Below are 230,686 nucleotides of genomic sequence, written 5' to 3' on the forward strand. Positions count from 1 at the left end.
TCAATTTATGAAGAGTTAGAACATCTACAAGCTACTGCTATCAAACACGCTATAAATCTTCTGAAGCAATATAATCCTCATAATGCCGAAAGTGATAATCCTTGCACAACCGTACATCTTTTAGTTGAGGCATTAAACGAATTTATTCCATAATCTAAATAATTTTAACCCAAACTTGCTTTCACTATTTCCCGAAATGCTAGTATAGCTTCTAAAGGATCTGGTGCGATCGCATATTCTGCCAATATTGCTAAATCCAGATTTGGCAATAACTCACTCTTGACAAATTGTTGATAATTTTCACCCTGCAAAATATAAACTTCAAATTGATTATTTCTAAAAAACCAAACTTCCTTGACACCTAAAATTTTATAAACCTCTAATTTATCCACACCCCCGCTAGTTACTATTATTTCAATCGCTAAATCTGGAAATTCTTTTTCTGTACCGATGCAGTATGATTCATCTGGTTCTGTACCACCTCTGCTGGCTGGTTTGCGGAAAGTGGTAGAACCTAGAGGAAAATAACGAATACGTTGTTCTTGAAAATAAGCCTCAAGCAAAGAACCAATATTTTTTTTATTCCGTTCGTGGCGGCGACTTGGTGACACCAGTTCTATAACTCCATTTAAATATGTAACTCTATATTGCCGACTGTCACCTAAATCATTGAGTAACGCTTCATAATTTTTCCAACTGACACCAGTAATTATTTGTCGTTCTTCTGGATCTTCTGCTTGTAAAAGTTCAGATAATTCTTGAAGTAAAACCATAGAAGTTGTTAATAGTGAATTACTGCTAACTTGATCATATTTTATTTTTATATGAGGAACGAACCGCCAAGACGCATTCGCGTAGCGTCTCCCCTTGGGAGAAGAACGCCAAGGGAAGAGGGTTTATGGTGGGCAATGCCCACCACAGATTTTTACACCTTAAACTTTTCGGTAATTCGCTTCATTGCTTCTTCGACATTTTCCCGACTATTAAAAGCCGAAATGCGGAAGTAGCCTTCACCCGCAGCCCCAAAACCAGATCCAGGTGTACCCACTACATTCACTGTTTGCAGCAGCTTATCGAAAAATTCCCAACTAGATAAGTTATTAGGAGTCTTCACCCATACATAAGGTGCATTTACCCCACCATACACAGCTAATCCGGCTGCTGACAGTTGTTCACGAATAATTTTGGCATTTTCTAGGTAAAAACTCACCAAGGCTTTAATTTGCGCCTGTCCTGCTTCGGAGTAAACCGCTTCTGCACCCCGTTGGATGATGTAGGAAACGCCATTAAATTTAGTCGATTGGCGGCGATTCCACAGCTTCCACAGTTCCACATCGGAACCATCAGCTGCTTTTGCTGTTAACGTCTTGGGTACAACAGTTAACGCGCAACGGGTTCCGGTAAAACCTGCATTTTTAGAGAAGGAACGAAACTCAATGGCACATTCCTTTGCGCCTTCAATCTCGTATATGGAGTGAGGAAGGGCGGGATCGGTGATATAAGCTTCGTAGGCAGCATCAAAGAAAATAATCGAGTTATTTGCCTTGGCATAATCTACCCAGGCTTGCAGATATTCCTTGGTAGCAGTTGCACCTGTGGGGTTATTGGGAAAACACAGATAAATTAAATCAACTTTCTGGGAGGGAATTTCAGCCTTAAAGTTATTATCAGCCGAAATTGGGAGATAGACTAAACCGCCAAATTCGCCTTTATCGTTGGCATCCCCGGTATTACCAGCCATCACGTTAGTGTCTACATAGACGGGGTATACAGGGTCAGTAACCGCTATAACGTTATTTTTGCCAAAAATATCGAGAATGTTGCCTGTATCGCACTTAGAACCATCGGAAATAAAGATTTCTGAGGCATCTATGTCAGCCCCTCTAGCTTGAAAATCTTGGGCTGCAATTTTTTCTCTTAACCAAGCATAACCTTGTTCGGGACCATAGCCTTTAAATGTTGCGCGATCGCCCATTTCTTCCACAGCCTGAATCATTGCTGTGCGGCACGCTTCCGGCAGAGGTTCTGTCACATCGCCAATACCCAACCGGATAACTTTAGCGTCCGGATTTGCTTCAACAAAGGCATTCACCCGCCGTGCAATTTCGGGAAACAGATAACCAGCTTTCAGCTTCAGGTAGTTGTCGTTAATCGTTGCCATAGTGGAATTTAAAAAAACAGTCTAGATAAAACAGCTTATCCCCTTTCTTTGTCAAGCTGCGCGAATTTGCTCGTAGTTGCGCTTTAGCGCTAAAACGTCACGACAAACTATGATAATTTATTCATGCCGACTTCTCACGCTATACAAGCCATTACCCAGAGTTGATATGTGCAGAACTCATACAGATTGCATAGGAGTATATACCAAAAGAAGTGGTAATTATCCAAATAGTTGGTTGCGGTTCTCAATAATTAGTTCCGATGACAGATTTAATGCCAAGCCTTGAATTGTTAGTCTATGTCTGAACGGTAAAAATATTTACTAAATTAAAGATCATGAACATTCTTGCTTGGATTGTATTAGGACTAATTGCTGGTGCGATCGCCAAGGCTATTTACCCCGGACATCAAGGTGGCGGGATTTTAGGAACAATATTACTGGGAATTATCGGTGCTTTTGTTGGTGGTAGCTTGGGGGTATTTTTTAGTACAGGAACCTTTGCTCTCACGGCTCCGACTCTCAGTATTACGGGTATCATCTTAGCCGTACTTGGTGCGATTGTGGCTATCTTCTTGTGGAACTTGCTCACTTCTCGCAGTGCTGCATAAATTGAGGTAGATATGGATGTAAATAATTTTTTGCAACGTTATGCTTCTGGAGAACGAGATTTTGATCAGGTTGATTTAAGTAGAGCTAATCTAGGCGGAGCTATTCTACATAAAGTGAATCTGAGTGGTGCAAACCTTAGTCAAGCCAACCTGAATAAAGCACATCTCGAAGATGCAAATCTCAGTAATGCAGATTTAAGTACAACTTATCTGACAGCAGCTAATTTAGAAGGTGCTAACCTGTCAGGAGCCAATCTGCATAAAGCTGATTTGGATCGTGCTAATTTACGATCAGCAAATTTGACTAATGCTAACCTAGAGGGAGCAAATTTCCGCAACGCTACTCTCCCCGATGGTACAGTTTCAGATTAGACATTAGATACCATGACTGGTGTGTTAAGAAGCAAGATTTATCTATATTTTTCTACCAAAATTCTGTTAAATATTCACACCAAATTGCTGCTGAAATTTACTCAGCAGCAATTGTTTATTTTTTGACTTCTAAACCTTGGCAATGGTGACATTTTGTGGTTGATTTTGATACTTGCCAAAGCGCTCTGCGTAAGTTGTTTGACATGGTTCTCCTTCTAAAAACAGCAGCTGCAACACACCCTCATTAGCATAGATACGACAGTCTGCACTAGAAGCATTGCTGAACTCTAGAGTCAAGAAACCTTCCCATGAAGCTTCGGCAGGAGTTATGTTAGCAATAATCCCACAACGCGCCATTGTTGATTTTCCAATACAAATAACTGTAATGTTGGCAGGAATCCGCAATCTTTCCAGAGAGACACCTAAAGCATAAGAATTGGCTGGAATAATAAAAAACGAGCCATCTTCATCGGTTTGCAGTGCAATAGATTCTAGGTTTTCAGGATTAAACCGCTTGGGATTGACAACTGTACCGGGAATATGTCTAAAAATCCGAAAATCTGTGGGAGATAATCTCAAATCATAGCCATAGCTAGACAAACCGTAACTAATTACTCGCCTGTCTTCAATCTCCCGCACTAGAGAAGTTTCAAATGGCGAAATCATCCCTAGTTTGGCTTGTTCAATAATCCATTTATCATTTTTTAGCACGTTTGACCTCTTTTTCAATAAATCTACAAAATATCAATTACAGCAGCGAATAAACTTAAGGTCGATGACTGCGACGGATTTCAGTAATTTGGTCTGCCACATCTAAGATAGATTTCGGCATCTCTGTTCCTGTGAGAATGATATCGACATGAGAAGGGCGTTGTGCAATAAATTCTAAAACTTCAGTTTCGGGAATTAAGCCAAAGTTAACCGCTAAACTTAATTCGTCTAAAACTACGAGAGAATATTTACCCTCGCCTACTATTTGTTGGGTATATTGCCACAATTTTTGTAAAGCTTGGTTTTCGGCTTCGTCTAGATGCGGTGTGTCGATGCAACGTGGCAAATCACAGCGAATCCAATCTAAATTTTGTCCTAATTGAATGGGTCGCTCTTGACCTTGACGAATACCACCTTTGAGAAATTGTACTACTAATACTGATGTACCTTGACCTGCAATTCGCAACGATTGGGCGATTACATCAGTAAAAAAAGTGCGTTGTGTACTAGTAAAAACTTGTACTAGTCCTTCAACGGGATAGGGTAAGCTGAGAGTTGAATTGACGCTGGAAGTTTCTAATTGGGCAACCATAGGGGAAGTTCAAGAAATAGCAAAGAATTAGAGAATTGGGGCAAAATTTCCACGAGTAGGGGCTGTTTTACAGATATCATTCATTATTAACAGGGATATTGGTAAATCGGCCTCTACCTAAACTTGTCTGTAAGACAAGCATGATTGACATTTCGGTTTTTTGCATGAAACTAATAATTATACATAATTACTTGCAAATTCTGGGAACAGGAAATGGGAAAATCCCTGTATTAACTATCATCTTGATTTGAGCAAAATAGATTTAGATTGTAATTAATTTTACTTATAGAGGAGTGAATTATCGTGAGATTAGTGATTTTGGGAGGTTCAGGATCGGGTAAAAGCACCCAATCGCAACAACTTTGCAGCAATTTTGGGATACCTCAAATTTCTACAGGTGAGATGTTAAGGGAAGCGATCGCTAGTATGAGTGATCTAGGTAGCTATGCACAACCTTATGTCACAAAGGGTGAGCTAGTCCCAGATGAAATTATGATTGAATTTATCCGTTTGCAACTCAAAAAGCCTGAAGTTAATCAGGGTTGGGTTTTAGAGGGTTATCCCCGGACTGCGTTTCAGGCTGAGGAATTAGATTTTTTGTTAGATGATTTAGGACAAAAGTTAGATTGGGCTATTTATTTACAAGTACCAGAAGCTACTATGGTACATCGCTCGTTGGAGCGTTCTCTTTCAGATGACCAACCCGAAATTGTGCAGCGCCGGGTGGAATTATTCTACGATCGCACTATTCCCATCCTCGAATATTACGACCGTCGCCGTCGCCTGTTGACTATCAATGGCGACCAATCACCAGAGTTGGTAGAGCAAAATATTTTAACCCTGCTTTCTACCCCATAAGTTTTGATAAGAAGCAGGGGAGAAGAGGCAGGGGGGTAGGGCGCAGGGCGCAGGGGGGAAGAAACTTACTCAAAACTTTCCCCACTCAGAACTTTCCCCAGAAAAGACGGTATCTGGTAATGTGAAGGCAGTTTAATTGTATATAAAATTTCTGAGGCAATTCTCATGGTTTGGCAGCGTCCTGATGGTCGGCAACCTGAAGTATTACGTCCCATCAGCTTTCATGCCGGTTTTACTCGCTTTGCTCCCGGTTCGGTTCTGACGAAATTTGGAGACACTCAGGTACTTTGTACTGTCAGTGTGAGCGAGGGAGTACCAAAGTTTTTAGCAGGAAGTGGTAAAGGTTGGTTAACATCTGAATATCGAATGTTGCCTTCAGCCACACAGGAACGGCAAGCACGAGAATTGTTGAAGTTGTCTGGAAGAACTCAAGAAATTCAACGTTTAATTGGACGTAGTTTAAGAGCAGCAATTGATTTTGAGGCTTTGGGAGAACGCACGCTAACTGTAGATGCTGACGTGTTGCAAGCCGATGCAGGTACTAGAACCGCAGCAATTACAGGCGGGTTTGTGGCCTTAGCTCATGCCGTGTCTCAATTATTGCAGCAGGGTGTCTTAGAGCGATCGCCTTTATGTGGGCAAGTAGCAGCAATATCTGTGGGTTTATTGCAAGGGCAGCCATATTTAGATTTAAATTATCTGGAAGATTTAGCTGCAACTGTAGATTTTAACGTGGTGATGAATCAACAGCTAGGTATAATTGAAGTCCAGGGAACAGCAGAAGAAGGCAGTTATAGCCGGACTCAGTTAAACCAGCTACTAGATTTTGCCGAAAAAGGCATCCAACAATTGTTAATCGCTCAGAGAGAAGCAATCTCAGGTTGGGATCAGCTGTTCATGAGGGAGTAGAGGGAGACGCGATCAATCGCGTCTGTACAAGAAAGGGTTCCTCGGCCTTGTCGGCTTGTGTCTAATTCAGGCATCATGTTAAAAGTTTCAAAAGTTAAAACGAGGAATAGTCATAAGTTCGGTATGGTATTGCTGGAAGTCGGTAATATGATCATGAAACCATGAATAAAAAGGTGGAAGTTCTCCCAGATATTTCAGTGCTAGTTGAGCGATCGCTAGATTTAATTTTGTCCAAGGTGTCAACAGCGATTGCACAACGGGGACAGTTTACTATTGCCTTAGCTGGTGGTAGTACACCTAAGCCATTGTACGAAGCGATCGCTAAACAAAAACTACCTTGGGATAAAGTTCATATCTTTTGGGGAGATGAACGTTATGTACCACCAGATCATCCCGATAGCAATGAACTGATGGCTCGGCGTGCTTGGTTAAATCACGTTGATATCCCAGCCAGTAACATTCACTCTGTACCAACTTTAGACGGAGATCCAGCCGTATCAGCCGCCAAGCACGAACAGCATCTACGAGAATTTTTTAATTCTGCTCCCGATGAGTTTCCGGCGTTGGATGTAGTATTGCTAGGAATGGGTGATGATGCACATACCGCATCTTTGTTTCCTCACACCGCAGCTTTAAAAGTGCAAGATCGACTGATTACTGTGGGTAACAAAGATGGCAACCCTCGCATAACCTTCACTTACCCATTTATCAATGCTGCTCGCAGTGTTATTTTTGTGGTTGCTGGTGCTAATAAACGACCAGCTTTAGCTCAAGTCTTCGCGCCTGTGGCAGATGACTTCACTTATCCATCCCGCTTGATTCAACCCCAAGGCGAACTTTGGTGGTTACTGGATGCAGCAGCAGGTTCGGAACTCTCAGCTTAACTTTCCTCTTTGGAGTAATTGTTACAATCAGAAGCTAGAGTTGTCCCCTGAGCAAAATTCTGATCTGCGGGCGATTTCAGCTTGTTCCTAACCGTTGCTCACGCAATCGCCCAGAACTAGCTCCATTTCGTAGCAACTTTTCTTTGTGGCGCTTTCTCACAGCAGAAGTGTCTACAGAGTTTTCTTTTGCTTGCCAATATTATTTTACGATGATCTTGAACAAAGGCTTAAATTGATGATCGTCTGTCCTAATTGCAATCACCCCAATCCAGACGGCGCTGTGCAGTGTGAAGCTTGTTATACGCCGTTACCTACCACTAGTAACTGCCCCAACTGCGGCGCAACTGTCCAGGCAGATGCTGCTTTTTGCGGTCAATGTGGTTATAATCTCCACTCCAATGCCGCACCGGCTGCGGCCACATCTGTAGCCACAGTTGCTCCTGACATCCCAGTGGAAGTACCACAGTTAGTTGAACCAGATCCTCTGTTAGAACTTTTACAACCAAATGCTTTGGGAATTAACCCCGTTCCCAACGTTAATGAGTCGGCTGCTTCAGTCCTACCCCCTACAGCAATGTCAGTGACACCAGTAGAAGCGCCAGCAGCAGAAATTCCCCCTCCGGCACCAGAACCGACACCAGAGCCAGAACCAGTGGTTATGGAAGCACCAGCACCCGAACCAGAACCAGTGGCTATGGAAGCACCAGCACCCGAACCAGTGGCTATGGAAGCACCCGAACCAGAACCAGTGGCTATGGAAGCACCCGAACCCGAACCCGAACCAGTGGCTGTGGAAGCACCAACACCGGCACCATCTGCTTCCATGACGCAATTGCAGCAGGTAACAGCCAGCTTGTTCCACGTTCAAAGCGATCGCGAAATTGAATTACCTCAAAGTCTGTCTGTAATTCACATCGGCAAACCCAATGACCGGATTCCCCCAGATGTGGATGTTTCCGGATTTTCCAATTCAGAGATTGTCTCACGGATACACGCAGATATTCGGGTTGAGGGAGATTTTCACTACGTAGAAGATGTGGGTAGTTCTAATGGCACTTACATTAATAACTCGCCGTTATTACCAGGAAATCGACACCGCCTCCGACCCGGCGATCGCATCAGTCTAGGTAAGGGAGATTTAGTAACATTTATCTTTCAACTTGCTTAACTGATAGGGTGAGGGACATAAATATTGTTCCTTTGAGCATGAATAAATTTAGTTGCTCAGAACCCCTTTGCTAGGGGAGTTCCAAATCCCCCTGCTCCCTGCTCCTTCATCCATCCTCCAGCAGCCTCTATCATCTATCTTGGAGGATGAACAAATGATCCACATCAGACCGGCGAGGGATAACTAGATCGTTCTTTGTAGCGCTTTCGTCCATCGTCTTTATATCAGGGTGCAAACGGCTGTATTACCTAGCATTTGTACTACTTCCATAAGTACACTAGGATAGATGAAAGTACACTCCAGATTTGGAGTCATTACGTTCAGGAATGTAACCGATGAGGGAACCAGGAAAAGATTTTCAACCACGGCTGACTACAGAAGCTCCGCCAGCAGTTGAACGTATGGGGCTAATTTGGCTAATTACAGCAGCGATCGCCACTATTGTGCTGTGGCAAATCCGAGGTGGCGAATATATTTTATACCCTTTTAGTATCTTGGCAACTTGGTTCCATGAAATGGGTCACGGCTTGATGGCTCTACTGTTGGGGGGACGATTCCATCAATTACAAATTTTTAGTAATGGTTCTGGCGTTGCCAGTTATAGTATTTCACAAATTTTATGGCCAATTGGCCCAGCTTTAGTCGCTGCCGCCGGTCCAATGGGGCCACCTCTGGCTGGTGCAGGTTTGATTCTGGCTTCCCGGAGTTTTCCCGTAACTTCCCTGAGTTTAAAAATTTTGGGTGGTGTTTTATTACTTTCAGCTTTACTTTGGGTTCGTTCCTGGTTTGGATTGTTGGCAATTCCCATACTGGGTATAATTATTTTTGGTTTTGCCCTCAAAGCTCCTCGGTGGATGCAGGAGTTTGCCATTCAATTTCTAGGTGTACAAGCCTGTGTAAGTACTTACCACCAACTGAATTATTTATTTAGCTACAATGCTGGACCTTTAGGACTGTCTGATACTGGGCAAATGCAAAAGTATTTACTTTTACCTTACTGGTTTTGGGGTGGGTTGATGGCGATCGCATCTCTGGTAATTTTAGCCCAAAGCCTCCGCATCGCCTATCGTGCCGATTAGTGGGTAAAAAACATCATAAAAAAGCTATTGATTCCTTAACTCAGAGAATTACTGAACACCAAGAAAAGATTAGACTGGAATCAATCAGATAAAGATTTTCCTGACTACATGACTAATCATCTAATGCTGATGTTTTGACGCTTCCTCAACCTCGTGCATAGCCCTTTTAATAGCGGGAGTCCATTCGACGTGCTGCTGACCTTCTCTCGAAGCTTCTTCCTTGGTTTGTTCAGCTTCTTGTTTCTCCTCGTCACTAAGTCGATCCCAAACTGCTTTCGGCAAATAGCGCTTAGTGACTTCGCCTTCACGAGCGCGATCTCCTTCTGCTTCCGTTTGCCAGTCTTGGTCAGACCATTGTTCTAGTGATTCCGCCGCTTCGTCTTTTTCAGCCTGCTTGTAGCCGCCACCATGTTTTTCATATTCCCTTACCAGCAGCTGACTTTTGCGGGCAGACCACTGACCAGGCTTACCCCCTTTATCGGAGTTTTTAATTTCTTCCTTGAGTTGACTACGTAGGTCAGGATCAGTATATTTATCTTCGTAATCATTCTTAGCCATATAATTTTCTTCCCTTAAATACCGTTTAAGAACTTTGTCACCAAGTCCTACGGTTGCCTTTTGATCAGGATGAAATGTTGATGATATTAATATTATGCGCTGAATAAAAAATTGCACTCCTACTGTAGATTGAAAAAGTTTTTCATACTAAAAAGCGCCCTACTTTTGGAAGAGCCGCTTTTATTGTAGATTTGGTGTTAATTCGTTTTGCTAGATTAAACTTGAAGTTATCTAACCAGTGCCTTCTCTGCAACTTCTGGCTTATAAATAAGCTCATTGGGACAAGAACGACCCTGTTCAATATCGGCAATATTAGCAAAAGTTGTTTCGGCAATATTGTAGAGAGCTTCCTCTGTAAAAAAGGCTTGATGTCCAGTGATTAATACATTGGGGAATGTTGTCAAGCGTTGAAAAATATCATCCTGAATGATTTCGGCAGACAAATCCTCAAAGAATAAATCTGATTCTTGTTCGTAGACATCCACACCCAAAAATCCTATTTTGCCTGACTTCAAACCTTCAATGACAGCTTGAGTATCAATCAACGCGCCTCGACTGGTGTTAATTAACATCACTCTCTGCTTCATTTGGGCTATAGATTCAGCATTGATCAAGTGATGAGTTTCAGGCATCAGAGGGCAATGTAAAGAAATAATATCAGAGTTAGCAAATAACTCAGGCAACTCTACATACTTTCCGCCCAGTTTCTCTAGTTCGGCATTGCGATAGACATCATAAGCGAGTATATTGCAGCCAAAACCCTTCATAATCTGTCCCAAAATCAGACCAATTTTACCAGTGCCAATAATCCCGACTGTGCGACCATTCAAGTTAAATCCTAACAGTCCTGTGAGAGAAAAATTACCTTCACGGACGCGATTATAAGCACGAGGAATTTTGCGATTGAGGCTCAAAATCAATCCTACAGCGTGTTCTGCTACTCCATAGGGTGAATAGGCAGGAACACGGACAACTTTTATCCCCAAGTTGGCTGCGGCTTGTAAGTCCACATTGTTAAATCCTGCACACCGGAGAACAATTAAGCGAGTTCCCCCCGAAGCCAGAATTTTTAAAGTTGGCGCATCAACCAAATCATGCACAAATACGCAAACAGCCGGAAATCCAGCAGCTAAGATGGCGGTATTCTGACTTAAACGGGGTTCAAAAAAAACCAACTCATGTTGGGCGGGAGAATTTGCAGCCTCTAAAAACTGTCGATCATAGGCCTTGGTACTGAAAACTGCTATTTTCATTTGAAATCTCAGGCTGTATGCTGCATATTTTTCCAATTTATAATAGCTTGCAGATTAGAAAGGCGATCGCATCTGCTATTCCTGTCAGTCATAGACTTTAACCTGACTTTCGGTAATGTCATAGCTAAAGCAAAACTTTAGAATTTAGCGAAAAATTTCCACTTCAAGCCGCAAACGCCAGTGTAAAGGTTAAAATCAATTCAGCCTTTGTATTGTAGGGAATGTGTCCACACATCACTAAGAGTGCGGTTCACTGCATAAATCCTGATTGTCAACGTCCTTATCCTCAACCTTGGGGAAACAAGTTTTGTAACAGCTGTGGCGCATTGCTACAGTTGTTAGATCGTTATGTCCCTCTCCAACCCTTGGGTTCGGGAGGATTTGCCCAAATTTACACGGTTTGGGATGAAAAAACCCAAACAGAGAAAGTACTGAAAGTTTTGGTGGAACACTCACCAAAAGCCCTGGAATTGTTTAGACAAGAGGCAGAGGTTCTAATTAAGTTACACCATCCGGGTGTTCCGAGAGTGGAAGCTGACGGTTATTTTCAAATAAATTTGCCCACTCCTAAACCGCGTCCACTAGCTTGTCTGGTGATGGAAAAAATTAACGGTCAGACCTTGGAGGAAATACTAGAAAATTATCCTCAAGGATGTCCAGAGAATTTGGTGTTAATTTGGTTTTCTCAGACTGTCAAGATTTTAGAGGAATTACATAAACGCCAGATTATTCACCGGGACATCAAACCGTCTAATTTAATGTTGCGAACGCCCTCAACCACTGTACCCCTGACTCCAGGGGAAAACAAAGTGGAACTGGTGTTGATTGATTTTGGTGGAGTCAAACAATTTAACACCTCTAAAATGCGTCGAGAGTCTAGTTCAACTAGGTTATATTCTTCAGGTTACAGTCCCCCAGAACAGATAACTGGTAGTAATGTGGGGACTGCGGCTGATTTTTATGCCCTCGGTCGGACGATGATTGAATTACTGACGGGTAAATATCCACCACAGTTAGAAGATCCTCAAACAGGGGCTTTGCAGTGGCGAAATCAGGTAAACGTTAACCCGAAACTAGCAGATTTATTAGATGAAATGATACTGGAAGACGTGCGATCGCGTCCAGAAAATGCGGCAATTATTCAGAAACGCTTGACTAAGATTATCCGCACATCTTCGCACCCTGGTTTATTTGACCAAATAAAAGACTCTGTTCAACAAGCCACAACCCAGGTTTCGCGTAAATTTACCCTATTAATCCAAGCTATTGAGCAAGCATTCAGCAACCTTACCAAAGCTATAGGTAAAACAGTGCTGTTTATAGCTAAAGCAATGCTCAAAATCTTACAAGCTTGTTTAGCGACAATTTGGGCAATGCTAATAACTAGTTTTGGGGCTAGTATAGGTACAATGTTCGGTTTTGTTGTAGCTTATAGGACAGTATTAGGTGAGCAAGTTTCCGAATATATTTTTAGTCAGCTACCCGAATTAGTGAATAATACCCAAGCGGCGATGGCCACAGAAATTATTGTATTCTTCGGCGCAGGCTTAGGAACTGCATGGGGAATCACAATATCGGGATGTTTTGGTCAACGACGACGGTTTTTAGTCGCATCGCTCATGGGTATGGTCAGCTATGGGTTTAGCTGGTTAGTTTTGCAATTAACCACAACCAGAGATAGCGGCGAAGGACTATTAGCAGTAATTTTAGTCGCAGTTTTTCTATTCACCTTGAGTATAGGTTTTCGCAGCCATCACATAGTTCATGCTGTAGTTGCGGCATTTGGGACGGCTATTATTTTCGCAATGTTAATTATTTTTGACTTTCCAACGACCGTTTTTCAATTTTCTGGACAGCCCCTCTGGTCGGCTTTATCCCTACCCATAGCCTTTTTTACTTTAGTGAGTCTCTTGATGAGCTTTTGGTTAGGGGTGAGTTATTACCTGATTGTTCCTGGGTTGCGCTTATTAGGGTGGCGTTAGGGACTGACAATTAAAAAAATCTTCCATTGCTGAGGTAGGCAGGGGAGCAGGGGAGCAGGGAGCAGGGGACAGGGGGGATAAAGAACAAGGATGGTCTGATGAAATGGGGCAATTTATTTTCTGGAAATCCGTTAAAACAGGTGTTTGCCCATGCCTAATACAAGATACCCCTAGCTTTTTTACCTTTAGCTAGGGGTATCACATATGTGGTAGTCTATAAATGGTTCAGTATAGTTGGCTTACAAAAATTATTGTAAACCCTAAATCTGGTTTTGTGTAGTCCTATAACTAGAATTTATAAGTTTTTTATAGTTTCTTCACCACTACTTCATATTCGTGATTTGCCGAAAAATTCGGCTATGTTTAAGTGTGGTATTAATTATTGCATAACTTTTCATCCCTGTTAATCACCGTAAAAAGTATGAAGCTCAAGATTGTAGCTAGTGTCGCCCTGTTAGTTTGTATGGGTTTGACAGACCAAGCCTTTGCCGTGAACCAGCAACACTTAGAACAATTGAAGACAGCAGGTTCTTGTCCTAGATGCGATTTGAGTGGTGCTGATTTAACTCAAATGAATCTGGGGAAGGCAAATTTGCGAGATGCTAACTTGAAGGGTGCGAATTTAACTCAAGTGAATCTCGCTAATGCAGACCTAACATCTGCCAACTTAGAAGATGCGGTTCTGGATTTTGCCAACTTAACAGGGGCTTCTTTGACAGCCGCAAATTTGAAATCAGCGTCATTGGCAAATGCTAACTTGTCTTTTGCTGGTTTGATTAGCGCCAATTTAGAAGCAGCTAACTTTCAGGGAGCCAATTTACAGTTTACTAATTTCCGGGGGGCGCACTACCGGCTCACAACTCTGCCTAGTGGTGTTGTCACTTCTGATAAGCCTTATGACTGGTCTTTAGAACGTGCAACGGACAGACAATGCAATAAATTCAAAACTGCAAATGTTCCAGGTACAACTTGCTCTAGCAATTGAAGTTCTCACCGCTAATTACATCAGTTTTCATGTATTTGAACCACATCTGCCGTAGAGGCGCAAGGCCTTGCGCCCCTACCGTGTGGTTTTATCTGGAAACATAGCACTACGCATACACGTTAGGACATTGTTGATTGCTGAAAGTCTTGATGTAGGGGCGTGTATGGCTACGCTACGCAAGCTATGACAGTATCGGCTCAATTACTAATAATAATTTTAATAAACCCGCCCCTACTTGATTTCTACTCAGTACTCAGGTGTAGAACAAGAGCATTTTGTTTTTCAACACTTCTTTATCATGGGAACAAAGCCTGTCAGATAAAATAGAGTAATGCTAACCAATATTAAAGACTTAGCCACAAAATTAGCGCCCCGCTTAATTGAAATTCGCCGCCATATCCACTCGCACCCAGAACTAAGCGGTCAGGAATACCAAACATCTGCCTTTGTGTCTGGTGTGTTGTCTTCTAGTGGTTTACACGTGCAAGAGGGGATTGGTAAAACTGGGGTAATTGCAGAATTGCCAAATAATGCTAAAGATGAGCGTGTATTAGCAATTCGTACTGATATGGATGCTTTGCCGATTCAAGAACGGACAAAGTTAGAATATGCTTCTCGGACAGAAGGTGTGATGCACGCCTGCGGCCACGATGTTCACACCACCGTTGGCTTAGGAACAGCAATGGTACTGTCCCAAATGGCGGAGGAATTGGGCGGGAAAGTCCGATTTTTATTTCAACCAGCTGAGGAAATTGCTCAAGGCGCAAGCTGGATGGTAAATGATGGGGCTATGGAAAATGTCTCAGCTATATTAGGAGTTCATGTTTTCCCTTCCATACCAGCCGGATCTATTGGTATCCGTTACGGCGCATTGACGGCTGCTGCTGACGATTTGGAGATTATCATTACCGGAGAATCGGGACATGGGGCGCGTCCTCATGAAGCGATTGATGCCATTTGGATTGCTTCACAAGTGATTACTTCATTGCAACAGGCTATTAGCCGTACACAGAATCCTTTGCGTCCTGTGGTGTTGAGTATAGGGAAGATTACTGGTGGTCGAGCGCCGAATGTGATTGCTGATCATGTACAGTTGTTGGGAACAGTGCGATCGCTTCATCCCGAAACCAGAACTCAACTTCCCAACTGGATTGAAAATATTGTCGCTAATGTCTGCCATGCTTTCGGGGCGCGTTATCAAGTGAATTATCGCCAAGGTGTACCGAGTGTGCAGAATGATTATGCTATCACCCAATTGTTGCAATCATCGGCGGAAGAAGCTTGGAGTAGCGATCGCGTCCAAGTCTTACCTGAACCTTCTCTAGGCGCTGAAGACTTTTCTGTTTATTTAGAACACGCCCCTGGTTCCATGTTTCGCTTAGGTGTCGGCTACAAAGACAGAATTATTAATCACCCATTACACCATCCTGAATTTGAAGTTGATGAATCTGCCATTATCACCGGGGTTGTGACTATGGCTTACGCCGCTTATAAATACTGCCAATAATACAGTAAATGCAACTTATCCTGGTAGGGTTTACCCAATTTCTGGGAGTCTTTGCTGGGATTAAATTATTTCATGGTATAGCGGATCGCCAAGGAGGTTAGGACATTATGGATTACTCAAAGCCTTAAGACTATTTTCATATATTATGTTCATGAGTGATTAGGTCGAAGTCATGGAACAAGTATTGACGCTAGTTTGCCAGCTCAACCCCTCCCAGAAACAGGTAGAGGAAATCGAACTGGTACTAAAGGCTTTTGCTGATGCGTGTAACTACGCCAATCAGAAAGTTAAACCTCAAATAACCAGCAAGACCACTATTCAAAATATGGTCTATAACGAGATTCGTGTTTTATTTGGGTTAAGTGCAAATTTAGCTGTTCGTGCTTGCGCCAGGGTTGGGGCTATACGGCGAAGCCGCGCCTTTGGCGAACGCAAAACTGCCAAACAAAAAGACAAGCCAGTTAAAACGATATTGCTGTAACTAGCAATGGAGAAAAGTGGGATGGAAAGCAAATCAACGATGTTAGGGACAAGTTTTCTAGAGTCAGGACTTCTCTCCAAAAGAAAGCTACGAAAGGCACAAGGTCTACTCGCCGCAGGGCAAGGCAGATATTGAAACGGTTGTCGGGCAAGGAAAGAAAATTTCAACAATGGCTAAACCACAACATTAGCAAGTCAATAGTTCAGTCCGCATTAAAAAATCATGCCATAGTGGCAATTGAAGATTTAACAGGTATTCGTGAAAGAACTAATCAAAAGCCAAGAAACAAAACAGAACGTAGACGTTCTAATTCTTGGTCTTTTTATCAATTGCGTTCTTTTTTGGAATACAAAGGCATCCAATTTGGAGTAGAAATAATTGCTGTGACTCCAGCTTGGACAAGTCAAACTTGTCATCAATGCCTACATATTGGACTGCGTTCTGACAAACGCTTCAAATGCACTAATGAAACTTGTTTTTGGAGTGGGGATGCTGATTTTAATGGGGCAAAAAATATTGCTGCTATTGGGGTGAATCTTGTAAACTCGCCCAGAGGTTTGCGCTACGCGCACGCTACGCGAACGAACTGTTTGTGTTGTGACCTCAGCACAGACAGTTCAGGGCTACTAAAAGCCCACACTGTAACCGATTCGGGTCAGTGTGGGTAGTTTACAAGCTTTATTTATAATTGGCAGATAATATCAAATTACTAAACATTTGCTCCTGTCTTAGTACCTCCCAATTTGGCTTGAATTCTGCTCTTAGCGGCTTTAAATTGTGTCGCCATTTGCTCAGTTTGTTCAGAACTACAATTGTTACGAATAGCAGCAAACATTGTGCTTTCTTCTTGACGAATATGATCGCCGACAAGATCCATCAAATTTCTGATTCTGTCCTTAAATTCAGGTGCAGAGGGATTCATACCACGGATTTCTTCTAACCACCGTTTCATTTGGGCTTGTTCGTCATACAGTTCTTGGGTGTCGCTCTCACCGTAAAAAGAACGTACTCTGGGGTAAACGATTTCCTCTTCAGCTTCAGCATGAGCTGTTAAATCTTTGTAGATTTGACCAAAATACTCTTGAATCTTTTGTGGATCATTACTTTGTAGTAATTCGGTAAATAGAATATTCACCTTATTGTGATCCATACGAATCACATCCTGAATATTCATATCCTTTTTGTCACTAGTTTGGGTGACAGCGCTACCGACTGCACCACTAACAGCAGCGATCGCATCTTGAACTCGTCCCCAAATCCCCTGGTCTGCATCTTGTCCAGTCAGTTCACGCACACCCAGAACTTCTAGAATCCCTTTGAGTTGCTCTTGGTGAGCGCGGTTTTCAAAGTTAACAGTATTTAAAGGACCAATTGCCGCCATTACGTCAGCACCGACTTTTTGAGCAGCCTTATGAATTGTCATACCAGACATTACTTGTTGATGCTTTAACAATTCATGCTGAAATACTTTTTCATAGAAACTCAATTCAGAGCCTTGCATCAACTGACGGATTTTCTGGCACATTTCTTGAACCATGTTTTTTGGTTCTTTTTGGATACCATACTGAACCATGACCGTTTCTAGAACGCCTTGATTTTTTTGGTCATCTTCTAACATCTTGCGGATGCGATCAGAAATTTCTCCATCAGTTGATTCTCTTAAAAAAAGTTGCTCGTTTTCAATGAACAACTGTTGAATTAATTTCATATCTGCCAATTTCATGGCAATAGCATTTCGTTTTGTATCATCTAATGTGGATACCATGCTCAGTTCTCCTCTAAAAAGTGTTCGGATCATTACTCCCTTTCAGATTGACATAGAATTTAGGTATATCCATCTTTCTTTTGAATGATAGATGACGTAACTCCAGGTAGAATATTTAAATATTTACTACGAATAATTTAATGCTTCTACTTTGCGAAATATAACTGTATAAATTGGACTACATCGCCAGGTAGATAAATTTTTGATGTTATTTTTATAAATTGACTCAAGGATAATTTAGTAATAGTTTAAGTAATAGTGTCTGGCAATCATCAATTGTGAGTCCCAGCATTAAATTAAGCTACAGAATTAATTTTGATGTTTCAATGCTTTTCAAACATCTTCTCAGCCAACAACAATATAAGTAGGTACATTAATATTGCAAATTGCAGCTGATTTTCACAAATTTCTTTGAGTTGAAAATAGGAGACTAAATCATGGAAACTACCGGAACAGAAGCCAATTCTACACCGTTCCCAAATATCCCACCAATTATTGAAAGTGACGACAGAGAATATCAGGATAGTGGCGTACCCAGCACAGTGGCGATCGCCGGACATCCTCTACACCCGCTAACCATAATATTTCCCATCGCCTTTTTAGCTGCTGCGTTGGGAAGCGACTTCGGCTATTGGTTAACGCATGATTTTTTCTGGGCTAGAGCGTCCCTATGGTTAATTGGATTGGGGCTTCTAGGAGGTATAATCGCTGCAATTACAGGGATGAGCGACTTTTTGAGAATTGAACGTGTTCGCAAGCGCACAGCTGGTTGGACGCATTTAATTCTCAATGTGGCAATTTTAGTCCTGACAGCCCTGAATTTGATTTTACGTTTTGGAGATCCTGAATCACGAATATTACCTTGGGGATTCTTGCTCTCCCTGGTTGTGGGGACGCTAACTAGCATCACTGGCTGGTTTGGGGCTGAACTTTCTTATCGGCACAAAATTGGTGTAGTAGGGGCTGGTAGCAGAAGGTATCCTTAAAATTAGCTGTAAAAATCAGGCTCAGATTTGATTGAGTAGGGGCGCAAGGCCTTGCGCCCCTATCGCGTTGTCTATTTACCTCTGGATATGCAAAAAAGAGTTAAAGTTAAACCTAATTCCAAACAGCAGAAAATTGAAGAACATACTGATGGTAGTTTGACAGTCAGGTTAAAGTCTCCACCAGTAGATGGGAAAGCGAATGAAGAATTAATTAAACTACTAGCTGAAAAATTTGATGTCCCCAAATCTCATATCAGAATTAAATCTGGTCTATCTTCTCGGCAAAAGCTGATTGAAATTGACACAGATATTTAATTTTTTTAATTATATATGTAATATAGAAACCATTTTCAGGCCAAGACACACAACCATTTATTCAGCAAAATTTTTCTCTTGTGTAATCCTGATATATCTAGGCTGAGATTTGACTCGTTCTATCCAAGCTTGGATGGCGGGGAATTTTGTTAAATCAAATCCACCTTCATCAGCTACATGAGTATAAGCAAACAAGGCAATATCAGCAATTGTGTAACGTTCACTGACAAAAAATTTATGGGTCATTAAATGATTTTCCATTATCTTTAGTGCTGCATAACCAGGTTCACGTTTCTGCTCTATAGCTGGGCGATATTCCTCAGCTTTACCTAAAATAGAGATCCAAAATCTTGATTTAGCAATAAATGGTTCATGGCTATATTGTTCAAAAAATAACCATTGCAATACTTGCGCTCGTAAAAAACGATCATAAGGCAAAAATTCTGTGCCTTCACTCAAATATACTAATATGGCATTTGATTCTGCCAAATATTTGTCAGTATTAACTTCCAAAACTGGGATTTTACCGTTGGTATTCTTACTTAAAAACTCTGGAGTGTGAGTCTCACCTTTCAAAATGTTAATATCTATTCTTTCAAAGGGCATACCTATTTGTGTCAATAATAGTCGAATCTTATAACTGTTACCTGATGGTAAGAAATCATACAATTTTAGTGTTTCCATGTCAAAAAATATAATGAATGTCGAAGTTAGTGAGGGGCTAAAATACAATATATTACAAACTAAACTTAGAAAAACAGGATGTTTTTTATTTATTTTAAGTATATGCGTATGAAACAAAAAAATCGAAAAAATCAAAAATAATAGAAACAATAGTAATTATTAATTTCTTGTATTTAAAATGGTGGTTTTATTCAGTATGAGGAAATAAGAGTATGTGTGGAAGATTTACTTTAAAGCAGTCATCAGCAGCGATCGCTAATTTGTTTTGTGTAGAGAATATTCCAGATTTAGCTGCTCAATATAACATTGCACCTACGCAAAGGGTAGCAACCGTCCTACATAATCCGGAAACTGACAAGCATGAATTTCAGCAGTTACGTTGGGGGTTGATACCCTCATGGGCGAAAGATCCAAAAATTGGGGTGAAGCTAATCAATGCGAGAGCCGAAACAGTGGCGGAAAAACCAGCTTTTCGTTCAGCATTCAAGCAGCGACGCTGTTTAGTGCTAGCTGATGGTTTTTATGAGTGGAAACGGCAAAATGGTAAAAAACAGCCCTTTTATTTTCATCTTTGTGATGGACAGCCCTTTGGTTTTGCGGGGTTGTGGGAAAGATGGCGACCCCCACAGGACAAGCCTGACTATGAGGAAATCATATCTTGTACAATTTTAACAACGGCAGCTAATGAATTAGTCCAACCAATTCATCATCGGATGCCTGTGATTGTGTCTCCACAAGATTACGATTTGTGGTTAAATCCCCAAATGTCAACACCAGAGCAACTAGAGCAGCTATTGTGTCCATATCCCGATCAAGCAATGGCTAGCTATCCAGTTAGTAGCTTGGTGAACAACTCTCGACAGAATAGTTCAAAATGTATCATCCCTCTGGGTGAGGAAAATTCACTTCCTGAGAATATCTTTTAAAACCATAGAAGCAAATATGCCAAGAACCCAAAAGAACGATAATTTTGTTGACAAATCCTTTACAGTCATGGCGGATCTGATCCTGAAACTTCTACCAGCTAACAAAAAAGCTAAAGAAGCATTTGTGTATTACCGCGATGGGATGTCAGCACAAGCAGAAGGTGAATACGCTGAAGCCTTAGACTATTACGAAGAAGCCCTCACACTAGAGGAAGACACGAACGATCGCAGTTATATTCACTATAATATGGGGCTAATCTATGCCAGTAATGGGGATCACGATACAGCTTTAAAAATGTATCACCAAGCGATTGAATTAAACCCACGTTTACCCCAAGCTTTGAATAACATTGCGGTGATTTACCATTATCAAGGCGAAAAGGCTAAAGAAGCCGGGGATAATGACGCTGGTGAAGCCCTATTTGATCAAGCCGCAGATTATTGGATTAGAGCTATTCGTATGGCTCCCAATAACTACATTGAGGCTCAAAACTGGCTGAAAACCACTGGACGTATGCAAATTGACATATTCTTTTAATATAAGAAAGAACCCCACCCCCAGCCCCTCCGGTGCAAGCGAGGCTATGGTGTACACACAAGTCCAAAAACCTTTCATTTGGTAGGGTGCGTTATCGACTTTAGTCCTAACGCACCGAAATTTAGGATGGTGCGTTGCGCTACGCGACAACACACCCTACAAAAAGAGATTTGGGGTAATTCAATCATTTGTGTGTACACGGTAGCCGCAAGCGAGGAGGGGAGCAAGAGGTAGATTTGGCGGGGTGTATTTTTCTTGAGAATTAACCCGCGGAAAGAAAATTAAGGATTGAGGAACTATGATTGATCGCGAACAAGTTCACAAAGTAGCTCTTTTGGCTCGTTTAGAATTGACTTCAGAAGAAGAGGAGCAATTTACTACCCAACTAGGAAATATTCTGGATTATATCGAACAGTTGAATGAGGTAGATGTCAGTGATGTGCTGCCGACAACACGGGCAATTGATGTGAGTAATGTGACTCGAAAAGATGATTTACAACCATATCCTGAGCGAGAAGCCATCCTGAATAGTGCGCCGGAGCAAGAAGGCGAATTTTTCAAAGTACCAAAAATTATGAATACCAGTGATTAGGGAGGGTTGAATCAGTGAACAGTTAGCAAGTAGATTCAGCCAAAAATTTCTATCCCATGATGTCTCTTAACTGATAACTGATAACTGAAAAGGAGAAATATATGGGTTTGGGAATTCTCAAGGATGGTAAATGGATCTCAAGACGGGATCAAGAAGATTCACAAGGTAAATTTATTCGCCCATCAACAACTTACCGTGATCAAATTACAGCAGATGGCTCTAGTGGTTTTAAGGCTGAACCGGGGCGCTATCATTTATATATTTCCTGGGCTTGTCCTTGGGCTTGTCGGACGGCAATTATCCGCCAATTGAAAGGGTTAGAAGATGTCATTGGGCTATCGGTAGTTGGGGCAGAAATTGATCAAAACAGTTGGGAATTTACTGATGAACCTGGGGCGATTCCTGATTCTGTAAATGGTACTCAATATCTTTGGCAACTTTATCTCAAAGCTGATCCTAATTACAGTGGACGGGTAACAGTGCCAGTATTATGGGATAAGCAAAAGGGGACAATTGTCAATAATGAATCCCGCGAAATTATCCGAATGTTTGATACGCAATTCGATGATTTTGGTCAACAAGATGTCAACTTTTATCCCGAAAATTTACAAAAAATAATTGATGAAACGATAGATGCTATTTATCAACCGATAAATAATGGCGTATATCGGGCAGGATTTGCTACTTCTCAATCAGCTTATAATGAGGGGGTGACAGATTTATTTGCAGCCCTTGATGACTGGGAGAAGATATTAGGAAAACAGCGCTATCTCTGCGGGGATCAAGTGACTGAAGCGGACTGGTGTATGTTCACTACTTTGTTGCGGTTTGATGCAGTTTATTATGTGCATTTTAAATGCAACTTACGCCGGATGGTTGAGTATCCCAATTTGTGGAATTATCTCAAGGAACTCTATCAATTACCGGGTGTGAAGGAAACTTGTAATTTTGACCATATTAAACGGCATTATTACAGGAGTCATCCGAATGTTAACCCGACCCGGATTGTGCCGAAAGGCCCAGTGATTGATTTTGATGCTCCTCATAATCGGGATCAAGTGGGTATATAAAAGATCCCCGACTTCTTGAAGAAGTCGGGGATCTGAGTCTCTCGGTGTAAATCATATAGGATTGCTAGATGATTTATTTTATGTTCTTCTGTGGTTGAAAATTTTCCGGTGCGTTGCGCTACGCGACAACACACCCTACTCAATTAGGAAGGAAGCACTTTTTTGAGTGTGGCGGTGAAGTCGGGGTAGGAAATTGCGGCGGCTTCTGCGCGGTGAATGGTGGTGATTCCAGTGGAAACTAAAGATGCGATCGCTAGACTCATAGCAATGCGATGATCTGTATAACTATCGACATCAGTACCTACTAAGGGAGTACCGCCAGTAATTTCCATACCGTCGGGTAATTCACTGACTTTTGCGCCCATTTTGTTGAGTTGCTGCGCCATTACGGTAATGCGATCGCTTTCTTTCACTCGCAATTCTTCTGCATCCCGAATAACCGTTGTACCTTCGGCAAATACTGCCGCTACGGCTAAAATGGGAATCTCATCAATCATTCTAGGAATAATATCTCCCGCAATGGTACAGCTTTTTAACCGACTAGAACGCACTCTGATATCTGCTACTGGTTCCCCAGCTACTTCGCGCTGATTTTCCAGTTGAATATCAGCCCCCATGAGTTCTAAAGCTTCTAATATTCCGGTACGGGTGGGATTAACACCAACATTTTCCACTACCAATTCTGAACCGGGGACAATTGCGCCAGCGACTAACCAAAAAGCGGCTGAACTGATATCTCCTGGAACAATCACTTTTTGTCCCCGCAGTTGCGCCGGTCCAATGACGGTAACGCTATTGGTGTCTGGGTCAATAGTAAGTTCTGCACCAAAAGCCCGTAACATCCGTTCGCTGTGGTCACGAGACAGGGCGGGTTCGGTGACGGTGGTTTTTCCGGTTGTTAATAAACCCGCTAGTAATATACAGGATTTAACTTGGGCGGAAGCGATGGGGGAATGGTAATGAGTTGGTTTGAGGGATTGTCCTTGAATTGCTAAGGGTGCTAAGGAATTACCCTTACGTCCCCAAATTTCTGCGCCCATTTGTTGCAAAGGCTTCACTACACGGGACATGGGACGCGATCGCAAAGAACTATCCCCTGTGACTGTAAAAAACCGCCCTGGATGAGAAGCCAACAGCCCTAACATCAGTCTGAGTGTAGTGCCAGAGTTACCAGCATTCAAGACATCCACTGGTTCTTGCAGTTGTCCCAAACCAATACCTTGAACTGTGACTAATTCGGTGTTCAGTTCCGAAATTTGCGCCCCCATCGCTTGAAAACAGCTTGCAGTGCTGCGGGGATCTTCGCCTAAAAGCAGCCCTTGAATTTGCGTTTCCCCTTGAGCGATCGCGCCTAACATTAAAGCCCGATGGGATATAGATTTATCACCAGGGACACGGATAGAACCCTGTAAAGACAGCCCAGCCGAGGGTCGCTCGATAATTAACTTTTGAGAAAGGTCTGTTTGAGTTTCTACAGTGATGACAGTAGCCGACATGAGTTTACACTTCTTGGATACACCGGAAGTTCATCAGCGACTAAGTTTGCCACGACTGGACACTTCCTGCCTAGTATCCTATCGCTTTTTGTTCGCGGAAATTTCCCAAAATCTACCCAATAGATGATGAATCTTCATTTCTTACTTTTTTGACAGGCAAAAATCACTCTCAAGGGTCTTGTGTTTCTTGCCACTGTTACCTGACAATTTTCCCAAAAAAGTTTTATTTATAGCACCAGAGAAAGTGTTGGAATTTATAATCTTTTATTTATTTTTAGGTTGATTTATTTGGCTTACCAAATCAGCATCATCAGTTAATATGAAGGATGTTTGACTATTTACCAAAGAGGCAGAGGGCAAGGGGACAGGGGAGAAGAGGAATGGTTGTTAAGTAACCCGAAGTTTAAAGTAATTTCTTACTCGCCCTTGCTCCCTGCTCCCCTGCTTCTTTTGACTTGCTGCTCCTGACTGTTAAAGATACTGGTGTTAATTTCACGTTCAATAGCTTTTAGCCCCTATCGCTCCCATGCTGACTCATCACCGCAAGCCCGTATGTTTATCACTGATTTCCACTGACCTACCATTCTGGTCTGTTGTGGAGACGGCGGGTACACTGTATCAAAAAGATACTGACAGATTTCATTTACTGTTGACAGCACCGCCCCTGATTACCTGTGAACTGGCAAGTTCTCTGAGTTCAGAAGACATCCTTCCGGAAAATCAGAGCCACTCTCAAGTCCCCAGCAGTCCCAGAATTTTGTGGTTGGAGATTTCCCCCTACCGGGTAATTATGACTATGCAAGGTAACGGTCAAGTTAGTTATCGCCATTTCTGGGAACAAGGCGTTTATGGTGTGAGCCGTTATTGGCTACCTAGTGAGTCATTGAAACCTCATAATCCGATTCGGTTACGCAATTTCACCAAAAATCTGTCGCTGAAGGGACAACACTTACCAGAGCATTTACGGGTAGAATACGAATTATGGGCAGATAAAGTCCAGATGGGAAGCTACATACTCAATCTGGAAATTAAGCACTAACGCTGCCGCTAGGCGTTCGTCAAAAGTCAAAAGTCAAAAATAAGTTTTTGATTCTACTGGTGCTGATAAGTTGGATTAACCAAAGTAACTGGGTTCGTTCCCAGGTTTCCATTTAATATTGCAACCAATACTGGGCTTTTGTTCAATTGTAACGGGGTTATTTGCCAACACGGATGCGATCGCCGCGCGTAAATCTTCACCAGTCACGGGTTTACCATTGCTGGGACGGCTATCATCCAATTGTCCCCGATAAGCTAGTTTGCGTTCTGCATCAAATACAAAAAAATCCGGTGTACAAGCTGCTGTATAAGCTTTGGCTGTTTCCTGAGTTTCGTCATAACACAAAGGAAAGTTAAAACCCAGTTTTATGGCCATTGCTTTTAAGGAAACTGGCGCATCATCTGGATATTTTTCGGCATCATTGGTGCTAATGGCTACGATTCCTAAATCATCTGAGGAGTAATCGTTTCCTAGACGCGCTAATTCTGTTTGAATATGTTTGACAAATGGGCAATGCTGACAAATGAACATTACCAATAATGCTTTTTGATCAGCAAAAGTGTCCAGGGAAATGTTGTTTCCATATACCACTTCTGGTAGATGAAAATCTGGTGCTGGCGTGCCTAATGGCAACATTGTAGATGCAGTTAAAGACATAATTCACCCTGTTCCTTTTATCTGAAAACGGCTCTTTCTCTCGGTAACAGTAAAAATAGCATGAAATTCTCCATACAACCCAATACAATTAGAGACGGGAAAATTCCCGTCTCTACATTTGTTAAATATTAAGTTGTAAAAATTAGTTTTTATAGGCTTGCCAAAAGGCCGATGATACCGTGTCCGGTGAACACTTCTAATGCTATTAGAGAGACAAAACCAATCATTGCTAAACGACCATTCAGTAATTCGGCGTAGGGAGTGAACCCGGTGCGATCGCCTTGCTCGTCTACATAAACCTTTGGTTCTATCGCAAAGTTGTTCATTAGACCTTGGTCATCAACAATACTTGTATTGGTACGCATAAGATTTTTTTTCGTGTTTTTTGTGTATGTAAACAACTGTAACAGAGTTATTAAATTTTGTAAAGTATCTGAGACAAATTTTTTTAAATCATCTACAAATCTGGTTGGCCTCCTTCTCCCCTCTCCTTAGCAAGGAAAGGGGCTGGGGGTGAGGTTCTGTACTTTATTTTCTCCGGACTCCTGAACGAGATATTATAGTGAATCGGGTTTACAAAGACGTTTCACCAACAGGTTGCAATTTATCAATGCATCGATTCCGAGTAGAGGTTATTGCCAAAACACCAAACCCGCAGCAAGTAGTTTATGCTGCGATGCACCAAGACTATAGCGATGGCTTTGTGTATGACGAGCGCGACTCATGGCCTTCGGAGTCACAATGCGGCGAAATTATTGTCAGGCGACTTTTGGCAGGCGATCGCGGACACTATGGATGCTTAGAGCATCCCCAAATTGTTTTTAACTGTGGTTATTTTCCTCACAGTGTAATGCAGCAGGCTCGTACACATCGAGTTGGTGTATCATTTGATGTGCAATCTTTTAGGTACACTGGAAACCAATTTATTGATGTAGTAGAGGGTAAAAAAGACATAGAAGATGTATTTTACCTACGCCCTGTTGGTGATTATGCTGATAGACAAGGTAAAAAATATTTCTATTCACCAGAACAAAGAGCCGCAGATTTAGCATGGTGTCTCGAAGCAGCGAAGCGTTACAAAGCTGATTTTGAGGGGGGAATGTCTGAGGAACACGCTAGAGGTAAAGTACCTTTTGATTATCGCCAGCATTTTGTCGTCAGTTTCAATTTAAGGTCTTTTATGCACTTTTGTGACATGAGAAATAAGAAAGACGCTCAAGTGGAAATTCAACAGTTGTGTGAAATGATGTGGCCTCATTTTGCAGAATGGACACCTGCGATCGCACAATGGTATGAGAAGCAGCGTCAAGGTAAAGCCAGATTAGCACCTTAAATCGTAGTGTTTTTTAACGCAGAGGGGCGCTAAGGTCACGCAAAGGTTCGCAGAGTTTTGATTATCCCTCTTTTCCTTGGCGTTCTTGGCTTCTTGGCGGTTCGATAATCATATTCCCTTTCAACAAGGCTACAGGAAAATGTTTAAGTACATCACCAATTAACATGATTTTATCAGTGTTGACCATTTCCCCAGTAATAGTATCTTGCCAAATGGAAGGCGCATCTGGTGGTAACTGAATATATGTATCATCCCAGATTTGCTTATTTAAAGGATATTCTCCCGGTTGAATTAAGCTGGTGAAAAATCGGGGTGCAATGGTAATCATTATCTGATGATTATAAACCCTCGCAAAAGCAATGATATGATCTGCACACTTTCCTCTAGCTTCTAAAGGTAAATAGTCACCTTGTTGAAAAACGGTGATATTTTCTCTTCTCGCTTTTAAAGCTTGGGCAATGAGAAATAGTTTTATTCTACCATCTTCCTTCGTTACTAATAATTCATTTATCAATTTTAAAATATCAGTTTTGGCTTGTTTTTTAATGGCTTTAAGATGTGACTGTCGCAGTTCAAAATCAACCGGACGACGATTATCAGGGTCAACCATACTGAAATCCCAAAGTTCTGTTCCTTGATAAAAGTCGGGAACTCCAGGAGAGGTGATTTTTAATAATGTCTGAGATAATGAGTTAAAAATCCCATAGTAGGCTATCCGTTTCTGAAAAGGGATAAAATTTTGTAAAAATTCATCTTCTTTTAAAACTGCTGAAACAAACTGAGTCAAAGCATTTTCATAAGTTTCATTAGGTCGTAGCCATGCGGTGTAAACTTTAGCTTCTCTAGCAGCTTTGAGGACATAATCTTGAATGCGTTGGTAAAAGTCATTATACTCATGTTCAAAAAATGGAAATGTACCAATCAGCATTTGATAAAATTGATATTCATCATTTCTATCTGGCTTATCTAAACTTCTATTTAGCCTGGTTTTATGATGATGATTAATTTCACAAAATGCGTAAACTTGTGTTTTCCATTCTTCAGGAATTTCTGACAAAATATTTAATCTGGCGCGGATATCTTCACCTCGTTTAGTATCATGGGTAGAAGTAGCATTCATGGAGTGTAACCAATAAGTTTTTCGCTGCTGATTAAAGTTGTGAAAATCTGGAATACTCACGCCAAAGTTATCGGGATTTCCACCAACTTCGTTTAAGGAAATAAAGCGGTTATAAACGTATAAAGCTGTGTCTTCCACACCTTTAGCCATTAATGGTCCAGTATATTGCTGTAGTCGCATGACAAAATAAAGCCATTGCTGTTGATCCTCTGGTGTGAGATAATTTTCATATTCCAGTAACAGCAATTTCTCAATGAAATTTAATTCATGGTGTAGCAGGGGAAGATTGGATTTTGCTTGTTGAATTACATCTTGGATATATTCACGGTCTGCTGGTAATATACCGTCTGAATTTGTGTACGTTCGATAAATTGGGAAGAGAGTTAGGATTTCTGCGATCGCACGTTTTAAGCCATTAATGGTAAAATCATTACCGTAACGATGTTTACTTGCTATTTTCTTGAGAAAATAAGTTAAATTATCAATATCTCCGGCTAAATTTCTTTCTAAAATTAAATGCTTTTTCTCAATAGTAAGTTGTTGATAATCTGTTCTAAAACCTGTCAAATTCCAGTAAATTTGCGTAAAAGATTCTTGGTTTGCAGTTTGACAAAAACTACCATTCAGATAATTTAAGAAATCATAACCTGTAGTCCCTTGAATTGACCAATGGTGAGGTAGTTCTTCTCCTAATTCCAAAATCTTTTCGACGGTGATATATGTATCACCTACTTTTTCTTTGAGTCGCTGCAAATATTGACTTGGGTCATAAAGTCCATCAATATGGTCAATTCTTAAACCCGTAATTTGCTTGTCCTGTACTAACTTTTTAATCAAAGCATGGGTTTTTTCAAATACCTGGAAATCTTCTATATTTACAGATATTAATTCATTGACTGTAAAAAACCTTCTATAATTAATCTCTTCTGCGCCGACTTTCCAAAAAGCTAGGCGGAAAAATTGTTCTGAAAGTAAACTATCTAAAAGATTAAAGCTTTCTGGTTTACCTTGTTCACCATTAAACAGTTTGAGGTTTCCGTCAATAAATGTTTGGACTTCTGTATTATCTGTATAAAGTTCCCATAACAAGCCTTTCACAAAATCTATTTGGTCTTGTCTCTCTTTTGGTGTAGCATCAGCAGGTATATGTTTTACCATATAAAGAATACCAAGCAATCGCACAAATATAGGATTATTTTTTCCTAATATCTGAGATAATTCCCCTATATTCTGATTCAGAAATATCGCGTAAGATTCCAATTTAAGGGGAAATCTGAAATCATAATAATTCACACTTAAACCATTTTGATCATATTTGAGTTGAATTTCTCCATTTTCTAAAGATTCACCGTAAAAGTTACCAAGTAAAGGTGCTAAAATTGGCTGTTGTTTATCACTAATTTCATTGTTTATAGGGGAATTCCAAGCAATGTCAAAGTAGTTAGCATAAGTGGAGTTAATACCATTTTCTAGAACATCCATCAGATATTTATTTTGGCTATCATAAGCCATGTGGTTAGGAACAATATCTTGTAGCCAACCGATATGATGCTGTTTTAATTCTTCAACTAAAGTGGTAAATTCTTCTGGTGTTCCTAATTCTGGGTTTAATTGATTGGGGTCAACTATATCATATCCGTGGGTGCTACCTGTTCTGGCTTTAAATATTGGTGAGGCGTAAAGGTCGGATATTCCTAATTCGTTAAGATAGTTGATGATTTTTTGGGCTGAGTTAAAATTAAATTGGGTGTTGAATTGAATGCGATATGTTGCTGTTGGTATTCGCATGGGTAAATTGAGTTTGTAAGAATTAAGATTTTACTAACCGCCAAGTACGCCAAGTACGCCAAGTGAAAGAAAAAAGGATTTAATTGAGGGGGAAGGAAGGTGCTATGTTTTATTTTTATTTAATCATTTTTTTAATTGTTTTGATAAAGGGTAAAGCTGTTTTTGGGTAGTGTTAATTCTTGATGTGGCTTGGGTTTATCTGGTAATTTTGAACCGCTACCTAACCACTTTGTTTCGGCGGAGTCTAAGGTTTTAACCCAATTATTACCTATAAACTCTTGGTTAAATTTAATATCACTGGTATTAAAGTTCATTGCACAGAATATTTGGTTTTCTTGGCTAGATTTAAACCATGTAATTAGCTTTTTGTCTTCATGACAGCCTATTTGTAAATTTTCTCTTTCGCGTTTCAATAAGGCTGGGTTTTGGTTTCGTATTTGAATCAGTTTTTTGTAGAAAGTCAATAAAATTTGATGTTTCCCTGATTGGCGTTTGTCCCAATTCAGTTTACAATTTTTAAAGGTGTCCGGTGATTCGGGGTCTGGTGGTTCTCCTTGGGAATGAAAGGCAAAAAATTCTTGTTTTCGTCCTTCTCTAACTGCTTTAATTAAATCTGGGTCTGAGTGACTGACAAAATATAGAAAGGGCGATTCTTCGCCATATTCTTCTCCCATAAATAACAGGGGAATGTAGGGAGAAAGTAATACTACGCCAGCAGCTAATTTTAAAGCTTCAAAGTCTACTAATTTGGATAATCTTTCTCCTAAAACTCTGTTACCTATTTGGTCATGATTTTGGCTGGCGACGATAAATTGAGATGGAGAGCGATCGCCTGCATAATTTCCGTGGTATCGTTGGCGATAATGGGAGTATTTCCAGTCGTAAACAAAGCTGTCTTTGTAGGCTTTGGCTAAATGTTCACACTTGCCAAAATCTTCGTAATAACCAGTGCGATCGCCTGTCAATAAACTATATAATGAATGATGAAAATCATCACTCCATTGAGCATCAATTCCATAACCGCCTAATTCAGAAGGGCGAATTACTTTAGGGTCATTTAAATCACTTTCAGCAATTAAATAAAGTTTGCGTCCCTGTTGCTGAGAAAGTGTAGCTACATTTTCAGCGAGTTCTTCTAAAAAGTGTTTAGCACCCAAATCATAAATAGCGTGAATTGCATCTAAGCGTAAAGCATCAATATGAAATTCACCTAACCAGTAAAGTGCATTTTGGATGAAAAATTGACGCACATCATAACTATAAGCATCGTCAAAATTCATAGCACTTCCCCAAGGAGTGCGATAAGTTTCTGTAAAATAAGGGGCGAAGCGACTCGTATAATTACCTTCAGGGCCAAAGTGGTTATAAACCACATCTAAAATTACAGCTATTCCTTGTTGGTGACAAGCATCAACTAATTTCTTTAACTGATTCGGTCTACCATAAGAATTCTGCACAGCAAAGGGATATACACCATCATAACCCCAATTTCGGTCTCCTGGAAATTGCGCCACAGGCATAATTTGAATAGCATTTATTCCTAACTCGCGTAAATCGGGAAGTCTGGGAATAATGGCTGCAAAGGTTCCTTCTGGTGTAAAAGTACCAACGTGCAACTCATACATAATCATAGTTTCTAAGGGAATACCAGACCAATTTGTGTCACTCCAAGGAAAGTCATGATTTATCACTTCGGAAGGACTATGTACATCGATAGGCTGAAAATTCGATGCGGGGTCAGGTCGGGATTCATTACCATTTAATTGATAGAAATAACAGGTTCCTGGTTGAATATCTCTAGCGGTAACTTGCCAATATCCCCCTTGTTTTTGCATGGGTAGTAAGCGCCGATAAGGAGAAACAATTTCTAAAGCGACAGTTTCTAAATGTGGTCCCCAAACGGTAAATTCACAAATACCGTCACCTAAATAATAAGCACCAATTTTCATCATAAAACCTGATACTATTTCCTTGTAAGGAATCGCGCCGAATTTTCTTCCTTCTTCCTTCTTCCTTCTTCCTTTGTGTACTTTGCGGTTAGTTCCTCTTAAACCTCAAGCCAGACGACGAAGCAAAACAAGCGATCGCTCAATTAATGGTACAGTTTGATAACCTGAGACTAACTTTCCTGGTGGGAGGAAACGTGGTTGATTCGTATCAATAATCATCTCCCATCCCCTCTCCTTAAAACCATTGGGTAGAACAAAATTAATCGGTTCGTAATCAGCGTTATAAAATAATAAAAAACTCTCATCAATAATTCGCTCACCATGAGGACCAGGAGTAGCAATTCCTTCGCCATTTAAGAAAATGCCCATAACTTTGGCATAATTAACTAACCACTGCTCATCAGTCATTTCACTACCATCAGCATTGAACCAACTAATATCACCAATACCAAAACCATAAATGGGTTCACCTTGAAACCATTTACGCCGTCGAAAAACTGGATGCTGATGGCGAAAATAAATTAATTCCCGCGTAAAATTTAATAAATCCGCATTTGATGCTTGCAAATCCCAATTTAGCCAGGAAATCTCATTATCTTGGCAATAAGGATTATTATTACCTTTGTGACTAAAGCCTAGTTCATCTCCCCCCAGCAGCATCGGTACACCCTGAGACAACATCAAAGTTGCTAAAAAGTTGCGTCTTTGACGTTCCCGCAAACGCAATATTTCTGGGTCATCAGTTTCCCCTTCTACACCACAATTCCAAGAATTATTGTGATTTTCCCCATCTTGGCTATCTTCTTTGTTCGCCTCGTTGTGCTTTTCGTTATAACTGACCAAATCATTCAGTGTAAAACCATCGTGGGCAGTGATAAAATTAATACTTGCACTCGGACTGCGCCCATTTGTTTGATACAAGTCAGGACTACCCGTAAAAGAGTAAGCAAACTGCCCTAGACTGTGGTCTACACCCCGCCAAAAAGTCCGCACCGTATCCCTGTATCTGCCATTCCACTCAGACCACCGCAGGGGGAAATTCCCGACTTGATAACCGCCATCTCCCACATCCCAAGGTTCAGCAATTAGCTTCACATCTGCTAATACTGGGTCTTGATGAATAATGTCAAAGAAAGCTGCTAGGCTATCTACCTCATATAATTCCCGCGCCAACGCCGAAGCCAAATCAAAACGGAAGCCATCGACGTGCATTTCTGTCACCCAATAACGCAGGCTATCCATGATTAATTTCAGGACTTGGGCGTGGCGCACATTCAAAGAGTTACCACAGCCTGTAAAATCCATGTAGTAGCGGGGGTCATCCTGGACTAGGCGATAGTATACAGAATTATCAATACCTCGTAGTGACAACGTTGGACCTAAATGATTACCTTCACCAGTATGGTTATAAACTACATCTAAAATCACCTCAATACCTGCAAAATGCAGACTTTTAACCATCTGCTTAAATTCTGTGACTTGCTCTCCTAATGTTCCACTGGCGCTATAACTAGAATGGGGTGTGAAATAGTTGATAGAATCGTAACCCCAGTAATTACTTAATCCTTTTTCTACCAAATGCCCCGGATAGCAGAAAAACTGATGTACAGGCATTAATTCCACTGCTGTAATTCCTAGTTGCTGGAGATGTTTAATTACAGACGGATGTGCCAGTCCTGCATAAGTTCCGCGCAATTTTTTGGGAATATCAGGGTGTAGTTTAGTTAAGCCCTTGACATGGGTTTCATAAATAATCGTTTCGTGCCAAGGTTTATATAAAGGTTGGTCATTTTCCCAATCAAAAGATTGATCTACGACAACACACTTTGGCATGATTTGAGCATTATCTAAATTAGAAAAAGCTAAATCTGGTTCAGGATCATCCCAAGCATAACCAAAGATAGCTCGACTATGCTTAATTTCGCCATCAATTGCTTTAGCGTAGGGGTCAATTAGCAGTTTATTGGGGTTAAAACGATGACCATTTGCTGGAGACCAGGGACCATGCACTCGAAAGCCATACCTTTGTCCTGGACTGATTCCTGGGACATAACAGTGCCAAACGAAATTATTTTTTTCACTCAGAGGTAAACGAATTTCGTTATCTTTTGAATCAAATAAACAAAGGTCTACCCCTGTGGCATTTTCTGAAAATAATGCAAAGTTTGTGCCTTTACCGTCCCAATTCGCGCCTAAAGGATATACTTCCCCCGGCCATAGTGCTACATACATAGGTTTTAGTGTGAATAACCAAGTCTGCTAGAGAGTATGTCACTTTTTTAGCAAGCGTTAAAAAACCTCACCCCAACCCTCTCCTTAGTAAGGAGAGGGAGTATGAAACTGAGCTACTCCCGTCTATTGATGAGCTTATGTAGGTGTAGTTAAAGAACAAACAGAATAATGCTAATTTGAATTTAACTCGGAAATAATGCTTTTTATTCCATCAGTAGGAAGAACCATTATTTAATAAGAAGGTGCTAAGAAGTAGATTTATGTAAATTTTTTCAGTATGCAAGATTACCAAACAAATTAACTTAAAAACTTATACGATAAATTCACAGATCCCCGACTCCTTGAAGAAGTCGGGGATCTGAACCTCGCGAGTTATCTAATTTTTAATCTTGCATCTCAAACAAACTGGTATTTACAAGATTTTGCCGGGTGAAATTCTCTAAATAATTAGACAAAAATATTAAATATCTATCTTAAGATTGTCATAAAAATGGCATCAAATTTTGTAATCTTAGTGAGAGTGTTTTTAATCTAAAAGCTGTAAAAAAATAGCTATAAAAAAATAAAAGCTCATGGCTTAAGGAGAAAGGAAGATGCCACGACCGATCAGAAATTCAGTCATCGTCATTACAGGTGCATCATCAGGTATTGGACGTGCCACAGCGCTAGAGTTTGCCAAACAGCGCGCCACCTTGGTGTTAGCAGCACGGAATGAAAAAGCTTTGGAGGAAGTAGCCCAAGAATGCCAACACTTGGGTGCAACGGCTGTAGCTATGCGAACTGATGTCAGTAGAGAGTCAGCAGTTCAAGATTTAGCACGTGCGGCGATCGCTAATTTTGGGAGAATAGATGTATGGGTGAATAATGCCGCCGTCAGTTTATTTGCCCGTTTTGAAGAAGCACCCCCGGATCTTTTCCGTCAAGTTATTGAAACAAATTTATTTGGTTATATCTACGGTGCGCGGGCTGTCCTACCACACTTCCGAGAACAAGGTAGCGGTAACTTAATCAACGTTTCTTCTGTGGTTGGCGCAACTGGTCAAGCATACACCAGCCCTTACACTATCAGTAAATATGCCATTCGTGGTCTATCCGACTCTTTACGGATGGAATTGTATTTAGATAATGCCAAGGATATTCATGTCTGCACAGTCTTACCAGGTTCTATAGATACACCAATTTTTCAACACGCAGCTAATTACACTGGTCGTCAAACTAAGGCAATGTCCCCTGTATATCCCGCCAAACAGGTAGCTGAGGCTATTGTGGGGTTAGTGAATAAACCAGAACGAGAAATTGTTGTTGGTCAATCTGTATACCTGATGCTTTTACAGAAAACCTTAGCACCTGACCTGTTTGAACCGATGATGGCCAAGCAAGTTGACCAGGATCATTTTCAGGATCACAAACCAGCCCCCCTCAGTGATGGTAATGTATTTGAGCCAATGCACGACTATACAGGCATTAGTGGCAATTGGATAGGTACTGGGGGCATAACATCCCAAGATGTTTGGGATATGGCTAGAGACACAGCACAGAAAATTGGTTTACCCCTTTCTTAAAAAAGTGCTGAGTCAGGAAAAATAGATTATGAGTTTACGTAAGGGGAGATTGCAGAGTCAATATACCATGATTGATGGTTTAACGATGCACACGCGAGTGTCAGCCGAACCAGTAGACGCGCCTGTGGTGATTTTGGTGCATGGAGTTGTGGTTTCCAGTAGTTATATGATGCCGACTGCGGAATTACTAGCACCTGACTATCGAGTATATGTACCTGATTTTCCTGGTTACGGTAAAAGCGATAAGCCAAAATACACCTTGGAATTGTCTGAATTAGCAGATAGTTTGTGTAAATGGATGGATGCAGTGGGCATTCAACGCGCCACAATGTTGGGTAATTCCTTCGGTTGTCAGATTATAGTTGAATTTGCTGTCCGTTATGGCGATCGCATCGAAAGAGCAATATTACAAGGGCCAACCATCGACCGTCACGCCCGCACTTTACCGCAGCAGATGTGGCGTTTACTACTCAATTCTCCCCTAGAAGACCCATCCCAAGCTCCCCTTCAAGCTTACGATTACTGGGTAGCGGGATGGCCGCGCCTTGTTCGCACTGTCCAAATAGCACTCTCAGACCGCATCGAAGACAAATTACCGTATATGCACGTACCGACATTAGTTGTACGTGGCAAAGAAGACCCAGTTGTACCGCAGCAGTGGGCGGAGGAAGTAGTGCAGCTTTTGCCAAATGCTCGACTGGTTGTCATTCCCGGTGGTGGACATACCCTAAATTACAGTAGACCCCTAGAATTAACCCGCGTCACTCGCGCCTTTATGGAATCTGAGGACTTCCAAACAAAAAAACACTCAATCACCTAACACAAAAAACCTCTCAAAATCTCTTTCCTCTGTGTCCTCTGCGCCTCTGTGGTTCGTTTCAGGAGAAATTAAATGCAAACGCCCATATATAATCGGATGTTAGCTTCTTTCATGGCACAATTCCGAGTAGCTCCGCCTTACATTGCCGGATTTGACTCTGGTACAGCCATGCTCCGCGCCACTGCCGCTTACTTGCGCGGAGATGATTTTCCGGGAATGGGGACATTGCCGACTGCTCTAGAGCCAATTGCCACGGCTCTGAATAAGTTACCTCGGCAAGCTAAAGAATTAATCTATACAGTTGGTAGCGCCGGGGAATCAATCCCGCCCGGACGATTGGGAGATGTCAGTTCTGAGGTAGTCTCAGAGTGGATGACCAGTGAATATCCCCAAAATGAATATCAGGCCGTAGCCATTGGTTCTGCAAGTGGGGCGCTGGTGCATTTGTGTGCGGCGCTGGGTATGCCTTGGCTACCACAAACTTTTTTGATTCCGGTGCTGTATCCAGAACTGCATCCCGATGAGCCAAAAAAGGCGATGGAGTGGGGTAGACAACAAGCCCAGCCCCTTCTAGATGCTAATCCTGACCTGCAATTACATCATATGTATGACCCCAGTCAAGACCGCTTGACTTTACGGGGGATGACTTATTTTCGAGTCAAATATTTACGTTTGAGTTCAGCTTATAAGCGCTTTTTAGAAAAGAATTTACCCAGAGGCGGGACAATTTTTATTGTAGAGTGTGAACGCACTTGGCGGACAACCCGAATAGGCGATCGCCATTTGTTCCAGTTTGGGGCGTTGGGTGGGGCGACACCAGAGGAATACTTCGATAATAGCGAGCGTGTCGCTCATTACTTAGAAAAATACCAGTCACATCGGCGACATTGGGACGCACCGCTACCAGATGGAATAAGTCCGGAAGCAGAGTGGGGTTTTGAAGCTAGTTTACGGCAAGATGTGGAAAACTTTGCCCGCGATCGCGGTTATCATATCCGGCGAATTATCTTTCAAGAACCAGAACACCTGAGTCCTTTCGTAGCTGAATTTTATCGTTGGTGGTACAAACAACGGGGAATCATTGCTAATCGATTGTTAGTAGAGTCTTTCATTTTACTAGAACCTATGTGGACTTTACGTACTGGCTCAGTCCCATTCTGGATGAAGTTTAACATGGAACCTTCCCTAGATTGGATTAAAAATTATCTGAGCCAAGCAGACATATATGATGAGATTTTCATGATTCTCTTCTCCCACGGCGTGGAATCAGTGGGTTTACCTACCATTACTCAATGGCGCGAAGTCTTCAAATACGCACGCCGACGGGGTGAATTTATCGGCATGGTAGAGGAAGATTTCCCCCGCAATTTCGTAACATTAATTCGTTATTATACCGACCTCAAACGCAATATTTCAGCCCGTTATCCCGTCCCAGGTACACTGAGTTTAGAACGCTTAGACCAGTTTATTCAAGAAACAGGCGATCGCTTCCCCGTACAATGGCAATAATGATAATTTACCCGCAGATGAATACAGATAATTCAGATGATAATTCTATTTTTCCTTCTTTCTTTGTGTACTTTGCGTCCTTTGTGGTTAGTTCCTCTTACAGCATTTTACAAGTAAATCATTATAAATCTTGTTGAGAGTGCAAAGATGCCCGCCCTTGTGTATCTAGCGATAACAAATAAGTTGCTGCATAACTTGATTACGCAGCTTTTTATCCTGAATCACTTCAGTAACACGCACGGCCTGATTATAGTCACCAAGTTGAGCTTTTAGCAAAGCAATTTTTTCCAAAGAACTCGCCCTATCGCTATCATCATCCACCACCGTCACATCTGGGGGAGTACGAAAAGTTAAAACTCGTGACTCAGGATCAGAAATAGTTTTAGCAGATGCAAAAGCTAAATTTAAAACCTCCTTAGCCAAATTAACTTTTTGAGCGCGAATATAAATTTCAGATATAGTTATCAAAGCCTTAGTTTTATTTTCTGGAACTTTAACATTTTGATTAATCACCTGCACAACATTAGTGGCTTCTTTGCCATTTTCAATCATATTTTTAGCTAGTTCTGGCAACTTGTAACTTTGGGATGCTGTCGGCATAGCTTGTACAACCTGCAAAGCAGCAGAATATTGTTTAGCTGCAATTAGAGAGTCTGCTATTGTTTGCAATTTATTTTCACTAGTAGAGTTTTGCTCAATTGCAATAGACTTTATCGCTTCACCAATAAATTTATTGCCCTGCTGCGGATTTTGTAGCTTGAAAAAAGCCTGTGCAACACTTGCCAAACCCACAGCCCTCTGTGAAGGAGCTAATTTTCTCGCCTCGTTAACAGCTTGAGTTAAGATTTTATCTGTTTGTGGAGTTTTGCCAGATACACTAGCAATTAATGCTAAGGTATACACTCGATATGGTAAACTACCAGCATTACTAATTTGCTGAGTAATAGCTAGAGCTTTATCTATTTGTTTATTTTGAGCATAGCCATAAGCCACTTTTTGCAAAAGTTTATTAAGCTGCTCAATTTCAGCTTGATCTAAACTTTGAACAGCTTCTAAAGTTACGTCCATTTTACCTGCTTTAATTGCCGCATCCGCAATTCGTAATAACCAACTTTCTCTGCCGATAAATTCATGTACTTTCGTATGATGCCATAAATCAAAAGCTAATTTGTATTGTTGGTCAGCAATGGCATTTGCTAATATATTCTGTACATATCCTACTGAGTCTAAACCCTCTGGTGTTTGAATTAGGGGAATCATTTCCGTAATAATTTTATCGGCTGTTTGCACCTGTCCAGCTTTACTGTATTCGTTGGCAATAATACCCAGGGTAACTGCTTTTTGTTCAGGAATTTGCAGTTTTTTGGCTGCTGCATAAGCTGCATCTCTCTGCCCTCTTCTGGCATAAAGTTGGATTAACGGTGCTTGAGCATAATTAGCATTACTATCATTACCAGCTACTTGCAGTGCCTCATTAAAAGCTGATGTTGCTAGTTGGTCTTGTCGTTTGTTACTAAAAGCTAGAGCAATTTCTAGCAAACTTTTAGATTTAAACTCAGATGTTTGAATATTTTTTACTTGCTTTTGTGCCGCTTTTAATTGATTTGTCTGAGCTAACTGCTTGACTACCTCAAATAATATCTGGGAACGGGAATATATTTGTGATATTCCTGGAACTATTTGTAAAGCACTTTCAGTTTTACCTAATTGGGCATAGGTAATAGCAATAGGTTCTAATACCCAAGCTTGACGCAGAGGATTTTGAGTTTCAATTCGTCGGGCAAATTGTAGAGACTGATTTAAAATACTTTCTGCCTGGGCTGTTTGTTTAAAAGCCAGATATTCTTGGGCGATGGGAGTTAAGGCTTTAGTTTTAAACTCGTTTCCTTGAATGAATTTACTGGCTACTAATGCTTGTGTCAGCAATGATAAAGACTGTGAGTAATTAGCAAGTCTGGTTAAACTTCTGGTTTTAACGAAACTGTAACCACTATTTAAAGTTTGTGTGAGGCGCGTTGCCGAACTTAATAAATTATTTATTTGTGCTTTCTGGCTAGGTTCTGATTGTTGAACTAATTTTCCTAACAGTGATTCTTCAACCACGTTACTATCTATTAATAAGTTGAGCAAGTTAGTCGTTACTTTGGGATTATTAGCTGTTAGAGCAATTTGGATAGCTTGGGTAATTTGCCCTATTGCTGGCTGATTTATGGCTCTGTTAATTTCCTGTTCAGCATCTGATACAAGTCTAATAATTTGTAGCTCGACATCTTGCTGTTTTCGTTGCTGACACTGGCTGGTTTGGGCTGAGGTTGATGATGAAAAGACTAGATGAACGGGATCTAAGAACAATAACAGTGATAATGTCAACATCGAAAGCTTGGCGTAATAATTATTCATATTAAATCTTTTCAGGTGGTCAAAGGAACTCAAAATTTATGTACAGTCTATTCTGTGGGAATTACGCCCCCAGATTTCCCGAAGAAAATCAGTTTCAATTTCCGCAACAAGACTGACGAATGCTGTATATAAAGGATATGTTAGTATTTTAACAAACAGCCGGACTGTAGCAGCTATGGTCAGAGAATTAGCGATTCGGACTTGTGGATTAACTAAGCAATTTGAACGACACATTGCTGTAAATGAAGTTGACTTAGAAATCCCAGTAGGTGAAGTGTATGGATTAATTGGCCCGAATGGTGCTGGTAAAACAAGTCTGATCCGGATGTTGGCTGCTGCGGAAGAACCAACGATGGGTGAGATTTATATTAATGGCGATCGCTTGCGACTTGACAAGAGTAACTCTAAGATTAAGCGTCTCCTGGGATACTTACCTGATGACTATCCCTTGTATGAAGATTTAACCGTCTGGGATTACTTAGATTATTTTGCGCGGTTGTATCGTTTGCGAGAACCACGGCGCACTCAACGCTTACATCAAGTTTTAGAACTGATCCAACTTGAGAATAAACGTCATAGTCTGATTTCTACCCTATCAAGGGGAATGAAACAGCGTTTGAGTTTAGCCAGAACGATTATTCACGAACCAATTTTACTACTTTTAGATGAGCCTGTTTCTGGGCTTGACCCCATTGCGAGGATGCAGTTTCGGCAAATTATTAAATCATTGCAAGAAGCGGGGATGACAATTTTAATTTCTTCCCATGTTCTCAGTGATTTAGCCGAACTGTGTACTTCTGTCGGAATTATGGAGTTGGGTTTTTTAGTCGAAAGTGCTTCCCTGCAAGAACTTTACAAACGACTTTCTCGCCAACAAATTATTGTATCAACTTTGGGGAATTTAAAATCTCTTGAAAGTGAATTAAAAAATCATCCTTTGGTGAAAGAATGGGAAAAAATCCAGGGTAAAAACAGCTTACGAGTTAACTTTTCAGGGACACAAGAAGATGCTGCTGATTTATTGCGATCGCTCATTATTTCCCAGATTCCCATAACTGATTTTCACTGCACTCAAGAAGACTTAGAAAGCATTTTCTTAAAGTTAGGACACAAACAAGCCTCTTGATAAATTCATAATTTTAATTATTCATTTTTGGAGTCACAAAATATGCTTAATTTAAGTTCTAAAATCAACGAATTAAACCCGCAGTTCTTACGAGAAATTAAAGGACGTTTAAAAACGCGCACCCTTTTCTTAGCAATAATTATATCTTTTATTGCCCAGTTTATTTTTATAGATCAAGCTACGATCAATGATACTGACTTTTATCAAGCAGTTTTTGATTGGGTCAGTTTGATAGCTATTTTTGTCCTCTTAGTCAGTGGAAGTCATGCACTCATAAATGATTTAGCCAATGAAGAAAAACGAGGCACACTAAATTTTATCCGTCTTAGTCCCCAATCATCTCAAAGTATTCTTTTTGGTAAAATGCTAGGGGTTCCTATCTTTTGGTATATTGTCATATTACTGGCAATTCCTTTCCATTTGTGGTTAGGTATAAATGCAAATTTACCCTTGCATCAGATTTTGATTTTTTATGTGATTGTGTTAGCTGCTATTGTTTTCTACTATAGTGGCGCATTACTATTTAGCTTAGTTGGTTCTTGGTTAGGTCGTTCCCAAGCAGGATTATCAAGCGGCTTTCTTATAGTTTTTTTGCTATTGACTCAGAGAGAATTTTATGGTAAAATACCAGGTTTTCTGGTAATCTTGAGGCTAATTAATCCCCAATATTTTATTCCTAATTCTGGCAATAATTTTAGCCTTGTTGGTTTCCGTTGGTTTGGTCTACCATTAGGAAATAATTTTGCTATTGTCGCCGGATTTAGTTTATTAGTTTACTCCATTGGAACTTACTTTATCTGGCAATCTATAGAACGTTGCTATCATGCTCCTCATGCCACAATGTTGAGTAAAAAGCAGAGTTATTTACTAACTACTAGCTTTACAATTATTACATTAGGATGCGTCAACTCTCTAAATAAGGAATCTTTGATCAGTTTAATATTTCTGAACTTTGGGCTATTTCTCTATCTAATTGCTGCACTGACACCAAACCGTCAAACACTACAAGATTGGGCGAGATATCAGCACATTTATAGTGCTAAACATCCAGGAAAACGCAAGTTAATCAAAGATTTAATTTGGGGCGAAAAAAGTCCGGCTGTACTAGCGATCGCTATCAATGCTTTAATTGTTATTACCAGTTTAAGTGTATCGCTTTCTTTGTCATTTAATCATGGACTTGATACACTTAATGCTGTGGTAGCTCTAATTTTCACATTTAGCTTATTGCTGATTTATGCAGCCTTAGCTCAACTAATATTATTCACAAAAAATGAGCAAAGATTATTATGGACTAATACCACCTTGGCTGCTGCAATTTGTTTACCACCAATTGTTTTAGGAATTGTATTTTCTAATACTAGCCACCAATTTATGTGGTTGTTCTCCATAGTTGCACCCGTAGTCATTTTAGATGTTCCTCTAAGTGCAATGGTGGCTTTTGTCGCAATTCTGGGACACGCCAGTATTTTAAGTTTATTACTGTTCCAAACCAAACGCCGATTGCAAAAAGCAGGAGAATCAGCAATAAAGGCACTACTAGCAGAAACTTAGAAACTGATGCAAAAAGCCTCGTCCCTTGGCGTTCTTTGCGTCTTTGCGGTTCGTTTTTGATTATTCATCAGTCAAGCATGATTACTATCTATTATTGGAGTTACCAATTATGCTCAATCTCAAGTCAAAACTAGGCGAATTAAACCCTCAATTCCTCCGAGAAATTAAAGGGCGTTTAAAAACACGCAACATTTTGTTAGCAGTCTTTATATCTTTGCTTGGTCAGTTTATCCTCTTCATGTCTTTCCAAGCACAACTGCCGCCAACCCCGATCAAATTGCCATATAGTAACAAGTATTGTACAGGAATAAGTCAATATAGTTCACCAGAATGTATTTTTGATAATTATAATCATCTAATTATCAACTGGCAATTATGGTATCAAGATATTTTTAGTTTCCTCAGTTTAATGGGAATTTTTTCCATTTTAGTAGGTGGAACTTATTTACTTATCAATGATTTAGCCACCGAAGAAAGGCGAGATACACTCAATTTCATTCGTCTTAGCCCGCAACCACCCCAAAGTATTCTTTTGGGAAAAATGCTTGGTGTTCCTATCATTTTATATGTTGCCATGTTACTGGCAATGCCTCTACATTTTTGGTTAGGCTTGAATGCCAAACTTCCTTTAGCTCAAATTTTGATTTTTTATGTGGTTTTGCTTGCTTCTAGTCTTTTCTACTACAGTGGTGCATTACTATTTGGCTTAATCGCTTCTTGGTTAGGTGGTTTTCAAGCTTGGTTAGGAAGTGGATTTATTTTGGTTTTTCTGCTGTTTACTGAAAAAGGACTAAGATATGATCTTGCAGCTAAAAATCAATTTGTAGTATTAAGGCTGATTAGTCCACAATATTTTATTCCCCATTCTGTAGACAGTTTTGAACTTGCTAATTTTCATTGGTTTGGTTTGCCATTTGGAGATAGCTTTGTGATCACAAGCGGTTTTACTTTAGCAATTTACTTAATTGGAAATTACTTTATCTGGCAATCTCTACAACGTTGCTATCGTGATCCCAACACCACAATGTTGAGTAAGCAGCAGAGTTATTTACTCACTACCAGCTTTACAGCCATTGTTTTAGGATGCGCTACTTGGCCAAATGTAGTTGATAAAAATTATTCCTTATCAAGACTACAGGAGAATTTAGGGATATTAATGTTTTTGTACATGGGACTATTTTTATATCTGATTGCTGCACTGATGCCGAATCGCAAAACACTACAAGATTGGGCTAGATATCGCCACATTTATGCTGCTAAACATTCAGGTAAGCGCAAGTTAATCAAGGATTTGATTCAAGGTGAAAAAAGTCCGGGTGTACTGGCGATCGCCATCAATGCTTTAATTGCTGTTATCGGTATGAGTATATTTGTTTCCGTACAACCGATTCAGGGATTTGACAAAACTTGTGGTTTTACAGCTTTAATTTTCGCCTTTACTTTATTAATGATCTATGCATCTTTAGCCCAACTACTTTTATTCATGAAAAATGGGCAGAGATTATTATGGGCAAATGGCATTGTGGGTGCTGTAATTATCTTGCCACCGATTGTTTTATCTATGTTATTTAACGACCCTGGGAATCAAACTTTTCTGTGGTTGTTTTCTATAGTTGCACCAATTCTGTTTTTAGACCCACCAAGTAATAGTGCATTAGGTGCAATGCTTCCTTTCCTAGCAATTTTAGGACACACTGCAATTTTAGGCTTATTGCTGTTACAAACTAAGCGCCAATTGCAAAAATCTGGAGAATCAGCAACAAAGGCATTATTAGCCGAAAATTAAGAAGTTTATGCCTAACACCACGCTACGCTATCGGCGAATATCATTCCCTACAACCAACAAACAAGTAATGGACTGACACGCCTAAAATAGTGCATTAAACGTAGGTTGGGTTAAGCGTAGCGCAACCCAAAGCTGCCAATAATGTTGGGTTTCCCTTCCTCAACCCAACCTATAATTTTTTGCAACATTTTAAGCTTTCCACAGCAGTAGAGTGCGTTATAGTTTATCCTAGCGCACCCGAAAATATTGATTTTTTTCATAAATCAAACAGGATTTCTATATTTAATTAAAAAGAATTTAATTCTTTTATTCCTTTTTATTTACCAACTAAAACTTCTTGTCTGGCGAGGACTTCCGGGAGACTGTAGTTAGTGGCTAATTCGTCATAAACAGCCAGCGTTTCCGCAGTCACACGCGCAGCGCTGAAACGCTGTAAATTTTCCTGGGCGCGACATTTCCACTTGTGTAGTTGTACGGAATCTCTCAGCAATTGTGTCAAAGCTGTGGCTAAAGTTTGGCTATCTTGGGGTGGAACTAAAATACCAGCTTGACGATTATCTAAAGTTTCCGGAATACCATCTACATCGCTGGCGATAATTGCACATCCTGCTTCCCGCGCCTCTGTCAGCACTAAACCAAAGGATTCGCAATGAGAAGCCAGAACAAAAATATCCGTTGATAGCATATAGCGTTGCGGTTCTGGCTGGAAACCTTCAAAATGAATGCGATCGCGATAAGCAGTCTTTTGCACCATAGCTTCAAACATTAGGCGATCTGGCCCATCTCCAACTAAATATAAATGTACGTGGGGAAACTTTTCAGCAACTTTGATAAAAGCTGCAATTAAATCAATAATTCCTTTCCGAGAATACATCCCGGCCACAGTGGTAATTGCTGGACGCTGTAGGGGTAGTGGTTGGTAATCTTTAATACTGCGATGTCGGGGACTGTTTAATGTCCCGTTGGAGACTACCCGCAGCTTTTCCTTTGGTATCCCACGCTTTACCATTGAGTTAGCTACTGCATGACTAACTGCAATTACCCGATCAGCTAATCCCATGAGTACTGCACTACGCTGAAACTCATTATGTACGGTAGAAACTAATGTGTATTTACAGTGGTTTTTGAACATCCCTGCTATTACTACCCCTGTCATCATGTGTCCATGAACAATATCTGGCTGAAATTCTTGGACAATCTGCTGATAGCGCCAAGCAGCATTGAGAATATTTAGAGGTTCCCTTGTCTGACTTAATCGCCAGTGTCTCACATTATAAGATCCTAATAATATCTCATATTCTCCGCCATCGGAGACTACAGCCACAGTATGACCATATTTACTTTGTAAACAAGCTAAGTCTACTGCCACATTGACAATGCCGTTACCAACATTTTGAACATGGTTAATAATATGTAATATCCGCATAGTTTTCTCCTCAGCCGTTAATCAATGACTTTAAAAAATATTTCATAAGAGTCTAAAAAGCGATTAATAAAGCCACGAGGTAAGTTTTCCATTTGAGATTTATAGGAAGCGATCGCTCGATTTTTCTTTTCTTGAACTGGTGTGATTGAAAACCAGTGCGCGGCTGCTATATCCTGTAATTTGAGTAAAATAAATAGTGGCGCTCTCCAAAATAACCAAATCGGATATTGGAGCAATTCAACTGTGATCTGATTTTGAGCATAGATGCCAAGTAGCTTTTCATCAGACATCGCTGTTTTGACTAATTGATATGTCGCTTCATGATCACTATGACAATCTTTGTGATGAGGAACATATATTTCTTCTGGTTGATAGTATCGAATCAGTGCAGATACCTGAGAAATAGTCTGTTGTCTATCTTCAGGTGTTAAATTTTGCAAACTCCCATCTGGTTTTGCTAAAAAGTGGATTTCTGATGATTTTACCCCTAAGATCGCCAATGCTGTGACTGCCTCTTGTTGGCGAATTTGGACGAGAGTATTTGCAGAATCTGAAAATCCTGCTCCTTGTCCATCTGTCAGAAATACAACTATTACTGGGATTTCCTGTTCACGCTTATGAGCAATCATCCCGCCACAGCCAAAGGTTTCATCATCTTGATGAGGAGAAAACACCATCGCTGATTTTTGATTAAATCCTAAAGGCTGACTTCTCCGAAGTAAAATCCATCGGCACAATAATCTAGAGTGGAGATATTGTAATTGCTCTAACCAGGTATGAGGAAATATTGTCTGTAAATGTTTTAAATGAGTTTTAACTTTCATCATGACTTAATTCCTCATTAAAAAACGAATAATTAAATTGAGTTGCCAAAATTCATCCGCGCAGCAAGTTGTCTCCAAGTTTTTTTGATTCTTGAATCAGAAGTTAAGTTAAACATTATTTGGATGTGGATCTAAATGATGGTATTTTTTGCTTGTTGTATACAGCACTTCCTTCTGCTATGAGGTACACATAGCGGGCAAGATGCCCGCACCACAAGAGTTTTATCATTAATATCTGTACCTCATAACACCGGGAACTGCTGTAACGATAACTTAATTATTACTAAATTCAAATCTCAAAATTTATTTTTTCTGTGAAGAAAGCCTATAAATGTAAAAGAATGTCTTTATTGATAGAATATTATTTTGTTTTTTATGCCTAAAGTAGGTTGTTTTTTTAATATAGGTATATGTTTTTCTCTGCCACAGAGTAAATAAAGAAAAAACCAGACAAACAGAAACCGGGTTGCTAGACGACAGTCAGAAACCCGGTTATAATTATTCAGGTTGTGGTACGTTAGGCTACACCAACAAAAACCAAATTTAAAAGTTCAGGCGATACACAATTACTTTAGCTTTAGCATTTTCTTCTACAAATACGAGATACTCACCATTGTTTCGTCTAAAAGCACGAATTCCATAGGGGATATCAATCCAGCCACTTTCATTTGCAACTTCTGGGCCTGGTTTTAAGTTTTTCACTAAAGCCCCTGTTTTGGCGTTATACATATAGACTTCTGCTGTTTTGACTGTCACGGCGAAAACATAGTCTCCAGCTATACTCATAGCTGCGGTGGAAACTTCGCGTTTACCAGTGGTATCGTGCGGAACTACTATTCGCCAACGGGGTGTTCTATTACCCCGACTCCAATTATCAAAACGCACAATCTCAGATCCCAGAACTTTAGTGTCATCACCAACGGCTGGATGGTCTACTGTAAAGCCTGATAAATACATCGTGTCGGTTTTTGGCAAATACTCAATCCGCCGCAAATCCGTAAATAGGCTGGGGGTTTTTTGCTTTTGCATGGAACTATAGGTGTAGATGGGGTTTCCATGAGTATCTAGTCCCTGCAAAGGATAGTGGCGAATACCTTCTTTGGTTCGCACAGTTTTCCAGACATCCCCTTTAGTGTCTACCCACCATCCCCCGATGTAAGGATAATCTTCGGTACTATCGTATTCACCTTGATCAAATTTACCGTTATTGTTGCGATCGCGCCAAATCCATTCTCCTGATTCTGGTTGCTGCGGTGGCCAATCTCCCTGAATTGATTTTTCTCCACCACCACGAGTCCCCACAAACATTCCCGCCGGAATCGCAATTTTGCCATCTGTGTTGGGATTGAAGCGATAAATTTGGAGAAAGCTTTCATACATATCAGTCAGGAAAACAAAGGGTTTCCCTTGGATGCGGCGCACCCAGGTAGCATCTGGCGATGTATGCAACCGTGGATCTTGGGGATATTTGAAAGGATTTAAGGTGTAGGCTTTGTAAGTCCATTGCTTACCAGCCGGTTTACCATAATCCATTACATATTGTTCTTGTTTGGTGAAGAAATTAACTCCATTCGTCTTGGGGTCAGCATCAGCATTATCAACAAATATTAATCCCAATACTTGCCATAACAGCTTTCCCGATGCGGAAAATTTGCGTAAATCTGTGCCGGAATAATTAAAACCATTACTATTTACATAGACATTACCTGCGGAATCTGCACCAACTCCGGTTAAACCGTAAAATTTCAAATCTTTGACTTCACCCGCAACACCTCCATAAACTCCCCTCTGGCTACCCAAAGTTCCCACCTGAACTGGCGGATTTTTAGTTTGGTAAATCAGTACTTGCTGGCGGGGGCCATTTTCAGCTACCAAAAGTCTGTCTTGCGGATCAACTGCGATCGCGCTGGGTTCTACAATATTAGTAATCTCTTGGGGTAATTTCTTTCCTTCTGGAGAATAAAGCAGAATCTTCGCAGCATTACTGCCATTTTTACGTTGAATAATCCACAGATTACCTTGTTTATCAACAGCTATTCCCCCCGGTCTCGTCACATTAAAGCTGCGTAATTCCTTCATTGTCTCGGTGTTGTAGACACGCAGACGATTAGCAGCAGTATCACTGACATATAACTCGTTTCCCCGCGTTGCTAATCCAGTCACTGCACCTTGATTACTGACAATAATCATACTCTGATCCCAACCACGTCCCTCAGTAAAAGGCGCAGATTTCCCAGATAAGTCATAGCGTCTGACGCAATACCAAGTTGTACCTTTGGCAGGATAATCTTGATCTTTTCTGTCCACAAAACCTTGGCGCATGGCAATGTAAATATATTTACTGTTTGCCGTTACAGCTTGGCCTCCGAGACGACTCCAACCGTGGGTATCACTCAATTTACCAATAACATCACCATCTTTATATATTCCTGCTTCTCTGCCGGCTTCGTCCCAGGCACTATTAGTATAAACTGTGCCATCAGAGGCAACATACATCGCCTCAATATTATTTTGTACCCACTTTTCTCCACCACCAAATGTATTACCAATCCAAGACGTTTGATATGTGGGTTCAAGTGTTCTACTATTAGCCCAATCATTTGAAATTCCAATGGTCGTAAAAACTGTGATTGTAGCTATAATCACTAAAAATTTCGCGGATTTTAACCTCTGAATATTTGTATTTTGAGATAGCCAGTTAATGTGTTGATCAAGCTTTTGGTAAATTTTGCCAAACTGCTGTACTAGTCTATTTCGCATATAATTTTCAGATATTATGATTCTTGGCATTCAGGACGGAGATTAAATCCAAATAATCTCTAAACATGAGGATTTTAAGTCCAAAAGCATACATGGAAATGGGTATATTTTTTACCACGGCTTCAATTGTGTAGAGGCTGAAGTTTCGATTCAACGTTAATGGTCAAATATGAACAATCCGGCAATACTCCCTGATAGATTTTAGATGCTTGCTTTTGCCAGAACTGTCATATTTATTTGCACCCCATGCCAGCTTTTATATTGAGCGACCTTGTTTGTTTATTATTATATATACATCTAATAATCAAGAATTGTTCCTAAAATTTTGATGTTCATCAAATATTTACAAAAAAAATACAAAAATTTTAATTACTTATAATCATTTAAACTTGAAACTAATTTAATGTATTACTATTAACCTTTAATAATTCAAAATTAGTAAATATCAATACAGACACTCAGACTTAATTTACCACAAACTAATTTAACTAATTTTTTACATATAAAAATAGCTTGTGAATTAGTAGCTTTTGGAAATATCTACAGAGTATGACGTGAAAATTACTGATTCTGTCGATAATGAGACGATAGAAGTATTAGCAGCATTACATAAATTTATAGCTGACTTCAAAAACAGTAATTGAGCTTGGTATGAAAAAATATATGCCTGCTGAATATATTATAGGAGCTAAGTAAATGCAAGGTAAAAAAGAACATTTTTATTCACCGTCTGCATCTATTCTCACACTGGGAATAGGCTGGTTTCCCAAAACTCCTGGTGGATTAGAAAGGTATATTTATGAACTAACCCATAGATTAGCTGCTAATCAAGACCAAATAGAACTATGTGGTGTTGGTTTACCAGAAACTGAATCAAATTCGCCAATGAAGCTGACTAACTTGGCTGAACCAGATCAGGCAATTTTGCAACGACTGGTATCTATTCGTGACAAATTTAAAAAAACACGAAATAGCAAACCAGATGCAATTAATCTGCATTTTGCATTATATAGCTTTCCGCTTTTGGATCTTTTACCCAAAGGTGTACCCATAACTTTTAACTTTCATGGCCCTTGGGCTGCTGAAAGTCAGCAAGAAACTGTTAGTAATCAATTGAATCTTTTTCTCAAGCGACGGCTAATAGAACAAAGTACTTATAATCGTTGCGATCGCTTCATTGTTCTCAGTAAAGCATTTGGTAACATTTTACATCAACAGTATCAAATACCTTGGGAGAAAATATATATCATACCTGGGGGAGTGAATGTTAATTGGTTTCAAGCCCACTTATCACGCCAAGTTGCACGCGAAAAGCTAGGCTGGCCGGAAAGTCGCCGCATATTATTTACATCCCGCCGCTTAGTACAGCGAGTTGGGATTGACAAATTACTACAGGCGCTGGTAATTATTAAGCCACAAGTTCCAGATATTTGGCTAGCGATCGCAGGTCGTGGTTATATGCAAGCTACACTACAACAGCAGGTTCAAGAATTAGGTTTAGAAGAGAACGTAAAATTTTTAGGATTTCTACCTGAGAACCAATTACCCCTAGCTTACCAAGCGGCGGAATTAACAGTGATGCCCAGCCAATGTTTTGAAGGGTTTGGATTAGCAGTTATCGAATCTTTAGCTTGTGGTACACCAGTTTTATGTACCCCAATTGGGGGGATGCCAGAAATTTTATCACCATTTTCACCAGATTTAATTACTGATTCTGCCGAAGCCTCGGCGATTGCAGAAAAATTAGCCCAGATACTTTTAGGCAATTTATCAATTCCTTCACGTCAAGCCTGTCGCGAGTATGCAGTTAATAATTTTGATTGGCAACATATAACTCAGCAAGTGCGGCAGGTTCTCTTAGCTTAATGTCACTGGTTTAACAACTTGCTCGTAGAATAGACTACAAAAATTATAATATATGAAAATTCTGTTTTTAGACCAAAGTGGTAAACCTGGTGGCGCGGAATTGTGTTTAATAGATATTGCTAAACCATATCGCGATCGCTCTTTGGTAGGCTTGTTCGCCGATGGTGATTTTAGGAAGTTACTACAACAGCATGATATCCCGGTAGAAATATTAGCAAATCAACCCATTCAGGTCCGCAAACAAAGCAACTTCCTCCAATCTTTAGCCAGTGTAGGACAAATTGCTCCACTCTTAGCAAAGGTGGTACAAACAGCTAAAAAATATGATGTCATCTACGCCAACACTCAAAAAGCCTTAGTGATTGGCGCATTGGCCAGCTTTTTAGCCCGTCGTCCTTTGGTTTATCATTTACATGATATTCTTTCTTCAGAACACTTTAGCCAAACTAATCTGCGAATTGCCGTTACTTTAGCAAATTATTTTGCCTCATTAGTAATTGCTAATTCTCAAGCTAGTCAAACAGCTTTTGTTCAAGCCGGAGGCCAGGAAAAACTTACGGAAATTGTTTATAATGGTTTTGACTCGCAGAATTATCAAACTTCTGAATTTGAAGTTAAAAAAATACGGGAACAGTTAGGGCTAGAAGGGAAATTTGTAGTTGGACACTTTAGCCGACTTGCGCCGTGGAAAGGGCAACATATTTTAATTGCTGCTTTATCTGAATGTCCGCCAGAAGTGACAGTAATTTTAGTTGGTGATGCCCTGTTTGGTGAACAAGATTATGTGCAGCAATTGCATGAACAAGTTGCAAAATTGGGACTGGAAAACCGGGTAAAATTTTTAGGATTTCGGGCAGATGTTCCCCAGTTAATGGCAGCTTGTAACTTGGTAGCACACACCTCAACAGCCCCAGAACCCTTTGGGAGAGTGATTGTTGAAGCGATGCTATGCGGTAAGCCAGTGGTAGCCGCCAAAGCTGGGGGCGCAATAGAATTAGTGGAACACGGTGTTAATGGTTTTCTGGTGACACCAGGAGAAAGTCAAGAGTTGGCACAGGTGATTAATACTTGTGTTGCAGAAACAGAAATGACTGCAAGTATAGCCAATCGTGGTAAAGCGATCGCTTCCGTGCGTTTTGATATAGTAGCCATTAATCAGCAAATTGCGAAACTGTTAAATCAGTTATCAGATGACTACAAACCGACTAATTCACGAGATTCAAAGTCAGTGAGTTGATGCGCGATCGCTAATCTGGCTGATAATTTTGCTACACTGAACTGGTTACGCAGATATTCTAACTGTGCGATTGCATTGGCTTTTTCCCCAGTTAACCGTATCTGAGTATCCATAGCTTTTTGATATTCTGGATTCACTAGCAGAACTTCAAAGCGACGGGCTTTGCGTTGGGCATCATTTTTTAAATCCATATCAAAAGCAGCAGCACGATCCGCGTTACCTTCAAATCGGTCAATCTGCTGTTGTACGGCCATCAACTGAGAATCGATTTCATTCACACGTTGGGCAGCTTGAGCGATCGCAGTGGGATAATTACTTAGTTCTTCCATTGTTAAAAAGTTCTGAGTGCTGAGAAAGAAGAAGAAAGAGAAGAAGGGTAGTAAGAGTAGGGTAAAAGTGCTGAGAGAGAAGAACCCTGCACCTTTGCCTAATTTCTTACGCCACTTCTCGCAATTGTGACGGGATATTTAACTCTGCAAATGGCAGCGAAAGTTGTTCAGATTGAGGCGCAGCAGCTTGTTCTAAAACTTGGACTTCAATATTTACACTCACTAAAAAACTACCAGAGTCAGTACCAACAGCTTCAGCTATTAATTTAGCAATGTCCGGGCGTTTCGCAGTCAGTGGATCACGTAAAATACACCGATCCCATTCATGCTTGGCAGTCGGATTGAGGTTGAGAATATAATGCTTAATCATGGAACTAACCCTTAAATCCATCTTCCAAAACTCTTTTGCAGAGCCGTTTTGTTCTTCACTCGGCTTGGTGAGCGCTATACCTTATTATAGTACAAGTGTTCTATGCTGGCAAGATACTATTTGCTGGTCATTAAGTCTAATTTATTACAGCCCTAGCGAATATAATTCGCGTCTAGTTTGTATAGCCGGGAATTATATTCGCCCAAAACTTTTCAAACATCCTGTAATTCATAATTAAGAGGGTATAAGCCCAATACTGTTAGTTTAAGCAAATTTGTGAGCCAAAAATTCTTGTAGAGACGTTCCATTGAACGTCTCTACATCCCTTAACCGAAAGGTATTGGGTATAAGTCCCCATCCAAATCTAAGATTTAGAAATCAATGGATGAAAAGTACAAATACCCACTAATTGCAACTACGAATTACGAATTACGAATTATCAATTACTCTCAGATTTCCCATTCACTTCCGAGTGTAGTAATTGACCTTCATTTAGCCAAATACCCTGTTGAGGTACAGGAATAGCAAATCCGGCGTGATCAAAGGCGATTTTCAAGCGACGGCGAAACTCTCGTCCCACATCCCACTGCTTCAGGGGTAATGTCTTAATCCAGACACGAATCATCAAACCGCGATCGCCAAAGTTATCTATGCCTAAAACTTCAGGCGGTGCTACTATTAAATTTTTCCAGTGCGAATCTTGATTCATCTCCGCAGCTACCTGTTTCAGCAACTGCAAAGCATCATCAATGTTATTTTGGTAAGCAACCGGAATAGTTAAATCAGCTCGTGACCAACGGCTTGAGAGATTGGCCACAACTTTAATTTCACTATTAGGAATTGTAATCAAACGCCCTTCGGCATCCCGCAACTGAGTTATCCGCAGATTGAGATTTTCTACTAAGCCTCCCACGTCTCCCACAACAATCACATCGCCTAAAGCATACTGGTCTTCAACGATGACCAGAAAACCGTTAATGGCATCTTTAATTAAACTTTGGGAAGCCAGGGATAATGCCACACCAATTAAACCAGCACCTGCTAATAAGGGAATAATATCTATCCCCAAGGCAATCAGGGATAGTAAAACGCCAACTCCCAACCAAATCCCAGTTGTAATACTTTTAGTTACACCAGAAAATGTCGAAACTCGCAGTTCCATCCGTTTATTAGCTTCTGAGTTTACTAAAACACCACTGCTAATCAAAGTAGAAGTGAAGCGATCAATGAGAGCATAGGTGAAACGGATTGCCACATAAATTCCTAATAACACAATCCCCAATCTTAGAGGAATTTGGGCAACCGAAAGAATCCCCACCTGAAACGCTCGCGTATAAGGAAATAGACCCAATATGAAAACAACTCCACCTCCCCAAATTCCGCATTGAGTTAATTGAAAAAGTCTTTTTTTGACTTCTTGAATATCTCTATCTTGCTGTTTATTTAGTTGAGTTGTCAGATGTTGAGCATTATCTGCAATCGGGAGGATGGGGCGTTTTGAATGTTCTTTGGAACGGCGTTGAAAGTAATATACTCCCCCGCTTAATACAATGATTAACAATCCAACGCTACCAGCAATTTTAGCTTGCCTGATTAAAAATGCGGTTGTTCGCTGTCTGGTAGCTCTTCGCAAGGCTCCTTTCAACTGTTCGGTGATTTGAACTGCCGATACAGCAGGCTCTTCTCTTCGCAGTCTGGCATCTTCGCTCGTAACGGTCATCAGGTATTGACCATTAACATAAATTACTGGTAATCCATTTAATGTCCGGGTTTCCACCTGACTTTCTGGTTGAGATGAACTCAAGTAATTTTGGAAGATTTGATTTAAATTCTGTTGGATGTTTCGGGAACGCTCCGCAAAATTGCTTCTTGTGGCTGCTACCTGAAATACTTGGTAGCCGTCCAAATAAATCCACCCGGAAACAATTCTGCTATCTGCATCAGTACTGACACCATTGGGAGATTGTAGAAAAGGTAAAATGGGAAGTTGAGCTGAGGCTTTTGGCATCAAAACAACAGCTATAGCCATTGAACTTGCCATTGTCACCATCACACCTTTACCTAAAATAGCTTGGGGTGATATCCGCCTCATTGGTTTGTGGGAGGCTTGATGAGATACTTGTAAACCTGGCATTTGCTTTGCCGCATTCCGGCTATTACCAAGGCAATTTTCGTCTAATAATGCCTGTTTATGCTCAATAGAAGCAAAATTGGACAACAGGACTCGCTTGGCGATCGCCAAAAATTGCAAGCGCACTTAAATACCTCCTTAAACAAAATTTACCATCCGCTACTTCCAGAGCCATCCTCTAAGACTGGCTGGTGTAAATGTACCTATCTAAAGTAAAGTCTTTAAAGTTAGAAAATTTTTCTAACTTTTGATAGATGACAATTTACTTCATCTGCGCTGGGTAACAATAGAGAGCCACTCATAATACTCTTAGCAAAAATTTAGTCAAAAAAGAAAAATCAGGTATGAAGTTAACCTAAAAGCTCTGCTAGGTCAAGCGAGAAAAGAGTACAATTAACAAGCTTCATGGTGAATCAAAACCAAAATCACCAGTTGTACAATACCCTAGTAGAGTGCGTAATTTTTACGTAACCTTTTTATTTTTCTGAGGAAATTTTTGATGACTGCAACTTCTCCCCGATTAAAGCACGAGGTTAAAGACCTCGCCCTAGCTCCCTTGGGAAGACAGCGCATAGACTGGGCTGGACGCGAGATGCCTGTATTAAAGCAGATTCGCGATCGCTTTGCCAAAGAAAAGCCCTTTGCTGGATTACGCCTTGTAGCTTGTTCCCACGTGACCACAGAAACAGCACATTTGGCGATCGCCTTAAAAGCTGGTGGTGCTGATGCGATTCTCATTGCTAGTAATCCCCTTTCCACTCAAGATGACGTAGCAGCGAGTCTTGTAGCTGATCACGGAATTCCCGTATTTGCTCAAAAAGGTGAAGATAACGCCACCTATAACCGCCACGTACAAATCGCCCTAGATCATCGCCCCAACATCATCATTGATGACGGTAGCGACGTGGTAGCAGAATTGGTTCAAAACCGTCAACACCAAATTGCTGATTTGATTGGTAGCACCGAAGAAACCACAACTGGTATTGTTCGTTTACGCGCTATGTTCAACGATGGGGTTCTCACCTTCCCCGCCATGAACGTCAACGACGCTGACACCAAGCACTTCTTCGATAATCGCTATGGTACTGGGCAATCAACCCTAGATGGCATTATCCGCGCTACAAATATTTTGTTAGCTGGTAAGAATATCGTCGTTGTGGGTTATGGCTGGTGTGGTAAAGGTACTGCCCTGCGCGCCCGTGGCATGGGTGGTAATGTCATCGTTACCGAAATCGACCCCATCAAAGCAATTGAAGCCGTTATGGATGGTTTCCGTGTCCTCCCAATGGCGGAAGCTGCCACCTATGGTGATATCTTTATTACTGTGACAGGTAACAAGCACGTAATTCGTGGTGAACACTTCGATGTCATGAAAGACGGTGCGATCGTTTGTAACTCCGGTCACTTTGATTTAGAACTTGATTTAAAATACTTGAAATCTCAAGCCAAGGAAGTCAAGGATGTCCGTCCTTTCACTGAAGAGTATAAATTGACCAGTGGTAAGTCAGTTGTGGTATTAGGACAAGGACGTTTGATTAACTTAGCTGCTGCTGAAGGACACCCCAGCGCAGTTATGGACATGAGTTTTGCTAACCAAGCGTTGGCTGTTGAATACTTAGTGAAGAATAAAGGTAAATTGGAACCCGGTTTACACTCTATTCCTGTAGAAGTTGACCAAGAAATTGCTCGTTTGAAGTTGGAAGCTATGGGTATTCACATTGATACTCTGACAGCAGACCAAATTGAGTACATCAATTCCTGGACTTCTGGAACCTAATCTTTGTTGATTAATTGATTTTTTGGGGATAGGCTTGAGGGCTTATCCCTTTTTTTTCACGAACCGCAAATTTAAATTGTTGCGTGACCGGGCTACGCCCGCTCCCTATTTGTGCCAGTTGCATCACTTGTATAATACAAATGTACTTTAATTTAGCGATCGCCTGTGCCAGTTGCGTAAGTCCTATCATTAAAAGCTGCTGCTAAATCAGGACTGGCGATCGCGATCGCACTTTCACGCCATTCATAAATAATTGCATCAATCACATCCCAAGCATGATCCGAAACATCAGTTAAGCGAAACGCCTCACTCATTTCTTGAATAAAATCTTGCAATTCATCCGCATCAAAAACCCTCAACCATCCATAAGGATGTTCATCACCGATTTTTTGTCCCAACAACAACCGAAACGCCACCGATAACACCTCAAAAACAACCTTACTTTGTGTTACCCCTTTCACAAGACAAGCCACATCCGCACGACGCAACAGCGCAAAAGATTGATCATTGCGAGTAATTGTGATTGGGCGTTCATAAGCTTTATCTAGAATTCGCCCAGGTTGACGATTCAACTCAGTGGCTGTAACCAACTCATCTGAGTAAGCATTGCCAAAAATTGCCATTGACATGATACCTGCGTTTTCAAGAAACGCTGACTTAAATCTCAAGTTAAAATAGTATTACGTACTATTATACGTAACCTGTTATCCCTTGTCAATAAAATCCCCGGCGAATGTAATTCGCGGCTACACAGACAAAACCCGCCTGCGCGGGTTCAAAAATCTTGTTTATTAGTCCACGCAGGTGGACTTCGTTTGTATAGCCGCGATTTCTAATCGCCAGGGCTTTTCTAATTTGATGATTAGTTAATTTTTGGGTTAAATGCTTTTGGGCTTATCTCAGCCTATGATTTCTCGTAAATCAATTAAAATATCATCGAGTTTATTTTTAAAGTTATATACTTGCAGCAAAAATCTTCAAGGTAAATTTTCAAACTCGTTACAAGTGGACTAGGCATAGTGATAATTTACACCGATCAAAACACTGCTAATTTAATATATTACTATAGTTTTATGTTCTTGCTTTGCGACTTTGCGCCTTTGCGTGAGATAAAAAATATTTAAACACCCGGCGAATAGTAATCACCAGGTAATTTATTAAATTCTGAAATTTTATTGCTGGGAAAACTAGAGTTATAGCTTATGCTGCAAGCGACTGAGACGTTCTGAATAACTTTTCATTACCTTGATAGCAAACACAGGCGTTTCCTGAACCGCAAACAGAAACCCAGACTCATCCAAATAAGCCAGCTTGCAGTCAGTTTTAGCGATCGCTGTATAAGTTCTCGCTTGTATCCCTAAAAGTATACCAGTCCCAAACACCTCACCAGACTCAATTATCTCTACAGTCTTATCATTGACTAATATTTCGACCTCTCCTTCTAAAATTCCGAACATACAATCACCTGGTTGTCCTTCCTTAAAAATGACTTCACCTGTGGAAAAAGTTTGAGGAGAGGGTTGTTTTTGAAAGATGCTGAGTGTAACTACAGGACTTAACATAGGACAGCCGCCAAATTTCTCGATTTTTAAAAGTATTCTTGGTCTGGGCAATACAAGAACCGATAAAACTATACAACACTCTGTAGATAGATATCTAGTAGCATTGCCAACCATTCCCCCAAAAATCAGTGAATCAACTGAAAATTACGGCTTTAAATGAAGTTATTGCTCATAAACCAACTATTTCACCTAAAGGCTGACTCAGTAAAATACGCTTATTTGGCAATTTGGCAGACATACATTTTTTGTCAGTGGTATCTTTTAATTGTGCAAGGGGTGTAGTAGAAGTAGCCTAGGTTAATTCATCTAGGCTACTTCTGCAATTTTATGAACTTTGACAATAGTTAAGTACGAGTCAACAGTTCCAAATTATGACCATCCAGATCATAGAAATAGAAACCACGACCTCCCATTCTATGGTTAATTTCACCTTTCTTTTCATGCATGGGGTCGCTACTATATTCAAGTCCCATTTCTTTGATGCGTGTAAAGATGGCATCAAATTCCTCATCACTAACATGAAAAGCATAATGATGAGAGTCAAAATTTTCTCTGTCAGCAAAATCGAAGGTTAACTTGTCATTGACACGCACAGCCGCAAAATGACCCACCGGAGTATCAAGTTTTAGTCCCAAAATTTCTGCAAAAAAACGTGCCGATTTTTCTTTATCGTGTGCTGGGATTATAGTATGGTCTAAGGTAATTGTCATATTAAACCTTCCCTTGTCTTTGGGTATTCTTCTTGCTCAAATCCGCATAGATTTCCAAAAAACCACAAATAAACACTTATAGTGATTACTCGTGAAATATTCAAGTTTATTTATTAATGTTGGTGTAGTTTCTTTATTTTAGCGATTAATTTCCTATTCCCAATTATCAATTCAGGGTAGCATAAGTGTTATCCCTGAAATAAGTATTGTATAATACTGAGGTTTACATAACTGTGATTAGCAATTCCTACACACCCGACACTCCATTTTATTTGCTCGTGCTTTACCGACCATCGCTTGCTAATGAACTGTAAAATGAAAACAGCAGAAAATCCTTCATTTTTATGACTGTAGAACCCCAAACCGAAAAAGATAAATTACAAACAAGCACTAGCATCAAAATAAATCAAGAAATAGCAGACGAAAAAGTTCTCTGTCCTCATTGCCAGCGCACCGCTACAAACGGTCTAAAATGTAAAGGAATTTGTGTGGCTGATAATGACTATTAATGAAAGGATAGGGTGAGATAATCACGGTACTAAAGCCAATACCCCCGCAGGACAACCCGAACCATCCCGTAACCTCAAAACACCAATGATTACAGTCATACCCTTTGCTGGTAGCTGCTGTAAATTCGTGAGATTTTCCAAAATAATCCCTTGCTGTGCCAATACTAGACGGTTAATACTAAAATTGGTATTTTCTCCAGAGTCTACCCCATGCGTATCAATGCCTAAACCAGAAATTTGCCGTTCTTCCACAAGAAACTGAGTTGCATCATAGCCAAATCCGGGAAAGTGCATAATTCCTTCTGCATCTGGGTTAAAAAAGGCAGTTTTATCTAACCATTTATCTTGCCAGCCAGTATGCAGCATTACTAAACTACCAACAGGGATTTTACCATTTTTTTGCTCCCAAGCGAAGACATCGGCAAGAGTCAAGACGTAATCAGCATTGAAGGCTGCTGCTTCGCAGATATCGATAACTACCCCAGGTAAAACCAGCGACTCAGCCGAGTATTGGTCAATTCCCACTCCATGAACGTGAAAACTGTTCGGTGCGTTGATATGAGTTGCACTATGTTCTCCTAAGCTGAAACGCCGGAGGTAATAACCATCCTGTGAGATATTAGCGACAGTGGCAAATTCTACTAAAGGATCACCAGGCCATTGGGGAATATCTCTGTCAATTATATGGCTAAGATGTATGACCCGTGAGTAACTGATGATGTTTTGATTTTGTTCCATATATCAAAATATTGACAAAAATAATCATAGCTTTTTGGTGAGAAGTTGCTCAACTAGAAGTAGATGATAGTTTGCCAATGCCCAGAAGGGAGTATAGTTTTTACAGTTAGCTTTTTACTAAAGTTTGAGATTGGAGAACTAAATTAATGTCCACTGACACAGTTGCTTATGTTGAAGAAAGTGAATTTGATGCTCTTTTAAGTAACGAAAAAGTTGTTGTTGTTGATTTCACAGCTACTTGGTGCGGTCCCTGTCGTCTGGTTAGCCCGTTGATGGAACAACTAGCTGTAGAATACGAAGGTCGCGCTTCTGTGGTGAAGGTAGATGTTGACAATAATAAGCCAGTTTTCAAAAGATTTGGTCTGCGTAGCATTCCAGCAGTTTTAATCTTCAAAGATGGTGAGTTAGCAGAAACCATTGTAGGAGTTTCCCCTTATGAACAATTCAGTGGTGCTGTTGATAAGTTGCTTTAGGTGCTTGATGGTAGCGACGAAACAATAGATATACTTGAAGATTATACGATTTTAAGTATATCTATTGGAGATTTTGCGCCAGCATTTCAATTAAGCCAGAATTATGTATAAAAAAACCACAATGATAGCAATTTGATTTAGGTTTTTAAATTTACAGTCAGGATTCTCGATTTTTTAACAGGTCGGGAATTTTCTTTAAAAATGATTTATATATCAAATATAACATTTTACTGGTAGTGGAAATTAATAAAAATTTGATTCCGATTAATTTAATAATATTCCTGTTATGAATGGATTGCTATCGAAGGATTAGTACAGTAAAGGCATAATATTTTCTGGATTTGAAATTCTAGAAACAAGTTAATCTGTTTATCTTCATGACCAGTGAACCTGATCTAAAAGTGATAAATTTATTAATGATGACCTAATGCCGACATTGGCACATAATTACAGGTATTTTCAGGTAAATAGACCACGCGGTAGCGGCGCAAGGCCTTACGCCTTGACGATAGATGTGGTTCAAATACATGAAAAATGATGTAAATTCGGTTAAATTAGCCCATTCATTTGAAATCATAGTTTTTCGGCAATATGAAACTAAGTCTCTGCATGATTGTCAAAAATGAAGCAGCCACACTGCCTAAATGTTTGAATAGTGTTCAAGGTGTGGTAGATGAGATGATCATACTAGATACCGGTTCAAGCGATCGCACTCCTCATATTGCCCAAGAATTCGGTGCAAAAGTCTATCACTTTCAATGGTGTAATGACTTCAGTGCTGCCCGCAATGCAGCGCTACAATATGTAACTGGTGATTGGATTTTGGTGTTAGATGCTGACGAAACGCTCACCCCAAGTATTGTGCCACAAATGATGTCGGCAATGGAAAGTGAAGAACATCTGCTGATTAATCTAGTGCGTCAAGAAGTTGGCGCAGAACAATCTCCTTACTCTCTGGTATCCCGACTGTTTCGCAACCATCCCCAGATTCACTTTCAACGCCCTTACCATGCTTTAGTGGATGACAGTGTAGCGGCAATTTTGACTCAAGAACCTCATTGGCAAATCGGTTATTTGCAAGGGGTGGCTATCCTGCATAAAGGATATCAGAAAACTGCGATCGCGCAAAATAATAAATATGCCAAAGCTCAAACTACAATGGAAGCATTTCTGGCTACCCATCCTGATGATTCTTATGTTTGCAGTAAGTTAGGGGCTTTGTATGTGCAGATTGGCAAAATTGACCAAGGGATGAATTTACTGTACAGAGGATTAAACCAGGCAAATTCTCTTGATCAGGGAATAACGCCAGCAGCAGAAAACTATGAAATTGTTTACGAATTACACTACCATTTAGGTATTGCTCACAGTCATTTACAAGATACTCAAGAGGCTATTTCTCATTATCAAGCTGCTATAAAGCTGCCAATTTATCCCATGCTTAAATTAGGAGCATACAATAATTTGGGCAACTTACTCAAGGCATCTGGTGATATTAATGGGGCAAAAATGGCTTACGAAACAACTTTAAAAATTGACCCAAATTTTGTCATGGGACACTATAATTTGGGAATGATATTCAAAACTTTGGGTTTATTTACCGATGCGATCGCCTGTTATCAAAAAGCCATTCGATGTAATCCCAACTATGCCCCAGCTTATCAGAATTTAGGGGTAGTACAGCTAAAAGTTGGCAATGTTCAAGCAAGTTTAACAGCCTTTCAAAATGCTATCCTGCTTTATGAACAACAGAACCCCGCAGAAGCGAACAGACTCCGCCAAGGTTTACATGATATGGGATTGCTGAAATCCTGAATACTGAATATTTACAGGGAATTTCGGGGAAGTTTTGTGATATGTATTTTTATACGAACTATTATCAACTCTAGTTCAATACCTTAGCCATTTTTTGTAGGTTGGGTTAAGCGACAGCGCAACCCAACGCATTTGTTGGGTTTCATGCTGATTGCTCCGCAACGCTACCGCGAACAACCCAACCTACGAATTAAGGCTTTTTTCAATTGGGCTAAGGTATTGCTAGTTAGTCCACACCTGAAGAGGATTACTTTGTGAGACGTGATGCCATTTTTTATAAACTTTTTCAACGTTCCCCTGGCTTGCTATTTGAATTAATAGAACAGCCACCAACAGCAGCTAGAAATTATCGCTTTGAATCAGTTGAAGTCAAAGAACCAACATTTCGGATTGATGGGGTATTTTTACCACCACCTGATGCAACACCCCAAATTATCTTTTTTGCCGAAGTGCAGTTTCAAAAAGACGAGTTATTGTACCATCGGTTTTTTTCAGAATCCCTGCTATACCTGTATCGAAACCCATCTGTTTATGATGATTGGTACGGTGTAGTTATTTTCCAGTCTCGCAGTTTAGAACCAGAAAATAAAACTATTCACAGGTCACTATTGGATAGTTCACAAGTACAACGGATTTATTTAGATGAGTTAGGGAATTTTGATCAGCAACCTGTGGGTATTAGTTTGATGCAATTAACCATTGCGTCAGAGAATCAAATGGTGCAACAGGCGAAACGCTTAATCGAACGGGTGCAAGAAGAAGAACAAAGTTTTTTGCCTAAAGATGACATAATAGATGTAATTACAACAATCGCTGTTTATAAGTTTGCCAATTTAAGCCGTGAAGAGGTAGAGGCGATGTTAGGAGTCAATTTAGAAGAAACTAGAGTTTATCAAGAAGCTAAAGCTGAAGGGAGAGAAGAAGGCAGAGAAGGACTTAAGCTCGAACTTGTACCCCGAATGTTGGCGCGTGGTCTAACAATAGAGGAAGTTTCTCAGTTATTGGGTTTAACCCCCGAACAAGTGAGACTTGTAACAGAACAAATGTAGTTAAAGTCCAGGCGATTAGAATATTGCTTCGCAACGCCAAGGGCGAACGCGGCTATACAAACATGACGCGGAGCGTCTTCCCGGAGGGAAGTCCGCCTGCGCGGACTAAGAAAAAATCGAAGTTTTCAACCCGCGTAGGCTGATTTCGCCTGTGTAGCCTTGACTTCTAGTCGCCTGGTACTTGATGAAATCCGCATTCCTAAACAAGCGAACTCACAAATTTCTCCAACCTATCCATCCCTTTGTCAATAGTCGCCATATCAGTGGCGTAAGACAAACGAATGTTTTGATCAGCACCAAAGGCAATTCCCGGAATCACTGCTACTTGCTGTGCTTCCAAGAGGGCGTTACAAAATTCCAGGGACTTCAGACCTGTTTTGCTAATATCAGGAAACAGATAAAATGCGCCGTTTGGTTTAGCACAACTCAGCCCCGGAATGGCGTTGAGTCTGTCTAACATGACTTGTCGCCGTTTAGCGAAAGCTTGACGCATTGTTTCTACACAGTCTTGAGAACTTTCTAAAGCCGCGATCGCACCATATTGAGCAAAGGTACACACATTCGATGTACTATGTCCTTGAATAGTGCTAGCCGCTTTAATAATCTCCACTGGCCCAGCTAAATAACCCAGTCGCCAACCAGTCATTGAGTAAGCTTTCGCAAACCCGTTACTGATTAAGGTGCGGTCAAAAATTTCTTTACCCAGAGAACCAATGCTGATATGTTCTGCACCGTCGTAGAGAATCCTTTCGTAAATCTCATCAGAAACGACAAAGATATCTGCATCTACTACTACCTGCGCCAGTGCTTTAATTTCATCTGGCGTGTACACCATCCCAGTGGGATTAGATGGGGAGTTGAGAATAAATAACTTTGTTTTGGGTGTAATTGCTTGACGTAGTTGTGACGGAGTAATTTTATAATCCGTCACAGCATCTGAGGTGACAATTACTGGCTTCCCACCAACTAAAGTTACCATTTCCGGGTAACTTAGCCAATAGGGAGCCGGGATAATTACCTCATCACCCGGATCAATCAAGGCTAACATCAAGTTAAAGAGAGAATGTTTACCGCCATTGGTGACAATCACATTCTCGGATTGATAATTTAGGCCATTCTCAGTTTTCAGCTTATGGGCGATCGCTTCCCGTAACTTTGGTTCTCCTGCTGCTGGGCCATACTTGGTTTTACCTGATTCCAAAGCTTTCGCTGCTGCGGCTTTGATGTGGGCTGGAGTGTCAAAATCCGGTTCTCCAGCGCTGAAACTACAAACGTCTATTCCCTCAGCCTTCATGGCCTTAGCTTTAGCTGCGATCGCTAAGGTTAAAGAAGGGGACACCTTACTTACTCGTGCTGCCAGCTTCATGCTTAATTTATTTGGCAAATCTCTCACTTATATAAGGATATCTCACAATCCCTACCGAGATTTGCCTTTTTTTATTCATGAGCGAGTCTAGAAGGCAAACATTTGTACAGCATAAATCCTACCATTCGCCCCAGTTACCACTCCATAACCAAATTTGGTATATTCTTCGGTGAGGATATTAGCACGGTGTCCATTACTGTACATCCAACCACGTTGAAACTTTTCTGCTTCTCTGTAAGTTAATCCCAAACCTTTGGTCTGACCCTGAACAATATTTTCACCAACTCCCTCAAATGGGTTACTACTGACTGCAAGATAACGATCGCGCGGATTTTTGCCGTCAGGTGAAATATGATTGAAGTATTGGCGATCAAACATATCCTGTGCATGGAGTTGTGCGGCGAGGGAGAGTCCAGAATCTGCTTGCAAAGGGGACAAATTATTCAGAGTGCGATCGCGATTTGCCAATTCTAATGCAAAACTTCTGAACTCTGGTAGCGATCGCAAATTTTCTGCATTCCAAATTGTTGCAATTGGCTTGCCTATTTTCCAGTCAGCCCCACCATTACCATTGTAAAGACCCGCTCCCAAAACCCCATAAGGCGAGAGTTCAGACCACAAGTAGTTAATATCTAGTGGATAACCTCGTAATGCCTGATTAATGAAATGGGTAGTCGGGCCAGATGCCAAAAGCACTGTAAACAACAGAATGTATTTCCACCAACTTTTGGCGGGGCTTTTTGTTTCCATAATGAGAAAACCACTGAATTATTCCTAAATCTGCGTAATTTATTCATTACGCAAAAATTAGGCACTTGTTAGATTTATTGCTATCCAACACTATAGCACATTTTTAACAATAGTCTTCAGTAGTTTACACTATTCGGCTTTTGAGTAAATCTTGATTATAGAGGTACGCACTTCAATAAAGTACATCATAGCCCCCTCCTCGCGGCGGAGAGAAGTCACAAGGAGGGTTTCCCTCCGGGTGAACTTTTCCAAAGGAAACGCCAAGGGCGAATGGGGGAGGGGGTTGGGGGTGGGGTTCTCATATTTCACTTAACTGATAACCGCTATAAGTCTTTCAAATTATTTGTAGAGACGTGAAAAACCACGCCTCTGATTTTTTCCACCTTAAGCAATTTTCACCTAATTATTCACTCGCTCGTTTCAACATCCTTAGATGTTTTTTGCCGAGTGCCAATTTATCATCAATCTTTCGGAATTACCTCTTGCCCCCGCTTACCACTTTCAATCGTATGATCGACTGCCGCAGGTGTCTTGATGATGACTTTTTCTCTTTTTCTTTCTTTGGTAGAGTAGTAAGGCTTAATCGCTTCTGTTTGCACGACAATTTTACGCTCTCTAGTGCCATAATAAGGCTTAGATACTGCTATACCGTGGTCTTGTTCTTGATAATAGCCAGCAGCTTGTACTGGAGCAGTAGGTAAGCTGACAAGCCAAATTAAACCAGCCAGTAAGACTATGGTTAATTGACGATGCAATTTATTAAATATTTGGGGGATATTCAACATGGTAAAAGTCATCTCCTAACTTTTTCATAAATGCTTGAATATTAGGAGATTCTTCATTGCTCTAACGTCTTCCTCTAGGCTAGTTGCGTGTATATAAAAAGTATCATCATTAGTTATTAGTCACCTTTAGCACAATACAGTTCAGTTAACCAATTTTTTCCTCCTCTTTCTTTTCTCTCTGTGTCCTCTGCGCCTCTGTGGTATGCGCTGCGCGCACGCTACGCGAACGTTAAAATCCACATTAAAACATTCCCCACACTTCCTAAGCTATAGTCACATCTGGAGACAAGTAAACATCCTGAATTGCATGAAACAGCTTCACACCTTCCTCAAAGGGACGCTGAAAGGTTTTCCGCCCAGAAATTAAACCTGTTCCCCCAGCCCGTTTATTAATCACTGCTGTCCGCACACCTTCGGCAAAGTCATCTTTACCAGATGCACCACCGGAATTAATTAGCCCCGCACGTCCACAGTAGCAATTAAGCACCTGATAACGAGTCAAATCAATCGGGTGATCACTGGTCAATTCAGTGTAAACTCGTTCATTAGTTTTGCCGTAACTCTGATTAGTCGCCTTAGCTACTGCACTATAACCATGATTACATTCAGGTAACTTTTGTTTAATGATGTCGGCTTCAATGGTGACACCCAAATGATTTGCTTGTCCGGTGAGGTCAGCAGCAACGTGATAATCTTGGTCTTGTTTGAAAGCGCTGTTACGCAGATAGCACCAAAGAATTGTCACCATACCCAGTTCATGGGCGTATTTAAAAGCCTGGCTAACTTCCTGAATTTGCCTAGCAGATTGTTCGGAACCAAAATAAATTGTCGCGCCTACCGCCACTGCACCCAAATTCCAAGCTTGTTCCACATCAGCAAACAATATCTGGTCATATTGATTGGGAAAAGTTAGCAGTTCGTTATGATTAATTTTGGCGATGAACGGGATTTTATGGGCATATTTACGCGAAACGCTACCTAATACACCTAAAGTGGTAGCAACAGCATTACAGCCCCCTGCGATCGCCAATCTGATAATATTTTCGGGATCAAAATAAATCGGATTAGGCGCAAAAGATGCACCCGCAGAGTGTTCGATTCCTTGGTCTACTGGTAAGATAGACAAATAGCCAGTATTTGCCAGCCGACCATGAGAGTAAAGTTGCTGGAGATTACGCAAAACTTGTGGATGGCGATCGCTATTTATCCAAACTCGCTCTATAAAATCTGCCCCTGGTAAATGTAGTAAATCTTGAGAAACTTTTGCTTTATAGGTGAGTAAGTTTTCCGCTTCTTTACCTAACAAAGATTTGATAGAGTTAGCCTCTAAAAGTGTTGTAGCCATTGGATTTTCCTCTAACTTCAGGCAAAAATCAAAATAATTACTAATTCATGCTTAGTTAAATTTTCAATAATAAGACCGAAAAAACCACACATAAACTAATCTGTATTCCCAGTGGGAAAGCATTCGGTGTTGAAGAATGCGTCTACATTTATGTTTATCTGTGGTGAAAAATAATAATTAGGATTTTTGCCATAAGTCTATTTTAAATTCTCACCATACGAAGTCATATACCAAAAGACACAAATCCTGTAACTCATAGACATAACTAAATTGGTCATTTGCTAAAATTTCGCTATTATAGCAACCGCCAAGGAGGTTAGGACGTTGTTGATTGCTGAAAGCCTTGATGTAGGGGCGGGTATGGCTACGCCACGCAAGCTATGACAGATATGCTTAATTACTAATAATAATTTTAATAAACCCGCCCCTACTTGGTTTCTACTCAGCACGAGCTAAACGCCCCGCTACCGCTTTAAGCGCAGCCATGCCTGCAGGGCTTTACAGCACTTTGCTATAGAACCACCAAACTTGAATATTCATCTGGGATATATCTCTGCAATAGGCTAAAGTTTTTGTGGTATAATGCCATCTCAGCTTTTGAACCTGTGATGCCCAAAAATGCTTTCCATTACTGTGCCGAGAAAAATTACTAAAGAATAAACAAAAGTAAATTATTGTTTAAGGCTGTGCCTAATTGCAACACGGTCATACACCGAAAGAACAGATTTAAAATCTTACAAAGATAAGAGTTAAGTATGCTGGGAGCGATCGCAGGAGATATTATTGGTTCTGTATATGAGGGCAAAAATTTTAAAACCAAGGATTTCCCGCTTTTTAATAGACAAAGCCGCTTCACTGACGATACAGTTTTAACTGTAGCAATAGCAGATGCGATTCTCAATGCTGGCGGTTTCCCAGTTAGTAGTCAATATATCGACCAATTAAAGCTGTATTATCGCCACTATCCCTATGCTGGTTATGGACGAAAATTTCGAGAGTGGGCAAACTCTAATCGGCGCGAACCATACTATAGTCTGAGCAATGGCGCGGCTATGCGCGTTAGCCCCATTGGGTTTGCCTTTAATGACTTAGATACTGTCCTCAAAGAAGCCCAGCGTAGTGCAGAAATTACCCACAACCATCCTGAAGGCATTAAGGGCGCTCAAGCCACAGCAGCAGCTATCTTTCTAGGGCGTACAGGTCATGATAAAGCCAAGATTCATTATTATATTCAAAATACCTTTGAATACAACTTAGAACGCACTCTTGAGCAAATTCGACAGACTTACCAATATGATCCTACCTCTGAGGGTTCTGTCCCCCAAGCAATCATCGCTTTTTTAGAGTCTCAGAATTTTGAAGATGCTCTGCGAAATGCCGTCTCCATTGGTGGTGACAGCGATACCATTGCTTGCATTACGGGTGGTATTGCTCAAGCATATTATGGTGGTGTCCCAAAAGCGATCGCCCAATCAGCACTATCACATTTAAATCAACATTTATCCCTTGTTACCGAAACCTTTATGTTTCAGTATTGTCATTAACTGAATCAATCTACTTTCGTGTAAGCAAGTTTCTACCATAGTTCCCAAGCGCGGCCTGAGAACTATGGAAGCCCTTTGAATTTGGATTATATCTGACCGCTAAAGGCAGGCTTTACTTTGCGGTCAAACCTTTCCCCCAAGTCTTCGGAAATTGTTAAAGTACCTGGTTTACAGCGCTTGACATTCACAACTATTCCTTGCGCCCCTTCGACCTCCAAATCTTCGACATAGCCTTTGAGAGCCACTTTGGCATCAGCAGAACTCAAAAAAGGCCCGAAGTAGTAGGTACAACGGGGATTTTGTGTCACAATCTCCACCCACCAAGCTAGTCCCAGGTTGTGGAATGTGTTAATTAATGATTCCTTCAGGTTATTCCAAATTGTTTGCATGGTTATAGCCGATTTATCAATGTGGTACTGAATATTAAAGGAAAGGATATGGTGCTGTTTTTCTTTTACATTTCTTTATACTCTGTTACTGTCTTTTTTTAAAGAGGTTTAGGTAATTTATCTAGGTACAAAGTGTTTAATGACCGTTGGCGATAGATTTCATAAAGCGCCATACCCGCCGCTACAGAGGCGTTGAGGCTAGGGGTTTTGCCCAGAAGAGGTATGGAAACCAATACATCGCAGGAGCGTTGTGTGAGCATACTCAGCCCTTCGCCTTCCGAACCGATGACTAAAACAATAGGACCACTGAATTTAACTGTATGTAGGGGTTCGCTACCACCGCTAGCAGTACCATAAATCCAAAAGCCAGCTTCTTTCAATTCTTCTAAGGCGCGACTAAGGTTAACTACTCTAGATACAGAAAAGTTTTCTAAAGCACCTGCGGCCACCTTCATCACGGTAGAAGTGATTCCCGAAGCCCTTCTTTGAGGGATCACTAATCCCTGCGCGCCTATGGCTTCAGCTGTGCGAATAATTGCTCCTAAGTTGTGGGGATCAGTAATGCCATCAGCTACCACAATCACGGGATCAGTCACAGATTTTGCTTGTGCAATTAAATCTGGCAACTCCATGTAATCGTGGGGGGCTACTTGCGCCGCAATCCCTTGGTGATTAGCTCTATCGGTGATTTGGTCTAAGCGTCTTGGTTCTACTTCATCAATGACTGTGCCATTTTCCTTGGCTTGCAGAAGTAAATGATGAAAGCGGTGGTCGTAACGCAGACGAGTAGTAATCCAGATGCGGTTTAGTCCTCGTTCACCTTCTAAAGCGCTCAGAACTGGATGGCGACCGTAAATCAAATCGCTATCTTCAGGTGGTTTTGAGGCTGTTGGAGATGGATGGGGATCGATGCGATGTGGGCTTGTGCTTCTAGAGACAGGCTTTTTATCCCTATCGCCAACGCGAGGACTGCGGATAGAACTAGGAATAATCCGCTTGGCCTTCAATTTTAGAGTTTGCCCACGATTAGGTTCGCTAGGACTTTGGACTTTCCTGGGTTTACTTGCCATATAAGTTTTGGGTATAGTTTATTAGGTGGACGTTGTAATTCTTTGAATTTACTGAACCCAAAGGGCTGAGTTTCCTATCCTGAGATTGAGCCACGTACTATTTCTCTAGATGGAGTTTTTGCAACAATTCGGTTAAGCGTGGGAAATCGGTGAGATACAGGTAGCCAATTAAAGTTTCTAAACTTGTTGCTTGTTGATAGATTTTGGGGTCAACCCGCTTAGGTCGTCCTGATGCGGCATTACGGCCTCGACGGACAATTTCTAATTCGGCTGCACTCAGATGAGGAGTAAGCGATCGCAAATGAAGCGCTTGTGTTTCGGCTCTTACCTGTGCTACTACCAAACAGTGGTAGACTTTTGTCTGCTGCATAGGCAACAGATAGAACATCCTAACATACAATTCATAAATTGCGTCACCTATATAGGCTAAAGCTAAAGGCGATAGTTGTTGTATTTGTGACGGAGAAATCTGTGTAGGTAATGTCCCTGTGGTTGCCAATAATGCTTGATGCCAAGGCGAATCCGTTATCAGCGTTTCATCTTGTCCATCTAATCGCTCTTTTTCCTGTGATGTCACAAATTCATAAGAATACACGGTATGCGGGAAAATTAGTCACGAAGCTTGCTGAGAGATAAGCGACACTAGCGATTAAAATCGCTGTCACCTTTACCGCCTTGGGATTCCTCAACTCAGTCTACTTTTGTGTTGCACTATGGAAACTGTCAAATATTATTATTTATTAATTTTAACCTTTTTTATTGCTAGTTTATTTTGAGGAGCAACCGATTGTATCATATAATCGAGCTAGTTGAATAACTTGACCGTGCTAATTTTAGATTTGAGATTGCCTTTAGCGGCGCATACACAGCGCAGCAAGTATTTTAGATTTTTTTTCGTTCATCAGCATTTAATTTTAAATCTCACCTAAATTTTAAACCTCTCTCGCCAGGAGAGAGGTTTTTTGTCAGCAGTTCTAAAAATTAAGCTACCCAGATATAATTTCGCTCAGATGAGTGTATCTCTTTAGATAAAGCTATCAAGACTACTTGATGTTTTCTAAAGCCGCATCAACTGAAGTTTGCAGGGCTAGAAACTTTTCTAAGCGAACAAGCTTGACCGTTTGAGTTACGCGGGCATTTGTGACAATTTGTAAGGTTCCACTGGCAGTTTGAGCTTGTTTAGCTAGCTGCACCAGAGCGCCCAAGCCAGAACTATCAACAAAGTCAATTTGTGAGAGATCCAGGATGATATGCTTTGGACCCTCATCAATTTTACTGCCAAGTACCTTGCGAAACGTCGGCTCAGAAAATGCGTCTAACAAACCTGTGAGGCGGAATAGCTGACAGTTATCCCGGACTTCGCGAGTGCCTCTCAGGCTCACGGTTAGATTTAGTGGTTCAGCAATAATTCCCTCCTCATGGTTAAAGTAAACGCTCAAGTATAGATGGTTTTAGCACGAATTGTCTACAACCTGTTGGGATACAGGGAATAGTTCGATGGGTGGAGACACGATTTAGGCAGGGAGAAGGGAGCAGGGGGAAAGAAACTTACTCAGCACTCGGTGTACGGGCGGGTTTACTAAAGATTTTGACGAAACACAGACTGACTGCTTAAACCCGCCCCTACCCACTCAGCACTCAGCACTTTCATAACCGAGAAGTTCGCATTGCTTGGACAAATTGCTCAAATAAGTAGTCAGCATCGTGAGGGCCAGGACTAGCTTCTGGGTGATACTGAACGGAGAATATGGGCAGAGACTTATGACGTACCCCAGCAACCGTGCTGTCATTGAGGTTGAGGTGGCTAACTTCCACAACTCCAACTGGTAATGAATTTGGGTCAATGGCAAAACTGTGGTTTTGACTGGTAATTTCTATCTTCTGCTGTAGTCCTGCGGGCTGATTTAAACCACGATGACCAAATTTGAGTTTATAAGTTTCTGCCCCTAAAGCATGACCTAAAATTTGGTGTCCCATACAAATGCCGAATATGGGTTTCTGACTTTCAAGCAATGCTTTGGCGGTGGCAATGCCTTCAGTCACGGCTGCTGGATCACCAGGGCCATTAGAAAGAAAGATGCCATCTGGGTTGTATTTGAGAATTTCCTCTGGTGATGTGTCTATCGGCACTACGATGACTCGACAACCGTAACTGGCTAGGCGACGCAAAATATTCCGTTTTACACCAAAGTCCAGGGCGACAACTGTGAAAGGTTCTCCCGTATTTACTAGAGATTCTGAGTTGAATTCCCAGGCTGGAATTGTCGCATCTGTCCATTCATACATCGTGGGTGTGGAGACTTGACGCGCCAGGTTTAAACCAGCCATGCTAGGTGCTGCCTGTACAAGTTCCAACAATTCCACTTCATCGAGAATTGAGGTGGAAATACCACCATTCATAGCTCCTAATGTGCGAATTTTGCGTGTAAGAGCGCGGGTGTCAATGCCGTAAATACCTGGGATTTGGTGCTGATTCAGGTAGTCAGGCAGGGATTGTGTTGAGCGCCAGTTACTGGGACGATGACAAATATTACGCGCGATCGCACCTTGCACTTGTGGGCGAGCCGATTCTTCGTCTTCAAGATTGATCCCAGTATTCCCTAATTCAGGATAGGTAAAAATGACAATTTGACCGCAATAACTAGGGTCAGTCAGGACTTCTTGATATCCAGTCATGCCGGTATTGAATACCACTTCCCCGATTTTGGTTCCCGTTGCACCAAAAGACCAACCGCGATAAGTAGTTCCATCGGCTAAGACAAGTAGAGCAGGTATTGAGTCAGTCAGGGGCATAGGTAATTAAAACAAAAGGATAAGATTAAATATTGGGCATGGGGCGTTACCCCAATTTCAAAAGAGGCCATTCTTCTGTCTACCCCCAAGAAGTGTAGCAAAGCTTGACCTTGGGTATAGTGGAAGAGTTATTATCTTGATTGTTGAAATTTATTTAGCAGTCAACAGTTAACAGTAAGCAGTCTTGAGTCCCCAATTTAGCTAATACTGCGAATATTAATTATCTCATGTGGAAGTCCCTACACTGGATTTTCTAGGTTTCGGTCAAGAATAGGGTGTTGGGGGTAGGGGTTAGGGTGTAGGGAAGACAGCGACCATGCAATCGTCTTGAAAAGACGGGGCTTGTTACCCCTTTCTTTGTTGGGGCTGTCTCAAACCTACACCCCACACCCCACACACTACACCCCGCCCCAACGGGGCTTGGTCAGAATCGGTGGCAAAACAAAATTTGCAGTCCCTTACATTCAGTAAAATTGAAGTTAATTATGCTTCAGTCGTTTTTATCTCGTGCAGCCCTGATTTTTCTCTCCAGCACTCTCGCAGTTTTGGGTGTTGCTTGTAATCAAAAAACCGGGACTGAGGGTAGCCGTTCGCGTAGTGTGCCGGAAGCAAGTCAACACACTTCTGGGACTATTAGCCATCACAATTCTTTAGTAACTGACAATTTGGCAGTGGTGTCGCCTGCTGTTAAATTCACACCACCATCAGTACAGCCAGCACCGAAAGCACTACCACCGTCAGAACCTGAAATCATTTTTTTTGAACAGGGTCTAGATAAAGCTGTAGGAGCTTGGAGCATCAGTCAATCGGCTCAATCGCCAGATGATTGGCAGTTGGTTGTGAGTCAGTACCAAGATGCGATCGCTTTCATGGAAAAAGTACCAGAACAGAGCTTTGAATTTGATGCAGCCCAAGACAAAATTGCCGAATATCAAGGACAGGTCAAAACAGCCCGACAAAAAGCTATTTCTCGCCCCGTTCCGCCACCAAAGCCAGAGAATCAACCCATTGTAGTTGCTGTTCCCCAACCTCAGACCAATCAAGTTGCTACCATAACCCCACCTCCAGCCACACAGCCAAAGCCACCAGTCAAAGCCAATTCGCCAATTTCCACATTACTCGCCCCACCCAAAGCAGTATTTACTGCCCCTATCAAACGACGCATGGGTGGAACGCCAATTGTAGAAGTCACTTTTAACAATCAGCAGAAATTTGAGATGATTGTGGATACAGGAGCCAGTGGTACAGTGATCACCCAAGAAATGGCTAATGCTTTGGGAGTTGTGCCAGTGGGAACAGCCAAGGCTAACACTGCCAGTGCCAGAACTGTAGAATTTCCCATTGGTTATGTTGATTCGATGGCAATTGGTGGCGTGAAGGTGAATAGAGTGGCAGTGGCGATCGCCGGCGAACAGCTAGAAACTGGGTTATTAGGTCACGACTTTTTTGGTAACTATGATGTCACAATTAGACGCAATGTTGTCGAGTTTAGACCGCAATCACGTTTAGAAATTAATTCTGTAGAAACTCAACCAGCTGTGCCAATTTTTCCCAAGCAGAACCACTCTGAAGAATTTCCCTAGATAAACTCACACCTTGAGCATGATCTAACAACGGAATTGCCCCCGCTACTTGCAGTGCCAAGGAAGCATTTAATGCTACAGCGTCCTGTTGTGCTGGAGTTCCCTTACCTTGTAACACTGCCTTGAGAATCACTGCATTTTCTTGCACATCCCCACCCCGCAGGGCGGCGATGGGAGCAGCAATTACACCCAGTTCTTGAGGATTCAGAGTAGTTAAATGCACTTCACCCTCTGATAAAACTGCCAAATCAGTGATATCTCCTAACCCAGCTTCATCCAGTTTTTCTCGCCCATGCAGGACAATCGCTTTTTGTTTACCCAAATTATGTAACGCTTGGGCAACAGTTGTTAAAAGTTTGGGAGTAAATAGCCCGACAACTTGCCCACTGGGATGTAATGGATTTACTAACGGTCCGAGTAAATTAAATATGGTTCGGACTTTGAGAGTCCGTCGCAAAGAACCAACAGCTTTGAGTGCGGGATGCCACCCAGGGGCAAACAAGAAAGTGATCCCTACCTCTTGTACAGCTGCTTGCACCTTTTCGGGAGCAGCACCCAGATTGACACCCAAAGCTTCCAACACATCCGCGCTGCCTGTAAGACTTGACGCGGAACGATTGCCGTGTTTAGCAACGGGTACACCGTAAGCAGCCGCAACAAAAGCAACGGCTGTGGAAATATTAAAAGTTGATGACCCATCGCCGCCAGTACCACAGGTATCTATGAGATTGCTGAGTGGGGAAAGTGCTGAGGATTGGGATTGAGATTGTAATACTTCCGCCATCCCTGTCAATTCTTCGGCGGAAATGCCTTTAAAATTTAGCGCTGTTAAAATTGCCCCTGATAACTCTGGCGGAACAGCTTCAGTTAACCACCCTTGCATCAATTCAGCAGCTTGAATGCGAGTCAATGATTCACCATCCATTAATTGTTGTAGCAAGAGATGCGAGTTACCAGAGGATACTTGAGCGGGAATGGGAGAAGTTGTCATATTATTACTTTCGTTTAGGGTGTAGCTCAGTTGATGATATGGGAGCTATCCTACCGAAAAATGGCAACCTACTGAAGAAGAGGAAGGGGGGGAGAAGAGTGGAGAGGAACGGGACGGGGAAAGCTAATGCATGATTTAAGCCAAATTTAGTTAAGAGAAGGTTATAAAGTACACAAAATTTAGGTAAAATAAAATAATTATCGGATTTGACTCGTATAATTTCATTCTGAAGATGCAGAATTTATAGGAGGAATATTGTATACCTCAAGCAGTGTTCAAGTAGGGGATAAAGTTTTAATACTACGTCCCGCTTATGTAATCGGCAAAGTTGGCGTAGTTTGTGGATTCGAGTCCAACTCGGACAGTCAAGCTAACAGGCGTTGCATTATCCAAGTAGAATCGGAAAATATCATGGTGTCACTCACCCCGGACGAGTTTCAGGGACTTAGCCCGGGATTTAAATAATTTCACAGCGTAGTCGGTGGTTCTGGAGGTTTACCAATACTCAGTTGTTTTTTGCTGTGTTTCAAGTGTTTCCAAAGAGTTTTAATTTTCTTATACGCTTGTTGGGGAGTCAGTTTCCCAGATGTTTCTAAATTGGAGATGTAGCCGACTCTTTGAGCAAATTCTTGAAGATTAGCATTAAATACTAAGTGTTTTGGCTGAAATTGTCCATAGTAACGACTGCGAGGGTAAATAAAGTTGTTTTTATCGTTCTGATTCGGCTCTGCCATCAGTTGACCCCCTATTAATTATTTTTTATGAATAATCAACTAATCTAACAATTAAAGTGGCTAATGGTGTGCCAATTTGTCAAATGTTTTGATTTGTGCAAGTATTTATACCCCAAAGCCTTGCAGCAACTGGCTTTATACTCTACATTCAACACTCAGCACTTGGTGTCCGGGCGGGTTTACTAAGGATTTCGACGAACCACAGACTGACTGCTTAAACCCGCCCCTACCCACTCAGCACTCAGCATTTTCCTATAATGGCTACTACAACTTGTTGTGGTGTCAGTTGACTAATGGGGGCTGGTTTCATGTCTCGGTAGTCTAGCAACTGCACTAAGATTAAATAGGCGATCGCTAACAGAATAGAAATTGCACCTGTAATAACTGCCACAATTTTCGAGCGATCCATCAGTATTTCCTCTCTGGAATTTTTATATATATTATAAAAGTTTACACAAATATCCTATGAACCTGATCAATTAGGATAATTAATATGCACTTCCAGCAAATTTAAATTGGGTAATTGAGCGATAAATATGGATAAACAACCGATACAAGTAATTGGAGGTGGACTAGCTGGGACAGAAGCAGCTTGGCAAATAGCCCAGGCTGGAGTGCCGGTGATTTTCCATGAAATGCGCCCAAAACGCTTTAGTCCAGCCCATCATACAGAACATCTGGCAGAATTAGTCTGTAGTAATTCCTTTGGGGCTATGGCCAGCGATCGCGCTACCGGATTATTACACGAAGAGCTACGTCAACTCAATTCCATTGTCATTGCCAAAGCCGATGAACACGCGGTTCCGGCTGGTGGGGCGCTAGCTGTAGACAGAGGGCAATTTAGCCAAGATTTGACCGAAACTTTATCTAACCATCCTTTAATTGAATTCCGCCGGGGTGAAGTCCCAGCTATTCCTGAAGGAATCGTAGTTTTAGCCACAGGGCCTTTAACCAGTCCTGACTTAGCCGCAGATTTGCATCGTGTCACGGGGATGGAATACCTCAGCTTCTTTGATGCGGCGAGTCCCATTGTTGTGGGAGAATCCATTAACCATGATGTTGCGTTTATGGCATCGCGCTATGACAAAGGTGAGGCGGCTTACCTAAATTGTCCGATGAATAAAGAGCAATATCTGCACTTTTGGACAGAACTCCGTCAAGCTGAACAAACTGAAATCAAGGACTTTGAACGGGAAACAGCGAAATTTTTTGAAGCTTGTTTACCCATTGAAGAACAAGCGCACCGGGGAGAAGATACCATGCGCTACGGTCCCCTGAAACCAGTGGGATTGTCTGATAGTCGCACAGGGGAACGTTCCTATGCAGTGGTACAGCTGCGTCAAGAAGATAAAGCTGGTCAACTTTGGAACATGGTAGGATTCCAAACTAACCTGCGCTGGGGTGAACAAAAGCGAGTTTTCCGCCTGATTCCCGGTTTAGAAAATGCCGAATTTGTGCGGTTAGGAGTCATGCACCGCAACACTTTTCTGAATGCGCCGCAATTAATGCACTCGACTTTGCAATTTAAGCAGCGTCCCACATTATTAGCAGCTGGACAGTTGATTGGGACTGAAGGTTACACAGCCGCCGCCGCAGATGGTTGGTTAGCGGGAACTAATGCCGCGCGGATAGCTTTGGGTAAGGAACCATTGACAGCACCACCAACTACAATGATGGGGGCATTATTAGAATTTATTAGTTCAGCCTCACCTAAGCATTTTCAACCAATGCCGCCGAATTTTGGCATTTTACCGGATTTAGGAGTAAAAATAAAAAGTAAGCCAGAGCGTTATGGACGTTATCGCGATCGCTCTTTGGCTGATTTGGCAAGTTGGAAAAATCAGTTTTAAGAAACCCCTCCCCTAACCCCTCCCCGCAAGCGAGGAGGGGAATTTAGAAGTAAAAATTTCACCTGTAGATAAATTTTCCCTCTCCTTACCAAGGAGAGGGACAGGTTTTGCGATGCAAAACCAGGGTGAGGTTCTTCGCCGAGTCTAAACCGCAAGCCAGCGAGGAAAGGAATCTTAGATGTTAGATTTTGCTAAATTTTGGGAAAAATATCTTCAATGCCTGCATTTTGCTAAATCAACAGCATGAGATCGCTATTTTTCCCCCAAACCAAATTCTTTAATTTATGTCTTGCGTTTTGCTGTATTTTGTGTATTGCTTTTATCTGGCTACCAGCAACGGCAAATACCACATCATCAATTGATACTCTCAAACAACAACAGCAACAAATTAAGCAAGAACGTGAAAAGACAATTCAGCAACGCGATCGCCTCAATAATTTGCAAGAAGCAGCAGAAAATCGGTTGACTGGTTTAAAGCAAAACTTAGATATTACAAATACTCATATACAAGATAGTGAAGAAAGATTACGGCTGGCTACTGAATACCTAGAAGAATTAGAAGCAGATTTAGGGGTGACAGTAAGTGATTATGAGAAAAGTCGCACAGCAACTGTGGCGAGGTTGCGCTATCTTCAGCGATCGCCTGTTTCACAAGGATGGGCAATTTTGCTACAAAGTCAAAATATCAGCGACTTTATCAGCCGTCGTCGTCAACTGAAGTTAGTATATCAGGCTGACCAAAAGATTTTAGCGAAACTCAATGCCCAAGCCAACTTAATCAATCAGCAAAAAACGGCAGTAGAACAGCAAAAAAACGAAATTGCTTTGATTCGTCAGCAGTTATTGGTACAAAAAGCCGATTATCAAATTCAGGCGGAATCACAGTCAGAATTAATTGAACGTTTAAATGGCGATCGCCTAGCTTTAGAAGCTGCACAAAACCGACTCGATCAAGATTCTAAAAATTTAGAAGTCCTGATTCAAAACAAAGTTGCAGCAGCCCAAGCCAAAGCCAACAGCCGCAGCAACATCCTGATTCGGGGAACCGGAATACTAGCTTTTCCCAGCAACGCCCGCACTAGCAGCGCCTTTGGGTGGCGAACACATCCAATTTTAGGATATCGTCGCTTTCATTCCGGGTTAGATTTTGCCGCCAGTCATGGTAGTAAAATTAGAGCCGCCGATTCTGGAAACGTGATATTTGCAGGTTGGTACGGTGGTTATGGCAGAACCGTAATTATTGATCATGGTAAAGATAAGACTACGTTATATGCACACGCCAGCGAATTGTTTGTCTCGGAAGGACAATCTGTAGAACGAGGACAGGCGATCGCTGCTGTGGGTTCCACAGGTTTATCTACAGGGCCTCACCTGCATTTTGAAGTGCGTCGCAATGGTACACCCGTAAACCCTGCTGATTATTTCTAAAGTCGTGCTATAATCGGGAAATGTTAGGGCGCGTAGCTCAGTGGATAGAGCAACAGATTCCGGTTCTGTGGGTCGGGGGTTCAAATCCCTCCGCGCTCGTTAATTTTATTAGACTAACTACAAAACTGAAGGCTGGTTTTTCTCTCAATTCACCTAATTCTACCCCAGAAAGCACTACTGGGGATAACTAATTAATTGAGAGACTTCCAAATAAAAGAACACTCAACCACTTAACGCAAAAAATCTCACTTCGACAAGCTCAGTGACCACTCAAACCCTCTTGCCTCTGTGCCTCTGTGGTTAGTTTATTTGGATGAGATAAAGTTATTGTGTCTGGTCTTGATATAAATATAAATTATTAACTGACAACATATATATCTAATAAACTAATATTGCGTTAGCAAATAACCATATAAGCTAACTACTTACGTCATATTGACCTGTAATGTCTCTATTTCGAGTTTCAGGTAAAATTCCATGCAAGGTTCGTATCGGTTCTTACAAGAGCATTAAGAATACAACAGCCCAACTCAGAGTTAATGACCTTAACCTTTCCGCCCTCAACCTGGAAAAACAGGAGAACTTATGAACTCAAGCACCCATGAAAATGACTTTTATGCTTGGACAGCAGAACAAGTAAACCTATTAAAAACCCGGCAACTTGATCAAATTGATTGGCAGAATATCGCCGATGAAATTGAAGATATGGGACGCTCAGAAAAACGACAACTAGAAAACAGATTAGAAATCTTAATTACGCACCTCTTAAAATGGCAATTTCAGCCTAACTTGCGCTCTCGGAGTTGGCAATTAACCATCAAAGAGCAACGCTTGCGTTTAGAAAAACTTCTCCAAAAAAACCCTAGTCTTCAGCCTCATCTAACTGAAGCCATAGAAGATGTTTATCCTCTGGCTAGCATTAGCGCCGAAAAAGAAACTGGATTATCATTATTTCCGGCAATCTGTCCTTACACCCTCACAGAGATTTTATCTCCTGAATTTCTACCAGAGTAAATCATCAAAAAAAGACATGAATAACAATGCTATCGTTTGATGTACTCTGGGAAATTCTGATGAGCGAAACGGTTTTATCAAGAACGTAACGCTCAAACCTACTGGCGTGACAAGACTAAAATATTGATAGCCAATAATTAATTATTGACCTATATTTTTCTTGATTTATCACTTTTTCACAAGAAAATAGGCTGTAGCATACTCAGGTAATTGGCGGATATGCTGCGTAAATTGTTGTCGATTCTTAAAAGTTCCGGCTAAGAAATCCAGTTGATGCAGATTTGGTAAAAATGCGCCACCTGTATCAGCCATTACTCCCATCTGCAACTGTTTTTGCCCATTTCTTGTATGTTCAATTACCACTATTCTACCTAAGCCAATATTGAGGATATCTCCAGCAAAAGTTACTCCTGGCTTGATGGAAATTTTGGCATCTATATTATGTCCATAACCTTTGATAGCGTCCACTTGTCTAAAGTACCAATAACGCTTTTGTGATGTGGCTTTTAATCCCGGCACATAAGAAATACCATTATTTCTATCTACATTGAAAAAAGCTTGTTTACCATCGGTAAAATTAATTAGGATTGTTCCCTGCATTAAGGCTTCTTCTAAACCAGCACGGGTTAAATAAGCTAAAGGCTTGACTCTACCATGTTCTTTACCCCCCGGCTCATAAATACCTGATAAAACATCCTGTTTTGTGTATCTAGTGTAGAATTTATCAGTAATATTGTCTTCTTTTAAACCGTAAAGTGGTACATTGTAAGTAGATGTCTTGGTATGAGAACCTGTATGCTCGAAAACAGCATATTTGGTAATTCGGACTTGATTCTGCTTCTGGTTACTAGGATTATGGGCAGACCATTTAATGACTCGAAAATGGGTATTAATAAAATCTGGATTTTCTAATCGATTGGGGCGATTGTTGGCAATATCATCTCTTAAAACAGTAATCATGAAATCTAAAGTTTTGATAATATCTTCTACAGTTACGCCTTGAGTCCCTAGTAGCCCTCTCCGAAAAATGTTGGGATCTTCAGAAGCGTGGTCTTGAAAATATTCTCTCGTGTTCACAAGAACACTTAGTAAATCGGCTTGATTAACATTAACTTTTGTTGTGGGCAGTTTTGCTGGACTGAAAACTTTACTACCTTGAATGCTAAATTTATACTTTTGCCATTCATCAATGACTGGATAACTTACAGGTATTGATGCTTTAGATGTCTCAGATGTAGAAGTATTTCTTTGGCTGATACTTTGATTGGATATCTGGGGGAGGATAACAGGGGTTTGAAAAATTGTCGCTATTCTATGAACAGGGAAAATAGTAGCGGGTGAAATCTGTGATTTCGTTAACAAAGAATTTGCTGAATTAGTCCATAAGAACGGGTTTTCATCCTGAATTTCGGAATTTGGTAGTTGATTTTTTGACTGTGTATATAAACCACTACTAGTCACACTCACCAGCAATAAAGCCGCAAAGCCTAATGTGACGCGAAGTTTTTGGGTTGATAAAATATGCATAAGCGGGAAAATCAAGTTCTGATAATAAATAATAATTGCAATTTCTCAATTTGAAACAAGATTCAATTGAAAATACGCCAATAATGTATACAGTTGGCGCATCATATCTTTTTTATTTATCAGGAACAACCCCGTTTAGCCGCATCCCGTTATACAAAAAACAACTCCGGATAAACTTGACTAAAACATCAAAAAATGTTAAACAAACCCCATAAACCGACTCTGATCTGGTAAGCCTCGGTTGATCATATTCTGGCAAAGAATTCAGGATATATGCGATCGCTATGGTATGCTAAAGATATATAGATAACAGTGGATGCTCTACTTACAGTTAAATATTGGGCTATGAATTGCCCCTAGAAGCAAACGCGGTATATTGTTTTGTGTGATTATAATAAAAAAATCTACATTTTCGCCTGCTAAATTAAAGCATAATATGTAATTTTAATCTAGCAACGCCCAAACTTTATGGAGTTGCGTAGATTGTCGGTCAAGTTGAGAATAAATAGGCGAAGCACACGGGGAAACTAACGTGAGTTATGGATTTGATTACGATTTAGTCATTATCGGCGCGGGTGTAGGCGGACATGGTGCAGCCTTACACGCCGTTAGCTGTGGACTGAAAACAGCAATTATCGAAGCAGCCGACATGGGAGGAACCTGTGTCAATCGGGGCTGTATACCTTCTAAGGCTTTACTGGCAGCATCGGGACGGGTGCGGGAGTTACGTAATGCCCACCACCTGAAATCCCTGGGGATTCAAGTCGATAATGTGGCATTTGACCGCCAAGCGATCGCAGATCATGCTGGAAATCTGGTATCGAAAATTCAAGGCGACTTAACCAACAGCCTCAAACGTCTGGGAGTCGATATTATCAGGGGTTGGGGCAAAATTGCCGGCACTCAAAAGGTGACAATCACCGGAGATGGTGGTGAAAAAACCGTTACAGCTAAAGATATCATTCTTTCCCCTGGTTCAGTACCCTTCGTACCTCCAGGAATTGAAGTAGACGGCAAAACCGTTTTTACCAGCGACCAAGGCGTAAAATTAGAATCTCTACCAGAATGGGTAGCGATTATTGGTAGTGGTTACATCGGCTTAGAATTTTCTGATGTTTACTCGGCTTTGGGCTGTGAAATCACCATGATTGAAGCCCTAGACCAATTAATGCCAGGATTTGACCGGGATATTGCTAAACTGGCGGAACGAGTTTTAATTACTCCTCGTGATATTGAAACCAAAGTTGGCATATACGCGAAAAAAATTACCCCTGGTTCGCCGGTGGTAATTGAATTGGCAGATTTCCAAACCAAAGAAGATATTGATGTGATCGAAGTGGATGCTTGCTTAGTAGCCACAGGACGCATCCCCGCTACTAAAAATCTGGGTTTAGAAACTTTAGGTATAGAACTAGACAGACGAAACTTTATCCCCGTAGACGATCGCATGGCCGTACTTTCATCTGGGGAAGTAGTACCTCATGTATGGGCGATTGGTGACGCTAACGGCAAAATGATGTTAGCACACGCCGCTTCGGCTCAAGGTATCATCGCCGTAGAGAATATTGTGGGGAGAACCCGTGTAGTAGATTATCGCAGCATTCCCGCCGCCGCCTTTACTCACCCAGAAGTCAGCTATGTGGGATTAACAGAAGTAGCCGCTAAGGAATTAGCACAAGCTGAAGGCTTTGAAATCGCCACCAGTAAAAGTTACTTCAAAGGTAACTCTAAAGCCTTAGCCGAAAACGAATCCGACGGTATGGCGAAGGTAGTCTATCGCAAAGATACGGGTGAAGTCTTAGGTGTTCATATCTTCGGAATGCACGCCGCCGACCTAATTCACGAAGCATCAGCTGCGATCGCCCATCGTCAATCAGTCCAAGACCTCGCTCATTTAGTCCACGCCCATCCGACACTTTCCGAAGTACTAGATGAAGCCTACAAACGAGCCATAGTTTAGCCCCTTGTAGAGACGCGATGAATCGCGTCTCTCATTCTCATAAAGTCAGCAATCAGCCCTTAAATTATGCAAATTCGTCGCCGTTCCACGAACACAACAATTAATGTTTCTTTTTTACGTTATCAGTCTACCTTGCCAGATATAGTCCCAAATAACATTTTGGAAGAAATTGTCTGGCATAAAGAAATTGAAATTGACAAAATGCGGGAAAGGCGACCTTTAGCACAATTGCAAAAACAGGCACTTGCAGCACCGCCAACTCGTGATTTTATTGCCGCCCTCAGACAAGGTAAAACCCAGCCAGCATTAATTGCTGAAGTCAAAAAAGCTTCCCCTAGCAAAGGTGTTTTACGAGAAGATTTTGACCCAGTAGAGATTGCTTCTGCATACCAAAAAGGTGGGGCTAGTTGTCTGTCAGTTTTGACAGATACTAAGTTTTTTCAAGGTAGTTTTGAAAACTTATCTAAAGTCCGTGAAACCGTAGAATTACCCCTTTTATGTAAGGATTTTATTATCTATCCTTATCAAATGTACTTAGCTCGCATTCATGGTGCAGATGCAGTTTTATTAATTGCGGCTATTCTCACTGACCAAGATTTACAATACTTTCTCAAAATTGCCAATGCGATGAAAATGAAGGCTTTGATTGAAGTCCATAGTTTGGCAGAACTTGACAGAGTATTAGCATTAAATGGTGAGTTTATCGTCGGAATTAATAATCGTAATTTAGAAGATTTTTCTGTTGACCTGCAAACTACCTGCGAATTATTAGCAGCACGAGGTAATCAATTACAATCACGGAATATTCTAGTTGTCAGCGAGTCAGGGCTACATACTCCAGAAGATTTGCAAATAGTACAACAAGCAGGCGCAGCAGCTGTATTAATAGGTGAATCTTTAGTTAAACAGCCTGATCCAAGTTTAGCGATCGCTCATCTATTTGCGGGATTTTTAACTCCAGAAAGTTCAATGTAATCACCAAACATTAGTTTAGTGTGTAACAATTTTGGCATGAGTTCCGACTCTGACTTAAAAAACATCCCATATTTGAAATATTACATCAACTAATGGAGCAAATTCCTTTACCTTCGCCTATTCACTACGAACTTTTACTGCAACTCTTAGAAAGACAAACTATGTCAGCCGTCAGTCAGAACCCTGATTTACGGCATCAAGTAAATCAACTCATTATTACTCTCCGTAAAGCAGCCGCGCAACAAAAGCAGCTAGAAAATATTTGCCAATTTTCGGCTTTGGGAGTAGATCATCGTTGGTCAATCAATCATCATGCATCTCAAGTTATCACACCCGATTGACCCAACACATCAACCCTATTGTAGAGACGCGATGAATCGCGTCTCCAACCTCGGTAAAAAATTTGCTCACATATTGTATTTGTACCCCAATTTGTGAGATTCTAAATAAGCTCCAATCAAGAATTCAGACAAACTGGGTAGAAAATTTAATGTCTCTTTTTCGCTAGCTAACTCAAGAATTTTAGATTATTTTAATATACATAAATTATTGCAAAAGTCAAGCTAATCATAAATTAGCTTTAATCATACTTTTCCTCTAGATTTGCAGACTATAGCAAAGTATTTTGGATGTATATGCAGATAAATCTAAGATTCATCCCCAGAATTTAACTATTCGCCTAGACTTTTAACTTTTATTTGACTTTAGGACAAACACATGGAAAATAAGTTGATGCTAATGATTCCTGGCCCCACACCAGTGCCAGAGGCGGCTTTGCTGGCATTAGCCAAGCACCCAATTGGACACCGCACCAATCAGTTTAGCAACATCATGGCTGAGGTGACAGAAAACCTCAAATGGTTACATCAAACTCAAAATGATGTGATGATGCTGAATGTTAGCGGCACGGGTGCGGTAGAAGCGGGAATTATTAATTTTCTCTCTCCAGGCGATCGCATTCTAGTTGGCTCCAATGGTAAATTTGGAGAACGCTGGGTAGAAATCGGTGAAGCTTATGGTTTGAACGTCGAAGCGATTACCGCCGAATGGGGCAAACCTTTAGACACAGCGCTGTTTGCCGAAAAACTGCAAGGTGATACCGAAAAGCAAATTAAAGCCGTAATTGTTACCCACAGCGAAACCTCCACAGGTGTGTTGAATGATTTAGAAACTATCAACCGCCTAGTGAAAGAACATGGTGAAGCTTTAATTATTGTGGATGCAGTTACTAGCTTGGGTGCATTCAATTTACCCATAGATGCTTGGGGTTTGGATGTGGTCGCTTCTGGTTCTCAGAAGGGCTATATGATTCCTCCCGGACTAGGATTTGTTTCCGTCAGCCCCAAGGCTTGGGAAGCTTACAAAACTGCGAAGTTACCCAAATATTATCTAGATTTAGGTAAATATCGCAAATCAACAGCTAAAAATACGACTCCCTTTACTCCACCTGTAAACTTGATTGTGGCTTTACACACCACATTAGGCATGATGAAGGCAGAAGGCTTGGAGTCTATATTTACGCGACATCAACGACTGAAAAATGCGACTCGTGCGGCTGTTAAAGGTTTGAATTTACCTTTATTTGGTTCAGATGATTACGCTAGTCCAGCAATTACTGCTGTAGCCACACCAGGAATGGAAGCGGATAAAATTCGGTCATTGATGAACAAGCGTTTTGATATTGCCTTAGCTGGCGGTCAAGACCATCTGAAAAACCAGATTTTCCGCATTGGTCACTTGGGTTTTGTGAGCGATCGCGATATTCTTAGCTGTATAGCAGCCCTAGAAGTGACTCTGACTGAACTCGGTCACGAAGGTTTTACTCCAGGTGGTGGTGTCGCCGCCGCAGCGAAAGTATTCACTCAGTCCTAGTCAGCAAATTCTCCCCTTGCTAAGTCTACCGTGTACACCCAATGGACGCTAGTCCATAACGCACCCTACGAGTTTCAAGCCAATGTGGGTAAGATTGTTCGACTTGTGTGTACACGGTAGTGCTAAGTAGAGATACTAGGAGAAAAGTTCATATACTTGATTAAATTATAAAGAGCGAGTTAAATATTTAACTCGCTCTTTGAATGTGTATGGAAATAAGTAAAAATGGTAACAGTTAATTCTCTGGTCTATCAGCCTTCGGACAAGGCAGAACGGACATGACATACCTCAATTCTCCTGTATGGAACTCATACTTGTACTAATTAGAACAACTATTGCCACCAAAATATTATCTGGTCAAACAGATGAAATCAAGGAAAAAACGGTATTTCACTTTTGTTCAGAATTATACAAGCTGTATTAAGCCGTTTCCAGCCAGTCATAAATTTGTTCTAACTGTTCTAAAGTAATTAACCCATACTGCCACAGAATCATCGGTAATGGACCCGGATCTTGTTCCCGATGTCTCAGGGCAACGGCTAAAGAAGCCGCAGAAATTGCCAAATCTTCCTGGAGAAAATGAATTAGTCGCGAATATGTTGATGGTGGCATTTGTAACTCACCTCCTTTCATTGAATGTATTGTCATATAACGATTTAGCATTACTCAGTAGCCCGCAGCTAATATTTCATTGGTAACTGATATTTACCGGATAAACACTTGAAAAAGTTTTGCTTAAATTTATCAAACTGACCGATTTCACCGATAAAACTCGAATATTTTCCTTTTACAGCCTCACCTATCGGCTCAACTCACCAGATGCACACTACCCAGGCTGAATTTTTGTCTGTGGAGGATACTGGAAGACCAGTCCGGTGAACCAGGAAATTCTAACTTTGAAGTTAGATGTTCCCGCTACATTGCTGGCAATTCGTGGCGAGAGTCGTCACAGCTAATACTGCCTTATGAGAGTCCATTTACACTTACGCCAAAAGGAATATTTTTGGCAGCTAAAGCGTAGAGATGCGATTATACCTTGAAACTGCAAATTTGACTATGACTGAAAACATTTAAATAGTAGCCCCTCAATTTGTTTTTTTATACCTACGTGATAGTTTTTTTGATCCAATCAGATTAATTCAGGATTCGCCATAGCTGATACGGGGAAGTATAGGTAGGGGTGGCATGATGAACGGGGATATTGCTAAACCCGCCTCTATTCCTGGAACTTAATTCTGACTCGATCTCCATCGCGCAAATTTAATTCGGCAGCTCGTCCAGACCGCAACTCAATTACCATATCAATAGGAACACTAGGTCCATAGGTTGGGCAAGGTTCACTTGTGCAGGGAGGTGCAGAATCTTGAATATATTGAACTACTCCATTTTGTAAAAACACCATATCCAGAGGAACCGGGACATTTTTCATCCAAAAGCTAACCGGTTGTGCAGTAGGAAACTGGAATAACATCCCCTGATTATCTGGTAAAGCTGGACGATACATTAAACCCTTTGCTTGTTGTTCCGGTGTTCGTGCCACTTCCAACTGAATTTGAGTCCCATTAGGCAGAATGGCCTCCGCAGAAATAGGGAGCATTTGACCGGCGAATGCTTTGGTTTGGCTGCTGGGGCTGGGTGTGGTAGAGTTTGCTGTTGTTTCCATAGAACAGCCCATTAGTAAAACACTCAACAGCATCGGAACTAAGTTTAGCCAACGCATCATAAAATTTGGGATTGATTTTGTAATTTAAATTTCGATTTTACAGAACTTATGCAAAAAAACACATTGGATTAAGTTATTTTTTCTGTGATGTTGTTAATTGCTAAATGGTGATTCTACAGGGATGGATAAGATTAATATATCTACTTGGTAGCTGTGAGCAGATAGTAGATGATCAGGTAATATACTTATCCCGGCGGGCAAAATGCTCAACGCCACAAAAGTTTTGTTTCTCCGCAATATGTAAATGAAATTTTGACAAGTTGGAGGTATAGCAGGATCACAAGTGTGATTGCCTAAAAATTCACTGTCCTTGAGAAAACTGTTATCGCTACACTGGAGCTAAATATATTGAATTGTAGCTCCTAAGTTATGAGGTTATTGATGAAACTGAGGAAATTATGACCGAACTTTTTCAAACGGGTATAGAAAATGTAACACATAAAAATATTCTCTCGCAGTGGGAAAAAAAGTTTTAGCAGAATTGAACAAAATAGGGATCAATCTTGCGGCATAAACCTTGTCCATCATGAAAAGCGGAGTTTTTGTCATTGCGACGTAAGGAAGCAATCTCACCATCTTGACTAAAAACTACAGTTATCAAAGTAGACAAGGTTTAGCTTCCGATTTTCGACAAGAGGTGGGGACAATTTATGGATGTCAAAAGAAGCAAGGGTAGGAGGGTGCAGGGGTGATTTGGAACTTCCCTGCCTAAATGGTGCAAATTGAATGTTATGTATTAATCTAAAAATTTAAAATTATGTCCTTTATTTCTACAACAGCTGCAAACCTCAACGTCTACATCCAAGGTGAAGGATTCCCGATTCTCGGCTTACATGGTCATCCGGGAACGGGTCGGAATCTTTCTGTTTTTACGAATCATTTATCAAAGCGCTACCAAACTTTCGCCCCAGATTTACGCGGATACGGCAAAAGTCGCTGTAATGGCAATTTTGAGATGTTAGACCATTTGTCCGATTTAGAAGCGCTGCTAGACAGCTATAAAATCGAAAAATGTCTCATATTGGGATGGTCACTGGGGGGGATTTTGGCAATGGAAATGGCCTTGCGACTACCAGAACGAGTGACTGGTCTGATTTTAGTAGCTACAGCAGCCCGACCCCGTGGCAATCATCCCCCCATTACTTGGCAGGATAATCTCTATACTGGGGTTGCCGGAATTTTAAATTATCTGCAACCGAGTTGGCAATGGAATATCGATACTTTTGGCAAGCGATCGCTCTTTCGTTATTTAATTCAACAACATACACCCACGGCATACAATTATATTGCCAAAGAAGCAGCACAGGCCTATTTACAAACATCTCCTCCAGCAACTCGCGCCCTGTATACTGCCCTAAAAGCTGGTTACAATCGACTCACAGACTTACAGCAAATTAATTGTCCTAGCCTAGTCCTAGCTGGAGAACAAGACCGACATATTACAGCTGAATCCAGTTTAGAAACAGCGCGACACCTAAAAAATAACCAGTATCATAGTTATCCCCATACCGCACATTTATTCCCCTGGGAAATTCCCCAACAAGTCTTGGGTGATCTTGATAATTGGTTGGAAACAAATCCACAGGTTACAAGTATTTAAGTAAAAAATAACGCCATAAACCTCTCTCTTCCTTCTTTCTTCTCCCAAGGGGAGACGCTACGCGAACGTGTACTTTGCGCCCTTTGTGGTATGCGCTGCGCGCACGCTACGCGTTAGCGGAGCTTTCGCTTTAGCGATACGTTCCTCTTACTCCGATTCCGCTAACAATTGCAAAATCAATTGCAAGGGAATTTCCACATAATCAGGACGATGATTAAGTTCATGGTCAACTGCCTCAATAGCCTTTTCCAACAGATAAGCAAAAAGCAGTAATTGTAATTCCCCTTGCGTCCTGGGTAAAAACTCATATTCCCTAGCAGTAGCTAAATAAGAATTGCAGAAAGCCGCACTCACCCAGGTATACCAAAATTGCGCCCATTGTGACATCAGGGGCAGATTCTCAGGGCGAACCATCCCCGTTTCTACTTCATAGCCCAAAGCCTGAGTCACAGCATAATTAAAAGATACCAGCATTCCGGCCACATCTCGTAAAGGCGATCGCTTGCGGCGGCGTTCACTTAAACTACGCGCTGCCTTACCTTCAAAATGAGTGATAATAAAATCCTTGCCAGTGTACAGCAATTGCCCCAGATGATAGTCACCATGATAACGAGTCCGTCTGGCGATAATTTTTTGATTCACAACTAATTGGAACCGCGCCAAAATCTCTTGTTGTTGATTGAGAACATCTGCGGCTAATTCCTGGGTGTGAGATGGCAAATATTCTGCCCGTTCTCTTAGCAATCGAAAAACTCGCCCTGTAAGGTTGCGGGCATCTTGATATATTGAACGTTGATAAAACGATGAAAAAGGTTCTGGCGCAAAATCGGGATTATCTATCTCTGTAGCTAAGGCAATATGTAGTTCAGCTGTGGACTTACCTAACATTTCCGCATTGGGAAGGTAGGAATTGATAGTTTGGATTGCCAAATCAGGAATCTCAGTTCTCTGTAAGTCCAGTAGAGAACCTGAAGGAATCGGGACTGCGGTAATAGTTGCCTGTTTTGTAGTGACAATATCAAAATAATGACGCAGGCTATCCAGGGTGTAATCCCAACCACTGCGAGTATCTAGAATCAACTCTTGTAATATACCTACTGTCATTGGTAGGACTGAACTATCCCCAAATCTATTGGGGCGGCGGTATTCTAAAGCCCCAGCTACAGGTAGAAAATGTTGCAAGCGTTTTTTCTCGCCCAGAAAACGCCGAATTTCTAAATCCGGGTGCATATCTTCCTCAAATTTACGGAAAAGTTTCAAACACAATCGCTCGCCATACAATATATAAGTATTGGTTTGTTCTTCTTCTTGGAGGATAGTTGGTTCATTATCTGTGTCTTCTGAGTATAACTGTGAGAATAAATCCGTGGTTGTGGCAAATAATTCTCCTGTTATCCCCTGATATAAACGATGATTTCCTATCGCCTGTAATAATGTAGTCAAAAAATCCTGATCTACTAAAGCATCAAATAAAATTCCGGCTTCTGGAGTCTCTGTTTGCACTTGCAGACGTGAGATGACAGCTTGGGGCATTTCTGATAACAGGTGCATTGCTTGATTACCTGACGCATAACCCAAAAACAGGAGATAAGTTTCGCGGTTTCTCTCGATGTAATCTACTTGCAACCAAACTATCTGGGCTAACTGTTGATTGTAAGGTATAGCGATCGCTTCTACAATTTCTACTGATTGCAAAGTTTGGTTTTTACCACCAAACCATTTACAGGTATATAGATAATCTCGCAGTGTTGATTCTAGAACTCCTTTTAACTCTCGTTGTGAAATCACATTTTGCCACTGTTGATTTACCACCAATGTGGGTAACTCGGCTTGGGGTTTTGGCGGTTGAGTCAAACTGGGTTGACGTTTGAGGACAAACCAGTAAAATCCGTAGGGACTCAAACTGAGAAAATAAGGCGATTCTCCAATGGGTGGAAACTCAGTGTAACCAAAAATTTCCACTGGGACTAATTCATTGAAGTCTGATAAATCTAATTCTGCTGTTTGCACATAATGAGATAGATTTGCAACTACAACTATATGTTCTTCGCCGTGGGTGCGGCTAAAAGCAAAAACTTTGCGGTTATTGGGGTGTAATAATTCAAAATTGCCTTTACCCAAAGCCTGAAAGCGGTTCCGAGTCGCAATCAACCGTTTCATCCAATACCACAGAGAATTGAAGTTAGCCCGTTGTGCTTCGACGTTGACTGCTTCGTAGTGATATTCCGAGTCAATGATTACGGGTAAATGTAAGCGTTGGGGATTGGTGCGGCTAAAACCAGCGTTACGGTCAGAACTCCATTGCATGGGAGTCCTGACACCATTGCGATCGCCTAAATAAACATTATCACCCATACCAATCTCATCACCATAATAAATTACTGGTGTTCCTGGCAGGGATAATAATAAACTATTGAGTAATTCGATTTGGCGACGGTCATTGCCTAACAAAGGTGCTAATCGGCGACGAATACCTAAATTCAATCTCATTACCGGGTCTTGGGCATAAACTCGGTACATAAAATCCCGGTCTTCATCTGTTACCATTTCTAAGGTTAATTCGTCGTGATTTCGCAAGAATAACGCCCACTGACAGTTATCAGGAATATGGGGAGTTTGTTGGAGAATATCCACAATAGGAAAGTTGTCTTCCATCTGGAGGGCGATAAATAGACGCGGCATCAGAGGAAAATGAAAGTTCATGTGACATTCATCCCCATCACCATAATATTGGGCGGCATCCTCTGGCCATTGATTAGCCTCAGCTAGTAGCATCTTTTGCGGATATTTCGTATCAATGTGCGATCGCATATCTTTAAGAAAAGCATGAGTCTCTGGTAGGTTTTCGCAGTTCGTTCCTTCCCGTTCATACAAGTAAGGAACTGCATCCATGCGTAATCCATCTACGCCCATTTCTAACCAAAAATCTAAAACATCAAATACCGCTTCTCTAACTAAAGGATTATCATAGTTTAAATCAGGCTGATGGGAGTAGAAACGATGCCAATAATAAGCTTTTGCTACTGCATCCCAAGCCCAATTAGAAGTTTCAAAATCTTGGAAAATAATTCGGGCTTCTGCGTATTTTTCTGGCGTATCACTCCAAACATAAAAATCTCTTTCTGGACTACCTTTGGCGGCGCGACGTGCGCGTTGGAACCAAGGATGTTGATCAGATGTATGGTTAATAATTAACTCAATAATCACCCTGATACTACGCTGATGAGCAGCGATTAATAACTTCTTAAAGTCTTCTAATGTGCCATAAATAGGATTAATACTGGTATAATCAGCAATATCATAACCATCATCTTTTAATGGTGAGGGAAAAAATGGTAGTAACCATATAGCTGTAATTCCTAAGTCTTGCAAATAATCAAGTTTTTCCGTTAGTCCCCTTATGTCACCAATGCCATCACTATTACTGTCAGCATAAGCCCGAATAGGTACTTCGTAGATAATCGCATTTTTAAACCATAATGGGTCATCTTTTAAAATTATATTTGGCATTTTATCTATGTTAAATTAGAGGTTTTTATAAAAACTATGATGCGCCACTTGATACAATCATCTGTTTATCTAACAAAATAGCCAAAATTATTACTTTGTCCATCTAACATAAGTAAGAGCCATAACTTCAATTAACTTATTGCAAATTTTTAGTAGTAACCTCTGCGTTGAACTCTGCTTGATCAGAGTGGGCAAGTTATAATTTTTAACGTAACAATTTTAATAACCACTAAATTAAATACTTAGGCAATAATCACCTTCACTAGGTTACGGAATGTACCATGATTAAGTTTGTAAGTACGATAAATTTACTGACATAAAATTGCCGATCTCATCCACAGTTTCCCTCAGAACAGAACCTCAACAGTTTGATTAATTCCGAATCACAATATTTGAAGTATGCAAGCAATATCAGAATTAGTACAAAATCTTTTATCTTCTAATAACTACATACCGCATGGGCATTGTTATCTTTGGCAAACGCCTCTGGTAGCGCTACATTTAATCAGTGATGCACTGATCGCGATCGCTTATTTCTCGATACCAGTGATGCTAATCTACTTTGTGCGTAAGCGTGATGACATTCCCTTCTCCAAGGTGTTTGTTTTATTTGGAGCGTTTATTATCCTCTGTGGTACGGGACACCTACTGGATATTTGGACACTGTGGCATCCCGATTACTGGTTGTCAGGCATGGTCAGAGCGATGACGGCTTTAGTTTCTTGTTATACTGCAATGCAACTAATGGAACTTTTGCCACAATTTCTGTCCATGCGATCGCCCGAACAGCTAGAAGCCATCAACCAAGAATTAGAAAAACAAATAGCAGAAAGGCAAAGCACCGAAGAAACCCTACAAACAATTGTGGCTGGTACTGCTTCAGTCATTGGCAATGAATTTTTCCCAGCATTAGTGCAGAATCTAGCCACAGCAATGGGTGTAACTTATGCGATTATCTTTGAGAAAGTAGACAATTCATTAGAAAAGCTCCGAAGTGTTAATTTTTGGTCTGTAGATCATCAGGCAGACAATTTTGAATATGAATTGATTAATACTCCCTGCCAAGATGTAGTGCAGAAGAATATGCTGTGTGCTTATTCGAGTGGATTACGGGAAACGTTTCCCCATAATTCATTGCTAGAACAGTTAGGCGCAGAGAGTTATATCGGCGTTCCCTTAGTGGATATCCATCAGAATGTGATTGGCAACCTGTGTATTGTCGATGTTAAACCCTTAGCAACAAGCGATCACATCAAAACACTATTACAAGTTTTTGCAGCACGGGCTTCTACAGAACTACAACGCAAATGGGCAGAAGAAGAAAAACTCCATGCTTATCAGGAATTGGAATTTGGCGTTGAGGAACGCACGGCGGAACTTGTCCAGGTTAATCATGTCCTAGAAGTGGAAATTCAAGAACGAATTGCCACAGAAGCCGCAATGAGAGTCATGGCGGAGCGAGAACAAGCCACAAAGCACGTCATCCAGCAAATGCGTCAAAGCCTGAATATAGAATCGATTTTCCGGGCTACCACTGCGGAATTACGCCAAGCTGTAGAATGCGATCGCGTCTTGATTTATCGCTTTCAACCCGATTGGAGTGGCGAATTAGTTGCCGAATCTGTTTCTGAAGTTTGGCCGCCTGTGATTCCGCAACAAGCCGAAAATAGCAAACTCACTGAGGTAGCTGTGGAGCCGAACAACTGTGTAATTACTCGACTGACTGATTCAGATTTGGTAATTCGCGATACTTATTTGCAAGATAACATCGGAGGCATCTATCAGCAACAAAATAGCTATTGCTGCGTCAATGACATCTACGAAGCCGGGTTTGATGCCTGTTATCTCGAACTTTTAGAGCAATTAGACGCACGAGCTTATATTATTGCACCCATTTTTTGTGGTAATCACCTTTGGGGTTTATTGGCAGTTTACCAAAACGGCAACCCGCGACAATGGCAAAACCCAGACATTCAGATTGTTACCCAAATTGGTAGTCAACTTGGGGTAGCAGTACAACAAGCAGAATTATTTGCCCAAACCCAGGCACAAGCAGAAGAACTAAAAGTGGCTAAAGAGGCTGCTGATGCCGCTAATCGTGCCAAAAGTGAGTTTTTGGCAAATATGAGCCATGAATTACGGACTCCACTCAACGCCATTTTGGGTTTTACCCAGTTGATGCAGCGAGATCAGACCTTATCCTCGGAACATCAAAAGTATACAGAAATCATTAACCAAAGTGGTGAACATCTACTGGGGCTAATTAATAGCGTCCTGGAGATGTCCAAGATCGAAGCGGGACAGATGAATTTATGTAACGTAGAATTTAACCTGCATAATTTACTCCATAGTTTGGCCTCCATGTTGCAGCAGAAAGCCGTGTCTAAAGGCTTAAAACTAATTTTTGACTGCGATATCACCGTACCTGAATACATCAAAGCCGACGAAAACAAACTACGTCAGGTACTAATTAATTTGTTGGCGAATGCCATCAAATTTACGGAAACAGGACAGGTAACTTTGCGAGCTAAATGTCAGGAGTTATATGGGGATGAAGAAGAACTTGCTAGCTCAGGATTTCCCAGGCAATATCAGTTATTTTTTGCAGTTGAAGACTCTGGATATGGAATTTCTCCAGAAGAAATCGGGAATTTATTTCAAGCTTTTCAGCAAACGCGCTCTGGACAACAATCGAGACAAGGAACTGGCTTAGGTTTGCGGATTAGCCAAAAATTTGTGCAATTAATGGGAGGTGAAATTACTGTAGAAAGTGAGTTAGGTAAAAGCACTTGTTTTAGCTTTCATATTCAGGCTGATTTGCCTGAAACTATTGCTATTGTTAAATCATCTTCTCCCATTCTAGATGTAGTCAGTATTGCCCCCGGACAAACAACTTATCGGATTTTGATTGCTGAAGATAATCCTGCTAATAGGTTGCTGTTGAGTAATATCTTGAAACGTTTAGGTTTTGCAGTACAGGAAGCAGAAAACGGACAACAAGCCATTGCACTTTGGCAAGAATGGCAACCTCACCTGATTTTTATGGATATGCGAATGCCTATTGTTAGTGGTTATCAAGCTGCTAGGGAAATTCGTCACTTGGCACAAACATTAAACAATCAAAATGGGGAAAATTATCCGACCACAAAAATTATTGCCCTCACAGCAAGTGCTTTTACAGAGCAAAAGCAAGAAAGTTTAGATGCAGGTTGTGATGATTTTGTGAGCAAACCATTTCGTTGGAAAGAAATTTTAGAAACACTAACCAAGCATCTACAGGTAGAATATGTATATAAAAACACGGAAGTGAATCAGGTCTCCTCGTCAGCCGATTATGTCCTTGATACTACTTCCTTAGCCATTATGCCAGCCAATTGGATTGGCCAATTACACCTAGCTGCTGCCCAAGGCAATGATAGTACTAGTCTCCAACTCCTGGAACAAATTCCTTCTGAACAAATTGCTTTAATTGCCGCGTTAACACAATTAATTGAAAGCTATCAATTTGACAAAATAATTGTCCTCACTCAACAATTTAATTTTTCATGAAAATCATGGATATACATCTAGAAGAGAAAGGATTTGTTGCGGACATTTTGATTGTTGATGACAAATTAGAAAACATTCGCTTTTTATCTGATTTTTTATCTAAACACAACTATCAAGTTCGTAAAGCTATTAATGGACAAGCAGCATTGAAGTCTGTGAGTACATTGCCACCTGATTTAATTATTCTCGATATAAATATGCCGGGAATGGGAGGGTATGAGGTTTGTGAATACTTAAAGAATGATCCCAAAACTTCTGCAATTCCTGTAATTTTTTTGAGCGCTGGTAATGAAGTTAATGATAAAATTTTAGCTTTTGCAGCCGGAGGTATTGACTACATTACTAAACCATTTAATTTAGAAGAGATATTAGTTAGAGTCCAGACTCATTTAAAGCTACGACAATTACAAATAAATTTACACAATCGCAACCAGGAGATCCAAAGTATGCTCCTAGAGTTGCAAAAAACTGAAGCTGCACTAATTCAAAAGGAAAAGCTGGTTAATGCTTCTCAAATTACAGCCGGAATTTCCCATGAAATTAACAACCCACTCAGTTTTATTGTGGGTAATCTCAAACCTGCATCTGAATATAGTGAAAATCTGATTACTTTGATTTCACTTTATCAAAAAGCCTTTCCCGATGCCACTCCAGAAATTAACAAATTTATTCAACATATTGAATTAGATTTCTTAATTAAAGATTTAAGAGAGATTATTAACTCTCTACATACGGGAGCAGAACGTATTAGCTCAGTCATCAAGGCTCTACATATTTTCTCCCGTCTAGATGAATCAGGCATTAAACCGATAGATATTCAAGGCAGTATCGAAAGTGTGTTAATCATACTACGTTATAAACTGGTTTTAAATCAGGGAGCAGTTAACATTGCAGTTGTAAAAAATTATCAAGATACGCCAAAATTTATCGGTCAAGCAAATCTATTCAATCAAGTGCTGCTGAATATTTTACAAAATGCTATTCAGGCGTTGGAATCAAAAGTAAGTTCAAATATTGACAGTTCATTTAATCCAACAATCTGGCTGAATATATCCACAACAGAGCAACAGAAAATCAAAATTAGTATTAAGGACAATGGTATAGGAGTTTCCCCAGAACATCAATCTCGTTTGTTTGAGCCGTTTTTTACGACAAAATCACCGGGTAAAGGAGTAGGATTAGGTTTATTTACCAGCTATCAAATTATCACGGAATTTCACCAGGGTACTTTAACTTACCACAACTGCCCTGAAGGAGGTTCAGAATTTGTTATTGAAATTCCTTAAATTTTCCTCACAGTTAATAGCCGAGAAAATTGATTGTCAATCTGCTTGCTTATATAGCAATACTGTTCAGTTAAGAAAATTGTATAGGACTCATATTTGATTTATCAAATACACGTAGGGTGTGTTATCACGAAGTGTAACGTATCAAGGACTGGAAGACGGTGCGTTAGGCTAAAGCCATAACACACCCTACATATACTTAGATTTTTTCAAAAATAAAATCGGATTCCTATAGGATTCCTATAGTGTTTATTCATTGAATTCTGGACAAGTTTTATTAGCAAAATCACACTGATAAATATAGTTTTTTTGCCAACTTAGAGGAATTTCTAATAAATCTCGTGTCCCAGTCATTCCTTGTCCCATAAATAGTAATAAAGCTATGCAGTTTAATATAATATGAACCAGCCGCCAACGATGGGATTTATCTTGATAAATATCTTGCACAATGGCGATAGAAAATATCATCAGTAATGAGGCAGCAATACCAATATAGTAATGTGACCAATACCATTCATTTGTCCGGCGAAATACCCCATCCTGGCAACCCAGAATCACTAAGCCCGCACCAGTTAAAGTCGCAAAAATTCCCCGCCATAGCCGTTGTTTTGCTCGATAAAGTAATCCCAGAGAGACAATAGTCAAAACAAAGATTAACACAATAAATACTACTAAAAACAGGGACTGATTCCATAATTGATTTTTGATAATATTTGTGCCAATTGGGTAAGCTAATCCTATTAAAGATAATCCTACAACTCCGCTTGTTAACCAATCGCCAAACTTCTTATGTTCTTGACCAACTACTGGTGGAATTTTACTCTTATTTCCAGCTAAATTTTGTAACCGACGTTGGCGTGTTTGCCAAGCAAAGTTAACTACAATCCCAATTAAAGGGAAGGCAAAAATAACCGCGATAGCTGGATGAATAAGACGCAAAAAATCTACAATTTGCATAATACAATAATTTAAGTTAAGACATTGCTCAGGAACTTACAAGGAATAAAATCCCAAATTTGTAGGGTGGCTTAGGACGATATTCCGTAACCCACCACTATCCTACAATTCTTGGGTAATTAATTTTTTGGTGTTCCCTAAATTTAATTAAATACAGCCACAAGTAGTTAGCTTACAGAATATTATGGCGCTCGTAAACCATGTTTTTCTTGAGTGCGGGTATAAAATATTTTAGGTTAAAAAAAAATAATTAAAAATATTTCGTAATCAGCAGAATAACTGATATCATGTTTATATCAAGATGCTTAAAGATAACTCCACCCTAACCCCGTTTACACAAGTTGGACTAGAGGGAGTTTCCATCGGGAGCAACGCGAAAATGTGAGATCGGATTTTATATCTCAATTACCAGGGCTGATTCCTAATAAACCCTGGTTGAAATTCCCTATTTTTACCTTTTCTAGGTAGCGATCGCTCAAAGCTTAGGTAACTTATATTACCAAATTTCCGAACCTCACAAAATCGCGTTGCTCCCGTTTCCATCCCTAAAAACAGAATTCAACCAGAAATCTAGTTCCCGTCCTCGCTTACACCGGAGGGGTTAGGGGTGGGATATACAGCCTCACAAATAATTGGTATTACGAATCCAAATATTCCCGATTTGTTTAATAACTATATATTTTAACATTTTTAAAATTTGCGAATTAGGTAGGATTAACTAATTTCCACAGCAAATAATAATTGTCACTATAAACTACATTTGTTGTAGATTTATATCTAGTTTCTAGATTACTCCGCCAGATATCGGAAGGATTGAGTATAAAAATATCAGTAAACCCAATAGGGATATCAGGAATATCTTGACCTTTGACTAATTGAAATCGAACTTTTGGCTGGACAAGATAACTCAAAGAAAAGACATTCCCATAATTAATTCCCTCAGCATCACTAATTAACAGTGGCTGTTCTCCCTGATTAATAATCTTAGCAACTTGGGGATTACCATAGCTAACTCCCTTATTCCACCAAGTTTCAGATGCGTAGCTTACTCTAGAAGAAATCAGCCCACAAACAATTATCAATACCAAAAGTACTTGCCAGATTCGGCGGCGTAATACAATCCCGTTATATATTTGTGTAGCTAGTAAATAAGCAACGGCTAGTTGAATACCTAAATAAGCCAATATCAAATTTTCTTGTGAATTTAAAAAAATGCCTCCAAGAAATAAATTTGGTAGCATTATAGGGATGAATTTAATTATTATTAATAGTATCATAAATAACCAGCTTTTGTAGTTAGTTGTTCGACAGAGAAAGTAAATTGCATATCCCACTAAAGTTAAAAATATTAATGAAATCAAATAGCCCAGAGGGTCGTCTAAACTGAAATCTAAATCAAAAAAAAGCCGACTTACCTGCATTCGCCAAACTGGAATTAAAGGCATCAGAGATGTCTCTGTTGTGATTACATCTGCTGAAATTAGAAACCTCAAAAAATTGGCTACCACAATCATTATCCAAGGCAGAAAAGCTAAAAACCCTAGAGATGACGCTATCAAATACGCTCTAACTGTTTCAGATATTTGAAATTTTGTAGTTGTAATTACGTAAAGTGCCTGAGCAACAGCTACAAATATACTCCACAAACTTGTGTAAAGACTAAGTACCAAAGTTACTACATAAATTCCCCAGATAGCAAAACGGTCTGGAATTTGCTGTCCTGGTGCTAATTCTTGGTTATGCTCTTTTGATTCCAGCCGCATAGCTTGCAACAGTGACGCGCTGCATAGTATGATGGTAACTAACGACAGAATGGATGCTTGTGCTTCTTGAGCGTAAAGCAAATGAATAGGAGAGATTGCCATCAGAGCGATCGCTAACCAAGGTACTGATAACGGCACATTAAATAATTCTCGGCATAGCCAGTAAATACATGGAAATACTAACAAGCTAATTAAAGCAGATAAACTTCTAATTACAACTACTGAATTCCCAAATATTTGCACCCATAATCTAGCTATTAAATAATAAAGTGGTGGATGTTGCGGGTCTTCTGTAGCCAGAGACATAATTGTGCCACTAAAGCCTTTTTCTAAATTAGGACGCTGAAACCTCGCAAAACTTTCTCTACTAATTACACGACCATTAAATATTTCCTGCTTGACCTCATCCACCGTGTAGCCAGAAATTCGTAATGATGTATAAGTTTCATCATGAGAGTAAACTTTACCTTCAAGATTAACAAAGCGAAATAATATTCCCATTGCCAACAAGAAGATAATTAGAAATCGCAACCAACTCGGAACAGGAGTGAGGTTCCGCATAATTAGGTTTTTGATAAAGTACTTTAAAATCTCCTAATCAAGTTAACTATTTTGATAACTTATTGAAGTTTATAATGAGCGTTTTATAGCAAATTGCTGGGGAGAATCCAACTTGCGATAAAAATAGAAAACTGATGTAAAAAACCTATTAAACCCTCTTGCCTTGGCGTTCTTTGTGACCTTTGCGGTTCGTTTTCATTCCCTACATCTATCATCACCGCCAAAGAGGTTAGGACATTCTTGATTACGGAAAACCTTAAAGCAACTTAGTTCATTCCCCCAGCCACAACTGCGGAAAAACCCCCGAAAATATCCGGGGGCTGGTATATTTCACAGACAACTAGCAGCAAAAGCGCTCCGTAGACACCTAATCAATCAATTACGATGATTATTACTGTAGCGAACCCTTGTACCTGCCCAAAGCAGCTTCTCCCGCAGCGTCTGATAATATGAATTGTTCTCTCGCAAAATAATAAACTTTGCCCGACAATCAGCCATACGCACATCAACCCGATGACCTGGCCAAATAGACGTAGATAACACCCCATCCATCCACAGCTTTGTACTCAAATCATAGTCTCCCAACGGCCAGATGCTGACTACAGAACCAGGAGGTAAAACTAGAGGGCGACTAGAAAGACTCATGGGACAAATGGGAGTGATGGTAAGTGCCTCCATACCATCGTGCATGATGGGGCCATTAGCAGAAACGGTATAACCAGTAGAACCGGTGGGAGTGGAGATAATTAAACCATCCCCCACATATTGATCGATCACTTCACCATCAATTTCCATTTCCAGAATAGAGGTGATCATGCGGTCAGCAGAGGCGGGTTTAACACAGAATTCGTTTAAAGCTAGGTAGCGCTCAGTCACAGGTTCCATATTCGTGCGTTGACCCTCATACACTGCCGCTTGTAGCATCATCCGCCTCTGGATGGCATAGCGATCCTCAAATAGCCGATCCCAAACTTTCTCTGTATCTTGAAACTCATCTACAGACTCGGTTAAAAAGCCCAGATGACCGCCAATATTTACACCCAGAATGGGTATACCAGCAGGGGCTAAATGTCTAGCACTGGTTAAAACAGTACCGTCACCACCGAAGACCAAAGCCAAATCAATGGGTTGAGTGGCAGAAGCCAAAAACACCGGATAAGGGTTATCTTTTGGCCCACTAGGCCCCATCAACACCTGACAATGGCGCTTTTCTAGTTGTTTAGCACAGAGTTCTGCCCAGCGTTTACTCTGGGAATCTCGTGCTTTATAAGCAATGATTACCTGCTTGAGTTGCACGCAAAATTACCACTTCAGGAGATTAAACTGCTCCATATCGACGGTATCGCGGTTGCGATAAATGGCCAGCACAATGGCTAAACCCACCGCCGCTTCAGCAGCTGCCACGGTAATCACAAACACGGTGAATACCTGACCCTTAATTAAAGTTGAATCGAGAAAGTTGGAAAATGCCATTAAATTCAGGTTAACAGCATTCAGCAATAACTCAATTGACATCAACACGCGCACGGCATTACGACTGGTAATTAAACCGTAAATGCCAATACAAAACAAAGCTGCGGCTAGTAATAAAAAGTACTGGAGTTGCATGGATTATCGTATCCCTTCTGTTAGCTTACATGGCGTAGCCATAAAGAATCTGGCTTTTTACTGGCGATATGATTCGCAAATTTTACTCTTTGGTTTCGCTACCCGCCGATACTAAGTCTCTGGGGCGTTCTGGCAAAGTCAAAACAGTTTGTGGCAAATCTGATGGTGCTGGTGATTCAGGCAAATACTCGCGACGTGCCAAAATAATCGCTCCCACCATCGCTATTAGCAACAATATTGAAGCCAGTTCAAAAGGCAGTAAAAAGTCAGTGAAGAAATGTTCACCAATCACAACTATAGAACTTTCGGGAGCGACAGCCGCAGGTGTTGAATATGCCCAAGGAGTCCCCAAGACCATCACACTCAACAGACCAAATAATCCCAAACTCACTACCCCTGTTAGGACTTTCCGTAGCCCCGCACTGGGAAATGGCGCAAAATCTTCCCGCTTGTTCACCAACATAATGGCAAACAAAATTAGCACGTTAACCGCCCCAACATAAACCAGCACCTGTGCGGCTGCTACAAAGTCACCATTCAGCAACAGGTAGATTCCCGCCATGCTGATAAACACGCCCCCCAGCATAAAGGCAGAATAGACAACGTTAGAGAACAGCACTACTCCTAAAGCTGCTCCAATCATCATCACGCCTAGTATGCCTAACGCAACAAACTGTACTCCTTCGGCTAGATTCACTGTTTCCGATCCTTTTTGATTTCCAATAAATGGTAACTGGTAATCGGTACTAACGATTACCCACTAGCACCGTCAGGCGGAATTTAGACTTCAAATCAATCAAAAGCCGATTATGTAAAGTTTTGACTTTTGACTTTTGACTTCCGCCTTGCGGCGCTAGGCATTCGTTTTTTCTGTTTGTTCTAGCAGGTCTTCTGGACGAGAACCAGCACGAGGCGCATCAGCAGGCAGGTCGTGAGGTTCCATGACACCCTTGGGCAAGTAAGCTAGTTCGCGCAGTGGCGTAACCATTGGGTCATTTGTGACTTTGTAAGGCAGACGACCTAGGGCTACGTTGTCATAGTTCAATTCATGGCGATCATAAGTGGATAGCTCATACTCTTCTGTCATTGATAGACAGTTAGTTGGGCAGTATTCCACACAGTTACCGCAAAAGATACAAACTCCAAAGTCAATGCTGTAGTGTTTGAGGTTTTTCTTTTTGTTGGCTTTCTCAAATTCCCAATCTACTACAGGCAGATTAATCGGACAAACCCGAACACAGACTTCACAGGCGATACATTTATCAAACTCAAAGTGAATCCGGCCGCGAAACCGTTCGCCAGGAATCAGTTTTTCGTAAGGGTACTGTACGGTGACAGGGCGACGCTGCATGTGGTCAAAGGTTACAGCTAACCCTTGTCCGATGTAACGTCCGGCTTGTACTGCTTCTTTGGCGTAATCACCAACTTGTTTGAGGAACTTTAGCATTTTTAGTGTTTTTCTCTCTCTTTTCAATTCTGGATTCTGGATTTGAGATTTTAGATTAAATCTAAAATCTCAAATAGGTTTATCCACCAAAGGCGAAAGGAAAGGCAAGTTTCAGCGCTGCGGTTACTAGAAGATTAACTAAAGCAAGTGGCAACAAAAACTTCCATCCTAAATCTAGCAATTGGTCAATCCGCACCCGTGGTACTGTCCAACGTAACAAGATGGCGATAAACACTAGCAAATAGGCTTTGATTAGGGTCATGACGATACCCAAAGAAGCTGTTGCTACCTGCAAGACTGGATTGAATTCGCTAACTCCAAACCAATTCGCTATGACGCTAACGGGAATGGGAAAATCCCAACCACCCAGGTATAAAACTGCTACCAATAGGGCAGAAAGCACTAGGTTGACATAAGAACTGAGGTAAAACAGCGCGAATTTCATCCCAGAGTATTCGGTCTGATAACCAGCTACGATTTCTTCTTCCGCTTCGGGTAGGTCAAAGGGTAAGCGTTCGCATTCAGCCAGGGCGGCGATCCAAAAAATTAGGAAACCTACTGGTTGCCGCCAAATGTTCCAGCCGAGGATACCATAGCCAGATTGCTGGTTAACAATATCAATGGTGCTGAGACTGTTAGACATCATGACGACGGCTAACACGCTTAACGATAGGGGAATTTCGTAGCTAATAGACTGAGCAGCAGCTCGTAAGCCACCTATGAGGGAATATTTGTTATTTGATGCGTAACCAGCCATTAACAACCCAATGGGAGCAATGCTAGAAAACGCAATCCACAGGAATATTCCCATGCCCACGTTTGTAATCACAATATTCTGTCCAAAGGGGACAATCAAATAGGACAGAAATACTGGCAGTACGACTAAAATGGGGCCAATGGTAAATAGCCAAGCATCAGCTTTTGCTGGTACGATGTCTTCTTTAAATACCAGCTTCAAACCATCGGCGACTGGAGCTAGTAAGCCAAAAGGTCCAATAAATTCTGGGCCAATGCGCTGCTGTACTGACGCGGAAATCTTCCGTTCTAACCAAACACAGACTAGTACCCCCACTGTTGCTCCAATGAGCATCAGTATCATTGGCAAGGGCATCCATAAGGCTTTGGCTGTCCCTGCTGGTATCCCTAAATCCATGACGGATTTAATAAACGTTCCTTGGAGGTCAATTCCTGAGTTCATGTTTCTGCTCTTTAAGTCAACTGAAGTCTGAAGTTTGAAGTGTGAAATTATAAAGTATAAAATTCGCCTCCTTCATCCTTCATCCTTTTATGCTGTGATGAAGACGCTTGATTGATAGCTTGCGTGACGTAGCCATAGATTTTTGCCAATTCCCATGCCTAGTATATCGTCTGGTGGTTTTCAGCCCCTGAAGCTATACAAGAACTTCTACTTATGGTCAGCATTGGGATTTCTTTTGCTTGGCGAGATGGGGAGATGGGGCAGGCACACAAGTTTAAGTAGGAGCGGGTTTACGAATATCCCCGTTAATGATGTGGGATATCTGTGATAGCTGGCGTGGTGTAGCCATACCCGCCCCTATTCATGCTCCTACCCGTTCTTGGTCATTAGCGGGCATATTTGCCCCTTACTTCTGTTCCCAGATCCGCCACCTCCGCCTCCCCAAGCAAGACAAAGCCTCCGCCGACATGATGGCAACGGTTTAGTCTCACTAATAATCAAGCTACCAGTTAACGTTGGTCGATGGGGAGATAAGTAACCTCATGCTTACCGTTGTAAATCTGGGTAGGTCGAAATATGCGGTTTTCTGCTAGTTGTTCTTTCCAGTGAGCTAGCCAACCTGCAACACGTGCGATCGCAAATATTGGTGTAAATAGGTCTGTGGGAATTCCCATTTTCCTATACACCAAACCAGAATAAAAGTCAACATTGGGATAAACCCCTTTGCCTGGCAGTTTTTCTGCCACAACTTTTTCCATTTCTAGGGCAATGTCATAATATTTGTCATGCCCAAACTTGGCAAACAATTGTTCTGCTAAGTTTTGTAAGACCGTAGCTCGTGGATCTTTGACTTTATACACACGGTGTCCAAAGCCCATGATCTTGGCTTTGCGTTGTAGCAAGTTTTCTACATAAGGACGCACGTTTTCGACTGTGCCAATTGCTTCCAACATCTGAATCACTTCTTCGTTGGCTCCACCGTGCAGGGGACCGCCTAGGGTTCCTACCGCACTAGCAACCACAGCGTAGGGGTCAGTTAACGTAGAAGCTGTTACCCTGGCACTGAATGTAGAGGCATTCATTGTATGCTCGACGTGCAGGATCAAGCAGATGTCAAAAATTTTGGCTGCCAACGGATCTGGTTCTTGCTCGTTGAGCATATAGAGAAAATTGGCGGCGTAGCCTAAGTCATCGCGAGGCCTTACGGGGTCGTTGCCTTTTCGCATTAACTGAAATGCCGCTACCATTGTGGGAATAGTGGCTAACAGGCGCACTACGGCATCCCGAATGTAAGCAGGGTTGTGTAAGTCCCGGCGCGAATAAAACAAGCCTAATGCCGCAGCAGAGGCTTGCAGAGCATCCATCGGGTGACCGCTTTCTGGAAAGCATTTCATCATGTCCCGAATGCGGTATTTTATCCGCCTGTGGTAGCGAACCTCATGCTCAAACGCGTCTAATTCTTCTTTTGTTGGCAGTTCGCCCCAGATTAAGAGATAAGCAGTTTCCAGAAATGAACTTTTTTCTGCTAATTCCTCAATCCGGATGCCACGATATTCTAGAATTCCCTTCTGCCCATCAACATGACTAATACTCGATTGGGCGGCGGGAATGCCTTCTAAACCAGGCTTGTATTCGCACACCATCATGGCAACACCATTTACTTTTTGAGATATCTGTTCACGCTAACTTACCAGAAATTCTTGTCGCTATAACAGTAGCTGATGTCACAACACTTTTGGCAAAAATGTTGAAAAGCTGTTACAGCAGGTACTTGGGTGGTGTCAACCAAAACATTTGACTACGACCCAGAGGTGAACCTATTTCTGGTAGTTTTATCCCGATCATACCTGCTTTTTTCAAGACTAAACTGTTCTTGATTTCTCCCCAAAGTAGATTTTCTGCCCAATTGCTTAAATCGGGTTCATGTCCTACTAGGGCAATTTGCGTGTTTTGTGCATAATTTTTGGGTTCTAACCAGTATTTTAGCCAACTAGAGATATTACCATTAGGGGCAAGATGGGGAGATTCTTCCAATTGGCTACTGAGTTCATTTGCGATCAGTATTTCAGCCGTTTGGCGGGCGCGGACTAAGGGACTGGTGACAATTATCTCAAACTGTAAACCTAATTTTTTAATTCTCTGGGCAACTTTTTCGGTTTTTTGTCGTCCTTCTTTAGTAAGCGATCGCTCTTCATCTTTTTTAATGTCTGGTTGCTTCTCTTCAGCTATACCATGACGAATTAAGTATAATTCCATATTTTTTTGAATGCTGTTATTAGTATGATAATAGGTTTAAATCTTTAATAATTTAGAATATTCAGTGTAAATGACGGTTAATACCATTTTTATATGAAGCTGCACAGAATAATTCTTAAATTAACAAGGTTTTCAGGCTCCTGATTATATGCAACTTCACATTAGATTGGTATAAGTTAGTCATGCGACTTTGAGCATTGATTTTCCCTAGTTACCGTATATTTACACGGTTTGTGAACCAACTTACAATAAAAACTTATTTTGCACGAAGTGATTGCTGAAAGCTGACTCATCGAATCAAATTAAAATTATTCTTCAACACTAGGATAAAAATCTAAGTCTAAAATTTCATCGACACCAAAGGGACAGACCATCGGAAAGTTTTCCCCTGATAAAGTTGTTTCTACCATTGCTTCTCGACGCGCTCTTTGATAAGTGGCATTTATCCACTCTACATCACTTAAAAAACGGCGCAAACTAGGACTTTCTGCTAATAGTTCATCTAAATTCAGTCGCTCACGAGTAATGGTCACTTGCCAACTATGGCTACGCAGTTTGGGTTGATGCTTCCACTTGAGCAAATGCGATAATACTAACCGCAATGAACTCTGCAACGCCCTTTGCTGACTTTTTCCCAAGTCCACTACTTCCTCAATTAAGTTTTCTAAATCTAAGATGTCCCAGTGCTGCGATTTTAAAAGCTCTGCGGTCTGCTCTACCCAAGCATAAAAATCTTGCTCATACAAGCTTCGTAACATTTGCGGGTGTATAGTTTTCATGGCGTTTTTTCTTCGTAATCAAAATCTAGATACTGTTTTTTAGTTAAGAATTTATTGCCAAGCTATGAATTTTTTAGTTAAAAATTCAGTCCACGAGTAGCTGACTTTTCACGGGAAGTCCTCAAACCGCGAAACCACGTGACTTTTTCCACAGGCTAATTATCAATAGCTCTAAGTTAATGAAAATGGCTAACGTAAAAATGATGGTTTGAGAAAAGCTCAAAATGGCGTTTTCCAGATGCCGTGAAAAGTCAGACGAGTAGGGGTTGACCAATGTTAAACCCCTACTGAATAAATATTTTCTTCAGGTTTTCTGGAACAGATTCTGCCTAGAATTCCTTGTACTGAGAATGCAACGCCTACTCAGACTGAATTGGGTCGTCTTTAGGATTTACCAACTTGAGTAGCTTTTGCTTGATTTGAGAATCATAGACTTCCCATTTCATTTTGGCGTAGGTGGAATTTTCGTTATTACCAGACAAGAAACCCATCGGAATTTCAAAGCCACCAGCCCCTGTACGTCCACCGCCAAAGAATCGGCCTGTGTTATCTTGTCCAAAGGCTTCTTTGATAAACTCATCAGGGTCAAGGGTGAGTTTAGCTGTGCGAAGAGAACCAATGATTACTTCTAACTCGTCTTCGTCGTGAACAATACCGTAAACTACTGCGGTGTGAACGTTTTCTTCTGTCACCAGAAAATCAGCAGCTTGGGGAATCGCATCTCGGTCTTCGTAGCGGATATAACCTACACCAGCAATGGAAAAGTTATTCTGCACGATGCGGTTTTTGAGCGATCGCTCGATCACATCCATTACCCGCTTAGAACGATTTGCCTGTAAAATGGCGTTCAGCAGTTGAGCATCATAAAATCGGCTCAAATAAGCAGCTGCCATGAAATCTTCTTCTTGGGCTTGCATTAGTCGATTGGTATCTGACCGCAACCCATGCATCAAAGCAGTAGCACATTTGACGTGTTGGCTGATGCTGCTATCTAAGGCTAGTAAACCTGATTGCAAATACTGAGTAAAAATTGTGGAAGTTGCTCGCACATCAGGACGAACGTCAACAAATTCTGACTTGTGTTCCGCCTGTAAAGTATGATGGTCAATGACGGCAATTATGGGGATTCCTGCCTGTTGTATTGCTGTCATTAATTGACTTGTGGTTCCCTGGTTATCAATTAAGATGCAACCTTGGTAAGTTGACAAGTCTTTACTTTTGAGTACTTGCGATGTCCAGCGCTGGGCGGGTAATCCAGTCAGCTTCACTAGAGCAATATTTTCTTGATGACTCAGTGTACCAGCATAAATAATTTCGCATTTGATATCATATTGCTGCACAATTAACTGATAAGTCCAAGCGCAAGATAACGCGTCAGGGTCGGGGAAATCTTGTAAAATTACCAGATGTCTCTCATGTCGGTGTGCTAACAGGGTCTTTTGCAGTTCTTCAGATTTCTGAAAAGCCACAGAGTTTCCCCGTTGACCTACATATTTACCATTTTTTCCACCGCCATTAGATGATGGCAATAATGGACTGCTGAGTGGAATTTCCACAGTTTCTTGATCTGTATCAGCATCATCTGGGCTAGATTCTGTGGTTAATAAAAAACTTTCTGATTGCTTCAAGGAAGAATTCAATTGCATAGGGGACATCTTGATAAGTGTGAGCCTCCGTTGATGTGTATAAAAATACTAAGAACAATATAGAACTGATTTTGAGACACATTCTGATCTTCGCAAAAATATGGCGTTTTTGGCATACTTATATGGGTCTATTTTCTGTCAATTAAATTAATGAGCAATCTGCTCAAATCCCCAAAATTGCCTGTAGAAAGTGAAGACCAAGATTTCTAGTTTCAAATATGACCAATATTTCTTTAGTGGTACAAGCCCCCAGATTACCGATGAAATCAATCGAAAATCTTCAATATCTCGACTAATTTCAGCGTTGACGATGAAATTAGTCGTCAAGCCCTCCGCCGCATAGCTGCGCTTACCGCGTAATATCTTGCAGAGAAGGGTCAATCTAAAATTTTCCCGCCCCTAGATTTATCTGTGGAGTCAATCCAAAATTGTATGGCTTTTAACTAAAGTTACTTAGTATTTAAAATATCAGTAAGAGCTTTGATCATATTCCTGATTTTACGGGAATATTTCCCACTGACTTAGTTATTTTACAATATTTTGAGCTAAGATAGGATGCTTGTCTATCGTTTGGCTAAATAATTTGCCATCGTACTCTGCCAGATGTGCGAAAACATCCGGGATGATCTGGAAATAAATTGATGAAAGCCAGATATTGGCTTTCACGATCAACAAGATCAAGATTACCTCTGGCTCATACAGGGCTGTTTGGACAAGCGCAAAAATATGACACCTATCACAGGTGATGATTTCTTTGGCTTTTCAAAATTACGCCTTCAGCGTCAAAGACCAATGACATATTTTTGCCACTCGTTATGCAGTCCACTCTTAAGATGTTTGCTCACCTCAAAATAAAGGCTACTATAAGGTTGGCGTGGAGGATGACGCAAAGGCATATGGGCTTCGTAGGGTGTACGATTGCCTTTTTTGACGTTGCAACGGACGCAAGCAGTAACAATGTTTTCCCAGGTATCACCCCCTCGGCGCGATCGCGGTATAACATGGTCTAATGTCAACTCATCACCGGTATAACCGCAGTATTGACAAGAGTGACTGTCACGGTGCAAGATATTTCGGCGAGTGAGAGGAATTTCTTTGTACGGTACGCGCACATAATGACGCAACCGGATTACAGTCGGTAACGGGAAATCTGAATAAAGAAATTTGCCGTTATGCTCTATGCGTTCTGCTTTGCCTTTAATCAGCAGAATCGCAGCCCGCCGCCAACTGGTGATGTTGAGCGGTTCGTAAGACGCGTTTAGGACTAAAACCTTCCCCATTGGTTAGCGCTCGAGGTTATTAGTTTTACATATTTTAACACTAATCTACCCTTGTGGGGAGATGAAATTAATTTATACTTTCGTCACAATTTGTTTACAGGATCAAGATTTCCCAAAAAATTAACTTTTCACCTCTGCGTTTGCTGTTTATTTTACCGCTTAACTGTTACAGCACAATCAGCGACAAGGATATTCTGGGAATATAAAAAACGCCAAAATTCTCAAAATCATTGCTTCTAAAACTGCAATAGAGGAGGGTTTGGGGGTTGACTATTGATTGAAAATTTGTTACGATGAACTTGATAAGGAAGAACTACGATAAAATAATTAAGAGCTTGTCAAAAACTGTCGAGTATCTTGTGTGAACTCCCGGATCAAGTGTAAACTTTCCTGATTAAATTGATATGGCTTTGAGGGTAGCAAACCAGAATAATTAAATAATCTGGAAGCTTTGCAATGGTGTGATAGGAGTGAAGTGCAATGTTAAGTCGTAACCAAACCCCGACTTTTGCTGATAGTCAGGAGCGTGATACTTATGCTTGGTTCTCGCAACGAGCTTGGGTAGAAATTGATTTAGGGGCGTTATCGCATAATATCCAGCAATTAGTTAGATTTTTATCGCCAAATACCCAGTTAATGGCAGTGGTAAAAGCTGATGCTTATGGACATGGCGCAGTGACAGTGGCTCAAACAGCAGTACAATCGGGAGCAGGTTGGCTGGGAGTCGCTACAGTTCCAGAAGGGATTCAATTACGGGAAGCGGGTATAAAAGCTCCCATTTTGATTTTAGGTGCAACCTACACGCCAGAGCAAATTCAAGCGATCGCTCACTGGAAACTTCAGCCAACTGTGTGCAGTCCCAAACAAGCTTTCATTTTTTCCAATACTTTAGAAACTATCAATGATGGTTCTCTGCTACCCGTACACATTAAGTTAGATACGGGAATGTCTCGGTTGGGAACGAACTGGAAAGACGCTGTGGAGTTTGTGCAGTTAGTCCAGAATTTACCTCATCTTGAAATTGCCAGCATTTATTCCCACTTGGCAACAGCAGATGACCTGGATACCACTTTCATGCAAGAACAGCATAGACGATTTGAGCAGGCGATCGCACAAATTAAAAGCACAGGCATCAATCCACCATGCTTGCATTTAGCCAACTCTGCCGCCACTCTCACCAATCGCGCCTTACATTACGACATTGTACGCGCAGGTTTAGCTATTTACGGACTTTATCCTGCGGCTCATTTACAAAATGTAGTTAACCTCAAGCCTGTTTTGCAACTGAAGACGCGAGTTACTCAAGTCAAAACCATAGCCGCCGGTACTAGGGTGAGTTACGGTCAACAATTTATTGCACCCCAAGAAATGCGCCTGGCTGTGGTAGGTATCGGTTACGCTGATGGGGTTCCGCGTAATCTTTCCCAGAAAATGCAAGTTTTAATTCGTGGTCAGCGCGTGCCACAAGTTGGGACAATTACTATGGATCAGTTGATGCTGGATGTTAGTGCTATTCCAGATTTACAGGAAGGGGAAATAGTCACCTTACTGGGCGAACAAGGTAGAGAACAAATATCAGCTAACGATTGGGCAGAAAAATTAAATACTATTTCTTGGGAAATTCTCTGCGGCTTTAAGCATCGTTTGCCTCGTGTGGCGGTAATGTAGGTGAATTGGGCATGGGGAAATTTATTTTTCCCTTTTCTCTTCCCATTACAGATTTTCTGTGTTACTATTGAAAACTGATGCGGATGTGGCGAAATTGGCAGACGCGCTAGATTTAGGTTCTAGTTCCGAAAGGAGTGAAGGTTCAAGTCCTTTCATCCGCACTTCTCAAATTATGATTAACCTCCAGGACACAACGCCTGGGGGTTTAATTTTGCATATTAATTTAAAATCTGTGTTGCGTGGCGCATCTGTCAACAATTCAAAATTCTGAAAAAATGTATCTATTTTCATTTTATTTCCCGTAATGTAGGGGCGGGTTCATAAATATTTTTATATATAAACGATAATATTGGTAAACCCGCCCCTACATTGTCTATTCAAATATAAACGATAATATTGGTAAATCCGCCCCTACGTTGTCTATTCAAATATAAACGATAATATTGGTAAACCCGCCCCTACAGATATTACCATTTGGACGGATTGTTTGTCTGCTACTGGAACATCAATACCATGTAAAATTAAATTCGTGTTGCACAGATTATAAGGTAAAGGTTTTTTCTCGGTTCCGCGAATAGTGCGTTGCAAAATTTCTGGAACATCAGCACTTTGGAAATGTTGGCGAATATAATCAATTGTTGCAGTTGAAAAATCCGCAGTACCGCAAGCAGGATCAAAGACAATAATAATAAATGAGAGAGATCACTAATTAGCACGATTAACCTAGAAGAGATATCATATCCTGTTCGTACACTTGATAGTCATTCACGGTACGTCTATGAGTTTACCAGTGGCGATCGCCTGTTGCATTCCAGCGCTGACACTGTAGTTATTATCTTTAGCTTCAATTACAGCTAGTGGCACTCCAGGTTTGTGATACAGTACATAATCTGCGCGTTTTTGTTCACCTCGACTGGTAAGCCTACCCCTCACAATCACCCTACCTTTTGTCAGAGTCACTTCCTCACGTATCTGAGTGTTAATATTCCAGCCCCGATTAACTAGCGCCGGTGTAATATACTTTGTACAAATATCACGTTCACTCAGAGATTTTTTGTCAATTTCTTCTGACATAAAAGGGTCAACCTAGAGTTAGCAAAGATACATAGTATTATTACATACAGCACGACAAGTTAACTTTAAATACAGAGGAATGCTACAGCCTATTTAATTTTCCTGGGGATGTAATTGAGCCAAAGCTATCGGCTATAGCTTTTTTGACGATTTCAAAATATACAGAATCATTTTCTGGGTTAAAGCTGGGGGTAAAGCCACAAAGTTGTTTATGGATAGGGATTTGCTGGCTAATGGTCTAGTTAGCAGAGATAATCAGGGAAGATAGGCGATCGCACCTTTAAAAGATTTTGCCCATATTTAACCCCATTATTTAAGATTACGTCCCAAAGTGGGCATCATATAGATAATTGCGTTGAAACGAAGTGGAGCTAAGTTTTATGGTTAATTTATCTAAATTTTTCTTAATTTTACTAAATCAATCATCTCAGATTCGCCCGTTCGATTATATTTAAGTGAAAATACAGAGAAAACTTCAGTTTAATTCTGTCAATTTAGCAGTAATATTTACATAGCTAGCACTTCAAAATCAGTGGCTTTCTTTGCTATTGATTTTTTTTGGGCTGATTTGCTAAATATATCTGCCAATCTCGGCATCAGAAAGTAAAATTACCTGATCTGACTAATTCACGAGATTTGATTATCGGACAAAACCCTGGTTCCATTAAGTTTACCCACAAGTCCCACTGTAAAAGTTTTGTATTTGATACTACAACCAGTTATGAATTAAAATTTATGGGGAATTGTGGCGCAGCTATTGTATAAATTGAGCTGAAGAAATAAAAGTAAAATGAGTACGACCCCTCTAAGTGGCTACTGGTTAACCCAGAAACTACATCCCTTGTCTCTCTTAGCACAACTAACTAGCCGCCATGCTACTGGTTGCTTACGCGTATTTACTAAAACGGCTTCTTGGTCAATTAACATAGAGGACGGCAAACTGACTTACGCCTCTTATTCAGATAGACTGTTTGAGCGTCTTGATCATCAGTTACAACGTTTGAGTCAAGGAATTCCGACTCTGAACAGCGCCACTCGCGTACAAATGCGCCTGATGTTTGAACCGAAAAATGAACATCAGTCTATGCCTTATGCCGATTATCAAGCAATTTGCTGGTTGGTAAATCAGAAGCATATCACACCCACCCAAGCGGAAACCCTGATATATGAATTAGCCAAAGAAGTTCTAGAAACATTTCTCATTTTAAAAGAAGGTAATTATGAATTTTCTCCTGAAAGTTCCTGGGATGAATTACCCAAGTTTTGCCATTTAGACTTGCGGCTACTAGTTGAATACTGTCAAAAGCAGTTACGAAATCGTTCCAATCTCCAGTCACGAGTGAACACGGGTCAGGCTTCCCCAGTTTTACCTCCCACAAAGTCGCCTCAAACTCAGCCCCAATTTCCCAACCAACAACAAATTTCTCAACCCAACACTTTGGAGGCTGGTGAAAACAGCAAACACAACAACTCTCAGCCGGGGGTCAAAAAAAGTCTCTATACAATTGCCTGTATTGATGATAGTCAAACAGTACTGAATTCCATTAAACTTTTTTTAGATGGTAATACATTTTCAGTTGTCACAATCAACGATCCTGTCAAGGCATTAATGCAAATTCTGCGTAGTAAACCAGACTTAATTTTACTAGATGTGGAAATGCCCAATTTAGACGGCTACGAATTGTGTTCTTTGTTACGGAGGCATTCAGCTTTTAAGAATATCCCCATTATTATGGTGACAGGTAGAACCGGATTTATCGACAGAGCTAAAGCAAAAATGGTCAGGGCATCCGGGTATTTGACTAAACCGTTTACACAACCGGATTTACTCAAAATGGTATTTAAATATCTTGATTAATTTATTCATGTCCAGCCGGAAAAGCAGGTAGTGCTGAAAAGTTAACTTAATTATGGCATTTTATATTCAGATTTGGCAACGCCAAAAATTAAGTTTCTTAATAGACAATGTATGTTTTCAGGAGATTAAAGTATGAGTCTTACCTTGGTTGGCAAAATTTTGATTGTAGAAGATTCACCCAGTGAGTTGGAACTGATGAGCTATTATCTGAAAGACAGTGGTTGCAACGTCATCAAGGCAGCTAGTGCCAAAGAAGCTTTAGAAAAAGTTTTATCAGAACAGCCAGACGCAATTGTAACTGATGTAGTGATGCCAGGAATGAGTGGATTTGAGTTGTGCCGTTCCCTCAAAAAAAATCCGATGACTCAAAAAGTCCCAATAGTTATTTGCAGTTCTAAAAATCAAGAAATTGATCGATTATGGGCAATGAAACAAGGTGCTGATGTCTATCTGACTAAGCCATATACACGTGAACAGCTATTGCGTGCTATAAAATCAGTGGTGCTTTAAATTCATGAATAATTCTAGGATATTAGTTAATAAACAACCAAGTGAAAACCATTTGGGAAATAGCTATCTCAAATTTAAATTAAACAAACAGACTACTGCTATTGTATCAATGGATTATACGCAAGAAGCAGTCAGTTTGCCAGTTGAGTCTGTCACTTCCATGCCAAATATGCTGCCTTGTATATTAGGATTGATGAATTGGCGGAGTCGCATAATTTGGGCGATTGACCTACCCCGAATGCTTAATTTAGAATCTTTTGAGCAGAGATTAAAGCAATATAATATCATCGTAATTAAGGTAGAATCACTGCTTTTAGGTTTGGTTGTTCACGAGATTAAGGGTATAACTAAATTCATGCCTGATGATATTCAATCTCCTGTAGGGCAAGTAACATCTAGTTTAGTGCCTTATTTGCGGGGATGTATTGTCAAAGAATCAGAAACATTGTTGGTTCTAGATGCACAATTCATGGTAAAATCTCCGATTTTAAAAAGTGATTGAATAGCTAATAACAGTCGATTGTTAGTTTGCTTATTTATCTATTCAATAAAATCAAAATATGTTTAATCGGACTAACACGGATAAAAGTAGTAACCCTGAAAATCGGACATCTTTTATTGAATCCAAACAAGTTACTGATGCTCAGGTAGAACTGCCCAGTCAGGATAATTCAGAAACGGCTAATCATTATCATCGGAATTATGTGGTGAGAGATATTCAAGGAATCAGTTTAGGAAAAAAAGCGGCCATTGTAGCGATCGCTATCACTACTTTACCAACATTGGCCATAGGTGCGATCGCTTATGGTTTGGCTCATAAATCGCTGACGCAACAAACTAAGCAATCTCATGCGGCGACAGCTACCAGATTAACAGAGCAGGTTAACCGCTTGATGTTAGGGCGATATGAAGATATTCAAATCATCTCTAAATCACCGTTGTTTACAAATCCCACTACAACTACTGCTGACCAGCAAGTTTTTTTAAATAGCTTTGTCAATACTCATAAAGCTTATAACAGTATTACCATCTTTGATCCTGCCCAAAATTTAATTGTGCAATCAACGGGCGCACCTCTAAATAATACCAAGGATGCCCAGAAATTTCAGGAGATTATCCTCAAAGATGCGCCTGTAATTAGTCAGCCAGAAAAATCAGTAATTAATATTACTGCACCCATTAAAAATGCAGTTACAGGTCAAACCATCGCTGTAGTTAGCGCTAATATGCCTGTAGAATCTTTAGCAGCAGCGACGCAGAACTATACAGCTAATGGTAGTCAATATTATTTGCTCGATAGTTCAGGAAAGGTTTTTCTTAGTCCACAAACAGAATTATTAGGTGCAGAATATCCCGGTTTAGCTAAACTGAAAACAGACAATGAAACCGATAGTTTTACAGCAATTAACACTATTAATCAAAAATCAGAGTTAATCAGTTATGTTCCATTAGGCAAATTAGACGGCTTACCTGATTTAAACTGGCAATCACTTTTGATTACAGATGCAGCCATTGCCTTTGCACCTCAAAAACAACTATTACAAACAATAGCTATCAGCACAATACTATTAGCATTAGTTGCGGGTGCGATCGCCCTGTGGATAGCCAAGCTGAGTACAAAACCAATTTTAAATGCCGCTACCGCTTTATCAAAGTTAGCTCAAGGTGAACTCGATACTCGTTGGGAAACAGCAAATCCAGGTGAGTTAAAAACAATCGGTGATAATTTTAACCAAATAGCTGTCCAATTACAGGTTTTAACTAAACAACTAAAAATCATTCGTCCTGGGGAACAAGGTTCTGATCAAACCCTGCAAATGCAACTCCTAGAACTACTCAGTCAAGTAGAAGGTGCTGCTAGAGGTGACTTAACAGTACGCGCAGATGTGACGGCTGGGGAAATTGGCACTGTAGCCGACTTTTTTAATTCCATAGTCGAAAGTCTCAGGGATATTGTCACCCAAGTAAAACAAGCTGCTACCCAAGTAAATCACGCCATTGGTGCGAACGAAACAGCAATCAGCAAACTCGCAGAGGACGCAATTACCCAAGCGGCTGAAATTAACCGCACCCTGGATGCTGTTGACCAAATGACCGATTTCATGAAAATAGTCGCAGAAAACGCCCAAAAAGCCGCAAATATTGCCAATAGTGCTGCCAATACGGCTACGAAGAGTGGACAAGCAATGGATTTGACAGTACAGAATATTCTGGGTTTACGGGAAACTGTAGGTGACACTGCCAAGAAAGTCAAACGCCTGGGAGAATCCTCTCAACAAATTTCGCGTGTGGTGTCCTTAATTAACCAAATCGCCACCCAAACCAACTTACTCGCCATCAATGCCGGGATTGAAGCCGCCCGTGCTGGTGAAGAAGGACAAGGTTTTGCTGTGGTTGCGGAAGAAGTGGGGGAATTAGCCATCCGTAGTGCTTCAGCTACCCAAGAAATTGAGCAGATTGTCGAGAATATTCAACGGGAAACCAGCGAAGTCGTGCAAGCTATGGAAATAGGAACTTCTCAAGTAGTTGAAGGTACTGAAATTGTCGAAGAGGCGAAGCAAAGCCTGAGTCAAATTTTGGACGTATCGCAACAAATAGATTTCTTAGTCCAGTCGATTTCCACTGCAACGGCATCTCAGTTACAAACATCCCAAGCTGTTAGTGAATTGATGCAAGATATCGCTGCTATTTCACAACGTACCAGTGATTCTTCAACTGTGGTTTCTAAATCTTTGCATCAAACTGTAGAGATTTCCCAGCAGTTACAAGAAACTATGGAAACTTTCAAGGTTAGTTAAGCAAATTATGCGTACTTTATTAGCTACTAACGAGTAATCAGGAACTTGCAATTAATCACCTTAGTTAAGGAAGACCAGAACAATTTATGGCTGGAAAATGCTTAACTAATGACCAATAACTAATGACTAATGACTAAATAAAAAACTATGTCAAAGGATAAAGAACTAGAAATCCGGATGCAGTTTCTGGAAGAAGCGAGAGATTACCTGAATGTTTTGGAAGCGGTGTTGCTGGAAATTGACACCAACCATCGCATTGATGTTGATAGAATTAACGCTGCACTGCGAGCGACTCATTCTATCAAAGGCGGTGCTGGGATGATGGGATTTCGGACGCTGAGTGATTTAGCTCACCGTCTAGAAGATTCTTTTAAAGTCTTAAAAACCCGCAAAAATTCTCGCAGTATCGATCCTGAATTACCCAGTTTACTACTGTCTGGAGTTGACTGGTTACGGCAGATAGTCGAATCGGTATCACAAGGAAATGAAATAGAAGAACAGTGGCTAAGTAGCTTTTGTTACCCCGTATTTGACGAACTGCGCGATCGCTTGGGTGAACCCACCCCTGAAGATGCTTCTACGATGTTATCGCCAGAGGATGGACAAGATATTGTCCCCATGCTGTTTGAAACCGAAGTAGAAGGATGTTTGCAGCGTCTAGAGTCAGTTTTAGCAGATAGCGCCCAGCCTTGTCTACAAGAAGAAGTAGCCATTATGGCGGCTGAATTGGGCGGTTTGGGTGAAATGCTGCAATTACCAGCCTTTACGAGTCTTTGTGAATCTATCGGGCATCATATCAGCACTGTTACTAGCGATCGCATTCCCGAAGTCGCTCAGTTAGCATTAGAATTATGGAGGCGATCGCAAGCGCTAATATTAACAAATCAACGAGATAGTTTACCCACACAACTGGAACTAGAACCAGTAGTAAATTATAGCCCCGAACCGCCACAGCCCACAGCAGAGTCCATCACAGAATTTATTGAAGAGGCAGAAGCTACAGAAGATTTAACATCTGTAAATATTCCCGAAGAAAGTGCGGTAGTTTATCCAGAAATTACCACTACAGATGAGAATTTTATCGACCACACAGATGAGCAAATTACTGTTAGCCGAGAACCGGATATTTCAGAAAATACGGTGCGAGTTCCGAGTAAGCAACTTGAGCAAATTAATGATTTATTCGGGGAAATGACCGTCCAGCGTAATGGGTTAAATTCTCAACTAGAAAAATTACGTAAACTCGTGCGTAGTCTCAATCAGCGAGTGCAAACCCTCGACCGAGAAAACCATGAATTACGTACAGCATACGATAAAATCACCAATAAAACTAGCCAGCTATCAATAGAATCAAATAACGTAGAAGATATACCAGAAGCTGATACCTTAACAAAGGAGCGCCATAATAAATTAAACCTGCGATCGCAGGAAGTTATGGAAACCATTATTCAAGTACAGGAAGTTGCCACAGATATTCAATTAAGCGTTGACGATACAGACCAAATAGCGCGGAAACTGAATAAAACATCCAAACAATTACAAACAAAAATTACTCAAATTCGGATGCGGCCATTATCCGATTTAGTCGAGCGTTTTCCTAGAGCTTTGCGTGATTTAAACGTTGAGTATGGCAAAAATGTTCATTTGCAAGTTGAAGGTGGAAAGACTTTAATTGAACGCAGCATTTTAGAAGCTTTAAATGAGCCGATAATGCACTTATTAAGAAATGCCTTTGATCATGGTATCGAAGACCCTAATACTCGCCGCGAATTAGGTAAACCAGAACAAGGATTAATTGAAATTACAGCTAGTCATCGCAGCAATCGCACAATTATTACTATGCGTGATGATGGTCGGGGTATTTCCTTAGAAAAAATTCGCTCCCGTGCCGTAGCGATGGGTTTAGATGATGCTTTAGTCGCTAATGCTAGCGAAGAAGACCTATTATCAATAATTTTTGAACCAGGATTTACCACTTCCGACCAAGTAACAGCCTTATCTGGTCGAGGTGTCGGCATGGATATAGTGCGTAATAACCTCAAATCAGTGCGTGGAGATATTACAGTTGACACTGAGTTAGGAGTTGGCACAACCTTTACTTTGTCAGTACCATTTACACTTTCCGTAGCGCGAGTTCTGCTAGTAGAAAGCAATAAAATGTTATTGGCATTTCCCACAGAAATCATTTCCGAAATATTTTTACTGCCACATGAGCAAGTATCATCAATGGCGGATAGCGAAGTCATTAATTGGCAAGGTGCTACACTACCATTGATTCGCCTTGGTCGCTACTTCCAGTTTAATTGTCCGCGCTACGATAACCCAGAACTCGAAACTCGCCCAGCCATAGATGCTAGCAGTGTCTTAATAGTTAAAGGTAATAATCAGCAAGTCGCCATCCAAGTAGACCGTTGCTGGGGTGAACAAGAAGTAGCCATCCGTCAAGTTGAGGGTAATATATTTCTACCCCCAGGTTTTAGTAACTGCACCATTTTGGGAGATGGTCGAGTATTAGCATTAGTTAATACCAACGACTTACTCTATTGGATTGCGACCAATCAGCCTACTTCTAAAAATAATCAAATCCCATCAGTCAGGTTAAAAACGCCCTTTCTGTCCTTTGATAATAATAAAATATCAGCAGCCCCAGCCAATGACAAAGGCACAATTTTAATCATCGATGACTCAATTAACGTGCGCCGATTTTTAGCCCTAACTCTCGAAAAAGGAGGATATCAAGTAGAACAAGCGAAGGACGGTCAAGATGCCTTAGAAAAATTGGAAAGTGGTTTAAAGGTTGAAGCTGTAATTTGTGATATTGAAATGCCTCGCCTGGATGGATATGGCTTCTTAGGTCGCATGAATTCCAGCATGGAAATGAAAAATATCCCAGTGGCTATGCTAACTTCTCGTAGTAGTAATAAACACCGCCAATTAGCTATGCAATTAGGAGCGCAGGCGTATTTTTCTAAACCTTACAATGAGCAAGAATTATTAAACACCCTGGAAGAAATTATTGGCAATATTTCTGAAACAGCAACTTCTAATTAACTAGAAAGCTATGGGAGACTAGGGGAAAAATAAAATACTAGCTAATTCTTATATATAGTAATTCTATTTGTGAAAATCACAAGGCTCAGATCCCCGACTTCTTTAAGAAGTCGGGGATCTTTTTTTTATAGCAACCGCCAATGTGGTTAGGACCAGCAATTCTCATTTTGAAACGAGTTTTCGCTGTTTCAGCACTCCCCAGATTTGTTGCGAATTGTAAACCCCTCTTTTTGCAAGGGTTTCAATGTCATGAAACCTTAAAATGAGAATTGCTGGGTTAGGACATTGTTGATTGCTAAAAGCCTTGAAGCAACTTGGTTTCTACTCAGCACTTTGCTATAATTAGACAAAATTGCTATATTATGCTGAATTTGAGTAATATATCGAAATAATCAAATATTTATACTTAGTGAATTAATAATAATATCTTAGTAAAAATCTTGTTTTTCGTTGCTGATTTTAATAGTTTGGCTTTGACTTCCGTGAGTTTTCCCGAAGCAGAAATCATGCAAATTATCAAAATCGGTTTTATAAATTCTGAGGCTACGCGATTTAGTTAAATTAGATATGGGAAAACACAGAAGTTAAAAGTCAGAATTTTAATACAGCATATTTCATCTGAGTCATGTACACAGGGGCAAGCAGGATGCCTACCCCCCAACAGTTATAAGATTAAGATGTGTTCTGGATTTACTTACAAAATGCTGTATAAATTGACTAAAAACTAAGCCTCTACTTTGACACCTTTCCAGAAAGCAACATAGCCTTCAAAATTTTTAGCCCTCTCCTTGGCGCTAGGATAGTACCATGCTGCATCTTTGTTGGTTTGTCCATCCACTTCAATACTGTAGTAGCTAGCAACACCTTTCCAAGGGCAAGTAGTATGAGTGTTACTTTCTTGGAAGTATTCTTTTTTAATAGCGTCGGCGGGAAAATAATGATTATTTTCTACAACAATGGTGTTATCGCTTTCGGCTAACACAGTGCCATTCCAAATTGCTTTCGGCATAACTGACTTTGCAAATAAACTTTACATCTAATATTTTGACACTCAACAGGCTGAAACCACGGTAATTATTCAAAATTCAACCTGACGGCTTAAGTAATTGTAGATAAACTGAATGAGTTGTGATACATTCTTGATTTCATGAAAACTTTAATTTTCTGCACTCTTTTATTGGCACTGAGTGGTTGTTTACCAGCCAACAGCACCAATAATGACACTAATCAAGTAGTTTCCAGCAATCCTACTACCGAAAAGCAAGAATTTCAGGCTTTTGGTAATGAACCATTTTGGAGTGTCAAGGTTAGCCCCAGTGAAATTGTCTATTCTTCATTAGCAACCGACGAAAAGCTGACTTTTCCTTATGTCACACCATTGGCTGCTGATGGTCGTTTCCCAGACACAGTGCGAGTGTATCGATTGGGAGATGAAGGTAACACTATCTTGATTATCCGCAAATCTAATGGCTGTAGTGATACCATGTCAGACAATTTACATCCTTATTCGTCACTTTTCATCCGGGGCGATATGGTTTTGGAAGGTTGCGCCCGCAAAAGTTAGCTTAATCCGAAATAAGTTTTTGAACTAGGAGAGGGAGAGGACTAAAGTCCTCTCTACGAGACGCTATGCGGTAAGCGTAGCTATGCCCGCAGGGCTTTACACTACAAACCTTTAATTATTTACGCTGTCGTAGCTAATAGCTATTTTAGGTTTGACATCTGACTGGGACTGAAAACCTTTACTCATACCATAACGGACAGTTTTAAACTCTACATGATTTGTCCCTGGATGATAGAGAGTATAAATTGCTTCACCTGGCTTTCTGCCCACATTACCTACCCCGATAACTTGACGCGCAGACATTTGCACGGTTTGAGGAGATGCTGGACTATCTAGAGTTGTGACTTCTGTAGTAATTGACCCTGCTTGTAACTGGTATTGAAAAGCCAAACCAGAACGACCACAAAACAAGTTATTGGCTTGCATTCGTGATAAGCGGTCTAGCATTTGAATTGGGGGCGTGTCTGGGGTGAGTTCCTCGTCAATTCCTACTGTTGTCCCGTGAATTAACAAGGAATCTAGTTCAAAAAAACCAAAATCTAGGGTCATTAACCATTGCGCCATCGGACGTGAAACGCACTCCCACAGCAATTTAACTGTTTCTCCCCCATATTTTTCCATCAATTCTGTAGGTTCGCTAGTCCCCCCCAGTCCGTGGAGAATAAAACACTGTTCTTCCCACCAACCTTTACAAATCAGTGGTTCCAGTTCTCCAGGTCGGGGGTTTAGCACTCGTTTGACTAATTGTTCAGTTTCGCGCCGGGGTCCGACTAAATCGCCCAAAATATACAACGCTTCGACATGATTCTGACGCTTAATATCCGCCATTACAGCTTCATAAGCTGCCAGATTACCTTCAATTCCGCTTAAAATTGCCCACTTATTCATTTCTTAGTCATTAGTCATTGGTCATTGGTCATTGGTCATTGGGAAATAACAATCTTTCCCTTCATTCTTCATTACCGAGTACAAACATGGGTGGGGTCATCAGCCCTTTCCGCAAATTCCAAACCCTGCGCTAAACGCCACGCAAATATTTTTGGTAAACCTTTTTCAATAATTGCGGCACAGGTTTTCTGATAGTTATAAGGAACTTCCCGCAAATTTACTTTTTGGTTGTCTGTGTCGTAAATTACATAAGTGGCATTGGGTCGCCCATGTCGCGGTTCGCCTACAGAACCAACATTCACAATCCTCTTTAAGGAAGCATTAAAGCTCTTTTCTGTTGCTGCTTTTTCCTGCCCTTGGACACTAATTTTTAAACTACCTCCGTCTAAATTACGCACGTAAGGCACATGAGTATGCCCACAAAAAAGCACGTCTGCATCTGTGTAAAGTACGCGCTCTAAAGCGGCAAAGGCATCAAGTTCTGGTAATAAATATTCGTGGTTACTGTGGGGGCTACCATGAACGAAGGCTAAATTTTCTTCACGTAAACTGTGGGGTAATTGGGCGAAAAATTCTCGGTGTTCTGGATGTATTTCGTTATTCGTCCACTCGTGAGCAATTTTTCCGCGTTTCTCAGCTAATAAGGACGGATAACTACAATCACACGCATTCAAGCCTTCTACTATATCTTCATCCCAACAACCCATACAGGTGGGAATGTCTAAAGCCCGAATTTGTGTAACTACGGCATTGGGATGAGGCCCATATCCCACTAAGTCGCCTAGACAAAAGATTTTATCAGCTTTTTGTTCGTCTATATCTAATAAAACAGCATCTAATGCTTCATAATTGCCATGAATACATGACATGACGGCTATTTTCACTGTATAGTCTCCTCAGTTAGGATCTGTTTTACTTGTTCTTGGTATTGCGCGATCGCACTATCTGACAAATAGCAATCTTGTAATGTTTGTCTAATGGCCGACTCATCTAAGTTTTCTCCCCAGACTTCTAAACCACTGAAACGCTGTGGTCTTCCTTCTAAGTGACGTGGTAAGTCTAATTCCAGAAAATCTGTTGTCGGTACACCTGCGACAAAATCGGCGTATAATGCCCTACCATCAGCAACATCAAAAATTCCCTTAGCACGGCTGACTTGACCATAAGCACCGTGAGATAGTTCATACCAAAATTCATTTAAACTGTCTTCATCGATAACTTGACCATTGGTAGGCGATCGCCAAATCTGATTTTGGATGATAATTGTCTCAATATCTAGCCCTTTGACAATTTTCTCAGCCCAGGTGTGATATTCCGAATCTTTCAGATGTGACGGTAAAACTGCAACAGACTGATATGGGACATTTCCGACAATTTGCTCAATTGATCCTAATTCCAAGTAAAATCCTAGTTCTATATAAATATTCTCCGCCCCTGCTAGCTGGTTGAGAAATTCTACTTCTTGGCCATCACTAAAAACTTTCGCCTCTGGAAACTCCGCACTCAGGCGAATCTGGTCAATGGGGACATTACCAGTTCCAGGACTAAAATAAATTACATTTTCCGCAGAAGCAGTATTACGTAGCTGTTGGCAAATCCAGGTGGTTTTACCACAGCCAGCGGGGCCAGCAACAACGGTAATCATCGGTATATTCATAATTAAATGATAATCATTTTCATGGCACTTGTAACTATGAATCAATTTAAAATCTAAAATTGAGTAACCACAAATGCCAAGATAGATTTAGGTATTTCAGGAGGTCTTATGTCTCTGACTGTCCAAGACTTAGAGAAAATCCAAGCAGCTCATCCTGACTATCGCATGGAATTGGTAGACGGGAACGTAGTTGTTATGAGTCCATCAGGTTACGAGTCGGAAGAAGTAGGAACCGAGTTTGCGCGACTGTTGGGTAATTGGGTAAGACCTCGCCAGTTAGGACGTGTAGCTGGTTCCAGTGCTGGCTTTAGATTACCTAACAAAGATTTACGCGCTCCCGATGTATCATTTATCCGAGCAGATAGGCTCAAACGTTCTACAGAAGATTATGCCGAATTGTTGCCTGATTTAGTCGTTGAGGTAAAATCTAAAACCGATTCCCTAGATAAACTGCGGGAAAAAATCCAAGAATTTATCACCCTGGGGACTCAAATCGGCATTTTAATTGACCCTAGAACCAGAACTATGGAAGTTTACCGTTCTAGTGAGAAAATAGTATTACAAAATAATGATGTGCTGACCTTACCCAACTTACTCCCCGGCTGGGAAGTGAACATTGCCGAAATTTGGTCGCCAGTCTTCGAGTAACGAACTTCCAAATAAAAGAACACTCAACCACTTAACGCAAAAAATCTCTCAAACCCTCTTAACTCTGTGTCCTCTGTGCCTCTGTGGTTCGTTTCTTCCTTGAATTTATTTCGAGGAAATCCCTAATCTTACGCGCAGCCGAAATTACGAATTACGAATTACCAAACCATGACAAATCAAGCTCCTATCCCAGTTATTGTAAACGGTGCGGCTGGCAAAATGGGTCGCGAAGTAATTAAAGCCGTAGCCCAAGCACCAGATTTAAACTTAGTGGCTGCAATTGACACCAGTCCAGAACATCAAGACCAAGATGCTGGAGAATTAGCAGGTTTAAGCGAACCTTTAGAAGTGCCAATTACCAACCAATTTGAAGCCATGCTGGGTTATGTAGCTGGCGATAGAAACTCTCCTCCAGGGGTGATGGTAGACTTTACCCACCCTGATGGAGTTTATGATAACGTGCGGAGTGCGATCGCCTATGGGATTCGTCCAGTAGTCGGGACGACAGGTTTAAGTCCCGAAAAACTCCAAGAATTAGCCGACTTTGCCGAAAAAGCCAGTACAGGTTGTTTAATTATCCCCAACTTTTCCATTGGGATGGTACTTTTACAGCAAGCCGCAGTCACAGCTTCCCAATATTTTGACCATGTAGAAATTATTGAACTCCACCACAACCAAAAAGCCGATGCGCCTAGTGGGACGGCAATTCAAACCGCACAATTACTAGGAGAACTGGGTAAACCTTTTAACACAGCTATTGTCGAAGAGACAGAAAAAATCCCAGGAGCCAGGGGTAGTTTAGCCGAAGAAGGCATTAGAATTCATAGTATCCGCCTGCCGGGACTGATAGCCCATCAAGAAGTGATTTTTGGCGCACCTGGTCAAATTTATACATTAAGACATGATACAAGCGATCGCTCCTGTTATATGCCAGGAGTCCTGCTAGCAATTCGCAAAGTCTCGCAACTCAAGTCCTTGGTGTATGGATTAGAAAAAATACTTTAACTGGCAAACACAGCAATTATGTTAGTTCCACTCACCCGGAAAAAATTTGAACAACTCATCCCCTTCATTGCCACTGGCGCGCAATATAAATACTATGCAGGGAAATTCTCAAATTTTTTGCAGCGACTGTTAATTTCTGTCATCGCCATAGCAATAATTCTGGTAGCGGAAGTTTTGTTGAGACTAGAATTTGGCCCCATTACATTTTTAATTGGAGTCATGGGTGCTTTCTTTTGGCTGTGGTATCCCGTGTTTCAAGCAAGTGTACGGAATGTAAAATGCCGCCGTTATAAATACAGTGGCTTTTTTCGGGGTCGAGTTCTAGATTGGTGGATTACAGACAAATTAATGGGAAAACAAGAAACAGTAAACAACAAAGGTGAGTTAGTAATTGTTGAAAATCGAGAAAAACGCATCAACCTAGAAGTTGGTGACAACACAGGATTTACCGTAGAATTACAAGCACCACTACGTAACTCTCACAAAGTCATAGTTCGGGGTCAAATTGCCGAAATGATAGTCATGTCGAACCGTTCCGACTTAAGCAGCATTGAAGAATTCAGTGACGTATACATTCCCAGCCATGACTTGTGGGTAAACGACTATCCTTATCTCCGAAGAGACTTCTTTAATGAAGTCAGTCGCCGTTTGCGTAAAAAACAACCAGAAAAACCACCCCGCCGTCGCCAGAGAATGGAAGAAGCATAATAAGAACACCTAAAACAATCAACCTCTGTGTTCCCTCTTCCTCTGTGTTCTCTGTGCCTCTGCGGTTCGTTTATTCCCTGATACGCGCTATGCGCGTGTAGCTAAAGCGTAGCGTCTCCTAAAAAAACGTTCATATAGTGAACTATTAATTTTTAACTCTCTCCTGTCCATAGGCTTGCCAAGCCAAATCCACCAGTCCATCAACAATCGCAGACGCGACAACGGCATTACCTTTGCGACTGTCAATGATAATGTGAGGAACTTGAGAATCTTGCAAACCCTCCTTAGCCTTATCAGCATTTACAAATCCCACTGGAGTCGCAATTATTAAAGCGGGCTGGATTTCTTCAGATGCAATTAACTCCACCAAAGCAGTCAGTGCAGTTTGCGCTTGACCCACCACAAAAATCCCCTCTGGGTAACGCTTGGCTAAAGTTTCAATTCCCCAAGCCGCACGAGATTTTTCTTTTTGGGGACGCGTCACCGTTTCCAGACTGCAATAAACTGGATTAGCAAAAGTATTTTGAATATCCTGGGCAATACCTACCTGTACCATCGGCACATCTACCACAATTGTAGTGCGCGCCGCTAAAGCTGCTGCACCAGCTTGTAAAGCACGTTCAGAAAAGCGAATCAGAGATTTATATTCAAAATCAGCCGTGGCATATATTACCCGCCGGACAATCTCATATTCTGCCGGTGAAAAAACATGATCACCTATTTCACTATCAATGATTGCTAAACTTTGAGCATCAGTTACGTGCCATTCCATTGCCATTCAGCTCTGAGATACCAGCTTTCAGCTTATCAGTTTCAGGAACGCTGAGTGCTGAGTATTTTGATTTTTACTCAGCACTGATAAATTCAGGACTCAGCATTAGAAGAAGGACGAGTCAAAAGCGGAGACAGGAAGGCGACTAAAGCGCCAATCAGAAAACCAGAGATATTACGAACTAGAGGCAACCAATCGCTGGTGCGGGTCACCACTGGTCCAATACCAAAGGCAATAAACAAAATTCCCCACAAAGGTGAAAAAATTAACGCCCATTGCCAAGCAAAACCCTGTCCTTCTTTTTGGGGGTGAGCTGCAAATCCACAAATTATTCCCCCCACAACTGAGGTAATCAGTGTCAGTATCCATTGTTCCCTAGGTAGTCCAGGAACCACTGAGCAACCACCTTGAAGTAAACAGCCTTTAACTGAACTTAAGGCTTGTAAAATGGCTTGGTCTTCGCCTTCGTCTCGGACAAAATACAAATTACCGAAGCGGGTTTGTAATTCTATCCAGAAAGTTCGGGGTAGAAGTTCATAAACGGCATCTCCCACACTAAAGCTGAGAATGTTACCGCCACGAGAATCAGCAACTAGCAAAATACTTTTGTCATCTAAACCCCAATAATTAATCACTGCTCGACCTGGGGTGCGGTCATACTGGGTTAATACCCGCAGTTTCCAGCCAGTTTCACCTTCAAATTGCTCTAAATCTGTTACCAGTTCTGATTCTTGAATATCTGTGAGAGTTTTAGCTAAATCTATAACTGGAGTTTGAAAGTTGGGTAATAAGTCAGGATTATCATAAGCCAGTGCTGGAGGGGAGTGCATTACCCACATTGACCCAGCCAAGAAAAATACAGCAATAGATACTAGAGTTCGTCGCCAAAAACAAGACTGCATGGACGTTGTTATATAAATATAGACAGTAGAAGTGAACAAGTTGTTTTAAAAGACTATGGGAAAAGTGATACTTCTTTACACTTGTTTACTTTACTCTAATCTAAGGTATTTAAGCAAAGGTTAGTTATTGGTCATTAGTCATTGGGAAGTTACCATCTTCTCCCCCCTGCTCCCATTCGGCTACGCTCACGGCAAGCCTGCCTCTTCTCCCCTACTCTCTTCTCCCCTACTCCCTACTCCCCACACCCTTCTTAATTTCTCGTTCTCGCAACGTTAGGGGTGGTTTTTCATGAATTGGTAGGCGTTCGACTCGCCTCGCGGGTTTTGGGCGTGTAAAGGACTTCCAAGCAGTTTTCACACCTACAACTAGGCTGCGAGTACTTATCTGCACATTTTTAGCTTGTTTTCTCGCACTATCCAGGCTTTGGTCAACTTGCTTAACAACTTTACCTGCGCTTTGTACACCTTCACTGACATCATCGGTTAAATCTGTGATTTCCATCCCAGTTTTGCGGATGGAAATTAAAGTAGGTGGTAACTCCCGTGAGAGAGTGTCAAACAGCTTTTCTGCACTGCGAGCAGCACGCGCTAACTCCTGCAAAGCGGGTATAGCCGCTACCAATACAGCAGTCAGACTGGCGGCGACTAATAATAAAGACAGTCCCAACCAAAACAGGGGATCAATCACGGTTATGCCATCATATATGAGCGTTACAATTGCTGGGAAAGAGAATCTGAGTCTGTTTGAGCTTGTTGTTGCTTCAAGTTTTGGCTTTCGCGTTGACTAGCATCTACACCAGCTGCGATCGCTTCTTGCAGTTTCTCTAAGGTATCATCCCAATTTCTCACGGCACTGGCAGAAAGTCGATCTGCCTGAATTTGTACACTTGTTGATAAATCTTCTGCTAAATCAGGGATAGCATTAGCAGACTTTTGTAAAATTTTCCGAGTTTCGCGTCCTGTGCGTGGGGCTACGAGCAAACCAGTTAAGGCCCCAATCGTAGCTCCCAGCATGAAACCACCAAAAAATACTCCAGAACGATTATTAGACATATTAATTGTTTCTCTCCTTACACCTATTTTAGGCGTGATATTTCCCCTAGCAAGATTGAAATAATTCTATCTATTTAATTTATTTTGACAATATATCAGCCAAAAATGTTGCTTTTATTTAGCTGCCGTCTTTTTTCTTGATGTCAACCCTTTCCAGTTGAATGAACCTCCCCAGAATCGCTTTCCTAACAATAACAGGCTGATAATTTGACGTACTTGTTGGATTTGTACCTGTAGCTTTTCGTTTCCTTGGCGCAGGCTATGAATTTTTTGCTGGCTAATCCCAATATTTTCAGGTGCTTTATACAATACCCCATGACTATGACGTTCATAGGCGTTTAGTTTATCAGCTATCCGCCCTATCCACTGCTTTAGTTTCCACACTCGCCAAGCTATGTAGAGTAATACCAGTGAAATGAGAGTGTTAATTACGACAACTGTCGTTACCATTATTTATCTTTACCAAGATTATTTTTAGAAACCTATTTTGTATCGCTTTCATTTCGTTCTGACTTAATGATAGCGATAGAACCTCACAGTTAATCTGATTTCACATCTTCAAACTCCCCCCTGCGCCCTGCGCCCTGCCCCCCTGCCTCTTCTCCCTTGCCTCTTCTTCAAGTTGCCAGAACCGAGTTATCACGCTAGTGTGGAGAGCTGCTATTGCTCTCGGCGTAGTAATTTCTCTTAGGATCTTCAGATAACTGGAACTATGATTGAGCTTGGTTCACTGGTGCAGTCCCAGAACAACTATTTGGGAATAGGAAAAGTTACTGAGATATCTCCACCTGATGTGATGGTCGAGTATTTCTGCTCAGGAGGGCAACGCCTCCAAAAAACTTTACCTTTAGATTCCCTCTCTCAAGTTAAACTTCAGCCTCAAACCCGATGCTACCTTAGCTCTCCCACCCAGGATACATGGTTAATTGGCCGAATTTGCACCTGGGATGAAGATGCAGAAATGTATCAAATTGATTTACCAGACAAGAAAACCACAATTGCCACGGAACAGGAAATTTATGTCCGTTGCAATATACCCATCACAGACCCGATTGATACTCTGGCAATGAAGGGTCACGAAACACCCTACTTTCATGACAAAAGATTAACTTTTGTTAAATCTCTGATTAAACAACGCGCTATGAGTCGCGGGATGAGAGGGTTGATTTCGGCGAACATTGAACTTTATCCTCACCAAGTGGAAGTTGTTCGGCGGGTACTGGAAGACCCAATTCAGCGCTATTTATTAGCAGATGAGGTGGGACTCGGAAAAACCATCGAAGCGGGCGCGATTCTCCGTCAATTCCTGATCGATGAACCAAAAAAAGGTGCTGTGGTATTGGTTCCGCAGTATTTACTCCCACAATGGCGGGCTGAGTTAGAAAATAAATTCTACATCTCCCATTTTGGTAAACGGGTAGTGGTGCTGGCGCTGGAAGATGTCCACAGAATCAACCAGAAGGCGAATATCGGCTGCTTAATTTTAGATGAAGCCCACCATATTGCGTCTATGGCAACTTCTAGGGATGCAGCAGTGCGTCAGCGTTTTGAGTCTTGTAAAACTCTGGCTCATAAAAGCGATCGCTTACTTTTATTATCTGCTACTCCTGTCCTCAACCACGAGCAAGATTTTCTGGCCATGTTGCATCTGCTCGATCCTGTAACCTATAAATTGCATGATTTAGCAGGTTTTCGCGCTAGAGTGCAAAATTGCCAGGAAATTGGCAGATTTCTCCTTTCTTTTCAAGAAGGTGCAAATGACACTGTTCTGAAAACTCATCTCAAGGAACTGCGAAAACTGTTTGCAGAGGATGAGTATTTGCTCAATCAGGCGGACAATTTAGAAAAGTCTTTAAAAGCCAAATCCACTGAGCAAAATCAAATTATCTCAGCAATTCGGAGCCACATTAGCGAAACCTATCGGCTACATCGGCGAATGCTGCGTAACCGTCGCGCTGCGGTGGAAGATGTCATCTTTGATCGAGATGTGACACCAAAAGAAGAATATGATTTAGATGAGCGATCGCTTGATATTCATGAACTCATAGAAAAATGGCGTACCACCGCCCCGAAAGAACAGCCCTATCAGCAAATTTTTCTGCTGTTATTCCTCGCTTCTGGGACTTGGTTAGGAATTTTAGAACAGGTAATTAACGCCCGTTTAACTGGTAAAACCCCACCTCAACTGATTCCAGAGTTCAAAGAAAATGAGCTTCGCATCTTAACTACAACCCCTAAATTCGCAGGGGAAGAAGAGATTTTGCAATCGGGTTTAAAGATTCTGCGTCAATCTGTAGATGAGGGCGAACGCACAGAAAATTTGACTACAGTGCTGCTAAATCAGCTAGCTACATACTTCAAAATTTCCGCAAGTGTTCGCAGAAATAAGCCAGAATTAATCACCAGAATACAGCATAGAATTCGCCGACCCATTCCTGGGGATGTTCTGCCGAAAATTGTCGTATTTACAAGTTTTGTCCAATCTTGTAAACAAATTGTCCAACGTTTATCTGATAGCTTTGGTGCAGAGACAGTTGCTAGCCATCAATTGGGCGAACCACGAGAAAAAGTGGCGGAAAACTTAACGAGATTCCAGAATAATCCTGACTGCTTTATTTTAGTATGCGATCGCTCTGGAGAAGAAGGACTGAACCTGCAATTTGCCGACTGCTTCATTCACTTTGACTTACCTTGGTCTCCCAATAAATTAGAGCAAAGAATTGGCAGATTTGACCGCATTGGTAGTAAAATCGGAGTTCAATCTTATGCTTTGCTTGGTCCTTTCTTAGAAGATAGTCCTCAAAATGCTTGGTATCAAGTTCTCAAAAATGGGTTTGACATCTTTGAAAGATCAATCGCCAGTCTACAATTTTATGTAGATGAAAAACTGCAAGAATTAGAAACAGCTTTGTTTCAATCAGGTGCGGCGGGATTATTGTCTATGATTTCACCAATTCAGCAACAAATTACCGCCGAAACCTTGAAAATTAGTGAGCAAACTGCACTCGATGAAATTGATATTCTCGATGAAGAGACCACCCAGTATTTTCAAGACCTTGATGATTATGATGCCAGTCATGTAGAAATTAAACAATCAGTTGAAGGCTGGATGTGTGACGCACTGGGATTTAAATCAGTTAATAATCCCAATTCCGCAGAAATTAAGCGTTATCAACCAACAACGCGCACTTTGGTTTCTCTTGACGAGTTAAAAACTCACTTTGCTAATAATAATACAGACCAATTTGGGACTTACAATCGCCGGATAGCAAACCAAAATTCTGGTACTAAACTTTTCCGCATTGGCGAAGGATTAATAGAAGCACTCGTCAGCCATATAAATTGGGATGATAGAGGTAAAGCTTTTGCTGTCTGGCGCACCGATGAAACTTGGGATGCGAAAGAAGGTAAAGAATGGTTTGGTTTCCGATTCAATTTTGTAGTGGAAACACATTTAGAAGCCGTCAAGCAGGTTTTAACAACCCACAAACTCGATAATTCTCAACTCAAAACCCTGAAGCGGCGGGTTGATGCTTTATTCCCCCCCATGCTAGAAACTATCTTTGTTGATGGTCGCTCTAATCCCATGAGTTTGGTGGAAGATAAATCGCTGTTAAATATTCTCCAACGACCTTATAAAGATAGAAACAGTGATAGAGCCAGAGATTTTAATCTAGCAAAAGAGCGCTTAGGAATTATTGATGCTTTTGTCGATGCTAACGAGTGGAAAAATTTCTGCAAACAAGCTCGTAGTAGTTCTGGGGAATTACTCTTAAACCATCCTAAATTTATCGCACTGCACGAACAATATGCTCAAATTGCCGAGCAGAAATTGAACAAAAAAGTAGAGCAATTAAAGCTGCGTTTAAAACGGCAAAAAGATGATTCAGTACTTGCTGAAGAATTGCAAATAGAAAGTGCATTGAGTACAGCAATTTTAGATGGAATTCGCCAGCCTCAGATTCGACTTGATTCTGTCGGCTTCATCGTTGTATCAGGAAATAACCCTTTGTAAATCTTCTCATAATGCTACAAGGGACTCAGATCCCTGACTGCTTCAAGAAGTCGGGGATCTTTTCTTTTCTATTTGTCACTTATTTAAGATTGCTCTATATAAATGAAAGTACAGATTTCGCAAATATCTCACTAGTTGAGTAAAATGCGACAAATTAAGAGATAATCATAAATAATTTCTTATTCACTAAAAACTTGATTAAAACAAGTACCAATCACATTTACCATACTAAATATAGTTGTCAAGTAACTTTTTGTTAATTTTTGAATGTAGTGAAGCCATACTTAATCTTCATAAACTTATAACTCCCTTTATTAAGTTTTTAATAATAGTTGTCTCAGGTTGTATATGCAGACGTAATCTGTCGCCTAAATTGTGTAATCTAAAAACAACTAAGCTAATGATAAACTTGAGGTCTTAATGACTCCTAAAATTCTGCGCCAGCTTTGGTCTGTAGTTGAAAATTCTCAAACCAAGATTCTATTGCAGATGGACGATGCTAGCTTGGTACAATGGCTGGTAAAACAGACCACAAAGCAAGCATTGTTAGATCCCAACGAAACTGATTACCTCAGTGATTACGTTCAATCCCGGCTCACCCTCATCCGTGATCTGGCTTATGAACGCCAGTAATCAAGCCCACAGGCAATAAGTTAAAACTATTGGCTATGGGCTATCAACTATGATTTTTTTTGAGGCAAATAACCTTCAACTAAGCAATCAGAACCGACAACACGCCAACTCACCCGTTCCAAGTTCAGGGCTTCGGTCATGATGGTCAAACCTAAATCACCTACAGGTGTAGCAGCATGACTACCACCAATGATTTTAGGCGCAATAAAGGCCAGAATTTTTTGTACTGCACCTTGAGCGATCGCACTGGCGGCCAAAGTACCGCCACACTCCCATAGCACGCTACAAAAACCGCGATCGGATAAATTGGTCATAACCAACTCTGGTGTCAGGGATGTTAACTCTACCACCTCAACCCCCTGTTGGCGCAAAAAACTTTGGAAACCCGGTGAGCTACCCTCCTCTGTGAACACCAAGGTGGGAGCTTCCGCAGTTTGCCACAGGCGGGCATCTTCAGGCAAGTTGAGCTGACGACTCATCACCACCCGCAAAGGATTATGCGCTCCTACCTGATGACTGGTTAAGTAAGGATTATCTTTTCGGACTGTATTACCACCGACAATGATTGCATCACACCCAGCTCGCAGTTGATGAACTTCACTACGAGCATCTTGGTTTGTCACCCAAGCACTGTGACCAGAGGTAGTAGCAATTTTGCCATCTAAAGTCATGGCATATTTTAAAATCCCCAAAGGTCGTTTATGAACAATGCGGTGGATAAAAGCTTCATTGAGTTGATAACAGGCTTCTGCTTCTACTCCGACAACAACCTCTACACCTGCGGCACGTAAACGGGCAATACCGCCGCCACCTACCAGGGGATTCGGGTCAACTATACCAACGACTACCTTCGCCACACCAGCTGCGATTAAAGCTTCCGAACAAGGGGGAGTGCGTCCGTGATGATTACAAGGTTCCAGATTCACGTAGACTGTCGCACCACGAGCGCGATTTTCTTGAGTAGAGTCCGCTCCCACACCTGCGGCTTTCAAGGCAAAAACTTCTGCATGAGGTTCGCCAGCACAGGGATGAAAACCTTCCCCAACTATTTCGCCATCTTGGACAACAACCGCCCCTACGAGGGGATTAGGTGAAGTGCGACCCAAAGCACGACGCGCCAGTGTCAAACACCGTTGCATCATCGCCCGGTCAAATTCACTGCCTATTTTCTGTTTCTCTGGTAAATCAGATTCAACAGGCGATCGCCCAAGCTCTGTTTCTGGGATGCCTGGAGGGCTTTTGTCAGTTCGCAATTTCAGCCCATTTTCCTGAGTATCATTGGTTAGAGATACATTTGTTTGAGCAACCACTGGGAGATTATCCATTTTCAATATTTTGCACGCTAGTTGCTGTGATCGTGATACTTAAACAGTAATATCCAGGTGTTATTGTTTGCTATGTGGTTTCTTCATCAACTCTAGCTCGATTGAACCTATTACCTAACTCTGCTCTAACAATTTCATTTTTTGCCACCAAATATTTAAGGGATAATAAACTACAGGGGCCCAAAGACTACTGAGAATGGCAGAAGCCAGAGCTACACGTTGATAATATGCCCAAATAGATTCCACTGGGCGTAAGCTTTGCCCACTTCCCGTATAGCTCATTACAGTTAATTGCAATCCAAAGATAGTTTCTGCCACAATTGCCATGACAAAGACAATTAAAGCAATAGAAATAAAATCTTCTTCGATAAAACGCTGCTTTTGCAACAAACCAGTCAAAAAGCCGACAAAGCCCAAAGTAATTGCATGGGTAGGACTAGGTGATGTCATCGCATCTTGAAGTAGTCCCAGAACTATCCCTGCTAACATTCCTTCCCACACAGAGCGTTTGACACTCCAAGCCACCACCCAAATTAATAGCCAATTAGGCCCAATTCCCAATAATTCCATTCCCAAAAAGCGGGTTGGTAACATCAATACACAAAACAGCACCGATCCAACCGTTATTGCCCAATCTAGCAATTTACGTGTACCTGGATGCCAGCGCTCAAGAGGCTTATGTAACATTTTAAATTTTCGCCGTGGCGCTCTAGGCTTAGTCTGCCTGCTACCTCTAAATGAAGGCATCTTCATTATTTTGAAATATTTTAACTAATCTAACTAAACTTTTATAGCCACCGCCTTGGCGGTTAAAACAGTGCTAATAACGGGGTTTATCCGACCTAAACGCGCCGCTACTGGTTTCAGCAAAGCTATGCTCTTGGGCTTGACAGCACTTGAGTTTAGTTTGCCAATTATGGGTTTATCGGCTATACCTACTCTGTCTTTTGAGTGAACGGATATACCACTACCCAATCTAATGACAGTATCGGCGGGAAAAGCTCAACTCTTGCAACTGATGCTGGAGATTGCTTTAAATCTAGAGATTTTACTCGTCCTACTGGTACACCAGCCGGATATCTCTGACTATAGGTAGATGTGGAAATTAAATCTCCAACTTGAACATTGGGAACTTTTTCATAAAACTCTAGCGTAGCTTCCGCCGAAGCATCTCCCCGCAAAACACCCTTGGCTGCGGTGCGGTTAATTGTTACACCCACTTGACTCTTAAGGTCACTAATTAACAACACACGACTAGTATTAGGAGTGACACTTTCTACTAAACCCACCAAACCACCATCAGTTTTGACAATAAAACCTTCTTTAATGCCTGCATTGGAACCACGATTCAGGGTCACTTGTTGCCACCAGTGGTCAGCACTACGTCCCACTACCCGCGCCGGAATTGGGCGCGATGTCAGTGGCGCTTTCTCCACGTAGCCTAATAAATCCTGGAGCTTTTCATTTTGATTTTCTAAATCAGCTATGCGCGTTTGCAACTCTAAGAAGCGGGCATCATTCAGACGTTCTTCTGGACTTGGCCCTGTTTGTAACATTTGCAACGGACGACTGACAAATTGGTACATTTCCCACAGAAAATTACCCTGAGTCTGTCTCAGCATCCAGACACTACTCAGGACTACAGTTAGTAACCCAAGTTGTAGTAATTTCCGATCCCACCAACGACGTGAAGTAACCATCTATACCTATTTTTATAAATTCACAAGATATTGAATTCTATTTATATGAAGACTAAATCCAACTCAAATAGAACCCAATATCTGATATTTTTGATTATGTATTCCGAAAACGCCCACTGAAAACTCGCTCTAGTTGTTTAAAGTTTTCTAACACACGACCTGTTCCCAGTACAACACAACATAGAGGATCAGCAGCAATGTGGGTGACAATTCCTGTTTCATGACTAATTAGGGTATCTATGCCTTTGAGCAAAGCACCACCACCAGCTAGCATGATTCCTCGGTCAATAATGTCCGAGGCTAATTCTGGAGGTGTGCGTTCCAGTGTCCGCTTCACAGCTTCTATAATCACTGCTAGCGGTTCCATCATACATTCACGAATTTCTGCACCTTTAAGGGTGACAGTTCTGGGTAAACCAGAAAGCAAGTGTAAGCCTCTGACTTCCATCATCGCATCATCTTGATCATTCGTGGGATAGGCTGAACCAATGCGAATCTTGATATCTTCAGCAGTTCGTTCTCCAATTACCAAGTTATGAACTTTTTTCAGATAAACAATAATGGCTTCAGTGAGTTCATCACCAGCGATGCGTACTGATTCGCTGATTACAGTACCCTGGAGACTCAGCACGGCAACTTCTGTTGTGCCACCACCAATATCAATAATCATGTTGCCTGTGGCTTCAGAAACAGGTAGCCCAGCTCCTATTGCTGCTGCTATTGGCTCATCAATTAGATACACTTCTCTAGCCCCGGCTTGGGCAGCTGCATCCATTACTGCCCGTCTTTCTACTCCAGTAACCCCACTGGGTATGCCAATGACGATCCGAGGTAAAATTAAGGATCTACCCTCATTTACACGCTGAATAAAGTGTTTTAACATCAGCTCGGCTGTATCAAAATCAGCGATGACACCATCACGCAAAGGACGGAGGGCAATCACATTTCCAGGTGTCCGTCCGAGCATTTTTTTGGCTTCTTCGCCAACTGCTAACGCTACCTTTTCGTTTTGATCAATAGCAACTACAGAAGGTTCTTGAAGTACGATGCCTTTACCAGATACATAAACTAGGGTGTTGGCAGTACCGAGGTCGATACCCATGTCCCATGATGAGCGAAAGTTCCTAAAAAGCCCCACGCGTCTCTACGCCCCTTATTTGTGATATTTGTTGGCTAAAAACTGTTAAAGTTAATAGTGCTGGATTTTATTATGTTTTTTACCTTGAGTCCAGCAGGCTAGCTATTGTTCTGCGAACCTTTAGTTATCCTTACTGACTTTTAGGTGTCCGTTTCCTTGATATTCTCTAACTAATTCAATATATCCGCGCAATTTTTAATTTTGTCCAAACGATTCCTCTCATTTTTATACGCAGTTTTGCTGTTAAGTTTTTAACATATTTTCCATCAATCCACAATTGGCTATGATAAATATCCAAACATATAAGTAATTTTGTACTAGAAGGTAACACCCATGAGCATTAACATTGTCACCCTTGTTGGTCGTGTCGGCGGCGATCCAGATATTAAATATTTTGAGTCTGGCGCTGTTAAGTGTAAATTAACCCTAGCAGTGAATCGGCGATCGCGTAAAGATGATAAGCCCGACTGGTTCACCTTAGAACTTTGGGACAAAACCGCCGAAGTAGCGGGTAATTATGTCCGCAAAGGCAGCTTGATTGGAGTCAAAGGTTCCTTAAAGTTTGACACATGGAGCGATCGCCAGACCGGAGCAAACCGTTCTACACCAGTAATTAGAGTAGAGCAATTAGACTTGTTAGGTTCTAAGCGGGATACAGAAAGCGGAATGGCAGATATGTCTTCAGAACACTTTTAATTAGGCTATAAGCATGAATCATTGCTAATGGCTAATAACTAATTTGCAGTGTCACAGATGCTTCTACTTGCTGTTCACCACCAATTACAGGAGTGGAAGCATCGGCGCTAGATAACTTAGCAACCTCAGCACGTTGTAACATCGGTGGTGGGGGCGCACTTGCACCATTAATTTGAATACCTATCACTTCCTTCGCCTGTAAACCCAGGGTACTAAAAACAGCATTAGCTTGTTGTTGAGCATCTTGGGTGGCTAGCCTGAGTGCTTGTTGTTGAGCAGAGGCGATCGCTTGATCACTAGCAATAAAACTAACACCGTTTATTTGCGTAGCACCAGCTTTTACAGCTTCATCCAAAAGCGTCCCAGCTTGCTCAGTCGGAATGCGAAAACTCACAGTATTATTAGCAACATATCCAGTAATACGTTGGACATTATCCGTATAACTATAAACTGGATTAAGGCGGATACCAGTAGTTTGTAATTTTTCCACATTTCGGCCTTTCAGCAAAGCGACCACAGATGATGACCTGCGAGCCGCTTCTTGTTGTGCTGACTGTGCTGTTTTACTCTGAACCTCCACAGACAGACTAACTTGTGTCAGGGTAGTAGAAATTGTTTCCACACCACGACCGCTAACTGTCAGAGTTCGCAACAATTTTTCTTTTGCTTGAGCTAACCCAGGCGGGATAAAAGTTATACATACTAGCAAAGCTAATGGCAATATTTTCAAACAGTTCCCAGTCCGAAACCGAAAACCGGATAAAGCGGCTCTATACATAAAAATTTGCACTCCTCTGAAAACGTATCTCGTGATTCACAGTTAACTATTGCTATTTCTGAACTATTTTGAACTCACTGCTTTCTTGTACAGACGCGACTAATCGCGTCTGTACAATTTCTGATATGTTCTTACTTTGACACTGCCATAGTCAGAAGTAGGAACGGTTACATTTTTGGAAACTCAGAAAATTCAATTACAACTTGTGGAGATTCTTTAATGGCATACTGGCTGCTAAAAACCGAACCAAAAAAATATTCTTACTTTAATTTAGAACAAGATGGTAGTACAGTTTGGGATGGGGTGAATAATGCTCTAGCGCTCAAACATATCCGAAATATGCTTCTTGGCGACTTAGCATTTATTTATCATACAGACCAAGAAAGACAAATTATTGGCATAGCAGAGGTGATCAGCCAGCCTTACCCTGATCCCACTTTAAACGATGCCAAACGGGTAGTTGTGGATGTAAAGCCACTCAGAAGAGTCTCTGCACCTCTGGCACTAGCCCAAATTAGGCAGAATGAAGAATTTACAGATTTTGACTTGCTGCGGCTTCCTAGACTCTCAGTTGTGCCAGTATCCGAATTTTACTGGCAACGCCTGATTTCATTGACCGACAGCACAAAATAATTTAGTGGATAGCTTAGAATATATGTTGTTTTCGATCAAGGAGTAAAAATAAGAGCAGGATTTTCGCAGCACACATTAGGATTTTTGCACAACATAATGCAGTTTTTAGATGCAATCAACGTATATTGCCCCCTGCTGGCGAGTACCACAGAAACAGCAGACAGTTCAATGGTGATAGGCGCAGTCCTACTGAGTTTGGTAGTAATTTATCTATCCAGTAAACTGGGCGGAGAGTTATCCAACCGAATAGGTTTACCGCCTGTCTTAGGTGAACTATTAGGAGGTGTAGTTGTTGGCATCTCTGTTTTGCATCTGTTAGTTTTTCCAGAAGGTGGCACAGATAGTTCTAACTCCTTAATCATGACCTTCCTGCAAATCACTGCGGGTTTAACTCCTGAAGCTACCCCAGCCGTATTTGAGGCCCAATCAGAAGTCATTTCCGTCTTAGCAGAATTAGGTGTGATTATTCTGCTATTTGAAATTGGTTTGGAGTCGAACTTAAAAGACCTGATTTCAGTCGGGGCGCAAGCTGCCATAGTGGCAGTAGTGGGTGTAGTAGTGCCTTTTACTGCTGGTACTGTGGGACTGATGGCCTTATTTGGTGTCACTGCTGTGCCAGCAATTTTTGCCGGGGCGGCCTTGACTGCCACTAGTATTGGTATTACTTCCAAGGTGCTGTCAGAATTAGGCAAACTCACTTCCAAAGAAGGGCAGATTATTCTAGGTGCTGCTGTTATGGACGATGTATTAGGAATCATCGTTCTCGCAGTAGTTGCCAGCCTAGCCAAAGATGGCGCAGTAGACGTGGGCAACGTCATTTATCTGATTATCAGTGCCAGTAGTTTTCTGATCGGTGCAGTCGTACTAGGTAATATTTTCAATAATACCTTTGTCGCGATCGCTAACCAACTCAAAACACGCGGAGAACTAGTGATACCCGCATTCACCTTCGCCTTTGCGATGGCATACCTAGCCTCTGTTATCCATTTAGAAGCAATTCTGGGAGCTTTTGCGGCTGGTTTAGTCTTAGAAGAAACCGATAAACGCAAAGAATTGCAAAAGCAAGTGATACCTATTGCCGATATGCTAGTGCCAATTTTCTTTGTGACTGTTGGGGCAAAAACTGACCTGGGAGTATTGAACCCAGCCATCCCTAGCAATAGAGAAGGTCTAATTATGGCAATTTTCCTGATCACAGTGGCCATTATCGGTAAAGTGATTACAGGTTTCAGTGTATTTGGTCAACCCCAAATCAACCGTTTAGCAATTGGTGTCGGGATGATTCCTCGCGGTGAAGTCGGGTTAGTCTTTGCTGGTGTCGGTGCTGCTAGCGGTGTTCTGTCTAAATCATTAGGCGCAGCAATTATCATGATGGTAATCACTACGACCTTTATCGCTCCCCCATTGTTACGGTTCGTATTTCCAGAATCAGACAACTTGGTAACAGATGCAGACAAACTGATTTTAGACCGTGCAACTGGAACACCTTTGGTCGTTGAAAAACCTCCATCCATAGTGTCTACAATAAATGATGGTAATAATCGGGAAGACAGTCTTAATTCTGGGGAAAATTCATCAAAAACCTAAGTAAATTGAAATGTTAAAGACTGGGGACTAGGCTTCGCTGTGAGCGTTAGCCGAACGGGACTAGGGGCTAGGAAAGAGTGTTTCTGATACCCAATCCCCAATCCCCAATCCTTAATCCCCAATCTCAGGAAACATAATCTATAAATCTCCGTCGTTGGAGACTATCAATTTTAGTTTTTGTCTGACTACTATTAGCATTCAAAATGTTATATTTTGCCAGTTTCACTCTGCCTTATAACGTTAATTTAGATACTTTAAAGCAATTACCCACTTCGCACCACAAATTTGATCACATCAATTAAAAGTAGTTGAAAATTTTTAGTCAAAACATTGATTGCCAGCCAGCCATTAGAAAATTCAGCCTCAATAAAAGGCTAAGTCAAGTCTGACTCACTAATATTGACTGAGTGCGGTTAATTTTGGCAATATTTTCGTTGCATCTGAAATACTTTGATCTGGTTAATATTATATCCTGATAGGATGGCAAAGTTAGAGGGAATACTAGCAACTTAAGCCATTAATTGTGTCTTGATAACAGCACACAAGTCACAAAAGGATCAAAGATCAAGATTAGGTTGTAACAGTGTGACGATTAGCCAATATGTTGAGATATTGATGGCTCCCATGAACGCGAATCAGGAGAAAGGATTGTGAAATTACACTGGTTACTACCCAGTACTGTAGGAACTATTGTCTTACTATCGTCGCCGGCTGTAGCAGCAAGACTGGAATCTTGGCGTTTTGATGCCAATCAAAATCGTCTGGAAATTAACACAACCGGCGCTGTTCAACCCCAAGCACAACTGATATTCAACCCTACACGTCTGGTCATTGATTTACCCGGCACGACCTTTGGGCGGCCGCAGTCTACACAGCAGATAGGTGGTGCTATTCGTGCTGTCCGTGTGGGGCAGTTTGACCCACAAACAACGCGCCTAGTTGTGGAAGTCAGTCCAGGGTATACCCTAGATCCCCAGCAGGTACAATTTGAAAACGTCAGTGCCAATCGCTGGAGAGTCCAATTACCAAGGCTAATGCCAGAGCAAGCCGAAAGCTCTTCCAGAAATATTTACAATGTAGTAACTGTTGACTCTGATGCTGATAATAAACCAGACTTTTCTAGTCAAGTAGCCAGCGCCACACCCAGTAATCAAGTAGCCAGCGCCACACCTGGAAAAACTCAAATTCAGAACTTACAGGTGACGGGGGATGGGTTGTTTTTGCGGACTAGTGGCAGTAATCCTCAAGTTAAAATTAATCGGAGTCGCGATCGCAATACCATTTTTATGGATATCGCTGACGCGAGTTTATCATCCAGTCTGACGCAGCGAAATAGTGAAATTAACAGACATGGTGTGAGTCGCATCGAATTGACTCCCTTAAACAGCCAACCACCTGGTGTCCGCATGACCTTACGGGTAAACAAAGATAGCCCAGACTGGCGTGCAACTACTAGTAGTGCTGGTGGTTTAGTGGTTCTACCTTCTCGCGTCGTCACATTACCGGGCAGTAATAATTCCAATAACTCGCAGAACAATCAGCCCTCAACCCCCTCTACTCGCAACATCCCAGTTGCCAATAATTCGCCAGCCACAATTCAGTCTGTAGAATTAGGTAATAATGATACGCAGTTATTGATTAGATCGGATAAAACAGTAAATGCCACTAGTGGATGGGATAGATCCTCTGGTTTGTTCCGAATCACTATTCCCAATGCTAAGTTAGCAGCCAATGTTACTGGCCCAAATTTTAGTGCCAATAGTCCCATCCTCCGGGTACGCTTGCAACCTCAAGGTAATACAGTGGTTGTTTTGGTACAACCAGCATCAGGAGTACAAATTGGGGAATTAAACCAAGTCAGCAATCAGATGTTGGCTCTACAGTTACAAGGCTCTCGTCGGGGTACGACTTCACTTCCAGTACCCCCAGTAGCACTACCACCCCTACCACCACCAACCCAAGGGCAACTCCCAAGTCCAACTGCTCCTCCCCCACCTAGATCCCAGCCAGCGCCACGCCCTGCACCCAAAACCAGAGCAGTGGTGATGATTGACCCCGGACACGGTGGTAGAGACCCCGGCGCAGTTGGTATTAGCGGACTCCGTGAGAAGGATGTAATTTTGCCAATTAGCCAAAGGGTAGCCGCGATTTTGCAGCAAAATGGTGTCCAAGCAGTACTAACGCGTGATTCAGATTATTTTGTCAGCCTGCAAGGACGAGTGGATTTAGCACAAAGAGCTAAGGCTGATTTATTCGTCAGTATTCATGCTAATGCTATTAGCATGAGTCGTCCAGATGTCAATGGTTTGGAAACATATTATTACGGCAGTGGTCAGGGTCTAGCTCGCTCAATTCATAGCAGCGTTCTTCAAAATGTCACTATTCGAGATAGAAAGGTGCGGCAAGCTAGATTTTACGTCCTCAGAAGAAGCTCTATGCCCTCAGTGCTGGTGGAAGTGGGTTTTGTTACAGGTGCAGAGGATGCGGCTAGGCTCAGAACCACAGCTTACCAAAATCAAATGGCCGATGCGATCGCTCGTGGTATCCTCCAGCATCTACAACGAAGATAAGCAATTGTATTTATTGTTGTCTGATACTGATATGTAGCAAAGTGCTGAGTCGGGAGTGCTGAGTACAAACCCAGTTGCTTCAAGGATTTCAAGTCATCAAAACTGTCCTAACTGCCTTGGCAATTGCTATATATAAAATCTCTCTTTAGCGGGATGACGACATTCAAAGATATGATATAATTCATAGCCATTAGCAGTGGCTTTAAGACGAGTAAACAATTTTGTGCTGCAAAGAAAGTTCTGATCTGTGAAAGCCGCAGGTCAGAATTTTATTGTTAAAGTCGAAATCTTGGTACTATAAAAGGCCAGAAAACGCACCTAATTTGAGTTTTATATCCATAAACCTAAATCAATATCTACCTGTGTATTCATCCTCCATCTTTGACGGACATCTAGACGATTTTTCTGCTCAAGAACCTCAACGCGCCCCAATTGGCGTTTTTGACAGTGGTGTGGGTGGGCTGACAGTCCTAAGACAACTTTATCGCCATCTACCGAACGAATCCATTATTTACTTTGGAGATACAGCTCGTTTGCCTTATGGCATTCGTTCACAAGCCGAAATTTTACAGTATGTGCGCGAAATCCTCAACTGGATGCAACAGCAACGCGTGAAAATGGTAGTTATGGCTTGCAATACAAGTTCTGCCCTTGCACTAGAAATAGTCCGTAGGGAATTTAGTATGCCGATTATCGGAGTTATCTTACCGGGAGCGAAAGCAGCAGTGGTGGAAGGCAAACGTATCGGTGTCATTGCTACCCCAGCCACAGCTAAAAGTAATGCTTATCGCCGCGCTATTCTCGAAATTGATCCGAATGTCCAAGTCTGGCAAGTCAGTTGTCCTGAGTTCGTGCCACTAATTGAGCAGAATCGCATCAATGACCCTTACACTCATGAAGTAGCACGCTCATATTTAGAGCCGTTGATACAGCAAGAAATTGATACTTTGGTTTACGGCTGTACCCATTATCCTCATCTTGCACCAGTACTGCGATCGCTTCTCCCCTCTCAAGTCAAATTAGTTGACCCAGCTGTTCACGTTGTCGCAGCCTGTACTCAAGAATTAGACCTACTAGGCTTGAGCAATACAAATCCCCCACTACCCACTCGCTTCGCTGTCAGTGGTTGTCCACAACAGTTTGCGAAATCCAGTGTACAGTGGCTAGGACATACTCCCACAGTTGAAGTTGTGGATTTCAGTGATACTGCAATTTCTCACTTTTAAATGGCTTTATACTCAGCACTCAGCATTCCCTATTCAGCACTCGTTGTCCGGGCGGGTTTACTCAGGATTTAGAAGAATTACAGACTGGCGGCTTCAACCCGCCGCTACCCACTCAGCACTCAGCACTCAAAACTCAGTCACCTGATGAGTTACTGTCATATCTTGATTGTGCTTTTCTGGGTTAGTCGCAGGTAAATTTCTCGGAGCAGATTTGTTGCCGGTTTTCTTTGCCAGCGCTAATAATAGGTAGACTGTAAACAAATATCCAGCAGCTAAAATAAAAGTCAACATAGGTATCTTCCCGTAAATCATCGTTCTACCAGCACCCTACTTAATGGAATATGTAATTTTTTAGGTTAAAAGAAATGTAACCAACCAAGTAAACCTTGATGGCTGAATTTGCTATACTAGATTTTTCCGTAAACTGAAAATTATCTACGGTTAACTAATAATTATGAAACTGATTTTTTTGCAGACCACACACACCACAACAGTTACATTGCTAAACAGCAATCTTAACTGCACTCCTCAGCAGTCTACTTAGTCTGCATTATTTGCGGGCATACCTCTATGACAAGAGCAGCCTTAACGTTTAACAGACGCTAAAAGCTCAAAGCGAATAACCATAAGGATATCGCAAAGCTCCATCTCAGGAGGCTTAATTGCCATACAAAGAATGAAGAAATAATTTTCTTAATTCTTGGTTTACAGCGACGACTTAGACGACTTATTTTAGATACTCAAGTTCGTTCAGGTAAAAATACCTAAAAACGGCTTACCTTTGGAAAATGAGTTCTGAAAAATTTAAAATCTATACATTTTAGCGTAACACAATGATCCTGAGTTTTCAGCCAAGTTTAAGGTTAAATTTAAAAATTTCTTGATGCCTGAAAATAAGGCGAGGAGGACTGAACCATCTCCGGTATTAGTAAATGTATATTTTATAACTCTTATTAAGAAATTATATTGTTAGTTTTGTATTATATATAACTTACAGTCCTAGACTGTCTTTGAGAAATTTTGCCAGATACAAATCATCAATTATGATTTTTGAGTATTGTGATGAATTTAGACATACCTTGACTGTTAAAACAGTCGCTACTCATATTTTTTAGATTAATAAAGGCTTTTTTTAGTTCAATCTTAAAAAAATTTTTTGTCTGATGCACAGAATATTTTTCTGAGGCGGAAGCATAGCTTTAGACTGTGGCCGTAAGGATTCTATCCAGATTGTAATTCTTGCCCATCTGAATTTTTCGGGGAAAATAGACAGCAAATAAGCAGGTATTGTCTAATCAAAACTTTGCGCTGGCACAGGGTTATCTTAAAATGAGTGTAGGATATGTAAACTTTCGTAACCTAAGCCAGAGTCCGCCCATCCATGACCTCAGCCACCTCCCTGTTTACCCCTGTGGACGCAGACCTGCGACTACTAGCAGATAACCTCAAGCAGCTAGTTGGAAATCGCCACCCCATTCTATTTATGGCAGCCGAACATCTATTCGGAGCTGGGGGAAAGCGTATTAGACCAGCAATTGTTCTGCTGATATCGCGGGCCACAATGTTAGAAAAAGACATAACACTGCGTCACCGCCGCCTAGCAGAAATCACGGAAATGATTCACACGGCAAGCCTAGTGCATGACGATGTGGTAGATGAATCACAAATGCGACGTGGCGTGGAGACTGTTCATAGTCTGTTCGGTAATCGCATTGCCGTCTTAGCAGGAGATTTTCTCTTCGCCCAATCGTCCTGGTATTTAGCCAACTTAAATAATTTGGAGGTGGTCAAACTACTCTCAGAAGTGATTATGGATCTGGCTACCGGCGAAATCCAGCAAGGAATAAATTGTTTTGATAATGGCATCTCTATAGAGACCTATCTCAAAAAGAGCTATTACAAAACAGCCTCGTTAATTGCCAACAGTTCCAAAGCAGCTGGGTTACTCAGTGACGTTTCCCTAGAAACTGCCGAACATTTGTATGACTACGGCCGTCATCTCGGTCTAGCATTCCAGATTGTGGATGATATTTTAGATTTCACCAGCACAACAGATACCTTGGGTAAACCAGCCGGATCTGATTTGAAAAGTGGTAATCTCACTGCACCCGTTCTATTTGCTTTAGGGGAAAAACCAGATTTAGAAGCCCTGATTGACCGGAAGTTTGACCAAGAAGGAGATTTAGAGCAAGCTCTAGAGCTGATTCAAGAGAGTCAAGGTATCCAGCAAGCGCGAGAATTAGCCGCTTACCATGCCAAACTAGCCGTTGATCATCTTGAGGTTCTCGCACCCTCCGAATCACGCGAGGCACTAATTAACATCGCTGACTACGTACTTAGTCGGCTTTATTAATAAATTTCAGATTTTTAAATTAATTTTTTTAGTTCTTGCAGTTGGGATTTTAGATGTATCTAATAGATCCCAACTGCAAAATTTATTTATGCAATATTCGGAGGTATCTGTTGACCCTTTTGTTGCTGTTTCATCTGTTGTTGTAGTAGATTAAGCAATTGTGAACGTTGGAGTTCAAAGGTATGAGTGGTCTGACCCGGCGTTTCCAAAAAAACTATACTATCTACGGGTTCTAATGCCACCAATTGGAACAAAATATGGGTTACAGGCACAATTTTGGCTAGCATTTGAGGGTCAAGCCCAGCAGGTGAAGTTAGGGAGACATCCTGTATGGTAGGAAAAGCGTAGACAACACGCTTCTCCAGTCCTGGATTTGCCCGATTGCTCAATGTAGTTAAAACCCAACTCTCTTCTGCATTCTGAAGAACATAGTAATGGGAATGACGTAATCTTTTAGTGATCGAGATCAATACGGGAGCAATTGCTGAAACAAGATGTGGTGTTAAGCCATCGCGGGGTGCATTATTAATCAGCAATTCAATTTGTCTTTTTAAATCCATAATGACTTGTAAATGACTCGGTGGGTAATGGCAAAAGCATCTATCAAATTTTTAACTATCCCATCAAAGGGAATCCTAGACATAGGCATAGCCTAATTACTGGACTAGCCTGCGTTTAGCTTATACGCAAATTTAAATAGCCAGCCAACACCCACGATCTTCACAGGTCTTACTTGAGTATTTTTAGGGTCTTTTGAAAACCGAGATTATGAATTCAGCCGCAACCGCAACAATCCCAACCACAACAGTTCCCGCCCCAACCGTTCAGGAAGAAAATTCTATTGGCGTAGAGGGGACATTCCAACTCCTATACCAAGAGCTTCAGGAATCAACTAAAGCTTCCAAGCAGAATTGTCACGATGTCGCCAACAGAATTACGACCGAAGTGTACCGGATTTGCCAAGAAAGTAAACGCATCCAAGCTTCTGGGGATATCCAAAGCTCGGCTATTTCCTTAGCCAGACATCGGCTGCAACAGTGTTTCAGATATTATCACTTGGGTTCAAGTCGAGGCAGGGTAGAGCTACACAGTACTTTGAGTGCAATTATTTATCGCTACATTAATCCTCCTCAAAGACAGTTAAGCTATCAAGGACGACTGACAATTATTGAAGACTTTCTTCAAGGTTTTTATCTGGAAGCTTTAAATGCTTTCCGGCGGGAAAACCAAATGGGTCCGACTTATCGTCCCCAAACTCTCCTGGAATTGGCAGAGTACATGGCCTTTACTGAACGCTACGGTAAGCGGCGGATTCCCTTACCAGGGCGACAGCAGCAATTAATTATCCTCCGGGCGCAGACTTTCTCACAGCAGCAACCCCAGGAAACCAGCGTAGATATAGAACAGGCGGCTGAAGGTAGTTCCAACGACAATGACGGTTCTTGGGAAGAACCCGCAGTACAGCAATTGCGTTCCGCAATGGCCATGCAACCAGAACCGGAACCAGAGGAAGATACTCTGCGTTCAGTTGTGATCACAGAATTGATGGATTATCTCGCACAAAGACAACAATCTGATTGTGCTGACTACTTCTCTCTACGTCTTCAGGATTTATCAACTCAGGAAATTGAGTCAATTTTGGGTTTAACGCCTCGCCAGCGCGACTACCTACAGCAACGCTTTAAATATCATTTGATTCGGTTTGCCTTGTTACACCGTTGGGAATTAGTTCACGAGTGGTTGGAAGCCTCACTGCACACTAATTTAGGTTTAACGCCTCAGCAATGGCACGATTATACAACTCAATTAGACGAAAAGCAGCGTTCGTTACTGGAATTGAAACAAGAAGGACAGCCAGATGAAAAAATAGCCAAAACTTTGGGGTTGTCCACAGCGCAACTGCAAAAACGGTGGTTTAAGATTCTGGAACAAGCATGGGAAATTCGTAACTCCCTAGTGTCCGGATCAAGTGCATCTACCCATGAATAGTGACTCAGAATCCTTACAAACCAATTTACTCGATTGGTTGTTGGCAAATAAAGCTAACACCAACGAGCTTAAATTGGTAGAGTGTGAGGAAATTGACGGGGTAAACCACCCTCTTAAGGAGGTAGCCACCTTTACAGGCGGTGAGCCATAATTGGGAGGAATGCCCCAAACCTTTCAATTGGGAGAAATTCCTACTGTGCAAGAACGTTTCCAAGCCGTCCTTAAACGTCGGCTACAAATCGAAGTCGAAAAGCAGCCTCCTTTATTTCCTTGGGAGTCTCAGTTAGTAGAGTACCCAGAATTTGTGGAAGAGCGATCGCTCGCCTTAAATTCCAACTGGGGATGGATACCACAACAGTCAAAGTTGAATCTGCCAATTCCTTTACCAGAGAAAGTTTTCCAAGAATTATTGAGAAAATGTCAAGGGTTGATTACATCTTCGCTACCTCTAGGGGCAAAACTAGTTCAGGTAGTTGAAGGCTTTTTCCCTCATGATTCACAGGCTATTAATGATTTAGCTGGATTGGTACTAAGAAGCACCTATCGTTCTGTGAATACTCAGGATACAGTACCTCAAATTCATGAAGATTACTCAGATTTACAACCACCCCAGCAGATAGCATTGTCATTATTAGCAGCTAAACAATTGCTAGATAATTTGACTTTGCCAGTGTCATCAGCCCATCCAGTGGTAGAAAGACAATGGCTCACTAGTGCTGGTACGCTGACTTTGAGGGTAGAATACCAATCTCAAGATCAGATGACACACTTGAGTGTTAATTGTAAGTTACCCTCTCCAGGTACTTTGAAATTGCAAGGAAATGGCAACCAGGCAATAGCCAATTCTGCAAGTCCAGGACATCTCAGTGTTGAGTTATACTGTAATCAACCAACTCCAGTATATACCCTGGAAGTTGAATTTCCAGAATTAGACCAACAGCCTTTGCTGTTTGTGATTAGTCCCACGATTTAATTTAAATGACCTCCGTTAGCTTTTTAGGTCGATTAGCACTAATGTCTGAAATGATTGCCGTGCTTTAAATCTTATCCTTTAGTAACAATCGGTCATTAGGGTTTCTACTTTCTTCATCAACGATCAATAGTGTTTCCACACAAACCTCAATGAACATAACACTTGTATAAGAGACAACGACTCCCAAGGCTAGTCTTCGGGGAGTTCCTGTTTTCTTTAGAGGAGCTTGCTAAAAAACAAACGAGCAAGTAATTTCCTCATACCAATTTCTAGATGATCTTATCCTGTGGATTCTTTGTTAAGATTGGTATAATTTTGCATTCCAACAGCATCTACAACATCCTCGGCTTCTATTCTTAATGTTTAAGTTATCTAGGATCAATCAAGTTTGGCTTCTACCTATAGGCCGTTACTGGAGGCAAAATGTCCAGGGATCAACGTCAACGGAAGTAGAAAATGGAATTTCCTTCAGAGTACTAGTGCTAGCGTTAGTAATTGTGGGAATTGTGTCCACGGATATTGCTGCCTCAACTCAATTCAGTCTGTGGGCAGTGCCGTTAAGTATATTAGGTACAACTTGGAGTTACTACCGTCGCGTTGGTGCAAATGTTCCAGTTAAATTCTGCATTGCCATCGGGATGTTGATCGCACTAGGCGCTTTTTTTGGGCGGTTGGTGGGAGAAATGAACGATACACGCCTGGCTTTAGCAGAGTTATTAATTCAACTACAAATACTCCACAGCTTTGATATGCCTCGGCGCAAAAGCTTGGGCTATTCCATAGTCATAGGTCTAATTTTATTAGGTGTGGCAGCCACAATCAGCCAAACTTTGGCTTTTGCACCACTGCTGTTATTATTTTTGGCGATCGCATTACCGACTTTAGTCTTAAACTATCGCTCACAACTGGGCATTCAGCGATTAAAAGTTAAAAATAAAAAGTTTGATCAGCAGAACTCTCCAATATTAAATTTTAAATTCTTAATTGTAAATTTCTTGCTAATTGTCGGGCTAGGTCTGGCAATTTTTGCAGTTTTACCCCGATTTCCTGGTTATCAACTCCGGAGTTTTCCTGTTAGCGCCCCGATTAATGTCCAGGAGGATTTTACAGGTCGGACTATTCTTAATCCTGGTTATGTCCGCGAAGGTAGTAATCAAGGCAATGGTAATAGTGGCCAGGGACAAGGGGGAACAGGTGAACCGGGCAGTGTAGATAGTAATTTTTATTACGGTTTTAATAGCCAGATGAACCAAAACCTGCGGGGAGAGATGAAACCCAAGGTAGTCATGCGGGTGCGATCGCAGGCTGAAGGATTTTGGCGAGTTTTGGCATTTGACCGCTATACCGGGAAAGGATGGGAGATTTCCCGCAATGAGGAAGTTACTACCCACAGGCGACCGTCTTGGTCTTACCAAATTCGTCTGCCTTTGCCAATATTTACTGGTCGGACTAGAGCAGTAGTGCAAACTTACACAGTGGTGTCAGATTTACCTAACTTGATTCCGGCTATGGCTCATCCCAGGGAAATCTATTATCCTGCGCCGGTCATTGCTGTGGACACTGAAAATGGCTTGCGATCGCCTGTAGGATTATCAGAAGGTTTAACCTACACTGTGGTTTCAGAAGTACCATATCGCGATCGCACTTTATTAGGACAAGCTTCTACTAACTATCCCAAAAATATCGAAAATTATTATTTACAAATTCCCCCGGAAATTACGGTCAAAGTTCGGCAACGAACTGAAGAAATCCTGAATAATTACAACCAAGAACGCATTGCCAATTCTGCTAAAACCCTAGACTCAGCTTATGAAAAAGCACTCTACCTAGCTCAGTACATTAAGCAAAACTATTCTATTCCTGAAAATCCTTTAGGACTGCCTTTTCTAAGTGAAGAAGAAGACTTAGTAGAGGCTTTTTTGTTCAAACACAAAGGCGGCTATCCCGATCACTTTTCTACAGTTCTCACGGTGATGCTACGTTCTATTGGTATCCCGTCCAGATTGGTGGCTGGATTTAATCCAGGACAGTTTAATCCATTTACAGGAATGTACGTTGTCAGTAACACAGATGCTTACGCGATGACGGAAGTGTATTTCCCTAAATATGGCTGGTTTGCATTTGACCCCATTCCCAATCATCCTTTAATTCCTCCTTCCATTGAGGATATTGAGACATTTAGTGTGCTGCGGCAGTTTTGGCAATGGGTAGCTGGCTGGCTACCAAGTCCTGTCACAGGATTTTTAAACACTCTATTTGGAACCATATTTGGCTGGTTAGTGAGAGCGATCGCTTGGTTTTTGGCTTTATTCTTCCAAGGTTGGCTGGGTGTCTTAACTGGCTTAATCTTGTCCACGATCACAGCATTTTTTGCTTGGCTAGGTTGGGGACAGTGGCAACAGTGGCGTAAGCGTCGCTGGTTAAAAAAATTACCCCCGATGGAAAGTCTCTATCAGCAAATGTTGCAATGGGTAGCTCAACAAGGTTTAGGTAAGCATCCAGCACAAACACCTCTAGAGTATGCCAGCGTATCACACCAGCATCACCCCCCAGCCACGGCTCAATTAATAGATGAAACCTGTCAAGCTTATGTGGATTGGCGTTATGGTGGTCATACTCCTAACTTGAATCAATTGCGACAAAGATGGCAAGAACTGAAAAAGAGTGCCAAGTGAACCCTTGTAGAGACGTTTCATGAAACATCTCTACATTCTGGCAGTTCTAAATTAAACCCTGTTTTTTCAGATTAGATAAGGCATTTTCCGCAGCTCGTTTTTCAGCCTCCTTCTTACCACGAGCTGTTCCTTGTCCGTAAACCTTAGTACCAACAACGGAAACCGTAGCCAGATATTCTGGAGCATGATCCTCGCCTCCGATTCGTTCGGTGTCATACTTAGGTAGTACAGATCCAAAATTTGCCTGTACCAACTCTTGTAATCTATTTTTGGAATCGACATTAGAACGGATTTCCATAATCGCTTCCGGGACTGAGTTAAATAAATCTTCAAGAATCGGGCGAATTTTCTCAATGTTGCGATCGCAATCTAAATAATACGCTCCCACAACCGATTCAAAGGCACTACTCAATAAATTGGGACTTTGAAAACCACCATCCTGAATCGCTCCTCTTCCCAAGCGCATTTTAAAATCTAAACCGACTTCAATCGCAAATTTAGCCAATTGCTTTTCGTCCACTAATGCCGATCTGCGACGAGTCATTTGGTCTTCTGCCATATCTGGATAGCGAGTATAAAGATACTCACCACTAATAAAAGTCAGTAAGGCATCGCCTAAAAACTCCAAGCGCTCATTATGCTTTTCCCCAGGATGTTCGTTGACATAGGAACGGTGAGTCAACGCTTGCCGCAAAAGCTCTTCGTTCTTAAAATTTAACAATTCCAGCATTTGTTTTCAGTCTCTTGAATCTTCTAGGTGTAAAGTGCTATTTTTAAATCTGCCGTTTAAGCTGCAAGAGGTTTATTCTTAAACTTTTGCTCAATTTGGCTTAAAAAATAGAATTCATTAGCTAGTTCTCTAAGTTGCTGACTTGTATTTTTCTCACACTGAGCAATTACAATCACTTTCTTCCCGTGAATCTTCAGCTCACGTACCAACGCTTTAAAATCGCCATCTCCTGAAAGCAAAATCACTGTGTTGATATCTGGCTGTTCGAGAGCCTGTTTTCTACATTCACGAATCAACTGTTCATCTGTCCGATTTGGCTTGTTTTTGGAGGAAGGAACATTGATAGATTGAAAACCTTCACAAAAGAGTTTCTCTTGCAGTTCCCTGTTCTTTTCTAAGTTCCAATCCGAGTAAACTTTTTTGAGTGTGATGTTTCCCTGGCGGTAAGCAAAACCCACCAAACACTGAATTTGCTCTTCCGTTGCTCTGGTATTTTGCCAATCCTAAAAAATAGCTACACGCGAAATGATTGAACCGCTTGCTTGCTTATTTCCCATTGCTTCTGTTGATTTCGTGAAGCAGTATCAGAAGGTCAATATATATCTCAGCCTGACATTTCAGACAAATCTGAAAGGTTAGTTCGGTAACGGTTGCCGTCTCAAAATCCGCAGATCAATTGACTGCGGCGCATGAAGCGAAAACCCAAGCATAAAATTTTTTTGAACTCTGTAGCTGCTTTAGTTTATACTATGACACTGTTGTGATATTTTTGTCAATAGTAATTGGGTAATATATGGCTACAAGAAACAATATTTGCTAATATACAGTCTCTAAATGTAAGAAAATTCCCACTACGCCGAGTTTTAATATAACTTAACTGAAAATAAATTTACTCAGTTAACTAGATTGTATTTTTAAGAATTCGCATATCTCTTGGGGAATATTTTCATTAGATTCAGCTATTTATTAGCTAAAAAAACGATTTGTCAGATAAAAACTCAGGCTTGCTAGACGTAAATCGTTGTAAGTCCTGTTTTTTGACGATAACATGGAATAATTACCTTACCAGCTTGTCACACCACATTTGGTGTCATTTTTTTTATGGAAATACAATTAATCAACATTGGTTTCGGTAACATCGTGTCTGCCAACCGAGTAGTTGCCATCGTTAGTCCAGAGTCTGCCCCAATTAAACGGATCATTACCGATGCACGGGATAGAGGTCAATTAGTGGATGCAACTTACGGCCGTCGCACCAGGGCGGTAATTATCACTGATTCTAGCCACGTCATTCTTTCAGCGATTCAACCAGAAACGGTAGCGAATCGGTTTGTGATTTCCCGCGATCACCATACTGTAGAGAACTGATTTAAGATAGGTGAAACAATTTTGGATTTGAGATTTGCAATTTTAGGTTGACTCCACCAAGCAGGAGATATATGGCAACAGCCTTGGCAGTTCAGGCATTCTTGATTGCTTGAAGTCCTTGAAAAAATGGGTTCCCACAGGCTAAACGCCCAGCTACGGCTTTAAGCGTATAGCTAAAGCATAAGTTCCGCTAACGCGGATGCCCTCTGGGCTTTACAGCACTTTGCTATCTTAAGGATTTTAGATTAACGTTAGCGCCGTGTCAGCAGCGTAGCGAGTATTTTAGATTTGAGAGTAGGCATAGCAGCCTTGCTCAAACCAAAAAAAACTAATCCAAAATCCAAAATCCAAAATCTAAAATGGGTACAGTCAATAACACTACCCTATTTGCACCACATCAGCAGTACCATGTGAATTAGACAAGTTTTCTGTCACCCGTGCTACAAATTCGTTCGTCAACATTTTTTCTGATAACGAAAACACAGCTAAGGACTCATGAATAATGTCTAATAATTAATTCACAGTTTGAACGGATGATGCAAGTTTTACCTATCCAGAGTGATGCTCCCACCAAACCAAGCCCCTCTCCAGGCAGGCTAATTGTTTTAACTGGCCCCAGTGGGGTTGGTAAAGGCACTTTAATGCAAGAACTGTTAAAACGTCATCCAGAACTTTATTATTCTGTATCCGTGACGACGCGTTCTCCTCGTCCAGGAGAAATTAACGGCGAAAATTATTACTTTATTAGCCGCAGTAAGTTTGAACAATTAGTTGCCCAAGGCGAGTTCTTGGAGTGGGCAGAATTTGCGGGTAATTATTACGGTACTCCCCGTGAAGCTGTGCTTAACCAAGTTCAATCTGGCAAGTTAGTAGTGCTAGAAATTGAGCTAGCAGGGGCCAGACAAATCCGGACTTCCTTTCCTAGCGCTCTCAGCATTTTTATTTTACCGCCTTCTCTGAACGAATTGGAGAGCCGCATACGTGGCCGCGCCCAAGATTCTGAAGAAGCGATCGCTCGTCGCCTACACCGCGCCCAAGTAGAAATCCAAGCCGCAGACGAATTTGATGTTCAAATCGTTAATGACGAATTAGAAAATGCTCTCAACGCTATAGAAGCGACTTTATTTGGATAGTCGGAAACTCTTCGATACTAAGCATTGCTCACCCCAAACTAAAAAAAACACAGAAAAAAAGCGCAGCTTTTCCTCTGTGTTCTGAAAATAACAAATAGGACATTAGGCATGGGTAATACTAAAAAATAACTCACAATTAGCTATTACCAATGCCCAATGCCCAATTATGCAAAAATTAAATTAACCAAATAGAGCTTGAATCAGTCCCAAATTGCTAGTCAAGAAATAAGCGACTACTGCGCCGCCAATGCCACCAATCAAGAAAGAGCTGGCAAAATTATTCCAGCTTTCTTTGGAGTTAAAAGCGTCTACTGGTGGGTTAGGGACAGTTACACTAGCAAGTGCTTTGTCAGGATTGCTATTAGCATACAGAGATAGGCAGGCAGTGAGAATCACAACCAAACCGATTGCTCCCAATAACCCGGCTAAATTAGCATTTGTGGCATTACGTAGAGGACCCAATTTAGCGAAAGGTCCAAATAGCAAGTAACCATGAGCCATGCCTACTTCTAAGCCACGTCTAGAAGGATTGAGACCTTGACGATAGGCGGGCAAGTTATTGATGAACCACTTCACTAAAGGAGAGGAATTAATTGGGGTTTCTAGGTTTCCTTGTTGAGGATCACGACCTGCTGGAGAAACAACTTCATTATTTCTAGGATCGCTGGGGCGATTTTTCGATGAATTTACTGCTTGCGCCATATTTTGTATTCGCCTCTAAATTAGGATGGGGGCATTTTTACATTATTAATAATAATTGTAGCCAAATATGTTTTTTGCCTGGGAAGTTTAGAAAAATTAATTTACCTGCTCTTATTAAACTATGAAACTCGCAAGCCATTTACAGCATTACGAGTTTCACAAGCTATATTTCCTGCTAATTTGAGTCAGACTTTCGCCTAATTAGACTCAGTAATCCAATTACACAATATTCAGCATGAAATTCCATTTTCCACTTATGGTAGTGGGTGGAAAAGTAAGTCAGGGAAAAAGCGGTTAAATTCAATTAAAATCCCGGCTGTAATGGTGAGCCAAATAGTAGCTGCCACGGGAGCCGTAGAAAGAAATGTGATGAAATAGGACGATTGAGCGCCTTTTTCTTCTGCCATGAATTTAGTCTCCAAAACAAATGAATTGAGTTAGTCAGAATTAACGGGGAGAAACAGTAATTTCTGAATCTTTAGCGGTTAATTCGCCTGAAACAAGTTCTTTAAGCGCTGCCACAGGCCAAGCAAAGCCTCTGGCAATAATAGGTAGAGCCAAACCGAGATCGATTTGGATTTCTTTAGCTTCGGTATCTGATTCCTTTTTGATGGCTTGCAGGTAAGCACGGCCTACCCAACCAATCCAACCAGCAATATACAAAAAGAGAATGCTGGGAATTAGGAAGTCACCAGCCCGATCTAGGCGACCATCAACAATTAAGTGAGGGTAGCCTTCTGGACCACACAGTGCCTGAGAATAACGCTCAAACCGCTTTTTCCCAGATTCGGGGTCGGCGGTGGTGTTACGGGCATTCTTTGCTAGCTCTTGAAAGGCGGGAGAGTCTTTACAGGGGACTAAATTAGCACCAAGCGCTTGGGCTGGGGGGGCAAAATTAGACCAAAGACAAATCGCTAAAATCAAAGCAAACAATCGTCTCATAGATTTGTTTCCTTTTATTACAAAACAGAAAGTTCTTTGTACAAAACGAAGCGGCTTGTACAGTGTTTTATTTGCATAACTAGCTAGTAATCATACTCTTGGCCGGGAACCGAGTAAAGTTGAAGTAAATAAAAGTTAAAGCTTCTCCAACAAATCGTTACTTAACACAACCTGATCATGGCAACTGTTTTAGCAATAGAAACCAGCTGCGATGAAACTGCTGTCGCAATTGTTAACAATCGTGAAGTTTATAGCAGTATCGTAGCTTCCCAAATTGCAGTTCATAGTCAATATGGCGGGGTAGTGCCAGAGGTGGCATCCCGGCAACATCTAGAAACAATCAATCAGGCGATCGCACAAGCATTAGAGCAAGCCCAACTGAACTGGGAGCAAATCGATGGTATTGCCGCTACCTGCGCCCCTGGACTCGTAGGAGCGCTCTTAGTAGGGTTAACTACTGCCAAAACTTTAGCCATGTTACACAACAAGCCATTTTTGGGAGTGCATCACCTCGAAGGTCACATTTACGCAACTTATTTGAGTGAACCAACTTTAAATCCCCCATTTCTTAGCTTACTCGTTTCCGGCGGACATACAAGCTTGATTTATGTAAAGGATTGTGGAGTTTACGAAACTTTAGGTGAAACTCGTGATGATGCTGCCGGTGAAGCCTTTGATAAAGTCGCCCGGTTGTTAAAACTGGGTTATCCCGGTGGACCGATGATTGACCAACTAGCACAAACAGGAAATCCCCGCGCCTTTACTTTGCCAGAAGGGAAAGTTTCTTTACCGGGTGGGGGATATCATCGCTATGACAGCAGTTTTAGTGGGTTAAAGACGGCGGTACTGCGGTTAGTGCAGCAATTAGAGAAAGATGAAAAACCAGTACCAGTCACTGATTTAGCCGCTAGTTTTCAGGAAACCGTAGCGCGATCGCTGACCAAAAGAGCGATCGCCTGCGCCCTGGATTATAATCTCAACACCATTGCCATAGGTGGAGGGGTAGCAGCTAACAGCAGCCTGAGAAAAATCTTACAGACAACCGCCGCCGAGCATAACCTGCGTGTCCTCTTCCCACCCCTAAAATACTGTACCGATAACGCCGCTATGATTGCCTGCGCCGCCTCTCATCACCTAAAACTTGGTCATACATCACCTTTGACTTTAGGTGTTGAGTCTAGATTGCCACTCAGCCAAGTAATGAAATTGTATTAATTCGTAATGCTCCCTTCGGGAGAGCTACGCTAACGTAATTCGTAATTCGTAATTCGTAATTCGTAATTCGTAATTACAGGAAAAAGCCTAATTGTTTGTAGGGTGTGTTGTCGCGCAGCGCAACGCACCATCCCAGATTTTCGGTACTTCCACTCAACACTTGGTGTCCGGGCGGGCTTACTAAGGATTTTGACGAACCACAGACTGACTACTTAAACCCGCCCCTACCCACTCTCTTCACTCAGCACTTTTGACCTAATATGAGCCGCGACCGCATCGGGCTGTTCTAACATTGCCAAGTGACCACAATCAGGAATTTCAATCACATTATCGCCAGTATATTGAAAAAGCCGATGAAAACTAGCTAAATGGCGAACATACTTGGGTTCCATCACCTTGTCATCAGTTCCAGCCAAAAAATACACTGGCTGCTGCAATTGAGACACTAGCTGAGGTAAACGGTTAATTTCTTCCTCAGTCGTGGAGTCTAGTAATGCTCCTAATGCAGCTTCTGGGTCAGCCATGACAAAATCAATCACTCGCTGGCGCGCCCAATGACGATCCAACGGACGGGCTACACTGGCTCTAGTAAATAACAAATCAATCAAGGGGATGTGAGACAGCCAGCGCGGACGGACTTGCAGAAATTTTTGACCAGCTGAACGAAACTGCTCAAAGGCTTCTTTCAGATAAATCCCACCACCTGAATTAATACATATAACGCCCTTAATACATTCAGGCATTTGAGCAGCTGCCCAAAGAGCGATTGTGCCTCCCAATGAATGCCCAATCAGCCAAGCGCTGGTAATATTCATCTGTTTGAGCAGGGCTGCTAAATCCTGAGCATAAACAGCAGGTGTATAAATAGAATCGAAAGGCAAATTAAACTCATCAATTGAGTCAGAAGTCAAGCTGAAATTAGTTTGTGTCTGACTAGAATCTGTTTCTGGCTGGGATTTTGATTCACCAAAACCTCGCAAATCATAAGATAAGCACTGTAAATCAACTGACAGGCGGGAAATTACAGGTTGCCAATACCCACGGCTATTGAGCCAACCGTGGATAAACACTAAAGCATGGGGACAGGAAGTAGGAGCTGTTAGCTCGTATGCGTGTGGAACGCCCAAGATTTCAATGGTTGCCATATTAATATCGTACCTTTAAGAACGGGTGCGACTAAATATGAAATTACATTTTCAAGTAGTGTATTTATCTTTCCAACAACCTCAGCCTCACACCCTCCGCAATTTTGTGTCCCAAATATTCAGGAATCAGGCTTTCATTCGGTCCCAATAAGTAGAGAATCAGCCGGGTGCGTCCTCGCCAAACCAGTAAATTGGCATTGACCACTAATAAGTCTTCCTGCCAGATGGTGTGCATGACTTTGTAAAATAATCCCGGTTGATTGTCGGCTTCAATTACCAGGGCGGGAAGATGAAATACTGGATCAACATAAAACTCTGTCTGTACTTGTTCTAGTCCAGTATCGAGATTAAATTCTACCGCCAGCATTTCTTCTACCTCAAACCGCCCACCTAAAGCTTCACGAATAGCACGACAAACATTTTCTGCGGTTTTCTCCGTGAGGGCTTTACTACCACGAGATACCAGGAGTTTGATAAAAACTAACATCGGTGGTCGGATTTGACCATATAGACTTAAACCATGAATGGTTAGCCCATAAGCTGCTAGGACACCAAAAATATCACTGAGCAGAAACGACTGGTTGCGGTAAGCAAAATGCAGGGCGCTTTTACTACCTTCGGACTTTAATTCAATTACGGCACGCTTTGTTTTATAAAGACGGTAAGCGAGCCGCAAATTTTGTAGTTGAATCTCACTACTAACAAATTGCTCGTAAAACTGGGGAAAGGCTCGATTAAAGCGCTTTAGAAGTTCCAGTGTCGAAGATTTTAAACCAGAAGCCATCGTTGGGTGTAGGACTCGCTTGCTTTCATCACCAGGGAAACGGGGGCTAGGAAACCCCAAAAAATTAAATCCAATTCTTGGGCTGAGATAATTATGTATGGTGTGGAGACGCGTAGCGTGCAGAACACTATTTTTTATTTCCCACATCTTAAAGATAAGGGCTGGCGACTAATTATTCCCTAATATTTCATCCCTAATTCCCAATCCCATATAATTTAAGCAATCTTCGCCACTTTTTGGGAAATTTATCCTAGCCTCCACAACAAAATGCTAAACTTGAAAATGATTGGTGTGAGACACGCCATAAAAAGCAGTCGCCATTGAAAATCCCAGAAACATCTAAAAAAATTTAAGTGTGAAGGGTATTTAAGGTTTCAGCTTTGTAAAACGTGAATCAACACTCCTTTGAAAGTGGAAACCAATTTAGTTATACTACCCGAACCACGTCGGCATGGGTTTTTGGAAAACTTGGTTTAATAGTCCTGAGTCTGTAGCGACAAGTAAAACAACCTCTTTTGAAGAGCGTACAGGGTCTGTTTCGGGCGAATCTAGCCCCAATGGCGCTAGCGAAGCTTCTCAGAAGGAGACTCGCATCGTCTTTAGTACAGAGCGAGATATTGACCTGTATGAACTAGAGGAACTTTGTGATGCAGTTGGTTGGTCGCGTCGTCCCCTAAGAAAAGTAAAGAAAGCCATTGAGCATAGCTTTCTCGTCGCCTCTATGTGGCAAGTGCGAGGAAACCAAAGACGGCTCATCGGTTTTGCTCGTGCTACCTCTGACCATGCATTTAATGCCACTATATGGGATGTGGTAGTTCACCCGGACTTTCAAGGTAAAGGACTGGGTAAGGCGCTGATGAAATACGTACTCAAAAAACTTAGAAGTGAAGAGATTAGCAATGTTACTCTCTTTGCTGATCCTCATGTTCTAGATTTTTACCGGGGTATGGGTTTCATGTCTGATCCAGAAGGCATTAAAGGTATGTTTTGGTATCCGCACTAATTTTCAGCACAAATTCAGCAGATTGCTACAAAAATCAGCTATAAAGATTAAACAATCAATATTTCGGGATTTTTGCAGCATATTAGCTGATTATCTTGTCACGCTGAGTTAGCAGCACAGCCAAAACTTTCATGTCGAGCAATTGCTGTTGTCTAGACAAAAATAAAATTGTTTAGCCAATATATCTTAAACCTGCTATAATAAAATTGTTGCCCTGGTAAATCAGTGATTTCGGAAAAATCACCAAACTTTTACCAGCTAGGCTATTATTTAATTTTAATATCTGTTAGGTAAGTTAAAAAACCAGCCATCAGAATTGAGATTAATCTGTCCGGGATGTAGCGCAGCTTGGTAGCGCGCCTGCTTTGGGAGCAGGATGTCGCAGGTTCAAATCCTGTCATCCCGATTTAAATTGATGCAAAAATTGTAGGTTGGGTTAAGGGCAGTGCAACCCAACGGCACGTCTAATGCACTGTTTTAGGCTTGTCAATCCAGTAGGAGGCGTTATGGACGCTAATCGTAAAGCACCGAGAATTGAAGATGGTGCGTTGCGCTACGCGACAACACACCTTACGCACAAGAATTAGAAGTCATTTAATCATTTGTGTGTACACGATAGCTTTGTAGGGATGGGGGCTAGGGGATTAGGTTTGGCGTTGGTTTTTTCATAGACCGTGAAAAGTAAGAATAGCAAGTAGCTTATTTTTTGAGGAGTTCTTTGAGACAAATTTTTTGCGAAAAAGTAAGCAACTGTCGCAAAATGATTTTGTGTAGATTTGAGCAGATTTTCCACCAGAAACTGCTGGAACGATTAATTATGCAATTTCGTCATCTAGCTTTAAGAAAGCCAATAAAATTGTATTGAGCATATCAATTCTCTAGGAAGTTTTTGCTGATCAAGGACAAACTAACCAGCTTTAACAGCATTGTGCAGTGAATAGCAAGCCGAAATCAAGAAAACAAACACACAGCGATCGCACTACCAGAGAAATTCTCAAAATGGTAAAATAGTGATTCTTGAGGAATAATTGTTCATCTTGAACCGCAAAAACAAATTTTTCACATTTTAAAGAGATTGCTATATAACTAAAACTAGTTAGTGTGGTGCTAATCCAACCATTCGTCTGTCTTAATTTAATTATTGATGCCGAGGAGTCATTATGAAAGCATTAGTTCGCTGGGGCGCAACATTAGGCCTAGTGGGAAGTACTTTACTAGGATCGGTTTTTGCAGGGAGTTTCCCCGTCCTGGCTTTGACAGAACAGCAAATCAAAGAAAAATTGGATTCAGTTCCTGTATATCTAGTCACTAATAAAGAAGGTTTACCACTGAGCCGTCCCTTACCAAATGCTGAAAAACCTGGTGGTTCGGTAACGGGTGTTTATATGAGCCGACAGGAAGCACAAAGTTTTATTAAGGAACTACAGGGTGTTCAAGGCAAAGACCCGAAAATACAACAAATGGTCAAAAGCCTACAAGTAACCGCAGTACCTTTAGGCGTTATTTATGAACAATTACAACAAAGTAAAAACCAGTCAGAACGCCTGCTATTTGCCTTTAAACCTGTAGAACGGGAAATCAAGGGGGCAATGGAATTATTGCGTCAAAGTGGTCAACAGGTCAATCAGTTTACCAGTGTGCCTATTTTTGCTGTCAGATTTTCACCAGATCAGGGTTATGTACCCATTCAATTGACATCTGACAAAGAGCAACTGATTCCTTTATTTTTAAGTAAGCAAGATGCACAAGGCTTGTTAACCAAAATCAAGCCCCAGTTTCCTAAAGCGGATATTCAGGTAATCGATATAGACGGGGTGATTAAAACACTACAGGATAAAAATGATGCTTGGCTAAACCAAGTGGTTTTAGTCCCATCCCAAGAATCTAGAGAATATATCCAGACTTTACCTACAGAAAACGCGCCCAAAACTGCACCAGCAAGACCCCAGCAACGGTAAGCAATGGCAGAAAAACAGCTACAGGTAGTTTCCGGTTTACGGCTTTGGCGGTGGCGTAATCAAGCGATTTCCGATGCGATCGCTCATAATATTTCACCGGCTGAGGTAGATTGGTTACTTCTGGAAGTAGCTGGGTTAGACCGCTTGTCACTGCGTTTAGAATCTTTTAAAGAGCAGCCTGAGATTCAAATGGCGTTACCTTTAGAAGATTTAGAGCAATTGTGGCACAGACGATTAAATGAACGCTTGCCGGTACAGTACATTACTGGAGTTACGCCTTGGCGAAAGTTTAAAATCGCCGTGTCAAATGCGGTGTTGATTCCCAGACCGGAAACTGAGTATTTAATTGATCTAGCTGTGGCTGCTGCTACTAATAGTGGCGCAGCCCCACTCCTCAATTCAGAACATTGGGCTGATTTGGGTACTGGTAGCGGTGCGATCGCCTTGGGTTTAGCAGATGCTTTCCCAAAAGCGACAATTCACGCTGTTGATTACAGCCCAGAAGCCTTGCAAATTGCCCGTGACAATGCGCGTAATTTAGGTTTTGACAACCAGATCAAATTTTACAAAGGTTCTTGGTGGGAGCCGCTAGCAGCCCGCAAAGGTGAGTTTATTGGTATGGTGTCTAACCCACCTTATATTCCCACCAGTACCGTGACTACTTTACAACCAGAAGTAGTGAACCATGAACCACATCTAGCCCTGGATGGCGGTATTGATGGATTGGATTGTATTCGCCAGTTAATAGAAATTTCTCCCCAATATTTGCGCCCTGGTGGTGTCTGGCTAATTGAAATGATGGCGGGACAAGCCGATACTGTGCAGACACTCTTACAAAAACAAGGTAGTTACTCTAATATTCAAATTTATGCCGATTTAGCTGGGATTGAACGCTTTGCCGTAGCTTATATAAAATGACTCTAGTTTCTTTAGTTGATTTGATCGCCGGCGCACGCGCTGGTTTATTAGTTAGTTTTCCTACAGATACTGTTCCTGCACTCGCAGCTTTACCAGAACAAGCACCATTAATTTTTGAGGCTAAACAACGTAGCCAAGATAAACCGCTAATTTTGATGGGGGGTAGTGCCGAGGATTTATGGCCTTATGTTCAAGGGAGTGAAAATGAGTTGCAAATCTGGCAAGAGGTAGCACATAGACATTGGCCGGGAGCGTTGACATTGGTATTACCAGCCAGCTATAAAGTCCCAAAACAGATGAATCCCAATAATCCCAGTACAATTGGAATTCGAGTTCCTCAAAGTGCGATCGCGCAAACTATTTTGGCACAAACAGGGCCGCTTGCGACCACGAGCGCCAATTTTTCAGGTCAACAACCCTTACAAAGTTTAGCTAAAATTTCTCAGCAGTTCCCTGAAGTTCTGACTCTGGAACCAACAGAATTTAACGGTGAAATTTCGGGAATTGGTGTACCTTCCACGGTGAGCAAATGGACTGGGACTAATTGGGAAATCTTACGCCAAGGTACAGTTAGACTAATTTTTTAGCGGATCAGAAAATATATATATTATATATTTACTTCATCAGTTAAACCGATTAACTATTAAATCCGTAAATTTACCTTACGCCATTGTGGTCAATTAATAAGTTAATAATTGCCAAATTATGAATTGGAGCAACTTTATATATTTAGGAGTAGGACTCACACTAGGGTTGGGTATTCAGAGAGTATTTACTCGGTCATTCAATAACTCCTCTAGCTTACCCCCAATCAAAGCGGCAGAACAACCGCAAGTTTCGGAACTCCTACAACAGATTAAGCAAACGCAGCTAGCGTACCAAATGGCGCAAGAAATGAGCCTGTTTAAAGCAGGTTTTTTGGCGCGAACTACCCATGAATTGCGATCGCCTCTGAATGGTTTAATTGGCTTACATCAGTTAATTCTGGAAGATTTGTGTGAAAATCCCGAAGAGGAGCGAGAATTTATTACTCAAGCTCACGAAAGAGCGCTGAAACTCCTACACCTGATTGATGAAATTCTCAACATCGCCAGAACAGAACACGGGACTAATAAATTAGATATTCAACCGCACTGTCTGGCCAAAGTTTTGCAGGAAGTGAATAATTTAACTTATATGCTGGCAGCAAATCGCAATTTTCCTTTGCGGATTGTGCTTCCCGATCCAGAAATTTATGTTTTGGTAGATTACCGATGGCTACGCCAAATATTAGTAAATTTAGTAGACACTGCCATTGCTCAAATGCAGTTCGGCAGTATCTGTCTTTCCAGTAGTTTCTCACCTACAAATAATACTCTTTACATTTGGCTGGATGTGCCTATCCATGCTTTAACTGCAAGCGAGTCCATTGATTTAATGAAATCTGGAGTTGAGATTTCTCAGATTGATCACAATAACACGACATTTTCACCAGGAATGAATTTATTACTCAACCAAACTTTACTGGAAGTGATGGGAGGAAACCTGGAAATTGTCCCATATCCAAACACTGAGGAAACAACTGAGGAATTGACTCGGTTGCAAGTTTCTATCCCCCCAGTGATTCTTGAAGCAGGACTTCAGTAATCGGCAGGTTTTCAATTTGAGATTGGTTATTTAGTACCATTGTCGTGCTGACATTGGACTGGAAACCAATTTTTTCATAAAACTCCTGTTGATGAGTTGTCATCAGATATACCCTCTCAACTCCTCTGACGCGGGGATGACTTAAAACGGTTTCGACTAATTTTCGCCCCAAACCTGTACCGCGATACTCTGGATGAATTACCACATCCCAGATAGTAGCGCGATATATCCCATCAGAAGTTGCTCTGGCAAAACCAATTAGTCGCTCTTTGTCCCAAATGCTAATCACTGGGTCGCTGTTAGCAATAGCTATACCTAAATCCTCAATACTACGGCCTTTTGCCCAAAAAGCTGCCAGATCAAATAGTTCTTGGAGTTTGTAAAGGTCTATTTCCGACTGGCGATGTTCGCTAAATTGAATTTGAGGATAGTTCATCTTGTACACCCCAATTTGGCAGGATCATTTCTGTCATATTGTGCTATCAATTGTTGAATACGTCTATCTATCTGCCAATATCTTTAAGTTTAATTGTCATAATTTAATGACAAATCCACTTCCATAGAGGATGAGTTTGGCCTTGCTGTCTAATTCTAAAAACTTGTTTTTCTAGACGTTGTTGTTCCCGTTGCGGTAATCCCAGCAGAATATTTCGGCTTTGCCAAACTAATGTAGAAACAGTAGTACCAATACAAACGGCTAAACCAAGGGTAGACAGTGGATTGTAGAATAGTCCGTATCTTACTGCTACCCAGGTAAAATATTGTTGTAGAATAACTAATTCTCCCCGTAAATTCCACAAGGAGAAAGGTGCAATTGTCAGCCATAAACAGCCAACAAAAAACCACCTACCGTATACAGTTAGCTGATGTAACCTTTGTACTTGTTGGGTAAAAGTTGTGTCAATGCTATTGGCATTTTTGCCATTTGTTGATGGTTCTTCTGGTTGATCCATAACCAATTCCGAATCAATGAAAACCTTGAAGTATGGAAATGAAAAATTATACACAGGTTTGGTTTATGTAACCAATATTTCCATCGCCTGATATTTCTTTAGCCTCATCTTAACTGTCTTGGGAACTAGCTGATGTATCAACTGCCTCAGCATTGACTAACACCGGAAAATTTTCTCTGCGTTCTCGCCACCAAGCTAGAAGGGTACTGGCGATAAAAAGACTCGAATAAACCCCCGCAATAAAGCCAATAATTAGAGCTAAAGCAAAGTTTTTGAGAGTTTCACCACCCAGGAAATAGATAGCAAATAATGGCAGCATCGTGGTAAAGCTGGTGTTAATAGACCTTCCTAACGTTTGGTTAACAGCATCATCTACAATCTCAGCAATCGGTCGTTCAGGGTTGATTTTAATAGTTTCGCGGATGCGGTCATAAATCACCACTGTATCGTTGACCGAGAAACCGATAATTGTCAGCAGAGACACAATGAAGAGACTATCCACTTCTGTGCCTAGCACTAAACCGAAAATGGAAAAACAGCCTAAAGTTACTAAAACATCGTGCAACAGCGCCACAATGGCAAATAAGGCATAATCTAACTGGAAGCGGAAGGTTAAGTAAATAATAATCCCCGCAAAGGAAACAAGCAGAGCGATAATACCAGACCTAAATAATTCTGCTCCCAAGGTAGGGCCAACAGAGTCAATTTGGTTTTGTTGCGGGTCAAAATTGCCAATTTTTTCAATTAAAGCAGCTTGTAATTTGGTGCGCTGATTAACATCTAAGTCCTTGCTGCGAATTGAGATGCCATTCTCACCAACTATTTGGATGCTGCTATCGCTTAAACCCTGCGCCTGCGCTACTTCTCGAACTGCGTTGATGTTTATTGGTTGGTCGCAGTTACCTGGTTGGGTACAATCACGTTCAAACTGTAAGCGTGTACCACCGATGAAATCTAAACCGGGGCGTAGAGGGGCGCGAATTTGGGGATTTTGCCACGAAATCACCATTGAAATGATCCCAATGAGAATAACGGCACTAGAAATAGTCCACCACAGCGATCGCGATTTGTTAATACTCAGTTTCATTTAGCTACCTCTGCCTTATTTAATGCTGGCAGGTTTGGACAGAAAAATTCTCGCTTATTTTTGAAGGCCGAATTGGTAACGACTAAAAACATGAGTGTGCGGCTACAAGTAATTGCCGTAAACATACTCACTGCGACACCCAAAGCTAAGGTAAGCGCAAAGCCTCTGACTAATCCAGAACCGAACCAAAATAGCGCTGCACAAGCAATCCATGTAGTGACATTGCTATCTAAAATACTGGAAAATGCCCGGTAAAAACCAGATTCTACGGCACGATACAGAGATTTTCCGGCTCGTAATTCTTCTCGCGTGCGCTCAAATATTAACACATTGGCATCAACAGCCATGCCGATACTGAGGATAAAACCTGCAATTCCCGGCAGAGTCAAGGTAACGCCCAATAAGGCAAAACTCGCCCATGTGAGGAGAGAGTAAAAGACTAAGGACACATCCGCAATCAATCCTGGTAAGCGATAGTACACCACCATAAAGATTAATACTAAGACTAGACCGCCAACACCAGCATAAATACTGCTTTGAATACTGTCTCTACCCAAGGTAGCGCCTACTGTCCGTCTTTCGGCAATTTCCACTGGTAAGGGTAACGCACCGCCACGTAACTGCACACCCAAGTCGTTGGCTTCTTGTGGGGTAAATCGACCTGTAATTACGGCAGCACCCCCAGTTATCCCTGTAGCTGCAAATTCTATGCCCACTACAGGGGCGCTGATGAGTTCATTATCTAGAAATACACCAATACTCCGCCCAGTACCTGCGAGGTTCTTGGTGAGAGTGGCAAATAATTCACCACCTTTTTGATCAAAGCGAATGGCAACGTTCCAGTTACTACCACTTTGAGTGGGTTCACCGTAGGCATCCTGGAGGTATTTACCATCAAGTGGTGGATCTGTACTTTCAAACAATTCGGCGATCGCTTGATTATTTTGTTGTAATTCTTCTTGATTTTTAATAATTAAGGCTTGATCATCGGTGCTGCGTAACTCTTCTTGCTTCGCTCTCAGCTCGTTTCTTGACGCTTGAAAAGCAAAAAGTTGAGTTTCGGTTCCCGGCTTTTGTTGTCGAAATTCTAACTGAGCAGTGCCACCTAGCACACGTTCGGCTTGCTCTGGGTCATTCACCCCTGGTAATTGCACCAGGATCTTATCTGCACCCACAGTTTGAATTACTGGTTCAGAAACCCCAAGGCCATTAACTCGACCTTCCACAACTTTCTGAACACCTTCCAAATCTCGTTCAGTAATTTCTCTCATTCCCGGTGCTGGTTTCACCTGAATGGTTAACTGTGAGCCTCCCCGTAAGTCTAACCCCAAGGGGACTGGAATTGTTGCTATCACCGCAATAGCGGCGATCAGCAACACAAAAATTAAAGCTAATAGCGATCGCTGTCTTTGCATACCATAACTCGCAACTGACAAAGGCTATAATAGCGTTCTTTTAACGGGATAGCGAAAGTCCCCACTCCCTAGTCCCCACTCCCTAAACTCGCATCGCCACCATTTTTTCCACAGCTTCCACGATTTGTTCTGGTTGAATAATTGTTAACCGTTCCAAATTCCCGTTGTAAGGTGTAGGGATATCTTGGGAAGAAAGCCGCAGTACTGGCGCATCCAACTCATCAAATAAACGGTCATTGATCGATGCGGTTAATTCTGCACCAATACCGCCAGTTCTCATACACTCTTCCACGATAATAACTCGATGGGTTTTGCGTATGGATGCCCCGATAGTATCAAAATCTAAAGGTTTGAGTGATATTAAATCAATAACTTCTGGATCAAAACCTTGTTTTTCTAAAGTTTTCACGGCTTGCAATACATGATGGCGCATCCGTGAGTAAGTAAGAATTGTGACATCTTTGCCCTGACGTACAACTTCTGCTTTATCCAAAGGTAGGAAATATTCTTCTTCTGGTAAATCTTCTTTTAAGTTGTAAAGCAGAACGTGTTCAAAAAATAATACTGGATTATCGTCACGAATCGCCGATTTGAGTAAACCTTTAGCGTTGTAGGGTGTAGAACACGTAACAATTTTCAACCCAGGAACCGCTTGAAAGTAAGCTTCTAAGCGTTGAGAATGTTCTGCACCTAATTGTCTACCCACACCGCCGGGGCCACGAATCACCATCGGAATTTTAAAGTTACCGCCGGAAGTGTAACGTAGCATTCCCGCGTTGTTGGAGATTTGGTTAAAGGCCAAGAGCAAAAAGCCCATATTCATGCCTTCAATTATCGGACGTAACCCAGTCATGGCTGCGCCCACAGCCATCCCAGTAAAACTGTTTTCAGCAATGGGAGTATCGAGAACTCGGAGTTCGCCATACTTTTTGTATAAGTCCTTCGTAACTTTGTAGGAACCGCCATAGTGTCCTACATCTTCACCCATAACGAATACAGTCGCATCACGCGCCATTTCTTCATCAATGGCTTCCCGCAGAGCGTTAAAAAATAGTGTTTCTGCCATTTAAACCTTATAGTAAAACTATTGTTTTAGAATCTTATCGTGCTACCGTAGCAAATATCGTGAGCGATCGCACTAGATGAGAGATTGATTTTTGCCAGACATTCCTCTAGGCAAGGATACGCGAATTTTAAAAGGATTCTCGCTGGTTTTTGACGTTTTTCCCTGCCAAAAACAACCTAAATATTTCTGACTCAAAGTCAATGCCTATTACAGGTGTTTTCAGGTAAGGGAACACCAAAAAGTTAATTCCCCCATTTCATCAGACCATATTTGTTCTTTATCCCCCCTGCACTCTGCTTCTTTTGCTCAATTCTGATTCACATCCTGTAACCGCGAAGTCTCCAACCGAGTCATCCATTTTTGCAGATAGACTTGATTCTCAGTTTGTTCAGAGACATCTTGAGTATCCAGAGGATAAGGCATCAGTCCCAAAATCGTAGCCGTAGTCACGCAAAACATTGACTTTTGGAAGCTGATACAAATTTGGACTCGTAAATCATCTTCACCCCGAAGACTGCGACGATAAATGTTGTGTAAATAATCGGGAAGATAATGACGCATGTCCTGCATCAGCAAAGTGGGAGGAATACCAGCACCACCTATAGGCAAAGGATCAGCATATAGTGCGCCATACTGAAATCGACCTTGATCTAGGGGAATTTGATATGCTTGGGCATTGTATGAAACTGTGCCATGAAAAGGAGTTCCCCGAAAGAATACCGCTTCTACATAAGGTATGGCTGTATCTGCGAGGAAAGTTAAACCCTGAGATTTCGGAATGATTTCATAGACTTGATTTTGAATTTTAACCGCGTAGGTAATAGGCTTTACCGCATCTGCTACCAATGCATTTTTAATGTGGTCTACAACTTGAGGTATAGTTTGAATTTCGCCTCGGTCGTAGCGGTCTGATAAATCCAGGAACATATCAGCCATCACCCGCCAAAATTGACCTAAACCAGTATAGTAAGCAGAGACACGCAACATTTCCGTTAAAAAATCAGGAAATAGTTGATTCAATCCCATGATGATGGGATTATTTTTAAATTTTGCTTGAATAACTGCTTCGGCTCTTGCTTGAAATTCTGGTGTATCTAAATATTGATCTAGTCCTCCACCACCATGCCACATCATGGCTTTCATACAATATTCGGCATATTCAAAGTTAATTCTGTCATGCCACCAATGACGCATTAATTTGGGAAAAGAAATCTCGCCATTAAAGTATTTAAAAAACGGGAAAAATACTAAAAATTGATGTTCAGCAATATAAATAAGATTATTTGAATAGGCATCTAAAACTACGCCATAGCTTTTAAGTATGCCGACTACTTCCAAGACATTATCTGGACTATCGGGAAGTAATGCACCTCCTTTTTGGAGGCGTTCGATATATTCTGCTAAAGGATGTAAGAAAGGTTTTTTGCTTTTAGTTACCATTACTATTTCTCCAAAAATTACAGGTATTAGGGATGAGGTATTCGGTATTAGGTATTAGGAACACTCTTCCCCAGTCCCCAGTCCCTAGTCCCGATATTAAGTTTTGCTTTTTGCTTTATCTAAAGACACTGTAGCTACTACATTATTTTGGGTATTAACCATAGAGGTGATTGTCGGTTCAGTCCAGCGCACTAACCAAGCTGGTTGAATGCCAAAAATGACAATTAACAATGCTAAAATTACGGCAGGTATGCGATCGCTCCAAAATACGCGCGGTAAGTTGGTAACTTGTGCAGATAATCGCCCAAAAAAGGCACGATCCATCAAAATTAAGAAGTAAACCGCAGTTAATCCTGTCCCAATCATAGATATGAGGGTCTGCACGGGAAAAACTGGATAAGTACCCCGAAAAACGATAAATTCGGAAATAAAGCCCACCATTCCCGGTACACCAGCGCTGGCCATGATTCCTAAAATCATTAAACTACCAATTACGGGTAAACCTCGTTCTGGGTTCAGTAGTCCTTTGATGACATCTAAATCACGACTACCAGCTTTTTTGTAAACAACTCCCACCAGCAAAAACAGCAGTGCAGAAATCAAACCGTGGCTAATCATTTGCATGACAGCGCCCAAGGTGCTTAAAGGTGTAGCTGCCGCCGCCGCTAGCAGTACGTAACCCATGTGTCCAATTGAACTATAGGCCACCATTTTTTTCATATCTGTTTGAGCGATCGCACAGGATGAGCCAAATAGTACACTGACTACAGCCCACGTCGCTAACCAAGGCGCTAAATAAGTCCAAGCTTCTGGTAACAAGTTCATCCCAAAGCGCAGTAAGCCATAGGTTCCCAACTTCAATAATACTCCTGCCAAGAGTACAGAAATGGGTGTAGAAGCTTCAACGTGGGCATCTGGTAGCCATGTGTGAAAGGGAACCAAGGGAATCTTAATACCAAAACCGACTAAAATTCCTCCTAGTAGTAACAGCTGAGTTGTCAAAGACAAAGTTGAGGTATCTAAACTTTCTAGTGCAAAACTAGAAGAACCACTCAGCCACACCATTCCCAAGAAACTGGCCAAAATTAAGATGCCGGAAACAGCCGTATAAATCAGAAATTTTGTGGCTGCATAGCTGCGTCTGGCACCGCCCCAAATGGCAATTAACAGATATAGAGGTATTAATTCCAGTTCATAAAACAGGAAAAATAAGAGTAAATCTTGTGCCAAAAATGCTCCTATCACCCCAGCACTTAACAGCAGGATTAAGGAGTAATAAAATCTCGGACGCTGAAGGGTTGCGTCGCTACTGTAAATGGCAATACAAGTTAACAGTCCATTCAAAAGCAGTAACGGTAAAGATAAACCATCTATTCCTAGATTATAATTCAAGCCCAAAGAATCAATCCAGGGGATAAACTCGGCAAACTGCTGATTGACTTCTGCCGGATTGAATTTTATTGCTAGTAAAATTGTCCACAAGAAAATCAGAATGGCGAACAGCAAAGCCACTCTGCGAGAAAGTTTCCCACTCATTTGTGCAGGCCAGAAACCAATTAAAGCTGCACCCAATAACGGCAGTAAAATTAATGCACTCAGCATAGACAGAACTAGGTAAGAGGAGACAGGAAAAAAAGGGAGAAAATAATTTTTATTGTAGAGACGCGATTCATCGCGTCTTTACTTTTAAAAAGGTAATTTATCGAGTAGACCTAATGACCAGCTAATGAAAAAGCCCAAGACGCTAATTACTACAAGGATAGTCAACATATACCCTTGGGATTGACCAGAAATGCTGTATTTTAAACCTTGTCCGCCGAGAATTGTGGCAAATCCTACCAAGTTTACAAAACCGTCAACGAGATAGCGATCGCTCCAAGCAGAAAACTTCGATAGCAGGGCAACTGCATTGACTATCGTCAGCTTATAGATTTTATCAATGTAAAAATCATAACCCAATAAATCCTGCATAAATCTCCAGATCAGGATTCTGGATCTTGACCATGCTTTATGCAGATACAGTGTAGACCCTATACCTACCCCAATGACAGTAGAAGAAAGCAGCAGTAACAAAATGTACCAATCAAGACCTTCCCAATTGGGCAGCAGAAACCATTGCTGTAACATCAGGGGTAACAGTAAAGTTACTACAGTGAGTGAGACCATTGGTAATGCCATCTGCCAGCCAACTTCTGGGGCGCGGCGGGTTTTTTGTTGTGGTTCACCCCAAAAGATTAATCGGAATACTCGCGTCAAATTCAAGGCTGTCAAGCCGTTGACTAAGACTAAGACGGCAATTACCCAAGGGCTAGCATGAACTAAGCCGTCAGCCCAGGCCAACATTGCCCAGAAGCTGCCTAGTGGTAGCAGTGTTACCATGCCCGCAGAACCGACAATAAAGGCTGTAGTGGTGGCTGGCATCCGTGACCACAATCCACCCATTTCTGTTAAATCCTGGGTGCTAGTGGTGTAAATTACTGACCCGGAACTCATGAATAATAATGCTTTAGCGATCGCATGAGTTAACAGCAACATTAAGGCGACACCACCTTGTTCTAACCCCACTGCCAAAAATACTAAGCCCATATATGCACTGGTGGAGTGAGAGAGGGCGCGCTTAATATCAGTTTGTGCCAGTGCTACTAATGTTGCGCCCACCGCCGTCAAAGTTCCTAGCACAACTAAGGTATCTAAAGCAATTGGGGATAAAGCTAATATTGGCTGAAGTTTATACAATATATAAGCACCACCACCTACCACAAGGGAATTCCGCATCACTGAAGCTGGGTTAGGCCCTTCCATCGCTTCATCTAACCACAGGTGTAAGGGAAATTGAGCGCATTTACCCGCCGGACCCGCAATCAACGCCAAACCCAGTAAACTCGATGTCAGTGGACTTAATTCCGCCGTTTGCGCCCATTCATATAAGTCAGAAAAATTCAAACTACCTGCTATAGTCGAAAGCGTGACTACGCCCATTAATAGCAGCAAGTCTCCTACTCGCTTAGTTAAAAAGGCATCTCGCGCCGCCGTCACTACTAGGGGTTGGGCATACCAGAAACCCACTAATAGGTAAGTAGAAAGGGTGAGAACTTCCAAAAGAGCATAGCTCAAAAACAAGGAATCACTGATAGCTAAACCAGACAGCGCCATTTCAAAAAAGCCCACCAAGGCAAAGAAACGTGCCAATGACCAGTCCTTTTCCATGTATCCCAGGGCATAAACCTGTGCTAACAGACTTAATCCGGTAATTAAAACTGTAGCGCCGATGCTGACAGGGGAAAGTTCCAAAGCGAATGATATATTAAAATCCGCAGCTTGAAACCAATTAATTACCAAAATTTCTGGTTCTTGATCCCAAATGTGCTTAAATACCAACAGGCTATGGACAAAACCTACAACAGTCGTTAACAAGTTGAAATATGCCGCCGGCCTAGGGCCTGTACGTCTAATGATTCCCATTCCCCACGGCAAAGTTACAAGTGCGCCAATTAAGCTATAAAATGGCACCCACCAACTTGTTGAAAATAGAAACTGATTCATTGAGATTTTCCTTGACGACTCATCCTTGACTTTTTCTTAAATATCTTTAAAATAATCATTGACTAAAAAAATAGCTATACCAATATAAATCTATAGTTTTTTTAACTATTTCTTGTCTAAATCTTGAATGAGTATTTTTTATTTAGCTTACCTTATTCGGGTATAATTAAATATAAGTTTACATATTTAAAAGCATTTACTCCTATTACTTCATTTGTGATTATAAATTTGCATTTCTAATTTCACCAAATAAATTGATGCAATATATTTAAAAAAGTTATCTATTTTTTACGTAATCATTGCTTCTGCCCTCAAATCGGGCAAACTTAGAGATAGCATGATACACAGACACTCAGATCCCCTTGCCGGAGTTGATTGCCCTAGCTATGAATGTCATTTTGTCAATGGGATAAAAAAATTATAAAGCATAAGCGGCGGCTCTAGTAATCCATCAACTTCGATGGAGCAGAACCCGGTATAAATATTTGTTAAGTTTTTTAAAACTATTTTATCATAAACTATTATACTAATTTATATTGCCAGGAAGACCAAGCTTTCCTATGCTTAATATAGAAGTGTTTTTATGGCTCAAGATGGGCCATTCCCGTTAAACATTTCCAACACAGTACTGATCGGATTAAATTTTTAGGAGTTCTGCGATGCCAATTGCAGTTGGAATGATTGAGACTAAAGGCTTTCCAGCAGTAGTAGAAGCTGCTGATGCGATGGTGAAGGCCGCGCGTGTTACGTTAGTAGGATATGAAAAAATTGGTAGTGCTAGGGTGACAGTGATTGTGCGGGGTGATGTATCGGAAGTGCAAGCTTCTGTGTCTGCTGGCGTTGAAGCGGCCAGAAGAGTTAATGGTGGTGAAGTATTATCGACTCACATCATTGCCCGTCCCCACGAGAACCTAGAATACGTCTTGCCGATTCGGTATACGGAAGCTGTAGAACAGTTCCGAACTTAAAAGCTGATTAAACAAACAAAGTAATTAACGCGCTTTGCTTTCTGGAGCGCCAGTTTTTTCAAGGGTTAAAAACTTTAATTCAGGATTAGAACTAATGTCAATCGCAGTAGGAATGGTAGAAACGCTGGGCTTTCCAGCAGTAGTAGAAGCTGCTGATGCGATGGTGAAAGCTGCTCGCGTTACGTTGGTGGGCTATGAAAAAATTGGTAGCGGTAGAGTTACAGTCATCGTTCGTGGTGACGTTTCTGAAGTGCAAGCTTCCGTGGGTGCTGGAGTAGAATCCGTTAAACGAGTTCACGGTGGAGAAGTATTGTCTACCCATATCATTGCTCGTCCCCATGAAAACTTGGAATACGTCCTACCAATTCGTTATACCGAAGATGTAGAACAATTCCGGGAAAATGTAAACGCGATTCGTCCTTTTGGTAGAAGACCGTAATCCGTAATGCAAATTGCCAAAGTTCGTGGCACAGTAGTCGGCACACAAAAAGATCCAAGTCTTCGAGGTGTCAAACTACTGTTGTTGCAATTAGTCGATGAAGAAGGAAATCTCCTGCCAAGCTACGAGGTAGCAGCCGATACCGTAGGTGCAGGATCAGATGAGTGGGTACTTGTCACTCGTGGCAGTGCAGCGCGTCAAATTCTCGGTAACGAACAGCGTCCTTTGGATGCAGCAGTAGTGGCGATTATTGATACCATTCATTTGGAAAATCGCCTTATGTACAGCAAAAAAGAGCAGTATCGATAGTCAGTGGTCATTGGTCATTAGTCATCCGTTTGAAGCCAATGATTAAAGACAAAAGACAAAAAGCTTAATTCAGGAGGAATCTCGCAATGGTAGTCCGCAGCACGGCGGCACCCCCAACCCCGTGGTCGAGGAATTTAGCCGAGCCAAAAATCCATGAAAGTACATTTGTACATCCGGTTGCCAACATTATTGGTGATGTCCGGATCGGCGCAAATGTAATCGTTGCTCCGGGGACCTCGATTAGAGCGGATGAAGGCACACCTTTTTTTATTGGTGAAAATACTAATATTCAAGATGGTGTAGTAATTCATGGATTGGATCAAGGCCGAGTAATTGGTGATGACCAAGATCAATACTCAGTATGGGTGGGGAAAAATGTTTCTATTACCCACATGGCGCTGATTCATGGACCGGCTTATGTAGGCGATGATGCCTTTATTGGTTTTCGTTCCACGGTATTTAACTCCAGAGTGGGTGCAGGCTGCGTCATCATGATGCACGCTTTAATTAAAGATGTAGAAATTCCTCCAGGTAAGTATGTACCTTCGGGATCAATCATTACTACTCAGCACCAAGCTGACCGTTTGCCAAATGCGGAAGTTGCGGATCAGCAGTTCGCTCATCATGTGGTTGGAATAAATCAGTCTTTAAGAACTGGTTATCGGTGTGCTGCGGATAGCAGATGTATTGCACCCATTCGGGATGAGATTGCTAAATCTTATACAAATACTGGTATTACTGTTTTAGAGCTAGAAAGGAGTAGTGAAGTGTCGAGCAATAGCTTGGGTGCAGAAATCGTAGAACAGGTACGTTATCTTTTAAATCAAGGATTTAAAATTGGTACTGAACACGTAGATGAAAGACGTTTCCGTACTGGTTGTTGGCAAAGTTGCCAGCCCATTCAACCTGGATCAATGGGTGAAGCGATCGCAACTTTAGAAAGTTGTCTGAGAGATCATAGCGGCGAATACGTCCGTCTGTTTGGCATTGACAATGGTAGACGGCGCGTGTTAGAGACCATTATTCAACGCCCTGATGGTGTAGTTAGTGCGATTAAATCTAGCGCCTATACATCTGCTAGTAATGGTAATGGTAATGGTCGTCACCAGAGTAATGGCAATGGTCACGTTGCCACCAGTGGCGCACTAAGTAGCGAAACCATAGACCAAATTCGTGGTTTGCTATCAAGCGGTTACAAAATTGGTACAGAACACGTAGATGAGCGGCGTTTCCGAACTGGTTCTTGGCAAAGTTGCCAGCCCATTGAATCAACTTCCATAAATGAAGTGATTGCTGCCTTGGAAGAATGTATAGAATTGCACCAAGGTGAATACGTGCGCTTAATCGGCATTGATGCCAAAGCGAAACGGCGAGTTTTAGAAAGCATTATCCAAAGACCAGACGGCCCTGTAGGTTCATCTGCCCCATCTTCTGCTACAAAGAAATCCTTTAGCAGCAGTAGTTATGGCACAGCTACAGCTACTGCTACAAGTACCAAATTGAGTTCTGAAGCAGTAGACCAAATCCGGCAAATTTTGGCTGGTGGATATAAAGTGAGTGCTGAACACGTAGACCAAAGACGATTCCGGACTGGTTCCTGGGCTAGCTGTGGTCAAATTGACACCAGATCCGACAGAGAAGCGATCGCAGTCTTGGAAGGATACCTTGCGGAATATCCCGAAGAATATGTGCGTTTGATTGGTATCGACACCAAAGCCAAGCGCCGCATTTTAGAGACGATTATCCAGCGACCGTAAAATTACTGAATCAAAAGTGCTGTAAAGTCCTGCGTTCATAGCTGGGCATAAGCCGTACTGAGTTAATTTTTGAGTCAGAACGCTAGCATTACAGCTATGGCACAACTCAAATAGAATTTACTCAGCACTATCTTTTACAGACGCGATAAAACGCGTCTCAGCACTACTTTACTTCCGGCTTCCGAGGTTAAAATTTCCATGTCTGTGCCGCCACTGCACCTCAGCAACAACTTTGGCTCTTATACGAGTGGCGAGGTGACTATTCATCCCAGCGCAGTACTTGCACCTGGAGTGATACTACAAGCGGCTGTAAACAGCAAGATGATCATCGGACCAGGGGTTTGTATTGGTATGGGGTCAATTCTCCAAGTTAGCGAAGGAACCCTAGAGGTAGAAGCAGGAGCAAACTTGGGAGCCGGTTTTTTGATGGTTGGTCAAGGCAAAATTGGCGCAAACGCTTGTGTTGGTTCAGCAACCACAGTTTTTAACTGTTCTATTGAGCCGGGAACAGTCATCCCCCCAGGCTCAATCTTGGGAGACACGAGTCGGCAAATTGAGGACACAGAACAACTGGAATCTCCCACTAATAATGGTGTGAATACCAGTAATGAAGAACAACCAGAAGTAGAAAATAGTTTAGACGTAGAAGAGGAAACAGTCATGTCCTCAACTACTATCTCAGCAAAGACTTACTGGAAATTCAAACACCAGTCTACTTCCTCTTCTGGGTCTTCGCCTACATCGGAAAGCCAGCCTGCACCTGTACCTGTAGAACCAGCGCCTGTAGAACCTCAACCTGTAGAAGAAAATACCAACGCTACTAATTCCATTTCCCAGGAACCAAAATCTAGTCAGCCTCCCACTGCATCGCCTAATAGTATCGGGAACCAAATTTATGGACAAGTAAGTATAAATAGATTATTAGTTACATTATTTCCCCATAGGCAGACCTTAAATAGCCCGATTTCTGACAATCAGTCTGAGTAAGTGTTAATTGTAAGTTGTCGGTTTCGTGAGTAATTTGGAAAATTCACATGGAAACATCTAATCAACACTCTCTTAGCACAATTCGGAAATCCCGCCGTCAAGATAGTCTAAAAAATACTGCTTTAGGTTTAGTCTCTACCAGTAGCTTTCCCGCCATAGTGGGGACAGCAGATATGATGCTGAAATCGGCTGGTGTTCACCTAGTGGGGTATGAAAAAATTGGTAGTGGCCAGTGTACAGCTATTGTCAGGGGTGGAATTGCTGATGTGCGTTTGGCAGTGGAAGCTGGTGTACAAACTGCTGAACAGTTTGGTCAATTGGTTTCTAGTTTGGTAATTCCAAGGCCTTATCCTAACCTGGAGATAGTATTGCCTATTACTAGCCGCCTGAGCAAATTGATGGAGGAAGGTAATCAAAGCAGTTTAAGTAACTTAGCCATTGGTTTAGTTGAGACACGGGGATTTCCAGCGATGGTAGGTGCTTGTGATGCCATGCTTAAATCGGCCGATGTTCATTTAGCAGCTTATGAGAAAATTGGCGCGGGTTTGTGTACAGCCATTATTCGTGGCACGGTGGCCAATGTGGCCGTAGCAGTGGAAGCGGGAATGTTTGAGGCAGAACGTATTGGGGAATTGAACGCAGTTATGGTGATTCCTCGACCACTGGATGAAATGGAGAATACCTTGCCTTTAGCAAGTTGCTGGATTGAACACCGCGAACCATTGAATATGCCTGTCAATGTCGAGGAACAGGTGGCTCAAATAGAAGTGCTACAGTTACCTGATTTATCCCAAATACCAGCAAAATTTGCCGAAGAAGTTACCGAAGAAATATGGAAAGATGAATGATGAATCATGAAGCATAAATGAGCAATTGTCAGCAATCTTCATTTAAGTTTCAGCATTCAACATTCATCTTCAATTGGAAGGCATCTTACGCTTTGCTTGTTGTTTTGATGATAACTTGTGATTACCATAAGTAAAACAAGTTTATTTTAATCAAGTTAATAGAGTTTTATCTATACTAAAATTCAGAACTTCGTATGAGTGATTCGGTATCATTGGCAAGTGTTCAGTGATACTAGATTAATAGATTAAATCGCTATTATGAGGAGAATTACTCTTGAAGCAGGCAACGCTACACCAGTTAAAGGTGTTCGAGGCGGCAGCACGGCACAGTAGCTTTACTCGTGCGGCTGAGGAATTATTTCTGACTCAACCCACCGTCTCCATGCAAATTAAACAACTCACAAAATCGGTAGGGTTGCCATTATTTGAGCAGGTGGGAAAACGTCTATTCTTGACAGAAGCCGGACGGGAATTATTTGCCACTTGTCGGCAAATTTTTGAAACCATAGCCCAGTTTGAGATGACTGTGGCGGATTTAAATGGTTTAAAACAAGGACAATTACGATTGGCTGTGATTACAACGGCAAAGTATTTTGTCCCTCGTTTATTAGGGCCATTTTGTCAACTTTATCCAGGAATTGAAATTTCGTTACAAGTCACGAACCACGAACGTATCTTGGAACGGATGGTCAATAACATGGATGACTTGTACATTATGAGTCAAGTCCCAGAAAGTCTAGATGTCAACTATGAGCCATTTTTAGATAACCCCTTAGTAGTATTTGCACCCGTTAATCATCCTTTAGCAAAAGAGAAAAATATTCCCATAGAACGCTTGACAAATGAACCTTTTATCATGCGGGAACCGGGTTCAGGAACTCGCCGCGCTGTGCAGCAACTTTTTGATGAACATGGCGTGAAGGTAAACGTTAAACTGGAGTTGGGAAGTAACGAAGCGATTAAACAAGCGATCGCTGGTGGTTTAGGAATTTCTGTTTTATCTCGCCATACTTTAATGCCAGACTCTTCTGAGTTCAGCATTTTGGATGTAGAACACTTTCCTATCAAGCGCACTTGGTATATGGTGCATCCACCTGGGAAACAGTTATCTATTGTTGCTCGTACCTATTATGAGTATCTATTGGAAGCCGCGAAAAAGTTTGCTGAAGAAAGTGGATTTTCTGCTTACAGTCAAGAAAGTAATATTAGTAATATTAGCCCTGGCGACTAGAAGTCGCGGCTACACAGGCAAGGCGCGCAGAGGCTTCCCAGAGGGAAGGCCACCTGCGTGGGTTTCAAATCCTCTGTTGAAAGCTAACGTAATAAACCTATCTCTTTCTTATTCCTCGGTGTTCTCTGTGTCTGTGTGGTATGCGCTACGCGCACGTTTCTTCTTCAGAAAATTCCCAATTGCAAAATGTTATGCGCTTTGCTTGCGTATTTGCTTACAGTTATAGAAACCAAATATTAGCCAAAATGCCAGGATAAATGAGGTTAATAACAAAATTGGTATGGGGCCAAAACTCGCAATTAAAAGCGGTGCGGCGGCGGTAAATAAGCCTCCACCCACAATGGGTTCAAACAGCAATTGTTTATAAGCAAAACTTTCAAATGCACCAGAACGGTTATCTGGATCTACCATTCGCAACAGCAATAATCCGGTAGAAGTTACACCCATCGATTGTCCCATATCACCAAGGCCGCGTTCAAACCAGTAAAAAGGTAGGAGATGGGGGCCTAAAAATACAAAGGCGCAAACATTCCAAGTAATACCAACAATGGATAAAATCAAGAAAGGAGCGAGATTATCTCCCAGTACAGACAGAGAAATACTTGCTAGGGCTGTGACAATGGTGATATCTAACGCTAGTCCGCCAATGTTTTCCATTAGGGGACGACTAATTAAATAGGTGCGTCTGGTACGCATCAATATATACTGCACAATCATTCCCCCAATCAGAGCGATGGGGAATAGCGGCACGTAGGATATGAGTTCCACTCCACCTCTACCCCAGGTGATTGATTCAATAAAACGCATAGCTTCTAAAATTAGCCAGCCAAAAGCGATCGCTAATCCCACAAAACCGAAGTTGAGTGATAATGGATCAATTAGTAAGTCGCGGAATAAATGTTTTCTGGCAATTGTGACACTTGGTTCTTCTTCTGGTAGCTGATGATCTGCATTTTCCAGATTCTCTGAGGGTTCACGGCTGACTTTAATTCGTCCAGTTCTGCGTCCCCAATGGATCAAAATTGTCCCGGAAACTACGCCAGAAACTAGCCCCACGGTGGCTAAAGCTAAAGATAAATCAGGCCCGGCGGTAAAACCCAATTCTGTAAAAGTTGCAGCCATCCCGGCTGATGTACCGTGTCCCCCTTCAAAGGCGACTTCAATTAAACAAGCCGCTATGGGCGGTAAACCAAATACTGGTGTTAATATGGTGATAGCAAGTATTAATCCTACTACGTATTGCCCCCAGGCTATCGACTGACCTAATGCCACTTGAGGGGCAGCTTTCCGCCAAAATTCCCGCAATGTCGGCACATATTGACCGAGAAACAGGGTAGCAAACACAATGTTAATAAAGATCCCCGGTGACTGTGACCAAACAGCCTGGATATTTTCGGTAAATAAACCTTGAACCAGAGGAGATTCGGGATTTACTGATTTGACAATTGCACCCAAAGCACCTTTACCCAAGAGTAAGGCAATAATACCAGCAACAATGGAACTGGGTATGTAGAGCGATCGCAATATCCCCAGGCGCTGTCTGATCAACCGCCCCACCAGGATTAATATAGCGATGAGAATATAAGCCCAGAAGACATCTATGAGTTTGAACATGGCAGTTTGTAGCAGTTGCCTCTAGCAGCTTTGCAAAATGGGAGCATCAATTGTATCTATTGATTCTCTATGAGTCTGGGCATCTTGGCAATATAGCAGAGTGCTGTTAGTAGAAGGTTTAGCCCATAAAAACTCAGTTTCTTCAAGACTTTGAGCAATTAACATTAAGAAAAATAGCCATGCAAACAATTTTTAATTGGTTATATAAATCTTAAAAATGTATAACACAAAACATATAAGCAGGTCTAATTTTATATTTTTAAAAATTGTCAAATCTCATACTTTGAAAAATGTCACAATCAGTTATTATGTGAGCGTATGCCTCAGTTCAGCCAATTGGCATCTTGAGTTGAAGTCAAACCCAGCATGATAATCGCTGTTCTACAACATTCGCCATTGGGAAGTCAGAGCAGACTATGCAATATTTGTAGTCTGTTTATATCTGTTTCCCCCAGCTGAACTAATCGCTCTTTGTTGACAATTACGTGACCCACATGACTATTTACGTTGGAAACCTCTCTTACCACGCTACTGAAGAAGACTTAAGGTCTGTATTTGCAGACTACGGCGAAGTCAAAAGAGTAGTTTTACCCACTGACCGCGAAACAGGACGGATGCGTGGCTTTGCATTTGTAGAAATGAAGGAAGATGCCCAAGAAGACGCTGCTATTACCGAGTTAGATGGTGCAGAATGGATGGGTCGTCAACTGAGAGTCAATAAAGCCAAACCCAGGGAGGATAACCGACGGGAAGATAGTCGGGGAGGGAGTTGGAGTAAAAAACAAGATTTTTAATTAAGTAAGCCTTTAACCATAGCAGATTGTTTTCCAGTTAAGCAAAATTAATTTGCTGTAATTTGCTATAGATAATATATATACCCGGCTAGCTGTCAACAGGCAGCAAATTTTGAGGCTAGTCGGGCATTTTTGTTTGTCTGTAATATCTAGCTTTTGGCGTTGCAGGTTAATCCCAATGGAAGAACTGATAGAATTGCGCGAATTATTAAAAAGCGGCAACATATCCAGTGCGCTATTGATGATTGATGAAATGGAAGAAATGAGCAAAAAGGATATTCTCAATAAAATTCGTAGTTATGGCATCATCCTGCTTTTGCACTTGATCAAGCAAGAAATAGAAAAATGCACAACCCGGTATTGGGATGTATCGATCCGAAATGCGATTTTAGAAATTCAAGACTTGAATGCTCGTCCCAAATCTCAAGGCATATACCTTGATGATTGCGAACTCCGTGAATCTCTAGAAAGTGCATACCGTCAAGCAATTAACCAAGCTTCTTTAGAGATTAATGAAGGTCAATATGAATCATCTGAGCTTCAGCAGATGGTAAACAAACAAGACATTTGCCACAGAGCAATGGCTGCAATCTCAGTATTTCCCGATGATCAATAAGACTGGAAATCGTCGCGCCTTTGCGATTATGGGAAAAGCCGCCCCCAAATTTGAATTCTTTAGTTTATCTAAAATCATATTTAAGATATCAAAATACCTTTCTAAGATAGAGGCAGCAATTAAAAATTGCCATTGATAAACCTGACCCACAAGCAAAAAGCTAGGGAATAACAAAAATGACTCAAGCACCAGAATCTCTAGATTTTTCTATGAATGATGCCACGGATAAAAACTTAGATCGTGATTGTACAACGTTATCGCGTCACGTACTCCAGCAGATGCAAAGTTTCGGAGCCGATGCACAAGACTTGAGTATGCTGATGAATCGCATCGGTTTGGCGGGTAAGCTGGTGGCTCGTCGCCTCAGCCGTGCTGGTTTAATGGAAGGTGTGCTGGGATTTTCTGGAGATGTGAATGTCCAAGGCGAATCCGTCAAAAAGATGGATGTCTATGCCAATGACGTATTTATCTCGGTGTTTAAGCAAAGTGGCTTAGTCTGTCGCCTCGCTTCCGAGGAAATGGAAGAACCTTACTACATCCCAGAAAACTGCCCAGTTGGTCGCTATACCTTGCTCTATGACCCCATTGATGGCTCATCCAATACCGATACTAATCTGAGTTTGGGTTCGATTTTCTCTATTCGTCAGCAACAAGGCGATGATGTCGATCACAAAGCTACTGACCTTTTAACCAACGGACGCAAGCAAATTGCCGCCGGCTATATCTTATATGGCCCTAGCACAATGCTGGTCTATACTATTGGTAATGGCGTTCATTCTTTTACCCTCGACCCCAGTTTAGGGGAATTTATCCTCTCGGAAGAAAATATCACAATTCCTAACCACGGTTCTGTTTACAGCGTGAACGAAGGGAATTTTTGGCAGTGGGAAGAATCAATGCGGGAATATATCCGCTACGTCCACAGAACTGAAGGTTATACTGCTCGTTATAGTGGCGCGATGGTGAGTGATATCCATCGAATTTTAGTTCAAGGCGGCGTTTTTCTCTATCCTGGTACAATTCAAAGCCCAGAAGGGAAGTTGCGCTTGCTTTATGAATCTGCTCCTTTGGCTATGTTGATTGAACAAGCTGGTGGTCGTGCGACTACAGGTTTAGTCGATATTTTAGATGTAGTACCCAAGAAACTACATCAACGCACACCTTTAATTATTGGTAGTAAAGAAGATGTAGCTAAGGTGGAGTCTTTTATTCAAAACGGACACTAACCGCAGGGCAAAATTCGTAATTCGTAATTCGTAATTCGTAATTCGTAATTCGTAATTCCGACACCACAAGCGTTTTATTGACTGGTAAGCGGTTGTTTCTTTACACGGTGCTGCATGAGATGGGATAAACCTCTATCAGTAATGAGAAGTGAATTTTGGCTGTGTGATTGGATAATATCTGGGATTGGGGATGCACAATAGCCCTAGTGATGAATTAAAAATTACCTCAGCTGGTCGATGTCATAAGTGATTAGTAACGCCACAATTCAAAAGTAAGCATCAATATCAGATGTATTTTGCGTTTTTTCACTTAGAAACATCATTAACAGGAGTTAAAATAGAGCTATGGCTACCAACCATTTACTAGAAATTAAACAACATGGTCAAAGTATCTGGATGGATAACTTGAACCGTGAGGTTATTCAATCAGGTGAACTCAAAGACTTGGTAGAGAATCAGGGTATATCTGGGATTACTTCTAACCCAGCCATCTTTGAAAAGGCCATATCGAATAATGCGATGTATGATGCCGATATCGAAGCTGGTATTCGCGCTGGATTACCCACATACAAAATTTACGAATCCCTCGTTTTTGCAGATATTCGCAACGCTTGTGATATTCTGCGCTCTGTATATGAAGCCTCGAATAGACTGGATGGTTACGTTAGTATAGAAGTACCACCCACCATTGCCCATGATACGGAAGCATCAATAGCGGAAGCCCGGCGCTATTTCCAAGAAATTGGGCGGGAAAATTTGATGGTGAAAATTCCTGGTACAGTAGCTGGTTTACCCGCAGTAGAACAGGCGATCGCTGAAGGTATTAATATTAATACCACGCTGCTGTTTTCAGTCGATAGTTACATCAACACAGCCGAGGCTTATATGTGTGGCTTAGAAAAACGGTTAGCACAGGGTGGAGACATTAGCAAAATTGCTGCCGTGGCTAGCTTTTTTCTCAGTCGCATTGATAGCAACGTTGATGCCAAAATTGATGAAAAATTGAAGCGTGGTATTGATGATATCTCCCATGAGGCAAAACTGCAAGCTGTGAGGGGGAAGGTGGCGTTAGCGAAGCTCTCCGTAGGAATCGCTAACGCTAAAATTGCTTACCAGGAATACAAAAAGATTATTCAAAGCGACAGATGGCAATCCTTAGCAGCAAAAGGAGCTAAAGTACAACGGTTACTTTGGGCCAGCACCAGCACCAAAGACCCAAAATACAAAGATGTCATGTATGTTGAAGAGTTAATTGGTCCCGACACCGTTAACACCTTACCGCCGGCGACAATTGCCGCTTGTGCTGACCATTGCGATGTCGCTAGTCGCTTAGAAACAGGCGTTGAAGAAGCTTACCAACTGATGGAAAGCCTCAAAGATCCAGACATTAATATTGATCTAAATGTTGTCATGGACGAACTATTAGTGGAAGGTATTGACAAATTCGTTAAACCTTACGAGTCCTTGATGAACTCTTTAGAAAACAAAGTCAAGTTATTGTCGCCAGTGTAGACCTTAAAAGCACAACTCTTTTATAGACGCAATTCCCCAGCGTCTGATTAACACACCACACCCCACTGAAAACTTCTATGGTTAGTTTGCTAGAAAATCCCTTGCGCGTTGGTCTGCAACAGCAAGGGATGCCCGAACCCCAAATTATAGTCATCTTTGGCGCTTCTGGCGACCTTACCTGGCGTAAATTAGTGCCAGCACTGTACAAATTGCGGCGAGAAGGACGCATTCCACCAGAGACTACTATTGTCGGCGTGGCACGTCGAGAATGGACTCACGACTATTTTCGGGAACAAATGCAAAAGGGCATGGAAGAAGCTCATGCTAGTGTCCCTTTAGGAGAACTTTGGCAAGACTTTTCTAAAGGTTTATTCTACTGTCCTGGGGACATAGACAAACCGGAAAGCTATCAAAAGCTCAAAACCCTGTTAACCGAATTAGACGAGAAACGGAACACACGGGGAAACCGGATGTTCTACCTTTCCGTCGCCCCTAACTTCTTTCCTGAAGCCATTCGGCAACTAGGGGGAGGCGGAATGCTAGACGACCCCTACAAGCATCGTCTGGTAATTGAAAAACCCTTTGGTAGAGACTTAGCATCAGCTCAAAGTCTGAACCAAGTGGTGCAGAAATATTGCAAAGAAAATCAAGTCTATCGTATTGACCACTACTTAGGTAAAGAAACCGTTCAGAATTTGCTCGTATTCCGCTTCGCCAATGCGATATTTGAGCCGTTGTGGAATCGTCAATTTGTTGACCACGTACAAATTACTGTAGCTGAAACCGTAGGGGTAGAAGACCGGGCGGGTTACTATGAACAAGCCGGCGCACTCAGGGATATGTTGCAAAATCACCTCATGCAACTGTATTGCTTGACAGCAATGGAAGCACCTAACTCAATGGATGCCGATAGCATCCGCACGGAAAAAGTTAAGGTACTGCAAGCTACCCGTTTGGCTGATGTTCCCAATCTGTCACGTTCAGCAGTGCGTGGTCAATATAGTGGCGGCTGGATGAAGGGTAAGCAAGTTCCCGGCTATCATGATGAACCAGGCGTTGACCCCAATTCTGGCACACCCACTTATGTAGCCATGAAGTTCATGGTTGACAACTGGCGCTGGCAGGGTGTTCCTTTTTACCTACGGACAGGTAAGCGGATGCCGAAAAAAGTCAGTGAAATTTCCATTCACTTCCGCGATGTTCCTTCTCGGATGTTTCAATCTGCTTCTCAACAGCGAAATGCCAACATTTTAGCAATGCGGATTCAACCGAATGAAGGAATTTCTTTGCGTTTTGATGTGAAAATGCCAGGGGCAGAATTCCGCACTCGTTCTGTGGATATGGACTTTAGTTATGGTTCCTTTGGCATTCAAGCAACTTCTGATGCCTATGACCGCCTATTTCTAGATTGTATGATGGGCGATCAAACTTTGTTTACACGGGCGGATGAAGTTGAAGCAGCTTGGCAAATAGTAACTCCGGCGCTTTCTGTTTGGGATGCGCCCACAGACCCAGCTACCATTCCTCGGTATGAAGCTGGTACTTGGGAACCCGCAGAAGCAGAATTGTTAATTAACCAAGACGGTCGTAACTGGCGCAGACTGTAGATATGAGTCATTAGTTATTTGTCATTAGTCATTAGTAAAAATAAATGACCGATGACCAATGACCGATGACCGATGAGCAATGAGCAATGACCAATGACCAATGACCAATGACTAAACTACTATGATTTCCCAAGCACCTACAATTTTTTCACTTCAGGCACCAAAGGATATTTCGCTGACCGAAATAGAAACGGAACTGAATCAAATTTGGCAAAGTTACGGTATTACTGGTGATGACGGTGGGCTTCCTGCTGCTACTAGGGCGACAACTTTTACTCTAGTGGTTTACGAACCCGAAGAAACTCAGTATCTGTTAGCGGCGTTAGGGTTTTATGAAGGCCCGATTGATGGTATTGTCGGTCCACAAATGGCGGCGGCTTTACGGCAAGTACAAGTTAAATATGGGCTACCGGAAACTGGCACAGCTTCACCGGAAACGCTGGCTGTATTGCGGGAAGAATTCGCCAAACGTCAGGGAATGGGGGGTGCGGGAGACGGGGCTTCTTATAACTTCAGTCCCGCTAGTCCTACTATTGCTGATGAAATTGCTCTGCGTAATCCCTGCCGGATTATTGCTTTGTTCCCCATTGCTGGGGAAGATGAAGGGGTAAAAGCTCAAGTTTCTGCCTACTGTCCGATTCAAAAGCAATCCTCAAGTACACTTATATGTTGTGAATACATTACTTTGAGTGGAACTGCTGCTGCTTTAGAACGAGTAGGAGGTATGATTCCGGCTTTATTAATTGGCGGTTTGCCGAAGTTTCTTTGGTGGAAGGCGACACCAGACCCCAATAACAATCTATTCAAAAGATTGGCGGGAATCTGCAATAATGTGATTGTTGATTCTTGCGACTTTAACGAGCCTGAAACTGATTTACTCAGTCTGCAAGAGTTGGTAAAAGCTAATATCCCCTTAGCTGATTTGAACTGGAGACGGTTGTCAGCATGGCAAGAATTGACGGCTCAAGCTTATGACTCACCCCATCGTCGCGCTGCACTCAAAGAAATTGACCGGGTGACGATTGACTATGAAAAAGGCAATCCAGCCCAAGCTTTGCTGTTTTTGGGTTGGTTGGCGAGTCGTTTGGAATGGTCGCCTGTTTCTTATAAAAAGGAAACTGGAGATTATGAAATTACTCAAATTCGCTTTGTTTCCCAAGACCAGCGTCAAGTGGAAGCTGAGTTAGCGGGTGTTCCTGTGGCTGATGTGGGTGAAGTTCTGGGTGATGTAATTGCTTTGCGCCTGAGTTCGACAAATCCCGAAGCAGATTGTGGTACGGTAATTTGTTCTGAAACTGGCGGTTGTATGCGAATGGAAACCCACGGTGGCGCACAAGCTGCTGGTCTGTTTCAACAGGTGGGTTCACTTTCGGAACAAAAGGCTGAGGCTTTGTTGAGTCAGCAAGTTTTACGTTGGGGTCGGGAGTCACTTTTTGAGGAAAGTTTGGCAGTTATCGCCAAGACTCTCAATTTAGCTAATTGACCCCTTTTTGTCTGAATGACTGTAGGGATGCTAAAGCTATTCGATCCAAAAAAGCAGACAATTGTCTGCTTTTTCTTCCTATTTGCACAGTTCGATTAAGCTCATATACTCTTTGAAACAGTGACACAAATATTTTTTCCCACAACTAGAGCAAGTTTTAGGAAATCAGCCGTATTCTTAGAAGGTAAACGTAGTACGAACCGTGCCAACATAAATTTTGTCATTACTATTATTATGTTCTGGATTTGTAATGACAAATAATCCCGGAGTTATTGCCAGATCATCTGTGAGTTGAAAGTTGTAAAAGACTTCTAAATGTAAAGATGTATCTTCATCTTCAAAGGTATCACCGAAACTATTATAAGTCACTTTAGGTGGTTGTCCCACTACAAATCCGACAAAGTTCCCTTCTTTGCCAATATCGGTGAGAGCTAGCAGTACTGCCCATGTGGAGATTACGGCATTTGGGTTTGCTGGTAAATTTTCTGCTGTTGCATGAATAAAACCAACTCGACCACCAAGGGTGAAATTGGGGTTAAGTTGCCAAGCAGCTTCTGCACCAAAGGAATGAGCAGCGATCGCATCGGCCTGATTATTAAACGGATTGCCAGTTAATTCACTACCAGTTCCCGTATTCAGATTATTGTAAGAGTGGAGATAGGTAAAGCTGATTGCTGTGTTTTTAGTCGGTTCCAGGGTAAGTTGAGCGATGCCTGCGGCGAGCGAAGCTATCGCACCGTAAGGACTAGCAAAAATCCCCCTCTCTGGATTAGCTGCATCGCTGGTGACATATCCCAATGACAAATTCAGAGTGTCACTCAAATTATGAGAAATACCAATACCAGCACCACCACCTTGGCGGCGAATGGGGTTTTCTCTGCCAAATGTAGAAATTGATCCGTCTCCACTACCGCTAAAAAGAGGATTGACACTCGGAACAAAGTCACCTAATCCTCCTCCCAAAGCGTACAAAGTCATGCGTGTTTGCTGACTGAGGGGAAATTTATACTCTAGTTCATCTAATTCCACCTCATTGTCATCATCACCATCAAATCCCAAATTTGCCATTTGAGTTCCAGTAAAATCTGCCAACTCTGGCGTGTTGCGCGCTTGTAGGCGGAGTTTCATTTCGTCTTTGCCAGTAAAACTAGTTTCTAAGCTCAGACGAACGCGATCGCTAAATACCAAATTCTCATTTATTCGCTTATCGCTACTGTTGGCTTTTTTACCCCCAGCAAATCCACTCACAGCAAAAATAATCTCTCCTTCCAGTTCAACTTGGGGTGAAAATTGTTGTGTTTGCAGTGTAGCAATTTTATTTTCTAATAAATCTACTCGTTTTTCTAGAGTTACTAATTCTGCCGAAAATTCTGTTTGTAATCGTTGGAGTGTTGTTAAAGTTTCTCGATTAATAATATTTGAATTTGTGTTTTTAATTAGCTCCTTTATCTGCGTAATGCAAGTATTTAATTCTGTAGCAAATTGGTGGCGATTTATAGTTTGATTGCTATTTAGAGTGAAATTATTAATACAGTTATATTGGTTAATTAATGATTTAAATGTTTTAAATTCCCAACTATCAATCCTAATATCAGATAATTGAGATACGGATGTTATTTGATGTTCTGAAATTACGGGCGTGGCATTAGCTTGAGTTATGCTGTGCAAAGCTAAGGAACTAATTAAACCAATTTTTAAGAAATAACTAGAAGCTCTCAATGCTCTCTCCTAAAAGTAAGAAAATAGAATAATTACTGTTGCTGGGGAAATAATATGGATTTTTTGCACGCAGAGGCGCAGAGTCGCAGAGATTGGGAGTTTAAATAATATGTAGGCGCTGTTCGCATAGGTTTAATAATGCTGCGGTAAAAGGACGGCGTTCTGGAAATTGAGTGCTGATTTGAATATGTCTGACTAAGGTGAGGGTGGTGTAAGTTTCAATAGCAAAACGGAATTTATCTTCTGTCAGTTGCAGAAATGTTTCAGTTAGAGTTTTTTCACATTCGTGCAATGCTTCTGAATTACCAAAGGTGCGAATACTGTATTCTTTTATGTGACCGATGTAGTTACCAATATCCAGCGCCGGATTACCTTCACAATATAAATCTAGGTCGATGAGATATAAACGAGAATTATTAATAATCACTTGATCGGGATAGAAATCACGATGAATACCACAGCGTTTTGTTTCTGGAGTGTTTTGTCCTAAATGGTCACATTTTTCTAAGATTTTTTCTAAACGTGCTTGCCATTCGGGATGTTGTTGTATGACTAATGAAATGCGTTCATGTAAAATTCGCAGTTCGTCTGACATAGTATGAGAACGGCGCGGAGGAATGTTAGTTTGATGAAGTTTATGAGCAGCTTCAGCAATTCGTTTTGCTAGTAAAAGATTGCTTTCTTGTGAGAGTAATCGAGTAGCGATATCACCCTCAACCTTACGCTGTAACCACATATGCCATTGTGGAATTATCCCTACAGGTTCGGGTACAGAAATCCCATCAGCACTATCATCACCAAATCCCGATTCCCACAAAGATTTTTGTAACTCATAACTATGATAATCGGTTCCCTTAGCCCTCACCTTCCCAATCAGAGTAATCATTTCCCCAGAATCATGAATAAATTCATATTCAATCAAACAACGCCGCCCAGGCTTATGACGAATAACTTCAATTTTTTGCAATTGCATATTTTCAGACTTAACCAAACACCGACCAAAACATTCTTCCACCTGCACCGGATCAATTGCAGCCGACAAAAAAGGCATCTTACCATCAACTAAATTCACTAACACTTTGCGTACCTTTGCGCTTACCTCAGCGTTCCTTTGCGTTAAAAAACTCCTTCCTCTCTCCACCCTCAATTCCCATAGCACACTGCACCTGATACAAAGCCGCATAACGCCCATTCTGTGCCATCAATTCCCAATGAGAACCTTGTTCCACCACCCGCCCACCTTCCAGATAAACAATAATATCTGCGCGAGTTGCAAAATAAAGGTCATGAGTAATTAAAAAAGTCGTGCAATTTGCCGACAACCTTTGCAGCGCAGCAATCACAGCCTTCTCATTCCCCTTATCTAACCCCGTAGTGGGTTCATCTAAAATCAAGATAGGAGCTTGACGAATAGCCGCACGTGCGATCGCAATACGTTGGCGTTGTCCACCAGAAAGGGTTGCGCCTCTTTCCCCTACCAGCGTGTCGTATCCTTGGGGTAAACCTGCGATAAAATCATCAGCATTCGCTAAACGAGCCGCATCTTCAATTTCCGCATCAGACACCCCAGCAATCCCGTAGGCGATATTTTCTCGAATAGAAGCTGCAAATAACAAACTATCTTGCAAAACTACACTAATTTGCGGACGTAATGATGCTAATGTATAGTCTCTGATATCCCGCCCATCAATCATTACCTGTCCTGATGTCGGGTCATAAAGGCGTAATAATAGACTGACTAACGTAGATTTACCACCACCGGAAGTCCCCACGATCGCGACTTGCTGTCCCGGTTGAATTTTTAAGTTAATATCTTGTAGCAGAACTTGTCCTGAATCATAAGCAAAGTCAACGTGATCAAAACGCACCGCACCTTGAAAAATCGGGGCGGGAATTGCATTAGGCGCATCACGGACATCAGGTTCCTCTTGTAAGACATCTAAAATTCGCTCACCAGAAGCAGCCGCTTTAGCGAGTCTCGCCGTGTACTTAGCGAAGTTCTGCACTGGCTTAAAGGCATTCTTCAGGTAGGTAAGAAATACCAGCACATCCCCAGGTGTTAAAGCATCGCGCAGCGCCAGCCAAGAGCCGTACCATAAAACAATTGCTGTTCCCAGGGCAATCACCGCATCAACGGTACGTTCTAAATGAGCCGCTAGCCGTTGGGTTTTGACGCTTTCTTTGAGACTGCGCTGATTTTGTCGAGCAAACACTCGCGCAAAGGCATCTTGTAACGAGAGGGCTTTCACCAGTTTAATCGCAGCAATAGACTCAGCCGCCGTCGCCGCTACCGCCCCTTCTTGTTTGCGTTGCTTTAATGAAGACTCTCGAATGCGCTGGCTGAGTCGATTGGTAACTAACCAAAATAACGGTAGTGTGAATAGTGCCAGTAGGGTGAGGCTGGGATTCATCCAAAACATCACCCCAATCATGCCAAATAGGGTGAGAATGCTGACTACTAGCGGTAATGCTGCGGTGATCATAATCTCTTGCAGACGGCTAGCATCGCTACTGACACGCACAATTAAATCGCCGCTACGAGCCTTGGTGTGATAACCCAAAGACAAATCTTGGAGATGACGATACAAATGATTTCGCACTTCACCCATAACTCGGCTACCGACTGTTGCTAGTCCGACAGTACTCCAATAAGCGGCAAAGGCGCGTAATCCGGTAAGGATGAGAACAGCAACTGCTGAAAATGTCAGTAATGTTACTGGCTCTAGTTCAGAAATTATGGGAATATTAGTGGGTGGATTGTCCCGAATCAGAACATAATCAAAGACAAACTTGAGCGGCCAGGGTTCCAGTACCCGGAGGGCGACATCTGCAATTAGAGCGATCGCAGAAATTAAAATTAGTCCAGATTGGGGACGAATGTAAGGCCAAAAATAAGCTAGAACTGAGCGTAAACCAGAAGGTTTTGACATTTATTGTCTCACCTCCACAGAAAGTCCAGCTATATGGAGAATTTGTTGAGCGATCGCATCCCAAGTATGATGTGCAATGACTGTGTTTCGGGCAGCTTGTCCTAAACTATGACGGAGAGTAGGCGATCGCCATAATATTTCTAAAGCATTTGTCAAAGCGATCGCATCACCAGGAGGACAGAGAATACCATTCACCCCTGGATCAATTAAATCTACCAATTGCCCAATCCGGCTGACAACCACAGGTAAACCAGCCGCCATATATTCATACACTTTCAACGGAGAGAAGTAAAAATCAGACTGCGCCGCATAGGGTGCAACAGCAACATCCATTTTTGCCAACAATTGGGGAATTTGCTCAGGACTCACCGCCCCTGTAAATTGAGTATGAGTGTCTAATCCTTTTGCAGCTAATTCCGTAGCCAGATTTTCTCGTTCGGGTCCATCACCCACAATTAAAAGTTTGGTATTAGGAACACGTTGAGACAAAAGAGCAAAAGCCTCAGTGAGAATTGGCAAACCGTGCCAAGGTTTCAAAGTACCGACAAATCCCACAGTAAAAGTTTCTGATTTCGGGGCAGAATCAACAGCAGAAAAACGCTGAGGATTTACCCCATTAGGAATCACATAAACCTTAGACTCATCCACATAATCCATGAGATAAGTTTTCACCTCCTGCGAAACAGCAATCAATGCCGTAGCAGCATTAAAAACCCGATGAGCAACAGTTTCAGCACCTTTTTGATCAATCAAACCGCGATGGGTTGCCTGTTCAGTAATCAGAGGTGAATTTACCTCTAACAATCCCGGAATTCCCCTAGATTGGGCAAATTCCATTGCGCCATAACTCCAGAGAGAATAACGCTCATAAATCAAATCAAAACAGCCAACCTTCTCCAAAGCCAAACCCAAATCAGGATTCATCCCCAAAGCCACCTGCTCCCTTACCGCCCTTTCTTGTTTCGGAATAGGTGGAAGCTGATGAACCGCAACATTAATTAAATCTGCCGGTAACTCACCCCCAACGCGAGTAGCAAACAAATCCACTTGTCCACCTTGCCCAAGTAATGCTCGGATCACCTCCTGAACATGAATAGAACAACCCTTTTGCCCAAAAACAGGAACTCCCGCATCAGCACAAACATAAGCAACTCGCACCTCTCAAACCTCCTCTGCGCCTTTGCGCCTTTGCGTGAGAAATAAACCCCGTAACATAGCCGCATTAAGATAAATATCAAACTCAGCTTCAATTAACTCCCTAGCCCGACGTGACAACTCAACCCGCAAAGCCGAATTAATCAGGAATCTTCCCAGAGCAGAGGCTAATGCCTCAGCATCATGTTGTGGCACAATTAACCCAGTCTCCCCATCACGTACCAACTCCGGAATCCCCGTCACATCCGTACTCACACAAGGAGTTCCCAAAGCCATTGCTTCCAGTAAAACCGTAGGTAAACCATCCCGATTACCATCTTTGCCAATCACATAAGGCGCTGCAAACACAGCCCCTTGCTGCATCAACTCAAACACCTCATTTTGAGGACGCGGCCCCAAAATTTCTACAAGATATTCCAATCCTAAATCTTGAATTTGCTGTCTGAGTGCAGATTCTAAAGTTCCTGTACCGACAATTTGACACCGGAACGCATAATTTTTTTGCTTCAAAATGGCACAAGCATCAATCAAAATCGATAACCCTTTCTTCTCAATTAATCGCCCCACGGAAATAATCAAAGGAGAACGATTAGCCGGAGAAGAATATTGTAATTGTCGTAAATCCAAGCCATTGTAAATGCGCTTAACTGACTTTGCAGCGACACCGTAGGTTTTTTGTAAATAGTTGAGATTATAATCACTGACAGTGACAACAGTCGCAGCATCCTTTAACTTGCGTTCCATATCGGCAAATTCCACACTTTCATGAAAGATATCTTTAGCATGAGCAGTAAAAGTGTAGGGAATGCCTGTAAAGTGAGATGCTAGGCGAGCTACACTGGTGGCGACAGTGCCAAAGTGCGCGTGTAAATGAGTTATGCCTTTGAGTTGCGCCTCTCGTGCTAACCATGCAGCCTGGTAAACAGTGCCGGCTGGTTCACCTTCAGCCATTGACAATTTTGACCAAAAATCGGGGATAACCTGACTAGCTTCCTGTAATTCTGCCCAAAAATAGCTTGCGGCTGTAGGAGCTAGACTATTGAGAGATGCGCTCACCCGTCCTTGAATTGGTTTACGAATGTAGGTTACAGGCGCGCGTACCTGAGAAATAATATTTTGAAAATGAGTATCACACGGTGGTCTGAGGGCAAAAATTTCTATATTTAAGCCTGCTGCTTCATGAGCTAAAATTTCATTAACAACAAAGGTTTCAGAATATCGAGGATAACGTTTGAGAACATAACCAACACTTGTCATAATTCGTAATTCGTAATTCGTAATTCGTAATTTAAGAAGGTGCTATTTTAGTATTCCTTAACTCATCTATCTTTATTCAAGAGGCTTGTTGTGATGAATGATCGGCAGACATGAGTATTTCATCGACGAATTGGACAATACTAATGAGTCCATTGAGATCAACACAATTACGAACTTGTGGTGGCTCGCCTGCTTGCATTAACCAGTCTGTCAATGCTTGGGATGTTAAGTTACGCGGGTGCAACATATCAGTTAAACCAAGTTCCTGTAAGCGTTCGGCACGAATCAATTGCTCTCGCCGGGGTTTTGTTCGAGGTATGATTAGCGATCGCTTTTGAAATGACAACAATTCACAAGTTGTGTTGTAACCGCCCATAGAAATCACCCGTTCGGCGCGATTGAGTAACAGCGTCGGCTCGGTTAAATATTCCAACACCCGCAAATTATCCCGTTTAGCAGCATAGTTTTGAAGTTGTTGTCTGATTTTTCGCGGCATAAACGGCCCTGTCAAAATGATCCCGTTCATCTCTGGTGGTAGTTCAGCATGAGCAAATGCTTCTGCTAACAGCGCTCCGTCTTGTCCACCACCTACCAAGCATAATGCTAATCTTTCCGATGGGAGATTCAGCGATTTAAATGCTTGAACGCTTTCGATATCCATGAATTTGAGGCGGCTACGCTGGTCAAGGTAGCCCGTGTAGCGAATTTTTGACAAAGTTTTTCCATGAAAGTTATACTCTGCTGCTAGGTCATAGATAGCGGGATCACCATACACCCAAACTGCATCATAGTAGGTTTGAATCGCCTCCTCGTTAGCTCCTCGCTGCCAATCTCGACGCACAGAAGCCGGTTCATCTAAAATATCTCGTAGACCTAGAATGCAGCGTGTTTTTCCTTCGTTACGCAAGTAATCTAGGGTAGGATCTAGCTCTCTGACTGCTCCTCTGGGGACATTATCTACAATAAAAATATCAGGTTTAAAAGTTTTAATTGTGGTTAAAATAACTTGCGATCGCAATGTAATAATTTCCGGTAATGACAGATCCAATCTTCTTGCTTGATACTGCCCATGAATATTTTTGTGCAAAGCAGGTAAAATCAAACAATCTACACCTGGAGGTGTGGGGACATTGCTCGCATCTGGGATGCCACTAATCATTAAAACATCAAGTTCTAGGGGTGAACATCCTAAAGTTTGAGCAATCAACAAATTACGGCGTTTGTGTCCTAGCCCCATTGTGTCGTGGGAATATAAAGCAATCCGCCACTTACCAGGATGACTAGATAAATTATTCACCTCTGAAGATGCGACCTTAGCCGAAGCTCCGGTGATCTCTCCAGAATGGGGGAAAAAGTTGTTCATTTACACTCCTGACAAAAGTTTAATCCGGTAATTCATCCCATTTTGATGGCAATATCCACATAATCAGCCTGCCTATGCAGGCTCAGTTCACCAGTCTTATACTTCAGCCTGTAGGTGGATAATTTGCTAGTCAGGCTGGACTAAAAATTTCCCAAATTGAAACAACACTATTAAAAAAGATAACTTTATATTTATGGAAATTAGGGACTTCCAAATAAAAAAATACTCAACCACCTAACGTAAAAAATCTCTCCAACCCTGATTCCTCTGTGTCCTCTGCGCCTGGAGTGGTAGCCTTCGGCAAGCTACGCTAACGTTTATTTGGATAATTTATTTCTTGGAAGTCCTTAATAGCGCTTGGGGAATGAGATAATTAGCAATGCTGCCCAATTACCAAATCTCAATTACCTCAAGCCTATGGCTTTAGTCATTGCCGGAGAACGGAGTGGAGTGGGTAAGACAACTGTCACCCTCACCCTTTTAGCTTCTTTGCGTCGTCGTGGTTTAGGGGTACAATCTTTTAAGGTTGGTCCCGACTACATTGACCCGATGTTTCACGGCTATGTAACTGGTCGTGCTTGTCGTAATTTAGATGCAGTATTGACTTCTGAGGCTTATGTGCAGAAATGTTTTGCCAATTATAGCCCACAGTGTGAATATTCCCTGGTGGAAGGGGTGATGGGTCTATTTGATGGCGTGAAGGAAATTGAAAATAACGAAGAATCTGTAATTAAGACTGATTTTGCCAGTACGGCACACATTGCAAGACTTTTAGATTTACCTGTGGTGTTGGTAATTGATTGCAGTCGTTTGTCTGGTTCTGTAGCGGCGATCGCTCACGGATATTGTACCTTTGATTCTAGAATTAAAATTGCTGGGGTTGTCTTAAATCGGGTGGGAAGCGATCGCCATTTATCCCTACTCAAAGATGCTCTCGCCGCATTACAATTACCCATACTCGGCGTATTGCGTCGCCAAGATAATATTACCATCCCTGATCGTCATCTGGGTTTAGTTCCCACCTCCGAACTGCCCGAATTGGATACTGTAATTGAACGTCTGGCTGATTTAGGAGATACTTGCTTTGATTGGCAAAAATTACTACCCCTCTTAAAATCCCCTCATTCCTCTACACCCTACACCCCACTCCCTACACCCTACATCAAGATTGCCATTGCACGCGATCGCGCCTTTAATTTTTACTATCAAGATAATCTCGACTTACTGCAAAACTTAGGTGCAGAATTAGTATTTTGGAGTCCCTTAGAAGATGCAGAACTACCACCGGATGTGCAAGGAATGTACTTTGGTGGTGGGTTCCCAGAAGTCTACGCACAGAAGCTTGCAGCCAATACCAGCGCCATGCAAACAGTAAAAACGGCAATTTTATCAGGAATGCCCACAATAGCCGAATGTGGGGGTTTAATGTACTTGTGTGAGCAAATTATTGATTTTGACGGTAACTCCTGGCCAATGGTAGGAATATTACCCACATCTGCTGTCATGGGTGGACGTTTAACATTAGGATATCGTCGCGCCGTCGCCTTACAAGATAATCTCTTGATACCAGCACAGACGAATATTTACGGACATGAATTTCATCGTTCTAGTTTAAGTGTAAATCCCCAGAATCCCTTGTTTCAAACTTATCGCTACGACTGTGACGAAAACATGGGAACAGAAGGATGGACTTCACCCTCAAACCTCCACGCCTCCTATATTCACTTACACTGGGGACAAAGCCCAGAAATACCACAGCAGTTTCTCAAACAATGTCTCAAAAAACCTGATCATAAAACTCTCCGCGCCTCTGCTTACTGAGCGAAGTCGAAGTATGCGCCTCTGCGTGAAACTTCTTAACTAATTACTCCGTGAAGCAGTCACATTCATATCCTCATTTAATTTCCGCACCAAACGGGATAACTCACGAATAATATTCACCGCAATTTCCGGAGTTTCTTCTATAGCATCATAAAGCTGCTCTTGAGTCAATTCCAAAAATTCGCAAGGTTCTAGAGTTGTAGCCGAAGCCGAACGAGGCTGAGTATCAAATACTGCCATTTCACCAAAGTATTTTCCCTGTTCTACCTCTGCGAGTTTTTTCTCGCCAATGTGGACTTTAACTTTACCTGAGACCACAATATAAAGCGATCGCCCTTCTTCTCCCTGTTTAAAAATAGTATAATTAGCAGGAAATTGCAGCTCATGCATCACTGAAGTCAGGCGCACAATAAAATCATCTCGCAACTCCTTAAAAATTGGCACTCGCCGGACAAATAATAAACGGTCAACGCTACTTAACATAATTAGAAGTTACAACTTATACAATAAAAATAACAGGAATCATATCAATCGGGGAAGAAGCTATCGCCTAGGGAAGAAGAAAAGCGAACATAAAAATAGTAATATACAGAAAAACCCTGCTCACAAAAGTTGTTGACAAATTATTGAAACCACATCCAAGTGATGAACTTCTGAGTGTTGGTATCCCACACGAGATAGATTTCTGCACTAACCAGATTTTGACCACTTTAGTACTTCGGAAAATTTTATGTCTGCAACTGCGATGGGTAGACAACAGTTATATGAATATCACGCCATAGCAGCACAAGAAGCTGCTCAAACCCTCAACAGCGACCCAGAAAAGGGTTTAACTTCAGGAGAAGTAAAGACTCGACAGGAAGAATTTGGCAAGAATGAACTCAAGGGTAAACCTGGAAAACCTGCTTGGTTGAGATTTTTATTACAATTCAATCAAGCGTTACTCTATATTCTACTGGTTGCTGGGTTAATCAAAGCCCTATTGGGTCAATGGACAAACGCCGGGGTAATTTGGGGCGTAACCTTGATTAATGCCATTATCGGTTTTGTGCAGGAATCAAAAGCTGAAGGTGCAATTGCTGCTTTAGCCAAAGCCGTAACTACAGAAGCTACAGTCATTCGGAATGGTCAAAAATCCCGCATTCCTTCCCAAGAATTAGTTCCGGGGGATATTGTGCTGTTGACTTCTGGTGACAAGGTTCCGGCTGATTTGCGGTTATTCAATTCCCGAAATTTGCAGGTAGATGAGTCAGCTTTAACTGGTGAATCTGTACCTGTGGAAAAAAATACTACAATTGTCAGTGCAGATACTCCTTTAGCAGAACGGGTGAACATGGCTTATGCAGGGAGTTTCGTCACCTTTGGACAAGGAAGCGGTCTTGTAGTATCCACAGCGAGTGCTACAGAAATGGGACGCATATCCCAGTCGTTAGAACAGCAAACTAGCCTCAGTACACCCCTAACTCGCAAGTTTGACAAATTTAGTCACCAACTGCTCTACATTATTTTGGGACTAGCGGCCATGACCTTTGCCGTAGGTTTAGGACAAGGACAGAGTTGGGCGGCAATGTTTGAAGCGGCTGTGGCTTTAGCTGTGAGTGCAATTCCCGAAGGATTGCCGGCAGTGGTGACAGTCACAATGGCTATTGGGGTGGATCGAATGGCACGCCGACACGCCATTATTCGGAAATTACCAGCCGTGGAAACTTTAGGCGGTGCGACGGTAATTTGTTCTGATAAAACTGGAACTCTGACAGAAAATCAGATGACTGTCCAGGGAATTTTTGCCGGTGGAAATAATTTTTCTGTGAGTGATACAGGTTATAATCCTGATGGGGAGATTCTATTTAAACAGCAATCTGTGGATTTAGAATCAAATAATTTCCCCACTCTCAAAGCTTGTTTAATGGCTGGGTTACTTTGTAGCGATTCTCATTTAGAGCAAAAGCATGGGAATTGGATTGTCGTGGGTGATCCGACTGAAGGGGCTTTAATTACAGTTGCTAATAAAGCTGGTTGGAATCAGTCCGAAATGGCGCAGTTAATTCCCAGAATCGATGGTATTCCCTTTGAATCTCAGTTTCAGTACATGGCGACGCTACACGATAGCCATGAGTCTGTAGAAAAAGCTGGGAATGGTGCGAGAACTATTTACGTTAAAGGTTCTGTTGAGGCAATTTTGAGCCGTTGTCAGGAAATGCTCAATGCTAATGCTGAACCAGAATCAGTTAACCGGGAATTAATCGAAAAACAAGTAGAAGCATTGGCTACTCAGGGGATGCGGGTATTGGCTTTTGCGAAGAAAGTTGTGCCAGATCAGCAAAATTCGGTAGACCATGAAGATATAGCTAGCGGCTTGATTTTCTTAGGTTTACAGGGAATGATTGACCCACCGCGCCCAGAAGTTATTGCTGCGGTGCGTGCCTGTAAAACTGCGGGCATTCAAGTTAAGATGATTACAGGTGATCATGTTACCACAGCTAAGGCGATCGCACAACGAATTGGTTTAGAAAAAGACGGTAAAGTGCGCGCCTTCGAGGGTAGACAACTCACCGCAATGGATGATAACGACCTCACCCTAGCCGCAGAACATGGTGTAGTATTTGCCAGAGTTGCTCCAGAGCAAAAACTGCGGTTAGTGGAATCATTACAGTCTCAAGGCGAAATTGTCGCCATGACTGGGGATGGTGTCAATGATGCGCCGGCACTCAAACAAGCTGATATTGGCATAGCAATGGGTGGAGCAGGTACAGATGTGGCTAGAGAAGCCTCTGATATGTTGCTCACCGATGATAATTTTGCCTCTATTGAAGCCGCCGTAGAAGAAGGGCGCACAGTTTATCAGAACTTACGCAAAGCGATCGCCTTTATCTTACCTGTCAACGGTGGCGAATCGATGACAATTCTGATTAGTGCCTTATTCGCCAGAGATTTACCAATTCTATCACTGCAAGTCCTGTGGTTAAACATGGTGAACTCAGTCACCATGACTGTACCTTTAGCCTTTGAACCCAAATCAGACCGAGTAATGCAACGCAAACCCCGCAACCCACGGGAGCCATTACTTTCTGGTACACTATTTCAGCGTATAGCCGCAGTTTCCATATTTAACTGGATTCTGATTTTCGGAATGTTTGAATGGGTGCGTCAAGATACAGGTAATATTGACTTGGCGAGAACTATGGCAATTCAAGCTTTAGTCGCTGGGCGAATTGTTTATTTATTGAGCATCAGCCAGTTAGCAAATGTGGTATTCAGGAAACTCAGAGGTCAAGCTGCTAGAATTAATGATGGTAAGGCAATGGCTTTGGGTATACTCTGCACAGTCTTCCTGCAAATCATCTTTAGTCAATGGGGTGTGATGAATACTTTATTTAGAACTGCTCCTTTGAATTTAGAACAATGGCTGATTTGTCTGGTTCCGGCTTTACCAATGATTCCTTTGGCTTTGTTTGTCAATCGCATTGACCCTGCGGAGTAATTATTGGCTTTGGTGTTGGAAAATATGGATGAGTTTCGCGCAAAGGCGCAAAGGCGCAAAGGTGGAAAGGTGGAAAGGTGGAAATAATTGCCTATTCCTTTCTTCACTTGGCGACCTTGGCGACTTGGCGGTTCGATAAATTCATAAATCAAATAAGATCGCTATATGTTATGGAAATGGTGCTTTAGATTATTAATAATCTTCCTGGGAGTTTGGCTATTCCTGGATTTGGTTTCTCGTCTGGGAGCAGAAATTTTCTGGTTTGAGAATGTGGGCTATGTGCAAGTATTTCTGCTGCGGATAACTACGCAGGGAGGTTTGTGGATACTTGTGGGTGGTGTTACGGCTACTTTTCTACTGGGAAATCTCAGGTTTGCACAACAGCTAAAATACGCTGATTCTTTGAGAATTAAAGAAGTCCGGCGCGAGGAAGCAGGAATTGACAGCGATTTACAAAACTTTCTCAGTCCTAACTATCCCAGACGTAATGAAACACAGTCACCTAAATCTCGGACTAAACCGTTAAGATTACGCTGGTTGCTACCTATAGCTTTGCTATTCAGCCTATTAGTCGGATTAATGTTGGTTCATTACGGTGAAATAGGCCTTAGTTATTGGCATTCTCCCACTCTCAGAACTATTCCACCAGTTCCACCGCTATTTAGACTTGAGCGAATTTGGGAACTGATGAGTGTGCAAATTGTCGCTCAGGCTTGGTATATTGCTTTAATTGCTGGAGTGGCGATCGCCATTATAACTTATCCTGGTTTTTTCTTGAATGCGATCGCACTGGCTTTCAGTGTTCTCTTTGCTTGGGTAATATCTCACAACTGGGCTAGGGTACTGCAATATTTTACTCCCACAGCCTTCAACGCCTCTGAGCCTTTATTTGGTCTAGATATTAGCTTTTATATATTTTCCCTCCCATTTTGGGAACTGTTAGAACTATGGGGGATGGGATTATTTTTATATGCTTTTATCGCTGTCAGTCTAACTTATCTCCTATCAGCAAATAGTTTCAGTCAGGGGATTTTCCCAGGGTTTTCCTCCCAGCAACAACGTCATCTATACGGCTTGGGGGGCTTATTCATGCTCTTTGTCGCCCTGAGTTATTGGCTAAGTCGCTTTGAGTTGGTTTATTCCCGACGTGGCGTAACTTACGGTGCTAGTTACACCGATGTCACGGCTGTATTGCCAGTCTATACTATTTTGTCCGTCTTCGCTTTAGTAGTTGCCTTTTACCTCCTCTGGCGGACATTTGCTTGGAAATCCCAATCTCGATATCGCAAATTTATATTTTATAGTTTGGGGCTGTATTTAGTCGTAGTTGTAGCAGCCGATTTTGTCCTCCCCACTGTAGTGCAGTATTTAGTTGTTCAGCCCAACGAATTACAAAGAGAGCAACCATATATTGAGCGTACCATTGCTTTAACTAGGCAAGCATTTGATTTAGAAGTCATTGACGCTCAAACCTTCAACCCCATAGGAGACTTGACAGAAACCGATATCCAAAGAAACGATTTAACAATTCGCAATATTCGGCTTTGGGATCAACAACCACTCCTAGAAACTAACCGTCAACTCCAACAAATTCGACTTTACTACCGCTTCCCAGATGCGGATATTGACCGTTATACACTTTTGACAGAAGCACCCGCAGAAAGACCGACAGCACCCACAGAGGTGACAGAAGCCAACCCAGAACAGACCCAGCCCACAGAACGGCGACAAGTCCTAATTTCGGCGCGAGAATTAGACTACACTGCTGTACCCCAACAAGCTCAGACTTGGGTAAACCGCCATTTAATTTATACCCACGGCTATGGTTTTACCCTCAGTCCCGTGAATACCGTAGGCCCAGGAGGGCTACCAGAATACTTTGTTAAAGATATAGCTGGTAATGATGAAAGCGCCCTGAATACCTCCAGTGAAGCCATTCGTGACAGCGTTCCCATTGGACAGCCCCGAATTTATTTCGGTGAAATTAGTGATACCTATGTGATGACTGGGACAAGAGTCAGAGAATTAGATTATCCCAGTGGTAGTGATAATGTTTACAACATATATGATGGTTTAGGGGGCGTTCGCATTGGTAGGGGGTGGCGACGGTTATTATTTTCCATGTATTTAAAAGATTGGCAAATGCTCTTTACACGGGACTTTTTGCCAGATACTAAAGTATTATTTCGACGGAATATTAAGGAACGTATTCAGGCGATCGCACCTTTCTTACAATTTGATAGTGACCCTTATCTAGTCTCTGCCGATGCTAACCCGGAAAATGGTAACGGTGATTTCCCTAGTAATGGTAATTACCTCTACTGGATTATAGATGCTTATACGACAAGCGATCGCTATCCCTACTCCGACACCACCAACGAAGAAATCAACTACATTCGTAACTCAGTCAAAATAGTCATCGATGCTTACCACGGTACAGTTAACTTTTACATCGCCGATACCCGTGACCCGATAATTCAAACTTGGTCAAAAATATTTCCCAACACCTTCAAACCCCTGAGTAATTTACCCCCTACCCTCCTCAGCCATATTCGTTATCCGGTAGACTACTTCAAAATTCAATCAGAGCGATTGATGACCTACCACATGACAGATCCCCAGGTATTTTATAACCGAGAAGACCAATGGCAAATACCTAACGAAATCTACGGTAGCGAAGCCCGTCCAGTAGAACCCTACTATTTAATTACCAGTCTCCCCACCGTTCCCTTTGTTGAAGGCGATTCCCCTCGTACAGAAGAATTTATCTTACTGTTACCCTACACACCCAGACAACGCTCCAATTTAATAGCTTGGTTAGCAGCACGCTCAGACGGTGAAAATTACGGTAAATTATTACTATATGTATTTCCGAAAGAACGCTTAATTTTCGGACCAGAGCAAATAGAGGCGCGGATTAACCAAGACCCAGTAATTTCCCAGCAAATTTCCCTGTGGAATCGCCAAGGGTCAAGAGCGGTTCAAGGTAATCTATTGATTATTCCCATTGAACAATCCTTGTTGTACGTTGAGCCAATTTATTTAGAAGCCACGCAAAACAGACTACCCACCCTAGTCCGGGTAATCGTCGCCTTTGAAAACCGCATCGTTATGGCTCCAACATTAGAACAAGCATTAGAGGGAATATTCCAGCCAGAAGTCACACCCGCCCCAGCCATAATTCGTCCTGTAGAAGAACCAGCACCCACAGAATAGTTGCGTAGGGTGGGTATAAGCCCAGCGTAACCCACCATCATCCTGTCAAACTGATATAGATCCCCGACTTCTTTGAGAAGTCGGGGATCTGGGTATTATCGCTCTTTTATTACTCTCGTCATCTAAAAATCATAAACCCTTATTTTTTATGACTTTGATCAATTCAGACGTAGACGTAGGTTGGGTAGAGGAACGTTAACGTAGTTTGCCGAAGGCATAACCCAACACCCACAATCCTTGGTTTCGTTGGGTTACTCTACGAGAAGGCTACGCCTACACAAGGCTTCAACCCAACCTACTCTTTTTTCTTTCATCAAAGTCATAAAAGAGCGTTATGTTTTTTAAGTTTGAGATACTTATCAGTTAACCTATTTAATGTAGTCACATATTTAGCCAGTTGTAATGAAGCGATGATTTCGTGCGGCGAATTGACTTGTTCACCCATTTATAGCCGTTCTACAGCACAAAATCAACAACTGGCATAGAGATGGGAGGATTGAAAACAAGGCTTGACCCTATACTGCGGACAGTTTTCGCATTCCCGTTATCCCTGTTGATATATTATTAAAACCGGAACCGAAAGATTTGTCATGCCAAAATGCCGAAACTTGTGACAATACATAATCAAGGTACCTTAGCCTACGCCACGCCACTACGATTTGTTTCTAATTATATGCTTTATCTCCCCTCTCCTTACTAAGGAGAGGGGCTGGGGGTGAGGTTCTTTATTTTCTTAAACCCTCTTACCTTATTACCTAAAAACTGGCGTGTCTTCTCATATCAGCGTAGTGTCTGGCTGTAGTATTGATTTCAATCACAAACTCTGTACCTTGACCTAATTGAGAATTACATCTAAGTTTACCGTGATGTTTATCTACAATAATTTGTTGACTAATTGCTAGTCCTAATCCCTTAGCTTTACCCATTGCTTTAGTAGTAAAGAAAGGTTCAAATATCCGCCTTTTTATGTGAGGAAGTATTCCCTTTCCATTGTCATAAATATGAATTACCACCTTTTGTTTCTTCCCCAATTGTGAATTAGCTAGCTGGGTTTGATGGCTATTAATTAATGATAAATGACGGCTGATAACTTCTGTCCGAATGCAAATCTGAGGAATCAGGGAATAGTCTTGTTTCATTCTTTCTTCTAAAGCATCAATGGCATTATTTAGAATATTCATAAATACCTGATTTAGCTCTCCAGGATAACACTCAATTAAAGGTAAATCTCCAAATTCCTTAATAACTTCAATTCCTGCTCTATCTGGCTTTTCTTTAAGGCGATGCTGCAAGATTCTGATCACACTATCTAGTCCCTCATGTAGGTTAGATTTTTGCATTTTATCTGCATCCAAATTAGAGAAATTCCGCAGCGCTGAAACAATCTCTTGAATGCGTTCAGATCCAGATTGCATTGACCAAAGCAACTTTAAAAAATCTGTTTTTATCAAATTTAGATCGAATTGTTGCAAATATGAAGTAATTCCTGAGTTCGGTTTAGGATAATAATATTGATATAGTTCAATTAGTTTAATTAAGTCTTCAGCATACTGACTAGTGGGATGAAGATTACTATAAATAAAGTTAACAGGATGATAAATTTCATTAGCCATCTCGACTACGATTTGACCTAGATTAGCCATCTGATCATTTTGCAATAATTGTCCTTGAGTAATTTGCAATTGGTCTGTTTTTTCTCTTAGCTGTGCTTCCACTGACTCACTTTTAGCACCTGCAATTTTAACTTTATCCCAGAGTTGATATTGCTGAATTAATATACCTATCTCTTCACTGATTTGTGTTACAGCATCTATTTCCCATTTCTGCCACTGACGGTTATAACCACAGTCATAAATAATTAATATTCCCCACAACTTAGGTTGTAAAGATTCTAAATTTTCCTCAACTTGTTCTTTTAATAAAATCGGGACTACTAAATTACTTCTGACTTCCAACTGATTGAGAAATTTAATTTTACCAGACAATTTAGGTACTGGATTAACTTCTTCTCTAATGCTTGATTGGTATGCTTCTAAATCTCTCTGAGGTATAGAAACTTGAATATCTGTATCTTTCAAAGATGTAGTGGTCACAGATTCAGAAACTACTTCACCTCTACCATTAGGTTGAAGACAGTAAATTAATGCTTGATCAATCTGCAAATAGTGTCTGATTTCTTGTAATATATTTTGCAGCAATGGCTCAATTTGAACACAAAAACTGATATGTTTTCGTACAGCTTGTAACAACTGTTCCTGTTTTTGGTAATGTTGCAAATTTTCCTGGAAGGTTTTCTCCTGGGTAATATCCCTATGCGTTCCTGTCATCCATATTGGTTTACCAAATTCATCCCACTGAAATATTCGACCACCAGAGAAAATCCACTTCCAATCGCCGGATTTAGCCAACATTCTTAATTCAATTTCAAAGTTAGGTGTGTATCCTTCCAGATACTCTTGCAATACCTGTTGAACTTTCAATAAATCTTCTGGATGTACAAGTTTCTCAAAGGATTCATAGTGGTTGCTAATTTCTTCGACCTGATACCCTAAAATTTGCTTCCATTGCGGGTCATAATAGGTTTGATTGGTCATTAAATTCCAATTCCACCAACCCAGACCACTGGTGGCTAATGCCATTTGTAAAGCTGCTTGTGGCTGTTGGTCGGGGAAACTTTGAGAACTGGGCGCTGAAACATGAGCTTCCATCTGGTAGGTAGCGGGTTCTGTATGCATAGTGGTTAATAGAATGAGGAAGATATTCTGGGCTTCTTTCTCTAAGCTGTGTTAGCACCTAAAATCAACATAAAAACTGCGAATATATTCACTTATTTAATCAAAATTCCAAGTTAGATCAACAAAGTCTGACTAATCTTGAATTAAATATAGAAAATGTTAAAGCGAAGAGTGTAACCTCTGTAGCGATCGCTCACCTTATATATTACTAAAAATCAGCTACATTTTGTACATCTACCAAATCTAGATGCAGATAATTAGTATCTAAAATCACGAATTAAGTAGCTGGAATACCTGTGACTTTTTATTTAAAAAACTCTAAAATTGATGTATATCAGATATTTCAGATCAAAACAATATTGTCAAGGTGCATTTGTAGCTTTTTGGAAAAAAATTGGCTTTCAATCAAATTTGGGAGGCTACATTCATTTAAATCCTCATCATCTCCACTTTGAGGACAAAAAAACGCAGAAGCAAGGCCGATAACGAATGACTATAGATGAAGTCGTATTGCTACTAAAAGCCAGCCAAATCAATGGTTTAACGACACTCCAAGAAATAATTTTGCGCTCTTCTTGGGAGGGCAAAACTTATACAAGTATAGCCTTTGAAGCCCACTACGGGGAAGAGCGTGTACGGAAAGTTGCTGCTCATTTATGGCAATTGTTAAGCGATTTTTGGCGAGAACCGATACATAAATCTAACTTTCGTGAAATGTTGTTACCTCACCGTCTTAGCAAAACCCATCAACAGTTAATTAAGGAGTTTAACCGCGCCGCCACTGCCATATCCTTAGAATTTCCTAATAGCCCAGTATCCCTTAATTCTAGATTATACATTCCTCGCCCGCCAGTTGAGGAACTTGTCTATGCAGAAATAGCTACACCGGGAAGTTTTATCTGTATCCAAGCTCCTAAGAAAATGGGGAAAAGCTCTTTGATTCTCAGGGTAATTTCACGTGCTAACAATCATGGTTTTCGCACCGTTTGTTTGGATTTTCAGCAAGCGGAGACAGCCGTTTTTAGCAGCTTGGATAAATTTTTACGGTGGTTTTGTGCCAATGTTAGCCGGGAGTTACAGCTAGAACCAAAACTTAATGACTACTGGGATGAGGATATGGGTAGTAAAGTTAGCTGCTCTATGTATTTTCAAAACTATTTGCTGTGTGCCGTCAAAAGTCCGGTGGTGTTGGTATTGAATGAGCTAGATTGGGTATTTGAGTATCCTGAGATTGCTGGGGAATTTCTGCCATTAATGCGTTCTTGGTATGAACAATCCCAAATCCTGGAAGTTTGGCAAAAACTCCGCCTGGTATTAGTTTATTCTCAGGAAATTCTGGCTCCTTTAAAATTAACTAAATCTCCATTTAATCTGGGGTTGCTAATTAAGTTACCAAGTTTTACAAAAGAACAGGTAGAAGATTTAGCTCAACGTCATGGATTAGATTGGGCAGATAGCCAAAATACTGATAGTTTAATGGCTATGGTGGGGGGACATCCTTATTTAGTCAGATTGGCTTTGTATCACCTTGTGAGTAGGGGAGGCTTAGAAGGGAACCTACAGGAACTACTACAACAAGCGGCGACTACAGAGGGAATTTATCACGAGTATTTAAGACAGTATGTATTGGTGTTGCAAGGGGAGCCAGAATTGGCTACGGCTTTCTCTGAGGTAATTACGGCAATCAATGATGTGAAATTAGCGCCAATTACAGCATATAAATTACATAGTATGGGGCTAGTGAATTTGTCAGGCGATCGCTGTAGTCCTGCGTGTGAGTTGTATCGTTTATATTTTCGTGGACAACTGAACCCGGTTAAAAATTTCACCATCCCCAATGAATTGGGAAGCCTACACTGTACCGATAGAGCAGTGTAGGTATTTCACTATCAACGAAGAGTCACGATTGGTGCGCCTAACCACCCGGCACAATTCTCCTTCTGCGAGGGATCGGGATTATGTACTGGGACAATCTGAAACTTAGTTGGATGTGGTGTACCAAGGGTAACAGAATAGGTACGTAATTCATCTTGGTGGAAAATTGTCACTTCAATAGTGTCATTGGGTTGGTAATCCTTGAGGCGATCGCTCAGTTGATGAGCTGTTACCCGAATTCCACCAATCGCCAATAACTCATCGCCTGGATCAATTCCCGCTACTTGTGCGGGTGAACCAACTTCCACAAATTTAATTACTTCTCGCCCATGTTCAGTTTTTGCCTTCACACCTAAATAAGGTTCTTCTTCCCGTTCGGCGATCAGATGCAAACCGAAAGGTTCCAGGTAATGATTAAAAGGTAATTCATCAGTACTATTAATGTAGGATTCAAAGAAATCAGTTAAATCCACACCCGCCACCGATTCAAATACTTCTTGCAACTGTTCAGGGGTGTAGCCAATTTCCGGTTGTCCAAATTTCCGCCACATTTGCCGCATTACATCATCAAGCGATCGCTGATTCCCATGACGCGCTCTAATCAGCAAATCTAGCAACAAAGAGACCATTTCCCCCTTCAAATAGTAGGACATTTGGCAGTTGTTGCTATTGGCATCTGGACGATAAAGTTTAATCCAAGTATCAAAACTCGACTCAGCCAGTGGTTGCACCTTGCGCCCTGGCGTAGTCAGAAATCTGCTAATTTCCTTACTCAAATGACTTAAATAAGACTTAGCATCATAAATGCCAGCCCGCAAGGGAATCAGTAAATCGTAGTAACTTGTAGTTCCCTCACAGAACCACAAAGAATGAGTATAGTTTTCCTGCTCATAATCAAAAACTTCCAAACCTTTGGGGCGAATGCGCTTCACATTCCACAGGTGAAAAAATTCATGTGCCACTAATTGCACAAAGCGCTCGTACTTTTCTTGAGAGCGAAACCCAAAACGCTGGTAAATTAAGGAGCAACAGTTTTTATGCTCCAACCCGCCATAAGCCTGGGCAAATAAATGCAACAGAAAAATATATCGTTCGTAGGGTAAACCCCCAAACATCTGCGCTTCTACCTCGATCACTTTTTGGATATCGGCAATGGCTGGCTGTAATTGTAAATTGCCCTCTCCCCAAACGGCCAGTTCATGGGGCTTACCCAAAACCTCAAAGTAATATGATTGGTGGCTACCAATTTCCACAGGACTATCCACAAGGGTGTCAAAATCCTCAGCCACGAAAGTATAGGCTTGCTCACCAACTGGTGGTAAAGAAGTAGTTACCCGCCAATCTGGGCGCGGTGGTACAACGGTAATCTGAATTGGTAGACTCTCCCAACCAGGGAGTCTAAAAAACATTGCTGCCCCATTGAAATAGCCGTGAGTAGCATCCAAATGATTCGTCCGTACCGATAGCTCATTGGCAAATATTCGGTAACGTACAGTTAATTCTGAGACACCACTTGTATTCACCTGCCAATGGTTCTTACTAATTTTTCGCCAAGGCAAAGGCTTATCCCCAGCAAAAGCGGCAAAATATTGTAAATTTTTGGCGTATTCTCGCACTAAGTATGAGCCTGGTGTCCATACAGGCATTTTCAAGTCAATAATTTTCGATGAGTGGTTGATTAGCTGCAAAGTCACCTCAAACAGATGCGTTTCTGGTTGAGGCATTGCCACCAGGTAATGAATCATCGGTACTGTTTCCTGAATGCCAATCTCGATACAAGGTGCTGTTGCTTCGGTCATCTGTAATTAAGAGTTATAAATTCTGAGTCAATAGTTTATAGTCAATAGTTAATGGTCAATAGTCAATAAGTTAACAACTGTAAACTTAATACCAATTGACGCTCCTATGCTCAAAAGCCAGAAGATTCTTGCACAAGGGGGATTCTGAGAAATTTCCCCCCGGCAATTATCTTGACCGTATACCCTACGAAACCGCTATATCCTCCAATGACAACGTTGTGAATATTGCCGCAATTCGAGCAAATATGAGTACGGTGGCCTTCTGAACACATTTAACTAGCCTGAGATTTATCCAATAGAAGTAGTTTCCCACATTTAAAAGTCAAGTCCAAACCGATATTGGCAATTTTGGGACAAACACATAAATTTGAGCTTAGAACTTGCCAGCTAGGTTAATCAACTGTTTCAAGTTGACGAGATTAATCGTATTGTTAGCACTGTCAATCATGATCCAACCTTTTTCATGTAGTTTTTGCATAATTTTGGTAGTTTCTTCAACACCAATTTCTGTCACCTCGGCTAAATCTTTAAAAGGAATATTCAAAATTTCCTTACCATTGCTCGATTCTTGTCCATAGCTTTCACTCAAACTAACTAAGGTATGAGCAAGTTTGACAGCAGGGGGATAAGATCGGATGTGTAAGCGTTGGTTCACTTGTCGCAATCGCCGCACCATCAGTTGCAACATCCGGTGATGTAACTGCGGATCTTTAAATAATATTTGAATAAAACGCTCTCTAGAGACACTCAACAATTTGACTGGTGAAAGGGCAATCACATCGGTTGAACGTGGGGATTCATCCAAAATCGCCATTTCGCCAAAAAAATCACCGCGCCCTAAAATTGCGAGAGCGACACAATCATCCCCGGAAGTGCGTCGGACTTTCACCCAGCCGGAAATTATGAAGTAAACTGCGTTACCCCAGGCATCTTCCATCAACACGGCTCGCCCCACAGGGTATTCGTGTTCAATTGCCACATTGAGTAACCATTCCAAAGTCTGTGGATTGGCTGTACTCAGTAACGGAAAAAGTTGACTAAAAACCTCAGTCTGCATGTAATATCTCAAATAAATGAGTTTAAGAATGAAAAATTAACTTGAATACTATAAATTTTTAAACTCACAATCTTAGTATAAACTACTAAGTATTTGTAAGAAAGTACACTAAAAGTTTAAAAAGGTCTAGTCAAGAATTTGATTACAACATAACAAGTGTCCATAGTAACGAAAACAGCACTTTCACTGACAGATTAATTGTCATCAGAGGTTTGTGGGTGTGTCGCTGGTTTCTTGCAGGATAGTAATTTGCTGGTCTAAATTTTCTACTAATTGATTTAAAGCCTTGACGGCTGCCAATTGCTCAGATTTGAGGTTGGGATTGAGCAAAATTCTTTGGTGAAGTTCTTGTAACTTAACGCTGAGTTGTTGAGAAATTCCCAAAGCATCGCGACTAAGACGAGCTAACTGTTGTTGTTGATAAAATTTTAAAGCTGTTCCTCTTAATACTTGTAGAGTCGCTTCTTCACCATAAGTTCCTGGCATCACCCGCAAGCGTAATAACAAACGCTCTTGTTTATACAGGCATTCTTTTTCTACCTGTTGTGGTTCTGACAGCTTAGTAACAGGCAAGGAAGCAAAGGATTTCAATTGATTCAGCACTCCTTGGAATACGGAAAGAGGCAGATTTTCTAATACAGACTGCATGACTCCATTATCACTCCAAAATATCTTCCCTTGGTAAGGTTGCCTTTCCAAGTACAAGCGACCAATTCCCCCACTTAAAACTCGCCCTAGTAATTCGTCTAGCAATTTTTTTGGTGGTAGGCTGGCCAGCATCTCCACAGGAATCAGTTCATCGGACAAATTTACTTGTAACACAGTTAAATTGTTGAGTAAATCTGAGCTAGGATGGACTTTTTTTTGCTTCTCGTTGACCCCAGAACTGGTGCTATTAGTGGGAGATAAGTTGTTTACATGGGCTGTGGAGGAAAAATCCTTCTGTGGCTCAGAATGTTCTGGGGTGTCTGTTTGAGCAAAAGACATTAATGCTGGCTGATGGGGTTTAGAAGAGGTAGTTGCAGATCGAATTAGTTCGTCGATCATATTAATTTTGCTTTTTTCTGATGCCAAGTTTGTGTCTTGCTGATCTACTTGTTTGGCATCTGGGCTTAATGTATTTTTATGGTTGAGGTAAGCCGATAGGATAGTGCGGTGTGTGTCAATATCGATTTCTTGAGCCACTATTGTGCATTTAATATAAGATACGATGCGATTTACATAATCTAACGCCTCACTATCTTCTGGATGAACCATACCTAATAACAGGTGATTTTCTTCTATCCCAAAGGGTGCTACCTGGTGGTACAAGCAAGCTTCAAAAAATAAGAGATGATCCATCAAATGGAATACTTGCTCGCGTCTTTGTTCCCAGTTTGCTGGAGTGTGGGGTAATACTTGCTGCCCACTTGCTCCGGTATCAGTTAATTTGCCGTCTGAAGACAACATAAATTTGATGACTCAGTATTTTCTTATATTTTATTTTGCTATAAATTAGTTAGAAGTAAGAAAGGTAACTTAATTATCTTGTTAAAAATTAAATTAATGACTAAGTAGATAAGTATAAAAAATAAACACTAGCACTTAATGAGCGAGTGTTTAACTGTGAGATTACGGTTGCGTGATTAACCGAAACTTATCCGGAGAAATCTAGTGGTCAAAAGTTGTCAGTTAGACGATTTTAGCCAGTGGCATGGTTGATGCCGATATCTCCAGGATGAAACCGGAAATTATGTCTCAGTCCGTAAAGATTGAGCTTCGAGATAGATTTTTGACCATTCGCCCATCGCCTGATGAGTTTTGAGTTTTAACTGTTGAGCTATTGCTTCTATTGATTTGCCTGCTTTCCGCAAATCTAGGATCTCTCGCCTCACAGGAGTTAAGTTTTCATAAAGTTGTTGCCATTGGCTTTTGGTTAGCCCCAAATTATTTTCTTGTAGGGAAGTTGCCAACCAGTTATCCACGAGTTCGGGTTTATCTTTGAGGGCAAAAACACGCACTGCATGGTAACTAATTTTTTCTCGCATTCGGTAAATTTCTTTGATTGGCTTGTCTAGTTTTTTGGCGATTTCATCTTGGGACTTGCCTTGTAGATATAATCGCAGCCACTCTACTGCTTCTTCTCCCAGGGTTTTTTGTAAATAATCGGCAAATTCCTGTTGTACTAATTGCCGCAGTGCCTGTTGTTCTTCTAGTTCTTGTGCTTCTTGATATTCAGCGATCGCTTGATTATCCGCTAAGTTGACGCGATTATCATTGTCCTCTGAGAGAATTTCTTCGGAAACAACCTTGACTAATTCACTGTTTGGTACTTGAGTTAAGCCACCACGCTGAATCCGCCGCAGGTAATTCACAAATCTATATACGAGCAAGGGTTGATTCCGCACTGGTCGCATAGCATACTCTTCTATACTGGCAAATAATAGAGCATCCCGTAGTCGTTTATCGGTGGTAAATTCAGCGATACAGACCATTTGTTGCTGCATATACTTATCGTTTTGCAGTAACTCTTGCAGCACTTCTTGTAACACATCCATGACAGTACGCTGGCGATCGCGACTTAGAGAAACCCAAGTCTGAATCTTATTGCGTAATGTTACCAAACCTGCTAGGCGATTGAGCAGATGGCGATAGGCGCGTTCTCTCCCGACCCCCAAGTAACGTTGATGTAAAATTTTCCAGCGATATTCCATTGCTTGTTTCGCAATGTTGAGTTCTTGAGGCTTCAGATCATCAAACCGTTTTAGATCACTCCCTAACAGCCAAAGAATAATGCTTTCTCTGTTGGCTACACTTTGTTCTGGACATTCCGCAGCGAGACGGTTGCCCCAATAATGAGCTAGTTTTTCTGCCTCCTTCGTCATAGCGAGATTGCGCTCCTCAAAACCCTGTATTAAAGTTGGCATCACAACCCCCATTCGTCATACTTAACTTATCATCTGGTAGTTGCCTATGAGTATGTCTTTTTCATAAAGACATTTCAGATGTTTTATTCTTATTACGTCTGGATTTATCGACTTTATGCAAAATTTAGGTAAATTTTCTCAATTGTACTTTTTGTTTTACCTATATGTGTCTAAATATTGGTTGCTGCTAACATCAATTTTTATTTTTTATAGAAGATTTAATAGATTAGGAACTAATAGGGGAAAAACAGGGGAGATGATGCGGCTATGTTACAACTAATACAGTACGGTGATTTATCATAGAGTCTTCTACAGGCTGATCATTAGCAAACCTTATGCTTACAGCACAATAATCGCTCATATTCAGTTATAACAACTGCCAAGGCTGTGAAAGCATGATTTCTTCAGATCCTGGAAGCAAATGGGTTTTTACTCAGCACTTTTTCCGATCATAGTTTTTTCAAAAAAAGTCAATAGTCAAAGGTCAAAGGTCAACTGTCAATTATTTATTAACACCTCAACTTTTAACTTTTGACTAATAACGGATTTAGTTAACTTTATATCCTGTTGGAGGAGCGCACAATCGGGTTTTCTACAGAATCGCGATACTGTTGCACTGCATCTGTATAGCCGATGGGTAGAACCGCTTCCACGTTTTCATGGGGACGGGCAATAATTACCCAGGATTCGAGAGTACCGCCATGAACATTTTCTGCGGCTTCAATACCAGCTGCCATAGCTGTTTTAACTTCAGAAACGTCTCCACGAATATTGATGGTAAAACGAGCGCTACCCACTCGGATATAACCAACAAGGGTAATGCGACCCGCTTTCACCATCGCATCAGCTGCTGCTAGTACAGCAGGAAAACCCTTCGTTTCAAGTGCGCCAACGGCCTGTAATGACATTAGTAATCTCCTGTATGAATAAATGTATGTGGGGCAAGAAATCTACTTTCCACAGCAATATGGGGAAGTTTAATCACTTGCAACTTGGTAATCACGCTTCAGGGGCGATCGCATTTTGGATCACTGAATTTGATGCCAATTTTTATAAAGTGCGTACTGCTTACCCTATGGTTATTGACAATGGTGCAAAATATCAGATCACGAATTTGCCTATTACATCCGGAACGGTTCAGATGCTTCGGTGAAGTGGATGGGTAAAATGGTCTCAACGTTCTCTGGAGGGTTAGGAACAATGTAGTGGGTAATTACTTGACCACCAAACGTTTGTTCTCCGGCGAATATTCCTGCTTCTACCGCCCTGTTAACTTCTGAAACGCGTCCCCGAACAGCGACTAACATTCGAGCGCTTTCAGCTTGACCATAATACACAATTGTGACTGCGGCAGATTTAACCATTGCGTCTGCTGCTGCTAGCACAGCAGGAAAGCCCAAGGTTTCAATTACGCCAACCGCCATTGGCATGGCATTAGCTCCTGAGTTTAAAAATGAAGTGATATCAATTGTACGAGGCTTTCGTACCAATTTTGACATTTGAGAAAATTTTCTGTTGTTATCGGAATCGCAGGTTATGTGGTGACAGAATTTCTGCTACGCTGCACGAGCCAATTTAAGAGGCTACCACTCAACACGGCATAAATTGGCGAAAAAGTTAGTATAAATATGCTCATCCCAGGTAAACCACCGATGTTATACCCCAGAATCAAGACCCCCAATGCTGCCAGTAGCATAATTAGAGCATGAGCCGGAATCCACCACCATGATTGCCGCACAGACGAACGCAGAATCAACCACTGAAATAATCTCATCAGCGCACCCGCTATAGTGACTTGTGCGATAGGCAAAGCCGCGCCGGAGGCGAACGCTCTCCCAGCTAAGGGCAATTGTGCTATAATACCTTTCCCAAATTCAGGCGAACCAGGTGCAGGTATTGCTGTGTATAGCATGAAAATCAGGGTGAAGAGGATACCACACCATCCTAAAATCGATGCGAGAATCCACCATTGGGAACGCGGTACAATGCTTTGGAGGATAAACCATTGGGCAGAATTTAAAAATCGAGTTACGTACATAAATATATTAGATATACCCACAATTTAGCAGTAACTGGAGTACTCTTAAACAGTAAACTAAAATATATGTTTCCTAGTTTTTTACCTACCACAGTTGGGCAACTGACAGAACCGACCTCTATCGCCTTAGCCCAAAGTATTCAAAGTCAAGCGATCGCAACGCCTTTAATTAGTCAACCAATTACTACTACCTACGTTCAACAAGGTAGTGGTGGTACACCGATTTTATTAATTCACGGCTTCGACAGTTCCGTGTTAGAATTTCGTCGCCTGTTGCCACTGCTAGCAACGGATAATCAAACTTGGGCTGTGGATTTATTAGGTTTTGGGTTTACAGATAGAATTGCCGGTTTACCATTTAGCCCCTTAGCCATCAAAACCCATCTGTATCATTTCTGGAAAACCTTAATTAAGCAACCAGTGATTTTAGTGGGTGCGTCGATGGGGGGTGCTGCGGCCATTGATTTCACCTTGACTTATCCAGAAGTAGTAAAAAAACTGGTGTTAATCGATAGCGCTGGTTTAAGAGGGGGTTCACCGTTAAGTAAATTGATGTTTCCCCCGTTGGATGCTTTCGCCGCTAACTTTTTACGGAATCAGAAGATACGCGATCGCATTTCCCGGACTGCGTACAAAAATCAGCTTCTCGCGTCAATTGATGCTCAATTATGTGGTGCATTACACTTAGAAATGCCAGATTGGACAAAAGCTTTAATAGCTTTTACTAAAAGCGGTGGTTACAGTGCGTTTAAAGCGAAGCAGCTTTCAGAAATTGTCCAACCAACACTGATTTTATGGGGTGATACAGATAAAATTTTGGGTACACTTGATGCTAAAAAGTTTCAACAGGCAATTCCCCATAGTCAACTTATCTGGATTGAAGACTCTGGTCATGTCCCACATTTAGAACAGCCAGAAGTCACCGCCCAACATATTCTGGAATTTCGTAATTAATTACGAATTACGAATTACGAATTACGAATTAGTCATACAACCAAGTATTATCGGCAAAATTATCTCCTTCTTTTTGACGTTCTAGCAGATATTCAGGAACTTGATGTGATTTTTTATAGCCAACTGGGTTATATTTTGCTTTGACTTGGATAGCAGACTTGCTTTCTTTCTCTGGGATGGCGGGCTGATTATTTTTGACTGGAGTTGGTGCTTTACTTTCTTCTATAAGTTGAGAATTAGCTTCTGCAAGGTGTAAAGCGTCTTGTTTAGCTTCGTGCAGTTCTTTTGTCAGCCGTTCTATTAATACCTGCTTTTCATACAGAACTGATTGTAAATCGACAATTTGCTTTTGAAGGCTTTTTCCTTTATCTTGAGATTCTTCAAGATTTTGTTTTAATTCTTGGATAGTGATTTCTAAATTATTATTAGTAGACATAGCTTCCTTGAGAGGAGTCTGTTTATGTGACAGCGTAGGTAATTTATCTGTTGTTAAACTATTTTCTTCGGTAACTTTCTCAGCTTTAACTTCAATCACAGATTGATTCTCTAGTGGGATCAATTTTTGCGCTTCTTCTTGTATTAAATCAGATAGATGTTTCTTAACCATTATTTTTTCCAATCACCCTGTAATTACTCAACCCCGCAGCATTAGACTAACTCCGCCTGCGGTGCATTTTTCCTCGCCATTGAATAATGGCGACACGCTTCAGTTATAATTCTGCCCTGTCCATGAACTGACAGAAACTTGAATATCTGCATCAATGAGATTAAACTTGTTTTTTTGCCCAAATTGTGCAGCTAAATTAACTGCCATAGTCGTTTTACCGACTCCTCCCTTAGCGTTGAAGGTAAAGATGATGTTTGGCAATGCTTACTTCCGAGGCTGCCTTACTTAAATATACCGCTTTGTGTAGCCTCCAATCACAGAAAAACCCGTAAAAATTAAAATCAGCAGCCGTCACTTCAAACAAACTCCTATGACAGTAACTTACAACTTACCTGATGGTCCCAAATTACCGCGCTATCTGCGGATAGTTAAATTTATCACTCAGCCGTTGAAATATGTAGAAGATTTTGCCCAAGTTTATGGTGACAACTTCACCATCTGGAATCGTGGGGATAAGCATATTGTCTATTTTAGCCATCCTCAAGCACTAGAACAGATTTTTTCGGCTCATCCTAGCTGTTTTCGATCAGGTGGAGGCGGCGGGGGTTTAGGATTTTTGCTGGGGGATAATTCTGTAATTATATTAGATGGCGATCGCCACCAGCGCCAAAGACAATTATTAACACCACCGTTTCATGGCGAAAGGATGCGGGCTTACGGTGAAACTATCCGCAAAATTACTCAGCAAGTTAGTAACGAATGGACAATTGGCAAACCTTTTAATATTCGCGCCTCAATGCAAGAAATCACCATGCGCGTGATTTTACGAGTAGTATTTGGTGTGGATGAGGGGCCAGTTTTTCGAGAATTGGGGCGATTACTCACATCCCTGCTAGACTTCATGGGTTCGCCTTTAATGTCCAGCGCCTTCTTTTTTAGTTTTATGCAAAAAGATTTAGGTGCGTGGAGTCCTTGGGGGCGAGTTGTGCGGTTATTGCAGCAAATTGATCAGCTTATTTATAGTCTAATTAAAGAACGTCGGGCGGAATCTGGACAACATCGCCAAGATATTCTCAGTTTATTGATTTCGGCTCGTTATGACAATGGCGAGGGAATGTCAGATGTGGAGTTACGTGATGAATTAATGACAATGTTAGTTGCAGGACATGAAACTACAGCTTCTGCATTAACATGGGCTTTTTATTGGCTGGGACAATTACCAGAAGTCCGAGAGAAATTACAAGGGGAATTAGAAACCCTGGGTGTGCATCCCGAACCGAGTAGCATTGCTAAATTGCCATATTTAACCGCAGTTTGCCAAGAAACCTTGAGAATTTATCCAATTGTGGCAAATGGATTTCCCAGAGTTGTGAAAACCCCGGTAGAAATTATGGGCTATAAATTACCAGCAGGAACGGCGATAGTTCCTAGTATATATTTAGCCCATCATCGAGAGGAAGTTTACCAACAGCCTCAGCAATTCAAACCAGAACGCTTTTTAGAAAAGCAATTTTCCCCTTATGAATATTTACCCTTTGGCGGTGGAAATCGTCGCTGTATAGGCTTGGCATTTGCCCAGTATGAAATGAAAATTGCTTTAGCCACAATTTTGTCAGAATTTCAATTATCTCTAGTTAACAAGCGTCCTGTGTATCCCGTGCGCCGTGGTCTGACCTTAGCCGCACCAGCAGGGATGCAGATGATACCAACAGTTCAGGTAACAAGAGCGAGTACACCTGTTAACGTTTAGTGCCAACACCGGGAGTCTCAGATCCCCGACTTCTTCAAGAAGTCGGGGATCTTTTTCTTTGGCGTGAGTGATAATTTATGCTTTTTTTCTCTGTTAAAAAACGGTTATACTGAGTCAAATAAGTATAACCTTTTAATATTATTGATATGGAACCAATAACACTAACAGCCGTAGGATAGGAACAGCGATCGCTACAATAGTATTAACTAAAGCCTTAGAAAAAACAGGCGAAAAGCTTGGGGAAGCAGCAATCCAAAAAAGTAACGAGTTAATCGCACAGCTACAAAAGAAAAATAAAGTCTCCTTACTAGCGAATACGCCAGAGGGAAACCCACAGCAAACGTTAGATTATGGTCAAGCAGTACTGGAATTGAAACAAGCCGCAGACTGGGATTCTGAAATTGCTCAATCAGTGAGAGAAGTTGAAGCAACAGTCAATAAAGATCAGTCCCAGAGTGCTGAGGAAATTCAAAAATTAGCAGCAGAAATCCAAGCGCAGCCATCAATTGTCAATAACTTTGCCAAGTTAGCAGAAAGTATACAAGCTGAAAAAGGGGCAATGGTTGCCCAACAAATCACAATTCAGGAACAGCGCAACACATACAACTGACTAAAGTCGCCCGAACAGGAACAGGTAAAGTTAAATCCTGAAACACCGCAAAATTTACCCCTGAGTGGGGTGGTGAAATTTGTGGGACGTGATGAAGAACTGCAAAAACTCCACCAACTTTTACAGGAAAATAACCAAGTAGCCATTGCTGCAATTGCGGGAATGGGTGGACTGGGTAAAACAGAACTCGCCTTGCAATATGCAATGACTCAGCGCGACACATACAAAGGTGGAATTTGCTGGTTACAAGTCAAATCTGGGGATGTGGGCGTTCAAGTGGTGCAGTTTGCCAGAACTCAGCTTGATTTAAACCCACCAGAAGATTTTGATTTACCCGCACAAGTGCAATTCTGCTTGAGGAATTGGCGTGAAGGTGATGTGCTGCTAGTGATGGATGATGTCACAGATTACCAGCAAGTCAAAACTTACCTAAATGGGCTATCTTCCAGATTTAGAGTGTTGATGACTACGCGCCAA

198 protein-coding genes, 3 tRNA genes and 5 pseudogenes (2 of these 206 only partly in view) are annotated in these 230,686 nt (G+C 41.5%); 100 read left to right on the forward strand and 106 right to left on the reverse strand.

From position 1 onward, the window contains the following. A pseudogene (locus ACM0OW_RS04995) lies at positions 1-153 on the forward strand (RloB family protein) (its annotated part extends 204 nt beyond the left edge of the window); the annotation flags it as partial. Positions 154-164: 11 nt separating this feature from the next. On the opposite strand, the gene ACM0OW_RS05000 reads toward ACM0OW_RS04995, so the two are convergent. Both ACM0OW_RS05000 and ACM0OW_RS05005 read right to left on the reverse strand, forming a co-directional pair. After that, complete coding sequence (locus ACM0OW_RS05000; RefSeq protein WP_414548942.1) at positions 165-773, reverse strand: Uma2 family endonuclease; 609 nt, start codon at positions 771-773, stop codon at positions 165-167. 152 nt (positions 774-925) lie between these two features. Further along, positions 926-2,161 (reverse strand): LL-diaminopimelate aminotransferase, encoded by a 1,236-nt coding sequence (locus tag ACM0OW_RS05005; RefSeq protein ID WP_414548943.1) that lies wholly within the window; start codon positions 2,159-2,161, stop codon positions 926-928. A gap of 335 nt (positions 2,162-2,496) precedes the next feature. Between ACM0OW_RS05005 and ACM0OW_RS05010 the strand changes: the two genes are divergently transcribed. Both ACM0OW_RS05010 and ACM0OW_RS05015 read left to right on the forward strand, forming a co-directional pair. Next, positions 2,497-2,769, forward strand: a complete 273-nt coding sequence (locus tag ACM0OW_RS05010) for a GlsB/YeaQ/YmgE family stress response membrane protein (protein ID WP_414548944.1) — start codon at positions 2,497-2,499, stop codon at positions 2,767-2,769. Between the two features lie 12 nt (positions 2,770-2,781). Then, on the forward strand, positions 2,782-3,141 hold the full coding sequence (locus ACM0OW_RS05015) for a pentapeptide repeat-containing protein (protein ID WP_414548945.1): 360 nt from the start codon (positions 2,782-2,784) through the stop codon (positions 3,139-3,141). 129 nt (positions 3,142-3,270) lie between these two features. Here ACM0OW_RS05015 and dcd read toward each other — a convergent pair whose 3' ends face one another. Together dcd and ACM0OW_RS05025 are read right to left on the reverse strand one after the other, a co-directional pair. Next, positions 3,271-3,852, reverse strand: a complete 582-nt coding sequence (dcd, locus tag ACM0OW_RS05020) for a dCTP deaminase (protein WP_323213373.1) — start codon at positions 3,850-3,852, stop codon at positions 3,271-3,273. 55 nt (positions 3,853-3,907) lie between these two features. Next, positions 3,908-4,444, reverse strand: coding sequence for a P-loop NTPase family protein (locus ACM0OW_RS05025; protein ID WP_414548946.1), 537 nt, complete (start codon positions 4,442-4,444; stop codon positions 3,908-3,910). Positions 4,445-4,747: 303 nt separating this feature from the next. Here ACM0OW_RS05025 and ACM0OW_RS05030 point away from each other — a divergent pair, with 303 nt between their 5' ends. From ACM0OW_RS05030 to ACM0OW_RS05050, 5 genes are all read left to right on the forward strand, one after another. Next, entirely contained in the window at positions 4,748-5,302 is a 555-nt protein-coding gene (locus ACM0OW_RS05030; protein ID WP_414548947.1) for an adenylate kinase family protein, read from the forward strand. Positions 5,303-5,467: 165 nt separating this feature from the next. After that, positions 5,468-6,211, forward strand: coding sequence for a ribonuclease PH (gene rph / locus ACM0OW_RS05035; RefSeq protein ID WP_414548948.1), 744 nt, complete (start codon positions 5,468-5,470; stop codon positions 6,209-6,211). A gap of 161 nt (positions 6,212-6,372) precedes the next feature. Continuing rightward, positions 6,373-7,095 carry a 6-phosphogluconolactonase gene (gene pgl / locus ACM0OW_RS05040; protein WP_414548949.1) on the forward strand — a complete coding sequence of 241 codons (723 nt, stop codon included), beginning with the start codon at positions 6,373-6,375 and terminating at the stop codon, positions 7,093-7,095. A gap of 235 nt (positions 7,096-7,330) precedes the next feature. Next, positions 7,331-8,263, forward strand: a complete 933-nt coding sequence (locus tag ACM0OW_RS05045; RefSeq protein WP_414548950.1) for an FHA domain-containing protein — start codon at positions 7,331-7,333, stop codon at positions 8,261-8,263. A 335-nt stretch (positions 8,264-8,598) separates the two neighbouring features. Beyond that, positions 8,599-9,342 carry a M50 family metallopeptidase gene (locus ACM0OW_RS05050; protein ID WP_414548951.1) on the forward strand — a complete coding sequence of 248 codons (744 nt, stop codon included), beginning with the start codon at positions 8,599-8,601 and terminating at the stop codon, positions 9,340-9,342. Positions 9,343-9,462: 120 nt separating this feature from the next. Here the strand turns inward: ACM0OW_RS05050 and ACM0OW_RS05055 are convergent, their stop codons facing one another. Together ACM0OW_RS05055 and ACM0OW_RS05060 are read right to left on the reverse strand one after the other, a co-directional pair. Beyond that, positions 9,463-10,017, reverse strand: coding sequence for a hypothetical protein (locus ACM0OW_RS05055; protein WP_414548952.1), 555 nt, complete (start codon positions 10,015-10,017; stop codon positions 9,463-9,465). 110 nt (positions 10,018-10,127) lie between these two features. Then, positions 10,128-11,153: a 2-hydroxyacid dehydrogenase gene (locus ACM0OW_RS05060; protein ID WP_414548953.1), complete on the reverse strand. Its 1,026-nt coding sequence runs from the start codon at positions 11,151-11,153 to the stop codon at positions 10,128-10,130. 221 nt (positions 11,154-11,374) lie between these two features. Here ACM0OW_RS05060 and ACM0OW_RS05065 point away from each other — a divergent pair, with 221 nt between their 5' ends. The 5 genes from ACM0OW_RS05065 to ACM0OW_RS05085 all read left to right on the forward strand — a co-directional run bounded on the left by ACM0OW_RS05065 (position 11,375) and on the right by ACM0OW_RS05085 (position 16,776). After that, positions 11,375-13,135 (forward strand): protein kinase domain-containing protein, encoded by a 1,761-nt coding sequence (locus ACM0OW_RS05065; RefSeq protein WP_414548954.1) that lies wholly within the window; start codon positions 11,375-11,377, stop codon positions 13,133-13,135. Positions 13,136-13,556: 421 nt separating this feature from the next. Then, a complete protein-coding gene (locus ACM0OW_RS05070) occupies positions 13,557-14,120 on the forward strand; it encodes a pentapeptide repeat-containing protein (protein WP_414548955.1) in 564 nt (187 codons plus the stop codon). Between the two features lie 331 nt (positions 14,121-14,451). Beyond that, complete coding sequence (locus ACM0OW_RS05075) at positions 14,452-15,627, forward strand: M20 family metallopeptidase (protein WP_414548956.1); 1,176 nt, start codon at positions 14,452-14,454, stop codon at positions 15,625-15,627. A 172-nt stretch (positions 15,628-15,799) separates the two neighbouring features. Then, positions 15,800-16,108, forward strand: coding sequence for a hypothetical protein (locus tag ACM0OW_RS05080; protein ID WP_414548957.1), 309 nt, complete (start codon positions 15,800-15,802; stop codon positions 16,106-16,108). Between the two features lie 32 nt (positions 16,109-16,140). Next, a complete protein-coding gene (locus ACM0OW_RS05085; RefSeq protein WP_414549180.1) occupies positions 16,141-16,776 on the forward strand; it encodes an RNA-guided endonuclease TnpB family protein in 636 nt (211 codons plus the stop codon). A 41-nt stretch (positions 16,777-16,817) separates the two neighbouring features. On the opposite strand, the gene ACM0OW_RS05090 is transcribed toward ACM0OW_RS05085, so the two are convergent. Beyond that, entirely contained in the window at positions 16,818-17,873 is a 1,056-nt protein-coding gene (locus tag ACM0OW_RS05090; protein ID WP_414548958.1) for a hemerythrin domain-containing protein, read from the reverse strand. Between the two features lie 437 nt (positions 17,874-18,310). Here ACM0OW_RS05090 and ACM0OW_RS05095 point away from each other — a divergent pair, with 437 nt between their 5' ends. Then, positions 18,311-18,859 carry a DUF2231 domain-containing protein gene (locus tag ACM0OW_RS05095; protein ID WP_414548959.1) on the forward strand — a complete coding sequence of 183 codons (549 nt, stop codon included), beginning with the start codon at positions 18,311-18,313 and terminating at the stop codon, positions 18,857-18,859. An 87-nt stretch (positions 18,860-18,946) separates the two neighbouring features. Next, positions 18,947-19,174, forward strand: a complete 228-nt coding sequence (locus ACM0OW_RS05100) for a DUF167 domain-containing protein (protein WP_414548960.1) — start codon at positions 18,947-18,949, stop codon at positions 19,172-19,174. Between the two features lie 57 nt (positions 19,175-19,231). Here the strand turns inward: ACM0OW_RS05100 and ACM0OW_RS05105 are convergent, their stop codons facing one another. Next, entirely contained in the window at positions 19,232-19,858 is a 627-nt protein-coding gene (locus tag ACM0OW_RS05105) for a glutathione S-transferase family protein (protein ID WP_414548961.1), read from the reverse strand. A gap of 212 nt (positions 19,859-20,070) precedes the next feature. On the opposite strand from ACM0OW_RS05105, the gene ACM0OW_RS05110 reads away from it, so the two are divergent. The 4 genes from ACM0OW_RS05110 to ACM0OW_RS05125 all read left to right on the forward strand — a co-directional run bounded on the left by ACM0OW_RS05110 (position 20,071) and on the right by ACM0OW_RS05125 (position 22,984). After that, a complete protein-coding gene (locus ACM0OW_RS05110) occupies positions 20,071-20,784 on the forward strand; it encodes an SOS response-associated peptidase (RefSeq protein ID WP_414548962.1) in 714 nt (237 codons plus the stop codon). Positions 20,785-20,800: 16 nt separating this feature from the next. Continuing rightward, complete coding sequence (locus tag ACM0OW_RS05115; protein WP_414548963.1) at positions 20,801-21,322, forward strand: photosystem I assembly protein Ycf3; 522 nt, start codon at positions 20,801-20,803, stop codon at positions 21,320-21,322. A 298-nt stretch (positions 21,323-21,620) separates the two neighbouring features. Then, positions 21,621-21,914, forward strand: coding sequence for an Asp-tRNA(Asn)/Glu-tRNA(Gln) amidotransferase subunit GatC (gene gatC / locus ACM0OW_RS05120; RefSeq protein ID WP_414548964.1), 294 nt, complete (start codon positions 21,621-21,623; stop codon positions 21,912-21,914). Between the two features lie 101 nt (positions 21,915-22,015). Next, entirely contained in the window at positions 22,016-22,984 is a 969-nt protein-coding gene (locus ACM0OW_RS05125; RefSeq protein ID WP_414548965.1) for a glutathione S-transferase family protein, read from the forward strand. Between the two features lie 143 nt (positions 22,985-23,127). On the opposite strand, the gene aroA is transcribed toward ACM0OW_RS05125, so the two are convergent. Further along, entirely contained in the window at positions 23,128-24,480 is a 1,353-nt protein-coding gene (gene aroA / locus ACM0OW_RS05130) for a 3-phosphoshikimate 1-carboxyvinyltransferase (protein WP_414548966.1), read from the reverse strand. Positions 24,481-25,006: 526 nt separating this feature from the next. Here aroA and ACM0OW_RS05135 point away from each other — a divergent pair. After that, on the forward strand, positions 25,007-25,519 hold the full coding sequence (locus tag ACM0OW_RS05135; RefSeq protein ID WP_414548967.1) for a hypothetical protein: 513 nt from the start codon (positions 25,007-25,009) through the stop codon (positions 25,517-25,519). A 75-nt stretch (positions 25,520-25,594) separates the two neighbouring features. Here ACM0OW_RS05135 and ACM0OW_RS05140 read toward each other — a convergent pair whose 3' ends face one another. Next, entirely contained in the window at positions 25,595-26,176 is a 582-nt protein-coding gene (locus ACM0OW_RS05140; protein WP_414548968.1) for a thioredoxin family protein, read from the reverse strand. 149 nt (positions 26,177-26,325) lie between these two features. Beyond that, a complete protein-coding gene (locus ACM0OW_RS05145) occupies positions 26,326-26,541 on the reverse strand; it encodes a chlorophyll a/b-binding protein (protein WP_414548969.1) in 216 nt (71 codons plus the stop codon). Positions 26,542-26,786: 245 nt separating this feature from the next. Between ACM0OW_RS05145 and thyX the strand changes: the two genes are divergently transcribed. After that, on the forward strand, positions 26,787-27,509 hold the full coding sequence (gene thyX, locus ACM0OW_RS05150; RefSeq protein WP_414548970.1) for an FAD-dependent thymidylate synthase: 723 nt from the start codon (positions 26,787-26,789) through the stop codon (positions 27,507-27,509). Positions 27,510-27,570: 61 nt separating this feature from the next. On the opposite strand, the gene treY is transcribed toward thyX, so the two are convergent. From treY to glgX, 3 genes are all read right to left on the reverse strand, one after another. Then, positions 27,571-30,417, reverse strand: a complete 2,847-nt coding sequence (gene treY, locus ACM0OW_RS05155; protein WP_414548971.1) for a malto-oligosyltrehalose synthase — start codon at positions 30,415-30,417, stop codon at positions 27,571-27,573. 131 nt (positions 30,418-30,548) lie between these two features. Continuing rightward, complete coding sequence (treZ, locus tag ACM0OW_RS05160; RefSeq protein WP_414549181.1) at positions 30,549-32,366, reverse strand: malto-oligosyltrehalose trehalohydrolase; 1,818 nt, start codon at positions 32,364-32,366, stop codon at positions 30,549-30,551. Positions 32,367-32,471: 105 nt separating this feature from the next. Then, positions 32,472-34,598, reverse strand: coding sequence for a glycogen debranching protein GlgX (glgX, locus tag ACM0OW_RS05165; RefSeq protein WP_414548972.1), 2,127 nt, complete (start codon positions 34,596-34,598; stop codon positions 32,472-32,474). Between the two features lie 593 nt (positions 34,599-35,191). Between glgX and ACM0OW_RS05170 the strand changes: the two genes are divergently transcribed. The 3 genes from ACM0OW_RS05170 to ACM0OW_RS05180 all read left to right on the forward strand — a co-directional run bounded on the left by ACM0OW_RS05170 (position 35,192) and on the right by ACM0OW_RS05180 (position 38,489). Further along, a complete protein-coding gene (locus ACM0OW_RS05170) occupies positions 35,192-36,160 on the forward strand; it encodes an SDR family oxidoreductase (RefSeq protein ID WP_414548973.1) in 969 nt (322 codons plus the stop codon). A 28-nt stretch (positions 36,161-36,188) separates the two neighbouring features. After that, positions 36,189-36,980 (forward strand): alpha/beta fold hydrolase, encoded by a 792-nt coding sequence (locus ACM0OW_RS05175; protein ID WP_414548974.1) that lies wholly within the window; start codon positions 36,189-36,191, stop codon positions 36,978-36,980. Between the two features lie 72 nt (positions 36,981-37,052). Next, positions 37,053-38,489, forward strand: coding sequence for a hypothetical protein (locus ACM0OW_RS05180; protein WP_414548975.1), 1,437 nt, complete (start codon positions 37,053-37,055; stop codon positions 38,487-38,489). Between the two features lie 165 nt (positions 38,490-38,654). Here ACM0OW_RS05180 and ACM0OW_RS05185 read toward each other — a convergent pair whose 3' ends face one another. Next, positions 38,655-40,889 (reverse strand): tetratricopeptide repeat protein, encoded by a 2,235-nt coding sequence (locus ACM0OW_RS05185; protein WP_414548976.1) that lies wholly within the window; start codon positions 40,887-40,889, stop codon positions 38,655-38,657. 175 nt (positions 40,890-41,064) lie between these two features. On the opposite strand from ACM0OW_RS05185, the gene ACM0OW_RS05190 reads away from it, so the two are divergent. From ACM0OW_RS05190 to ACM0OW_RS05200, 3 genes are all read left to right on the forward strand, one after another. Beyond that, positions 41,065-42,015 carry an ABC transporter ATP-binding protein gene (locus ACM0OW_RS05190; protein WP_414548977.1) on the forward strand — a complete coding sequence of 317 codons (951 nt, stop codon included), beginning with the start codon at positions 41,065-41,067 and terminating at the stop codon, positions 42,013-42,015. Positions 42,016-42,057: 42 nt separating this feature from the next. Beyond that, positions 42,058-43,569, forward strand: a complete 1,512-nt coding sequence (locus ACM0OW_RS05195) for a hypothetical protein (RefSeq protein ID WP_414548978.1) — start codon at positions 42,058-42,060, stop codon at positions 43,567-43,569. 109 nt (positions 43,570-43,678) lie between these two features. Further along, a complete protein-coding gene (locus ACM0OW_RS05200; RefSeq protein WP_414548979.1) occupies positions 43,679-45,355 on the forward strand; it encodes a hypothetical protein in 1,677 nt (558 codons plus the stop codon). A 316-nt stretch (positions 45,356-45,671) separates the two neighbouring features. Here the strand turns inward: ACM0OW_RS05200 and ACM0OW_RS05205 are convergent, their stop codons facing one another. From ACM0OW_RS05205 to ACM0OW_RS05215, 3 genes are all read right to left on the reverse strand, one after another. Continuing rightward, positions 45,672-46,781 carry a glycosyltransferase family 4 protein gene (locus ACM0OW_RS05205; RefSeq protein WP_414548980.1) on the reverse strand — a complete coding sequence of 370 codons (1,110 nt, stop codon included), beginning with the start codon at positions 46,779-46,781 and terminating at the stop codon, positions 45,672-45,674. A gap of 17 nt (positions 46,782-46,798) precedes the next feature. Next, on the reverse strand, positions 46,799-47,605 hold the full coding sequence (locus tag ACM0OW_RS05210; RefSeq protein ID WP_414549182.1) for a PIG-L deacetylase family protein: 807 nt from the start codon (positions 47,603-47,605) through the stop codon (positions 46,799-46,801). 543 nt (positions 47,606-48,148) lie between these two features. Continuing rightward, positions 48,149-50,365, reverse strand: a complete 2,217-nt coding sequence (locus ACM0OW_RS05215; protein ID WP_414548981.1) for a hypothetical protein — start codon at positions 50,363-50,365, stop codon at positions 48,149-48,151. A 696-nt stretch (positions 50,366-51,061) separates the two neighbouring features. On the opposite strand from ACM0OW_RS05215, the gene ACM0OW_RS05220 reads away from it, so the two are divergent. Next, positions 51,062-52,231 carry a glycosyltransferase family 4 protein gene (locus ACM0OW_RS05220; protein WP_414548982.1) on the forward strand — a complete coding sequence of 390 codons (1,170 nt, stop codon included), beginning with the start codon at positions 51,062-51,064 and terminating at the stop codon, positions 52,229-52,231. 52 nt (positions 52,232-52,283) lie between these two features. Then, positions 52,284-53,468: a glycosyltransferase gene (locus tag ACM0OW_RS05225; protein ID WP_414548983.1), complete on the forward strand. Its 1,185-nt coding sequence runs from the start codon at positions 52,284-52,286 to the stop codon at positions 53,466-53,468. On the opposite strand, the gene ACM0OW_RS05230 is transcribed toward ACM0OW_RS05225, so the two are convergent. The 3 genes from ACM0OW_RS05230 to ACM0OW_RS05240 form a co-directional block, all read right to left on the reverse strand. Beyond that, positions 53,426-53,797 carry a hypothetical protein gene (locus ACM0OW_RS05230; protein WP_414548984.1) on the reverse strand — a complete coding sequence of 124 codons (372 nt, stop codon included), beginning with the start codon at positions 53,795-53,797 and terminating at the stop codon, positions 53,426-53,428. The two genes, ACM0OW_RS05225 and ACM0OW_RS05230, sit on opposite strands and share 43 nt — an antisense overlap. Positions 53,798-53,903: 106 nt before the next feature. Next, on the reverse strand, positions 53,904-54,167 hold the full coding sequence (locus ACM0OW_RS05235; RefSeq protein WP_414548985.1) for a hypothetical protein: 264 nt from the start codon (positions 54,165-54,167) through the stop codon (positions 53,904-53,906). Between the two features lie 439 nt (positions 54,168-54,606). Beyond that, positions 54,607-56,196, reverse strand: coding sequence for a mechanosensitive ion channel family protein (locus ACM0OW_RS05240; RefSeq protein WP_414549183.1), 1,590 nt, complete (start codon positions 56,194-56,196; stop codon positions 54,607-54,609). A gap of 601 nt (positions 56,197-56,797) precedes the next feature. Between ACM0OW_RS05240 and ahcY the strand changes: the two genes are divergently transcribed. Beyond that, positions 56,798-58,075 (forward strand): adenosylhomocysteinase, encoded by a 1,278-nt coding sequence (gene ahcY, locus ACM0OW_RS05245; protein WP_414548986.1) that lies wholly within the window; start codon positions 56,798-56,800, stop codon positions 58,073-58,075. Between the two features lie 152 nt (positions 58,076-58,227). Here the strand turns inward: ahcY and ACM0OW_RS05250 are convergent, their stop codons facing one another. The 3 genes from ACM0OW_RS05250 to ACM0OW_RS05260 all read right to left on the reverse strand — a co-directional run bounded on the left by ACM0OW_RS05250 (position 58,228) and on the right by ACM0OW_RS05260 (position 60,347). Beyond that, entirely contained in the window at positions 58,228-58,698 is a 471-nt protein-coding gene (locus ACM0OW_RS05250) for a hypothetical protein (protein WP_414548987.1), read from the reverse strand. Positions 58,699-59,268: 570 nt separating this feature from the next. Next, positions 59,269-59,637 (reverse strand): cyclic nucleotide-binding domain-containing protein, encoded by a 369-nt coding sequence (locus tag ACM0OW_RS05255; protein WP_414548988.1) that lies wholly within the window; start codon positions 59,635-59,637, stop codon positions 59,269-59,271. Positions 59,638-59,981: 344 nt separating this feature from the next. Continuing rightward, positions 59,982-60,347 carry a VOC family protein gene (locus tag ACM0OW_RS05260; protein WP_414548989.1) on the reverse strand — a complete coding sequence of 122 codons (366 nt, stop codon included), beginning with the start codon at positions 60,345-60,347 and terminating at the stop codon, positions 59,982-59,984. A 344-nt stretch (positions 60,348-60,691) separates the two neighbouring features. On the opposite strand from ACM0OW_RS05260, the gene ACM0OW_RS05265 reads away from it, so the two are divergent. After that, positions 60,692-60,856 carry a hypothetical protein gene (locus ACM0OW_RS05265; protein WP_414548990.1) on the forward strand — a complete coding sequence of 55 codons (165 nt, stop codon included), beginning with the start codon at positions 60,692-60,694 and terminating at the stop codon, positions 60,854-60,856. Positions 60,857-60,877: 21 nt separating this feature from the next. On the opposite strand, the gene ACM0OW_RS05270 is transcribed toward ACM0OW_RS05265, so the two are convergent. Continuing rightward, a complete protein-coding gene (locus ACM0OW_RS05270) occupies positions 60,878-61,594 on the reverse strand; it encodes a cyclase family protein (RefSeq protein ID WP_414548991.1) in 717 nt (238 codons plus the stop codon). 146 nt (positions 61,595-61,740) lie between these two features. Here ACM0OW_RS05270 and trxA point away from each other — a divergent pair, with 146 nt between their 5' ends. The 3 genes from trxA to ACM0OW_RS05285 all read left to right on the forward strand — a co-directional run bounded on the left by trxA (position 61,741) and on the right by ACM0OW_RS05285 (position 64,931). Continuing rightward, entirely contained in the window at positions 61,741-62,067 is a 327-nt protein-coding gene (trxA, locus tag ACM0OW_RS05275) for a thioredoxin (RefSeq protein ID WP_414548992.1), read from the forward strand. A gap of 591 nt (positions 62,068-62,658) precedes the next feature. Then, positions 62,659-63,882 (forward strand): glycosyltransferase, encoded by a 1,224-nt coding sequence (locus ACM0OW_RS05280; RefSeq protein WP_414548993.1) that lies wholly within the window; start codon positions 62,659-62,661, stop codon positions 63,880-63,882. Between the two features lie 254 nt (positions 63,883-64,136). Then, positions 64,137-64,931 carry an Rpn family recombination-promoting nuclease/putative transposase gene (locus tag ACM0OW_RS05285; RefSeq protein WP_414548994.1) on the forward strand — a complete coding sequence of 265 codons (795 nt, stop codon included), beginning with the start codon at positions 64,137-64,139 and terminating at the stop codon, positions 64,929-64,931. Between the two features lie 199 nt (positions 64,932-65,130). Here ACM0OW_RS05285 and ACM0OW_RS05290 read toward each other — a convergent pair whose 3' ends face one another. The 4 genes from ACM0OW_RS05290 to ACM0OW_RS05305 all read right to left on the reverse strand — a co-directional run bounded on the left by ACM0OW_RS05290 (position 65,131) and on the right by ACM0OW_RS05305 (position 69,177). Then, a complete protein-coding gene (locus tag ACM0OW_RS05290; RefSeq protein ID WP_414548995.1) occupies positions 65,131-66,297 on the reverse strand; it encodes a pyridoxal phosphate-dependent aminotransferase in 1,167 nt (388 codons plus the stop codon). 87 nt (positions 66,298-66,384) lie between these two features. Then, positions 66,385-67,047 (reverse strand): CAP domain-containing protein, encoded by a 663-nt coding sequence (locus ACM0OW_RS05295; protein ID WP_414548996.1) that lies wholly within the window; start codon positions 67,045-67,047, stop codon positions 66,385-66,387. A 461-nt stretch (positions 67,048-67,508) separates the two neighbouring features. Continuing rightward, positions 67,509-67,844 carry a hypothetical protein gene (locus tag ACM0OW_RS05300; RefSeq protein ID WP_414548997.1) on the reverse strand — a complete coding sequence of 112 codons (336 nt, stop codon included), beginning with the start codon at positions 67,842-67,844 and terminating at the stop codon, positions 67,509-67,511. A gap of 250 nt (positions 67,845-68,094) precedes the next feature. Continuing rightward, positions 68,095-69,177: a class I fructose-bisphosphate aldolase gene (locus ACM0OW_RS05305; protein WP_414548998.1), complete on the reverse strand. Its 1,083-nt coding sequence runs from the start codon at positions 69,175-69,177 to the stop codon at positions 68,095-68,097. Positions 69,178-69,932: 755 nt separating this feature from the next. On the opposite strand from ACM0OW_RS05305, the gene ACM0OW_RS05310 reads away from it, so the two are divergent. Beyond that, entirely contained in the window at positions 69,933-70,721 is a 789-nt protein-coding gene (locus ACM0OW_RS05310) for an ADP-ribosylglycohydrolase family protein (protein ID WP_414548999.1), read from the forward strand. 86 nt (positions 70,722-70,807) lie between these two features. On the opposite strand, the gene ACM0OW_RS05315 is transcribed toward ACM0OW_RS05310, so the two are convergent. From ACM0OW_RS05315 to carA, 5 genes are all read right to left on the reverse strand, one after another. Further along, complete coding sequence (locus ACM0OW_RS05315; protein WP_414549000.1) at positions 70,808-71,110, reverse strand: DUF1816 domain-containing protein; 303 nt, start codon at positions 71,108-71,110, stop codon at positions 70,808-70,810. A gap of 98 nt (positions 71,111-71,208) precedes the next feature. After that, positions 71,209-72,180 (reverse strand): 23S rRNA (guanosine(2251)-2'-O)-methyltransferase RlmB, encoded by a 972-nt coding sequence (gene rlmB, locus ACM0OW_RS05320; protein WP_414549001.1) that lies wholly within the window; start codon positions 72,178-72,180, stop codon positions 71,209-71,211. A 97-nt stretch (positions 72,181-72,277) separates the two neighbouring features. Continuing rightward, a complete protein-coding gene (locus tag ACM0OW_RS05325; protein ID WP_414549002.1) occupies positions 72,278-72,757 on the reverse strand; it encodes a Mini-ribonuclease 3 in 480 nt (159 codons plus the stop codon). Positions 72,758-73,223: 466 nt separating this feature from the next. After that, a complete protein-coding gene (locus ACM0OW_RS05330) occupies positions 73,224-73,619 on the reverse strand; it encodes an STAS domain-containing protein (protein ID WP_414549003.1) in 396 nt (131 codons plus the stop codon). 208 nt (positions 73,620-73,827) lie between these two features. Further along, the gene (gene carA, locus ACM0OW_RS05335; protein ID WP_414549004.1) at positions 73,828-74,973 is read right to left on the reverse strand and encodes a glutamine-hydrolyzing carbamoyl-phosphate synthase small subunit; all 1,146 of its coding nucleotides are present in this window, start codon (positions 74,971-74,973) and stop codon (positions 73,828-73,830) included. A 485-nt stretch (positions 74,974-75,458) separates the two neighbouring features. On the opposite strand from carA, the gene ACM0OW_RS05340 reads away from it, so the two are divergent. Next, positions 75,459-76,556 carry a TIGR02281 family clan AA aspartic protease gene (locus ACM0OW_RS05340; protein WP_414549005.1) on the forward strand — a complete coding sequence of 366 codons (1,098 nt, stop codon included), beginning with the start codon at positions 75,459-75,461 and terminating at the stop codon, positions 76,554-76,556. Here ACM0OW_RS05340 and trpD read toward each other — a convergent pair. From trpD to ACM0OW_RS05355, 3 genes are all read right to left on the reverse strand, one after another. Beyond that, positions 76,486-77,547 carry an anthranilate phosphoribosyltransferase gene (gene trpD, locus ACM0OW_RS05345; RefSeq protein WP_414549006.1) on the reverse strand — a complete coding sequence of 354 codons (1,062 nt, stop codon included), beginning with the start codon at positions 77,545-77,547 and terminating at the stop codon, positions 76,486-76,488. The genes ACM0OW_RS05340 and trpD overlap by 71 nt on opposite strands. Positions 77,548-78,014: 467 nt before the next feature. Next, positions 78,015-78,281, reverse strand: a complete 267-nt coding sequence (locus tag ACM0OW_RS05350) for a hypothetical protein (RefSeq protein ID WP_414549007.1) — start codon at positions 78,279-78,281, stop codon at positions 78,015-78,017. 241 nt (positions 78,282-78,522) lie between these two features. Further along, on the reverse strand, positions 78,523-78,690 hold the full coding sequence (locus ACM0OW_RS05355) for a hypothetical protein (protein ID WP_414549008.1): 168 nt from the start codon (positions 78,688-78,690) through the stop codon (positions 78,523-78,525). Between the two features lie 127 nt (positions 78,691-78,817). On the opposite strand from ACM0OW_RS05355, the gene trmFO reads away from it, so the two are divergent. The 4 genes from trmFO to ACM0OW_RS05375 all read left to right on the forward strand — a co-directional run bounded on the left by trmFO (position 78,818) and on the right by ACM0OW_RS05375 (position 82,573). Continuing rightward, positions 78,818-80,131: an FADH(2)-oxidizing methylenetetrahydrofolate--tRNA-(uracil(54)-C(5))-methyltransferase TrmFO gene (gene trmFO, locus ACM0OW_RS05360; RefSeq protein ID WP_414549009.1), complete on the forward strand. Its 1,314-nt coding sequence runs from the start codon at positions 78,818-78,820 to the stop codon at positions 80,129-80,131. Positions 80,132-80,374: 243 nt separating this feature from the next. After that, positions 80,375-81,559: a murein hydrolase activator EnvC family protein gene (locus ACM0OW_RS05365; RefSeq protein ID WP_414549010.1), complete on the forward strand. Its 1,185-nt coding sequence runs from the start codon at positions 80,375-80,377 to the stop codon at positions 81,557-81,559. A gap of 26 nt (positions 81,560-81,585) precedes the next feature. Continuing rightward, positions 81,586-81,658: transfer RNA gene (locus ACM0OW_RS05370), tRNA-Arg, on the forward strand. A 486-nt stretch (positions 81,659-82,144) separates the two neighbouring features. Further along, complete coding sequence (locus ACM0OW_RS05375; protein ID WP_414549011.1) at positions 82,145-82,573, forward strand: DUF29 domain-containing protein; 429 nt, start codon at positions 82,145-82,147, stop codon at positions 82,571-82,573. 168 nt (positions 82,574-82,741) lie between these two features. Here ACM0OW_RS05375 and ACM0OW_RS05380 read toward each other — a convergent pair whose 3' ends face one another. After that, positions 82,742-84,100 (reverse strand): hypothetical protein, encoded by a 1,359-nt coding sequence (locus tag ACM0OW_RS05380; protein WP_414549012.1) that lies wholly within the window; start codon positions 84,098-84,100, stop codon positions 82,742-82,744. A 532-nt stretch (positions 84,101-84,632) separates the two neighbouring features. Between ACM0OW_RS05380 and lpdA the strand changes: the two genes are divergently transcribed. The 4 genes from lpdA (at position 84,633) to ACM0OW_RS05400 (ending at position 88,907) form a co-directional block, all read left to right on the forward strand. After that, complete coding sequence (gene lpdA / locus ACM0OW_RS05385) at positions 84,633-86,060, forward strand: dihydrolipoyl dehydrogenase (protein ID WP_414549013.1); 1,428 nt, start codon at positions 84,633-84,635, stop codon at positions 86,058-86,060. Between the two features lie 66 nt (positions 86,061-86,126). Further along, complete coding sequence (gene trpC / locus ACM0OW_RS05390; protein WP_414549014.1) at positions 86,127-87,035, forward strand: indole-3-glycerol phosphate synthase TrpC; 909 nt, start codon at positions 86,127-86,129, stop codon at positions 87,033-87,035. A gap of 92 nt (positions 87,036-87,127) precedes the next feature. Then, the gene (locus tag ACM0OW_RS05395; RefSeq protein ID WP_414549015.1) at positions 87,128-87,376 is read left to right on the forward strand and encodes a DUF5340 domain-containing protein; all 249 of its coding nucleotides are present in this window, start codon (positions 87,128-87,130) and stop codon (positions 87,374-87,376) included. Between the two features lie 376 nt (positions 87,377-87,752). Beyond that, the gene (locus tag ACM0OW_RS05400) at positions 87,753-88,907 is read left to right on the forward strand and encodes a pyridoxal-phosphate-dependent aminotransferase family protein (protein WP_414549016.1); all 1,155 of its coding nucleotides are present in this window, start codon (positions 87,753-87,755) and stop codon (positions 88,905-88,907) included. A gap of 420 nt (positions 88,908-89,327) precedes the next feature. Here the strand turns inward: ACM0OW_RS05400 and ACM0OW_RS05405 are convergent, their stop codons facing one another. From ACM0OW_RS05405 to ACM0OW_RS05415, 3 genes are all read right to left on the reverse strand, one after another. After that, the gene (locus ACM0OW_RS05405; protein ID WP_414549017.1) at positions 89,328-89,555 is read right to left on the reverse strand and encodes a DUF2949 domain-containing protein; all 228 of its coding nucleotides are present in this window, start codon (positions 89,553-89,555) and stop codon (positions 89,328-89,330) included. A 568-nt stretch (positions 89,556-90,123) separates the two neighbouring features. Next, positions 90,124-90,630 carry a DUF192 domain-containing protein gene (locus ACM0OW_RS05410; RefSeq protein WP_414549018.1) on the reverse strand — a complete coding sequence of 169 codons (507 nt, stop codon included), beginning with the start codon at positions 90,628-90,630 and terminating at the stop codon, positions 90,124-90,126. Positions 90,631-91,102: 472 nt separating this feature from the next. After that, positions 91,103-91,240, reverse strand: coding sequence for a hypothetical protein (locus tag ACM0OW_RS05415; protein ID WP_414549019.1), 138 nt, complete (start codon positions 91,238-91,240; stop codon positions 91,103-91,105). Between the two features lie 147 nt (positions 91,241-91,387). Here ACM0OW_RS05415 and ACM0OW_RS05420 point away from each other — a divergent pair, with 147 nt between their 5' ends. Beyond that, positions 91,388-92,230: an alpha/beta fold hydrolase gene (locus ACM0OW_RS05420; protein WP_414549020.1), complete on the forward strand. Its 843-nt coding sequence runs from the start codon at positions 91,388-91,390 to the stop codon at positions 92,228-92,230. Positions 92,231-92,377: 147 nt separating this feature from the next. On the opposite strand, the gene treS is transcribed toward ACM0OW_RS05420, so the two are convergent. Beyond that, the gene (treS, locus tag ACM0OW_RS05425; RefSeq protein ID WP_414549021.1) at positions 92,378-95,740 is read right to left on the reverse strand and encodes a maltose alpha-D-glucosyltransferase; all 3,363 of its coding nucleotides are present in this window, start codon (positions 95,738-95,740) and stop codon (positions 92,378-92,380) included. Positions 95,741-96,139: 399 nt separating this feature from the next. Here treS and ACM0OW_RS05430 point away from each other — a divergent pair, with 399 nt between their 5' ends. Next, a complete protein-coding gene (locus ACM0OW_RS05430; RefSeq protein WP_414549022.1) occupies positions 96,140-99,289 on the forward strand; it encodes a GAF domain-containing protein in 3,150 nt (1,049 codons plus the stop codon). Between the two features lie 5 nt (positions 99,290-99,294). Further along, positions 99,295-100,575, forward strand: a complete 1,281-nt coding sequence (locus ACM0OW_RS05435) for a response regulator (RefSeq protein WP_414549023.1) — start codon at positions 99,295-99,297, stop codon at positions 100,573-100,575. 249 nt (positions 100,576-100,824) lie between these two features. On the opposite strand, the gene ACM0OW_RS05440 is transcribed toward ACM0OW_RS05435, so the two are convergent. From ACM0OW_RS05440 to nuoH, 7 genes are all read right to left on the reverse strand, one after another. Then, positions 100,825-101,532: a DUF4079 domain-containing protein gene (locus tag ACM0OW_RS05440; RefSeq protein WP_414549024.1), complete on the reverse strand. Its 708-nt coding sequence runs from the start codon at positions 101,530-101,532 to the stop codon at positions 100,825-100,827. 704 nt (positions 101,533-102,236) lie between these two features. Then, complete coding sequence (locus tag ACM0OW_RS05445; RefSeq protein ID WP_414549025.1) at positions 102,237-103,856, reverse strand: glycosyltransferase family 39 protein; 1,620 nt, start codon at positions 103,854-103,856, stop codon at positions 102,237-102,239. Between the two features lie 375 nt (positions 103,857-104,231). Beyond that, positions 104,232-105,152 carry an NAD(+) kinase gene (locus tag ACM0OW_RS05450; protein WP_414549026.1) on the reverse strand — a complete coding sequence of 307 codons (921 nt, stop codon included), beginning with the start codon at positions 105,150-105,152 and terminating at the stop codon, positions 104,232-104,234. Between the two features lie 6 nt (positions 105,153-105,158). Continuing rightward, positions 105,159-105,464, reverse strand: a complete 306-nt coding sequence (gene nuoK / locus ACM0OW_RS05455; protein ID WP_006199065.1) for an NADH-quinone oxidoreductase subunit NuoK — start codon at positions 105,462-105,464, stop codon at positions 105,159-105,161. Between the two features lie 82 nt (positions 105,465-105,546). Beyond that, positions 105,547-106,161 (reverse strand): NADH-quinone oxidoreductase subunit J, encoded by a 615-nt coding sequence (locus ACM0OW_RS05460; RefSeq protein ID WP_414549027.1) that lies wholly within the window; start codon positions 106,159-106,161, stop codon positions 105,547-105,549. Between the two features lie 156 nt (positions 106,162-106,317). After that, on the reverse strand, positions 106,318-106,911 hold the full coding sequence (gene ndhI / locus ACM0OW_RS05465) for an NAD(P)H-quinone oxidoreductase subunit I (RefSeq protein WP_414549028.1): 594 nt from the start codon (positions 106,909-106,911) through the stop codon (positions 106,318-106,320). A 79-nt stretch (positions 106,912-106,990) separates the two neighbouring features. Further along, positions 106,991-108,109 (reverse strand): NADH-quinone oxidoreductase subunit NuoH, encoded by a 1,119-nt coding sequence (gene nuoH / locus ACM0OW_RS05470; RefSeq protein WP_414549029.1) that lies wholly within the window; start codon positions 108,107-108,109, stop codon positions 106,991-106,993. 308 nt (positions 108,110-108,417) lie between these two features. Here nuoH and ACM0OW_RS05475 point away from each other — a divergent pair, with 308 nt between their 5' ends. Next, the gene (locus ACM0OW_RS05475; protein WP_414549030.1) at positions 108,418-108,594 is read left to right on the forward strand and encodes a hypothetical protein; all 177 of its coding nucleotides are present in this window, start codon (positions 108,418-108,420) and stop codon (positions 108,592-108,594) included. A gap of 24 nt (positions 108,595-108,618) precedes the next feature. On the opposite strand, the gene ACM0OW_RS05480 is transcribed toward ACM0OW_RS05475, so the two are convergent. The 5 genes from ACM0OW_RS05480 to ACM0OW_RS05500 form a co-directional block, all read right to left on the reverse strand. Then, on the reverse strand, positions 108,619-109,755 hold the full coding sequence (locus tag ACM0OW_RS05480; protein ID WP_414549031.1) for a citrate synthase: 1,137 nt from the start codon (positions 109,753-109,755) through the stop codon (positions 108,619-108,621). A 112-nt stretch (positions 109,756-109,867) separates the two neighbouring features. Further along, positions 109,868-110,365: a phosphohistidine phosphatase SixA gene (gene sixA / locus ACM0OW_RS05485; protein WP_414549032.1), complete on the reverse strand. Its 498-nt coding sequence runs from the start codon at positions 110,363-110,365 to the stop codon at positions 109,868-109,870. 308 nt (positions 110,366-110,673) lie between these two features. After that, positions 110,674-111,144, reverse strand: coding sequence for a DUF29 domain-containing protein (locus tag ACM0OW_RS05490; RefSeq protein WP_414549033.1), 471 nt, complete (start codon positions 111,142-111,144; stop codon positions 110,674-110,676). 359 nt (positions 111,145-111,503) lie between these two features. Next, positions 111,504-112,790: a DHH family phosphoesterase gene (locus ACM0OW_RS05495; protein ID WP_414549034.1), complete on the reverse strand. Its 1,287-nt coding sequence runs from the start codon at positions 112,788-112,790 to the stop codon at positions 111,504-111,506. Positions 112,791-113,572: 782 nt separating this feature from the next. After that, positions 113,573-114,070, reverse strand: a complete 498-nt coding sequence (locus ACM0OW_RS05500; protein ID WP_089092309.1) for an HNH endonuclease — start codon at positions 114,068-114,070, stop codon at positions 113,573-113,575. 480 nt (positions 114,071-114,550) lie between these two features. Here ACM0OW_RS05500 and alr point away from each other — a divergent pair, with 480 nt between their 5' ends. Beyond that, entirely contained in the window at positions 114,551-115,738 is a 1,188-nt protein-coding gene (gene alr, locus ACM0OW_RS05505) for an alanine racemase (RefSeq protein WP_414549035.1), read from the forward strand. A 79-nt stretch (positions 115,739-115,817) separates the two neighbouring features. Continuing rightward, a tRNA-Leu gene (locus ACM0OW_RS05510) sits at positions 115,818-115,899 on the forward strand. 259 nt (positions 115,900-116,158) lie between these two features. Here the strand turns inward: ACM0OW_RS05510 and ACM0OW_RS05515 are convergent. Together ACM0OW_RS05515 and ACM0OW_RS05520 are read right to left on the reverse strand one after the other, a co-directional pair. Next, positions 116,159-116,428, reverse strand: coding sequence for an N-6 DNA methylase (locus ACM0OW_RS05515; RefSeq protein WP_414549184.1), 270 nt, complete (start codon positions 116,426-116,428; stop codon positions 116,159-116,161). Positions 116,429-116,506: 78 nt separating this feature from the next. Next, a pseudogene (locus tag ACM0OW_RS05520) lies at positions 116,507-116,812 on the reverse strand (type I restriction endonuclease); the annotation flags it as partial. Between the two features lie 790 nt (positions 116,813-117,602). Here ACM0OW_RS05520 and ACM0OW_RS05525 point away from each other — a divergent pair. The 5 genes from ACM0OW_RS05525 (at position 117,603) to ACM0OW_RS05545 (ending at position 125,029) form a co-directional block, all read left to right on the forward strand. Then, positions 117,603-118,670 (forward strand): response regulator, encoded by a 1,068-nt coding sequence (locus tag ACM0OW_RS05525; RefSeq protein ID WP_414549036.1) that lies wholly within the window; start codon positions 117,603-117,605, stop codon positions 118,668-118,670. Between the two features lie 132 nt (positions 118,671-118,802). After that, entirely contained in the window at positions 118,803-119,180 is a 378-nt protein-coding gene (locus ACM0OW_RS05530) for a response regulator transcription factor (protein ID WP_414549037.1), read from the forward strand. A gap of 4 nt (positions 119,181-119,184) precedes the next feature. Beyond that, positions 119,185-119,682, forward strand: a complete 498-nt coding sequence (locus ACM0OW_RS05535; protein WP_414549038.1) for a chemotaxis protein CheW — start codon at positions 119,185-119,187, stop codon at positions 119,680-119,682. A 58-nt stretch (positions 119,683-119,740) separates the two neighbouring features. After that, complete coding sequence (locus tag ACM0OW_RS05540) at positions 119,741-121,978, forward strand: methyl-accepting chemotaxis protein (RefSeq protein ID WP_414549039.1); 2,238 nt, start codon at positions 119,741-119,743, stop codon at positions 121,976-121,978. Between the two features lie 147 nt (positions 121,979-122,125). Continuing rightward, positions 122,126-125,029 carry a response regulator gene (locus ACM0OW_RS05545; protein WP_414549040.1) on the forward strand — a complete coding sequence of 968 codons (2,904 nt, stop codon included), beginning with the start codon at positions 122,126-122,128 and terminating at the stop codon, positions 125,027-125,029. 724 nt (positions 125,030-125,753) lie between these two features. Here the strand turns inward: ACM0OW_RS05545 and ACM0OW_RS05550 are convergent. After that, positions 125,754-126,038, reverse strand: coding sequence for a DUF427 domain-containing protein (locus ACM0OW_RS05550; RefSeq protein WP_414549041.1), 285 nt, complete (start codon positions 126,036-126,038; stop codon positions 125,754-125,756). A 138-nt stretch (positions 126,039-126,176) separates the two neighbouring features. Between ACM0OW_RS05550 and ACM0OW_RS05555 the strand changes: the two genes are divergently transcribed. Beyond that, on the forward strand, positions 126,177-126,593 hold the full coding sequence (locus tag ACM0OW_RS05555) for a COG3650 family protein (RefSeq protein ID WP_414549042.1): 417 nt from the start codon (positions 126,177-126,179) through the stop codon (positions 126,591-126,593). Positions 126,594-126,704: 111 nt separating this feature from the next. Here the strand turns inward: ACM0OW_RS05555 and ACM0OW_RS05560 are convergent, their stop codons facing one another. The 3 genes from ACM0OW_RS05560 to ACM0OW_RS05570 form a co-directional block, all read right to left on the reverse strand. Then, complete coding sequence (locus ACM0OW_RS05560) at positions 126,705-127,481, reverse strand: metallophosphatase (protein ID WP_414549043.1); 777 nt, start codon at positions 127,479-127,481, stop codon at positions 126,705-126,707. A gap of 71 nt (positions 127,482-127,552) precedes the next feature. Further along, the gene (locus tag ACM0OW_RS05565) at positions 127,553-128,365 is read right to left on the reverse strand and encodes a metallophosphoesterase family protein (RefSeq protein WP_414549044.1); all 813 of its coding nucleotides are present in this window, start codon (positions 128,363-128,365) and stop codon (positions 127,553-127,555) included. Then, positions 128,362-129,138 (reverse strand): GTP-binding protein, encoded by a 777-nt coding sequence (locus ACM0OW_RS05570; RefSeq protein ID WP_414549045.1) that lies wholly within the window; start codon positions 129,136-129,138, stop codon positions 128,362-128,364. Before ACM0OW_RS05570 ends, ACM0OW_RS05565 begins: the two co-directional genes overlap by 4 nt. A gap of 108 nt (positions 129,139-129,246) precedes the next feature. Between ACM0OW_RS05570 and ACM0OW_RS05575 the strand changes: the two genes are divergently transcribed. The 3 genes from ACM0OW_RS05575 (at position 129,247) to ACM0OW_RS05585 (ending at position 131,499) form a co-directional block, all read left to right on the forward strand. Then, the gene (locus ACM0OW_RS05575) at positions 129,247-129,786 is read left to right on the forward strand and encodes a Uma2 family endonuclease (protein ID WP_414549046.1); all 540 of its coding nucleotides are present in this window, start codon (positions 129,247-129,249) and stop codon (positions 129,784-129,786) included. 168 nt (positions 129,787-129,954) lie between these two features. Then, entirely contained in the window at positions 129,955-130,791 is an 837-nt protein-coding gene (gene dapB, locus ACM0OW_RS05580; protein WP_414549047.1) for a 4-hydroxy-tetrahydrodipicolinate reductase, read from the forward strand. An 18-nt stretch (positions 130,792-130,809) separates the two neighbouring features. Further along, positions 130,810-131,499 carry a phosphate ABC transporter permease gene (locus tag ACM0OW_RS05585; protein ID WP_414549048.1) on the forward strand — a complete coding sequence of 230 codons (690 nt, stop codon included), beginning with the start codon at positions 130,810-130,812 and terminating at the stop codon, positions 131,497-131,499. 145 nt (positions 131,500-131,644) lie between these two features. On the opposite strand, the gene ACM0OW_RS05590 is transcribed toward ACM0OW_RS05585, so the two are convergent. From ACM0OW_RS05590 to ACM0OW_RS05610, 5 genes are all read right to left on the reverse strand, one after another. After that, entirely contained in the window at positions 131,645-132,271 is a 627-nt protein-coding gene (locus ACM0OW_RS05590) for a precorrin-8X methylmutase (RefSeq protein ID WP_414549049.1), read from the reverse strand. Between the two features lie 92 nt (positions 132,272-132,363). Continuing rightward, positions 132,364-133,173, reverse strand: a complete 810-nt coding sequence (locus ACM0OW_RS05595) for a TPM domain-containing protein (protein WP_414549050.1) — start codon at positions 133,171-133,173, stop codon at positions 132,364-132,366. A gap of 226 nt (positions 133,174-133,399) precedes the next feature. Continuing rightward, positions 133,400-133,861, reverse strand: a complete 462-nt coding sequence (locus tag ACM0OW_RS05600) for a hypothetical protein (RefSeq protein ID WP_414549051.1) — start codon at positions 133,859-133,861, stop codon at positions 133,400-133,402. A 23-nt stretch (positions 133,862-133,884) separates the two neighbouring features. Next, positions 133,885-134,226, reverse strand: coding sequence for a YtxH domain-containing protein (locus ACM0OW_RS05605; protein ID WP_414549052.1), 342 nt, complete (start codon positions 134,224-134,226; stop codon positions 133,885-133,887). Between the two features lie 114 nt (positions 134,227-134,340). After that, positions 134,341-134,676, reverse strand: coding sequence for a hypothetical protein (locus ACM0OW_RS05610; RefSeq protein ID WP_414549053.1), 336 nt, complete (start codon positions 134,674-134,676; stop codon positions 134,341-134,343). Between the two features lie 262 nt (positions 134,677-134,938). On the opposite strand from ACM0OW_RS05610, the gene dpdE reads away from it, so the two are divergent. Continuing rightward, entirely contained in the window at positions 134,939-138,241 is a 3,303-nt protein-coding gene (gene dpdE, locus ACM0OW_RS05615) for a protein DpdE (protein ID WP_414549054.1), read from the forward strand. Positions 138,242-138,661: 420 nt separating this feature from the next. Next, the gene (locus ACM0OW_RS05620; protein ID WP_006194845.1) at positions 138,662-138,874 is read left to right on the forward strand and encodes a hypothetical protein; all 213 of its coding nucleotides are present in this window, start codon (positions 138,662-138,664) and stop codon (positions 138,872-138,874) included. A gap of 47 nt (positions 138,875-138,921) precedes the next feature. Here the strand turns inward: ACM0OW_RS05620 and ribD are convergent, their stop codons facing one another. The 4 genes from ribD to ACM0OW_RS05640 all read right to left on the reverse strand — a co-directional run bounded on the left by ribD (position 138,922) and on the right by ACM0OW_RS05640 (position 143,001). Continuing rightward, positions 138,922-140,199 carry a bifunctional diaminohydroxyphosphoribosylaminopyrimidine deaminase/5-amino-6-(5-phosphoribosylamino)uracil reductase RibD gene (gene ribD, locus ACM0OW_RS05625; protein WP_414549055.1) on the reverse strand — a complete coding sequence of 426 codons (1,278 nt, stop codon included), beginning with the start codon at positions 140,197-140,199 and terminating at the stop codon, positions 138,922-138,924. Positions 140,200-140,313: 114 nt separating this feature from the next. After that, the gene (mreD, locus tag ACM0OW_RS05630; protein ID WP_414549056.1) at positions 140,314-140,952 is read right to left on the reverse strand and encodes a rod shape-determining protein MreD; all 639 of its coding nucleotides are present in this window, start codon (positions 140,950-140,952) and stop codon (positions 140,314-140,316) included. A gap of 182 nt (positions 140,953-141,134) precedes the next feature. Continuing rightward, a complete protein-coding gene (gene mreC, locus ACM0OW_RS05635; RefSeq protein WP_414549057.1) occupies positions 141,135-141,899 on the reverse strand; it encodes a rod shape-determining protein MreC in 765 nt (254 codons plus the stop codon). 94 nt (positions 141,900-141,993) lie between these two features. Continuing rightward, positions 141,994-143,001: a rod shape-determining protein gene (locus tag ACM0OW_RS05640; RefSeq protein WP_414549058.1), complete on the reverse strand. Its 1,008-nt coding sequence runs from the start codon at positions 142,999-143,001 to the stop codon at positions 141,994-141,996. Between the two features lie 369 nt (positions 143,002-143,370). Here ACM0OW_RS05640 and ACM0OW_RS05645 point away from each other — a divergent pair, with 369 nt between their 5' ends. Next, on the forward strand, positions 143,371-143,733 hold the full coding sequence (locus ACM0OW_RS05645) for a single-stranded DNA-binding protein (RefSeq protein WP_414549059.1): 363 nt from the start codon (positions 143,371-143,373) through the stop codon (positions 143,731-143,733). A gap of 31 nt (positions 143,734-143,764) precedes the next feature. Here the strand turns inward: ACM0OW_RS05645 and ACM0OW_RS05650 are convergent, their stop codons facing one another. Further along, the gene (locus tag ACM0OW_RS05650; protein ID WP_414549060.1) at positions 143,765-144,511 is read right to left on the reverse strand and encodes an SIMPL domain-containing protein; all 747 of its coding nucleotides are present in this window, start codon (positions 144,509-144,511) and stop codon (positions 143,765-143,767) included. Between the two features lie 219 nt (positions 144,512-144,730). Between ACM0OW_RS05650 and ACM0OW_RS05655 the strand changes: the two genes are divergently transcribed. From ACM0OW_RS05655 to murI, 4 genes are all read left to right on the forward strand, one after another. After that, positions 144,731-145,144 (forward strand): EVE domain-containing protein, encoded by a 414-nt coding sequence (locus ACM0OW_RS05655; protein WP_414549061.1) that lies wholly within the window; start codon positions 144,731-144,733, stop codon positions 145,142-145,144. 96 nt (positions 145,145-145,240) lie between these two features. Next, positions 145,241-146,731 (forward strand): cation:proton antiporter, encoded by a 1,491-nt coding sequence (locus ACM0OW_RS05660; protein WP_414549062.1) that lies wholly within the window; start codon positions 145,241-145,243, stop codon positions 146,729-146,731. A gap of 650 nt (positions 146,732-147,381) precedes the next feature. After that, complete coding sequence (locus ACM0OW_RS05665; protein ID WP_414549063.1) at positions 147,382-149,301, forward strand: N-acetylmuramoyl-L-alanine amidase; 1,920 nt, start codon at positions 147,382-147,384, stop codon at positions 149,299-149,301. A gap of 362 nt (positions 149,302-149,663) precedes the next feature. Beyond that, positions 149,664-150,527, forward strand: a complete 864-nt coding sequence (gene murI / locus ACM0OW_RS05670; protein WP_414549064.1) for a glutamate racemase — start codon at positions 149,664-149,666, stop codon at positions 150,525-150,527. A gap of 126 nt (positions 150,528-150,653) precedes the next feature. Here the strand turns inward: murI and ACM0OW_RS05675 are convergent, their stop codons facing one another. Then, complete coding sequence (locus ACM0OW_RS05675) at positions 150,654-150,818, reverse strand: hypothetical protein (protein WP_414549065.1); 165 nt, start codon at positions 150,816-150,818, stop codon at positions 150,654-150,656. A 1,090-nt stretch (positions 150,819-151,908) separates the two neighbouring features. On the opposite strand from ACM0OW_RS05675, the gene sds reads away from it, so the two are divergent. After that, complete coding sequence (gene sds / locus ACM0OW_RS05680) at positions 151,909-152,880, forward strand: solanesyl diphosphate synthase (RefSeq protein WP_414549066.1); 972 nt, start codon at positions 151,909-151,911, stop codon at positions 152,878-152,880. Between the two features lie 86 nt (positions 152,881-152,966). On the opposite strand, the gene ACM0OW_RS05685 is transcribed toward sds, so the two are convergent. Beyond that, positions 152,967-153,440 carry a hypothetical protein gene (locus ACM0OW_RS05685; RefSeq protein ID WP_414549067.1) on the reverse strand — a complete coding sequence of 158 codons (474 nt, stop codon included), beginning with the start codon at positions 153,438-153,440 and terminating at the stop codon, positions 152,967-152,969. A 208-nt stretch (positions 153,441-153,648) separates the two neighbouring features. Between ACM0OW_RS05685 and hetZ the strand changes: the two genes are divergently transcribed. The 3 genes and pseudogenes from hetZ to ACM0OW_RS05700 all read left to right on the forward strand — a co-directional run bounded on the left by hetZ (position 153,649) and on the right by ACM0OW_RS05700 (position 158,517). Then, positions 153,649-154,869 carry a heterocyst differentiation protein HetZ gene (hetZ, locus tag ACM0OW_RS05690; RefSeq protein WP_414549068.1) on the forward strand — a complete coding sequence of 407 codons (1,221 nt, stop codon included), beginning with the start codon at positions 153,649-153,651 and terminating at the stop codon, positions 154,867-154,869. Beyond that, positions 154,862-155,842 (forward strand): annotated as a pseudogene (locus tag ACM0OW_RS05695) (PatU). The gene hetZ and the pseudogene ACM0OW_RS05695 overlap by 8 nt, the downstream one beginning before the upstream one ends. Before the next feature lie 359 nt (positions 155,843-156,201). Next, positions 156,202-158,517, forward strand: a complete 2,316-nt coding sequence (locus ACM0OW_RS05700; protein WP_414549069.1) for a DUF3488 and DUF4129 domain-containing transglutaminase family protein — start codon at positions 156,202-156,204, stop codon at positions 158,515-158,517. A gap of 46 nt (positions 158,518-158,563) precedes the next feature. Here the strand turns inward: ACM0OW_RS05700 and rnc are convergent, their stop codons facing one another. After that, positions 158,564-159,247, reverse strand: a complete 684-nt coding sequence (gene rnc, locus ACM0OW_RS05705; RefSeq protein ID WP_414549070.1) for a ribonuclease III — start codon at positions 159,245-159,247, stop codon at positions 158,564-158,566. Between the two features lie 56 nt (positions 159,248-159,303). Beyond that, positions 159,304-159,738: pseudogene (locus ACM0OW_RS05710) on the reverse strand (NYN domain-containing protein); the annotation flags it as partial. 610 nt (positions 159,739-160,348) lie between these two features. Here ACM0OW_RS05710 and remA point away from each other — a divergent pair. Further along, entirely contained in the window at positions 160,349-160,615 is a 267-nt protein-coding gene (gene remA / locus ACM0OW_RS05715) for an extracellular matrix/biofilm regulator RemA (RefSeq protein WP_193997704.1), read from the forward strand. A 533-nt stretch (positions 160,616-161,148) separates the two neighbouring features. Continuing rightward, positions 161,149-161,748, forward strand: a complete 600-nt coding sequence (gmk, locus tag ACM0OW_RS05720; RefSeq protein WP_414549071.1) for a guanylate kinase — start codon at positions 161,149-161,151, stop codon at positions 161,746-161,748. Between the two features lie 180 nt (positions 161,749-161,928). On the opposite strand, the gene ACM0OW_RS05725 is transcribed toward gmk, so the two are convergent. From ACM0OW_RS05725 to ACM0OW_RS05735, 3 genes are all read right to left on the reverse strand, one after another. Then, positions 161,929-162,450 (reverse strand): photosystem I reaction center protein subunit XI, encoded by a 522-nt coding sequence (locus tag ACM0OW_RS05725; protein WP_414549072.1) that lies wholly within the window; start codon positions 162,448-162,450, stop codon positions 161,929-161,931. A gap of 254 nt (positions 162,451-162,704) precedes the next feature. Continuing rightward, on the reverse strand, positions 162,705-162,857 hold the full coding sequence (gene psaJ / locus ACM0OW_RS05730) for a photosystem I reaction center subunit IX (RefSeq protein ID WP_239729551.1): 153 nt from the start codon (positions 162,855-162,857) through the stop codon (positions 162,705-162,707). 40 nt (positions 162,858-162,897) lie between these two features. Then, positions 162,898-163,392: a Photosystem I reaction center subunit III gene (locus tag ACM0OW_RS05735; RefSeq protein WP_414549073.1), complete on the reverse strand. Its 495-nt coding sequence runs from the start codon at positions 163,390-163,392 to the stop codon at positions 162,898-162,900. A gap of 177 nt (positions 163,393-163,569) precedes the next feature. Between ACM0OW_RS05735 and tsaD the strand changes: the two genes are divergently transcribed. Then, complete coding sequence (tsaD, locus tag ACM0OW_RS05740; protein ID WP_414549074.1) at positions 163,570-164,607, forward strand: tRNA (adenosine(37)-N6)-threonylcarbamoyltransferase complex transferase subunit TsaD; 1,038 nt, start codon at positions 163,570-163,572, stop codon at positions 164,605-164,607. A 224-nt stretch (positions 164,608-164,831) separates the two neighbouring features. Here the strand turns inward: tsaD and ACM0OW_RS05745 are convergent, their stop codons facing one another. Together ACM0OW_RS05745 and ACM0OW_RS05750 are read right to left on the reverse strand one after the other, a co-directional pair. Next, the gene (locus tag ACM0OW_RS05745; RefSeq protein ID WP_414549075.1) at positions 164,832-165,752 is read right to left on the reverse strand and encodes an alpha/beta fold hydrolase; all 921 of its coding nucleotides are present in this window, start codon (positions 165,750-165,752) and stop codon (positions 164,832-164,834) included. Positions 165,753-165,816: 64 nt separating this feature from the next. Then, a complete protein-coding gene (locus ACM0OW_RS05750) occupies positions 165,817-166,536 on the reverse strand; it encodes a hypothetical protein (RefSeq protein ID WP_414549185.1) in 720 nt (239 codons plus the stop codon). Positions 166,537-166,987: 451 nt separating this feature from the next. On the opposite strand from ACM0OW_RS05750, the gene ACM0OW_RS05755 reads away from it, so the two are divergent. From ACM0OW_RS05755 to ACM0OW_RS05780, 6 genes are all read left to right on the forward strand, one after another. After that, complete coding sequence (locus tag ACM0OW_RS05755) at positions 166,988-167,539, forward strand: GNAT family N-acetyltransferase (protein WP_414549076.1); 552 nt, start codon at positions 166,988-166,990, stop codon at positions 167,537-167,539. Positions 167,540-167,871: 332 nt separating this feature from the next. Further along, positions 167,872-167,945, forward strand: a tRNA-Pro gene (locus ACM0OW_RS05760). A gap of 754 nt (positions 167,946-168,699) precedes the next feature. Further along, positions 168,700-169,497 (forward strand): Tic22 family protein, encoded by a 798-nt coding sequence (locus ACM0OW_RS05765; RefSeq protein ID WP_414549077.1) that lies wholly within the window; start codon positions 168,700-168,702, stop codon positions 169,495-169,497. A gap of 3 nt (positions 169,498-169,500) precedes the next feature. Next, complete coding sequence (gene prmC / locus ACM0OW_RS05770; RefSeq protein ID WP_414549078.1) at positions 169,501-170,415, forward strand: peptide chain release factor N(5)-glutamine methyltransferase; 915 nt, start codon at positions 169,501-169,503, stop codon at positions 170,413-170,415. Continuing rightward, entirely contained in the window at positions 170,412-171,002 is a 591-nt protein-coding gene (locus ACM0OW_RS05775) for an L-threonylcarbamoyladenylate synthase (RefSeq protein ID WP_414549079.1), read from the forward strand. The genes prmC and ACM0OW_RS05775 overlap by 4 nt, the downstream gene beginning before the upstream one ends. Positions 171,003-171,120: 118 nt before the next feature. After that, on the forward strand, positions 171,121-172,041 hold the full coding sequence (locus ACM0OW_RS05780; RefSeq protein ID WP_414549080.1) for a sensor histidine kinase: 921 nt from the start codon (positions 171,121-171,123) through the stop codon (positions 172,039-172,041). Here the strand turns inward: ACM0OW_RS05780 and ACM0OW_RS05785 are convergent. The 8 genes from ACM0OW_RS05785 to ACM0OW_RS05820 all read right to left on the reverse strand — a co-directional run bounded on the left by ACM0OW_RS05785 (position 172,004) and on the right by ACM0OW_RS05820 (position 181,545). Next, positions 172,004-172,477, reverse strand: a complete 474-nt coding sequence (locus tag ACM0OW_RS05785) for a GNAT family N-acetyltransferase (RefSeq protein WP_414549081.1) — start codon at positions 172,475-172,477, stop codon at positions 172,004-172,006. The genes ACM0OW_RS05780 and ACM0OW_RS05785 overlap by 38 nt on opposite strands. 103 nt (positions 172,478-172,580) lie before the next feature. Beyond that, a complete protein-coding gene (locus ACM0OW_RS05790; protein WP_414549082.1) occupies positions 172,581-172,994 on the reverse strand; it encodes a hypothetical protein in 414 nt (137 codons plus the stop codon). A 109-nt stretch (positions 172,995-173,103) separates the two neighbouring features. Continuing rightward, positions 173,104-174,081, reverse strand: a complete 978-nt coding sequence (gene secF / locus ACM0OW_RS05795) for a protein translocase subunit SecF (protein WP_414549083.1) — start codon at positions 174,079-174,081, stop codon at positions 173,104-173,106. Continuing rightward, positions 174,078-175,496, reverse strand: a complete 1,419-nt coding sequence (gene secD, locus ACM0OW_RS05800; protein ID WP_414549186.1) for a protein translocase subunit SecD — start codon at positions 175,494-175,496, stop codon at positions 174,078-174,080. The genes secF and secD overlap by 4 nt, the downstream gene beginning before the upstream one ends. Positions 175,497-175,578: 82 nt before the next feature. Continuing rightward, a complete protein-coding gene (locus ACM0OW_RS05805) occupies positions 175,579-176,562 on the reverse strand; it encodes an alpha-ketoacid dehydrogenase subunit beta (protein ID WP_414549084.1) in 984 nt (327 codons plus the stop codon). Between the two features lie 306 nt (positions 176,563-176,868). Further along, positions 176,869-178,002: a CO2 hydration protein gene (locus ACM0OW_RS05810; protein WP_414549085.1), complete on the reverse strand. Its 1,134-nt coding sequence runs from the start codon at positions 178,000-178,002 to the stop codon at positions 176,869-176,871. A 96-nt stretch (positions 178,003-178,098) separates the two neighbouring features. Further along, complete coding sequence (locus ACM0OW_RS05815; RefSeq protein WP_414549086.1) at positions 178,099-179,604, reverse strand: NADH-quinone oxidoreductase subunit M; 1,506 nt, start codon at positions 179,602-179,604, stop codon at positions 178,099-178,101. A gap of 84 nt (positions 179,605-179,688) precedes the next feature. Beyond that, entirely contained in the window at positions 179,689-181,545 is a 1,857-nt protein-coding gene (locus tag ACM0OW_RS05820) for an NAD(P)H-quinone oxidoreductase subunit F (RefSeq protein ID WP_414549087.1), read from the reverse strand. Positions 181,546-182,204: 659 nt separating this feature from the next. On the opposite strand from ACM0OW_RS05820, the gene ACM0OW_RS05825 reads away from it, so the two are divergent. The 7 genes from ACM0OW_RS05825 to ACM0OW_RS05855 all read left to right on the forward strand — a co-directional run bounded on the left by ACM0OW_RS05825 (position 182,205) and on the right by ACM0OW_RS05855 (position 188,084). Continuing rightward, positions 182,205-182,513: a carbon dioxide-concentrating mechanism protein CcmK gene (locus tag ACM0OW_RS05825; RefSeq protein WP_006194885.1), complete on the forward strand. Its 309-nt coding sequence runs from the start codon at positions 182,205-182,207 to the stop codon at positions 182,511-182,513. Positions 182,514-182,607: 94 nt separating this feature from the next. Beyond that, positions 182,608-182,952, forward strand: a complete 345-nt coding sequence (locus tag ACM0OW_RS05830) for a carbon dioxide-concentrating mechanism protein CcmK (RefSeq protein WP_006194886.1) — start codon at positions 182,608-182,610, stop codon at positions 182,950-182,952. A 6-nt stretch (positions 182,953-182,958) separates the two neighbouring features. Then, positions 182,959-183,261, forward strand: coding sequence for a EutN/CcmL family microcompartment protein (locus ACM0OW_RS05835; protein ID WP_414549088.1), 303 nt, complete (start codon positions 182,959-182,961; stop codon positions 183,259-183,261). An 86-nt stretch (positions 183,262-183,347) separates the two neighbouring features. After that, positions 183,348-185,018, forward strand: coding sequence for a ribulose bisphosphate carboxylase small subunit (locus ACM0OW_RS05840; RefSeq protein WP_414549089.1), 1,671 nt, complete (start codon positions 183,348-183,350; stop codon positions 185,016-185,018). Between the two features lie 198 nt (positions 185,019-185,216). Further along, the gene (locus ACM0OW_RS05845; RefSeq protein WP_414549090.1) at positions 185,217-186,005 is read left to right on the forward strand and encodes a transferase; all 789 of its coding nucleotides are present in this window, start codon (positions 185,217-185,219) and stop codon (positions 186,003-186,005) included. A gap of 47 nt (positions 186,006-186,052) precedes the next feature. After that, on the forward strand, positions 186,053-186,853 hold the full coding sequence (locus ACM0OW_RS05850) for a BMC domain-containing protein (protein ID WP_414549091.1): 801 nt from the start codon (positions 186,053-186,055) through the stop codon (positions 186,851-186,853). A 274-nt stretch (positions 186,854-187,127) separates the two neighbouring features. Then, positions 187,128-188,084, forward strand: coding sequence for a LysR substrate-binding domain-containing protein (locus ACM0OW_RS05855; RefSeq protein ID WP_414549092.1), 957 nt, complete (start codon positions 187,128-187,130; stop codon positions 188,082-188,084). Positions 188,085-188,273: 189 nt separating this feature from the next. Here ACM0OW_RS05855 and ACM0OW_RS05860 read toward each other — a convergent pair whose 3' ends face one another. Together ACM0OW_RS05860 and ACM0OW_RS05865 are read right to left on the reverse strand one after the other, a co-directional pair. Continuing rightward, positions 188,274-189,698 carry a sodium/glutamate symporter gene (locus ACM0OW_RS05860; RefSeq protein WP_414549093.1) on the reverse strand — a complete coding sequence of 475 codons (1,425 nt, stop codon included), beginning with the start codon at positions 189,696-189,698 and terminating at the stop codon, positions 188,274-188,276. Between the two features lie 21 nt (positions 189,699-189,719). Continuing rightward, positions 189,720-189,887 (reverse strand): hypothetical protein, encoded by a 168-nt coding sequence (locus ACM0OW_RS05865; protein WP_414549094.1) that lies wholly within the window; start codon positions 189,885-189,887, stop codon positions 189,720-189,722. Positions 189,888-190,192: 305 nt separating this feature from the next. On the opposite strand from ACM0OW_RS05865, the gene ACM0OW_RS05870 reads away from it, so the two are divergent. The 6 genes from ACM0OW_RS05870 (at position 190,193) to opcA (ending at position 196,936) form a co-directional block, all read left to right on the forward strand. Then, the gene (locus ACM0OW_RS05870; protein WP_414549095.1) at positions 190,193-190,492 is read left to right on the forward strand and encodes an RNA recognition motif domain-containing protein; all 300 of its coding nucleotides are present in this window, start codon (positions 190,193-190,195) and stop codon (positions 190,490-190,492) included. A 178-nt stretch (positions 190,493-190,670) separates the two neighbouring features. After that, positions 190,671-191,108: a DUF29 family protein gene (locus ACM0OW_RS05875; RefSeq protein WP_414549096.1), complete on the forward strand. Its 438-nt coding sequence runs from the start codon at positions 190,671-190,673 to the stop codon at positions 191,106-191,108. 176 nt (positions 191,109-191,284) lie between these two features. Beyond that, positions 191,285-192,334, forward strand: coding sequence for a class 1 fructose-bisphosphatase (fbp, locus tag ACM0OW_RS05880; protein ID WP_414549097.1), 1,050 nt, complete (start codon positions 191,285-191,287; stop codon positions 192,332-192,334). 345 nt (positions 192,335-192,679) lie between these two features. Then, the gene (gene tal / locus ACM0OW_RS05885) at positions 192,680-193,846 is read left to right on the forward strand and encodes a transaldolase (RefSeq protein ID WP_414549098.1); all 1,167 of its coding nucleotides are present in this window, start codon (positions 192,680-192,682) and stop codon (positions 193,844-193,846) included. 77 nt (positions 193,847-193,923) lie between these two features. After that, on the forward strand, positions 193,924-195,453 hold the full coding sequence (gene zwf, locus ACM0OW_RS05890; RefSeq protein WP_414549099.1) for a glucose-6-phosphate dehydrogenase: 1,530 nt from the start codon (positions 193,924-193,926) through the stop codon (positions 195,451-195,453). A 121-nt stretch (positions 195,454-195,574) separates the two neighbouring features. Then, entirely contained in the window at positions 195,575-196,936 is a 1,362-nt protein-coding gene (gene opcA / locus ACM0OW_RS05895) for a glucose-6-phosphate dehydrogenase assembly protein OpcA (RefSeq protein ID WP_414549100.1), read from the forward strand. A 177-nt stretch (positions 196,937-197,113) separates the two neighbouring features. On the opposite strand, the gene ACM0OW_RS05900 is transcribed toward opcA, so the two are convergent. From ACM0OW_RS05900 to ACM0OW_RS05925, 6 genes are all read right to left on the reverse strand, one after another. Further along, entirely contained in the window at positions 197,114-198,655 is a 1,542-nt protein-coding gene (locus ACM0OW_RS05900; protein WP_414549101.1) for an iron uptake porin, read from the reverse strand. A gap of 100 nt (positions 198,656-198,755) precedes the next feature. Continuing rightward, entirely contained in the window at positions 198,756-199,733 is a 978-nt protein-coding gene (locus ACM0OW_RS05905; RefSeq protein ID WP_414549102.1) for a phosphotransferase, read from the reverse strand. Positions 199,734-199,755: 22 nt separating this feature from the next. After that, entirely contained in the window at positions 199,756-201,585 is a 1,830-nt protein-coding gene (locus ACM0OW_RS05910; protein WP_414549103.1) for an ABC transporter ATP-binding protein, read from the reverse strand. Further along, positions 201,586-202,743 (reverse strand): glycosyltransferase family 4 protein, encoded by a 1,158-nt coding sequence (locus ACM0OW_RS05915; RefSeq protein ID WP_414549104.1) that lies wholly within the window; start codon positions 202,741-202,743, stop codon positions 201,586-201,588. It lies immediately after the preceding gene. A 3-nt stretch (positions 202,744-202,746) separates the two neighbouring features. After that, positions 202,747-204,000: a glycosyltransferase gene (locus ACM0OW_RS05920; RefSeq protein WP_414549187.1), complete on the reverse strand. Its 1,254-nt coding sequence runs from the start codon at positions 203,998-204,000 to the stop codon at positions 202,747-202,749. 73 nt (positions 204,001-204,073) lie between these two features. Further along, positions 204,074-205,360 carry a glycosyltransferase family protein gene (locus ACM0OW_RS05925; RefSeq protein WP_414549105.1) on the reverse strand — a complete coding sequence of 429 codons (1,287 nt, stop codon included), beginning with the start codon at positions 205,358-205,360 and terminating at the stop codon, positions 204,074-204,076. 417 nt (positions 205,361-205,777) lie between these two features. On the opposite strand from ACM0OW_RS05925, the gene ACM0OW_RS05930 reads away from it, so the two are divergent. Continuing rightward, positions 205,778-207,181, forward strand: a complete 1,404-nt coding sequence (locus ACM0OW_RS05930) for a cobyrinate a,c-diamide synthase (protein ID WP_414549106.1) — start codon at positions 205,778-205,780, stop codon at positions 207,179-207,181. Positions 207,182-207,220: 39 nt separating this feature from the next. Here the strand turns inward: ACM0OW_RS05930 and ACM0OW_RS05935 are convergent, their stop codons facing one another. Next, positions 207,221-207,664, reverse strand: a complete 444-nt coding sequence (locus ACM0OW_RS05935) for a cyclic nucleotide-binding domain-containing protein (RefSeq protein ID WP_414549107.1) — start codon at positions 207,662-207,664, stop codon at positions 207,221-207,223. A 247-nt stretch (positions 207,665-207,911) separates the two neighbouring features. On the opposite strand from ACM0OW_RS05935, the gene ACM0OW_RS05940 reads away from it, so the two are divergent. Continuing rightward, positions 207,912-210,662, forward strand: a complete 2,751-nt coding sequence (locus ACM0OW_RS05940) for a cation-transporting P-type ATPase (protein ID WP_414549108.1) — start codon at positions 207,912-207,914, stop codon at positions 210,660-210,662. A gap of 165 nt (positions 210,663-210,827) precedes the next feature. Beyond that, positions 210,828-213,878: a UPF0182 family protein gene (locus ACM0OW_RS05945; protein WP_414549109.1), complete on the forward strand. Its 3,051-nt coding sequence runs from the start codon at positions 210,828-210,830 to the stop codon at positions 213,876-213,878. Between the two features lie 755 nt (positions 213,879-214,633). On the opposite strand, the gene ACM0OW_RS05950 is transcribed toward ACM0OW_RS05945, so the two are convergent. Continuing rightward, complete coding sequence (locus ACM0OW_RS05950) at positions 214,634-216,613, reverse strand: PAS domain-containing protein (protein WP_414549110.1); 1,980 nt, start codon at positions 216,611-216,613, stop codon at positions 214,634-214,636. A gap of 489 nt (positions 216,614-217,102) precedes the next feature. On the opposite strand from ACM0OW_RS05950, the gene ACM0OW_RS05955 reads away from it, so the two are divergent. After that, positions 217,103-218,491 carry an AAA-like domain-containing protein gene (locus ACM0OW_RS05955; RefSeq protein ID WP_414549111.1) on the forward strand — a complete coding sequence of 463 codons (1,389 nt, stop codon included), beginning with the start codon at positions 217,103-217,105 and terminating at the stop codon, positions 218,489-218,491. An 11-nt stretch (positions 218,492-218,502) separates the two neighbouring features. Here the strand turns inward: ACM0OW_RS05955 and ACM0OW_RS05960 are convergent, their stop codons facing one another. From ACM0OW_RS05960 to ACM0OW_RS05990, 7 genes are all read right to left on the reverse strand, one after another. Continuing rightward, complete coding sequence (locus ACM0OW_RS05960) at positions 218,503-220,287, reverse strand: M61 family metallopeptidase (protein WP_414549112.1); 1,785 nt, start codon at positions 220,285-220,287, stop codon at positions 218,503-218,505. Between the two features lie 373 nt (positions 220,288-220,660). Next, positions 220,661-221,344, reverse strand: coding sequence for a Crp/Fnr family transcriptional regulator (locus tag ACM0OW_RS05965; RefSeq protein ID WP_414549113.1), 684 nt, complete (start codon positions 221,342-221,344; stop codon positions 220,661-220,663). 204 nt (positions 221,345-221,548) lie between these two features. After that, positions 221,549-222,793 (reverse strand): pilus assembly protein PilB, encoded by a 1,245-nt coding sequence (locus ACM0OW_RS05970; protein WP_414549114.1) that lies wholly within the window; start codon positions 222,791-222,793, stop codon positions 221,549-221,551. Positions 222,794-223,074: 281 nt separating this feature from the next. After that, the gene (locus tag ACM0OW_RS05975; RefSeq protein WP_414549115.1) at positions 223,075-224,262 is read right to left on the reverse strand and encodes a HetZ-related protein 2; all 1,188 of its coding nucleotides are present in this window, start codon (positions 224,260-224,262) and stop codon (positions 223,075-223,077) included. A 545-nt stretch (positions 224,263-224,807) separates the two neighbouring features. After that, positions 224,808-225,158, reverse strand: coding sequence for a carbon dioxide-concentrating mechanism protein CcmK (locus ACM0OW_RS05980; protein WP_414549116.1), 351 nt, complete (start codon positions 225,156-225,158; stop codon positions 224,808-224,810). Positions 225,159-225,371: 213 nt separating this feature from the next. Then, positions 225,372-225,680, reverse strand: a complete 309-nt coding sequence (locus ACM0OW_RS05985) for a carbon dioxide-concentrating mechanism protein CcmK (RefSeq protein WP_414549117.1) — start codon at positions 225,678-225,680, stop codon at positions 225,372-225,374. A gap of 104 nt (positions 225,681-225,784) precedes the next feature. Then, complete coding sequence (locus ACM0OW_RS05990) at positions 225,785-226,288, reverse strand: hypothetical protein (RefSeq protein ID WP_414549118.1); 504 nt, start codon at positions 226,286-226,288, stop codon at positions 225,785-225,787. Positions 226,289-226,354: 66 nt separating this feature from the next. Between ACM0OW_RS05990 and ACM0OW_RS05995 the strand changes: the two genes are divergently transcribed. Beyond that, complete coding sequence (locus ACM0OW_RS05995; protein WP_414549119.1) at positions 226,355-227,242, forward strand: alpha/beta fold hydrolase; 888 nt, start codon at positions 226,355-226,357, stop codon at positions 227,240-227,242. A gap of 28 nt (positions 227,243-227,270) precedes the next feature. On the opposite strand, the gene ACM0OW_RS06000 is transcribed toward ACM0OW_RS05995, so the two are convergent. Beyond that, complete coding sequence (locus ACM0OW_RS06000) at positions 227,271-227,849, reverse strand: hypothetical protein (RefSeq protein WP_414549120.1); 579 nt, start codon at positions 227,847-227,849, stop codon at positions 227,271-227,273. Positions 227,850-227,948: 99 nt separating this feature from the next. After that, a complete protein-coding gene (locus ACM0OW_RS06005; RefSeq protein WP_414549121.1) occupies positions 227,949-228,110 on the reverse strand; it encodes an AAA family ATPase in 162 nt (53 codons plus the stop codon). Between the two features lie 109 nt (positions 228,111-228,219). Between ACM0OW_RS06005 and ACM0OW_RS06010 the strand changes: the two genes are divergently transcribed. The 3 genes and pseudogenes from ACM0OW_RS06010 to ACM0OW_RS06020 form a co-directional block, all read left to right on the forward strand. After that, complete coding sequence (locus ACM0OW_RS06010; RefSeq protein ID WP_414549122.1) at positions 228,220-229,599, forward strand: cytochrome P450; 1,380 nt, start codon at positions 228,220-228,222, stop codon at positions 229,597-229,599. A 146-nt stretch (positions 229,600-229,745) separates the two neighbouring features. Further along, a pseudogene (locus ACM0OW_RS06015) lies at positions 229,746-230,209 on the forward strand (hypothetical protein). A gap of 72 nt (positions 230,210-230,281) precedes the next feature. Continuing rightward, on the forward strand, positions 230,282-230,686 hold the 5' end (the start) of the coding sequence (locus ACM0OW_RS06020) for a tetratricopeptide repeat protein (RefSeq protein ID WP_414549188.1). 1,785 nt of this gene lie beyond the right edge of the window; only the first 405 of its 2,190 coding nucleotides appear in the window; it begins with the start codon at positions 230,282-230,284; its stop codon lies beyond the right edge, outside the window.

It is taken from the genome of Anabaena sp. CCY 0017, from assembly GCF_963920885.1.
In the GTDB taxonomy this organism is placed as follows: domain Bacteria; phylum Cyanobacteriota; class Cyanobacteriia; order Cyanobacteriales; family Nostocaceae; genus Nodularia.

Coding starts and splice junctions, on each gene's coding strand:
- ACM0OW_RS05960 (WP_414549112.1), bottom strand. CDS start 220,287: ATGACCGAAGCAACAGCACCTTGTATCGAGATTGGCATTCAGGAAACA.
- ACM0OW_RS05135 (WP_414548967.1), top strand. CDS start 25,007: ATGCTGACTCATCACCGCAAGCCCGTATGTTTATCACTGATTTCCACT.
- ACM0OW_RS05985 (WP_414549117.1), bottom strand. CDS start 225,680: ATGCCAATGGCGGTTGGCGTAATTGAAACCTTGGGCTTTCCTGCTGTG.
- ACM0OW_RS05765 (WP_414549077.1), top strand. CDS start 168,700: ATGAAAGCATTAGTTCGCTGGGGCGCAACATTAGGCCTAGTGGGAAGT.
- ACM0OW_RS05825 (WP_006194885.1), top strand. CDS start 182,205: ATGCCAATTGCAGTTGGAATGATTGAGACTAAAGGCTTTCCAGCAGTA.
- ACM0OW_RS05940 (WP_414549108.1), top strand. CDS start 207,912: ATGTCTGCAACTGCGATGGGTAGACAACAGTTATATGAATATCACGCC.
- ACM0OW_RS05530 (WP_414549037.1), top strand. CDS start 118,803: ATGAGTCTTACCTTGGTTGGCAAAATTTTGATTGTAGAAGATTCACCC.
- ACM0OW_RS05930 (WP_414549106.1), top strand. CDS start 205,778: ATGGCTTTAGTCATTGCCGGAGAACGGAGTGGAGTGGGTAAGACAACT.
- ACM0OW_RS05995 (WP_414549119.1), top strand. CDS start 226,355: ATGTTTCCTAGTTTTTTACCTACCACAGTTGGGCAACTGACAGAACCG.
- ACM0OW_RS05945 (WP_414549109.1), top strand. CDS start 210,828: ATGTTATGGAAATGGTGCTTTAGATTATTAATAATCTTCCTGGGAGTT.
- ACM0OW_RS05000 (WP_414548942.1), bottom strand. CDS start 773: ATGGTTTTACTTCAAGAATTATCTGAACTTTTACAAGCAGAAGATCCA.
- prmC (WP_414549078.1), top strand. CDS start 169,501: ATGGCAGAAAAACAGCTACAGGTAGTTTCCGGTTTACGGCTTTGGCGG.
- rph (WP_414548948.1), top strand. CDS start 5,468: ATGGTTTGGCAGCGTCCTGATGGTCGGCAACCTGAAGTATTACGTCCC.
- ACM0OW_RS05830 (WP_006194886.1), top strand. CDS start 182,608: ATGTCAATCGCAGTAGGAATGGTAGAAACGCTGGGCTTTCCAGCAGTA.
- ACM0OW_RS05315 (WP_414549000.1), bottom strand. CDS start 71,110: ATGCAAACAATTTGGAATAACCTGAAGGAATCATTAATTAACACATTC.
- ACM0OW_RS05420 (WP_414549020.1), top strand. CDS start 91,388: ATGTCCTTTATTTCTACAACAGCTGCAAACCTCAACGTCTACATCCAA.
- ACM0OW_RS05535 (WP_414549038.1), top strand. CDS start 119,185: ATGAATAATTCTAGGATATTAGTTAATAAACAACCAAGTGAAAACCAT.
- ACM0OW_RS05015 (WP_414548945.1), top strand. CDS start 2,782: ATGGATGTAAATAATTTTTTGCAACGTTATGCTTCTGGAGAACGAGAT.
- ACM0OW_RS05340 (WP_414549005.1), top strand. CDS start 75,459: ATGCTTCAGTCGTTTTTATCTCGTGCAGCCCTGATTTTTCTCTCCAGC.
- nuoH (WP_414549029.1), bottom strand. CDS start 108,109: ATGAACTCAGGAATTGACCTCCAAGGAACGTTTATTAAATCCGTCATG.
- ACM0OW_RS05065 (WP_414548954.1), top strand. CDS start 11,375: ATGTGTCCACACATCACTAAGAGTGCGGTTCACTGCATAAATCCTGAT.
- ACM0OW_RS05145 (WP_414548969.1), bottom strand. CDS start 26,541: ATGCGTACCAATACAAGTATTGTTGATGACCAAGGTCTAATGAACAAC.
- ACM0OW_RS05965 (WP_414549113.1), bottom strand. CDS start 221,344: ATGCAGACTGAGGTTTTTAGTCAACTTTTTCCGTTACTGAGTACAGCC.
- ACM0OW_RS05575 (WP_414549046.1), top strand. CDS start 129,247: ATGTCTCTGACTGTCCAAGACTTAGAGAAAATCCAAGCAGCTCATCCT.
- tal (WP_414549098.1), top strand. CDS start 192,680: ATGGCTACCAACCATTTACTAGAAATTAAACAACATGGTCAAAGTATC.
- ACM0OW_RS05490 (WP_414549033.1), bottom strand. CDS start 111,144: ATGAAAACTATACACCCGCAAATGTTACGAAGCTTGTATGAGCAAGAT.
- ACM0OW_RS05210 (WP_414549182.1), bottom strand. CDS start 47,605: ATGAAAGTTAAAACTCATTTAAAACATTTACAGACAATATTTCCTCAT.
- ACM0OW_RS05045 (WP_414548950.1), top strand. CDS start 7,331: ATGATCGTCTGTCCTAATTGCAATCACCCCAATCCAGACGGCGCTGTG.
- ACM0OW_RS05845 (WP_414549090.1), top strand. CDS start 185,217: ATGTCTGTGCCGCCACTGCACCTCAGCAACAACTTTGGCTCTTATACG.
- ACM0OW_RS05250 (WP_414548987.1), bottom strand. CDS start 58,698: ATGGCAATTTTTGGCAATGCTTACTCAGATGAGTTGGTTACAGCCACT.
- ACM0OW_RS05550 (WP_414549041.1), bottom strand. CDS start 126,038: ATGCCGAAAGCAATTTGGAATGGCACTGTGTTAGCCGAAAGCGATAAC.
- ACM0OW_RS05405 (WP_414549017.1), bottom strand. CDS start 89,555: ATGACAATACATTCAATGAAAGGAGGTGAGTTACAAATGCCACCATCA.
- ACM0OW_RS05240 (WP_414549183.1), bottom strand. CDS start 56,196: ATGGCTATAGCTGTTGTTTTGATGCCAAAAGCCTCAGCTCAACTTCCC.
- treZ (WP_414549181.1), bottom strand. CDS start 32,366: ATGAAAATTGGTGCTTATTATTTAGGTGACGGTATTTGTGAATTTACC.
- ACM0OW_RS06000 (WP_414549120.1), bottom strand. CDS start 227,849: ATGGTTAAGAAACATCTATCTGATTTAATACAAGAAGAAGCGCAAAAA.
- ACM0OW_RS05595 (WP_414549050.1), bottom strand. CDS start 133,173: ATGCAGTCTTGTTTTTGGCGACGAACTCTAGTATCTATTGCTGTATTT.
- aroA (WP_414548966.1), bottom strand. CDS start 24,480: ATGTCGGCTACTGTCATCACTGTAGAAACTCAAACAGACCTTTCTCAA.
- ACM0OW_RS05025 (WP_414548946.1), bottom strand. CDS start 4,444: ATGGTTGCCCAATTAGAAACTTCCAGCGTCAATTCAACTCTCAGCTTA.
- ACM0OW_RS05215 (WP_414548981.1), bottom strand. CDS start 50,365: ATGCGAAATAGACTAGTACAGCAGTTTGGCAAAATTTACCAAAAGCTT.
- mreD (WP_414549056.1), bottom strand. CDS start 140,952: ATGAAGATGCCTTCATTTAGAGGTAGCAGGCAGACTAAGCCTAGAGCG.
- trpD (WP_414549006.1), bottom strand. CDS start 77,547: ATGACAACTTCTCCCATTCCCGCTCAAGTATCCTCTGGTAACTCGCAT.
- fbp (WP_414549097.1), top strand. CDS start 191,285: ATGACTCAAGCACCAGAATCTCTAGATTTTTCTATGAATGATGCCACG.
- ACM0OW_RS05910 (WP_414549103.1), bottom strand. CDS start 201,585: ATGTCAAAACCTTCTGGTTTACGCTCAGTTCTAGCTTATTTTTGGCCT.
- sds (WP_414549066.1), top strand. CDS start 151,909: ATGACCTCAGCCACCTCCCTGTTTACCCCTGTGGACGCAGACCTGCGA.
- ACM0OW_RS05435 (WP_414549023.1), top strand. CDS start 99,295: ATGGATATACATCTAGAAGAGAAAGGATTTGTTGCGGACATTTTGATT.
- thyX (WP_414548970.1), top strand. CDS start 26,787: ATGCATCGATTCCGAGTAGAGGTTATTGCCAAAACACCAAACCCGCAG.
- ACM0OW_RS05355 (WP_414549008.1), bottom strand. CDS start 78,690: ATGGATCGCTCGAAAATTGTGGCAGTTATTACAGGTGCAATTTCTATT.
- trxA (WP_414548992.1), top strand. CDS start 61,741: ATGTCCACTGACACAGTTGCTTATGTTGAAGAAAGTGAATTTGATGCT.
- ACM0OW_RS05990 (WP_414549118.1), bottom strand. CDS start 226,288: ATGTACGTAACTCGATTTTTAAATTCTGCCCAATGGTTTATCCTCCAA.
- ACM0OW_RS05650 (WP_414549060.1), bottom strand. CDS start 144,511: ATGTATAGAGCCGCTTTATCCGGTTTTCGGTTTCGGACTGGGAACTGT.
- ACM0OW_RS05570 (WP_414549045.1), bottom strand. CDS start 129,138: ATGAATATACCGATGATTACCGTTGTTGCTGGCCCCGCTGGCTGTGGT.
- ACM0OW_RS05005 (WP_414548943.1), bottom strand. CDS start 2,161: ATGGCAACGATTAACGACAACTACCTGAAGCTGAAAGCTGGTTATCTG.
- nuoK (WP_006199065.1), bottom strand. CDS start 105,464: ATGCAACTCCAGTACTTTTTATTACTAGCCGCAGCTTTGTTTTGTATT.
- ACM0OW_RS05860 (WP_414549093.1), bottom strand. CDS start 189,698: ATGTTCAAACTCATAGATGTCTTCTGGGCTTATATTCTCATCGCTATA.
- mreC (WP_414549057.1), bottom strand. CDS start 141,899: ATGGTTACTTCACGTCGTTGGTGGGATCGGAAATTACTACAACTTGGG.
- ACM0OW_RS05410 (WP_414549018.1), bottom strand. CDS start 90,630: ATGATGCGTTGGCTAAACTTAGTTCCGATGCTGTTGAGTGTTTTACTA.
- ACM0OW_RS05205 (WP_414548980.1), bottom strand. CDS start 46,781: ATGCGGATATTACATATTATTAACCATGTTCAAAATGTTGGTAACGGC.
- dpdE (WP_414549054.1), top strand. CDS start 134,939: ATGATTGAGCTTGGTTCACTGGTGCAGTCCCAGAACAACTATTTGGGA.
- ACM0OW_RS05725 (WP_414549072.1), bottom strand. CDS start 162,450: ATGGCGCAAGCAGTAAATTCATCGAAAAATCGCCCCAGCGATCCTAGA.
- ACM0OW_RS05805 (WP_414549084.1), bottom strand. CDS start 176,562: ATGGCAGAAACACTATTTTTTAACGCTCTGCGGGAAGCCATTGATGAA.
- ACM0OW_RS05610 (WP_414549053.1), bottom strand. CDS start 134,676: ATGGTAACGACAGTTGTCGTAATTAACACTCTCATTTCACTGGTATTA.
- ACM0OW_RS05375 (WP_414549011.1), top strand. CDS start 82,145: ATGAACTCAAGCACCCATGAAAATGACTTTTATGCTTGGACAGCAGAA.
- ACM0OW_RS05310 (WP_414548999.1), top strand. CDS start 69,933: ATGCTGGGAGCGATCGCAGGAGATATTATTGGTTCTGTATATGAGGGC.
- ACM0OW_RS05305 (WP_414548998.1), bottom strand. CDS start 69,177: ATGGCTACAACACTTTTAGAGGCTAACTCTATCAAATCTTTGTTAGGT.
- ACM0OW_RS05585 (WP_414549048.1), top strand. CDS start 130,810: ATGTTAGTTCCACTCACCCGGAAAAAATTTGAACAACTCATCCCCTTC.
- ACM0OW_RS05290 (WP_414548995.1), bottom strand. CDS start 66,297: ATGAAGCTGGCAGCACGAGTAAGTAAGGTGTCCCCTTCTTTAACCTTA.
- ACM0OW_RS05445 (WP_414549025.1), bottom strand. CDS start 103,856: ATGCGGAACCTCACTCCTGTTCCGAGTTGGTTGCGATTTCTAATTATC.
- ACM0OW_RS05190 (WP_414548977.1), top strand. CDS start 41,065: ATGGTCAGAGAATTAGCGATTCGGACTTGTGGATTAACTAAGCAATTT.
- ACM0OW_RS05260 (WP_414548989.1), bottom strand. CDS start 60,347: ATGACAATTACCTTAGACCATACTATAATCCCAGCACACGATAAAGAA.
- dapB (WP_414549047.1), top strand. CDS start 129,955: ATGACAAATCAAGCTCCTATCCCAGTTATTGTAAACGGTGCGGCTGGC.
- sixA (WP_414549032.1), bottom strand. CDS start 110,365: ATGGAATTATACTTAATTCGTCATGGTATAGCTGAAGAGAAGCAACCA.
- ACM0OW_RS05255 (WP_414548988.1), bottom strand. CDS start 59,637: ATGTTAAGTCCTGTAGTTACACTCAGCATCTTTCAAAAACAACCCTCT.
- tsaD (WP_414549074.1), top strand. CDS start 163,570: ATGGCAACTGTTTTAGCAATAGAAACCAGCTGCGATGAAACTGCTGTC.
- ACM0OW_RS05835 (WP_414549088.1), top strand. CDS start 182,959: ATGCAAATTGCCAAAGTTCGTGGCACAGTAGTCGGCACACAAAAAGAT.
- ACM0OW_RS05785 (WP_414549081.1), bottom strand. CDS start 172,477: ATGAACTATCCTCAAATTCAATTTAGCGAACATCGCCAGTCGGAAATA.
- ACM0OW_RS05480 (WP_414549031.1), bottom strand. CDS start 109,755: ATGATGGTGTGCGAATACAAGCCTGGTTTAGAAGGCATTCCCGCCGCC.
- ACM0OW_RS05110 (WP_414548962.1), top strand. CDS start 20,071: ATGTGTGGAAGATTTACTTTAAAGCAGTCATCAGCAGCGATCGCTAAT.
- treS (WP_414549021.1), bottom strand. CDS start 95,740: ATGCCAAATATAATTTTAAAAGATGACCCATTATGGTTTAAAAATGCG.
- ACM0OW_RS05185 (WP_414548976.1), bottom strand. CDS start 40,889: ATGAATAATTATTACGCCAAGCTTTCGATGTTGACATTATCACTGTTA.
- treY (WP_414548971.1), bottom strand. CDS start 30,417: ATGCGAATACCAACAGCAACATATCGCATTCAATTCAACACCCAATTT.
- ACM0OW_RS05645 (WP_414549059.1), top strand. CDS start 143,371: ATGAGCATTAACATTGTCACCCTTGTTGGTCGTGTCGGCGGCGATCCA.
- ACM0OW_RS05400 (WP_414549016.1), top strand. CDS start 87,753: ATGGAAAATAAGTTGATGCTAATGATTCCTGGCCCCACACCAGTGCCA.
- ACM0OW_RS05095 (WP_414548959.1), top strand. CDS start 18,311: ATGGAAACTACCGGAACAGAAGCCAATTCTACACCGTTCCCAAATATC.
- ACM0OW_RS05815 (WP_414549086.1), bottom strand. CDS start 179,604: ATGCTGAGTGCATTAATTTTACTGCCGTTATTGGGTGCAGCTTTAATT.
- opcA (WP_414549100.1), top strand. CDS start 195,575: ATGATTTCCCAAGCACCTACAATTTTTTCACTTCAGGCACCAAAGGAT.
- gmk (WP_414549071.1), top strand. CDS start 161,149: ATGATGCAAGTTTTACCTATCCAGAGTGATGCTCCCACCAAACCAAGC.
- ACM0OW_RS05050 (WP_414548951.1), top strand. CDS start 8,599: ATGAGGGAACCAGGAAAAGATTTTCAACCACGGCTGACTACAGAAGCT.
- ACM0OW_RS05495 (WP_414549034.1), bottom strand. CDS start 112,790: ATGCAATTGAATTCTTCCTTGAAGCAATCAGAAAGTTTTTTATTAACC.
- alr (WP_414549035.1), top strand. CDS start 114,551: ATGTTAAGTCGTAACCAAACCCCGACTTTTGCTGATAGTCAGGAGCGT.
- ACM0OW_RS05060 (WP_414548953.1), bottom strand. CDS start 11,153: ATGAAAATAGCAGTTTTCAGTACCAAGGCCTATGATCGACAGTTTTTA.
- rlmB (WP_414549001.1), bottom strand. CDS start 72,180: ATGGCAAGTAAACCCAGGAAAGTCCAAAGTCCTAGCGAACCTAATCGT.
- ACM0OW_RS05075 (WP_414548956.1), top strand. CDS start 14,452: ATGCTAACCAATATTAAAGACTTAGCCACAAAATTAGCGCCCCGCTTA.
- ACM0OW_RS05225 (WP_414548983.1), top strand. CDS start 52,284: ATGAAAATTCTGTTTTTAGACCAAAGTGGTAAACCTGGTGGCGCGGAA.
- ACM0OW_RS05640 (WP_414549058.1), bottom strand. CDS start 143,001: ATGGGTATCGACCTCGGTACTGCCAACACCCTAGTTTATGTATCTGGT.
- ACM0OW_RS05080 (WP_414548957.1), top strand. CDS start 15,800: ATGGAACAAGTATTGACGCTAGTTTGCCAGCTCAACCCCTCCCAGAAA.
- ribD (WP_414549055.1), bottom strand. CDS start 140,199: ATGGATAATCTCCCAGTGGTTGCTCAAACAAATGTATCTCTAACCAAT.
- ACM0OW_RS05300 (WP_414548997.1), bottom strand. CDS start 67,844: ATGACTTTTACCATGTTGAATATCCCCCAAATATTTAATAAATTGCAT.
- gatC (WP_414548964.1), top strand. CDS start 21,621: ATGATTGATCGCGAACAAGTTCACAAAGTAGCTCTTTTGGCTCGTTTA.
- ACM0OW_RS05925 (WP_414549105.1), bottom strand. CDS start 205,360: ATGAACAACTTTTTCCCCCATTCTGGAGAGATCACCGGAGCTTCGGCT.
- ACM0OW_RS05100 (WP_414548960.1), top strand. CDS start 18,947: ATGCAAAAAAGAGTTAAAGTTAAACCTAATTCCAAACAGCAGAAAATT.
- zwf (WP_414549099.1), top strand. CDS start 193,924: ATGGTTAGTTTGCTAGAAAATCCCTTGCGCGTTGGTCTGCAACAGCAA.
- ACM0OW_RS05755 (WP_414549076.1), top strand. CDS start 166,988: ATGGGTTTTTGGAAAACTTGGTTTAATAGTCCTGAGTCTGTAGCGACA.
- ACM0OW_RS05105 (WP_414548961.1), bottom strand. CDS start 19,858: ATGGAAACACTAAAATTGTATGATTTCTTACCATCAGGTAACAGTTAT.
- ACM0OW_RS05365 (WP_414549010.1), top strand. CDS start 80,375: ATGAGATCGCTATTTTTCCCCCAAACCAAATTCTTTAATTTATGTCTT.
- ACM0OW_RS05750 (WP_414549185.1), bottom strand. CDS start 166,536: ATGGCTTCTGGTTTAAAATCTTCGACACTGGAACTTCTAAAGCGCTTT.
- ACM0OW_RS05270 (WP_414548991.1), bottom strand. CDS start 61,594: ATGGAACAAAATCAAAACATCATCAGTTACTCACGGGTCATACATCTT.
- ACM0OW_RS05685 (WP_414549067.1), bottom strand. CDS start 153,440: ATGGATTTAAAAAGACAAATTGAATTGCTGATTAATAATGCACCCCGC.
- ACM0OW_RS05115 (WP_414548963.1), top strand. CDS start 20,801: ATGCCAAGAACCCAAAAGAACGATAATTTTGTTGACAAATCCTTTACA.
- ACM0OW_RS05195 (WP_414548978.1), top strand. CDS start 42,058: ATGCTTAATTTAAGTTCTAAAATCAACGAATTAAACCCGCAGTTCTTA.
- ACM0OW_RS05735 (WP_414549073.1), bottom strand. CDS start 163,392: ATGAGACGATTGTTTGCTTTGATTTTAGCGATTTGTCTTTGGTCTAAT.
- ACM0OW_RS05500 (WP_089092309.1), bottom strand. CDS start 114,070: ATGGGGAAGGTTTTAGTCCTAAACGCGTCTTACGAACCGCTCAACATC.
- ACM0OW_RS05820 (WP_414549087.1), bottom strand. CDS start 181,545: ATGAATCAGTTTCTATTTTCAACAAGTTGGTGGGTGCCATTTTATAGC.
- ACM0OW_RS05605 (WP_414549052.1), bottom strand. CDS start 134,226: ATGTCTAATAATCGTTCTGGAGTATTTTTTGGTGGTTTCATGCTGGGA.
- hetZ (WP_414549068.1), top strand. CDS start 153,649: ATGAATTCAGCCGCAACCGCAACAATCCCAACCACAACAGTTCCCGCC.
- ACM0OW_RS05780 (WP_414549080.1), top strand. CDS start 171,121: ATGAATTGGAGCAACTTTATATATTTAGGAGTAGGACTCACACTAGGG.
- ACM0OW_RS05590 (WP_414549049.1), bottom strand. CDS start 132,271: ATGGAATGGCACGTAACTGATGCTCAAAGTTTAGCAATCATTGATAGT.
- ACM0OW_RS05125 (WP_414548965.1), top strand. CDS start 22,016: ATGGGTTTGGGAATTCTCAAGGATGGTAAATGGATCTCAAGACGGGAT.
- secD (WP_414549186.1), bottom strand. CDS start 175,496: ATGCAAAGACAGCGATCGCTATTAGCTTTAATTTTTGTGTTGCTGATC.
- ACM0OW_RS05675 (WP_414549065.1), bottom strand. CDS start 150,818: ATGTTGACTTTTATTTTAGCTGCTGGATATTTGTTTACAGTCTACCTA.
- ACM0OW_RS05440 (WP_414549024.1), bottom strand. CDS start 101,532: ATGCAAATTGTAGATTTTTTGCGTCTTATTCATCCAGCTATCGCGGTT.
- ACM0OW_RS05265 (WP_414548990.1), top strand. CDS start 60,692: ATGACTGTAGAACCCCAAACCGAAAAAGATAAATTACAAACAAGCACT.
- ACM0OW_RS05660 (WP_414549062.1), top strand. CDS start 145,241: ATGCAGTTTTTAGATGCAATCAACGTATATTGCCCCCTGCTGGCGAGT.
- ACM0OW_RS05540 (WP_414549039.1), top strand. CDS start 119,741: ATGTTTAATCGGACTAACACGGATAAAAGTAGTAACCCTGAAAATCGG.
- ACM0OW_RS05975 (WP_414549115.1), bottom strand. CDS start 224,262: ATGGGGGTTGTGATGCCAACTTTAATACAGGGTTTTGAGGAGCGCAAT.
- ACM0OW_RS05555 (WP_414549042.1), top strand. CDS start 126,177: ATGAAAACTTTAATTTTCTGCACTCTTTTATTGGCACTGAGTGGTTGT.
- secF (WP_414549083.1), bottom strand. CDS start 174,081: ATGAAACTGAGTATTAACAAATCGCGATCGCTGTGGTGGACTATTTCT.
- ACM0OW_RS05870 (WP_414549095.1), top strand. CDS start 190,193: ATGACTATTTACGTTGGAAACCTCTCTTACCACGCTACTGAAGAAGAC.
- ACM0OW_RS06010 (WP_414549122.1), top strand. CDS start 228,220: ATGACAGTAACTTACAACTTACCTGATGGTCCCAAATTACCGCGCTAT.
- psaJ (WP_239729551.1), bottom strand. CDS start 162,857: ATGGCAGAAGAAAAAGGCGCTCAATCGTCCTATTTCATCACATTTCTT.
- ACM0OW_RS05775 (WP_414549079.1), top strand. CDS start 170,412: ATGACTCTAGTTTCTTTAGTTGATTTGATCGCCGGCGCACGCGCTGGT.
- ACM0OW_RS05935 (WP_414549107.1), bottom strand. CDS start 207,664: ATGTTAAGTAGCGTTGACCGTTTATTATTTGTCCGGCGAGTGCCAATT.
- ndhI (WP_414549028.1), bottom strand. CDS start 106,911: ATGCTAAAGTTCCTCAAACAAGTTGGTGATTACGCCAAAGAAGCAGTA.
- ACM0OW_RS05475 (WP_414549030.1), top strand. CDS start 108,418: ATGATGTGGGATATCTGTGATAGCTGGCGTGGTGTAGCCATACCCGCC.
- ACM0OW_RS05950 (WP_414549110.1), bottom strand. CDS start 216,613: ATGCATACAGAACCCGCTACCTACCAGATGGAAGCTCATGTTTCAGCG.
- ACM0OW_RS05090 (WP_414548958.1), bottom strand. CDS start 17,873: ATGGTATCCACATTAGATGATACAAAACGAAATGCTATTGCCATGAAA.
- ACM0OW_RS05200 (WP_414548979.1), top strand. CDS start 43,679: ATGCTCAATCTCAAGTCAAAACTAGGCGAATTAAACCCTCAATTCCTC.
- pgl (WP_414548949.1), top strand. CDS start 6,373: ATGAATAAAAAGGTGGAAGTTCTCCCAGATATTTCAGTGCTAGTTGAG.
- ACM0OW_RS05980 (WP_414549116.1), bottom strand. CDS start 225,158: ATGTCATTACAGGCCGTTGGCGCACTTGAAACGAAGGGTTTTCCTGCT.
- ACM0OW_RS05395 (WP_414549015.1), top strand. CDS start 87,128: ATGGAGCAAATTCCTTTACCTTCGCCTATTCACTACGAACTTTTACTG.
- ACM0OW_RS05140 (WP_414548968.1), bottom strand. CDS start 26,176: ATGTCTTTAACTGCATCTACAATGTTGCCATTAGGCACGCCAGCACCA.
- remA (WP_193997704.1), top strand. CDS start 160,349: ATGGAAATACAATTAATCAACATTGGTTTCGGTAACATCGTGTCTGCC.
- ACM0OW_RS05070 (WP_414548955.1), top strand. CDS start 13,557: ATGAAGCTCAAGATTGTAGCTAGTGTCGCCCTGTTAGTTTGTATGGGT.
- rnc (WP_414549070.1), bottom strand. CDS start 159,247: ATGCTGGAATTGTTAAATTTTAAGAACGAAGAGCTTTTGCGGCAAGCG.
- ACM0OW_RS05810 (WP_414549085.1), bottom strand. CDS start 178,002: ATGGTAACTAAAAGCAAAAAACCTTTCTTACATCCTTTAGCAGAATAT.
- ACM0OW_RS05230 (WP_414548984.1), bottom strand. CDS start 53,797: ATGGAAGAACTAAGTAATTATCCCACTGCGATCGCTCAAGCTGCCCAA.
- ACM0OW_RS05840 (WP_414549089.1), top strand. CDS start 183,348: ATGGTAGTCCGCAGCACGGCGGCACCCCCAACCCCGTGGTCGAGGAAT.
- ACM0OW_RS05545 (WP_414549040.1), top strand. CDS start 122,126: ATGTCAAAGGATAAAGAACTAGAAATCCGGATGCAGTTTCTGGAAGAA.
- ACM0OW_RS05525 (WP_414549036.1), top strand. CDS start 117,603: ATGAGTACGACCCCTCTAAGTGGCTACTGGTTAACCCAGAAACTACAT.
- ACM0OW_RS05955 (WP_414549111.1), top strand. CDS start 217,103: ATGACTATAGATGAAGTCGTATTGCTACTAAAAGCCAGCCAAATCAAT.
- ACM0OW_RS05180 (WP_414548975.1), top strand. CDS start 37,053: ATGCAAACGCCCATATATAATCGGATGTTAGCTTCTTTCATGGCACAA.
- ACM0OW_RS05235 (WP_414548985.1), bottom strand. CDS start 54,167: ATGATTAAGCATTATATTCTCAACCTCAATCCGACTGCCAAGCATGAA.
- ACM0OW_RS05010 (WP_414548944.1), top strand. CDS start 2,497: ATGAACATTCTTGCTTGGATTGTATTAGGACTAATTGCTGGTGCGATC.
- ACM0OW_RS05700 (WP_414549069.1), top strand. CDS start 156,202: ATGTTTAAGTTATCTAGGATCAATCAAGTTTGGCTTCTACCTATAGGC.
- ACM0OW_RS05655 (WP_414549061.1), top strand. CDS start 144,731: ATGGCATACTGGCTGCTAAAAACCGAACCAAAAAAATATTCTTACTTT.
- ACM0OW_RS05220 (WP_414548982.1), top strand. CDS start 51,062: ATGCAAGGTAAAAAAGAACATTTTTATTCACCGTCTGCATCTATTCTC.
- ACM0OW_RS05170 (WP_414548973.1), top strand. CDS start 35,192: ATGCCACGACCGATCAGAAATTCAGTCATCGTCATTACAGGTGCATCA.
- ACM0OW_RS05850 (WP_414549091.1), top strand. CDS start 186,053: ATGGAAACATCTAATCAACACTCTCTTAGCACAATTCGGAAATCCCGC.
- glgX (WP_414548972.1), bottom strand. CDS start 34,598: ATGTATGTAGCACTATGGCCGGGGGAAGTATATCCTTTAGGCGCGAAT.
- carA (WP_414549004.1), bottom strand. CDS start 74,973: ATGCCCCTGACTGACTCAATACCTGCTCTACTTGTCTTAGCCGATGGA.
- ACM0OW_RS05620 (WP_006194845.1), top strand. CDS start 138,662: ATGACTCCTAAAATTCTGCGCCAGCTTTGGTCTGTAGTTGAAAATTCT.
- ACM0OW_RS05380 (WP_414549012.1), bottom strand. CDS start 84,100: ATGCATATTTTATCAACCCAAAAACTTCGCGTCACATTAGGCTTTGCG.
- ACM0OW_RS05295 (WP_414548996.1), bottom strand. CDS start 67,047: ATGGAAACAAAAAGCCCCGCCAAAAGTTGGTGGAAATACATTCTGTTG.
- ACM0OW_RS05790 (WP_414549082.1), bottom strand. CDS start 172,994: ATGGATCAACCAGAAGAACCATCAACAAATGGCAAAAATGCCAATAGC.
- ahcY (WP_414548986.1), top strand. CDS start 56,798: ATGACTGCAACTTCTCCCCGATTAAAGCACGAGGTTAAAGACCTCGCC.
- ACM0OW_RS05280 (WP_414548993.1), top strand. CDS start 62,659: ATGAAACTAAGTCTCTGCATGATTGTCAAAAATGAAGCAGCCACACTG.
- trmFO (WP_414549009.1), top strand. CDS start 78,818: ATGGATAAACAACCGATACAAGTAATTGGAGGTGGACTAGCTGGGACA.
- ACM0OW_RS05350 (WP_414549007.1), bottom strand. CDS start 78,281: ATGGCAGAGCCGAATCAGAACGATAAAAACAACTTTATTTACCCTCGC.
- ACM0OW_RS05175 (WP_414548974.1), top strand. CDS start 36,189: ATGAGTTTACGTAAGGGGAGATTGCAGAGTCAATATACCATGATTGAT.
- ACM0OW_RS05745 (WP_414549075.1), bottom strand. CDS start 165,752: ATGGCAACCATTGAAATCTTGGGCGTTCCACACGCATACGAGCTAACA.
- ACM0OW_RS05875 (WP_414549096.1), top strand. CDS start 190,671: ATGGAAGAACTGATAGAATTGCGCGAATTATTAAAAAGCGGCAACATA.
- ACM0OW_RS05430 (WP_414549022.1), top strand. CDS start 96,140: ATGCAAGCAATATCAGAATTAGTACAAAATCTTTTATCTTCTAATAAC.
- ACM0OW_RS05560 (WP_414549043.1), bottom strand. CDS start 127,481: ATGAATAAGTGGGCAATTTTAAGCGGAATTGAAGGTAATCTGGCAGCT.
- trpC (WP_414549014.1), top strand. CDS start 86,127: ATGCAAATTCGTCGCCGTTCCACGAACACAACAATTAATGTTTCTTTT.
- ACM0OW_RS05970 (WP_414549114.1), bottom strand. CDS start 222,793: ATGTTGTCTTCAGACGGCAAATTAACTGATACCGGAGCAAGTGGGCAG.